Raw genomic sequence first — 176,411 nt, 5'->3', positions numbered from 1 at the left:
AATTCAATTTTTAAAATTGATACTTTTGATTCATTTTTAAAACTGTTTGGATATTTTAGATACTTGTTTCTTATGATTGGAACTTATATTGTTTTAGAAGAAGCAACAAAAAAACAAATTACTTTTTTTATTAACATTAATTTAGTTTTTAATTTTATTAATCGGTATTGATATTATTTATCAATACACATTTTACGAAAATATTTTTGGTTTTTTACCAGGTATGTGTGATGAAAAAGTATTAAATTGTTTAAGATTTTCAGGTATTTTTGGGGATGAATTAATTGCTGGAGCATTCATATGTCAAATTGGTTTATTGATGTTATTTTTAAAAATAGGTCAAAAATTTAATGCTAAAAACTTAATAATTGCACCTTTTTTTATTTTTATTTTTATCATCATACTTTTTACAGGAGAGAGGAATGCTCTTTTAATTTTATTTATATGTATTTTTTTTATCTGCTTTTTTAATAAAAAAAATATTATCTTTTATTCTTTTATTCTCTTTTTTATTGACGATTATATTTCTTTTGGCAAAAAAAAATGACACCATAAATCAAAGATTTATCAATTTATATGAGGGTGTAAATATTGTTAAAAATTCCACACTAATAGAAAGAATAAAAGAAAACCCATGGAGCTATCATTATCAGGCAGCTATAGAATTATTTTTAGAAAAACCATTTACTGGACATGGAATAAAAAGTTTTAGAGTAAAATGTAAAGAAACAAATATTGAAACAAAAATTGTAAGTGAAAAAAATATTCATCGTTATTATGGATATAGAGCATGCTCTACACACCCACACAATTATTTTCTTGAATTTTTAGCTGAACAAGGACTCATAGGAGGATTATTTTATTTAGGTTTATTTTTTCTAATATTTTCTAGTATTTATAAAAAAACATATACACAAAAAGAAGTTTTTTTATCTATAACAATAGGAAGTTTAATCTTGGCTATAATTTTCCCGATTAAACCCTCTGGATCTTTTCTATCTACTTTTAATGCATCAATATTATTCTATATACTCGGTTTTTTTATGCATAGTTTGAAAAGTAGAACAATTTAATTGATGTAGATAATAAAGATTTTATACAAAATAATTTGTGTATTAAATTATAAAATATATTGTATTAATTTATGATAGATGAGATTTAGTATCATTACAGTTGTAAAGAATGAATTACCAAAAATAGGATTAACAGTACAAAGTATAAAAAAGCAAACTTTTAGGGATTTTGAGCATATAGTATTTGATGCAAATTCAAATGATGGGACAAGTGAATTTTTAAAAAAAAATTTGGATAATCAAAATTTATATTTTAGGGAAAGTGATAAAGGTGTGTACGATGCTATTAACAAGTCTTTTCAAAAAGTGAATGGACAATATATTATAATTATGCACGCAGGTGATTTTTTCTATTCTGAAAATTCATTAAATCAATTGTCAGAATTCATTTACTTAAATAGCAGTTTCGATTTTTATTATTCTAATATATTATTTTATAATAAAAAAAAAAAGAATATTTCAAGAGTCTGGAACATAAAATCAAAAAATAATGATAAGTTAAATTTTCTAAAAATAGCTCATACATCGCTGTGTATAAAAAAAGAAATATCAAAAAAGATTTTTTATGATGATAAAATGAAAATTTCAGCTGATATTGATTATCTCTATAATCTTTGTAAAAATTTTAATGGTAAATATTTTGATAGTTTTTTTGTATATATGGAGGATCAAGGTTTAAGTAATTCAAAAAAATATTTTTATATAAAATTTAAAGAAGACATTAGAATTCTTTATAAGAGATTTAATGTCTTTTGTTTGCTTGTTTTGATCTATAAAGTACTTGTTAAAATTCCAGGTTTTTTTTATAAAAAAAATATCTATAATAAAAACTTTAGAATTGAAAAAAAAATTTTAGACTAAGTTTAAATATTTTAATTAAAAATATTTGACTAGAAAAACATAATAAATTATTTATTATCATGCAAAAAACTGCTTTAATTTTTGGAATAACAGGACAAGATGGAGCATATTTGTCTAGGTTTCTTCTTAAAAAAAAATATATCGTGCACGGAGTTATAAGAAGAAGTTCAAGTTTTAATACAGAACGTATTGATGATATATATGTAGATCCACATAATAAATCAAATTTTAAATTACATTATGGAGATTTATCAGATTCTCTCTCTGTACTTAAAATAATAAAAAAAATTAAACCAAATGAAATTTATAATTTAGGTGCACAATCACATGTTCAAGTTTCATTTCAAGTTCCTGAATACACAGCAAATGTTGATGCGCTTGGGGCACTAAGAATTTTAGACTCTATAAAAACCTGCAAACTAGAAAATAAAACAAAATATTATCAGGCAGGAACATCAGAAATGTTTGGTAAAGCAAAACCTCCTCAAAGTGAAAAAACCAATTTTATCCAAGAAGTCCTTATGGAGCTGCAAAATTATATGCTCATTGGATAACAGTAAATTATAGAGAAGCTATGAATTTTTGCATGTAATGGAATTTTATTTAATCATGAAAGCCCATTAAGAGGAGAAACTTTTGTAACAAAAAAAATTGTTAAGCTTATGTAAAATTAAAATAGGAACAAGAAAAATTATATTTAGGTAATCTTATATGCAAAAAGAGATTGGGGGCATGCTAAAGATTATGTTGTAGCAATGTGGAAAATGTTCAAAAAAAAATCCTAAAGATTATGTTATTGCAACAGGAAAACAGTATTCAGTAAAATATTTTTAAATTTGTTGCAAAGAACTTAAAATTAAAATTAAATGGAAAGGTAAAGGTATAAATGAAAAGGTATTGATAAAAAAAATGTATAATTAATTGATAAAAAATATTTTAGACCACTGAAGTAGAATCATTACTTGGTAATCGCAAAAAGCAAGAAAAGAACTTAAATGGAAACCAAATTATATTAAATATTAGTAAAAGATATGGTAATTCAGAATTGAAAAATTTAAGTGCTAAATAAAAATTCAAATATTTTTGTAGCTGGACATAATGGATTAGTTGGATCTGCAATTTTAAGAAGATTAAAATCATAGGATACAAAAATATAGTTACAATCAAAAAGAACTTAGATTTAAGAAATCAAAAAAAGTTTAAATTTTTTAAAAAAAATAAAATTAGATGCTGTAATTAATGCTGCTGGAAAAGTAGGAGGTATATTAGCAATAAAAATATAAAGCTGATTTTATTTATGATAATATTCAATTCAAAATAATATAATTCATTCTAGTTATGAAGATAAATTAAAAATTAATTTTTTTAGGTTCTAGTTGCATTTATCCAAAAGACTGCAAACAACCAATTAAAGAAAAATATTTATTAACTGGAGAACTTGAAAAAACAAATGAACCATATGCAATAGCAAAAATAGCAGGAATTAAAATGTGTGAAAGTTACAATTTCAATATAAAACAAATTATAAATGTTTAATGCCAAGCAATCTTTATGGCCCAAATGACAACTATGATCTTAAAAATTCACATTTTTTTCCAGCATTAATAATAAAAATATATAATGCTAAAATAAAAAATAAAAAAGAATTACAATTTGGGGAACAGGAACACCAAAAAGAGAATTAATGTATGTTGATGATTAGCAGATGCTTGTATTTATTTTTAAAAAAAAAACAAAAGAAACATTAATTAATATTGGACAGTGTAAGAAAAAATATAATTGAATATGCAAAATTTATATTAAAAAAATTAAAATAAATTAAAATTAATAAGATTTAACTAAACCAAATGGACACCAAGAAAAATTGTAGAATTTAAATTAGCTAAAAAATATGGATGGAAATCCAAAAATAGTTTAAATGAGGTTTCAGATAAACTTATTAAGATTATAAAAATAAATTATGAAAAATATAATAGTTGTAACAGGAGGGCTGGTTTTGTAGGTTCAAATTAATAACATTTTTTAAAAAAAACAAATTATAAAATAATAAGTTTAGACAATTATTCATCTGGATTAAAAAAAATCATATTAAAAATGATAGAGTAAAATATTTAAAGTCAGATACAAAAGATATTTCAAAAATTTAAAATAATATAAAAAAAAATTGCTACATTTTTCATTTTGGTGAATTTTCAAGAATATATCAAAGTTTTTAAAAATGAATGAATGTATCAATCAAATTCAATAGGCTCAATGCAGTTTTAATTTTTGTCTTAAAATAAGATAAATTAATTTATTCAGCAACATCTGCATCATTAGGAAATAAGGTAAAGATAAAAATTTATCTCCATATGCATTTACAAAATCAAAAAATCTTGAATTGTTAGAAAATCTTAAAAAATTGGTTTAAATTTAAATATGAAGTAATTTATTTTTATAATGTGTATGGACCTGGTCAAATTAAAGTAGGAGATATGGCAACAGTAGTTGGAATTTTTGAAGATCAATATAAAAAAATAAACCATTAACCATTGTAAGACCTGGAACTCAAACAAGAAGATTTACTCATATTGATGATACTATAAATATTGTATTGAGGCTTGGAAAAAAATAAATGTCTCATTATAGCATAAGTCACAAAAAATCTTATTCCATCAAAGATCTTGCCAAAATGTTTAAAACTAAAATAACTTACTTAAAACCAAGATCTAGGTGAGAGATATGCTTCAGCATTAACAAAAATATCTAATAATCGTAAAATAATTAATAAATATGGAAAAATAGATTTGAAAGATTACGTAACTTCGTTTATTAAAAGTGAAAATTATGAAAATTAAAAGCTCATTAAAATCTATTAAAAAAAGAGATCTTAATTCTAAGTTAGTTAGAAGAAGAGGTCGTGTCTACGTTATCAATAAAACTAATCCAAAGTTTAAAGCAAGACAGAAGTAATTTTTATGGATAATGAAAACCATAAAAATACCTGGAACAATTTTACAAAATTTGTGTTGTGGGGAACAGTCGCAGTTATTGGTGTTTTAGTTTTAATGGCAATATTCTTACTATAAGATCAATGTATGAAAATTGCTTCTATTTTAGAAAATCAAAAAATTGAAAAAAGAATAGCAATTACTCCTGAGATTGCAAAAAAATATATATCCCTTGGTCTTGAAGTTTCATTAGCTGAAAATTATGGAAGTCATCTTGGAATTAAAGATGAAGAGTATAAAGAATTAGGAGTATCAATTTCAAAAGATGAAAAAGAAATCATATCTAGTGCAGATATTATTGTTCAGTTAGGTTTATTAGATGATGACAAAAGTTCTTTATTAAAAGAAAATCAAACATTTATTGGGGTGTTAAACCCATATGATAATAAAGATAAGATAAATGATTTAGTTAAAAAAAATATTAATACTTTTTCACTTGAATTACTTCCAAGAATAACAAGAGCTCAGTCTATGGATATATTATCCTCACAAGCAAACCTTGCGGGTTATAAAGCAGTAGTAGAGTCGTTTGCTCATTTTGAAAAAGCAATTCCAATGATGATGACTGCAGCAGGAACAATACCAGCTGCAAAAGTATTAGTGGTTGGTGCAGGGGTTGCAGGACTACAAGCAATTGCAACTGCAAAACGAATGGGTGCAATTGTATTTGCAACAGATGTTAGAATGGCCTCAAAAGAACAGGTTGAAAGTTTAGGAGGAAAATTTTTAACAGTTGAAGGTGCTGAAAATTTAGAAACCGAAGGAGGTTATGCTAAAGAAGCATCAGATGATTTTAAAAAGAAACAAGAAGAATTATTGTCAGAGACATTAAAGAAAATTGATATTGTAATTTGTACAGCTTTAATTCCAGGAAAAAAAGCACCAGTAATTATTAAAGAAGATATGATTAATAATATGAAGCTCAGGTTCAATAATTTATGATCTAGCTGCTATTCAAGGTGGAAATACAGCACACACTAAAGTTGATGAAATTGTAGATAAAAATGGTGTTAAAATAATGGGGGAAAGTAATATTTTAAATAAACTTCCAACTTCTGCATCAAATTTATATGCTAAAAATGTATTTAATTTTGTGTCGAATTTATATGATAAAGAAAATAATAAAATTAATATAAATTTAGAAGACGAGATAATTGAAAAAACGTTAATAAAATAAAATTATGGAAATAGATCCTTTTATATTCAGATTAAGTATTTTTATCCTTTCAATTTTTATTGGATATTATGTGGTTTGGAGCGTAACCCCATCACTTCACACACCTTTAATGTCTGTTACTAATGCAATTTCATCAGTAATTATTGTTGGTGCAATTATTGCAGGTTTAGCAGGGAACTCTGATACTATATTTAACACTTCAAGTATCTTTGGGTTTTTAGCAATATCACTAGCAGCTATTAATATATTTGGTGGTTTTTTAGTAACGCAAAGAATGCTTGCAATGTATAAAAAAAAGAAAAAGGATAAATAATGTTATCAGCAAATTTATCAGCCATATTTTATTTAATTTCAGGGGTATTATTTATTTTAGCTTTAAGAGGGCTTTCTTCACCTGAAACATCCAGACAAGGAAATTTCTTTGGTATTTTAGGAATGATTATTGCAATTACAGTTACTTTTTTATCCATTGGTAATTTTTCAACTGGATTTGTAGTTGTTTTAATATTTCTTTTAATAGGTGGATTAATTGGTGCTTTTATTGCCTATAAAATTCCAATGACTGCAATGCCAGAATTAGTAGCTGGCTTTCATAGTTTGGTTGGTCTTGCAGCTGTATTTGTTGCAATAGCTGCTTTTTTAAATCCAGAAGCTTTTAATTTAGGATCTCCAGGAAATATTAAGCTTGGAAGTTTAATTGAAATGTCAATTGGTGCAGCAGTTGGTGCAATAACTTTTTCAGGTTCAATTATTGCTTTTTTAAAACTTCAAGGAATAATGTCAGGTTCACCTATAACTTTTAAAGGTCAACATCCACTAAATGCTTTAATTTTAATTTCAATAATTGTTATTAACTTATCTACTTTGCTCTACACAATCTTCTAATTTATTTTGGATATTATTGCAGTATCTTTTTTAATTGGTTTTTTATTAATAATTCCAATTGGTGGTGCAGATATGCCAGTAGTGATTTCAATGCTAAATTCTTATTCAGGTTGGGCTGCTGCTGGAATTGGATTTACTTTAGAAAATACAGCTTTAATTATTACAGGAGCATTGGTTGGATCATCTGGTGCAATTTTATCTTATATAATGTGTAAAGGAATGAATAGATCATTCTTTAATGTTATCTTAGGAGGATTTGGTGCAACAGAACAATCAGGTTCATCACAAAATAAAGAACAAAGACCAGTTAAAAGTGGAAATGCAGATGATGCAGCTTTTTTAATGAAAAATGCTTCATCAGTAATAATTGTTCCAGGTTATGGAATGGCTGTAGCACAAGCACAGCATGCTTTAAGAGAGATGGTTGATACATTAAAAAAAATGACATAAAAGTTTCTTATGCAATTCATCCTGTTGCAGGACGAATGCCAGGACACATGAACGTATTACTTAGCTGAGGCAAATGTTCCTTATGATGAAGTATTTGAACTTAGAAGAAATTAATAATGATTTTGCAAATGCAGATGTAGCTTTTGTAATAGGTGCTAATGATGTAACAAACCCAGTTGCAAAAACAGACCCACAAAGTCCAATTTATGGTATGCCAGTTCTTGATGTTGAAAAATGTAAGTCAGTATTATTTGTTAAAAGAAGTTTATCTCCTGGTTATGCTGGAATTGATAATGATCTATTTTATAAAGAAAATACTCTAATGTTATTTGCAGATGCAAAAAAAATGACAGAAGATATTACTAAAAATCTATAGGTATAAATTTGAATACTAAAATATTTTGTGACATTGCAGAATTAGATCAAATTAAAAAATTTAATAAAAAAAAGATTGTTAAAGGATTTACAACCAATCCAAGCTTAATGAGAAAAGCTGGAGCAAAAGATTATAAATCTTATTCAAAAAAAATTCTTAAAATTTGTAACAATAAACCAGTTTCCTTGAAGTATTTGCTGATGAATATGAAGAAATGAAAATTCAAGCAATGAAAATTAATACTTGGGGAAAAAATGTTTACGTAAAAGTACCAGTTGCTAATTCTAAAGGTAAATTTATGGGTCAAATTATTAAAGAGTTAAATAATCAAAATATAAAACTCAATATCACAGCTGTTTATAACGCCAAACAAACTGAAAAGATTTTAAAATTAATTAATAAAAAAACAAAAGTAATTATTTCTATTTTTGCTGGAAGAGCAGGTGATACTGGTAAAGATCCAGTGCCAGAATTTATTAAAAGCATTAAATTAGCTAAAAGATTTAAAAATGTTGAGATATTATGGGCTAGTGTTCGTGAGCCTTATAATTATTTACAAGCAAAACAATTAGGTTGTCATATAATTACTGTTCCACCAGCAATTATTGAAAAAATAGAAAACTTTGGAAAATCATTTGATCAACTTACAAAAGAAACAGTTAAAGCTTTTTTAATTGATAGTAAAAAATCTAATTTTAAAATTTAGTCTGGAATTGGTTGCGGGGGACGGATTTGAACCGCCGACCTTCAGGTTATGAGCCTGACGAGCTACCAGACTGCTCCACCCCGCGGTATACTTAAATTCTATTTTTAAGTTTGTTTAACTTTTTAACTCTTTTAATGTTTTCTTGTAAAATTCTTTTTTTCTTCTCAGAGGGTTTTTCGTAAGTATTTTTTAGTTTAATAACTTTAAAAAAACCATCACGTTGAAGTTTTCTTTTAAGAACTCTGAGTGCTTGTTCAATATTATTATCTTTAACTTCTATTTTCATAAATTTTTTTAATTGTGAGTAATTATCACTATAAAATTTTGATGTCTATTAAATTTATTCAATGTTTGAAATTTCTTTTGCTTGTTTTGCTTTTTCTTTTTCTTTTTTTTCTCTTTTTATTCTTCTCTCAGCTTTTTCTAGTGCCTCTATCAGATCTTTTTGACTAAATAAGTTTAAAGCAACAGGGTCTTTTGGATTTAAATTATTATAGTTCCAGTAGCTTTTATTTCTTATAGAAGTAACTGAATTTTTTGTTACTCCAACTAATTTTGCAATTTGTGAGTCTTTAAGCATATTATGTTGTCTAATTAACCATAAAGCTGAGTCGGGCTTATCTTGTCTCTTAGATAGAGGTACATATTTTTTAGTTTTCTTTTCAGAGTTAGATATTTCAATATCAGTACTTTTAATAAGAAGAGGTCTATTTTCATCTTTTGATGATAATTCAATTTCTTCTCTAGAAAGTTGACCTGAGATTATTGGATTATAAGCTTTAATTCCTTTTGCAACTTCACCATCAGCAATTCCTTGAATCTCAACTTCATGCAAGTTACAAAAATTTGCAATCTGTTTAAAAGTAAGTGTTGTATTTTCAACCAACCAAACAGCTGTAGCCATTGGCATCAAAGGTGCATTTGACATTTAATTTTTTTTATCTGATTTAAAGTTTTGAAATTTTTTATTAAATTTACTTATTCTACCTTTATCCATTAACTTTTGTTTTCCACCTGTCCATGCAGAATGAGATTTTGGGTCAATTTCTAGTTTAAGTAAATCACCCTCAGCACCCCAAGTTGATTTGTTTCAAATTGAGTTCCATCAGTCATTTCGACTTTAATTGTGTGGTAGTTTGGGTGTATGTCTTTTTTCATATCGAGACTTATAGCAAAAGAATTTTATAACACAATTAAAAGTTAACTAAATTTTCCAACATTTTGTCATTAATCGCAGCACTTGAGGCCCTAATATCAATCTTATTTACATCAAATTTATGAATATCATTTACTAATCCTCCTGCTTCTTTGACCAATATCTCTCCAGCTGCGACATCCCAAAGATTAATATTATTATGAAAAAAACCATCAAGCCTACCAGAGGCAACATAGGCTAAATCTAATGCAGCACATCCACTATATCTCATATTAAGATCACTAAATTTAACACCTTCATGGTTACTTGAAAATAGACAATCATCAATTGAGTTCTTTTTTGAAACTCTTAATCTTTGGTTATTTAAAAATGCCCCTTTATCTTTTTCAGCAAAAAACATCTCATCTTTGATTGGGTCAAAAATTAAACCACTTACAATTTCCTTTTTAGATTGTAGTGCGATGCAAATGGCAAAGTGAGGTATCCCATGTAAAAAGTTTGTTGTTCCATCAATTGGGTCAATAATCCAAATATTTTCTTTATCATTATTTTTAATTATTCCAGTTTCTTCAGTTATAAAAGAATAATTTTTTTTATTTTTGATAATTCTTCAATTAAAATTTTTTCAACATGTTTATCTGTTTTAGTTACAAAATCATAAGGTCCTTTTTTAGATACTTGTAATTTTTCAACCTCCCCAAAGTCACGAATAACAGATTTAGATGCTTTTTCTGCAGCTTTAATCATGATGTTAAGATTTGGAGATATAGAAATCATTATTATATTTTTTTAACGTACTCAAGATGTTCTTGTATCTACTATTACTTCATCACCAGACTCAATAAATGGTGGTACTTGAATGTTTAAACCATTATCAAGTGTTGCAGGTTTATAAGATGAAGAAACAGTTTGTCCTTTTAGAGCAACATCTGTCGTTTCTATCTTACACTTTACTTGATTTGGAAGTTCAACTGAAATTGGATTTTCATTATAAAAACTAACAGAAACCTCAAGATTTTCAGTTAATAATTTTCCTTGTTCACCAACAATTTCTTTTTTAATTTCAATTTGTTCAAATGTTTTTGGTTCCATAAAAAAATAATTATTTTCATCATCATATAGATAATTAAAATTAGTTTCCTCTAATGATGCTTTTTCAACAGTTTCACTAGATCTAAATCTTTCATTTAATTTTGTATTTTTGCCTACACTTTTCATTTCTACTTGAGCAAATGCTCCACCTTTACCAGGTTTTACATGTTGAGTTTTAAGGACTTGCCATAAATCATTTTTGTACTCTAAAAGCATTCCCACTCTTATTTCTCCTGCATTAATTTTCATTTGAGTTTTTTTATACTTTCTAAGGGTTTATATTTTTTATTATTCCAAACGTAGCCTGAGATAGCTAATAAATTAGCATTGTTCAATAACAGTTTTTTATAATTATTAAAATTTATTCCACCAATAGCAACTATTGGTACTTTGGTTAACTTTTTTGCTTTATTTAAAATTTTAGTAGTAGCCTTAAATTTTACTTTTTTTGTTGTAGTAGAAAAAAAAGCCCCAAAGGCAATATAGTTTGCTTTTTCTTTGATGGCAGTTTTAGCCAATCTGATAGAGTTGTGACAGGTAACTCCAATAATTTTATTTCCAATAATTTTTCTTGCATTTTTTATATCCATATCTTTTTGACCCAAATGACAACCATCAGCATTTAGCTTTTTTGAAAGTATTGGGATCATCATTTACTAAAAATTTAGTACTATTTTTTTTACAAATTTGGTGAATTTTTTTTCCAATTAAAATTTTTTCCTTAAAGGAGTATTTTTTAAGCCTCATTTGAAAGAATCAACTTTTCCAGTTTCAAGTATTTCTTTTAAATCTTTATAGAATTGAGGGTATATTTTATTGGGCGAAATAAGATAAATAAATTTTTTTTTACTTATTTTCAAGTTCACTTGACCATTTTCCTTGAGCTGCCATAGTATTCATTCTTGCTCTATGATTAAAAACATTTTGGGTTCCTTCAATATTCTTAATATCTTTTGACCAGAATTTTAAAGCACTTTGCTGAAGAGCTCTTCCATATGAATAAGTCATTATAAAATCAGTATTATTACTTTTATTAATTAGGTTTAAATTTTCTGTTGCTTCAATTTCTGATTGGCCACCTGATAAAAAAGCAATTCCAGGAACTTCTTTTGGAACAGATTTTTTTAAGCATTCAAGTGTTTTAGAAGCAACTTCTTCATTGGTGATTTTGTTTTTTGACTTATTACCAGCTAGGATCATATTTGGTTTTAAAATTATTCCTGTCAGATCAATTTTGTGAATAATAAGTTCCTCAAAACATTTTTGAATTACTTCAGATGTTTTAATTAAACAGTCTTCTGCCGAGTGCTCGCCATCCATTAAGACTTCAGGCTCAACAATTGGAACCATCTCACACTCTTGGACTAGAGCAGAATATCTTGCAAGTGCATGAGCATTTGAATTGATTGCAAGTTTACTTGGATACTTTTCACCAATACTATAAACACCTCTCCACTTTGTAAATCTTGCTCCAAGCTCATAATATTTTTTTAATCTTTCTCTTAGTCCATCTAAGCCCTCAGTAACTTTTTCATCTGATGAATTTGCTAGATCTTTTGCACCTGTATCTACTTTAATTCCTGGAACAGCTCCCGTTTTTGAAATCATAGCAGGGATTGTTTTTCCATCACTTGATTTTTGATTGATTGTTTCATCATACAAAATAACACCACCAATACAATCTCTCATACTGTCTGCTGTAAAAAGTGTTTCTCTAAAAAGAAGTCTATTTTCTGGTGATGATTGAATATTTACTGACTCCAATCTTTTAGTCATAGTTCCATTACTTTCGTCTGCAGCAAGTATACCTTTACCGTTTGAAAGTATTTTTATAGCAATTTTATTAAGTTCTGACATTTAATTTAAAGCTTTTATACCAGGAAGCTCTTTACCTTCAAGATATTCTAAGAAGGCTCCACCTGCAGTTGAAATAAAATTAAAATCATTTATTGCATTTAAATTATTTAACAATGAAACTGTATCTCCACCTCCGGCAACAGAATAAATTTTATTAGATTTATTTTTCTCAATTATTTTCTTAGCAATTTCAACACTGCCATTAGCGAAACTTGGATTTTCAAAATATCCTGCAGGCCCATTCCATAAAATTGTATTACTTTCATCAATAATATTATTAATCATGTTAATAGTTTTTGGACCAATATCTAAAATCATTTCATCTGATGAAATTTCATTCAACTCTTTTATTTGAGGCTTTCCATTTAAATCTTTTCCAACAACAATGTCTTCAGGATATGTCAGTTTACAGTGCTCTGTTTCTGAAAGTAAAAAAATTTCTTTAATAACTAGGTCAGAGTTTTCTTCTTGTATTGATTTTCCAATATTATTACCCAAATATTTTATAATGTTGTTAGCCATTCCACCTACAATTATGATGTTATCAAATTTAGGTATTAAATTTTTAATTATATTAATTTTAGTAGAGATTTTCGAGCCTCCTATTATACAAGTTATAGGTTTTTTAATTTCAGAAGTAATTTTCTTTAAAGCACTAACTTCTAAATCAAATTGTAATCCTGAATAACTAGGTAGAAAATTTGTTATTTGATCAATTGAAGCGTGTGCTCTGTGAGAACATGAAAAGGCATCATTAACGTAAATATCAGCCAAGGTTGCAAGATGTTTTGCAAATTGAGGATTATTTTTTTCTTCCTCAGGATAAAATCTTATATTTTCTAACATGACTATTTTTTCATCGTTATTATTAAATAAATCCTGTGAATTTATCTCTTTAACATCTTTAGAAATGAGTTTTATATTCTGACTTAATTTTAACTCCAAATCCTTACATATTGGCCTAAGTGAAAGTTCATTTACAACTTTTCCTTTTGGTCTTCCAACGTGAGAAATAATTATAATTTTTGCATTTTGAGAAGTTAGAAAATTTAAAGTAGGTAAAATTTTATCAATCCTTGTCGTGTCAGTTATTTCACCCTCAAGCAAAGGAACATTTAAATCTAATCTTAATAATATTTTTTTATTATTAATATTTTCTTCTTCTTTTATACTTTTCATTAAGAGATGTTGTGGACGTATTCTGCTATGTCACACATTCTATTTGAAAATCCCCACTCATTGTCATACCAAGCTGAAATTTTTCCCATATTTTTACCTACCACGCTAGTGAGTGATGAATCAACAATTGCTGATGATGAATTATGATTAAAATCAACAGATACCAATTTTTCAAATGTAATTTCTAATATTTTTTTAGATTGGCTTTTTGAAACTTCTTTAAAGGCATCATTAATTTTTTCTTTATTTATTTCTTTTTTAGTACAAAAAACTAATTCAATGAGTGATACATTGGGAGTTGGAACTCTCATCGCAACACCTTCTAATTTACCTTTTAATGATGGTATTATTTCTCCAATAGCTTTTGAGGCACCTGTTGATGTAGGAACAATTGATTGGCTTGCTGATCTTGCTCTTCTTGGATCTTTATGGGAATTATCTAAAATTCTTTGATCACTTGTAAAAGCATGAATAGTAGTCATAAAACCTTTTTCAATTTCAAAATTTTTGTGAAGCACGTTTGCAACTGGTGCTAAACAATTTGTAGTACATGATGCAGCAGAAATTATTTGATCATTTTTTGTTAGCTCTTTTTCATTAACACCAAAAACAATAGTTTTATCTGCATTTTTACATGGGGCAGAGACTATAACTTTTTTTGCACCATTATTAATATGTGCCAATAATTTTTCTTTAGAATTAAATTTTCCAGTACATTCAAAAACGTAATCAACACCAAATTTTTTCCAATTGATATCCTCAATTTTTGATTCTTGAGAGAAGGTAATTTTATCTTTATTTATAATTAAATGGTTTTCGTCGTAATCAAGATCTGCATTAAATTTTCCATGAACAGAGTCGTATTTAATTAGCGTACAACTTGCTTCAGAATTAGATCTATTATTGATGTGTTTTATTTTAATATCTTTATTTTGGCTTTCTATAATTGCTCTGATAACCATTCGACCAATTCTTCCCATACCGTTGATTCCAACATTTATAGTCATATTTTTTTTCTAACCTTTTTTTTTGATTTGTTAGCAATATTTGCTGCTGTTAAACCAAAGTGTTTATAAATTTCTTTATAAGGTGCACTTTTTCCAAATGTATCAATTCCAAAAGACAGCCCATCTTTCCCTATATATTTTTTCCAACAATCTGTTGATGCTGCTTCTATAGAAATTATTTCTTTTGTTTCATTAATTATTTTTTGTTTGTATGAATTTGATTGGGAGTCAAAAAGATCTTGGCAAGGCATCGATATTACTTTTGAATATATCTTATCTTTGGCTAATTTATGACTAGTCTCGATTGCTAAATTAACCTCAGAACCACTTGCAAGTATTGTTAAATGAATTTTTTTATTCGTTCTTAAAACCTCATATGCTCCAAGAGAACATTTATTTATGTTTGAAATTCGTTTTCTTATTGGATCAAGATTTTGTCTTGTTAAAGACAAAACACTTGGTGTCTTTGAGCTTTTTAATGCATGTTCCCAGCATTCTATAGTTTCCATTCTATCTGCTGGTCTAAAAACATTTAGATTTGGAATAGAACGCAAGCCCGACAATTGTTCTATTGGTTGATGGGTTGGGCCATCTTCTCCAAGTCCGATAGAGTCATGTGTCATGACATAAATAACCCTTTGCTCCATTAAAGCGGATAATCTTATTGATGGCTTGCAATAATCTGAAAATATTAAAAATGTTCCTCCGTATGGAATAAAACTACTATGAAGAGCCAGTCCATTCATTATCCCACTCATTGCATGCTCTCTTACGCCATAGTGAATGTAGTTCCCGTTAAATTCACCAGCTTTAACTATTTTATGATGTTTAGTTTTAGTGTTATTTGATCCTGCCAAATCTGCAGAGCCTCCAATTAAATTATTAGCAACACTTGTCAACGCATTTAAAGTAAGTTCTGAGGATTTTCTGGTTGCTAAACTTTTAAGTTCTTTAATTGCATTTTGTTTTTCAGTTTTTATAATTTTTGTAAAATTATTTTTTAGTAAATCATTTATTATGACTTTTTTCTTTTTGTAAATCTTGCTCCAAGCATTCTCAAGTTTCTGACCTTTTTTACCAATTTTTTTCCATTCATTTAAAATTTTATTTGGAATCTCAAAAGGTTTATATCCCCAATTTAACGCTTTTCTTGCTAGCTCTATTTCATCTAAACCTAAAGGACTTCCATGAGAAGATGATTTGCCAGATTTGTTTGGAGATCCATAACCAATTTTGGTTTTACAAGAAATAACTGTTGGTTTTTTTGCATTTTGAACTTTTTTTAAAGCTCTAAAAATTTCTTGCTCGTTGTGACCATTTATAAGAATATAATCCCATCCATAACTTTCAAATCTTTTTTTAAAGTTATCTGAAACTGCTAAACTTGTTGGCCCATCAATTGATATTGAGTTGTTATCAAAAAGCATCACTAAATTTTTGAGTTTTAAATGTCCAGCTAAACTCATTGCTTCATGACTTATCCCTTCCATTAAGCAACCGTCTCCTGCAAGAACATAGGTTTTGTGATTTATAATTTCTTTACCTAATTTTTTTTTTAAAATTTCTTCTGCAATTGCAAAACCAACAGCGTTTGCAATTCCTTGACCAAGAGGCCCTGTTGTAGTTTCAATTCCAGTTTTAGGGTGATACTCTGGGTGACCTGCACAAATTGAATTGAGTTGTCTAAATTTTTTTATACTATTAAGTGAAATACTCTTATATCCAGTAAGATATAATAGAGAGTAAAGTAACATAGAACCATGGCCTGCAGATAGAACAAATCTATCTCTATTTAGCCAATCCGGATTGTTTGGGTTAAATTTTAAAAAATTCTTAAACAGAACGGTTGCAACATCTGCCATACCCATTGGCATACCAGGGTGACCAGAATTCGCTTTTTGCACAGCATCAATTGAAAGAAATCTGATGCAATTTGCCAAATCATTATGTAGTTTGCTCAAAATTATCCTGACTAGACTAAGAAGATTCTATTTAATAATATAAACATATATATATGAATTCTATGATCGAAAAAGAAAAAAAATTGAATGAAGCTTTATCAAAGTTAAAAAATTTAGATTTAAGCAACCCCGACTTAAAAAATAATATCAATAATTTAAGCTCTCAAAAAACTCAATTAGAAATTGAAAAATCTGAATTAGAGGATAAATATAAATCTCTTTTAGAGGTACACACAAATCTAACAAAAAAACTTGAAGAAATTCAAAATAAAGAAAAATTGGAACAAAAAAAACAAATAGAGTTTTCTGAAAAAATTGATGAATTAAATCAAGAAACAGATACTTTATTAGAAGAAATAGATAAATGGCAAATGTAAGTATCAAATTTAATAATAAAGAGTTTTTGCTGTCATGTGAAGACGGTCAAGAGGAACATCTTGAGGAATTATTAATCCAAATTAATCAAAAATTTAATGATCTTAAAAATAATCTTGGAAATCTAGGGGAAAATAAACTTCTTTTGATTACGGCAGTTAAGATTATGGATGAGTACTATGAGACAAAAAAAAAAGTCGATCAAAAGAAAAATGAATTAAAGGATCTTTCAAATAAATTTAGAGAATTAAAATCACTTATTTATGATTACAGAGATAAAAAAGAGGAAGAAATTCAAGAGTTAAATATTAATCATTTAAACTTTAAAAATGAAATCGAGACTAATCATAAAAAATATGAAAAATTAATTGATGATGCTACAGATGAAATATCTAATTTTATTGCAAAAGCTAAATTAGATAATATTTCTCAATAGATTTCCGTGAATAAATCCCAAATAAGAAATAAAACTTTAAAAATCAGAAAAAAACTATTTGATAAAGATTTAAAAATTGATTCAAATAAATTTATTTCTTTTTTAAAAAAAAAAAGATTAAATCTAAAAAATTTTGGTGGTTATTATCCATCAAATTATGAAATAGATGATTTAGATGTTTTAAATTTGTTAGAAAAAAAAAATTTTAAAGTATCACTACCAATTATAAAAAAAGATAATCAAATGAACTTTTGTAGTTGGTCAAGAGACGATCCATTAAGAGTGAATAAATTTGGCATACCTGAACCTGTCTCATCTAAGATTGTTTATCCAGATATTTTATTAGTCCCATTAGTAGCCTATGATAATAATTTAAATAGATTGGGTTATGGAGGCGGTTATTACGATCGATATATTGAAAAACTTGAAAAATTTAAAAAAGTTATAAAAATTGGTCTAGCATTTTCTTTTCAAAAAATATCATCTATACCAATCAATCAACATGATAAAAGATTAGATTTTATAATTACAGAAAAAGAAATATTAAGATGAGGATACTGTTTTTAGGTGATGTTGTTGGAATTTCAGGTTGTTCAAAATTAATGAGCAATCTTCTGAGTGAAATAAGATTAAAAAAAATAGATTTTGTAATTGTTAATGGTGAAAATGCAGCTGCTCAGGGTGTGGGTTTAACTAAAGAAATATGTAATGATTTTTTTAATTGTGGAGTTGATGTTATTACTACCGGTAACCATGTGTGGGACCAAAAAGAAATAATGGAGTTCATTGATAAAGAGGATAAATTATTACGTCCCAAAAATCTTTTTGAGCCAGCACCAGGTAAAGGCTTTAATATTTATGAAACTAAAGACAAAATTAAAATTGGAGTGTTGAACTTAATGGGCAATGTCTTTATGAAAAAATGTGATGATGTTTTTGAGATTGCAGAAAAATTTATGAAACAATATAAGTTAAAGCAAGATTATGATTTGTTGGTAGTTGATTTTCATGGGGAAATAACAAGTGAAAAAAATGCAATAGGACATTTTTTTGATGGTAAAGCTTCATTAGTAGTCGGGACACATACACATATCCCAACTAATGATGCAAGGATTTTGGCTGGTGGTACAGGCTATCAAACAGACGCTGGTATGTGTGGAGATTATAATTCAATTATTGGCATGAACACAGAAAATTCATTGAATAGATTTTTAAAAAAGAATTCAGTAAAACATTTTCCTGCAATTGGTGATGCTACTTTGTGTGGTGTTATTGTTGATTGTGATATAGAAACTGGATTAGCAAATAGTATTGAAAGTTATATTTGTGGAGGTCAGTTAAAAAATACTTAAAAAATTATGTCAGGTCATTCGAAGTGGGCAAGTATTAAGCATTCAAAGGGAAAAGCAGATAAGCAAAGATCTAAAATTTTTTCAAAATTATCTAAGGAGATAAGTGTAGCTGCAAAACTTGGTGATAAAGACCCTGCAATGAATCCAAGACTAAGGTCTGCTATTCAGGCAGCAAGATCTGCCAATATGCCTAAAGATAATATCGAAAGAGCAATTGATAAATCTTCTGCCGCAACAGGTATTAATTTTGAAAATCTTAGATACGAAGGATTTGGTCCAGATAAAATCGCAGTAATTGTGGAAACCTTAACTGATAATAAAAATAGAACTGCATCGAATATAAGAACTATATTTCAAAAAAGTGGTGGCAGCTTAGGAACACAAGGATCTGCATCACATAATTTTAATCAATTAGGTATCATTAAAATTGATAAACAAGAAATTTCTGATGAAAAAATTTTTGAACTTGCAATTGAGTCTGGTGCTGATGAATGTATTTCTCATGATGAATTTCATGAAGTTCAGTGTCCAATTAGCGATATATACAATGTAAAAAAAAAATTAGAGTCAATTGTTGCAAATTTTATTTCAACCGAGATAGAATGGGTTGCACTTAATAGTGCCAATGTTAATAAAGATAGGCAAGAAACTGTAATTGAATTTTTAGAGTCATTGGAAGATGATGATGATGTACAAAATGTTTTTTCAAACGCAAACTTTGAAAATAATTAATGCTTATAATTGGAATTGACCCAGGTATTTCAGGATCAATATGTTTTTTTCAAAATGGAAAAATTATTGATGTGGTAGAAATGCCAACCATGGCTGAAGGTAAAAAAAATAAAAAACAAGTTAATGGTTCACAAATTTTTAATGAAATATCGCTTAGAATTAAAAAATTAGATAAAAATGATATAAAAGTAGTTATAGAACAGGTATCAGCGATGCCAGGTCAGGGTGTAACTAGTATGTTTAACTTTGGTCAATCATACGGAATTTTAAAAGGGATATGTTCTGCAATGCAACTACCTATGTACTTTGTAAGACCTGCAAAATGGAAAAAATATTTTAATCTTATAAATTCAGAGAAAGATGCAAGTAGAACAAAGGCAATTGAGATTTTCCCTTATTTTTCAGGTCATTTATCAAGAAAAAAAGACTCTAATAAAGCTGATGCTATTTTAATAGCTAGTTTTTATTATGAAACTTACAAAATTGAAGAATAGATAAAATATACAAGACAAATTCATGACACATTTAAGTGTGAAGAGTTAAATATGGAAGCTGATATAGCATCACAAGCAGTAGGATTAGGCACTAATACTGACTTTTCATTAATGAGCTTATTTTTTAGAGCTGATATAATAGTCAAATCAGTAATTATTATTTTGATAGTTTGCTCAGTTTATTCCTGGGCAGTAATTATTGATAAGTTTAGATTATTTAGGAAAATTAACAAATCATCAGATGATTTTGAGGAAAAATTTTGGAACTCCAAATCAGCAGAAACATTTTATAATAGTTTACCAGCAAAAGTTGATGATCCCATGGCAGTTGTGTTTCAAGATGCAATGGAAAGTTTACTCAAAAAAAAATTCAAAAATAATTTAAGTGAAAAAATGAGTACTTTTCTAGAGGTTGGAATTGAAAAACAGATGTCTAAAATTGACAAAGGTTTTACTTTTTTAGCAACAGTTGGTTCCACAGCACCTTTTATTGGTTTATTTGGAACAGTTTGGGGCATAATGAACTCATTCCAATCTATTGCAATTTCAAGAAACACAAGTTTAGCAATCGTTGCTCCAGGGATAGCAGAAGCACTATTCGCTACTGCATTGGGACTGTTAGCTGCAATTCCTGCAGTAGTTGCTTACAATAAATTTAATACAGATTCTCAAAAGTATTCTCAAAAATTAGAAAATTTTTCAAAAAGATTCTTAACTATAATTTAAATGGCATTTAAATTAAACCGTTCATCAAAAGAACCTATGAGTGAGATTAATGTTACCCCCTTCGTCGATGTAATGTTAGTTTTGTTAATTATTTTTATGGTAACTGCGCCATTACTAACAGTAGGTGTACAAGTTGATCTCCCAGAAACGTCTGCTGACTCCCTTCCAGAAGAAGCTGAACCATTAACACTTTCAATTAATGCAAAAGGTGAAATTTTTATTCAAGAAGCAAAAGTAGAGTATGATAACATTATTGCTAAAGTCTTAGCAGTTTCTAAAAATAGGACAGATACTAGAATTTATGTAAGAGGTGATAAAACAATTAACTATGGAAGAGTGTTGGAAATAATGGGGTTACTGTCTGGATCAGGTTTTACTAAAGTTGCATTAATATCCGAGCCCTATAAACAAAGGTAACTTTTATGAATAGAAGTATAATTATATCTTCTGTTTTTCATGCAGGTTTAATTTTTATAACAGCAATGAGTTTACCATTTTTAGCCAAAAAACCTTTGGAAATACCACCTATAGTATCTGTTGAATTAATTCAAATTGCCGAAAAGACAAATATTCCATTTGCTCCTAAAGCAAAAAAAATAATTGAGAAAGTAAAAGAAAAAGAAAAAAAATTGGTATCAGAACAAGCACCACCAAAGAAAGTAAAAAAAACTAAAACAAAAACGGTTGTTTCAGTTGATAAAAATGAAAAAATTGACAGCAAAACACCTGAAGCAATCCCATTACCTGAAAAAACTGTAAAAAAAATTGAGACAAAAAAAGAAAGCAAACAAAATCCTGATAAATTGGATGAAGAAGTAAAACAAGTCTCAGAATTTGAAAAAAAGGAATTTGTTGATTTAGATAATATTGCAAAATTAATTGATAAGGCAAAAGAAGATACAGCAGAATTAATTAAAAAAAATAACGACATCACTCAAGATCAAGATAAGAGTATTGTAACTTCAGGACTGACTTTAAGTGAAGAGGATGCTTTAAAAGCTCAAATTTTTGGATGCTGGAGTATTCCTCTTGGATTGCCGTATAATGAAGATTTATTGGTAAGAATTAAATTAATGCTTGAGCCAGATGGTTCAGTATCAAAAACTGAAATTTTAGATCATGCTAGAATGAATAAGCCTGGCCAAAGCTTTTACAAAGTGTTAGCTGAAAGTGCATTGAGAGCTGTAAAATTATGCCAACCCTTAAGAGTCCCAACAACTGGCTATGAAAGATGGAAAGAATTACAATTAAATTTTGATGCAAGAGAGATGTTAGAAGGTTAAGATAAATAAATGAAAAAAAAATTAATACTTTTATTTTTAATAAGTCTACTTCCACTTAAAGCTTTTGCTCTAATAGAGGTTGATATTACTAGAGGAAATTTAAATCCACTTCCATTAGCAGTTTCACCTTTATCAATTGATGATAAATCAAAAAAAAGTTTTGAAAAAATTCTTAAAAAAGAAAATATTGGATCTGAAATTTCCACTATAGTTGAAAATAACTTAAGAACATCAGGTTTATTTAATCCATTGAGTAAAGAAGCATTTTTACAAGCACCAGATATTGCAAATTTAAAACCTAGATTTGAAGATTGGAATTTAATTAAAGCTCAAGCACTTATAACTGGTAAAGTAACATATATTGATGAAAAGTTAAGAGTTGAGTTTAGGTTATGGGATATTTTGGCAGCTAAAGAAATGATGGCGTTAGCATTTACTACGGTACCAAGTAATTGGAGAAGAGTAGGACATATTATATCAGATAAAGTTTATGAAAGATTGACAGGAGAAAAAGGATACTTTGACACAAGAATAATTTATGTCGCAGAAGAAGGTCCAAAAACACAAAGAAAAAAAAGATTAGCGATCATGGATCAAGATGGTGCAAATAATAAATTTCTTACACTTGGAAATGAACTTGTACTAACCCCAAGATTTAATCCCACCAGTCAGATGGTTACATATTTGTCGTACTTTAAAAATTTACCAAGAGTTTATTTATTAGATATTGAAACTGGAACCCAAGAAGTTGTGGGTGATTTTCCTGGAATGACTTTCGCTCCTAGATTTTCTCCTGATGGTAAAAAAATAATAATGAGTTTTGCTAAAGATGGAAAATCAGACATATATACAATGAATTTAGAAAATCGATTGGTAGAAAAAATTACAAATCATCCTTCTATTGACACCTCACCATCTTATTCTCCAAATGGAAGATTTATTGCGTTTAATTCTGATAGAAGTGGGTACCAGCAAATATATGTAATGAAAAGTGATGGTAGCAACGTCAAAAGAATTTCATTTGGAAATGGAATTTATGGAACACCTGTGTGGTCACCTAGAGGAGATCTGATAGCTTTTACCAAATTACATAAAGGTAAATTTTATATTGGCGTGATGAGAACAGATGGTAAAGGTGAAAGATTATTGACAGAAAACTACTATCAGGAAGCACCATCCTGGTCTCCAAATGGGAGAGTTTTAATCTTTTATAGAGAAACAAAAACTAACGCAAAAGGTGAAGGGTTTTCTGCTAAGCTATGGTCAATAGATTTAACTGGCTATAATGAACGTTTAGTTGAAACTCAGACTGATGCATCTGACCCATCATGGTCATCATTATTGAGTAATTAATCTAAAAAACTTGATTTTTTGACTTGAAACCTCTAATTAGTTGTGAAAAACTAATAAATTGAAATTAGCAGCAAGGAGCAATTTAATGATATTGAGTAAAATTTATAAAAACACACTTTTAATATTAGCAGCATGCCTGGTGTTAACTGCATGTGCAACAAAAAAAGAAGTCGCAACTGATATACAAGGCCAGATGCAAAGTGATGTTTATACAGGAACTGATACGGTTGAATATTTAGCAGACGGTGTTCCAGATAGAGTTTTCTTTGCAACAAACGAAACTATTTTAACAACAGCTTCAAGAGAGACATTAAGAGCTCAAGCAGCTTGGTTAAGAAAAAACTCTAGCATCAATGTTGTTCTTGAAGGACACGCAGATGAAAGAGGTACTAGAGAATATAATTTAGCGCTAGGAGAGAGAAGAGCAAATTCTGCAAAAGATTATTTGATGACTTATGGAATATCTTCTGACAGAATTTCAGTGTTAAGTTATGGAAAAGAAAGACCAGTTGATGCTGGCTCAAACCCATTAGCTTGGTCAAAAAATAGAAGATCTGTAACTGTTAAAGCAAATTAAAGAATTTAATTTAAAGACCCTAAAGCGTAAAGTTTTAGGGTCTTTTTTTTGCCATTTTTATAATCATAAATCTAAATAATAATGAGATTTATATTTAAATTAATATTACTAATTTTTTTTAATTTAAGTTTTTCACAATATTCCTTTTCAGATAATCACAACATTTATGAAACTTTAGAAATTATTAAGAATGATCTTAAAACTCTTGAAAGAGCAGTTTATTCTGGTTCAATTGAAATCAAATCATCAAATGAACAGTCAACTATTGGGCTAGACAATAATTCAGAGGATGTTCTTACAAGACATCTATTAAAATTATCTGAAGTTGAAAGTCAATTTCGAGAATTAACCAATAAATTTGAAGAAATTAATTTTAAATTAGATAAATTATCAAATAGGCTATCAAAAATTCAAGCTGATAATCAGATAAGATTTCAAGATATAGAGTCTGCAATAAGTTCTGGTGAAATTACAACACAACTATCCTCAAAACCAAAAACAGATACAAAAACTGAAATATTACCTGGAAGCTCTCAGCCACAAGATCTTGGCTCAATATCATACAAAGATACAGAGACATCTGAAACAACACAACAAATTCAATCTGTAGATACAACAGCGACTGTTGTGACAGAAACTTTTCAAGCTGAGGAGAAAATATTACCACAAGATTTATCACCAAAAAAACAGTACGAATTTGCAACGAGTTTTTTAAAGGTTGGTGATTATAGTACTGCTGAAAGAGCTTTTAGAGAGTTTGTGCTTTCTAATAGTGAACATGAATTAGCTGGCAGCGCTCAGTATTGGTATGCAGAAACATTTAGAATAAGACAACTTTACACTGATGCCGCATCAGCTTATCTAGAAGGGTATCAAAAATATCCAAAAGGCAATAAGGCTCCTATAAATCTATTAAAACTTGGTGTATCAATGGTTCAAATTGGAGAAAAAGACCAGGGGTGTAAGATGATAAATGGAGTCGAGTTACAATATCCTAAAGCTAACCAATCAGTAATTCAAAAAGCAAAATATGAGTCAAAAAAATTCGAATGCATCAAAGAAGACTCATAAGTTTTTATTAAATAAATTAAAAGATAGGCGAACTCTTAAAATCTATAAAGAATTTGAGGGCAAATTAGCAATTAATAAAAATTTTATTGTAGCTGTTTCAGGAGGCCCAGATAGTCTAGCGCTAACTTTTTTATCAAAGATCTATTCAATCAAAAAATCTTTGAAAGTAAAATATTTTACTGTTGATCATAAATTACGAAAAAATTCAACATTAGAAGCTAAATATGTTCAAAAAAAATTAAAAAATTTTTCTATAAAATTAAATATTTTAACTTGGAGGGGGCCCAAACCTAAGAAAAATATTCAATCTATTGCTAGAGAAAAAAGATACGAGCTGTTGTGTGATAAAGCAAAAAAAAACAGAATAGAAAATATTTTAGTGGGTCATCATTTAGATGATTTATTTGAAAATTTTTTTATAAGAATTTTAAGAGGAAGTGGTTTGCAAGGATTAGTCTCGTTGGGTAGTGAAGTACAAAAAAATAATATCAATTTAATTAGACCCTTAATAAATATTGAAAAAGATGATTTAGTTTATATTAGCAAATTTGTTTTTAAATCATATATTGAAGATCCATCAAATGAAGATGATAAATTTAAGAGAGTTAAAGTTAGAAATTTATTAAAAGAATTAAGCTTAGAGGGACTGGATAAAAATAAATTTTTTTTAACAATAAAAAATTTAAAATTCGCTAATGAAAATATAAAATTTTATACAAAAAAAAACCTAGAAAAAAATGTAACTATTTTTCAAAAAAAAAATGCAATTCTAAAAGAAAATTTTTTTTCTCAATCAGAAGAAGTTATATTTAGATCTTTTGGTGAAATAATAAAAATTATTGGAAAGAAATATTATACTGTTAGAGGAAAAAAAATTGATAAGATTATTGATTTGGTAAAATCTAAATCTTCTTTTAAAGTTACTTTGGGAGGATGTTTAATTAAAAAGGTTAATAGGACTGTTATATTGTCAAAAGAGTAATAAAATATAAATATTTAATGATATTTTGTCACTTGTTAATCTTGTAATAATTATTATCTTACTACCATGAATTTAAAAAATCTCGCTATGTGGGGAATTATAGTCTTCTTGACTATTGGTCTATACAATATGTTTAAGAACCCACAATCAAACGTCAGAGGTGGAAATCAAATTATATTTTCAGAATTTTTAACCTCCGTAGAAAATGGTGAGGTTTTGAAAGTTGACATTCAAGGTAATAATATTAAAGGAGTTTTTTCTAATGGTAACTCCTTTTCTACATACTCTCCTAATGACCCTAACTTAATTGAAAAACTATCAGATAAAGGAGTTAGTATTTCGGCAGCACCTTTAGATGAAAAAATGCCATCATTGTTTGGAGTTCTTTTATCTTGGTTCCCAATGTTGCTATTAATTGCAGTCTGGATTTTCTTTATGAGACAAATGCAAGGTGGCAAGGGTGGTGCGATGGGATTTGGAAAATCTAAAGCCAAAATGATGAACGAGCTTAAAGGTAAAGTTACATTTAATGATGTTGCTGGTGTAGAGGAAGCAAAAGAAGAGGTTGAAGAAATCGTAGAATTTTTAAAAGATCCAAAGAAATTTAGTAGACTTGGAGGAAAAATACCAAGAGGTGCTTTGTTAGTTGGACCTCCAGGAACTGGAAAAACTTTATTAGCAAGAGCAATAGCTGGAGAAGCTGGTGTTCCTTTTTTTACAATTTCAGGCTCAGATTTTGTAGAAATGTTTGTTGGTGTGGGGGCTTCAAGAGTAAGAGACATGTTTGAGCAAGGTAAAAAAAATTCACCATGTATTATTTTTATAGATGAAATAGATGCAGTCGGTAGAAGTAGAGGAGCTGGATTAGGTGGTGGAAATGATGAAAGAGAACAGACTTTAAACCAATTGTTAGTAGAGATGGATGGGTTTGAAACTAACGAAGGTGTTATTATAATTGCTGCAACTAACAGACCTGATGTTCTTGATCCAGCTTTATTAAGACCTGGTAGATTTGATAGACAGGTAGTTGTTTCAAATCCAGACATTATCGGAAGAGAAAAAATCCTAAAAGTGCATGTTAAAAAAATTAAAATGGCACCAGATGTAAATTTAAGAACTATAGCAAGAGGAACGCCTGGGTTTTCAGGAGCTGATTTAGCTAATCTAGTAAATGAGTCTGCATTATTGGCTGCAAGAAAAAATAAGAGAATTGTTACACTAATTGAATTTGAAGAAGCCAAAGATAAAGTGATGATGGGATCCGAGAGACGTTCAATGGTAATGACGGAGGACGAAAAAAAATTAACAGCATATCATGAAGGTGGACATGCTTTAGTTTCATTTAATATGCCAAGCTATGATCCAATACATAAAGCAACAATTATTCCAAGAGGTAGAGCCCTAGGTATGGTTATGAATTTACCTGAAAGAGATAAGCATGGATATTCAATAAAATACCTAAAAGCTAGAATGGCTGTATGCTTTGGTGGTAGAGTTGCCGAAGAATTGATTTTTGGAAAAGATAATATTTCTACTGGTGCAGGAGGTGGTAGTGGGTCAGATATTAATCAAGCTACACAACTTGCTAGGGCTATGGTTACAAAATATGGAATGAGCGAGGAAATGGGACCAATAGAGTATGGAGAAAACCAAGAAGAAGTATTTTTAGGAAGATCTGTAACTCAAACGCAATCTGTTTCAGAGGAAGTAGCTCAAAAAATAGATAAAGAAATTAGAAAGCTAGTGGATGAGGGATATAATCAGGCTACAAAAATATTAACTGAAAAAATTGATGATTTACACAAAATTGCTAAAGCTCTGATTACTTATGAAACTTTAACAGGTGAAGAAATTGAAAATATAATTAATAAAAATTTATACCCAAAAGATAAAATAGTGGAAAAACCAAAAGAAAATGATGATCAAAGCTCAGCTTTGGGTGCAATGGGTTTAAAACCAAAAATAGTTCATTAAGAAAAGAAATGAGAAGATATTACACTAGAGTGTGTAATTTCTATTATGGTAATGAATCTAGATTACTTGTAAATAGTGATAAATCGATTCCTCTAAATGGAAATAAAAATCTTTCATTTGACCATATTGAAATAATATCAAGAACTTCAAAAAAAAAAATTTCTATAAAAAAAATTAATAATTTATCAAAACCATTAAAAAAATTAATTAAAATAGATTTAAACAAAATAAAATCAAAGCAAAAAAATTTTTCAAATTTAAATTTTCAAAAAATTCCAAATATAATGGGGGTATTAAATCTTACCCCAGATAGTTTTTCTGATGGAGGAAAATTTAATACAGTTAAAAAGGGCTTAAAACATGCTTTAGAGATGTTTAGTTCGGGAGCAAATATTATTGATATAGGGGGCGAGTCTACTCGCCCTGGATCAAAAGCAATCGCTAATAAAACAGAATGGAGAAGAATAGAGAAAATAATTAAATTTATAAGTAAAAAAATTCCAATTTCATTAGACACTAGAAAATCAGAAATTATGAAAAAAGGAATTAAGAATGGTGTAAAAATTATTAACGATGTTTCTGGATTAGAGTATGACCCTGAAACTATCAATGTTCTTAAAAAATATAAAATTCCTTTTATTTTACAGCATTCACAAGGAACGCCTGAGAATATGCAAAATAAACCAAAATATAAAAATGAATTATTAGATATTTATGATTTTTTTGAACAGAAGATAAGTTTGTTAAAAGAAATTGGTATCAAACATAATAATATTATCATTGATCCAGGCATAGGTTTTGGAAAAAATTTGAAACATAATATTAATCTTATTAGTAATATTTCTATTTTTCATTCTTTAGGTTTTCCTATACTTATAGGTAATTCAAAAAAAAGATTTATAAAAGAAATATCAGGAAAAAATGATACCAAAAAAAGAATTGGAGGAACAGTAGCATCCTCAATTTATCTAATGATGCAAGGTGTGCAAATTTTGCGAATTCATGATGTTAATGAATTGCTTCAAGGCACAAAAGTCTTTAAAGAAATAATAAAATAAAAATGACAAAAAAATATTTTGGAACGGATGGAATAAGAGGGGCAATTAATAGTAAAAATATTAATGGGGATATGTTTTTTAGGTTTGGATTAGCATCGGGAACATATTTCAAATCACAAAAAAAAAGAAAACAAATAGCTATTATAGCTAAAGATACCAGATTATCTGGTTATACGCTTGAACCAGCGATTGTTTCAGGATTAGCCTCAGCTGGAATGCATGTTTACACATTTGGTCCTATGCCAACAAATGGTTTAGCCATGTTAACAAAAATAATGAAAGCTAATATGGGTATTATGATAACTGCTTCTCATAATCCTCATAATGACAATGGTTTAAAATTATTTGGTCCAGATGGAATGAAATTATCTGACAAAATAGAAAAAAAAATTGAAAAATTGATAGATAGTGAAATTTCAAAAAATCTTTCTAGTCCTGAAAAATTAGGTAGAGTAAAACGATTAGAAAGTGGGACAAAAGAATATTTAAAAATAATAAAAAAAAATTTTCCCAAAGAATTTAATTTAAGAGGACTAAGAATAGTAATTGATTGTGCAAATGGTGCCGGCTATAAAGCTGGACCAGAATTGTTAAAGTCTTTAGGAGCAAAAGTTATTACAATTGGTGTAAATCCAAATGGAATAAATATTAATAAAAATTGTGGCTCAACATATCCTAGTAAGATTAAACTTGCTGTTAAAAAATACAAAGCTCACCTTGGTATTTCTCTAGATGGTGATGCTGATAGAATTATTATGATTGATGAAGTGGGAAATATAATTGATGGAGATCAAATAATTGCAGCAATAGCCATAAGATGGAAAAACAAAAAAATGTTAAAAGGTGGAGTTGTTGGAACATTGATGTCTAATTATAGTTTGGAGAAATTTTTTAAAGCTAATGATATAAAGTTTATTAGAGCAAATGTTGGAGACAGATATGTAAAAGAACAAATGCTAAAAAATAATTTTAACTTAGGTGGTGAACAATCTGGACATATTATTTTAGGTAAATTTGCAACAACAGGAGACGGATTGTTGGTGGCATTAGAAGTTTTATTTGCAATAAGAAAAGGGAAGAAAGCTAGTACTTTTTTCAATAATTTCAAAAAAACTCCTCAAATTCTAGAAAATATCCCAGTTAAAGATAGATCGATAATTAAAACTACAGATGTAAAAAAATCTATTAAAAAAGCAGAAAAATTAATTAATGGTCAAGGGAGAATATTAGTTAGAGCATCAGGTACTGAGTCAAAAATTAGAGTTATGGGTGAAAGTGAAAATAAAAAAATTTTGCAAAAATGTTTAAACATTATCGTAACTAAAATAAAGTGAAGCCTAATTCTAAAGTATTAATTATTGCAGGTTCTGATTCATCAGGTGGGGCTGGGATTCAAGCTGATATAAAAACTATTACTGCTCTTGGATCTTATGCGATGACCGCAATTACTGCTATTACTGCTCAAAATACAACTGGAGTTAAATCAATTACCCCAATTTCACCAAAAGAAATTTTAAATCAAATTTTATTTACAGCTCAAGATATTAAGCCTGACGCAATTAAGATTGGTATGCTGCATTCTAGTAAAGTAATAGATTCAGTTATCAAATCACTTGAAAGTATTAAAGTAACTAAAATAGTTGTTGATCCAGTAATGGTTGCAAAAGGAGGTGCAAAATTAATAGACGATAAAGCTATTAATCTATTAAAAAAAAGATTGTTAAAAAAAGCATCATTAATTACACCAAATATTCCTGAAGCTGAAATATTAACTAATACGAGTATAAGACGTAAAGAAGATATGATCTTTGCAGCTTACAAATTAATTGAAATTGGAGCAAATAATGTATTAATTAAAGGAGGACACCTTGCCTCAAATACTGTCCAAGATATATTTGTTTCAAGATCAGAAATTAAAATTTTTAATAGTAAGAGATACGATACTAAAAACACCCATGGAACAGGTTGTACTTTATCTAGTGCTATAACTACATTTTTATCATGTGGAAAACCTATAAAGAAATCTTGTGAGCTTGGGATTAAATATGTAAATTCTGGCATTAGAACTAATCCTAAATACGGTAAAGGTCATGGCCCAATTAATCATCTCCATACAATTAATATAGAAAGAAAATTCAGGTAATGAAAAATATAGTTGTTGTTGGATCTCAGTGGGGTGATGAAGGAAAAGGTAAAATTGTTGACTGGCTTTCAGAGCAAGCAGATGTAGTAATCAGATTTCAAGGAGGTCATAATGCAGGTCACACTCTAGTTATTGATGGTGTAACCTATAAATTAAGACTATTGCCATCTGGAATTGTAAGAAAAAATAAAATTTCTATTATTGGAAATGGAGTTGTGGTTGATCCATGGGCATTATTAGAAGAGATTGAAGAAATAAAATCAAAAGGGGTTGATGTAAACATCAATAATTTTATTATTTCAGAAGCTGCAAATTTAATTTTACCATTTCATAGAGAAATGGATGAAATTAGAGAAGACGCTGCAGGTGAAGGAAAAATTGGAACAACAAGAAGAGGAATTGGCCCAGCATATGAAGACAAAGTTGGAAGAAGATCTATTAGAGTAATGGATCTTAGGTCTGAAAAGAATTTAGATCAAAGATTAGAATCTGTCTTAGTTCATCACAATGCAATTAGAAAAGGTCTTGGAAAAAAGATTTTTGAAAAAGAACAATTAAAATCAGACTTATTAAAAATTGCCCCTCAAATATTGAAGTTTTCTCAACCTGTTTGGCTTAAGATTGATGAGTTTAAAAAACAAAAAAAGAAAATTTTATTTGAAGGTGCTCAAGGAATTTTATTAGACGTTGACCATGGTACTTATCCTTATGTAACATCCTCTAATACTGTTGCATCAAGTGCTGCAACGGGTACAGGATGTGGTCCAAACTCAATTAATTATGTTTTAGGGATTACAAAAGCTTACACAACTAGAGTTGGAGAAGGCCCTTTTCCGACTGAATTAACAGACGATGTAGGAGAATTGTTAGGTACTCGAGGTAAAGAGTTTGGAACTGTCACAAGTAGAAAAAGAAGATGTGGTTGGTTTGATGGAGTATTGGTTAGGCAAACAATAAAAATTTCAGGCATCGACGGCATTGCACTTACCAAACTTGATGTTCTCGATGAATTAGATGAAATTAAAATGTGTATCGAATATGAGCTAGATGGAAAAAAAATAGATTATTTACCAGCGGCAGTTGAAGATCAATTAAAGATAAAGCCAATCTATAAAACTTTTCCTGGATGGAAAACATCTACCAATGGTATTAAAGATATGGTTGCTCTACCTGAAAATGCAAAAAAATATATTTCTGCAGTAGAAGAGTTTATAGGTGCAAAAGTTTCAAGTGTATCTACCAGCCCCGAAAGAGATGATACTATTTTAGTTGAAAATCCTTTTGATATTTAATTTACTGGTAGTAGATTTTTAGATTTTGCCATTAGTAGCATTTGCTTTTGTAATTTCTCAAACGCTTTATTCTCGATTTGCCTTACTCTTTCTCTACTAATTTTATGTTTTTTACTTAAATCCTCTAAAGTTGTTGGATTATCATTTAGTCTTCTAGAGTATAAAATTTCTTTCTCTCTTTCATTTAAGACTTTGATTGAATTTTTTAATAGATCTTTTCTTTGTTCCATTTCTTCCTGATGAGCAAATTTTAAATCATGGTCTAATTCTTTATCAACTAACCAATCTTGCCATTCATCTCCATCTTCACCAACTTGAGCATTTAAAGAAAATTCTTTACCCGATAGTCTTCTATTCATTGAAACAACTTCATTTTTACTAACATCTAATTTGTTAGCTATTTCATTTACATGCTCATCTCTTAAATCACCCTCCGCTTGAGGTGCAATTTGATTTTTTATTTTTTTAAGGTTGAAAAATAATTTCTTTTGAGCTGAGGTAGTTCCTATTTTAACCAAGCTCCAAGATCTTAATATATATTCTTGAATAGATGCTTTGATCCACCACATGGCATATGTAGCTAATCTAAAACCTTTTTCAGGTTCAAATTTTTTAACTGCTTGCATGAGACCAACATTACCCTCAGAAATCATTTCATTAACAGGAAGACCATATCCTTTGTAGCCCATTGCAATTTTAGCTACTAACCTTAAATGGCTTGTTACTAATTTTTCAGCTGCTTTGATATTACCTGTAGTTTTCCAATTTTTTGCTAACATATATTCTTCTTCTGCAGCTAGCATTGGAAATTTCTTTATTTGATCTAAATATGCAGATAGACCACCTTCATTTGAAAGAGCTGGTACATTGCTGTTAAATGTTGTGTTCATGGCAGTATTTATTTAATTAAGTATATTAAATTTTCAATGATTTATTCGCTAGTATTTCTAAGCATTTTTAATAAATTATTTAGTTCTTGTGGCAAAATTGAGGAAAAAATCATTTCTTCACTAGTTCTTGGATGCATAAATCCTAGAGTTTTTGCATGTAAAAATTGTCTATCTAATTTAGAGATTAAACTTTCTAACCCCATATCAATATTCTTTAATTTCTTATATTTTTTTTTATATTTATCATCCCCAACAATACTATTTCCCATATGAGTCATATGAACACGAATTTGGTGAGTTCTTCCAGTTTCTAGTTTGCACTCAACCAAACTTAATGTAGGGGTTTTATCATTTTCAAAAATTTCAATAGTCTTATAATTTGTAACCGCATGCTTTCCTTTAGATCGACTAACTTCCATTAACTGTCTATTCTTTGAACTTCGAGTTATAAAAGTATCAATTCTACCTGACGAAGGTCTTAGCTTGCCCCAAATCAAAAGTTGATAAACTCTTGTAATAGTATGATCACTAAATTGTTTTGATAAGTTTTCATGTGTTTCATTATTTTTTGCAATTACAACTAAGCCAGAGGTATTTTTATCAATTCTATGTACAATTCCTGGTCTAAGTTCATCCCCAATAGTTGATAGTGAGTTTTTATCATAATACATTAATGCATTGACAATTGTTTTGTCATAATTTCCCGCACCTGGATGCATAATTATTCCAGCTGGTTTATTGATTACTAATAAATCCTCATCTTCGTGAATTATTTCTAGTTTAAATTTATAAGGTTTCAAAGAAGCTTCTGCAGGTTCTGGGATATTGAGGCTTAATTTGTCACCAGTTAAAACTTTTTTTGAGGGACTTTTAATAATTTGATCGTTTAGTTTTAGTTTTTCTTTAAGGATTAAATTTTTGATTCTAGTTCTGCTAATCAATTCTTCTCTTTTATTGACTAAAACATCAACTCTTAGATTATTTTCATTTTCTTTAACTATAAAATTAATGTTTTTTTCCATAAAATGTAATATTAATACTATATGCGCTTGTAGCTCAACTGGATAGAGCGCCTGACTTCGGATCAGGAGGTTCTGGGTTCGACTCCTAGCAGGCGCGCCAACTTATTCGCCAATATTTATTAAAGTTCCTTTCTCTCTAGCTTTATCAAAAGAATAATAAAATACTGATACTGCCGCAATTAGATATGCAGCGTTCAAATAAAGAGCTTGTATAATATTTTCATAATCTACAGATTGATTAACTAAAATATTTCGTGTTTCTTCAAAAATATAAACTAATGGAAGAGCATAAGCTATCGATTGAAAAATTTCTGGTAAAGTTTCAACGGGTAATATATACACCCAAATGGTGCTAGTAAGAACATAGTAGACCATGCAATATTTTCAAAAGATGGACCAAATCTCAACAATCCTGCAGAAACAAATAAACCTAGGGTAATTCCAAAAATATATAAACTTAAAAAAAGAAACGCTAGAGGTAAGCCTAAATCTAATAAAGAAATTCCAAACAAAGGGGAGGTCAATAGTATTGCTGGAACCAAACCGATCAAAGCTCTAATTAAAGCAGTAAAAACTAGTGATACAATAATTTCACTAATTTTCATTGGAGCAATAAATAAGTTGGTAAAATTTCTACTCCATATTTCCTCTAAAAATAGCATATTGAAACCAATGCTAGTTCTAAACAAAAAATCATATAAAATTGCACAAGAGAGAATTACTCCAACAGCACCATTATAGTAGGTGCTATGATCTGCAAAAAAGTTTGAAATAAAACCCCATAGTGTGATTTGAATAGATGGCCAATAAATTAAGTCTAAAATTCTTGGAAATGATCTTGTTATTAAATAAAAGTGTCTTAAAAAAAGACCATAAATTCTAGTTAAATTCATTTTTATTTCTTGCTAGTTCTAAAAAAACTTCTTCTAAATTTTTTCTTCCATGTTTTGCAATTAAATTGTCTGGGGTACCACTATCTACTATTGTCCCACCTTTCATCATTAAAATAGAGTTACATAGTCTCTTAACTTCGTCCATATTATGTGAAGCAAGTAATACTGATATTTTTTTTTCTTTTTTATAATTTTCTAAAAAGGTTCTAACAAAATCGCCTGTTTCAGGATCCAAAGATGCAGTAGGTTCATCAAGTAAAAGTACAGAAGGATTATTAATCAATGCTTTTGCTAAACTTACTCTATTTTTTTGACCTGAAGAAAGCTCTCCTGTAATATTGTCTAATAGTTTATTTAATCTTAATTTATTTGACAAATAGTCAATTTGTTCATTAAGGTTATTTACATTATATAATTTTCCATAGACTACCAAATTTTGTCTAACTGTAAGTTTTTTTGGTAACTCTATATATGGAGAAATAAAATTCATTTTATGAAGAAGAGAAATTTTATTTTTCTCAATGTCCATTCCATTAATTAAGACCTTGCCACTGGTAGGCTTTAATAAGCCTAGCATCATACCAATTGTAGTTGTTTTTCCACAGCCATTAGGCCCTAGTAAGCCAACTATTTCATTTTCATTAATTTTAAAGTTAATATTATTTACAGCCTGTTTTGACTTATAACTTTTTGATAAATTAATAACTTCAATTGAATTTGTCATTTAATATTTTGAGGCTCTGCTTAATCTATCATTTATTGTTTTACCAATACCTTTATTTTGAATTTTTTCCACTGCGATTTTTTTATAGCCATCCTTTTTAATTTTTCTTAATATTGTGTATAGATTTTTAGCAGATTGCTGAAGATTATTATTTTTACTTAAATAGTAGTAGTTTTTAAATGTAGTTTTTCTTTTTTTTATTAATACTAAAGCTTCATTTTTTTTTGGTTTTTTAGCATTTATTCTTAGTGGAATACCCGGAGAGTAATGTAAAGGAAATTGTCCAGGTGCAATTTTCTTTTTTGAATTAGTTTTAATTAAAACTTTTTTTTTTAATATATTTTCTATTTTTGAAATACCCAATCCTCCAAATCTAAGTATTGTTGGTTTACTTAAAAGATTAATAATTGTAGACTCCACACCAATTTGGCATCTGCCTCCATCTAACACATACTTAATTTTTGATCCAAACTCTTCAATAACGTCAGATGCTTTAACAGAGCTTAATCTGGTTGATATATTTGCACTTGGTGCAGCTAATGGATAATCCAAAACTTTAAGTAGTTTTCTAAATAAAGGATGTTTAGGAAAACGAACAGCAAGGCTTGTTTGTTTATTAGTTACAAATTTAGAAATTTTACTATCTTTTTTTAACTTCAGAATAAATGTAATTGGCCCAGGAGAGAAGTGATTATAGAGCTTAATAAAATTATCATCAATATGACAATCATCCTTAAGCTTATTAACATCCAAATAATGAACAATTAAAGGGTTGTTCTTAGGTCTTTTTTTTAAATTAAATATCTTTTTTACAGACATGTTTGAATAAGCGTTTCCAGCTAATCCATAGACAGTTTCAGTTGGCACAGCTACACAATGATTTTTATCTAAATAATCTTTAGCTTTTTTGATATTTGATTGAATAGATTTCATGTATTAATAATTATTATTATATGAAAGATAAAAATTTACTACCTGATAATAATACAAGTACACTTGAGGAGCTAACAGACCAGGCAAATCAAATAATAGAATCTTTAGAAAATGAAAAAGATCTAAATAATTCAGTAGAAAGCTATCAACAATTATTAAAGCTAAACAATATTATTGAAAAAAAATTTCATAAAAATTTTAGATCTATTGGTGAAGAAACAAATAAAAAAGTTAAAGAAATCATTAAAAAAAAATGAAAACTGAACTTGATAAGATTGCAAAAGATACAAACCTTTTTCTGAAGAAATTTCTTAATCAACAGAATAATTCTAAATTAATTCCAGCCATGAATTACGGCTTATTTCCTGGTGGAAAAAAAATTAGATCTAAAGTTTTAATTGATATTGGCTCATTACTATCAATAGATTACAAAACATTAATTGCTATCGGTGCTGCGGTAGAATGTATTCATGCTTATTCTCTTATTCATGATGATTTACCATGCATGGATAATGATAAAATCAGAAGAGGAAAACCATCTACACATATTAAGTTTGGAGAGTCCACAGCAGTACTTGCTGGAAATTCATTACTTACAATGGCATTTGAAATTTTAGCAAGTCCTACTTTAAAAATAAGTGAAAAAATTAAAATTAATCTGATTAAGAAATTATCTGAATGTTCAGGTCACTTAGGTATAGCGGGTGGTCAATATCTAGATCTAAGTTATGAAAAAAAAAAGATATCCAAAAACAAGATCATAGAAATGGAAATTAAAAAAACAGGAAAATTATTTAGTTTTTGCTGTGCTGTACCAGCAATTATTAAGAAAAAAAATATTAGAGAAATTAAATTTTTTGAAAATATGGGATCTGATATTGGTTTATTATTTCAAATAGCTGATGATTTAATTGATTTTAAAGGTAGCTCCAAAATAGCTGGAAAAAAAACAGGAAAAGATCAAAAAAAAGGCAAAGCTACACTAATAAGCTTACTAGGATATATGAATGCAATAAAATATTGTGATATGATTATTTTAAAAATAAATAAGAATTTAAAAAAATATGGTTCGAATTCTAAAAATATAGAAAGAGACATTGAATTATATTTTACATAGACAAAAGTAATGCAAAATTATAAATTTTTAGACAATATCAATTTTCCATCTGATTTAAGAAAACTATCAGAACATGATTTGCAAAAAGTTTCTGATGAAGTTAGAGAAGAGATGATTAGTGCAGTTTCTGAAACTGGAGGACATCTTAGGTGCAGGTTTAGGAGTGGTTGAGCTAACAGTTGCTCTACATTATGTATTTGACACTCCTAATGATAAATTAATTTGGGATGTAGGACATCAATCTTATCCACATAAAATTTTAACTGGAAGAAAAAACAAGATTAGATCTTTAAGACAAGGAAATGGCTTATCGGGATTTACAAAAAGATCAGAAAGTGAGTATGATCCTTTTGGAGCCGCTCACAGCTCAACATCTATATCCTCAGCACTAGGAATTGCTGAAGCAAACAAATTAGCAAATAAATCCTCCAATGTAATTGCTGTAATTGGTGATGGTGCAATAAGTGCGGGCATGGCTTATGAGGCTATGAATAATGCAGGAGCATCAAAAACTAAAATGATTGTTATTTTGAACGATAACGATATGTCAATTGCAAAACCAGTAGGTGCTATGAGAACTTATCTAGCAAAGTTATTTACTGGGAAAATTTATTTTAGTCTAAGAGAAACAATTAAATTGATAATGTCTTCATTCTCAAAGCGGTTTAGTGACAAAGCGGGTAAGGCTGAAGATTTTCTAAGGTCTGCAGTTACAGGGGGCACATTATTTAACTCATTAGGTTTTTATTATGCGGGCCCAATAGATGGTCATGATCTAACAAGTCTTATTCCGATTCTTAAGAATGCAAGAGACCTGAAACATGAAGGTCCAATTATGATCCATATTAAAACACAAAAAGGAAAAGGCTATTCTTATGCTGAAAAAGCATCTGATCATTATCATGGTGTATCAAAATTTAATGTAAAGACAGGTGAACAAGCCAAAAGTGGAAGTAATCTTCCAGCTTATACAAAAGTATTTGCTAATACCTTGGTTAAGCATGCTCAAAAAGATAGCAAAATTGTAGGAATAACAGCTGCGATGCCTGGTGGAACGGGTATGGATATTTTTGGTAAAGAATTTCCAAAAAGAATGTTTGATGTAGGTATAGCTGAACAACACGCCGTAACTTTTGCAGCTGGTCTAGCAACAGAGGGCTATAAACCTTATGCTGCAATTTATTCTACTTTTTTACAAAGAGCTTATGACCAGGTTGTTCATGATGTAGCTATTCAAAGTTTACCTGTAAGATTTGCAATAGATAGAGCTGGCTTAGTTGGTGCAGATGGATCTACACATGCTGGTTCATTTGACATTACTTATTTATCAACACTACCTAATTTTATTGTTATGGCTGCAAGTGATGAAGTTGAGTTAGTAAAAATGATAAACACTTCAGTTGATATTAACGACAAACCAAGTGCAATTAGATACCCACGTGGAACAGGTGTGGGTCTTGATTTGCCTTCAATCGATGAAAAAATTGAAATTGGAAAAGGAAGAATCGTTCAAGAAGGAAACCAAGTTTGTATTTTAAGTTTGGGAACAAGACTTGAAGAATGTAAATTAGCTGCAGAAGAATTAAAAAATAAAGGTGTGTCAGTAACAATTGTTGATGCAAGATTTGCAAAACCCTTAGATCAAGAACTTATTTTAAAATGTGCTAGAGAACATGAGGTAGTGATTACTATAGAAGAGGGGTCGATTGGTGGTTTTGGCTCACATGTCAAAAACTTGCTAGCTGAGAAAGGTATATTTGATAAAGGATTAAAGTTTAGAGCAATGACATTGCCCGATACATTTATTGAACAAGATAATCCAAAAAAAATGTATGATGTAGCTGGACTGAACGCATCTCAAATTTCAAAAAAAATCTTAGATGTTTTATTCACAAGGGACTCTATTAAAGTAGTAAAAAAATAAAAATAGATCTAACTACACTGAGCTTTGTTCATTAAATAATGATCTAATAAAACACAGTTCATCATAGCTTCACCGACAGGGACTGCTCTTATACCTACACATGGATCGTGTCTTCCTTTAACTGATATAGTGGTATTTTTTCCAAATTTATTAATTGTTTTTCTTGTTGTTAAAATTGATGATGTAGGTTTTACAGCAAAGGAAGCAATAATTTCCTGACCACTTGATATGCCACCCAAGATTCCTCCAGCATTATTGGAGTTAAATTTTAATTTTTTACCTTTTTGAGAAATTTCATCAGAGTTTTGTTCTCCACTTAATTGTGCTGAGTTCATGCCAGACCCAATATTAACTCCTTTAACAGCATTGATACTCATTAAACCAGAAGCAATATCAGAGTCTAACTTTGAATATATTGGAGCACCTAATCCTGGAGGTATACCTCTTGCTCTTATTTCAATTACAGCTCCACAGGAAGACCCTGATTTTCTAACATTCAGTAAATATTTTTCCCAAAGTTTAATCATTGATTTATCTGGACAAAAAAATGGATTTTTAGTTATTACTTTATCGTTCCATTGATTTACATCACATCCTAATATTCCTAGTTGGGTTACAGCACCTATAACTTTGAACTTTTTTCCCAGCTTATTTTGTAAAACTATTTTAGCTATAGCTCCAGCAGTAACTCTAGCAGCTGTTTCTCTTGCTGAAGATCTTCCTCCACCCCTATAATCCCTAATTCCATATTTTTTAAAATAAGTTAAATCAGCATGACCTGGTCTAAATTTATCTTTAATGTTTCCATAATCTTTTGACCTCATATCTTTGTTGTAAATTATTAGTGATATTGGAGTTCCAGTTGTCTTTCCCTCAAACACACCAGATAAAATTTGAACTTTATCGTCTTCTTTACGCTGAGTTGTAAATTTTGATTGTCCAGGTTTTCTTTTATCAAGTTCAATTTGTATATCTTGTTCTTTAAGGCTTATGTTTGGCGGGCAACCATCTACCACACAGCCTATAGCAGGACCATGAGATTCACCCCATGTTGAGAAACGAAATAGCTTTCCAAAAGTATTAAATGACATTATTTATATTGTATAGATTATTTTGTTTAAATTATGAATCAAAAAAATTCACTTGGCCTAAATAACTGTTTTTTAGATTTAGATGATCCAATTCAATTGTTTAAAGCATGGATGGATGAGGCAAATAAATCAGAACCTAATGACCCTAATGCTCTTTCTTTAGCAACTTCAGGTAAAAATAATTTTCCATCAGTGAGAATGGTTTTATTAAAGGAATTTAATCAAAATGGATTTGTTTTTTATACTAATTTAAATAGTCAAAAGGGAAATGAACTTAAAGAAAATCCCAATGCTGCAATGTGTTTTCATTGGAAAAGCCTCTTAAGACAAATAAGAATTAATGGCTCAGTAACTCAGGTAGAAGATAAAGTGGCTGATCAATATTATAATTCAAGAGGCTATGAAAGTAGAATTGGAGCTTGGGCATCAAAACAAAGTAAAGAGATAGAAAATAGAGAAGTACTTATAAAATCAATTAAAGAATTTAAACAGAAATATAACGATGAAAAAAATGTTCCAAGGCCTAGTCATTGGTCAGGGTGGAATTTAACTCCCGCAAGTATTGAATTTTGGTTAGATGGAGATAATAGAATTCACGAAAGATTGAAATATACAATTGATGATAATGGAAATTGGATTAAGTCTTTATTAAGTCCTTAAAAATTTCTAGCTAAACTAAATGAAGTAAGGCTTTTTAAAATAGTTTTTTCTTTTGAATCATCAAATACTGTAAGAGAATTTGAAGCAAGATTAATATAATGTTGAGCTTTTTGGTAACACTTATTTACAATCTCATATTTTTTTATCAAAGCAATAATTTGATTAAAATCATTTTTATCTCTTAAATCTTTTTTAAAAAGTTCGATTAATAATTTTTTTTCATTAATGTCGATATTTTGAAATAGTAAAATAATAGGCAAAGTAATCTTGCCTTCATAAAAATCTTGACCTATTTTTTTTCCAAATAATTTTAAATCAGAATTATAATCAAGTGTATCGTCGGCAATTTGAAAGGTTAACCCAAGATTTCTTCCATAGAATTCAAGGGCATCTTTTTCTTTATTACCCACATCTGATAAAATTGCTCCAACTTTTGTTGCAGCCGCAAAAAGCTCAGCTGTTTTTGCTGAAATAATCTTTAGATAAGTTTCCTCAAGCATATCAACTTCTCCTTTATGTTGAAGTTGTAAAACTTCTCCTTGAGCAATTTTTGATGAGGTTGATGATAATAATTTTAAAATCTCTAAGTTACCATCTTCTACCATCATTTCAAAACATCTACTTAATAAATAGTCTCCGATTAGAACTGATGAATGATTATCCCAAACTTTATTCAAAGTTTCTTTGCCTCTTCTTACAACACCCTCATCAATAACATCATCATGCATTAGTGTTGCGCTATGAATTAATTCAACACAAGCTGCTAGATTGATATCTCTCGAACCTTTAGAGTAGCCACATAATTTTGCCGATCCTAGTGTTAAAAGGGCACGTAATCTTTTTCCGCCAGTTTGAATATGATACTCAGTCATTTTTTGAACTAATTCAACTTCACTGGCTAGCTTTGATTTTATCTTTTCTTCAGTAAGAACTAACTTATCTTCAACAGAATCCTTGAGTTGAAAGTATGAGTCGTTTATCTGATTTTTAAGCTGAACTACAGTTCCCATAATTAAATTAAATTAATATATTTGGGTTTTATATATTACTTATCAATTGACGCACCTATTTCTTCATTTATAAGTAATTAGAATATTCAATAAATAATTCTATAAGGATAAAAAATGTTCTCTTTTTTTAAAAAGAAAAAGACTGTAGCCCATATAAAACTGAGTGGTGTTATAGGAAATGCTGGAAAATTTAAACAAGGTATAGACTTTGCTGGCCAAGAAGAAATTATAAAAAAGGCGTTTTCTCTTAAAAAAGCATCTTGTGTTGCAATAACAATTAATTCACCCGGAGGATCACCAGTTCAATCACATTTAATTTATAGCTTTATAAGACAGGAAGCAAAAAACAGTAAAAAAAAAGTAATTGTGTTTGCTGAAGATGTTGCTGCATCAGGTGGATACCTAATCTCATGTGCTGGAGATGAAATTTATGCAAATTCAAGCTCAATCATTGGTTCTATAGGGGTTATTTATTCTTCATTTGGGTTTACAGAATTAATTAAAAAAATTGGTGTTGAAAGAAGAGTTCACACAGCCGGTAAAAATAAAAGCACTTTAGATCCATTTTTAGAAGAAAAAAATGAAGATATAGAAAGATTAAAAAAGATTCAGCTAGATTTACATAAAGATTTTATAGATGTGGTAGAAAAAAGCAGAGGAACTAAATTAAATAAATCCGAAGTAGAACTTTTTTCTGGAGAATTTTGGTCAGGTAGTAAAGCTAAAGAACTAGGATTAATAGATGGGATAGGTGATGCTCATGAAATTTTAAAAGAAAAATTTGGAAATGATGTTGTTATTAAAAAATTTGAAAAAACTAAAGGGTGGTTAAGTCAAAAACTTTCTTCTTCTAATAATCAAGTTGATCAATTAGCCAACATTTTAGACGAAAGGTCAATCTGGCAAAGATATGGTTTCTAAAATAAAAAAACCAAAACAAAAATTTCAATCATTTCAAGATACAATTCTTAATCTTCAAAAATTCTGGAGTAAACATGGTTGTATTATTCTACAGCCTTACGATATAGAAGTTGGGGCGGGCACTTTTCATCCAGCAACTACGCTTAGATCGCTAGGTCCAAAGCATTGGAAAGCAGCTTATGTTCAGCCATCAAGAAGACCTACGGACGGAAGGTATGGAGATAATCCAAATAGGCTGCAGCACTATTATCAATTTCAAGTTTTGATTAAACCTTCACCAGATAATATTAAAAAATTGTATCTAAATAGTTTGTCAGTAATTGGTATTGATCACAATGAACATGATATTCGATTTGTAGAAGATGATTGGGAAAGCCCAACACTTGGTGCTGCGGGTTTAGGCTGGGAAGTTTGGTGTGATGGTATGGAGATTACACAATTTACATACTTTCAACAAATGGCAGGATTTGAATGTAAGCCTGTATCTGTTGAAATTACATACGGATTAGAAAGAATATGCATGTTTACCCAACAACAAAAGAATGTTTATGATCTTATATGGAATAATGAAGGGGTAAAATATCATGATATTTTTCATCAAGCAGAAAAAGAATTTTCTGCATATAATTTTGAACATGCAAATATTGATAGTTTATTTAAAATGTTTGATATGATTGAACTTGAAGCTAAATCTCTTGTAGAAAAAAAATTATCTTTACCAGCGTATGACCAATGTCTGAAGGCAAGTCACATATTTAATATTTTAGATGCTAGAGGAGCGATAAGTGTTGCTCAAAGAGCTGGATATATAAGCAGAATCAGAGATATTACTAAAGCTGCTGCAAGTATTTGGTTAAATAGTCAAAGCTAGATGTCAGAATTTTTTTTAGAGTTATTTAGTGAAGAAATACCTTCAAGTCTTCAAAAGAATTTAAGAGAAGATTTATTAAATATTTTTATCAAATCATTTAATGAAAAGTTTATTTTATTTAAAAAAAGTTCGTCATTTTCAACACCTAATAGACTAATCATCTTATTTGAAGGCTTACAAAAACAAATAATTTTAAAATCTGAAGAAATCAAGGGCCCAAGTGTAAAAGCCCCAGAACTAGCATTAGAAGGTTTTATTAGATCAAACAATATTTCTAAAAAGGATCTTTTTAAAAAAGCAACAGATAAAGGAGAGTTTTATTTTTTTAAAACAAAATCCAAAAAGCTTAATACTCAAGAATTATTAGAGGAATTGGTGCCTTTAATATTACAAAAAATTCAATGGAAAAAATCAATGAGATGGAGTGATTTTAGTTTAAATTGGGGCAGACCACTAAAATCAATACTTGCAATATTTGATAAAAAAAAATTAACTTTTAATTTTCATCATCTAAACTCTTCAAATTCAACATTTATAGATAAAGAATTTGAGGAAAAGAAAAAAATATTTATTGATTTTAAAGATTATAATAATTTTTTTAAAAAATTAAATATTACCATTGATCATAATCAAAGAAAAAAATTAATAGAAAAAAAATTAAATGAAATTTCAAATAAAAAAAATATAATAATCGAAGATAATTCTAAGTTGCTTGATGAGGTTGTTGATTTAACAGATCAACCCAATGTTATATTATGTGAATTTGATAGAAAATTTCTAAATATTCCTAAAGAAATTTTGATAATCACTATGCAACATCATCAAAAATATTTTCCAACATTTGATAAAAAAGGAATTATTAATAACGAATTTTTAGTAGTAACCAACAAGCATGACAAAAATGGTTTAATAAAACTTGGAAACGAAAGAGTTGTGGAGGCTAGATTAAGTGATGCTGAGTTTTTTTGGCAAAAAGATAAATCACAAAATTTAGTGAAAAGAGTTTCAAGTTTAAAATCCATGAATTACTTTAAAGGACTTGGAACTTATTTTGATAAAGTTCAAAGAATGAGAAAGCTTGGAGGTATGCTTTCTGATGAATTGTTAATCAGCAAAGATAAAGTTGAATTATCTGCATCCATTTGTAAAGTTGATCTAGTTTCAGAGCTTGTTGGAGAATTTCCAGAACTTCAGGGTATTATGGGTGGTTATTTTGCAGAAGCCCAGGGCTTTGAGAAAGATATTTGCAAAGCTATTAGTGAGCAATATTTACCAGCTGGACCAAATTCACGGGTGCCTAAAAAACCATATAGTATAGCACTATCGCTAGCTGATAAAATAGACACACTAGTCGGTTTTTTTGGAATAAATCAAAAGCCTACAAGTTCAAAAGATCCATTTGCTTTAAGAAGGTTAGCTTTTGGGATAATTAAAACGATAGTTGAAAATAAAAAAGATTTTAAAATAAGAGATTTAATTAGTTTTTCAGCTGGCCTGTATCTGGATCAAGGTTTTGAATTTGAAAATAAATCCTTACAAAGTGAATTATCAAATTTTTTAATGGATAGATTAAAATTTTATATGAAAGAAGAGAAAATTCGTGGTGATATTATTTTAGCTTCTTCAAGCTTTCTTAATTTAGATCAATCTGTAATTATTTTTGGTAAGGCCAAAAGTTTAAATAAGTTGATTAATCAAACTAACGGAGCAGATGTAGTTTCAAGTTACAAAAGAGCTTCAAGTATATTGGAAAGTGAATTAAAAGATGAAAACCTTGAATTATCAAATTCAACTGACCCTGGTATTTTTAAAACTGATTTCGAAAAAAACTTATATAAAAGGATTAATGAATTAAAAAAATATTTTCAAAATATTAATAAAGACGAGGATTTTGAGCAATCCATCAACAATCTGGCCGAGTCTAAAAAAGTTATTTTTGAGTTTTTTGACAATGTAATTGTTAATGATGAGGACATCACAATAAAAAAAAACAGACTAGAACTAATTCAAATGTTATGTAAAACGTTCGATTATTATGTTAATTTTTCTTTAATCGATTCCCATCAATGAAAAAACTAATTTTAAATTTTAAATCTAAAGATAGTAAAAAAATTAAAAACCCTAAAAATTTTTTAGGTGGTAAGGGTGCCAATTTATCTGAAATGGGAAGAATGGGTCTTCCAGTTCCACCAGGATTTACGATTTCAACAAAAGTATGTGAACTTTTTTATAAGGATAAAAAAAAATTGAATAAGGGGTTGGTAGCTCAAATAAAAAAAGAATTAAAGATTATTGAAAAAGATGTAGGTAAAAAATTTGGTGATTTGAAGAATCCTTTATTACTCTCTGTGAGATCTGGAGCAAGAGTGTCTATGCCAGGAATGATGGATACAATTTTAAACTTAGGTTTAAATGATAAGACTGTTAATGCCCTAGCTTTAAAAACTTCAAATGGAAGATTTGCCAAAGATAGTTATAGAAGATTTATTCAAATGTACGGCAATGTAGTAATGGGAGTTGAGGGTTATCATTTTGAGGAATTAATTGAAAATTATAAGCTTACAAAAGGAGTTCTTTTAGACACCGATCTTGATGAAAATGATTGGGATGGTTTGATAGTTGATTTTAAAAGAACTGTTAAAGAAAAAGCTAAAAAAGATTTTCCTCAGGATGTTTATCAGCAATTACTAGGGGCAATTAGCGCAGTATTTTTATCTTGGGAAAGTAATAGGGCAAAAGTTTATAGAAAATTAAATCAAATCCCTGCTGAATGGGGAACAGCAGTAAATGTTCAGTCAATGGTTTTTGGTAACATGGGTGATGATTGTGCTACAGGAGTAGTGTTTACAAGAAATCCTTCAGATGGATTAAATGAAATCTATGGTGAATATTTAATTAATGCACAAGGTGAAGATGTTGTTGCTGGTACTAGAACACCACAGTACATAACTAAAAAAGCAAGACAACAAGCGAAAGTAAAAGCTCCTTCAATGGAAGAAGTTATGCCAAATGTTTATAAGCAACTTCATAAAATTTTAAAAAAATTAGAAAAACATTATAAGGATATGCAAGATGTGGAATTCACAGTTGAAAACAAAAAACTGTGGATGCTTCAAACTAGATCTGGCAAAAGAACGGCTAAATCAGCAGTAAAGATCGCAGTTGATATGGTCAAAGAAAAATTAATTTCAAAAAAAGAAGCCGTTCTAAGGATTGACCCTAATTCTTTAGACACATTACTTCATCCCACTTTAGATGAAAAAAGCTCAATAAATGTTATAGCTAATGGTTTGCCAGCCTCCCCAGGTGCAGCTAGTGGAAAAGTTGTTTTTACCTCTGAGGAAGCTGAAAGATTAACTGGAATGATGCAAGATACAATTTTAGTAAGAATAGAGACATCACCAGAAGACATTCAGGGAATGCACGCCGCTAAAGGAATTTTGACTGCAAGAGGAGGAATGACAAGCCATGCAGCTGTAGTTGCAAGAGGAATGGGCAGACCTTGTGTTTCTGGTTCAAGTGAAATTGATATTAGTTATGAAAACAAATTATTTAAAACTTCGTCTATAGAAATCAAGGAAGGTGACATTATAACTATTGATGGATCCACAGGTAGAATTATTTCAGGGAGTGTTGCAACAGTTAAACCAGAAATTTCAGGTGATTTTTCTAAATTAATGTCATGGGCAGATAGTTTTAGAAAATTAAATATTAGAACAAACTCAGAAACACCTAAAGATACAAAGACAGCTAAAGATTTTGGAGCAGAGGGTATTGGACTTTGTAGAACAGAGCATATGTTTTTTGATGAAGAAAGAATTTTATCTGTCCGTGAAATGATTTTATCTAAAACTACAGAAGATAGAGCTAAAGCTCTTGAAAAACTTTTACCACATCAAAAAAAAGATTTTGTAGAAATCTTTAAAATTATGAGTGGTCTACCAGTTACTGTAAGATTATTAGATCCTCCTCTTCATGAGTTTTTGCCCCGAACAGAAAAAGAAATAAATGAGGTCGCAAACGTGGTTGATCTTCCAATTAAAGAGGTGCAGTCCAGAATAGAAGAACTTCATGAACAAAATCCAATGTTAGGTCATAGAGGATGCAGACTTGGTATTTCTTTTCCAGAAATTTATGAAATGCAATGCAGAGCTATTTTTGAAGCATTAGCTGAATTAAAAAACAAAAAAATTAAATCAGCTTTTCCAGAGATTATGATTCCTTTAGTATCTACCGAAGCTGAAATAAAGATAATGAAAGATTTAGTAATTAATATTGCACGTGAAGTTCAAAAACAGAATAAAGTTAAAATAGAGTTTATGGTTGGAACAATGATTGAATTACCAAGAGCGGCAATAAAAGCAAAAGAAATAGCCAAACATGCAGAATTTTTTAGCTTTGGGACTAATGACTTAACACAAACAACATTTGGAATTAGTAGAGATGATAGTGGAAAATTTTTAAACGATTATTTAGATAACAAAATATTTTCAATAGATCCATTTGTATCTATAGATGATGGAGTTGCAGACTTAGTTGAAATTGCTGTTGAAAAGGGAAAAAGTCAAAATAAAAATTTAAAACTTGGAATTTGTGGTGAACATGGTGGAGATCCCAAAAGTATTGAGTTTTGTTCTAAAGTGGGTTTAAACTATGTATCCTGTTCACCCTACAGAGTTCCAATTGCAAGATTAGCTGCTGCTCAAGCAGAACTAAAAAAATAAATTATTTTTTTTAGGGGCGTTCTGTTGCCAGGTGCCCCGGACCCCGTCTACTTAATTAACAAAGTTAATTAGGCAGCAAGTGCGTAACTTTCGTTAGCAATTATAAATTAGCCCGTTACGGTGGAACAATTCCGAACAAAAGAATAGCCTTTAGTCACCCGTCGAATCTAGTTCACCCCCATAAGTTGTAATGGTGGAGGTGGTGGGTACTGCCCCCACGTCCGCAATGGTTATTACGAAATTCGTTTATCGTCATAGTTGGAAAACCAACATTATTAATATAAAAGCATTTAAAAGAGATTCAATAAAAATCATGAAATTAACTAACGAACAAACACAAGAGATTAAAGAACAACAATCTCAGCAGAATAAAACAAAAAGAGTTACCGCTCCTGCACTTGAAGATATTCTATACGAAGCAATGCCCGCATTAGATCATGGTTTTGTAAGAGTTGTTGATTATATGGGTGATGACACATCGATAGTTCAATCAGCTAGAGTTTCTTATGGCAAAGGAACTAAAAAAGTTTCAACAGATGCAGGCCTAATTAAATATTTAATGAGACATTGGCATAGCACTCCATTTGAAATGTGTGAAATCAAATACCATGTGAAACTTCCAATTTTTATCGCACGACAATGGATTAGACATAGAACTGCCAATGTAAATGAATACTCAGCAAGATACTCAATTTTAGATAAAGAGTTTTATTTACCAAGTGCAGAAAATTTAGCAGCCCAATCTTCAAGTAATAGGCAAGGTAGAGGAGACGTATTGGAAGGTGAACAAGCTAAAGAAGTTTTAGAACTTCTAAAAGATGACTCAGAAAGAACATATGATAATTACGAGACGATGTTGAATGAAAGATTTGATGGTTCAACTATTGATGAGAATAAAAAAGGATTAGCAAGAGAGCTTGCAAGAATGAATTTAACTTTAAATACTTACACCCAGTGGTATTGGAAGACTGATTTATTAAATTTGATGAATTTTTTAAGATTAAGAGCAGACAGTCATGCTCAATATGAAATTAGAGTTTACGCAGATATTATGTTGGATACTGTTAAAAAATGGGTTCCTATAACTTATGATGCATTTATGGATTATAGGGTTGGTGGCACAGAAGTTTCAGCTAAAGGAATGGCAATTATACAAAAACTTATTAAAGGTGAAAACGTTGATGTAGAGAGCTCAGGACTTTCAAAGAGAGAGTGGAATGAGTTAATGATTGCTTTTGATCTTAAAGATAAGTTGATTTAATTTTATTCGCAAAATTTAAATAAATTTTAGAAATTTCATGTTCAGGATTTGCTTCAACGATAGGCTTACCTTCATCTCCATTCTTTCCAACTTCAGGATTTATAGGTATTTCTCCTAAAAATTCTTTCTCAAACTCCTCTGCAGTTTTTCTAACACCACCCTCGCCAAAAATTTTATATTTCTTTCCATCATCACCTGTGAAATAGCTCATATTGTCCACTAACCCTAAAATTTTAACTCCTAGTTTATCAAACATTTTAATCCCTCTTTTTACATCTAATAAAGCTACTTCTTGAGGAGTAGAGACTATGATTGCTCCGTCCATTTTAATTTCTTGAGAAAAAGTTAATTGAGTGTCCCCAGTTCCTGGAGGCATATCAACAATAATAAAATCTAAATCTTTCCAATTTACTTTTTGAGTAAAAGTTTTAATAGCGCTTGTAACCATAGGCCCACGCCAAATCATCGGAGTTTGTTGGTCAGCTAAAAAACCAATCGACATACATTGAATGTCATATTTAATTATTGGTTCTAGTTTTTGACCATCACTTTTAGGTTTTTCATTAATATCAAACATCTTTGGAATGGATGGACCATAAATATCAGCATCGAGCAGACCAACTTTGCATCCTATTTGTTTTAAAGCTAATGCAAGATTCGTTGCAAATGTCGATTTTCCAACTCCTCCCTTTGCACTTGAGATTGCAATGGTAAACTTTGTTCCTAAAATTGGATTTTTAATGAATTTTCTGGGCTCCAATTTTTTTTTCATTGCGTCACTAAGTTCTGGCTTTTTATTAGTCATTTTTTTATCATTACTTGTTTTTTATAATAAAGACACTATATACTTTGTCATATGTCAGATGATTTTAAAGGTAGAGGCGGAAGTCCATGGGGAACACCTCCTGGAGGAAGTGGAAATGGTTCAGGTAGAGGCCCAACACCACCAGACATAGATGCAATTATTAAAGATATTCAAAACAAAATTAATAAATTTTTACCTGGTGGAAGTAAATCAGGTGGAAAACCAATTGGCTTAATTTTAATTATTTTAGTTTTTGTATGGTTAGCAAGCGGACTATATAGAGTGCTTCCAGATGAACAGGGTGTTGTTTTAAGATTTGGTAAATTTATAAAAACAACTCAACCAGGTCTTAACTATCATATTCCTTTCCCAGTAGAGACAGTTGAAACACCTAAAGTTACTAAAGTTAATAGAATGGATATTGGTTTTAGATCTGAGAGAGATAGTGGATTTTCTCAAGGCGGTGGAGTAGCAGATGTACCTCAAGAAAGTTTAATGTTAACAGGTGATGAAAATATTGTGAACATAGACTTTTCAGTATTTTGGGTAATTAAAGATGCTGGCAAATTCTTATTTGAAATTCAAGACCCAGAAGGAACAGTTAAAGCTGCAGCAGAAACAGCAATGAGAGAGGTAATTGCTAAAAGTGATATTCAACCAATTTTAACTGAGGGAAGAGCTAAAATTGAAATTGAAACTCAAGAAATTATTCAATCCATATTAGATGAGTACAATAGTGGAATCCAAGTTACACAAGTTCAAACTCAAAAAGCTGATCCACCAGACCAAGTAATTGATGCTTTCAGAGATGTACAAGCCGCAAGAGCAGATATGGAAAGATCAAAAAATGAAGCTGAAGCTTATGCAAATGATGTTATCCCAAGAGCAAGAGGGGAAGCAGCAAAAATCATGCAAGCAGCAGAAGCATATAAACAAAAAGTTGTTGCAGCATCAGAAGGTGAAGCAAGTAGATTTGTATCTATATTTAATGAATACGATAAAGCAAAAGAAGTAACACAAGAGAGAATGTATTTAGAGACTATGGAAAAAGTTTTAGCTGATATTGATAAAGTAATTATTGAAAAAAATGCAGGATCAGGTGTTGTTCCTTATTTACCACTACCTGAACTTGGAAAAAAGAAGGTAACTAATTAGATGAAAGCACAAAAAATATTATTACCAATAATAGCTGTATTAGGTGCTTTAGTTTTCTTTTCAGTATTTATTGTTAAAGAGGTTAATCAAGCAATTGTTCTTCAATTTGGTGATCCCAAAAAGATTATAGTTGAACCAGGTTTAAATTTTAAACTACCTTTTATTCAGAACGTTGTTTTTTTAGATAGCAGAATTTTAAATCTTGATACACCACCAGCTGAAGTTATTGCCTCTGACCAAAAAAGATTAATAGTTGATGCTTTTGCAAGATTTAAAATTATCGATCCTTTAAAATTTTATATTTCAGTTGGAAATGAAAGAGTTGCAAGATCAAGACTGGCAACAATTATTAACTCAAGAATTAGAAATGTTTTAGGTCAACAAGAATTACAAACTTTATTATCAAAAGACAGATCTAAGCAAATGGCTTTAATTCAAGAAGGTGTGAATGCAGAAGCTCAGAAATTTGGAATTAAAATTGTAGACGTTAGAATTAAAAGAGCAGACCTTCCTCAAGCAAACAGTGATGCAATTTATAGAAGAATGCAAACTGAGAGAGAAAGAGAAGCTAAGGAATTTAGAGCACGAGGTGCTGAAATGGCGGTCACTATTACATCAACTGCAGACAAAGAGGTTTCAATAATTTTAGCAGATGCTAACAAAAACTCTGAGATCATGAAGGGTGAGGGCGATGGTGAAAGAAATAGAATATTTGCAGAAGCCTTTGGAAGAGATCCTGAGTTTTTTGCATTCTATAGAGCTATGCAAGCATATGAAACAGCTCTTATTGGTGGAGAAACATCTTTAATTTTATCTCCAGATAGTGAATTTTTTAAATTTTTTGGAAATATAAAACCTAAATCTCAATAATAGTTAAATATGAAAGAATTGATCATTGCATTTGGTCTTTTTCTTTTTATTGAGGGAATTTTGTATGCCATATTTCCATCAAAAATGAAAAGTATGTTAAAGAAGTTAGAACTTGTAAATGATAGTCAATTAAGATCAGGCGGGCTAATTTTTGCAGTTATAGGATTTATAATTATTTATTATATTAAAAATTAGTATGAAAAAAATTAAGCTCGCAATTTTAACATTTGTTTTAGCTTTTAGCTTTTCAGTTCAATCAAATTCAAAAACTGTTCCAGCATCTTTTGCTGATCTTGCAGAAAGATTAATGCCATCAGTAGTTAATATTTCAACTACACAAACGGTAACGACCACATCAAACCCATTTCCATTTACATTTCCACCAGGATCACCTTTTGAGGATATGTTTAGAGAGTTTGGAACCCCTCAAGAGAGAAAATCGTCAGCTTTAGGTTCTGGATTTATAATTGATGAAAAAGGGATAGTGGTTACTAATAACCATGTTATTCAAAATGCAGAAGATATTATTGTAAGAGTAAATGGTGATGAAGAATATAAAGCAAAAGTAATTGGTGCTGATCCTTTATCAGATATTGCAGTGTTACAATTAGAAACAAAAGACAAATTTACTCCTGTTGGATTTGGAGACTCAGATAAAGCTCGAATTGGAGACTGGGTGATTGCTATTGGAAATCCTTTTGGCTTAGGTGGAACGGTTACATCAGGGATTATTTCAGCAAGAAATAGATCAATTGGATTATCTAGATATGAAGATTACATACAAACTGATGCATCGATAAATTCTGGAAACTCAGGTGGCCCGCTATTTGACATGAACGGCGATGTTATTGGAATTAATACAGCTATTCTTGGAAGAAACGGATCAATTGGAATTGGTTTTTCAATTCCAGCAAACAGTGCAAAAGTAGTTATTGATCAGTTAATAGAATTTGGTGAAACAAAAAGAGGTTGGTTAGGAGTTAGAATTCAGGATGTTACACAAGAAATTGCTGATGTTGAAAAACTAGATGAACCTAGAGGAGCTTTAGTTGCAAGTGTTGCAGAGAATAGTCCTTCTGACAAAGGAGGAATTAAAGCAGGTGATATTATTTTAGAGTTTAATGGAGTTAGAATAAATCAAATGAAAGAGCTACCAGCAATTGTTGCAAAAACAAAAGTTGGAACAACAGTTAAAGTAAAAATTTGGAGAAATAAAAAAGAATTAGTAAAAAATATTTTATTAGGAAGACTAGAGACTTCAGATGATTTTAAAGTAAGTGATAAAAAATCAAAACCTCCAAAAGATATAATAATAGAAGATTTAAAAATTACAGTTAGAAAATTAACAAAAGAAGAAATAAAGATTAGAAAATTACCTAATCAAACCTCAGGATTGATTGTTACACAAATAGGAAATACAAGCCCATTACTAAAATCAGTCGAAGCTAACAGCATTATCGTTGAAGCGCAAAAAATAAAGATTAAGACCGCAAAAGATTTAGAAAAAATTGTTAAAGATGTATTAAAATCAAATCAAAAAACAATTTTACTTGCAATATATAATAATCAAAATCAAAGAAGATACATTGGTGTTAAGCTAGATTAATCATGGATTTAAAATCCAAGATTATCTTAATTTCTGGACCAACTGCTTCTGGAAAATCAAATTTCTCTATTAAGTTAGCCAAGAAAGTAAATGGTGAGATCATTAATGCAGATAGCATGCAGGTTTATAAAGAACTAAAAATTTTATCTGCAAGACCCAGTCCTAAAGATTATCAAAAAATTAAACATCACCTATATGGTTTTCATAGTGTCAAAAAAAATTTTTCAACTGGTGATTGGCTGAAAATTGCAATTAAAAAAGTTAAGGAGATAAAAAAAAGAAAAAAAATACCAATTTTTGTTGGAGGAACTGGATTATATTTTAAAGCTTTAACAGATGGACTAGTGAGTATTCCTAATATTCCAATTAGATATAGAAATAATATAAGAGATTTACAAAAAAAATTAGGACAAAAAAAATTTTATCAAAAATTGATTAAGCTTGACCCAAACTCAAAAGAAAAAATCAACCCAACAGATACCCAAAGATCAATTAGAGCTTATGAAGTAATACAATTTACAAAAAAACCTCTTCATGATTGGTTTCAAAATACAAAATCATATTTTAATAAAGATGATTTTTTTAAAATTTATATTGATTATCCTCGTGAAGAACTCATCCAAAGAATTGGTAAAAGAGTAGAAAAAATGATTAAGCATGGTGCCGTTAAAGAAGTTAGAAAATTTATTAAATTAAAAGTAAGAAAGGATAAGAGCGTCAATAAAGCCATCGGTATCAATGAAATAAAAGAATATCTAAAGGAAAAAAAAGATTTGACGGATGTTATTGAAAAAATATCAATAAAAACTAGACAATACGCTAAAAAACAAAGCACTTGGGCACGAGGTAACATGATGAGTTGGCTAAAATTGTACCCTCAAGACTTAAATAAATATTTAAAAAAAATTAAATAATTCATTCTAAAACTTGACCAATCAGTACAACTTCAGCTAGATTGCACAATGCCAAAATTATACACAGGAGCAGAGATCGTATTTAAAAGCCTTGAAGAGCAAAAGGTAAGTCATATTTTTGGTTACCCTGGTGGAGCAGTTCTACCTATTTATGATGAACTTAAAAACCATTCTTCAATTAAACATATTTTAGTAAGACACGAACAAGGAGCAGGTCACGCGGCAGAAGGTTATGCAAGATCTTCTGGTAAGCCAGGAGTTGTTTTAGTTACCTCAGGACCTGGTGCAACAAATGTTGTTACTGCATTAACAGATGCATACATGGACTCGGTACCGTTAGTTTGTATTTCAGGACAAGTACCAACTCACTTAATTGGAACAGATGCTTTTCAGGAATGTGATACAACTGGAATTACTAGACCGTGTACAAAACATAATTGGTTAGTAAAAGATATAAAAGATCTTCAAAGAATAATGCATGAAGCATTTGAAGTTGCAACTACTGGAAGACCTGGACCAGTTTTAGTTGATATTCCAAAAGATATTCAATTTGCAAAAACAAAATATATTTCTCTTAAAAAGGAGAAGAAAATAGAAACTAAAAGTAAAAATAGATTTAATCAAAAAGATATTGATCAATTGATTGAGCTAATGAACAAAGCTTCAAAACCAATTTTTTATACTGGTGGTGGTGTTGTAAATTCTGGACCAAAAGCAAGTGAACTTTTAAGAGAACTAGTAGCCTTAACTGGTTTTCCCATTACATCAACTCTTCAAGGACTGGGATCATATCCTGGTGATGATAATCAATTTTTAGGCATGCTTGGAATGCATGGAACTTATGAAGCTAACAACGCAATGCATGATTGTGATTTACTAATTAATATTGGTGCAAGATTTGATGATCGTATCACAGGTAAAATTGACGAGTTCTCCCCTAAATCAAAAAAAGTACATATTGATATTGATCCTTCATCAATTAATAAAATTATCAAAGTAGATTTAGCAATAGTTGGAGATGTAACTGATGTTATTAAATCAACAACTAAAACTTTAAAAAAGAAAAATTTAAATTTAGAAAAATCAAATAAGCAAAAAATATCAAAATGGTGGCAACAAATTCAAAAATGGAGAACCAAACAATCTTTAAACTTTGTTAATAGTGATAAAATAATTAAACCACAACATGCAGTTCAAAGACTTTATGAATTAACAAAAAATCAAGATACTTTTATTACAACAGAGGTTGGTCAACACCAAATGTGGGCCGCACAACACTATAAATTTAACAAACCAAACAGATGGATGACTTCAGGAGGTCTTGGTACTATGGGTTATGGTCTGCCAGCAGCAATTGGTGTTCAGGTTGCAAATCCTACAAAATTGGTAGTTGATGTAGCTGGTGAAGCGTCGATTTTGATGACAATGCAGGAAATTTCAACTGCAATTCAATACAATCTACCAATAAAGATTTTCATTTTAAACAATCAATATATGGGAATGGTTAGACAGTGGCAGGAATTACTGCATGAAAAAAATTATTCAGAAAGTTACTCTGAAGCTTTACCTGATTTTGTAAAATTAGCTGAGGCATACGGATGTGTTGGTATTAGAGCTGAACATCCTGATGAATTAGATGAAAAAATTGAGGAAATGATCAATGTTGATAAGCCTGTTATCTTTGATTGTCATGTGGATCAAGCAGAGAACTGTTTTCCAATGATCCCATCGGGAAAACCACATAATCAAATGTTGTTAGGCCCAAAAGACCAAGAAGAAAATAAAATTACAGGTAAGGGAAAAGCGTTAGTTTAAATGTCAAAATCTAAATCAGCATACAGCACCCCAACTAAAGTTAGTAAATTAGAAACTCACATAATTGTGGTTTGGGTTGATAATGAAGCGAGTGTCTTATCGAGAGTAGTAGGCCTGTTTTCTGGAAGAGGATATAATATCGAGTCCCTTGCTGTTGCAGAAGTGGATCAAAAAAATAACCTTTCAAGAATTACTATCGTCACAACAGGAACTCCTGAAGTAATTAAACAAATTGTTCTTCAACTAAAAAAATTAGTGCCTGTTCATAAAGTTGGTAATTTTAAAAGAGAAGATAAAAATGTAATTTTCAAAGAAATGGCATTATTTAAGGTAGTTGGAAATTCAGCTAAAATAAATAAAGCTTTAAATGCTTGTAAAAAATTCAATCCAGTTATATTAGATCAAACAAAGAAATCTGCTGTAATTCAAATTACAGCCCTTAGAAGAGAAATTGATAAAATGGCAAAAAATTTAAAATCGCACGGTCTTATAAGTGTCTCAAGAACTGGAGCGGTAGCAATGACTAGAGGCGCTGAAATATTTAACTAATTAATTGAGGAGAAAAAAATGAAAATGTTTTATGAAAAAGATGCAGATGTTGAACTTATTAAAGGAAAAAAAATTGCAATTTTTGGTTATGGAAGCCAAGGACATGCTCATGCTTTAAACTTAAAAGATAGTGGAGTTAAAGAAATAGTTGTTGCTTTAAGAGAGGGATCTTCAAGTGTAGCAAAAGCTGAGTCTAAAGGTTTAAAAGTTATGAATTTATCTGATGCAGCTGCTTGGGCAGATGTAGTAATGATTTTAACTCCAGATGAATTACAAGCTGAAATTTATAAAAATCATATTGAGCAAAGAGTAAGAGAAGGAACAAGTATTGCATTTGCTCACGGACTAAATGTTCATTATGACTTAATTAAAGCAAGAAAAGATTTAGATGTATTTATGGTTGCTCCAAAGGGACCTGGCCACTTAGTTAGAAGTGAATATGAAAAAGGGGGCGGAGTTCCATGTTTGTTTGCAGTTCATCAAGATGGCTCAGGTAAAGCAAGAGATCTAGCATTGTCTTATGCATCAGCAGTAGGCGGTGGAAGATCTGGAATAATTGAGACTACATTTAAAGATGAAGTTGAAACAGACTTATTTGGAGAACAAACTGTTTTATGTGGTGGCTTAGTTGAGTTAATTAAAAATGGATACGAAACTTTAACTGAAGCTGGATATGAACCAGAAATGGCATATTTTGAAACTGTTCATGAAGTTAAATTGATTGTTGATTTAATTTATGAGGGTGGAATTGCAAATATGAACTATTCTATTTCTAATACTGCAGAGTATGGTGAATATGTTTCAGGTCCCAGAATTGTAAATAAAGAAGAAACTAAAAAAAGAATGAAAGAAGTTTTGACTGATATTCAATCTGGAAAATTCACTAAAGAGTGGATGGATGAATGTAAAAATGGTCAAAAAAACTTTCTTGCAACTAGAGCAAAACTAGCCGAGCATTCAGTAGAAAAAGTGGGTGCAGAACTTAGAGCTATGATGCCCTGGATTGGTAAGAAAAAATTAGTAGATAGCGATAAAAGTTAAATTTTTAGTATAAAATTTTATCTATAATAATTTTATTATTTCACCTATACTTTTTTAAATAAATTTAAAAAAGAGGAAATAATGAAAATCAAAAATTTTATAAGAGTTCTACTATCTGTAGTTCTAGTATTTGGATTTTCTTCAGCGTGGGCTAAAACTATTAAATGGTCAATGCAAGGAGACAGTCTTACACTAGATCCGCACGCACAAAATGAGGGTCCAACAACTCAAGTTTCAAGACAAATATACGAAGCTTTAGTTGAAAGAGCTGTGGATATGAAAATTCAACCAGCTTTGGCAACAAAATGGCAAGCCACTGATCCTAACACTTGGATTTTTACATTAAGAGAAGATGTTAAATTTTCTGATGGTTCTAAAATGACATCTGATGATGTTGTGTTCAGTATTTTAAGAGCTAAACAAAGAACCTCTGATTTTAAAGAATATATCAGCACAATTTCGGGAGTTGAGGCTGTAGGTGATTACTCCGTTAAGATTACAACAAGTAAACCAAACCCAATTCTTTTAAATCAATTATCTAATATTTTTATAATGTCAAAACCATGGTCTGAAAAGAATTTTGCTATGTCTCCTCAAAACTGGGACGCTGGACAAGAAACTTTTTCAGCAACTAATGCTTTAGGAACAGGACCTTTTAAAATTACTTTAAGAGAGCCTAATACTAAAACAGTGTTTAAAAGAAACAAGCATTGGTGGGGTGAGATGACAGATAAAAAAGTAACTCAAATTGAATTGCTTCCAATTAAAAATGCAGCAACTAGAGTTGCAGCATTATTATCTGGAGAAATTGATTTAGTTACTGATGCACCAGTTCAAGATTTGGCTCGTATCGGATCTTCATCTGCACACAAAGTTGAAAGTACTGCGCAAATGCGTACGATTTTCTTAGGAATGGATCAAGCAGCTGATCAGTTAAGAACTGGTAATACAGGTGATAACCCATTTAAGAAAAAAGAGGTAAGACAAGCTCTTTATCAAGCAATTGATATTGAAGCGATCAAGAAAAAAGTTATGAGAGGTTTAAGCGAACCTGCTGGAATTATCACTTTCCCAGGTGTAAATGGGTATACTACAGATCTTGATAAAAGATTACCTTATGACGTAAATGCTGCTAAAAAACTATTAGCGGATGCAGGTTATCCAAATGGTTTTGATGTTGAACTAAGATGTCCAAATGACAGATATGTTAATGACGAAGCAATTTGTACAGCCGTTGTTGGAATGTTTGGTAAAATTGGTGTCAACGTAAACTTGTTTGCACAAACTAAAAGTAAACACTTTAAAGAACTTAAAGATAACCAAGGTGATTTCTATATGCTTGGCTGGGGTGTTCCTACTCTAGATAGTCACTATGTGTTTCATTATTTGTATGAAAGTGGTGCTAGCTGGAATAAAGTTAACTTTAGTAACTCAGAGGTAGATGCTGCTATAAGAGTTATGGAAGGTGAAGTTGATTTAGATAAAAGGAATGCTGCAATAGCTAATGCTTGGAAAATTGTAAAAGATGATATTTCTTATCTTCCATTACATCACCAAGTAATTTCTTGGGCAGCAAAAAATAATGTTAACGTGCCTATTAGACCAAATAACGAACCGTTATTTAAGGCTGCTAGCTTTAACTAAATAATATTTTTACTAGCCCTTTAAAATTATAAAGGGCTAGTATCAAAATAATAATACCTTCTTAAATTGATAAAATATTTCTTTAAACGACTGTTTCAGTCTGCTTTGGTGATGCTTGTTGTTGCCTTTGTGTCGTTTTCATTATTCAATTTTGTAGGAGATCCAATCAACAATATGGTTGGAGAAGAGACTTCAGATGAAGAAAGGTACGAACTTAGAGAAACATTGGGATTAATGGATCCTATTCATGTTCAATTTTCTAGATTTGTGGTTAATGCATCCAAAGGTGAATTTGGTATTTCTTATCAATTAAGAAGACCTGTTTCTGAGTTAATAGCAGAAAGATTGCCCGCAACAATCGAACTTGTTGTAATATCAGCTTTAATTGCTCTAATAAGCGGAACTCTTCTTGGAGTTTATACAGGAATAAATAGAAAAAGTTTTGTAAGTGATGTTATTTTGGCAGTCTCTCTTCTTGGGGTTTCGCTTCCAACTTTTGTTATTGGTATATTATTTATATATTTATTTGCAGTTATCTTGGGAATATTACCTTCTTTTGGAAGAGGCGAAGTAGTTGACCTCGGATTTTGGACTACTGGATTTCTATCAATTTCAGGATGGAAAGCAATTATTCTTCCTTCAGTTACACTAAGCCTTTTTCAAATGACTTATATAATTAGACTTGTTCGAGCAGAAATGATGGAAATTTTACAGACAGATTATATTAAATTTGCAAGAGCAAGAGGGATCAGTGAAGAGAGTATAAAATATAAACACGCATTAAAAAATGGATTAATCCCAGTAATTACAATTGCTGGAATAAATATTGGAACATTAATCGCTTTTTCAATAATTACCGAAACAGTTTTTCAGTGGCCGGGTATGGGATTTTTATTTATTCAAGCAGTTCAGTTTGTTGATATTCCAATTATGTCTGCCTATTTAGTATTTATAGCGTTTGTTTTTGTAATGATAAATTTTATAGTTGATATTTTGTATTATTTTATAGACCCAAGAATTCGAGTGAAGGGGGATAGTGTCAGTGGATAACAATATTAACACTACCTGGTCAAGAATTAAAGATAGTGATATTTTTTTTAGTTTTAAAAAATCTCCGACAGCTATAATTTCATCGTTTATTTTATTTATAATTTTCTTCTGCTCTTTTTTTGTTGAGCTAATTACTCCTTACAATCCATTTGACCCTTCTTCGTTATCTTTAATGGAAGCATTTACGCCTCCATCTTGGACAGAGGAGGGATTATCAAAATTTATCTTAGGAACAGATGGACAAGGAAGGGATATGCTATCTACAATTTTGTATGGATCAAGAATTTCATTAATAGTGGGTTTTTCTGCAATTATATTTAGTTTGATATTAGGAGTTGGACTTGGATTGACTGCTGGATATTTTGGGGGGAAATATGAAATGATTATAATGAGATTAACCGATGTTCAATTAACTGTTCCAAGTATTTTAATGGCTTTATTAGTTGATGGTATTGCAAGAGGATTAATTTCTAGAGAGATGCATGATGAAATGGCAATTTATGTTTTGATATTTGCAATTGGCATTTCGGAATGGCCACAATTTGCGAGAGTATCTAGAGCGGCAACTTTAGTTGAAAAAAATAAAGATTATGTTTCAGCATCTACAATAATTGGAGTTTCAAACTTAGTTATTATGTTCAAGCATATCTTGCCAAACATTTTAAGACCAGTATTGGTAATAGGAACTATTGGTCTTGCACTTGCAATTATTGCTGAGTCTACACTAAGTTTTTTAGGTGTTGGCGTTCCACCAACAACACCATCACTTGGAACTTTAATTAGACTAGGAAATGATTTTTTATTTTCAGGTGAATGGTGGATTACTTTTTTTCCAGCAATATTTTTAGTAATACTTGCTTTTTCTATTAATTTATTAGGGGATTGGATGCGTGATACGTTAAATCCAAGATTAAATAAATGAGTTTCTTAAAAATTAAAGATCTAAGCGTGAACTATCAAATGAGAAAAGAAACCGTTTATGCAGCAAAAAATGTAAATATTGAAGTTAATAAAGGAGAAATATTAGGTTTAGTAGGTGAATCTGGATCAGGAAAAAGCACAGTAGGAAACGCAATTATTAATTTAATTGATGAACCAGGTAAAGTTTCAAGTGGTTCTATTTTATTAGGTGAGCTTAATATTCATGAAGATCCTAAAAACATTGTTAAATATAGAGGAAAAAAAATTGGACTTATATTCCAAGATCCACAAACCTCACTTAATCCAATACTTACAATTGGCGAGCAATTAATAGAAACTATTCAAACACATCTAGCATTAACTAAAGAAGAGGCAAAAGAAAGATCGATAAGTTTGCTTAAAGAAGTTGGAATAAAAGATGCTGCAAAAAGATTTGATGATTACCCTCATCAGTTCTCAGGTGGAATGAGACAAAGAGTAGTTATATCACTTGCATTATGTTGTGAGCCTGAATTACTAATAGCAGATGAACCAACTACTGCACTAGATGTATCTATTCAGTCTCAAATTTTAGATTTAATTAAAAAATTAACTAAAGAAAGAAATTTAGCAGTAATTTTAATTACTCATGATATGGGTGTTATAGCCGAAACAGCTAACAGAGTAGCAGTAATGAAAAATGGTGATGTAGTTGAAATCGGTATCACTAAAGAAATATTAACAAACCCAAAGGAAACTTACACCAAAAGTTTAGTAAGTTCTGTACCTCCAACAAATAAAAAGATATCTAGATTTGTGATTATCGAAAAAGAAAATAATATTGATAATAAAAATAATCTAAAAATATTAAATAGATGGACTAAAAAGAAAATTATAAAACAAGATTTAGTACAAGTTAAAAATTTAAGTAAAAGTTTTGATGATAATTTTTTTACTGAAAGTTCAAAAAATTCTGTAATGGCCGTTAATGATGTTTCTTTTAATATTAGAGAAGGAGAATCATTTGGATTGGTAGGAGAAAGTGGTAGTGGAAAATCAACAATAGCAAAAATGATTGTAAATTTATTCAAACCATCTGCAGGTGAATTTTTTTTTGATAATGTTTGTGTAACAAAAATTAAACAAAATTCTGAAATGATGAAATTTAGAAAACAAATACAGATGATATTTCAAGACCCTTATTCATCATTAAATGGAAGACTAAAAGTAAGAGATATAGTCTCTGAGCCTATAAAGCTTCACAACCCCTTAATAAGTAAAAATGATTTAGATAGTTATGTTTTTGATTTATTAGAATCAGTTGAGCTTGCTCAAAATTCAGCTGATCGTTATCCACATGAATTTTCTGGTGGTCAAAGACAAAGAATATCAATTGCAAGATCATTAGCAACACAGCCTAGACTTTTAGTTTGTGATGAACCAACTTCTGCTTTAGATGTAAGTATTCAAGCTCAAATATTAAATTTATTAAAAGACCTGCAAGAGCAACTCAATTTGACTATATTATTTATAAGTCACGATTTACCGGTAGTTAGACAAATGTGTGATAGAATTGGAGTATTAAGAGATGGTAAATTATGTGAAGTTTCAGATACTGAGGATTTATTTTTAAAACCTCAACATGATTACACAAAAGAGCTTTTACGCTTAATGCCAAAAATTGAGTCAATTTATAATTAAGATTAAATGACCTGAAACGGTCGTACAATAAGAGAAATTTAATAAATTATTTTGCAATCTCTCTTATAGATTGTATTATGATTTTTCTAGATTATTGAGTTATGAGCAGCAAAGATAGAGTTTTTATATTTGATACTACTATGCGAGATGGTGAGCAATCACCAGGTGCGTCTATGAGTTTGGAGGAAAAAATTCAAATAGCAAGAGTATTTGATGAATTAGGTGTTGATATTATTGAAGCTGGTTTTCCAATTGCATCACCTGGAGATTTTGAAGCAGTTTCAGAAGTAAGTAAAATTTTAAAAAATTCTATTCCAGCGGGTCTCTCTAGACACTCCGTAAAAGATATTGATAGAGCTTATGAAGCATTGAAGCATGCTCCAAGATTTAGAATTCATACATTTATTTCAACAAGTCCTTTACATATGAAACACAAGCTTAACATGTCACCCGAGGACGTATATGAGTCTATTGGAAAACATGTGGCGTATGCAAGAAAATTTACTGATGATGTAGAGTGGTCTTGTGAAGATGGGACAAGAACTGATATGGACTATATGTGTAAGACAGTAGAACTTGCTATTAAAAACGGAGCTACTACAATAAATATTCCAGATACTGTTGGGTATACAATACCTTCTGAATTTACATCAATAATAGAAACATTGTTAAACAAAGTTCCTAATATAGATAAAGCAATTTTATCTACTCATTGTCATAACGATTTAGGTTTAGCCGTTGCAAACTCTTTAGCTGGAGTTCAGGCAGGTGCAAGACAAATTGAATGTACAATAAATGGACTAGGGGAAAGAGCGGGTAATGCAGCATTAGAAGAAGTTGTTATGGCAATTAAAACACGACCAGACTTGTTACCTTATGATACAGGTATTAATACAACATTATTAAGTAAAGCATCAAAAATTGTATCGAATGCAACTGGTTTTCCGGTTCAATACAATAAAGCTATTGTTGGCAAAAATGCTTTTGCTCATGAAGCAGGAATTCATCAAGATGGGATGTTAAAGAATAGACAAACTTATGAAATCATGACACCAGAGAGTGTAGGAGTTAAACAAACTTCTTTAGTAATGGGTAAACATTCTGGAAGACATGCTTTCAAAGATAAAATGAATAGCTTAGGTTACCCTGATCTTACTGATGATGTAGTAAGTAACGCATTTGCAAAATTTAAAGTCTTAGCAGATAAGAAAAAACATGTTTATGATGAAGATATCATTGCATTGGTGGATGATAGTTTAATTATTGATAATAAAGTTAATGCTATTAGCTTAAAATCATTAAAGGTTTTTGCAGGAACAGGTGAACCACAAAGAGCAGAAATGACTTTAGATGTTTACGGAGATGTAAAACAAGCTTCAGAAACAGGTGATGGACCAGTTGATGCTATATTTAAATGTATTAAAGCTCTTTATCCACACGACGTTAATTTACAACTATATCAAGTTCATGCTGTAACAGAGGGAACAGATGCACAGGCAACAGTGAGTGTTAAAATTGAAGAAAAAGGTAAAACAACAGTGGGTCAAGCAGCTGATACAGATACATTAGTTGCATCAGCTAATGCTTATATTAATGCATTAAATAAAATGATTATTAAACGTGATAAAACAGCTCCAATGGAGCAAGAAAATCAAAAAGTGAGAGGTATATAAATGGGTTTATTTAGTAGAATTAAAAAAATTTGGAGTCAAGATATGGCAATCGATCTTGGAACAGCAAACACACTTGTTGTTTTAAAAGGACAAGGTGTAGTTTTAAATGAACCCTCTGTTGTTGCGATAGTTGATCAAAATGGAAAGAAAAATGTTTTAGCTGTTGGGGATGAGGCAAAAACCATGCTTGGAAGAACTCCTGGAAATATAAGTGCAATTAGGCCATTGAGAGATGGTGTGATTGCAGATTTCATAGTTACAGAAGAAATGATTAAACATTTTATTAGAAAAGTTCATAAAGGAAGTACATTTGCAAATCCTAGAATCTTGATTTGTGTTCCAACAGGGTCAACTCCGGTAGAAAGAAAAGCAATTCAAGATAGTGCATTGGCTGCTGGCGCAAGAAGAGTTCAGTTAATTGAAGAACCCATCGCTGCTGCTATTGGAGCAGGACTACCAATTTCTGAAGCAACAGGTTCTATGATTATTGATATCGGAGGTGGTACCAGTGAGATTGCTGTAATGTCATTAGGAGGATTAGTTTACTCTAAATCTTTAAGAGTAGCGGGGGATGCAATGGATGAAGCAATAGTTAATTATATGCGTAAAGAATATAATTTATTAATTGGAGATAGTACTGCTGAAAAAATTAAAAAAGAAATGGGAACAGCTTTACCAACTGGAAAAAATACTTATCCTGTTAAGGGTAGAGATCTTAGATCTGGTACTCCAAAAGAAGTAAACATTACTGAGGAAGATACCGCAGAAGCATTAAATGATATCATGAAAGAAATGATTAATGCTATTAAACAAGCTTTGGAAAACACTCCGCCAGAATTATCAGCCGACTTAGTTGATATGGGATTAACTTTAACTGGTGGTGGAGCATTATTAAAAAATATTGATAAAAGGTTTTCAAAAGAAACAGGACTACCTGTGCATGTTGCAGAAGATCCATTATCTTGTGTTGCTATCGGAACTGGAAAAGCATTAGATCAAGATGAAACATTCTCTGCTATGTTATCTGAATACTAAGATCAATGGCTGTAATCAGAGATGATTTTGTAATTGCAATTAGATCAGCTTTTTTAAAGAAAAGTTATCAACAAAAATTTTCATTATTAACTCTATTATTTTTATCAGTCGTTATAATAATATTAGGAAGTATTAATTTTAAACCTGTTCAATATGTCAAAATAGGTATTAACGAAATTGTTTATCGTTCATCATTTATTATTTCAATTCCAGAGAATTATTTTAAAAATTTAAGCATTAAACTAGATGAACATTTAAGTCTTTATGATCAATTTAAAAAAAATGAGACTGAATTAAAAAATTTAAAAGAAAAAAAATTAAATAATAATTTTTTAATATTAGAGAATAAAAAATTAAGAGAACTGATTAATGAAACACTTCAGTCAGAGGATTTGTATGCAAAGGTTTTAGTTGATAAAAACAGTCCTTATCTAAAATCAATTATCTTAAACAAAGGCTCAAAAGATAATGTAAAAATTGGTATGGCAATAGTAGATAATAGTTACTTAGTGGGCAAAGTAATTGAAGTAAATTATACCAATTCTAGAGCATTATTACTGTCTGATTTAAATAGTAAAATTCCAGTTCTCTTAGAACCACTAGATATTCACGCTGTGGTGTCTGGCACTGGAAGTAATTATGGAGTGATTGAGTATACAAAAGATGATTATGATCAAAAAATAAAAGGTAAAGAAATTATTGTTTATACTTCTGGTTATGGAGGTTTATTTAAACCTGGTTTACCTGTGGGTAAATTGATTAATGATAATAAAACTAACAAAAATATTGTAAGTTTTTATTCTGATTTTAGACAACTAGATTATGTAAAAATTGTTTCTTATGACATTGGGAGTGGAAATTAATGTCATCACTCAATAAAAATGATCTTATAAAATCACTATTGTTTTATCTCCCTATATTTTTTTTATTTGCATCTGTATTAAATGAAATTGATTTAAATTATCTAGAAATTGAATTTTTTTCTTTTAACTTTGTTCATATTTTAATTTTTTATTGGACATTAAAAAACCCAAGATATTTAAGTTATGGTTCAATATTTTTAGCAGGTATAGTCAATGATGTGGTTGTTGGCTTACCAATGGGTGTAAGTAGTTTTTGTTATCTATTAATCTGTGCTGTTACTGCGTATTTAAGAAATATAACAATTACACCAAATTTTATTAATGATTGGATATCATTATTATTTACAATTTTATTAATTAATTCAATTCAAGTTATAGGTTTAGATTTTATATTCTCAATCGAAGTTAATTATATGCAATATTTAGTAAATTCAGGGTTCACTTTTATTTTTTATCCAATATTTTTATTTCTGTTTAATATCATTGAAAAAAAGATCAAAATTCAAAAAAATGATTAAAGGAAATTTCACAATAAGAAAATCAGACATCATAAACAGACGAATGTTCATCATTGGTACTGCAAAATTAATTATTTTTGGTGGATTAATTGCTCGTTTATTTTCACTTCAAATAAATGAAAATAAAAGATACTTAACATTATCAGACAAAAATAGAATAAGGGAGTGGAAACTGCCTCCTACAAGAGGCAACATTACAGATTATTTTGGAAATATAATTGCAGGAAATTTAAAAGTATATCAATTACATATTATTCCTGAGCAAGTAGAAAACTTTAATTATCTACTCTCAAGATTAAAAGTTATTTTAAATCTAAGTATAAAAAGAATTGAAAAGATTAAAAAAGAAAGAAAACAATTAAAACCTTGGGAAAGTTTAATTGTTTCAGAAAATTTAACTTGGGATCAATTTTCTAAAATTAATAATTATTTATATGAATTAGCAGGGGTCAAACCTGTCATGACTATTTCTAGAGATTACCCGTTTAGTGATATTTATACTCATGTACTAGGATATGTCAGTCAACCTAATGAAGACGATATTTTGTCAAATGAAATTATTCAAGAAAAATTTGTTCCAGGAATAAAAGTTGGCAAGTTAGGACTAGAGAAGACCTTAGAAAATGACTTAATTGGAGTAAATGATATTCAAAGATACGAAGTAAACGCTTATGGCAAAAGAATTAACCAACTTGAATATCAAAAAGGTAAACAAGGTTCAAAAATAAGGATAACACTTGATACAGAAGTTCAAAAATTATCTGCTAAACTATTAGAAGGAAAAGCTGGATCAATAAGTGTAATGGATATTTATACAGGTGAGGTGATTGCTATGTACTCTTCTCCATCCTATAACCCAAATTCATTTTTATTTGGTATAAGTAAAGATGAGTGGCAATTAATTAGAAACAATCCATTAAAGCCGTTAATTAATAAAACCCTTTCTGGACTTTATTCTCCAGGATCAACCATTAAACCAATTGTTGCTTTGTCAGCTTTAGAAAATGGAATTATTGACTCTAAATTTAAAGTTCAATGTAAAGGCAAAATGGAACTTCATGGCCAAACATTTCACTGTTGGAAAGAAAAAGGACATGGATACGTTAGTTTAAATAATGCAATGAAACAATCTTGTGATACTTATTTTTATGAAGTCGCAAGAATACTTGGTGTAGATCGATTAAAAGTTACTGCTGATAAATTTGGTTTAGGAAAAAAAGTTCTTGGTGAATATTTTGAAAATGAAAAAGCAGGACAGTTTCCAGATACTAAATGGAAAATAAATAAACTTGGCAAAGGCTGGGTGTTAGGTGAAACCTTAATTACAGGAATTGGACAAGGATATACTCAAACAACGCCTATCCAACTTTGTTTAATGACAGCACAAATTGCAAATGGTGGTTATAAAATTCAACCTAAAATTTTAACAGATGATAATCAATTAACATCTGAACAAGTTAAAAAGGCCATGCAAGATAGTAAATCAAATGATTTTTACGAGCCATTATATGATGATCAAAAAAATATTAGAATAGTTCAAGAAGCAATGTTTAGTTCAACTAATGAATTAATGGGAACTTCTTATAGGTCCAGAATAGATGATCCAAAATATCAGTTTGCTGGCAAAACTGGAACTGCTCAAGTAAAACGAATTAGTAAAAGAGAAAGAGAACTTGATCTTAAAACTTTTCAAATACCTTATGAGGAAAGAGATCATGCTTTATATGTTGCATATGGACCATATAGAAAACCAAGATATGCATTAAGTATCATTGTCGAACATGGTGGCTCAGGTAGTGCGGCAGCAGCACCAATGGCAACTGAATTGTTTAAGTTAATAGTTGATCGACACCAATATAGAAAAAAACTAGCAGATTTTAAAGAATTTAGTATTTAGATGTATCATTATAGACGATTAAATTCAGACCAAAGTTTTTTTCAAAAAATTAAAAATTTGGATTATATTTTATTAATTTGCATCCTTGCATTATCAACATTAAGTTTTTTTATAATGTATTCTACTGATGGAGGTGAATTTCTTTATCACTCTAAAAGTCATTTAATTAAATTAGTCACTTTTTTTATTTTGATGATAGTGATTTCTTTTTTTAATATAAAATTCTGGCATTTGTGTTCTTATTTTTTATATGGAGCAATTATTCTATTACTGGTTTGGGTTTCCATTTATGGATTAAAAGTGTCTGGGTCACAACGATGGATTGATTTGTATTTTTTAGTTTTACAGCCATCCGAATTGATGAAAATAGGAATTATTTTATGTCTTGCTAAATACTATCATCGAGTAAGTATTGAAAAAGTAAATTCATTTTTAAGTATTTCCATTGCATTATCTATGATTTTGATCCCAATATTTTTTGTACTATCTCAGCCTGATCTTGGAACATCCATTTTAATAGTCACAAGTGGATTAATCGTATTGTGGCTGGGAGGTGTAAAAATCAAGTATTTTTTTATCTCATTTATAACTTTTTTAATTTCATTGCCTTTTATAATTACTTCTTTAGAGCCTTATCAAAAGTTAAGAATTTTAACCTTTTTAAACCCCGATCGAGATCCTCTAGGAGCTGGTTATCAAATTATTCAATCTAAAATTGCAATAGGATCGGGTGGATTTTCAGGCAAAGGTTTTTTACAAGGAACACAAAGCTATCTAGATTTTTTACCAGAAAAACATACTGATTTTATTTTTACTTTATTTTCAGAAGAGTTTGGATTTGTTGGTTCAGTTGGACTTTTATTATTGTATACAATTATTATTTTAAGAATTATTCAAATAGGGTCTATCTCTAGAAGTAATTTTGCAAGACTATTTTGTTTTGGTTTTGCATTTGCAATTTTTATCTACATTACTGTTAATTTATCTATGGTATTAGGATTACTACCAATAGTTGGCTCACCACTTCCAATAATGTCTTATGGAGGATCCTCAATGCTTGCGACAATGATTGGTTTTGGGATTGTAATGAGCGCTAAAGTTCACAATCAACAAACTATAGCTTAAAATAATTCTAATATAAATTGTGTATAATATGTCACTTCTAAATGTCGTAATTTAATCTATATAAATGAACATGAATAAAAATATCAAAGTTGGAATTGTTGGTGCTGGAATACAAGGGGTGTCGAATGCTTTATTTTTACAAAAAAAAGGATTTCATGTAACAATATTTGATAGAGATAATCCTGGTGCACAAGCTGCTTCTTATGGAAATGCTGGACACTTTTCACCTTATGCCTCAGTTCCTTTAAACCGTCCTGATGTTTTAGCAGATGTGCCTTCAATGTTATTGAGCTCTTCAGGACCTTTAGCATTAAAATGGAACTACGTTCCAAAAATGATTCCCTGGTTTTTAAAATTTATCATGAATTCAACAACAAAAAAAATGATGCATACTGCCAAAAATATGCATCAAATTTTAGATTTAGCATTACCAGCTTATGACGAATTATTTGATGAAATAGATTTAGAGGTTTAGTCGAAAATAAAGGAATTCTTTATATTTGGAATGATCAAGATTTAAAAAGTAGAGAGCTAGAAATTAAAATTAGAGATGAACTGGGTGTTGAACAGCAGTTAGTTAATAAAGCAGAAATTCATGATCTTGAACCACATATTAAACCTTTTTACCATGCTGGTGTTTATTATCCTTATGCAAGACACGCAAGAAATCCAAAAAAAATTCTTTTAAAACTTTTTGATTTATTTTTAAAAAAAGGTGGAAAATTTAACAAAGTAAATATCAAAGATATTAATTTTGATGAAGAAAGACCAGTTTTTAAAACTGAAAATCAAAGTTTTATTTTTGATAAAGCGGTAATTGCCTGTGGTGCTTTTTCAAAAAAATTAACTGATAATCTTGATGAGAGAATACCTCTTGATACTGAAAGAGGTTATCATGTTCATTTTAAAGGATGTGATCACATGTTAAGCAGACCTGTAATTTTTTCTAACAGAGGCTTTGGAATAACACCCATGGAACAGGGCTTAAGAGTAGTTGGAACTGTTGAATTTGGTGGTTTAGATAATCCATTGTCAAAATCTAGAGTTAAAAACTTAATAAATAATGCAAAATATATGTTGGGAGATTTGCCAGAACATGAAGATGAGTGGTTAGGATTTAGACCGTCATTACCTGACTTTTTGCCGGTTATGGGTCCTTCTAAGAACCACAAAAATATTTTTTATTGTTTTGGTCACCACCACTTAGGTTGGACCTTAGGACCTATTTCAGGAAAAATAATTTCTGGAATGATTGCTAATGAAAATACTAATCTTAATTTAAAACCTTATAGCTCACTAAGATTTTCTTAATTTTTAGAGTCTAAAACTACAATAGTTAAATCATCTTTTTGTATATATTTGTAGCTCATAATATTATCGATGATTAATTTTAATCTCTCATTATTAGGTTTATCTTTATATTTAGTGATATAATTTTGGAATCCCTCTGAACCAAGCTCTTCTCCTTCTGGATTCTTAATTTCAGTAATTCCATCTGTAAAAATATACATCGAAGAATTTTCAAATTTTATTTTATATTCCTCATATTTTGTTTTTTTTACAATCCCTAAAGGAGGCCCAGACTCATTAAAATTTGAAAACTCATTTTTATCATTTAAAATAATTGGAGGTTCGTGACCTGCATTAGCAAGTAATAATTCTTTAGTATTGCTATCATATATCCCAATTAACATTGTAACAAACATTCCTCTTGATATTGTTTCACATATTTCGTTGTTAAGTTGTATTAGAAGTTCTGCTGGAGAGAAATTAGTTTTGCTTAGACAACTGTATAGACTTGAAGCTTTAGACATTAATAAAGAAGATTTTATCCCTTTACCTGATACATCTGCTACACCAAATCCATATTTGCCATCTCCCAAGTCGTTAAAATTATAAAAATCTCCCGAGATTACTTTTGCAGGAATATTTATCCCAGCTAACGGAAAAGGCTCTTTCTTATTAGAGGATAAAAGAGATTTTTGAATTTCACCTACAATCTCTACTTCTTTTTGCATTTTATTTTGCTCAATCATTTCTTGAGCCATTTTTGCATTTCTAATTGCAAGTGCAGCAGGTGTTGATAGCAGCTCTAAAAGCTTTCTATCATCTTCTTTGAATAATTTATCATTAGTTTTTTTATTTAAACAATGAATAACTCCAATACAATTATTGGCCGCAACTAGAGGAGAGCATAAAACTGAAAAAGTTGTAAAATTTGTTTTATTATCAAGATCAAAATAAAACTCAGCGATTTCTCGCACATCTTTTCTAACATCTCCAACTCTAATACATTTCTTTTGCTCTACAGCTTTTCCCATTACTCCATCTTTTAAATCAAGTTGATATTCATCTAAATGTTCTTGATTTTGTGATGCGATACATTCAAACTTTTTAGTTTTATTATTGATTAAAAAAATATTTGCAGCCTGAGCATTCAATCTGTCAATAATTAGCTTTAAAGCTGTGTTTAAAGTTTCATCTAAATCAAGAGACACTGCAAACTCTTGGTTCATTTTATTAATTATTTGTAAATCAATATTATCTTGAGACGCTTCACTGTCATTTGATGGTTCTGGTTTTTTTGTTTTAAAAAAAAGCATTTTATTAGCTAGTATTTTAACCTCTTTTTGATAAATTTATCAAACATGGAAATTATATTATATTCACCAAACTTATATATTCATTTGCATGACGCAGTTGTGATTGTTCAATTTTTAATAGATGGTTTTGTTGAATTATCAAGTCAATTTAAAATATAATTAAAAAAATTTCAGTGGATCTCATATTTATTATTGTAATTGGAGCTCTTTGGGGCAGTTTTGCTAATGTCTGCATTTATAGATTGCCTCTTGAAAAAGGAGTGGTATCTGGCAGATCTTATTGTCCTAAATGTAAAAAACAAATTAATTGGTACGATAATATCCCAGTTTTATCTTATTTATTCATTCAAGGAAAATGTAGAAAATGTAAGAAAAAAATTTCATTTCAATATCCACTTGTAGAGACCATAAGTGCTTTTATTTTTTTGATAATTTATACTTTGTATGGAATATCTTTAACCACACCGTTATTAATTATTTTAGGCTTATCATTTCTTATAATTTTTTTTATAGATTTAAAACATTATATAATTCCTGATAATTTAACTTTTCCAATGATGTTTCTAGGATTTGTTAAATCATTTGATCCAAATTTAAACGACTTATTTCCTAATTATATTCATTCTCTGATTGGAGGAATTTTTGGATATGGAATTATTTGGTCAATTATATTTTTATACAAAGTAATAAGGAATAGAGAAGGAATGGGTTTAGGGGATGCGAAATTATTAGCAGTTATTGGTTTTTGGTTTGGCTGGATTTCAATACCATTTGTAATATTTATTTCTTCTGTAGTTGCACTTATAACAGTTACACCAAGTTTGATGAATAAAAGTAAAAAACTTACCTCAGAAATTCCCTTTGGTCCTTTTATTATTATAGGATGTATTGTGTATATTATTTTTATTGAACAGTTTAAGATTATGTTTTTTTAACTAGCTATAATAACTTTGGTTAAAAATTTTCTCTCCAACTACTTCTATATTTATTAACTCCACTGCTTAACGACTCTATGACTACAAGGTCATCTTTATTTGGATTTTCTGATTTTTCTGTAATATTTGCATAAATTTTTGATCCATGAATAACTAATTTAGATAAAACACCCGTTCCAACAAAATAACATTCCTCTCCTTTATGTTTGTTTGGATTACCTGGAAACCTGCTTGAAATATTTGTTCCACATTCTGCATCAGCTGCACAAATAAATGCATCACCCGAACCACAAGATAAATTATTTTTACTACTTGGTTTATAAATTGGATAGTAGACAGTACCATCTGCAAGTGATGGTTCAGCTACAACCTTTTTTTGATCTGTTAATTTTATATACCAACCAAGATCTGCATTTTCAGGACAGTTTGCACCTGTACTATCAGATGTGGTATCTTTGCAGTTTGTTAATTTATCTGCTGTTGCTACATCATTAACATGACCAAAGAAAGGAAAGTGCACATCTTTAATTCCAAACATTAAGTTGTCAACAGATGCGGGATTAACCATTACATCATTAAGATTTAAATAGTCTCCTGTTCCTCCATACAGCCAAAGTTTTTTATATTTTGTGCCAATTCCAGCCTCTAAAGAATGATACATGAATCTATTATTGAATAATCTACTGGCTTCAAGGTTAATTAAAGTAGTTTGATCATATAAATCAATTGGTAGAGATTTAGATGATAATGAGTCACTTGTTGGATCATAAGCATGCTCATATTCCATATTAGTTAAATTAATTTTAGTAATCTTGCCCTCTAAATCCGATAAATAGACTAAAGCACCTATATATTCAGCTTCACCTGAATTTCTTGCGTTAATTACTACTGGTGTTGATGGTAAGGAGTTTACAATATCATTTGGAGTATCTTCTATATCTATTCTCTTTTTTACTTTTCCTGTCAACCAGTCAATTATATAAACATTAGATCCAATTTTTGGATATGGATAACCATAACCACCAGACATAACTGCAACGTACTCATCATCTAGAATATCATTATCCCCTCTGCCTTTATTCGGTATCCTAATTACTCTAGGGGATGACCATGTTTCACCTAAATATCGGTAATCAAAATCTCCTCCTCCTGCAGCTATATCACCAATTTGGATTATACTGATAGTAGAATTTGGAATTGGACTTATTTTAGATTCTCCAAGTGTATCAAAAAGATAATCTTTAGAAAAAGTAAAAATTGTATTTCCATCTAAGTTTTGTAGATTTGTACTTGCTGTAACATCTATTCCATCTGCTAGGATTGTTAGATTTGTTTTGTTAATTGTATCTCCAACTAAAGTCCATTTTTTTCCTTTGTAACAAGAAGTTGTACCTGTGCTATCACAAATATTCGTAGTACCACTTTCTTTATTGGTAATTGCATTATAAGTTTCTTTAAAATCAGCAATGGAAACTCTTTTTGAACTATATGAAAATTCAGAAATCTCTCCATTTTCTGAAGCATGAAAAATTTTTTGTGCTGCTGGATCGTTTAATACTGAATAAATATGATAAGGTTTAAATGGATTAGTGACATCCAATAAGGTAAATCCTGAACCACCTCTTCCATAAGTTACCATTAATAATGTAAACCAATCAGTTCTTTTTAAAACTGGATGATAAAAATAAGTATCATGGACGGTAATTGAACCATCGAGTAAGAATAACGGGTTTGATCCTCCACCATCATCCTGATTATAATTTGGATTTATCATCTTTGGCATTTTAGGAATTACAAGTGGTGGAACAAATCCCCACAACTCTTCTCCTGTGTCTGTTGTAAAAGCGTGCAAAATCCCATTATTAGCTGCTGCATAAATTACCTCTCTTCTTGGCGTATTATTATCAGCCCAAGCTGAATAATTATTCTTAGCTCTAAAATATGCTTCTTCATTTTTTTTTTCAGAAGATCTTCTTGCTGAAGGAACTCCAACTGTTACAAGTTGTGAATTATAAATATCTGCAATGTAAGCTTTGACAATTCCACCACCAGTTTTTGTTTTTTTCTCTTCTCTAGTTCTGTATTCTTCTAAATTACAATCTCCATCGTAATCAAAATAGTCTTCTCCTCTTATAAAATTTATTAATCCTTTGTCTTCATCATTATTTGTTCCATCTCTTACTATGGATTGACTTTTACATCTTAATAAATTTTCACGTCCGTCTGATACCGCTAGTTTGCTATGGTACTCTTGTATTTGATTTCCAGTTTTCTCAAATAATCCTCTAATTTCAGAAACATTGTTAATATGAAAATTATTCCAATCAGACGTATAATCTGTACCAGGTAAAGCTGTCCAAATTTTTCGACTGTCTGGGTTTTTCATTTGTTTGGCTGCATTCCATTTAAAACCATCTCCGGTAGTTAATGACCCACTATGCGCCTCGCCATCAGATGTTAATTCTGTCTTTATGATAGTTCCCCACCATTCTTTTGTATTTCTGTTCTGAAATTTTGCTTGATACAATTCACCCTCTGATAAGACTTCTGCTGATATAGAAGGGGCCGAGTAAGCAACTGTTTTTGATATAATTTCTCTTACTATTGAATTAGTAACTGCTTTTAGATCTTCTGGAGTTTTAGCAACAAAAAAACCTTGTTTATCTGATCCTTCCGTACCACCTGCAATTGCAATTTCCTTAAATCTTTTTTCTACAACAGATTTACCTACAACATCACTTCCATATCCAACTGAATAAGTTATGATTTTTTTTGATCTAAAAAGACTTGAAATTTTTGACTTAGCATACCTATGAGTATCATCCTTCCACTCTCCATCTCCAATAAGAATAATAGCAGTAGTTTGGCAATCCAGTTCAGAATTATGTGGATTAATTGTTGGATCAAAATAATTAAAATATTTATTTGCTAAATCAGCAAACCCTCTAGCATGTGTACCATAATGAAGAGCAAAATCTGTACTTAAAAAATTTAATATTTGCTCAGATCCCAGTGGATTAATTCCTACGGCCATATAAGCATCCTCGCTTGGATTAACTGGAGCATTAAAAATAGGCTGCCCTCGTTTATAAAAACCATTAAAACTTACTGATCCACCATTCCATAACCCTAGTCCAAAGTTTGCTTGAGTTAAAATAGAAGAATCACTTAAGACAGATTTAATTGCATCTTTTGCACCCGTAATTCTTGAAACTCCTTTATTTCCAAAGCTTCTAACAAAACTTAAGTCATCTTTTTTAAGAACAGTTATTTCTAGTCTTTCAGAGTTAGCAACATAAATTAAATTTTGATCTGCCGCATTTCCATTTCCAATATCAATACCTCTTGGATAGTATAAATAAGGATCTTCATTTCCATTGGTATCGGTTTTATAACCTTCAGCTACACCTACAGATTTAATAAGTTTTACGGTTGAGCCGTTATCTTGATACTTACAAATTTTATGCCTATTAAAACCTGATGTATAAATGAAACCATTACTATAAACGATGCTATCACCTTTTCCTCTTCCACACTCAGTATCTTTTTGAGCTGAAAATAAGCTAGATCCAACTGGGCAACCTGAGCTATTTAATTCATATTTATATAAGTTTCCGTTTACACCATCTTTACTAAAAAGATAATCTTTAGTTCCAATTCTAGCCACATCAATTGCGTCATCCAAACGATCCAGTGTTGATAAGGCCACACTACATTTCATCCAATTATTTGATGAAAGGTGTCCATTGAGTGTGATTACAGTCCATGATTTCTTTGTTATATATAAAAGTTTACCAGTATTTTGATTGATGCTCATTGCTCCAACACCAGTAAACATAGTGGCTGCACCTTTATTTCTCATATCTTTTGGTGCACTGGAGTCTTTAAAAGTTCCGTTTGAAGAATTTGCTTTTGCTGTAAAAAATCTATTTTCGTTTTTTTTATTTTTATTGATAGACATCAAAGCAGATGAAGAACCTGTCTTTGTATGAGATCTATCGACAACTGCATAAATGTAACCCCCATATATATCAATTGATTTAGTGTAATCTAAATTTCCTTTTTTATCATTTAAGACAATCCCATTTCTTTTTCCAAAAATACTATCAGCAGTTACCCATTTGTCCGTATAAGGATTCCAATAGTTAATTCCCATATTTGCAGTCATTGCAGAAAAATAATTACCATTAAAATTTCCAACAACATCAACAGGCGCGCCTTTCATGCTGTCACCATTTTTTGCATCTAGTCCATCCGCTGGTTCAAACATACTGTTAGATTTATCGACTAAAAATAAAATATTTGCTGGAATTGAATTTCCTGATCCTGGAGGAAGTGATTTTGCTAATGCTGAATTAGTAAGTGCTAAAATTAAAAAAATAAATAATAATCGTAAATAAATCATGGTAAATTTATAAAGAATATTTATTGCTTATAATCAAAAAAATTTCTAAAGAACCCAATATGATCAAATTATCTTAATTGTTAAGTTTAAATGTTTAAATTGAATTTATTTGGTTTTGAATTGTATCAACTAATTTTTTAGAATTTTTTTCATTATAATACCCGAAATATCAACCCTTCTAGTATAGTAATATAAAAATTTAATATGTAATTCTGAGTACAATTTTACTCGTATATTATTACTTGAAATTTATTATATTTGATTTTACTAAACATAAACCAAATCTATATTCTAATAGTATTAAACAATGCTCAATAATTTAATTAAACAAGTTTCAAAAATAGTTGTTGGAAATGAAAATAAAATCAAACTTACATTAGCTGCTATATTATCTGAGGGCAGTGTGCTCATTGAAGACAACCCAGGGTCAGGTAAAACTACATTTGCAAAAACAATTACATTAAATTTAGGACTAAACTTTAAGAGAATTCAATTTACTTCGGATTTATTGCCAAGTGATATTTTAGGATTTAATATTTTTAAAAATGAAGAGCTTAATTTTCAACAAGGACCAATATTTACAAATATTGTTTTAGCTGATGAATTAAACAGAGGAAGCCCAAAATCTCAAAGTGCGTTTTTAGAGGCGATGGAAGAAAAGAATATTTCAATAGATGGGCAGACTTATAAATTACCAGATCCTTTTTTTGTAATTGCTACTCAAAATCCAATGGATAGCTCAGGAACAAGCACTCTTCCAGATAGTCAGTTAGATCGATTTATGATCTCATTTTCACTTTCTGAATTAAACGATCAAGATAAGATACTAATGTTAAAAAATAATATTGATTTGGATAATATTAATTGTGAAAAGATAAATTGGAGAGAAATAAAAGATAAAAAAAATCAAGTTAATGTAAGTGATGAAATTTATAATTATGTCTTAGAAATTGAACAGACAATTCGTTCTTTAGATCAACAAATTTATATTTCCCCACGTTGTCTTAAACAAATTATTGATCTTGGAAGAGGGTGGGCAATGATTCATTCAAAAAATTATGTAACACATCAGGATATAAAAGACTTGTTACCTTACGTTCTAAAACATCGAATTAAGTTTCTAAAACAAGAAGAAAAGAAGGATTTTGTCATCAACGAAATACTTAACAAAATCAATATTAAGAAATGATAGCTTCAGCTATTAAAGGAATTTTTAATCACCAAATATTTGAAAATATCTTAAATAAAAATAGATCTAAAATTATTATTTATCCAAATTTAAATGGTCTTAGTGTTGGGGTGCTAGTTTTTTTTTGTTTTTTAATATCTGTGTTTTATGAAAATAACTTTGCTTTACTGTTATCAATTATTATTTTTTTTATATTCTTTATTTCAATTTTTATCTCTAATCAAAATTTAAATCATTTGGATATTCAATGGAAAGATGAATATTTTTTAGAACAAAATAAATATGAAAAAATTTATTTACAAATTTTAAATGATACTAATGAAAAGAAATTAAATATTGATTTAGTTTATCAGGATAAAACTATTGGAAACTTTAATTTTTTAAAAAGATTTAATAAAATTTTTATACCATTTTTTAATGAAAAAAGAGGTGCATTTAAAATTCAAAGATTAAGATTAAAATCGACTTATCCATTTGGCATTATAAGAACAAAAAGATTTTTTGATTGTGAAAGTAAATTAATTGTTTTTCCTAGAATGTTAAAACCCAATCAAGATTTATTGAATGAATTTAATATAAATTTAAATGGACACACATTGGATGAGTTTGATGGAATTGAAGATTATAAAAATGGTGATGATTTTTCAAAAATCGCCTGGAAAAAATCAACTCTCAAAAATAAAAAATATATTAAAAAATTTGAGCAACCAGAGAAAGAAAAGAAATCAGTTTTAAATTTAGATTTATACCAAAGTATAGAATTTGAAACTTTATTGGGTTATGTAACTTTTATTGTTCAGCACTATTATAAAAATAAGATCAATTTAATTGTTAAACACTTAGATCAAACTTTTTATCTTAATCAAAATGAAAATTCTTTAAAACAGATTTTAAAATATTTAGCAAATGTCCAGAACTAAGATTTTAGATTTAAAATATTTATCCTTTTCAATTTTATTATTATGCTTGGTATCAATTTCTGAGAATTTATCTTTAACTAATAAAATATTCTGGGCTGCATTAATAGTCATTAGTATATTTTTGTTTAATTTAAAATTTAAATATAAAAATGTTCTCACAGGTCTCTATGCATTAGGACTATTGTATCTACAATTCACTTTTGATCGGTATATTTTTTCTGAAGAATTCTTTATTCACTGCCTTGGCGTTTTACTTATCGTTAAGTATGCTGAAATAAATACTAAGAATAATGAATTATCATTTTGTCTAATTTGTATGATCATCAGTATTACAAGTCTGATTAATGGACAGGATATTTTAAGTTCGGTAATTGCACTATCTATAATTATTCTATCTGTAGTTAACTTGTATCTCATTCAACAAAAAGAAGTGATGGATTTTAATTTTAAAAATGTATTAAAATATCTAAGTTTTGGATTAACTATTTTTCCAGTTATTATCATTTTCTATTTAATCTTCCCTCGTGCAGAAATAAATTTTAGATTATTTAATCCATCAGGAAGCTCTTTAGGGATACCCGATACTATTCAATTAGGATCATTTGAAGAGTTTTCTAATTCTGATGAAAAAGTTTTCACTTTAGTTAATCAAGATTTTAAAAAGGAAGATTTATATTTTAGAGTTAAAATATTTGATTTTATGGAACCAGATAAATCATGGAGACCAACATCTGGGCTTTATTTTTATAATCAATTTAAAAATTCACTTAAAATAAAAAACTTGAATAAAATTAGTGATACCTATGAGATAATTTTAGAACCTTATAAAAGAAGATGGATCCCATCCCTAAATAATTCTGAACCCATCTCAGATACAATCAATATATCTAACGATTTTTATAATCAAACTTTTATAAGTAAAAAGCCTATTGATCGAAAACAACAAATAAAATTTCAAAAATATAATATAAAATATGAACTCAGCGATGAGATTAAAAATTATTATATTGATCTACCTGATACCATTTCAAAAGATCTAGTTGATTGGGTCAATATTAATAAAAAAAATAAATCGAATATCCAATTTTTAGATCATATTTTAAATACTTTTGCAGATGGCACTTATTTTTATAACTTAAATCCCGAAGTAGATGCTGGTAACAACTACGCTGACTTTTTTTTAAAGTTAAAAGAGGGATATTGTGAATATTATGCAGGGACTTTTGTGCTACTTTCAAGACTTGCAAATATTCCAAGTCGAATTGTATCTGGGTATTATGGGGGAGATCTTAATACAGTTGGTGATTTTTATGAGTTTAAACAGAAAGACACTCATGCTTGGGCAGAAGTTTGGTTAGATGACAGAGGGTGGGTTAGAGTTGATCCTACTTCAGTTATACCAGCTTTAAATGTTAAGAAATTCTTTAAATGAGGTTTTTAATGATGAAAAAATTGTAAATACTTCATTGTTTTCACCTAAAATATTTAAATTAATGAACTATTATATTGGGTATGCTGATTTTGTCTGGACAAGACACTTATTGTCTTATGATAATAATAAACGAATTTCATTTATTGAAGAAATATTTAATTTAAAATTTTCAAAAATATTTATTTGGATTTTTGCTCCTGTTTTCATATTTTTAGGCTTTAAAATTATATTTAAAATTAATACAACAACTATCATTAATTTATTATTTAATTTTATAGTTTGGAAAAGTAAAAAAGAAAAAAAGGTATTAAATTCAGATACTCATCAACAAATTATTAATAAATTAAAATTACATACCCAAAATAAATATGGATCATTTTTCAATTTGTATGAAAGCTTTAGATATTCAGATCAAAATATTGAATTGACAAAAATATTTAGAACTTTTATGTCATCAAAGTAAATATGAAAAAAATAATCTCAGTTTTAGTTATATCTAATTCTTGCTGTTTATGTTTTGGTTGAATTTGTAGGTGATAGTATAATTAAAGGATCTCTTGAAAGTAATATTACAAATACCTTAGATAGAAAAACAACTATAGGAGATTTAAATATCAGCTATCTAAGTGGAAGTGCTGAGATAGAAGACTTAAAAATTCAAAATAAAGATTTTCCTGGTCATTTAATTTTATTAAAGAAGGCATCTGCAAAATTAAACACTTCTTCTATATTTAGCGATAAAATTGAAATTGATGAAATTTTAATCAACGGAGTAAATTTAAGTTATTATTTTATTGTTAATAATAAAATGAAAATAAATGATAATGTTAAATCTTTACAAAAAACATTAAATAAAGAAAGCTCAGCTTCTTCAAGTTCTAAAAAGTTTGTAATTAAAAATTTAAAGCTAAATAATATTATTATTTCAGCAAAATCAGAAAAATTAAATCTTGATAAAAGTATTAATTTTGAAAATTTAGGGTTTAAAAATATTGGAAACACTAAAGATAGCAAAGATTATAAAACTGTTCTTAAAGAAACTATCAATAAAGCCATGAAAGACATGAAAAATAAGGTTTTAAGAGGTAATGTGGGCAATGCATTAAATAAGGTAAAAAATATTGATCAGGATAAAATTAAAGAAAAGATCAAAAAAGAACTATTTCAAAACAAAGATAAAGTAAAAAATAAGCTTAAAAAATTACTTAATAAAAATTAAAAGTTTCCTTCTCTCCAAGAAGATCTCATTGCCTCAACATCTTCTTGAATACTATTTAATTGAACAAGGTCCGTTTTATCTTGAGTAGATTTACCTGCTATATTTGCAAATAATTTATTTCCAAAAGCAACTAATTTAGATAAGACACCACTTCCAACATATAAACATTGCTGATTTCTATTTGCGGCATCATTTGTTCCAAGACGACTTGAGTAATTGGTTCCACATTCATCATCAACAGCACATACAAAAGCTTTACCAGGATCACACTGGTTTAGAGAGGTTGTAGGTTCATAAATTGGAAAATAAGCAACACCTCTTGTAACAGTTGGTTCTGCTATAACCTTTTGACTATTTTCTAATTTGATAAACCAACCTACATCTTTTGTGACTGGACCAAATCCTCTTATTACTACCTCTTCGTTGCTATCTAACGGGCATTTAATTCCAGTACCATCATCAGTAGTATCTTGGCAGGCGAATAATGAAAGTGGAGAGTATATTTCACTTACATCTTCATAATAAGGGAAATCTTTGTCTCTAAAACCAATGAGTAAATTATCAATATTATTATTTTTAGTGGTTACTCTTTCATAATCACCTGTTCCTGCATATAGCCAAAGATTTTTAGAGGTTGTGCCTATAGCTGAGTCCATGCTATGGAACATATAACGTCCATTTGTTGAGGTTGACAAAGTTTCAAATATAACAGTACTATCATATAATTCAGTTCTTAAACCTGCTTTAGTTTGAGTCATATCGGTTAAGTTTATTTTAGTAACTTTGCCTTCAAGATCATTTACATAAACCAAAGCACCTTTATAGTTTATACCTGTTGTTTGATCAGCAGTTATGACAACTGGAGTAGCTAATACAGAATTTATAATTTCATGACTCACATTCGTACCATTAACATTATCTGAAACACTTATCGCTTTATCAATACTTCCTGGTCGATCAATAAAATCATCTAGATCAACAACAAAAACTCCTGAGCCAACTGTTTTTGAGGCAGCTCCATAACCAGCACCCATGACTGCAACATATTTATCTGTATTACTTGTAACTGGCATTCTAAAAATTCTAGGAGAGGACCATGTTTCTCCTAATTTAGTGTAATCATATTCAGCTGGTAAATTTATACTTAATCTTGCAATTGCATCTGGTTCAATTGATATTGATAAATTTTTGTTAGTTGGGTTTTGGGATATTCCACTTGTATCTCCGTTATAAGTTTGGGCTGAGCTAAATGAAATTGTAGTTTTACTTCCATTTTGAGAAACTTGATAAGCAGTTGTGATTATTCCATCAAAAAATATTGTCATATCAGTTTTTGTTAACCCTGAAACTGGCAAGTGTAAAATTTCTTCCAGTATAACAAGAAGTTGTAAGTGTGGTGTTGCAAGTGCTGTCCACACTATTATCTGCTTGATAATTTGCAATAATGGTATCCGCTTCATCTAAATCTAGCCAGCTATAGGTCTCATCTATGTAATCAAAGCGAGAAACAATACCTAAATGGTTCATTCTTAATACTTCGTTTTGAACACTATCATTATAAATTGAATATAAATGTAAAGGTTTCTCTGGATTGGTAACATCTAAAACAGAAAATCCAGCCCCACCTCGTCCAAAAGGAACCATCATAATTGTATACCAGTTGGTACCTCCAAAATATGGGTGTTTAATAAACATATCATGTACAACTGGAGATCCATCTACACCATAAATTGCACTGGAACCTCCTTTGTCTCCTAAGGCATTGTTATCGTTTAGACTTGGATTGACAATTAAAGGTAATTTTCCAATTATAAACGGAGGTATAAAGCCCCATAATTCTTGTCCAGTATTTCCATTAAATGCGTGAAGCATCCCATCATTAGCACCTACATAAATTGTCTTAGCTCTATTCTCATTTGCATTTTTAAAAGCTTGATAATTATTTATAGATCTAAAATAGGCTTCTTCATTTTTTTTAATAAAATTAGTATTAGCACCTGGTGGTCCAACAACAACTAATTCAGAGTGATAAATATCTCCTAAATATCCATGTCTACCATCATCATCTGTTCTTATTTCTTTTAATATACAATCACTATCATAGTCAAAATAATCTTCTCCTCTTACAAAATTAATTAAACCTTTAATATCATCTTCATTACCATTTTGAATAGAGGTTCTGCTATCACCAGAATTACTACATCTTGCTGTTCCAACATTTGTTGGACTTGTTGGTGTATCACCATGATAATCTCCTACCTCTATTCCTAAACTTTCAAATTGTTCGTTAATTAATATCGAGTTTGCCTCGGTAAAATTATTCCAATTACCATTATAGTCAGCAGCTGGAAGAACAGTCCAAATTTTTCTACCACTTGGAAGTGGCATTTGTCTTGCTGCTTCCCATGTAAAATCATTTGCAAGTTCGCCTTCTTCAGATATTGACGTTGCTGATAAAGATCCTAGCCATTCTTTTTTTTGTCTATATTGGAATTGTGCTTGATATAAAAATCCACCTTCTCCCACTTTTGATGTAATCGCTGGTGCAGTAAATGCTAATTTATCAGCTTGGATATTCCTAATAATTTCAGTTAATCTTGCTTTAAGTGTTGCAGGATTTTGTGCAACAATTGCATCACCAGTTCCACCTCTCATTGCTAACTGATTAAATTGTGCTAACCCACTAGCAGATATTCCTGATCCGTATGCAATTGGAATTGTTTTTACAGGAGAGTTTTGTCTGTTTGCAAGTTGTTGAATTTTATTAAAACCTGCATTTACACCAGTAGTAAATTCTCCATCTCCAATGACGATAATATAGTTACCCTGACAGTCTGAATTAGGATCAATTGGACTTAATGTTGGATGGTTATAATAATCTTCAGCCAAAGTTGCAAAAAAGTTTGCATTGGTTCCCAACATTGGTTGGGCTTGTCTTACTCTTGTGTTAATTTTACCTGCACCATTTCTGTCAGCCTTAACTTCAATACATCCTAAATTACTACAAGGATTTCCTCGATCTCTACCATTATCCCAATTATCTAATCCAGGAAATCGATCAGGCCCCACACCCCAAATATTACCATAAAGTACAACCTCTCTAATCATCCGGTATAGATTTAACCAATCTATTCCATATGTATTAACTGCTCTTTGCCTAGGCATAGAATTGATCCCATACTGACTAAATCGCCCCCACCTACTCCACCAAACTTGATAATCAGACCATACTCCATAACCAAAATTAACACTTGATATTAAAGAACTATCGGTAACAATTGATTGTATAGCTTGTTTTGCACCTTCCATCCTTGACATACTCGATGACATCCCGGTGACGTTTTTAAAATTTAGATTAAAATCAAAGCTTTGAACAGCTCGATTACTTTCATCTGCAACGTAAATTCTTGATGTACTTGCTTCTACAGCAATATGATAAGGGGTTCTGAACCTAATATCATTTCTATTGTTTGTTGGATTGTAGTTAATGTTTACTCCTCCATTTCTTCCGACAGAAGAATCAACTGTAATTACTGTTCCAGAAACCGAAATCTTTGTAAGATTATGGTTAACAGAGTCTGTTAAAAAAAATTGATTTTCATCAGTTGGATGCCCAACGACGGACGAAGGTGTATGAATAGGGTTAAGAGTTGTTGTGTAAGTATCATTTGGCTCATCACTAAAGCAAGTTCCATTAGGCGCAAATTTATAAAATTGAACTTGTGTTCTTTTATCGAGTGAGCCTACAGCAATTAAATTTCCTGAGGCATCAACATTAAAAGCAAAATTTGGGTGTGTCGACCATTGACCCAATCTTAAAATTCTATCTAGTATTGAATTACGGCTTGGAGAGCATCTTGTTGCATTAACGTTAACTGCTGTTAAGTCTTTGACATAGTAGTCTGCACCTCTATGGTTCATTAAAACCAATTGATCACCATTTAAAAACATTTGAGAGAAGATTTGCCCAATTCTTTCAAGTCTCGTTAGAGAGTTATTGGTAAAATTATATCGAAATAACCTTTTGTCATTATTATCATAAGTAAAAATTTGATTATCGTAGTAGACAACTTTTTTTGCATTATTCTGCTAACCTAAATCTATACCAATCATGAGATAATACTGCTCTGCTAGGATGTATATTCTCTTGAGAATTTGCGGCCTGGTTAGTCTGCCTTATTGTGTTTTGCGAATAAACTAATACTGATCCTGTATTAGTTATTGGAGCTACTGCTCGAACATTAGAACTGTAATTAACCCCTATCTGAGTTCGATCATTCATACTTCCAGATACATCTAATAGAATCAAAACGTTTGCAGGAACATCAGCTTCTCCACCAGTTCCAGGAGGCAATGTTTTTGAATTAATTGGATTAATAAATAAAAAATTTATAATTAATACATTTAATAAAATTTTAAAATATTTATTCATTAATTATCTTTTTTATGTTCTTTGGGTACTATGTTGTCAGAATTTTTTGCTTGGTTTAGAATTTCTGAAAAATTATAGTTTGAAATTTCTAATTCTTCTCTCCATAAATTTTTATCAACATTCATTCTCAAATAAATTACATAATTTTTTCTTTTTAAATCCCATACATGGTAACCATTATAAAATTTTGGATTTCCCCCAGTTTCAAAATTTCCAAATCTAGATTTTGCAAAATTCATTAAAACTAATTTTTCTGTTGTTCTATTTTGCTTTGGTTGATTTTCAACAAACATTAATATTGAAAGAAGTTTTTTATTAACAAAAGAATATTTTACAGTAATATTTTCAAATCCTATGCCACCACAAATATCACTTGCTTGTAAAAAAAATTCTGCATACTTAGTGTCTTCATCATAAATTAAAGGTCCAAATTTTTCTTCATGTTTTTTTTTAAATTTTTTTCCAACATCAATTTCAAAGTCACAACCTGCTTCTGCATTAGAAAATTGAAACAAAACTAAGCTTAGAAATACGACCGAAATTTTGAATAATTTTATCATTAATGAATAATTTAAATTTTTCTCTTATATTAAATTATTATTATCCTATATAATTATCTAGGATTAGAGATAAATTCAAATTTACTGCATAATTTGGGTTTTATTTGACCAAAATGGGGATTAACGAGGTAAAACCATTATACTTTCAAGAGGCACGATAATTTTATCATCACCAAAAATACCACAACCAAATATTCGATAGGCCATTCCATCTTTTCCAGTATCCGTTGCACCCGCTTTAATACTTTCACCAGTACCTTTAAATGGTGCTGGACCTATTTGGGTAAGAAAATACTGATATTTAAATTTACTTAACCTGTTCTGTTCCTTTGTTCTGTCTGCAGAGTCGAGATCGTGATTTATAATATTATTAGATATAAAGTCTTTGTAGCTACCTTCATGATAGACTACTTGTTTTGCAGTTGATGTAGGATTAGTTGGTGGGGGTCCTTTAACTGCTTTAAACGTTACTCGATCAACATCAGAAAAACTATTAAAACAAGAACTGACATCTGCATGAGGAGGGTTAGTTACACTTGCGTTATTTGATGGTAAACCTCTTTTAGATAAATCTCTATTTCCATCTGTTTTATAAGGTCCTTTAAATTGGTTAAGCAAATATTTTTCTCCCTCAATTAAAGCTGTTTCTGCAACATAAAACGTTTGCTGATATTCATCACTTATATTGTTACTTTGATGATCACTAGCAGAAATTACTATTAAGGCACCTCCCATCAAAGACATCGCCATTAACAAAACTAATGATAAAACTAATGCAAAACCTTTTTCATTTTTTTTTATCATTATCAAATTCCTATATTTCTTGTGTTAGCAGTTACTGTAATTGTATCTCTAAAATATTTATCATCTTTTGAAATATCTCTTCCAGTTGCAATTGAGGTTATAGTTCTCATCGCTTTTGATCGATAAAATGCTTTTGAGGAACGAACCACAATTGAAATATCAACTGTTTTAATATTGTATGCTTCTGAATCTGATGGAGCGGGGGATCCTGTGATAATTCTTCCATCTTCATCAAAAGGAATAAAGACTAAATCTTGCACGTAATCTAAAATTTTTTCATCCTCAAAAGTAGTATCATCACTATCAGTTGCTGGATCGCTCCAACTGCTTGATGTTGTATTCCATCTATGTTTAGATTTAAAAACGGCAAATCCTTCTATAACTGTTGCACCACCTGGAACAGTTTCATCAATAATTTTTGATTTTTTACACTCATAGGTAATTTTATATCTTGTATAACTAAATCGATCACCCTCTGTTGCACCTTTATCATATTCAATTCCACCAAAAACAATTTCAATTTTATCACAGCTTGAACCAATACCAGTTCCCTTTGTAATTTTAATTGGATTATGTGAGGTTGATGCTGGGATATCATCATTAATATATTTGTAACCTGCCATTCTAACTTCTCTTAAAATTTGTCCAACCAAATCTCTTCCAGCCTGACTAATTTTAGCTCTATCAGTAACTTGTCTATAAGTACTGTTTACAATTGAATAAGAAGTAAACATTGCAGCCATCATTAACACTGAGATTACAACTGCTATTAAAATTTCAACTAAAGTTAATCCTGCATCTGAACTAAGTTTTTTTTTCATTATTGAACTTGAAAATATAATTTTTTTGTTTTGTTTCCACCTTCTAACTTCAGCTCCATCTTTCCAATATAAATTTCATCATGAGCTTGTGCTCTTGTATAAGCGCATCCACTATGACACATTTTATACATGTTAAGTTTTTTTCTTTCAGATGATGCGTCTTTACATTTTAAGAAATTTTTTGACATTCTTGATGTCCATTTATCCATTTTGTTTTCTACTGCATTTGTTTTTGTGTAGTTGGTTATAATGGTTGGAGAGTTAGTTCCACATTGACTGTTTGATAAAGACCATGGGTTTGAAGCTAAATAATCAATAAATTTTATAGCTGAACGTTCTTGATCTTTATCTGAATATAAGTCCTCAGCTACCATTCCAGCAATATAATTAGCCTTAGTTCTCTCACCTGAGACATCAATAGATCTAACCGAATATTGAACCATTTGAAATACAGCAACAAACCCAATTCCTATAATTGCTGTTGCAACCAAACCTTCAATAAGAGTGATACCTTTTTCAGTTATTCTTTTTATTTTTTTATCTACTTCGCCAATCATTTTTTGAATAATTCCATTTATACTTTTGTATCATGCCAAATCTAGAGTAATTTACAAGATAAACAGGATGTTTGTCACTTGTATCAAATGATCTATTGACCGCGTCACATGAGTTTTCTTTTTTATAACAAATAGTTACATAGTTTGGAGTTGCTTTTTGGTCTAAATTTATATTGTTTTGAGTAAAAGCTGTTCCAGTTCTTTTAAAATATTTGCCTCCTTTTGAAAAACATATTGCACCATTACCCCCGCCATCAGTTAGATGAAATAATTTTATATCTTCTAAATCATAGCTTATAATTTCATCAGCTGAGCTAAATATTCCTGAGCCACAATCCATATCGTCACCATTATTTAATTTATTTGAAAACTCTTCTTGCTTAATCCCATGTGCGGAAATTTTTACACCGCTTTCAATTAAAACTCTGACATAGGGATAAGCTCCTCTTTCAACTTGAGAAGTTGCTGATGTAAAAACAGCTGCAATTTTTTCAGAGTCAGATCTTACTTGTCTATCCACTTGCCATTTACTAAAATTTGGAAATCCAACAGCAGCAATTGCCCCTATGATTGCTAGGACAACCAACGTTTCAATTAATGTTAAACCTTTAATGTTCTGCTTTTGCTGCACTAGCATCTATCTTACCAGAAGTTACAAGATCTTGAATAGATTTTTCCATGGTAATCATTCCATCTCGAACTGCAGTTTGCATAACGCTTGGGATTTGATGGATCTTGGCTTCTCTAATTAAGTTTTGAACGGGTGCTGTACATTTCATAACTTCAAATGCACCACATCTTCCTTGACCATCTTTTGTTTTAAACAATCTTTGCGTAACTACCATCTTTAATGAGGTTGAAATTTGCGCTCTAATTTGTGCTTGTTGTTCAGGAGGAAATACATCAATAATTCTATTGATTGTACTTGGTGCGCCACTTGTGTGCAGTGTTCCAAAAACTAAGTGACCTGTTTCAGCTGCAGTTAGTGCTAAACTTACTGTCTCAAGATCTCTCATCTCTCCAACTAAAATTACATCGGGATCTTCTCTTAAAGCAGCTTTAAGTGCGGCAGCAAAAGATTGAGTTTGTTTTCCAACTTCTCTGTGAGAAATAATACTTTTATTATCTTTATGAATAAATTCTACCGGATCTTCAACTGTAATAACATTTGCAGTTCTTGTTTTGTTAATTTCATTTACGATTGCTGCAAGAGTAGTTGATTTTCCTGAGCCCGTTGGCCCAGTAACCAAAACTAATCCCTTATGCATATCAATTATATCATAAAGAACTTGCGGAAGACTAAACTGATCCATATCTGGAATTTTACTTTCAACTCTTCTGCAGACGCAAGCTGGTCCGTTAATAGTTTTGTAAAAGTTTGCTCTAAATCTAAGTCCACTTAAATTAATTGCTGTATCAAGCTCGTGAGTTGTTTCAAATTTTAAAAGTTCTTCCTCATTACAGTTCATTGATAATAAATCTTTTAGATCTTGGGCTGCAACAGGCGTATCTTTTTCCATGATAATTTCCCCAGTTAATCTGTAGGCTAGAGGGGATCCGGCTCTAATATGAAAATCAGATATCTTTTTATTGTCTTTAGCTAGTTGCTCTAATTTTTCGAACATTTAAAACTGATACATTATTATTTTGAAATTTGCATATAAATTATCTATTCGACCCATTTTAGTCACCAATAAGCTTATTAAAGAATAATGTATTAAATTTTTTCTTTGATTTTTTCTTCTTTATTAATATTTACATTGTCTTACAACTTATAATATAGTTTTTAAAAGTTAAAATTAATGAACAATCCATTTACAAATTTATTCAAAAAAAAAACTGATAGCGCACAAGATATTGCACCTCAAACATCTTCTTCTAATAAAAAAGAGGGTTTTTTTAGTAAATTTTTTAAAAATAAATTAGGTAAATCTACTGTAAAAGGAGAAGAGGTCATCGGTTTAGATTTTTCTTCTAATGAAATTAGACTCGCTCAAATAAATTCAGATAAATCAAATCAATGGATTTTACAAAAATTTTACGCTCATAAGTTTGAGGGTATTCCTGAAGATGCAAATATTTTAGACCATCAAGATAAAATTGCAGACGAATTAAAAATAGCATTACAAAAAGGAAAATTTGATACATCAAATGCAGCAATAGCCATACCGGTAACAAGTGCGATTATTAGAGTAGTAACAAGTCCTTTAATGACCGATGAAGAATTGAACAATGCTGTGAAAACAGATTCCTTGTGGGAAAATTTAGTTCAACTGACTGATAACTTAGATGATTATTCTATTTTTCATCAGGTGATAAATAGAGATACCACTGGAAACACGATGGACATTCTTTTTGTTGCTTCAAAACTTGCAGACATAAATAGTTACACAGACATTGTTGAAAAAGGTGGGCTGAATGCAGTAATAATCGATGTAAAATGTTTTGCGTTAAAATCTGCAGTTGATCAAATTAATCAAATCTCAGGTACCATTGATGATTCAAATTTAACGGCCGTGTTAGAGTTTGGTTTAGATGAAAACTATGTGATGATTTTATATGAAAACAATCCAATTATAACAGATATATTTATAAGAGGTCAGGATAGAAAAACTTTAGTTGAAAGCGACAATCCTGAAGAGATGGATGCACTTGTAAGACGATATATAACCCAAGTGAAACAAGCAGTACAAGATTTTGAGACCAAATATGAAAAGAGAATAAGAAATTTAAAAGTAACTTCAAATTTAGAAAACGTTGAAACTTATCTAGCAAGTTTTAGAAAAAATTTGGTCAATACTGGTTTTAATTTATTTGATCCTTTAGATGGAGTAAAGATACCAGCTCAATTAGAGGAAAGTATTAATTTATCAAATCGATCTCACTTATCGACAGTCATAGGTTTGGCGTTTAGAAAGTTAGATGTTTTTGGTTATTTCAAATTTGTAACAGCAGTTAAAAATATTAACCTTCTTCCAAACAGAGATACAATGATGAAACAGAAAAGAGCAAAAGCTTTTTCTAATTTTGCTTTCAAGGGAATTGTTGGAATTGTATCTATAGTGTACGTTGTTTTATTTGGACTATCATTTTGGCAAATCAATACATTAAATGGCAAGATCGCTGATTATGATCAAGTAGTTCAAAATCATGAAATGAAATCTTTAGAAGCCTCTAAGGCTGCTAAAGAACTTGGTAAGCTTAAGAAAGCATTACAGTTAAGCAAATCTATTAAATCTAATAAAAAAATTAGTTTTAGAGTATTAGCTCAGATTGCATCCGCAGTGCCAAAAAGGGTTAAATTTTTAAAGTTAGATTACAATGGCTCCAATCAAATAATAATTGAAGGTTTGGCTTCAAATGACCAAGATATTCTTAAAATTAATAAGTAATTTAAATAATAAAAAGCTTATATCTCAAGCCTCTCTTGCAAGTATGTTGTTACCCAATTCGAACAACAACACTAGTAACAATATGAAAGGTTTTATTATAATGTGTAAGTTGGAGAAAGCTTAATGGATCTAAATAATATTACAGTTGATAGTTTAAAAGAAAAGTTTGCTGCATTTGATCGAAAAACTTTAATAAAATTTGGAATTGGAATTGGTGCAATAATTTTATTTTTAGTTATTTACTTTGTAGTTTTAAAACCAATGGTGGATGAGCGTAAAGCAAAGTATGCTGACAAAACTCTAAAAATTCAAGAGATACAGCAATTTGAAAATGATATTGTCTCCATTAAATCTCAAATTAAAAAAATTGAGCCCATTGTTAAAAAAAATTCAACCTTGTTTCACTCAAAAGCCGAAGTTGAGGGCTTGTATGATAGTTTAAGTAGATTTGCATCAAGACACAATCTGGTCATTTCAAAAATTACAAAAAAGAAAGCAGTACCCGTACTGAAGCCAGGTATTGCAAAACAGGCAGAAGGGTTATTAAAGCAAAACCAAATTTCATATTATCGAATACCTGTAGATTATGAAATAAGAGGTAATTTTTTAAATTATATAAAATTTAAAAGATCTGTATCAAAAGCAAAAAAAATGCTTAACTTTGATAAAGAGTTGATTAACGTTGTTCAAAACGATAAGAATGGAGCAATTACTGTAAACGGAGAATTAACCATTGTAGGATTACCAAATGAATTTTTTTAAAATCTTATTAACACTAATTTTTTTACTTTTTTCAACTGCTTCGTTCAGTGATAATCATAAAGCAGCAAGTGATGTAGCGTTAAGTGATGAAGCTAAACAAATGCTTGAAGAACTAGATGAAGATGAAGTTCCATTAAATGATCCATTTGCTGGAAATGAAGGTTCAGCTGGTGGAGCAGCAGGTGCTAACATTTCTGAGGAAGAACAAGAAGACGAAATGAGTTTATATAAATTTAAACTTGCAGGTTTGATTTCTGGAAAAGACAGTAGTTATATTTCATTGGTAAATTCTAGTGGAGAAGTAATTTCAGTTACACTTGGTCAGTATCTTGGAAAAATTAAACTTGTAGATTTAAGATTAAATGAAGCTATTTTTGAAAAAGATGATAAAAAATTTATCATCATAGATTTTAACAATATTATTAGAGAAGCAGATGAATATTAAATCTTTTACAAAATTATTTGGAATTATAATTTTTGGTTTAATTATCAGTGGTTGCTCTACTCAATTTCAAAATAAATATAACAAACCATTTAAACACAATACACCTTTAATTAAGGAAAATATTAAACAGAATGGTAAAGCTGAAATTCAAAAAACTTTAGAACTTGGCCCAAAACCTGCCAAGGGTAAAAAAGTTTATGGAAAGAGAAAAAAAATATCTTCAGAGGCTCAAAGAAATTACTTATTAATTCCAGATACGTTCCCACTTTTAAAACAGAGAGTTACATTTAAATTTAAGAATTTAGATTTTAAAGAAACAATGATGTTAATGGGCAAAGTTGGTGAAATTAATGTATTGGTTGGTGACGAAGTTGCGGGCTCAATAACAGCTGAATTAATTGATGTGCCTTGGGATAAAGCCTTTCAGGCACTTCTTGATATGAAGAATTTTGCTTCAGATATAGACGTAAACTCCAATCTTATAAGAGTACATTCTCCTGATACTTTAACTTCTCAAGAGAACTATAAGTCGGACAGAGCTCAAGCTGTTAGAAGAAAAGTTGAGTTAGAGGACAGTGTTGAGCCGATTATATCTGAAATTTTCAGACTTTATTATATAACTCCTGAGCAAGCTAAAGAAACTTTAGAAGAATTATTTACTCAAAGATCTGGAGACAGCTCTTATATTCCCATTCAAGTCACACAGGAAAAAACTACAAGATCAATCATTGTAAGAGGTAAAGAGAAAGATTTAAATGTAGTTGACAAATTAATTAAAGAGATCGACGTAAGAACTAAACAAGTTTTAATTGAAGCGTTTATCGTTGAAGCTAATTCAGATTTTGAAAAAGCTCTTGGTACAAGACTAGGTGGATATTATTTAAGAGGTGGTAGAAATATTGGAGGAGTTGCTGGAGCAAGTTCAGGAAGTGCTGATGGTACGGATTTAAATTCAGTTGCTAATCTTGGTTCTGCAACAGATAGTATAACTAATTTTGCAGCTACGGGTGCAACAAGTGGAATTGGCATATTAAAAAGAACGGGTAGTGCAGTTTTAAAAGCTGAAATTACAGCATTAGAGTCAATGGGCCTTGGTAAAACAATTTCAAACCCAAAAGTATTTACATTAGACAACCAATCAGCAACAGTTACGCAAGGTGAAGAAATTCCTTATCAAACAACATCTGAGGGAACAACCTCAACCTCATTTAAAGAGGCGGCATTGAAGCTTGAGGTTACACCAAGTATAATTGGTGATGGGAATGTTTTATTAAGTATAAAAGTAAATAACGATACCCCTAATAGATCTGCTGGTGGAGATGAACCACCTATAAACAAAATGGAAATTGTGACAAAATTATTGGTTGCAGATGGAGATATTGTTGTAATTGGTGGTATTAAAAAGAACGTTCAAGCTGAGAGCAAAGAACAAACCCCAGGTGTAGGAAATTTGCCAGTTATTGGAAATCTATTTAAAGGTAAAACAAGTTCTGATAACTTAGATGAATTGTTGGTGTTTATTGCTCCAAGAATTTTATAATGATAGACATTAGTAGAGAGTCAGAAATTAACTTAATAAACATCTTAATTGATCAAGACATAATTTCTGGAAAAGATTTACTTGATATAAAGAAAGCATCAGCAGATGGAGAAAAATCACAACTTGATGCAGTCTTTGAACTAAAGATTACAGACGAGGATAAAATTTTAGACCTTCTTGTAAAAGAACAGTCTTTACAAGTTGTAAGTTTAAAAGATCTAGCAGTTGCTCCAGAAATAAGATCAATTCTTCCATCGAATTACATTAGAATGAATTTTATTGCACCATTTAAAATGGAAGGCAACACTCTTCATATTGCAATCTCAGATAGTTCAAAATTAAGTCTAATGAGAAATTTAAAAACTATTACGAAAAAAAATATAGAACTTCATGCCGGTAAAGTTACCGAAATTTCAGATTTTATTCAAAAACTCTTGAAAGAGGGAGAAACTACAATTGAAGCCATCCAAAAGGCTAATAAAGAAAAAATACAAACTTTTGACTATGAGGTTGATGAAAGTGCTGAGGTTTTAGATGAAACACCTGAAGAAGATATAGAAGCATTAGAAAATGAGTCTGAAGTTATAAAATTTAGTACAGCAGTTGTTGCTGAAGCTATTAAATCAGGAGTATCTGATATTCATATTGAACCTTACAGATTTAGTTCAAGAGTGAGATATAGATTGGATGGAATGCTGTCAGAACAAGAACATTTTTCAAAGTTTCTTCATTCAAATTATGGAGCAGTTGTAACCAGATTTAAAATTATGGGTAAACTTGATATTGCAGAAAGAAGGTTGCCACAAGATGGAGCCATTCCTTTTAAAATTGATGGTAAAGTAATTGATCTTCGTCTTTCAATGTTACCTACAGCGAATAATGAAAGAATCGTAATGAGGGTTTTAAATAAAGACGCTGGTGATATTAGTTTAGAGCAATTAAATTTTGAAGAAAATGATTTAAAAAATTTAAGAAAAGCAATTCATGGTACACAAGGTTTGATATTGGTAACTGGCCCAACTGGATCTGGAAAAACCACTACTCTTTACAGTATATTAAAAGAAGTTTCTAAACCTCATCTAAATATCTTAACAGCGGAAGATCCTGTTGAGTATGAACTTGATGGAGTTGGACAAGTTCAAATTAAAGATGATATTGGTTATGATTTCAATAGAGCACTTCGATCTTTTCTAAGACAAGATCCAGAAATTATTCTTGTTGGGGAAATGAGGGATAAAGAAACGGTTGATATCGGATTGAAAGCTGCATTAACAGGTCACTTAGTATTTAGTACGCTTCACACTAATGATGCCCCAAGTTCAATCACTAGATTACAAAACATGGGAACACCTGATTATCTAATTTCAGCAGCATGTACTTTGGTACTTGCACAACGTTTAGCTAGAAAAACTTGTACAGAATGTAGAGAGCCCGATACGGATGTAACTCCTAAAGTTTTAGAAGAGTTTGGATTTACACCAGAACAATCTTCAAGAGCTAAAGTTCTTATAGGAAAAGGTTGTGCTAGATGTAGTGACTCAGGATACAAAGGAAGAATGGGTATTTATGAAGTATTAAATGTCACTAAACCAATTAAAGAAGGGATATTAAGAAAAGCAACTACACCAGAGCTTAAGGAGATCGCAAAAAAAGAGGGCTTTAGACCAATGTCTGAAATGGGAAGAGAAATGATTTTGTCTGGAGATTTAAGTATAAGAGAATTCGATAGAGTTCTATCAACGGAGTAATAAGGTTATGTCATCAGAAACATTCACGTATAAAGGAATTTCAGCAGGTAAATATGTTGAAGGAACAATTGAAGCATTAAGTCAAGATGAAGCTAATTTTAAGCTTAAAGAGCAAAAAATTATTATTACCAACATTAGTAAATCCAAAAAAAAAGCTGCTGCAAAGAAGAAAAGTGGAGGGGGATCATCTTTTTTTAAAAAGAAAGTTAAGCCTGAAGATGTTGTAATTTTTTCTAAACAGTTCGCAACTATGGTAAAAGCAGGATTACCAATTTTAAATGTTTTGGGCATGTTACGTGACCAATTAGAACACCCAGAGTTAAAGATAATTGTTGAAGAAATTAGAAAAAACCTCGAAGGTGGTCTTACATTATCTAAATGTTTTGAAAAATACCCTAATATTTTCGATAATATTTATATCAATCTTATTAAAGCTGGTGAAGCCAGTGGAAAATTAGATATTTTTTTAATGAAGTTAGTAGAGTCTCTTGAAAAAAGAGAAAAAGTTAAGAAGAAAATTAAAGGTGCTTTAACTTATCCAATTGTAATGTTTACGGTTGCAATCACAGTAATGGTTTTTATGTTAATCAAAGTAGTACCTGTTTTTGCTCAAATGTATGAAGGTATGGGTGTAGCATTACCAACTTCAACAGCAGTTATTATGACAGCTAGTGATTTTATGAGAGGACAAGGTGGCTTGACCTTATTTATTGTAATACTAGTTTTTTATTTTAGCTTTAAATATCTTACAAATAATATTCCAAAAGTAAGATATTGGTGGCATGGTAGAGTTTTAAAGATGCCAGTTTTTGGTGATATGATTTTAAAATCATTGATCGCTAGAGTTTCACTAATTATGGGAAATCTAAGTTCTGCGGGTGTAAATTTATTAGAAAGTTTAGAGATTGCTAAACAAGTAAGTAATAACGATGTCGTAACTCTTGCAATAGAAAACGTAAAAAAAGGAGTCTTTTCAGGAGATACACTTACAAAATTATTTTTAAAAGAACCAACTTTTCCACCAACCTTTAGTCAATTAATTTCAGTTGGAGAACAAACTGGAAATTTAGATGAAATGTTTAATTCAGTTTCAAGTTATTATGAGGAAGAGTTCGATACAGCAGTTGATAACATGGCTAGCTTAATAGAACCGATCATGATTGTATTTATGGGTACTATGATTGGTGGATTAATGATTGCGATGTATTCACCAATATTCAATGTTGGTTCAATTATTGGACAATAAATTTAATAATTTTTTATTAAAATTAAGTGATTTACCCAATCTGTTGCAGCCGTTTTAAATACGACTTCATCCATAATCTGTCCTATAAAAAAAGTTCCTAAACCACCTGGTTTAATATCGTTAACATTTCTAGGTTTGATATTTGATGGTATAGCTGGCTCGCCTTTATCATATAAATCAATTTTTAATTGATTATTGTCAAAACTAATTTCAACTTTCAGACTATCAGATGTTTCTTTTCCACTATAAGCATGCTTAACGATATTTTGAGCTGCTTCTGCTAGTGCCAACACCACATCATCGCTTGATGATTTAAAGATATCATCTTTAGCAAGTACTTCTCTTGCAAAACTTCTTATCTCTTTTAAACTTGATGAATGAACTGAAAACTCTTTACTTTCAGAAAAAGTCATTACTCTATGATTAATATCTGTTCTAGTTTAGCCATCATTATTACTTTTAGGACAGATTTACTAATTTCTTTTAGTACAACTCTATTTCCAAGCTCAGCAGCTTTTTGATGACTTTCAATTAGAACAGAAATTCCAGAAGAGTCCATGTATTGAACTTCTTTAAGATTAAGATGAACCTCTTTACCACTTTCTATTAAAGGCATAATTACTTCTTTTGCCTTTTCGGTTACATCCATATCGATTTCACCATCTAAGTGAACTGTTGCTATGTTTCCATCTTCTGTAATTTTGTAAGACATGCGTTTCTATATCATAAATAATTGATTTTTTTAAAAAAAAAGTAAATTTACAGGTAATTGACCCATAATTAGCACTTGAATAATTGTTGATTTTATAAAATGATGTATTTGTTACAGAAATTAATTAATTAATATAAGGAATATTCAAAATGAAGAATAAACAAAAAGGTTTTACATTGATCGAGCTACTTGTTGTTGTAGCGATCATTGGTATTTTAGCTGCCGTTGGTGTTGTTGCTTATTCAGGTTACACATCAAGTGCAAAAAAATCAGCAGCAAAATCAAATCACTCTGCAGTATTAAAGTATGTTGCTGCTGAATTAAAGAAATGCAATATTCAAGGCGGAGGAACGGCCATGAAAGATAAAGATGGTATGATAAACTTACCTGCTCTGACGTTGGAAAGATGGTAAAGTAGCAGAAGCAGCTATTGCCGCACTAAATGATTTTAAAAACTCATATGGTGAGGTAAATGGTTCTAAGTTAGCAATTGTTCTGGAGCAGCAACAGCGCCTACTTGTGGTAATACTACTAAGGGACAAACAACAGTCTCTGATGATGGAAATTCGTTCTACGTTTACACATGTGCTACCGATGATGGTACAGCTGATAATGGAAATTTACTTTCTAACCAAGCAGTTGTAGAATAGAAAATACATAAGTTTGTCTATGACTACTAGGAGATCAGGTTTTACTTTAATTGAACTTCTAGTAGTCGTAGCAATTATTAGCATAATCGCTGCAATAGGTTTTGTTGCATATAGCGGTTATGTAGAAGCAGCTAAAAAGAAAACAGCAGAGAATGCAATGATGCAGCTGTCCTTAGCACAAACAGAATATTATTCAGAAAACTCATCTTATTACGGAGTTAGTTCAGGGTCTACTTGTTCCCCAACATCTGCAACGTCTGATGCTGTGGAAGCAGCATTAATTGAGGGAGCGGAATTGTTTACAGATGAGTTAGGTTATAATGTCTGTATCATAGAAAATAATACAAGAAATTATTATATTGTATCCGAAAGAAATGGTGGCGGATGTAAGATTAAACTTGATGGCAAACAAGTATTTACCAGAGAAGGTTGCTAGATCAATTCAATGATCATAGAAAACTATAAAAAATTCATAATTAGTTTTTTTAAAGGTGAATTAGACCTTAATACTAAAATTGTAATCACAGTAAGTTTGGTATGGATAATTTTCATAGGATATTTAACCTGGTGGAATGGTCTTAAAAGTTTTGCTGTAGACAAAAGTTTTAATTGGGATGAGTGGTTTTGGTTTGGAATTCTACCTGCAGTTGCTCCTTATATATTTTATTTTCTTTGGAAAAAAAATGATGAATAGGAAATGGAAAATATAGATTTGGAGTCGGTAAAATCATTTGTTGATACCCTTTGGGTAATTGATTGTGCAATATTAGTTTTTATCATGCAAGCTGGTTTCATGTGTATGGAGACTGGTCTTTCAAGACATAAAAATAGTATTAACGTTGCACTTAAGAATGCAGCTGACTTTGGTTTAGCTGTTGTAGTGTTTTGGATTTTTGGTTTCGGCTTAATGTTTGGAACAAGCTATAATGGTTTTTTTGGAACCGATCTTTTCTTTTTTAAAACTGAAAAATCTGAATATATGACTTATTTTGTGTTCCAAGCGATGTTTGTTGCAACCGCTGCAACAATAGTTTCTGGTGCTGTCGCTGAAAGAATGAAGTTTAATGGATATTTAATTATAACTATCATTGCTACAGGTATAATTTATCCAATTGTTGGTCATTGGGCATGGTCTTCTAGTTATTTAAATAATATGAATGATGCAGTAACGCAGTTATTAGCTGTTACTGGACAAGTAAAAACTACAGGATGGTTAACAGAGCTTGGTTTTGTAGATTTTGCTGGTAGCACAATTGTTCACTCTGTCGGTGGATGGATTGCACTTGCTGCAGTATTAATTTTAGGGCCAAGGATTGGAAAATATTCTAAAGCTAATAAAGGTAAATTTACTGGCTCAAGTTTCCCTTTAGCAGTTTTAGGAACTTTAATTTTATGGTTTGGCTGGTTTGGATTTAATGGTGGAAGTAATGGTGCAATGGATGAAACGGTACCCTTAATATTAATTAATACGTTTCTTTCTGCTGCTTTTGGATTATTAACTGGGCTAGCTATTTCATTCGCCTTATTTAAAAAACCAGATCCATTTTATGTGATATTAGGGCCTCTTGCTGGATTAGTTGCAATAACAGCAGGTTGTAATTCAATGACTTCAGTTACAGCGATCTTTGTTGGAATTATCGGAGCAATTATATCCATTTTTGTAAATGAACTTTTAAATAAATTTGAGATAGACGATGTTGTTGGTGCGGTTCCTGTTCATTTAGCAGCAGGGATATGGGGAACAATAGCAGTTGGTTTATTTAGTGATTTAGACAAATTAGGAACAGGACTTACAAGATTAGAACAAATTGAAGTTCAATTTATAGGAATATTAGCAATTGGTGCTTTCGCATTTTTTGGATCATATATTGTATTAAGACTCTTAAATTATTTTTATCCATTACGAGTAAGCCCTTTACATGAAGAACTTGGATTAAATATTGCAGAACATAATGCAACATCTGTAGAGCATGATTTAATTAAAATTTTAGAAAAACAATCTGATACTGGTGATTTAAAAATTAGAGGACCACAAGATCCATTTACGGCAGGGGGAGTAATTGGACTTTATTACAATAAATTGATGAGTAAATTAGAACAAAGTGAGTCAGAAAAAAAAGTTTGGCGCGATAGAATTTCTAATGAAGTAAACCTTGCAGTAAAAGTTCAAGAAAACTTTTTACCAAAAAGAAATTTAGAAAATTATCCTGTTCATGGAATTAACCTAGCGGCTAGAGAAGTTTCAGGAGATTTTTTCAGTTTTTATCCTCATAATGAAAGTGTTTATTTTATAATAGCGGATGTAGCTGGAAAAGGAATTCATGCAGGAATGGTGATGGCAAAAGCGTCAACATTATTTGAAATTATGTCTAGAGATAAAGTTGATCCAGATGAAATGATGCTTCATATGAATAATGATTTATTTATAACAAAGACAGGCGGGATGTTTGTAACATGTATATTAGGCGAATATAATCTTATTACCGATGAAATAAGATGGGTTAATGGAGGACACCAACCAGCATTAATTAGAAATGAAAAAGGTATTTATGAAAAGTTTGAAAGTAATTCTCCACCAATGGGAGTAATTCCTCAAAAAGATAAATCGGTATACCCTATACATAAAACAAAACTAAATGGTCATAGGTTTTATGCATTTACTGATGGTCTATCTGAAAGTGAAAACAATAAAGGAGAAGAAATAGGAATTGAAGGATCAATCGAAATAATTGAAAAAAGTTTCAACAAAGATGTTAAAAAACAATTAGATGATATTACAAAAAAAGTTGTAAAAGTCGCAGCCAAAAATAAATTAAGTGATGATTTAACCTTAATTTCAATAGGTAAGTAATAGGAATGCCTTTTTAAAATTACCCATTATGATCTATTTTATAGTGTAAACCAGATTTTTAAATGTTAAAGTTAATCTTAACAAATAAGGAAATTATGTTTAAAAAAATAATATTAACTCTAGGTTTATTTTTATTTAGTACTAATTTGTTTGCAGCTCAAACACAAATTGCTCAAGTAAATGGTATGATGTGTATTAAGTGCCAAAAAATGGTAACCAAGGCGCTTCAAGCTGCAAGTCCAAATGCTACTGTTAAAGTTTCATGGCCTGAAGGTGTTGCAGTCTCATCTTTTGAGGATAAATCTAATCTTTCAGATGATGATTATAAAAATGCAATTCTTGGAACTGGTTTTGAGGTAATTAAAGTAGTAAGCGTTGAAAAAATTATTACTGATGCTGGAGAAGCTAGAAAATTAGTTGATTAATTAAAATTACATTATGACTGCAGCTGACACACAGGTAGTGCTTGATAAGCTGCAGTCTAATATAGACCAGTTAGAACTTGCTAATAAAGGAGCTTTAACTGCACTAGAATTTCGCTTAGACGCAATTTTACAAGCAAATTTAGATACCTTTTGGCTTTTAATTTGTGCTATCCTTGTTTTTTTAATGCAAGCAGGCTTTATGTGTTTAGAGTCTGGTTTATCTAGAAGTAAAAATAGCATTAACGTAGCTCTTAAAAACTTAACAGACTTTGGAATAGCAGTTGTAGTTTTCTGGGCGTTTGGTTTTGCGTTAATGTATGGAACTAGTGTATCGGGACTTTTTGGGACTAAATTTTTTTTCTTCACCACTAAAGTCGCGGGCTATCAAACTTATTTTGTTTTCCAAGCAATGTTTGTTGCAACAGCTGCAACTATTATCTCAGGTGCAGTTGCTGAAAGATTAAAGTTTTATTCTTATATAATAATAACATTTTTAGCCTCAGGTTTTTTCTATCCAATTGTTGGTCATTGGTCTTGGGCGTTTAATTTTGAAAACCCTGAAGAAAAATTTGGTTGGTTAGGTCAATTAGGGTATTTAGATTTTGCAGGGGCATCTGTTGTTCACTCTGTTGGAGGTTGGATTGCTTTATCCGTCTTGTTAATTGTAGGTAATCGTACAGGAAGATTTAGAGAAGATGATAAAAGTAAGTCTTTTCAAGGAAGCAATACACCAATAGCAGCCTTAGGCGCTTTAATTTTATGGTTTGGTTGGTTTGGATTCAATGGGGGTGCAAATGGAGCAATGGATTTAAAAATTCCGTTAATTTTAATTAATACTTTTTTATCTGCATCATTTGGACTTATCTTTTCAAGTATCATGGGTATTCTAATTTTAAAAAAACCAGAACCATTATTTATGATTACAGGCCCGCTTGCTGGATTAGTTTCTATTACTGCATCATGCGCTTATGTAGATCCTGCTGATGCAATTTTAATTGGTAGTATTGGTGGAATTGTTTCGGGTTCAACAATTGTATTACTTGAAAAAGTTAAAATTGATGATGTGGTTAGTGCTATACCTGTTCATTTAGCTTGTGGGATGTGGGGAACCATTGCAGTTGCTTTGTTTGGAAATTTCGAAATGATGGGGGTTGAAAAAACAAGATTAGCACAATTGTTTATTCAATTAATAGGAATAGTATCAATTGGGAGTTTTTGTTTTTTTGGGTCTTATATAATATTAAAAATTATCAATTCATTTTTCCCTCTAAGAGTAAATAAAATTCAAGAAGAGCTTGGTTTAAATATTTCAGAGCACAACGCATCAACAGACACTCATGAATTATTAGAAGTATTAACTAAACAAGCAAAATCAGATGATTATTCAAGTAGGGCTCCACAAGATCCTTTTACTGATAGTGGAATAATTGGCACACAATACAATGTGTTGATGGACAAACTAGAACAATCGGAGAAACAAAAAAATAAATGGAAAAATAGAGTTTCTCAAGAAATAAAACTAGCAATGAATGTTCAAAAACGTTTGATGCCTAAAAGAGATATCAAAAATTACCCAATTTTTGGATTAAATATTCCTGCAAGAGAAATTTCAGGGGATTTTTATGATTTTTATTTACACGATGACGAAGTTTACTTCACTCTATCTGATGTATCTGGCAAAGGGGTTAACGCTGGAATGGTGATGGCTAAAGCAATTACTTTGTTTAAAATTTTTGCAAAACAAAAATTTAAACCAAATGAAATTTTATTAGAAATGAACAACGACTTAAAAGAAACCAATCCAATAGGAACATTTATTACTTCAATTGTTGGAAGATACAATGTAAAGACTGATTTAGTTGAAATTGCTAATGCAGGACATCAACCAGCTCTATTGAAAAATGGTAAGAAATTTAAAGAGTTTACGTCCAGTTCAATGCCATTAGCAGTAACTAAGCACAAAAATGAAAGTGTTTACCAATTAGAAAGTTTTAAATTAGATGGTGGGCGAATTTATTGTTTTACAGATGGATTTTCTGAATGCATGGATGAAAATAAACAAGAGATTGGAATTGAGGGTGTTAAGGATTTAATATTGAAACATGAAAACTCATCCCTAAAAAAAGAGTTAGAAAATGCTACTGAAGAAATTAGATTAAAAACTTTGAAAACAGGAACTCTAGAAAAAGGGATTAAAGAAAATAATGATATCTTAGATGATGATTTGACAATTATTGGTATCGGAAATTAAAAAAAATCAAAATGAGCACATAAGTTAATCAAAAACTAAAATTTTTATTTTTTTTATTACATATCCCTATATTAGTCAGCATTATGATTAAAAAAATTAGCATCATTATATTTTTTATGCTTCTTACAGGATGTGCTCAAAACGTAGCTGTTCTTGGACCCACATTAACTTTTGTTTCAACAGGAAGTGTTGGTCACGCATTAATGTCAGGTGCTTTTAACACAGGAGTTAAACATAAAACTGGAAAAAATGTTAGTGAACACATGGTTCAATCTCTAGATCAACCTTTAGATTGTTCTTTAGCAAACAGCAATGAACTTGATGGTGTTTTTTTTAACGATTATGGTGACTTTGATTGTCACTTAGTAGAAAATCAATAAAGTAAAAAATCATAATACATACATAGCAAGATATTATATTTATAGTGTTTTAAAATTGATAGTTTGTTAACTTAGTTAGATGAATTCTAATCCTATTCGTTCTCAAAACTTCAAAGCATATTTTTATTTATTTTTTGCAACATTATTTTGGGCTGGAAATTTCACAATTGGAAAATTTGCTTTTATTGAAAATATACCTCCATATACATTATCTTTTCTACGATGGCTTCTAGTTTGGCTAATATTATTTCCTTTTACCTATAAAGAGATCATAAAATTAAAAAGTGAAATATCTAAAAATTTAACTTTATTTTTTATTTTAGGTTTTAGTAGTGTTGGAGTTTTTTCAGCATTTACTTATAATGCTTTAGCTCACACCCAAGTAATTAATGCCTCTCTTTTTAATACTGCAATCCCTGCAATGATAATTTTAGTTTGCTTTATGCTTAAAATAGAAAAAACAAATATCTTTCAACTTTCTGGATTATTTATTTCTGTAATTGGAATTTTAGTAATTATAACAAGATTAGATCTAAATATTTTACTTACTTTAAATTTTAATAAAGGTGATATTTATATGTTAATTGCAATTACTGCTTGGGGAATTTATTCAGCATTTTTAAAGAAAAGAAATTTTGAAATATCTTTATTAGCGCTTGTACAAACTATTTGTTCCTTTGGATTAATTCTTTTATTTCCAGCTTTTATTTTTGAAATGATGCAGGGTCAAATTGTTGAGATTAATAACAATCTTTTTTTAATTCTGATTTATGTAGCTATTTTTCCAAGTATTGGGTCTTATTATTGTTGGGCTGGAGCAGTTTCAATTATAGGCGCTAATAGAGCTGGAATTTTTTTATCATTAATCCCATTATTTAGTACAATTTTTGCAATGATATTTTTTAATGAAAAATTTTTATTTTTTCATTTCATTGGTTCAGTTTTGATTATATTAGGTTTATTTTTATCAAACAAAAAAATTACAAATGCTTAAAGTTGCAATACTAGATGATTATCAAAATGTTTCACAAGAGTTTGTGGACTTAAAAAAATTATCTGGAAAATACGAATTTAAAATTTTCAGTGATCCTTTTGAAGATGAGGCAGATGCTATTGAACAATTAGCTGATTTTGAGGCATTATTAATCATGCGAGAACGAACACCGATTACTAAAAATTTAATCGATAATTTAAATGATCTTAAATACATCATCACTAGTGGCTCAAGAAATAAAGCAATTGATTTAGAGGCTGCAAAAAAAAGAAAAATTATAGTTTGTGGAACTGAAATTAATTTTAATCCAACGTGCGAACTTACGTGGGCTCTAATTTTAGGTTTATCTAAAAATTTAAAAACTGAAATTGATAATATGTATCAAGGATACTGGCAGACTACTGTTGGTTTTGAATTAAAAGGTAAAATTATTGGCTTAATTGGTCTGGGTAGAGTGGGCTCACAAGTTGCAAAAATTGCAAATGCTTTTGGTATGCAAGTAATGGCTTGGAGTGAAAATTTAGATTTAGATAAGTGCAAAGAGTTGAATGTACTCCCATGTAGTAAAGAAGATTTAATTAAAACATCTGATTATATTTCAATCCATGTTCAAGGAGGAGATCGTTACAAAGATTGTATTACTATTAAAGAGTTTGACCAAATGAAAAAGACAGCTTTTTTAATTAACACTTCACGAGGCCCAATAATTAATGAGGATGATTTAATCATAGCTTTATCAACGAATGTTATTATGGGAGCAGGGATAGATGTTTATGAGAAAGAACCTTTGCCAGAAGGAAATAAATTAAGATTTTTACCAAATGCATTACTTACTCCACACATTGGTTATGTGACTGCAGAAAATTATAGTATTTTTTATACTCAAATGATTGAAGATCTAGAGGCTTGTGTAAATGGAAAGCCTATTCGTGTTATTGAAAAATAATGGAGTTAGCTGTAGTTAATCACAAAGATTATGTTGCAAAAATTGGAGATGATCACAAGTTTCCAATTAATAAATTTGGCGAACTTGCTAAATATCTCATTAATCAAAAAGTAGTAAAAAAATTTCATAATCCTAAACCTTGTTCATTTGAAACTTTAAATAAGGCTCATTCTGAAAACTATATTAATGATATCAAAAATAAAACTTTGGATAAAAATGGAATTAAAAAAATTGGTTTTCCTTTGGTTGATAGTGTGGTTCAAAGATCTTTAGTTGCAACTGGTGGAACGGTGTTAGCCTCAAAACTTGCATTAAATTATGGAGTTGCTTGTAATACTGCAGGTGGAAGCCATCATGCTAATTATGAGGGAGGTGCTGGTTATTGTGTTTTTAATGATGTAGCAGTTGCTACCCATTACTTGTTAGATAGAGGGTTAGCTAATAGAATTTTAATTGTAGATTTAGATGTACACCAAGGAAACGGGAACTCAGAAATTTTTAAAGATAATAGACATGTCTTTACATTTAGCATGCATTCAAAAACTAATTATCCTGCCAAAAAGTCAAAAAGTGATCTAGATGTTGAGCTTGAAGACAATCTTGAAGATAAGGCATATATAAAGACACTTAAATATTATTTATCTGAGTTTAATAAAGAAAACTTTGACTTTGTCTTTTATATTGCCGGGGTTGATATTCACTTTAATGACAGACTAGGTAAGTTAAAAATTTCCGATGAAGGAGTAAAGCAAAGGGATGAATTAGTTGTTGAAAATTTTTATTCAAAAAGAATACCTATTTGTGGAGTTTTAGGAGGAGGATATAATAAAGACTTCAGTAAATTGGTTGAATTACACTCTTTATTGCATCAATCATGTGCTAAATTGATTTAACATGACCAAAAAAATTAACCCAAAATTAACCGCTGAACAAAAATTAGTTTTATTTGAAGATGGAACTGAAATGGCTGGTACTAGTGAGCTCAACCATGAAAAAAGAGAGGGAAGTTTTCATTGTGCTAATTGTGGGGAAAAATTATTTGATTCAAATGCTAAATATGAAAGTGGGTCTGGTTGGCCTTCATTTTATGAGTCTTTACCAGATGTGTTTGAAACTAAAACAGATCATTTATTAGGTTACGCAAGAACCGAGTACCATTGTAAAAAATGTGGTGGTCATCATGGACATATATTTGATGATGGGCCAAACCCAACTGGTAAAAGATACTGTAATAATGGTGTTTGTTTGGTTTTTAAACCTAAAAGCTAAATAGTTAAAAAATGGCTCAATAATATTTAGTACTTGAAAAATAATAAATATTATAATAATTAATTAACTAAATTTTAAATCTATCTATGAAAAAGTATTTAGTAATCCTTTTTTCTGTTTTAATATTTTCAACTTCAAGTGCTGATACATCTAAATTAAAAGATAATTTTTTTAGCTCAATAGAAAATTTTTTAGATGGAAATTTTAAAGACACTGATTTTTCAATTAAGTCAAAAGAAGGCAATAAACCTGAAATAGGAATTTTAACTTTCAAACCTTTAAACGATACTGATAACGGATTAACGTTTTTCCAAGGATCATTTTTTACTCATGACGGTGATAGAGAAACTTTAAACTTAGGTTTTGGAAAAAGAATATTGAGTGATGACGAAAGTTTTTTATTTGGTTTAAACGCATTTTATGATCATGAGTTAGATTATGATCATCAAAGAGCAAGTATTGGGATTGAAATTAAATCATCAATTCTTGAATTAAATACTAACCATTACTTTGCAATTTCAAATGAGGTAACCGGAAAAAATGGTGTTAAAGAAACAGTTGCAGACGGTTATGATCTAGAAATTGGAGCTCATATTCCTTACATACCAACTGCTAAATTTTATACTAAATATTTTGAATATGAAATTCCAGGAGGATCAGATTTTGAAGGATTAGAATATTCTTCAAGAATTGGTATTCCAAACACTGGAATGAATATTGAAACAGGCTTTATAGACTATGGAAATAATGGTTATGAAGATCAATGGTTTTTTAAATTAACATACAATTTAAGTAAAATGAATGCTGATAAAAGTTTTATAAGTGACGAAGCTTTTGAAAGAGTTTCAATGAAAGATAAAAAATACGATAAAGTTAGAAGAGAGAACATAATAGTTAAATCAAAAGCTTTCGCTGTAAAAGCAGGAGGATTTTAGTATGAAAAATTTTAAATATTTTATTTTATTTTTGTCATTAATTACTATTTTTGAGATGACAAATTCTAAAGATGCAAAAGCTGCTGCTTGTACTGTAACGAATGGAGTGTATTCAGAAACAGAAATTAAAAATGGATGTGAAGCAACTCCTGATTTTTATGAAATTGTAATTTATAAAATGTATTTATGCACAAGTGCTCCAACCATACCAACAACTTCAGCAACTGTAGATTTAACAAACTGCTCTCAAGTATTTAATAGTGCTGCTGGCTCTACTACAAATGTTTCACAGGGTGCGTCTGTTGATTTAACAGGAACTTATACGAGACCTCCTACCGGCACTTACACACATGGTTATGCAATGATGGATAACACTTTTGGAATAACAGCTTCAATTCAAATAGATGGTGCAATGACTGGTCAAGCTGGTGGAACAGGAGTTTATTGTAGAACTGTTGCGGGATCAGGAAATCACACTTCTAGTGGATCTCATGATGATGAGTCAATATGTTCTGCCACAGAAGTAACTGCTGGAAAATATACTGAAACCCTTACTCACTTTGGGGGAGCAGGTGAGCCATGGGAAAGAATAGCTGAAGCAGATAACATCAATGGAACTACTGCATCTATAAAAGGTATATTGGTAGATACCAATGGTCATTTAGCTGCGAATGAAGGTGAAGTTGATAAATTAGAAGGATTAGTTTCTTTTGCAAATGCAATTAATGTAACTTCTGACACCACTTCTTTAACAATGAGTTTTAATTTAGGTGAAGGAATGTCATTAAACCGGGCGGGTGCTGATGTCATTTATATTGGTAGTGGACCGTTTCAAGCAATAATGACTGCTAATTAGATTTTATTAATTTTTTTACAGCAGCAATTTTAAAAAGAATCTGAATAGTAATTTATTTGAGAAGATCTGTTAATTTATTTTCTTTTTCTAAAGCTCTAACATCATCATAGCCACCCATATGTTGATCATCAAAAAAGATTTGAGGAATAGTTCTTTTACCATTCGCTTTTTTAATCATTTCATCCATGGCACCATCTACTGTTGCAATATTTATTTCTTTATATTCAACATTGTTTCTAGTTAATAATCTTTTTGCTGCATCACAGTAGTTGCAAAGAGGACCTGTATAAATAGTTACTGATTTCATATCTTAAAGATAGTCATTCTTTTTAATTTTACTAGTTATTTCTTTTCTAGAATATTCAAACTTTTTTCTATGTTTGATACTTTTTTGATTAACTCTTTTTCTCCACAATCTAAATGAAGCAGGTTTTACAGATCTTCGCATAATTTTAATTACTTCAGACTCTGTCTTTCCAGTTTTCTTTTCTATTTCTTCAAAGGTGATCCTATCTGCCCAGGCAGCCCAAATAATCCAATCTGGGTCATTAACTGCTGGCTCAGGATTCTTAACTCTTGTGATGGGGGTGTGACCTTTTTTTTTCATAAATCCTTTATATTTGAAAAAAATGATTAATGCATTTTATTTAGCATATGTTATTATGGTTTCTGATAGTCCATCTTAGCCATCTTTAGCTCCCGGTTTTTTTGGACTATCTTCCTTAAAATGTACCCCTTAAATTATTTTCTATTTCTTCAAATAATTCTTTTTTTGTTTATTACTCCTGGAACACCACGGATAGTAATTATTTCTTATTCTATGAATTATGGAATTCAAAAATGTATCTGGACCGCTCTTGGAGATGTTACTGCTAATATTATTCAAGCAACTTTAGTAATTTTTGTAATTGGTTCTTTTTTTTCAGAAAACTCAGCTTTGCTTAATTCATTTAAATGGATTGGAGTAACTTACATTTTATATTTAGCTTATGATCTTTATAATTCTAAGCCAAAAGATATTAATTCTAAAAATATTAATTCAAAAAGTTTATTTTCTTTTTTTAAAGATGGGTTTTTGGTTGCAGGCACAAGTCCAAAGGCTTGGATGTTTTTTCCATTAATTTTCCCCCAATTTATTGATTTTAATTCAAATTATTTTGTTCAATTTATAATTTTGATCACAACTTATGTTGTCTTAGATTTTTTATCTTTAATTGCTTATGCTCTACTTGCGCAAAAATTAATTAAATGGATAAAAGCAAACCCAAAAACTATTAATACAATTTCTGCGAGTGTTTTAGTAATCATTGCAGGAATTATTGTTGTTACACAACAATATTAACTTTATTAACTAGTCTTTATTGCCACTTGCAATAACACAAATTTCTTTATTAAATTGGCTATTAATTAATTATTAACAATAGGAAATAAAAATGAAATTACATAGAATAATTTTAAGTTTTGTTTCTGCATTAGCAATTTTATTGTCTTCATCAGCTACTTCTTTTGCAAAAGTTGTAGGTGACAAGATAGTTTTAGGATCTGCTATTTCATTAACAGGTAAATATTCATCTAATGGTGTTCATACTCAAAATGGTTATAACATGGCCGTTGATAGAATTAACAGCATGGGTGGTGTTAAAGTTGGTGGAAAAACTTATAAGTTTGAAATCATTTATTACGATGATGAGTCAAACCCTAAAAGAGCAGCGCAACTTGCAGAAAGATTAATCAAACAAGATGGTGTTGAGTATATGCTTGGCCCATATAGTTCAGGATTAACCAAAGCGATCGCACCTGTAACAGAGAAATATGGTGTTCCAATGGTTGAAGCAAATGGTGCATCTAGATCATTATTTACTAAAGGTTACAAATATCTGTTTGCAGTACTTGCACCAGCAAACTTGTATCTTGATGTAGCTATAGATTTAGCGGTTGAAAAAAATGGTGGTAAACCAGTTTCAGTTGCCATGGCTTTTGAACAAGATGCTTTTTCTCAAGATGTTAGATTAGGTGTTTTAGAAGCAATCAAAAGAACAGGATCTAAAAAGGTAATAGATGACAAGTTGCCAAAAGAACTAAATGATATGGCAGCAACTTTAGCAAAAGTTAAAGCTGTAAAACCAGATGTTCTTGTGGTTTCAGGTCACACTAAAGGTGCCTTAACAGCAGTTAGACAAATTGCTGAAATGAAAGTTGACGTGCCAATGCTTGCAATGACACACTGTGATGCTGCGAAATTATCAAAACAGCATGGTAAAAATTCACAGTATGCATTATGTGCTTCTCAATGGCATAAAACATTAACTTACAAGGATGATTTCTTTAAAGACGGTATGACATATGATGCTGACTTTAAAAAATTATTTGATTATGCACCACCTTATCAAGCAGCTGAGTCTTCAGCCGCTTTATTGGTTTTCAAAGATGCATTTGAAAGAGCAAATTCTTTTGACAAGGTAAAAGTTAGAGATGCTCTTGCTGCCACTGACATGCAAACTTTTTATGGAAACATAAAATTTGCAGCAGGCGGTCAGAATGTTGACAAGCCAATGGTGTTATTCCAAGTTATGTGTGATGGTGATAAATGTGAAAATAAAGTTGTGGCTCCTACTAAATGGGCTTCAGCTGAATTAATTCACCCAATTCCATCTTGGTCTAAAAGATAATATCTAATATGCAAAATGCTCCCTAGCTTTAGGGGGCATTTTTATATAAAAAATTAAATTTATTTAGAAAGTTTCAAAAAAATTTATGGATCTGCTTATATTTCAAGTACCAATATTAATGGTTCAAGCTTCATTAGATGGAATATTACTTGGAATTTTATTTGCACTTATAGCTTATGGGATGGCTCTCCAATGGGGAGTAATGAATATTATAAATATTGCTCAAGGAGATTTGGTAATTCTAGGTGGTTACATTGCTTATTTTATGTATTTGTCAGGAATTCATCCAGCTTTAGGTGTGATTGTTGCGCCAGTAATAATGTATTTTGTAGGGGTAGGTCTTTATAAGTTAGTAATAAATAAAGTTGTAGATAGAGATTTATTCATCTCAATACTCGCTACATTTGGCATAAGTATCCTTTTCATGCAGTTAATGAACTTTGCATTTGGTGCAGATGTTGTTCTTGCTAATTCTGAATTTGGAACAACTATGTTGTTTAATAATTCAGTTACACTTCCGAATTCTAAATTATTTTCAGCTATTATAAGTATTATTTTTGCAATAGGTCTCGTTGTTTACATGAAAAAATCAAAACTGGGTCGAGCAATTAGAGCTACAGCTCAAAATGCAAGAGCAGCAAAAATTTTAGGAGTTGATACTGAAAAAGTCTATGCAGCTACTTTTGGAATTAATGCAGCACTTTGTGGTGTTGCAGGTGCATTGGTTGCTATTACATTCACAATTCATCCTTATATGGGATTGCCATATACAATTAGATCTTTCATGATTGTTATTATTGCAGGATTAGGAAATTTACCAGGTGTTGCAGTTTCAGGGATGGGTTTAGGAGTGTTTGAAGAATTTGCTGATTATATTTTGGGAACAGAGTTTAGAATTGGATCTGTATTCTTATTGTTAGTTTTAATTTTAGTTTATAGAAGATTTAAACTTTCTAAAAAAAGAGAGTATTTAAAGTGAAAAATAATAATATTATTTTATACGCTGCAATATTGATTTTTGGTGTTCTTGCACCTTTTATGCTTCCAGCATTTAAAGTTCAATTATCAATTCTATGTATATTAATTGTTTTAGCCCTAACTTGGAATATTCAAGGAGGTGAAATGGGATACAATTCATTTGGAAATATTCTTTTTTATGGCCTAGGGATGTATATTTGTGCTTCTGTTCAAGTGGGTATGTTTTTTCCACTATCAGAATGGACAGAAAGTGGTGGAGAAAAAACTTTTGTACATTCACCTACGCAGTTTTTCCAAGGCATGGCCTTTGGACTTTTGGCAGCAGCAATTATACCAACAATGGTTGCAGGTTTAATTGGTTATGCAATTTTAGGACTTAGAGGACACTATTTTGCAATTTGTACTTTAGGTTTAGGAGTAGCTGCAGGTGAAATTTCAGGAGGAATTGAAATTATTGGAGCAGGGCAAGGGTTCACAACACCCCCATTTCCAGAGACAGGAAACTTAGAATCTAGAGGACAATTTTTTTATTTTTTAAGCTTTTTAGTTCTTGTGTTAACTTTTGTTGCAGTAAAATCAGTTTACTCAACTCGGTTTAAATTAGTTCTTAATGCAATAAGAGACAATGAAGACAAGGCTGAAGCAATGGGTATTCAGACAATGAAATATAAAATTATTGGATGGATGATCTCTGCATTTTTCTGTGGTTTAGCCGGTGGTATCATGGGAGGGTTAGTTGGCTATATAGACTCTACTGATGTTGCATTTGATGGAAGAGAAATGGGTGTGTTCATGGTTTTAATGGCAATACTTGGTGGTAAAGGAACATTATGGGGACCTGTTATTGGTGCAACTTTATTTCACTTATTTAAAGAGGGTTTTTGGACTTACTTCTTGGGCTGGCAATATGTTGCATTAGGTGTTTTGATCGTTGTAATTGTAATTTATTTCCCAGAAGGATTAATGGGATGGCTTAGAGAAAAATACCCAGAAAGATTTGGTGAAGTGGTAGATGAAGCTGATCGTAAAGCACAAGTGGAATTAAAATGAGCATCTTAGAGGTTAATAATGTTAGTAAATCTTTTGGAGGTGTAAAAGCCAACGTTGATATTTCAATGTCTGTTGAAAAAGGAAAAATTGTTGGTTTAATTGGACCAAATGGATCAGGTAAAACAACTTTGTTTAACTCAATTGTTGGAACTTATCCAATAGACAGTGGATCTATAAAATTTAATAACAAAGAAGTATCTGAGTTGCCAGTTCCAGTAATAGCAAAACTAGGTTTGCTTAGAACATTTCAACAAACAAGAATTTATGGAAAATTAAATTGTATAGATAATATGTTAATCAGTCATAAAGGAAGTGATGAGAGTTTAATCAAGATATTCTCCAAAATTCCTCAAGATCTAACAGATAAAGCAGAAAATTTATTAAGTTTTGTTGGCCTGTATCAAAAAAGAAAATTAAGAGCAGGAGACTTATCTTTTGGCCAACAAAAATTACTAGAACTTGCAATGGCTTTAATGAATGAACCAGAAATGCTTTTATTAGACGAACCTACTGCTGGAATAAATCCAACTTTAATTAATGGAATTATAGATAGATTAATTAAAGTAAATCAAGACTTTGGTATTACACTCTTAGTTATCGAACACAACATGAAGGTAATCATGCAACTAGCTGAAGACATTTTCTGTCTAGCACATGGAAAAATGTTAGCCAATGGATCGCCAGATGAAATTAAAAATGATAAGCGTGTAGTAGATGCTTATTTGGGAGCACAATAATGTCAAATCAGTATGAAGTGTTAGGGAAAGCACCAACTCCAGATGATTTAAAAAAATTATCTCCAAATGAAATTCATTTAACTATTAAAGGTTTAAATGCAGGGTACGGTAAAATGGAAATTTTGCACAACTTTGATTTATTTGTAAATAAAGCTCAATCATTATGTCTAATTGGCCCAAATGGAGCTGGTAAATCTACAATACTTCATTCAATATATGGATTTACAAATATTTTTTCAGGTCAAATAGAAATTGATGGAAAAGAAATTACCAACTTATCTCCAGCTGAGAAATTAAAGTCAGTAGGGATAGCTTACATTCTTCAAGATAATTCTGTATTTCCAGATATGACAGTTGAAGAAAATTTATTAATGGGTGGGTACATCAAAGATAAAACCGATGAGTCTTACGAAGAGGCGGAAAAGATTTTTGAAAAATATGAAAGATTAAGAAACCGAAGAAATCAACCAGCCAAAGTTTTATCTGGAGGTGAGAGAAGATTGTTAGAAATATCAAGAGCTCTTGTAATGAAGCCATCAGTATTATTAGTTGATGAGCCTTCAATTGGCTTAGAGCCAAGGTACATTGATATGGTTTTTGAAATTTTAAAAGATCTTCAACAAAATGAAAAAAAAACAATCATTCTTGTAGAACAAAATGCTAAAAAAGGTTTAGAGTTTGCTGATATAGGATACGTTTTAGTTTCTGGCCAAACAGCTATTGCTGGAAAAGGTAATGAATTATTAAGTAATCCTGATGTTGGTAGATTATTCCTTGGCGGGTAATGATTAATAAAGAGTTTTTTTTTAAAGGATTTAAATCTATTTTAGCCCCTGATAGTCCAGCCATAGCACTTGGTTGTTGCTTTATAGCCATTGGTGCGCTTCTTAAAAACTTGGGATTTAATATTCAAGAGAGTATTTTCTCTACAATGCTAACGTACGCTTTGCCTGGCTCATTAGTTATGGCAGAGTCGCTACTAGTTGGAGCATCTTTATTGAATATATTTTTAGCAGTTTGGTTTGTTAATGCTCGATTATATCCCATGACTGTTTCTTTATTTCCATTAATGATGCACAAAAGTCAACCAAAATGGAAATACTATTTCTCATGTCATTTTATTGCAGTCTCAGCATGGCTAATAATGAAAAGTAATTATAAAAATATTAAAAAAAAACATAGAATCGATTTTTGGATTGGAATTGGTTCAGCCACATGGACTACTGCTGTAATTGGTACATTTATTGGTTTCTATTCATCTGATTATTTGGATAAAAACATAATGATTGGTTTAGCAATTCTAAATCCGATTTATTTTTTATGCATGATGGTAGGTGCAATGAAAACTATCCAAATAGGAGCATCAGTAATATTAGGTTTGTTGTTAGGACCAATATTTTATTTCTTGTCTCCAGAATGGTCAATTTTACTTGGAGGACTTGTGGGCGGAACTATTGCATATTTCATAGGAGAGCTTAATGTCAGTTAATGTTGTTCTTGCGATCTTAGTAACTTCATTAGCAACTTTTTCCTCGAGATTTTTAGGAGTAATTTCTTCAGAAGGAATTAAAGAAACATCAAAATTATTTAGATGGTTTAATTGTTTAGCGTATTCAACATTAGCTGCCTTAATTGCTAGAACAATTATTTTTCCTGTTGGAGTTTTATCTGATGCCAGCTATTTTAGTAGAGCAACAGTAGTATTATTTTGTTTATTTATATTTTTTATATCTAAAAGAAATTTTGTTTATCCAACTGTTATTTCTGCTATCATGATGGCTCTACTAAGTGAGCATTTATAATGGAAAAAATTTCTGGATTAACAATTTCAAAACACAATAACTCAAAAAGAATAATTAAGATTGAAATAGAAAATGAAATTATTGAAAAACTAATTTTTCCTTTCAATAAATTTGATTTAACTGCTCTAGAACTTAAACCTTTTACACGATTTACTATTGCAAAAAGTTTTGATGATTTGACAGATAACAAATTAAGCAAATTAATGAATGCTATAATTAGAGATAGATCTAAAGGATGTTTTGTAATTGGTCCAAAAAATATCACATCAAAAATTAATGATAATTTTCTAGTAAAACTTTCTACCGCAATTGCTCATTTAATTGGAGTGCCAAACCATGATTCAATGGCTGGAAAATATTATGCAAGATTTACCGTTAAGCATGAAGATAAAAGTGACTCGTATTTAAGAAAAGCTTATACGAATATGGATCTTCATACAGATGGAACTTACGTTAAAGAGGTTACTGATTGGTTATTAATGACCAAGATTCAAGAACAAAATGTAGAAGGTGGAGAAACCGCAATGTTGCACCTTGATGATTGGGAGCATTGTGAGGATTTATATAATGATCCTGTGGGTAAGCAGAATTTTATTTGGGGCTCACCAAAAAGTAAAAATATAGACTATAAGGTAGAACACCCAGTATTTTCTTCTGATGCTAATGGCAAACCTATTATTTCTTACATAGATCAATTTCCTGAGCCAAAAAATATGGAACAAGGTAATTTTTTACAAAGATTGTCAGATGGCTTAGAAGAAAGTAAAAACAAAGCCATTACCAAATTACCAGTGGGATCTGCAATAATTGCAAACAACTACTTCTGGCTTCATGGAAGAAAACCTTTCAAAGAAAATGAAGAATTGAGTAGAGAATTGTTAAGAATTAGAGGCTCTTTTTTTATTAATTAATTCAATATAATCAATATAAAGTAACCAAAATTTATTAATTTATGAATTTAGGATTTATAGGAATAGGTAAAATAGCATCATCAGTAATTACTGGTATTTGCAAGTCTAAAATTTCATTTAATAAAATTATAATTTCACCAAGGAACAAAAGCATTGCTAAAAGTTTAAGCCATAGATTTAAAAAAGTAGTTATTGCTAAAGACAATCAGCAAATAGTTGATAAGTGTGATTGGGTTTTTTTAGCTGTTACACCTTCTGTGGGTGAGTCTATAATTAAAAATCTTAAATTTAAATCAAACCAAACAGTAATTAGTTTTATTTCTACAATTACTTTGTCTCAATTAAAGAAAGCAATAAAAGTTAAAGCAAAAATTGTAAGAGCCATACCCTTACCTCCAATTTCATTAAAAAAAGGACCAGTACCTATTTGCCCTCCTAATAAAAAAGTTAAAGCATTCTTTGATAAAGTGGGAACAACTGTTGAAATAAAAGATGAAAAATCTTCAATTAATTTCTGGTCAACATCTGGAATGATGGCACCTTTTTATCAATTACTAAGTTCAATGACAGACTGGTTGGTTAAAAGAGGAGTTAAAAGAAACAATGCTCAAAAATATATAACTTCTTTATTTTTGGCTTTGTCAGAAGATGCTGTTGTTAACTCAAAAAAAGACTTAAAATATTTAGTAAAAGAATCTCAAACTCCTAAAGGATTAAATGAGCAAGGTGTTAAAGAGCTTACAAAAGCCGGTTTTTATAAATCTTTAGAGAAAACTCTCAATAGTATACATAAAAGATTAAATAAATAAAATTTTATGAATCAACAACAGAATATTTTACAAATTGAAAATCTATCTAAATATTTTGGAGGGTTAGCGGCAGTTTCAGATTGTTCTTTAAAAATTAAGAAGGGTTCCATCACAGGAATTATTGGACCTAATGGATCTGGAAAAACTACCTTATTTAATTTAATTGCTGGAAATTTAAAATCTTCACAAGGAAAAGTTTTGTTTAATAATGAAGATGTAACTGATGTTCCCTCATATGAATTATTTTCCAAAGGTATTTTAAGAACATTTCAAATAGCGCATGAGTTCACAAATTTATCAGTTTTGGAAAATCTAATGATGGTCCCGGCAAATCAATCAGGAGAAAAATTAATGACTGCTTTACTAAAGCCAAGCTTAGTTAGAACTGAAGAATTAGCTGTAAAACAAAAAGCTCAGGACGTAGTTGATTTCTTAAATCTCACTCATTTATCAAATGAATTGGCTGGAAATTTATCAGGTGGTCAAAAAAAATTACTTGAGCTTGGAAGAACTATGATGGTGGATGCAAAACTAGTATTGCTTGATGAGGTGGGAGCAGGAGTTAATAGAACTTTGCTTAAAGACCTGGGCACTGCGATTCTTAAGTTAAATAAAGAGCAAGGTTATACGTTTTGTATGATTGAACATGATATGGATTTTATAAGTAGATTATGTGATCCGGTAATTGTAATGGCAGAGGGCTCTGTTTTATTTGAAGGAACTGCTGATGAAGTTAAGAAAGATGAAAAAGTTATAGAAAGTTATTTGGGAAGAGGATCAAAATTAAAGGATGAAAATTAATGGCTTTTTTTGAAGGTATAAAAATGACAGGGGGTTATGGCAATGGCCCTGATATTATTAACTCTTGTTCTGTTGATGTGAATAGAGGGGAAATAGTTTCAATTCTTGGTCCTAATGGGGCTGGGAAATCAACAGCAATGAAAGCTATGCTTGGTTTATTAAATCTTAAATCTGGTTCTGTTGTAATTGATGGAAAAGATATCTCAAAACTTTCTCCACAAGAAAGAGTTAAAGCTGGAATTTCATTTGTACCACAAACAAAAAATGTTTTTGCTGGAATGACTGTTGAAGAAAATTTAGAAATGGGAGCTTATCTAAGAGATGATAGCTTTCAAAATGTTATTGAGGAAATTTATGATCTATTTCCTATATTAAAAGAAAAAAGAAATCAGTTAGTGGGTGAATTATCTGGTGGTCAAAGACAACAAGTTGCACTTGGAAGAGCATTGATGATCAAACCGTCAGTATTAATGCTAGATGAACCTACTGCTGGAGTCTCACCAATAGTTATGGATGAATTATTTGATCACATTATTAAAGTAAAGAGAACAAATGTTGCAATTTTAATGGTTGAACAAAATGCAAAACAAGCACTAAACATTTCTGATAGAGGCTATGTACTTGTGACTGGAGAAAACAAGTATTCAGGTACAGGTCAAGAATTATTAAATGACCCAAGAGTAAGAAGCTCTTTTTTGGGAGGATAAAATGGATTTTATAAACGCAATTATTTTATTATTAAATTATATTTTTGTTCCAGCTCTAACCTATGGTTCACAATTAGCGCTTGGTGCAATTTTTGTAACTTTAATCTATGGAATTTTAAGATTTGCTAATTTTGCAACTGGAGACATGATGGCTTTTGGAACAATGGTGACTATTTTATTCACATGGTATTTCCAATCTTTGGGTATCTCTTTAGGTGTTTTACCAACAGCTCTTATTGCAATACCATTTGCAATAATCTTTATGATTGGCTACATGCTCTTCATAGATAAATTTGTATTTAGATATTATAGGGTTAACAAAAGCCCACCAGTGCAACTTGCAATGGTTAGTATTGGTGTAATGTTTGTAACTCAAGCAGTAGTAAGGATTATAATAGGACCATCTGACAGAAGATTTTTTGATGGAGAAAAATTTATTATTAAAGCAGGTGAATTTAAAGAAATGACAGGACTTAATGAAGGCTTAGCAATTAAGTCTAGTCAGGTTATAACAATATTTGTAACACTTATATTAGTTTCAATTTTATTTTGGTTTTTAAACAAAACTAAAACAGGAAAGAGCATGAGAGCTTACTCTGATAATGAAGATTTGGCTTTGTTATCTGGAATTGACCCAAAAAAAGTGGTTATGATTACATGGATTATTGCAGGTATTTTGGCAACTATCGGTGGTGCATTATATGGTTTAGACAAAAGCTTTAAACCTTTTACATATTTTAACAACATGCTTCCAATTTTTGCTGCTGCAATTGTTGGAGGTATTGGAAACCCATTTGGAGCATTTTTAGGTGGCTACGTCATAGCTTTTTCAGAAATATTCATAACGTATGCATATAAGAAATTTTTTATGTATATTTTGCCTGAAAGTATGGAGCCAGAAACTCTTGTTCAATTACTATCGACAGATTATAAATTTGCTGTGTCGTTCTCTATATTAGTGATTGTTTTATTGTATAGACCTAATGGTATATTTAAAGGGAAGGTCCTTTGAGAAAAAATCTAAACATAATTGTAGCTTACTCAATAATGATGGGTTTAATATTGTTAGTTGGGATATTTCAATCATGGAATGTTGCTCTTTCAATTTTTAATCTGTGCTTAATTTCTGCGGTAATGACTATGGGAGCAAATGTACAATGGGGTTATGCTGGATTAATTAATTTTGGCCTTATGGGATACGCGGCATTAGGTGGACTAGCTGCAGTTTTAATATCCGTTGACCCAGTTCAAGAAGCATGGCGAGCTGGAGGATTTGATATCTTGATGTGCCTATGGTTAATCATTGTAATGATAATGGCTATTCGCTTTATCTTAAAAAATTTTGAAAAATCAAAATATAGAACTTATGGAATTGCAGCTATTATTATTGCAGGAATTATAATTATCAGAGTAACTGCTGAACCTGGAATTGAAGCAATTGAAGCAATAAATCCTGCAAAAACAGGATTTCTTGGAGGCTTTGGATTACCAATTATGTTTTCATGGATCATTGGAGCTTTCTTTGCTGGAGGACTTGCATTTGTGGTTGGGAAAGTTGCGCTTGGGTTACGAGCTGACTATTTAGCAATTGCAACTTTACTTATTTCAGAAATTGTCATTGCAATAATTAAACATGAGGATTGGTTATCAAGAGGAGTAAAAAATGTAATCGGATTGGATAGACCCGTACCTTATGAAGTTAACCTACAAACTACTGATTGGTTCATAAATTTAGTTGCAAAATTTAATTCAAGTAAATTAGAATTAATCTCTAATATGGCAGATAGACAAACTGCTCTTAATCAATTGGTGATTGAAGGATCCTCAGTTTTTGTAAAACTTTGCTACTCAGGATTATTTTTAACTGTAGTTATAGCTCTATTGATAGTCACTCAAAAAGCGCTTTATTCTCCATGGGGAAGAATGATGAGAGCTATTAGAGATAATGAAGAAGCTGCAAATGCAATGGGAAAAAATGTTGTTAAACAACATTTGTTAATATTTATTTTAGGTTCAGCAATTGTCGGAATAGCTGGTGCAATGTTGGTGACTCAAGATGGTTTGTTTACACCAGGTAGTTACAGACCCATGAGATACACATTTCTTATTTGGGTAATGGTTATTGTTGGAGGGAGCGGTAACAATTTTGGAGCAATTTTAGGTGGATTTGCAGTATGGTTTTTATGGATTGAAGCTGCACCAATTGCATTATTCTTAATTAATCTTTTCACGTCTGGAATGCCCGATACCCATGCTTTAAAAGTTCATTTAATTGAAAGCGTTCCTTACTTTAGATACCTAATGATGGGACTTGGGCTATTGTTGATTATGAGGTATCGACCTAAAGGTATACTTCCAGAAAAAATAGAAATAAAATAATTCTTATGAAATATATTATATTAGGTGCTGCAATCGCTTGGGCCATGTATATGGCCGATAAGTATATGTTTTAGTTGGAAATTTTAATATTAAATTTTTAGTCAATCCTTTAAAAAAATAATATGAGTCTATTGTCACTTCTTAATTTTAATTTATCTGAATTTTTATTGATTGTTTTTATAGTATTCATTGCATCAATAATTAGAGGATTTAATGGCTTTGGTTTTTCAGCAACATGTATGTCATTAATATCTTTCATTTTACCAACTATTGAAATTGTACCAATAATTTTAATTCTTGAAGTGTTAGTTAGTATTTTTATGATCCCTTATATTTGGAGCAGTATTGATTGGAAATTTGTATCACAAATACTTATAGGAATATCAATAGGCTCCCCAATAGGTCTTTACCTTTTAAAGTTTTTATCTCCAAATATAGCTCACCTATCAATTTGTTTAATCATAATATTTTTTGTAATATTACAACTAAGAGGATATTCAAATAAACGGATTAATAACCTACCCACTAAAATCTCAGCTGGAATAGTTTCTGGAACAATAAATGGATTTGGAACTTTGGGTGGAATGCCTATTTCTCTTTTTTTATTAATCACAAAAGTTAAACCAATGATTATAAGAGGATCATTAGCCGCAATTTTTTTTATTGCTGATGCATATGTTTTCAATTTAAGTATTTATGTTGGAATTGTTGATGAGATTGTTTTTTATAGAGCATTGCCCTTAATATGTATTTTGCCACTTGGCGTATTTTTAGGAAACAAACTATTTGTTAAAAGCAAAGAAGAAACTTATAGAAAAGCAGTTTTTTATTTTCTGATTGTTATCTCTGTCATTGGGATAGCCAAAGTCATCATTAATCTTTAATAAAAAAAACCCCTTAACAATAAAATGTTAAGGGGTTTTTGATTAGTTTACTAAAATTATCTTTGTTTTTTAGTTTTGAATTTTCCGCCTTTGATTTCTTGTTCTAAGAAAGAACCTTCAGCTTCACCAACATTAGTAAAAGTTACTCCAGTTGCACCTTCGTAATTTATCTTTTTACCTTTTGCTAATAAATCCAATCCTTTTTTAAGCTCACCTGGATAAATTTTAGTTCCAGGAGCGTTAGCAACATCCATTACATTGTTTGCAATTGATGCTCTGTCAGCAGAGTTACCTGCTTGCATTGCTAAAACTATAAGTGCTGCTGCATCATAAGATTCTCCAGTGTATGGACCAGAAGAGTCTATACCAGCAGATTTTGCTACATCAGCAAATACTCCAGCACCTTTTCCAGTTGAACCTGGCATAGTTCCAAAAGATTTTTTTAAACCTTTAGGGAATGCATCAACAAGTGATTGACCGATCATACCATCTGATAAAACAAATTTATCAAATGCACCTGAGTCTAAAGCAGCTTGAATCATACCTTTACCACCTTGGTCAAGGTAACCAATTACAGCCATAGCATCACCACCAGCAGAAGCTAGCGTTGCAACTTCAGATGAATAGTCAGCTTTACCATCTTCATGGGCAGTTACAGCTGTAACTTTGATACCATGAGCTTCAGCAGCAGCTTTGTAAACATCAGCTAAACCTTTTCCATAGTCATTGTTAGTGTAAGTTATAGCTACACTTTTAACTTTTCTATCTTTAGTAACATCAGCTAAGATTTGTCCACCTCTAGCGTCAGAAGGAGCTGTTCTAAAAAAGAATCCTTTGTCATCTAAAGTTGTTAATCCTGGAGAAGTTGCTGATGGTGAAATCATTACTACACCATTTGGTACAGCAACATTTGATGCAATCGCACCAGTTACACCAGAACAGTCAGCACCCATGATAGCTGCTACACCTTGTGAAATAACACCTTCAGCTGCAGCAGTTGCCGCCGCTGAGTCAACACAAGTTGAGTCTGCTCTTACTACTTCAATTTTTTTTCCACCTAATAGAGAACCTGAGTCTGAAGCTTCTTTAAAAGCAAGTTCAGCAGATCCAGCCATTGCTGGTGTTAGAGATTCAATAGGACCAGTAAATCCTAAAATGATTCCCATCTTAATCGCATGTCCGTCTGCCATTACATTAGTTCCAAAAGTTGAAACAAACATAAATGCAGCAATAAATAGTTTTTTCATTATTTTCCTTAATTGTTAACAATTTATAAAAACGTAATTAAATTACGATTATCTAAATTTTACAATGGTTAAATTAACTCGTTTTATGAAGTAAAAATACTGAAGTTAGAACAATTGCACTACCAATAAGGAATAGAAATGTGGGTATCTCTCCAAAAATTAAAAAAGATAACCCAATACCAAAAATTGGGAATAATGAGTATGAAGGAAAAATTTGACCCACAGTATAAAATTTATATAGATAAAACATTAATAAGTGCGCACCCAAAGAAACAACAACAGCTTGGTAAAATATAAAAACCCAAGTGTTAATATTTATTGATTTAATATTTGAAATTGTATGACCTTCAATAAAATAAGATAAAATCATTAATATAATAAAACCAAATAAACCAGTAAACGCATTGGTTAAGCTGACATTTAAACTTTTTAATTGTCTTGAATAAACTTGGGCTAAACCAAAAAATAGTGCCATTAAGCCGGCATAAAATAAGCCTAAAAAATTGTTAGCTAATTCAGGGTCAAAAAATATTATTACTATTCCAAAAAAAGCACAAAAAATTAAAATCCATTTTTTAAAACTAATATTTTCACCTAACATTACTGCACTTAACAATACTCCAAATGGTATAGCTAATTGTGAGCCAACAATCACAGGTGAAATTATTGATGAATGGTAAAGTGATAAAGTCATAAATACATAAACCATCACACCCATTGAAATTGAAAAAGCAATCAATGATGCAAGATATTTTTTCTCTGGTATTTTAAATCGCCAGTATGGAATTAATATAATAAGTACAATTCCCATTCTAAGTGATGCCATAAGAATAGGGGGCACTGAATTGTTTAATGCTAATTTTGTGACTGGAAATGCACTTCCATAAGCAACTGCAATAAATAGTAAAATGAGTAAATGCTTTAATGGCAAACTGTTATCCCATCGTAAATGGGTCATCCATTGGATCTTCAGATGAATTAAACCAGGTAGTTTTTATTCGTGTATATTCTTTAATAGATTCTATCCCAGCTTCCTTGCCATAACCACTATCTTTAATTCCTCCAAATGGTGCTGATGGTGATATCAATCTGTATGTATTTACAAATACTATCCCAGCTCTTACAGCTTTTGAAACTCTCATAGCTCTTCCAAGATTGGTAGTATAAATTCCTGAAGACAAACCATATTGGTTATCATTCATCTTATTTATTGCCTCTTCTTCATTTTCAAATTTCATTACTGATAAAACAGGACCAAATAATTCATTTTCTGCTGTTGGTAAATTATGGTTTTCACATTCAATTATAGTTGCAGGAAAATAATAGCCTTCATTTGAAATTGTTGATCTTTTTCCTCCACATCTAATCTTTCCACCTTGCTCAACTGTAGCTTTGATATTTTTTTCAATATTTTCTAATTGTTTAAAGCTATTTAAGGGCCCCATTTGTGTATCTGGATCCATCGGAGATCCTAGCTTAATACCTTCAGCCTTTTTAACAAGTTTATCTAAAAATTCGTCGTAAATTTTTGATTGAATATATAATCTTGATCCAGCAATACAGCTTTGTCCACTTGCTGCAAAAATACCTGCAGTAATTCCATTTAAAGCATTTTCTTGATCAGCATCATCAAATAAAACTACAGGACTTTTGCCTCCTAATTCTAAACTTACTTGAGATAAATTTTCTGCAGAATTTTTAACAATATGACGAGCAGTTTCAGGACCTCCTGTAAAAGCAATTTTCTCAACCAAATCATGTGTTGTTAAAGCTCTCCCACAAGGCTCTCCTAGTCCAGTAATTACATTAACCACCCCTTTAGGTAATCCCGCACTTTCAATTAACTTTGCAAATTCTAATAATGTGACAGGAGCTAATTCTGAGGCTTTGATTACAACTGTGTTTCCCATTGCAAGTGCCGGTGCTAATTTCACAGCAGTTAATAGCATTTGTGAATTCCAAGGAATTATTGCAGCTATCACACCAATAGGAATTCGTGTTGTTGTTACCTGCATATTAGGTTTATCAATAGGCACAACTGTTCCTTCAACTTTATCAGCTAGTCCTGCATAATAATCATAGTATTCAGCAATATAACTTGCTTGAGTTTTTATTTCTTTAAATAATTTTCCAGTATCTATTGTTTCTATTTTTCCTAAATGCTCAGCATTCGTTCTTAATTGGTCAGCAATGTTTCTTAAAAATTTTGCTCTTTCTTTTGGGTGAAGATTAGACCAAGAACCATTAAAAGCATCTTGAGCAGCTTTGACAGCTTTATCGACATCGGCTTCATTAGCTTCTGGTACTGTTGCCCATACTTTATTGGTTTCTGGATTTAAAGTTTCTATTTTTTTACCTGATGAAGATTCAACCCACTCACCATTAATATACATTTTAAAATTTTTTAATTCAGACATTTAATTATAAATAAAATTCTTAAGATTTATATTTACCTCATCTGCACACTCTATACTACAAAGATGTTTTCCATTTTTTACTTCAACAAATTTAGAGTTTACAAGGTCTTTCGACAAAGATTTAGACATTGAAACAGTTGATCCTGGGTCATCTGATCCCGTCATAATGAGTGTTTTTGTTTCAATCTTTTTGATTAACCCAATATCATCTCTATGATTTGCAAATAATTTATAAGCTTTTAAAAAATTATCATGATCCTTAGGTTCTTTGTTTAAAATATTCATGAACTCACTATAAATTTCAGGATTATCATCTAAATATTTATCACTAAACCACCTTTTTAATGCTTGTCTTGATATGGGTTTATTTAATTTAGCTTGTTCAAATCTATCTAAAACTTTTGATCTCTCCTCATCAGTTCTTTGATAAGTTGTTCCCATTAAAGTTAATGTATCTAAATATTCTTTAAATTTTAGAGTAAAATCTATAGCGATTAATGATCCTAAAGAAAAACCAATAAGATTGATTTTTTTAATGTTCAAAAAATCCAATAGTGACTTAAGTTGATTAGAAAAATCATTTAAAGTTACCTCATTATTTTTTAATTCAGAATTTCCATGTCCTAATAAATCATAAGTTAATGTTGAAAATTCATTTAGTGAATTTATTTGAGGTTTCCACATTTGATGATCAAGACCAACCCCATGAATAAAAACTGATGGAATTGTGTCTTTATTTATATAGGAATAATAACTACCTTTAAGGTCAAAGCCTTGTGACATTTATTTGGGATCTAGTCCCATTTCCTTCATGTCCTGATAACGGTCACCAGTTCTCGCATGAGCTCTGCCTGATGAGGCCCCACCTATAGCAATCACAATCTCATCATCAAATGGTGCGTCATGAATAGTGAATTCATGTGTTAAATAATAAGGTCTTAAGCCTGAGTCTGTTTTATGCATCATTGGAATTGATATTTTAGATCCTGCTGGCCCTCTTGTGTTTGTAAAACTTAGATAAGAAGTACCACCAACTGCATCTCTAAATTTATTTCCAAACCTTAAAGTGTGAATAAATGCTGAAGCATGTTCAATTTCTCCATTAAGGCCAACTGTTCCAGCTTTACCATAGGCTAAAATTTTATCAGGTGAGCCGATTTCTTTTATTAATTCTGGAACTAGAATATCTCCTAACTTTGGGGCAAGATCTAAAATAATTGGTTTTAAATCTTCAACAAAACCTTGATCAGCCCATGGGTTTTTAAAAACAGCCGCAACTGATACTAGCAAGACAGGTTCTTTTGCTTCCTTGCCACCTTCAATAAAAGTTTTGTCTACAAACTTTGTAAATTTTCTTAATTCAAGTTTCATTAACTAGCTTTCTCTACATCGTCTTCATTAAAATTTATTTTTGGTATCACTTCATCATTAAACAGTTTTATACTTCTCATACAAGCCTCATGATCTATACCAGGAAAATTAGACCATACTTGTAAGTTTTGAAGATTTAACTCTGTTTTAAGTTCATTAATTTTATTAACAACATATTCAGGAGTTCCAAATAATAAATTTCTTTTGTGAAGAAAATCATAATTTAATAAATCCAATTTATGTTTAGTCTCAGGTAATTCTTCACCTGGATCCATATGATTTCCCAAACCTCTCCAATGACATACCCACTTCATATAATTAATAATGTGTTCACCGGCCATTTTTTCTGCTTCTTCCATTGTCTCTGCAACAAACATATCCCGAACTAGTGATACCCCTTCACCTAAAGGAACATCTCTATTTTCTGCTTTTGACTTTGCTTCTTGATATATTTCAAATCTTTTCTTCAATGCCTTAACTGTTGGAATCCACATAATAGTATTTAAACCATTTTGCGCTGCCCATTCGATGGATCTAGCACCATCAACAACTTGCCATATTGGTGGATGAGGATTTTGTTTTGGTTTAGGAACAATACTTATTTTTTTAATTTCATTTGTTTTTGTATCTAAAAATTTATCACTAGGAGGGCTCATGTCATGTTGCCATGTAAAATTTGGTGAAGGATAAGTGTAAAATTCACCATGATGACTAAAAAATTCTTCAGTCCAAGCTTTTTTCATTATAGTTAAACTTTCTTCAAATAATCTAAAGTTTTTTGCTTGGTCTTTAAGATCGGCTTCTTTATTCATGTTAATAGCTTCTCTTCCGTAAATACCTCGACCAATTCCAACATCAACTCTTCCGTTTGATAATTGATCAAGTAAAGCAATATCCTCTGCCAGTCGAATAGGGTTATGAAATGTTATCACATTACAAGCTTGTCCAATTCTAATTTGTTTTGTTCTTGCTGCTGCATCCACCCCCATCATCAATGGGTTTGTGCACGACTCCATTCCCTCATGATTAAAATGGTGTTCGGTATACCAAATTGAGTCCCAATTATTTTGATCACAAAAAGTTGTGATCTCTTTAGTCTCATCTAGTAATTGATTATATGGTTTGTGATTCCAATTAGTTGTATTGCAAAAATATCCAAACTTCATTCAAACCTCCTAAATAATTAAATTTAAGACGATCGATCCCACTTTCGTAAACCTAAACTTTATTCACCGACGAGTTATGTATCTGTCTTTAACAATTAAAATCTTAACACAGTTTTATCACCCAAGGAATAAAGAAAATTAATGGTTTTTTTAGTCTATTAACAAGTAAAAGCCTAGAATTTTTACTTTTACGTGATCTTAAAATTCTAATTATTTCTTAAAAGTATCAAGACTATGGATTACCCGATATGGGCACTAAAAATTCGTGATTTAGATCAGATCATCTAAAAAGTAATAGTGATCAAAAAATACCTAATTATTTTTTTAACCTTAATTGTGAGTTCATCAGCTTATTCAAAGCCATTACCACCAGGTGCTGGAAATAGTATTAAAGCTAATATCATGTTTATGGTGGATAAATCTCTTAGTATGTGGTGGTCCTCAAGTGACGAGGGAAGCCAAATGAGAATCAGCCCTTTTACTGATGTTGTACCAAGAGGGGATGGAAAATATATTACAGCAAGTGTTGAAAACAATGGTTTTGGTTTATGGAACCCTTACCAGAATGATATTCATTTAGATCCAAATTTTTTTGGAAACTATGCTGCTGCAAATGCATGGCAAAGAAATAATACGCTTAATCTAAAATCTCCATTGAATATGGAAGTTAGAAGAGTTCAAAATGATGACTACCTTTATATTCTTCAAGATAAAACTCATGAGAAGGCTAATGGATATACCCTTATGTCGATTTCGACAAAAGTCCCCGTCAATTGGAATGGAAATCTTAATACTGGAAACCGAGCAAAAAATGCTAACAGATTTTTTGCAAGATCAAGTGGGGTTAAAAATGAGGATTTGACAGGATTACGTCAACACAACCAAACGAAAGATAAAAAGGGATTCAGTGCGTTAGTTTTTAATAGCAAACCTTCCATGGATCTTTATGAAGATAAGATTTTGGTAATTTCAAAAGAGGCGTGGAGAGTTATAAACTTAAGTAATACAAATGGACATTTAAATACTGACAGCAGTTACAATAATGGGCTCAATTATGACGTTACCACTCGTGTTTGCTCTAAAGACGAGCCAATGAATTTATTATTCGATGATGCAATTGATATAGTTAAAGAAGGTTCAAAAATTTATGTTTACAGTAAAGATGGATCAAATGGATTAATTTTAAAACAAGAAGTTGATAATAATCTTTGTCCAACAGGCAATCTTTATACACAGTGGAATAAAAGTTCAAACTTTGATCAAACATGTGGAGAAGGAAGGGGACAAAGTATTGCTGTTAGAAATAATACAATCTTTACAACTGGTTATAATATAGGAAAGGTTTGTAAATATTCTCATTCTAATTCAACAATAAGGTTAGAGAAAAGTGTTGGAACAAAAAATGCCTATACTCCAAATGCTGCGGGCAATCCCGAGGTTTACATTGAAAAACCAATGGGTATTAGTATTGGTTCAGGTAATTCAACTGAAACACAAAGAATATATGTTGCAAGTTTTGGAAGAAATGAAGTTATTATTTTTAATCAATCTGACTTAGGTTATGTAGATCATTTTGGTGATCCAGGTGTTTCAAAGTGGCAGGGTGCTATAGATTCTATATCTAACGTGTTGCAAGACTCAACTATTAATCAACAAGCAAATTTTGGAATTGGATATTGGGGGCCATCAGGCAAGGCAAAATTTAATGGTTTTAAAGGATTAAATGGAAATCTATCTAATAATAACCCAAGATTTGATTCTCCAGTTTGGCATGAAGGGAATAACCCTGGAGCATATATATCAGTTGGTATAAACCCAAACGGGGCTCAGCAAATTTTACAAAAATTCTCTGAGGATAATATAAAACTGTTAAATAGCACCAATGGTTATGGTCTTAGAAAATTAATCGAATATTATTGGCTTTACAATGATGGAGGGGGAATTGTTAATCCTATAATTGATGGTTTAGATTGCCAAATTAATGCAACAATTATTATAGGAGACGGGATGTTTCAGCCACCTCAAACTAATATAGACCCACCTAAAATTGCTCAAACCTTATTTGATACTAAAGGACATTTAACTTTTACAGTTGGATATGGCGATACATTCCTTAATTCTCAAAGTGCAATTGATGATTTTATAAATATTGCAAAAAAAGGAGGCACTCATCAAGAAAACAACGGTGTTGTCACCAAAAGAGGATATTATAATGCAAAAACACCTACAGATCTTAAAAATGTAATTAATGAAATTGTTCAAACAATAGTTGCAAAACAATATTCATTTTCATCACCATCAATTTCAAGTAACGTTAGAAACGCAGGAGAATTGTACCAAGGTAAATTTCAAAATAGACAAAATAAAGAATGGATTGGAAGTGTAATTAAAACCAATCTTAATGAGGATGGTACCGCACTTTCATCAGATCAAAGCTGGGATTTTAGTGAAGAAATACAAACTCCTAGTAACAGAAAGCTTTGGACTGCAATACCAGGTAATACTGACATAAATAACTTTATACAATCTAACGTTAATTCAATAAGTAATTTTTATAATGCAACAGGAAATATTCTAGGAGACTATCATAGGAAAACTATTGGATCGAATAATTTAACAAATGCAATAAGGTGTAAAAATTCATCAGGAGTTGTTGATGGAATTTTAGATGAAGAGAAAGGTTTAATTAAATTTGTAAGAGGTGAAGATTATTTTGATTATGATGGAGATTGTGATTTAACCGAGCCAAGAAAAAGAATAGACGATGACGGAAATCTCAAAAAGGCATATGTTGCTGACTTTTATAATTCTGAATTATCAGTTATTGGTTCACCCTCTGCAAGCACCGCTTCAGTAGCGCAAAATACTGAAAGCTATTTTAGACAGAAAAATAATTATGGTACTTTTGCTAAAAATAATGCCAATAGAGCAAAAGTTGTTTATGGGGCAGCAAACAATGGAATATTGCATGCAATTAATCAAGAGACAGGTAAAGAGTTATGGGGATTTGTTCCTCCTTTAGTAATACCAAGTTTACCTAAAGTTATCACTCCTTCATTAAATCAAGCTGATGGTGGAGGAAGTACACCTTTATTTTTATTGGATGGATCACCTGTAGTGCATGATACTTATTTTAAAAATCCGGTTACAAATATAGAGGGGTGGCACACTTTATTAATGGTCCCATATGGTAGAGGGGGTGCAGGTTTTTCTACAATTGATGTAACAGACACAAACAAACCTCTTCATCTATATTCAATTTTAAATGATCCAATTAGTGAGCAAATACTAAGAGTGGATCATAATGCAAATTTATTCAAATATAATTATGCGAGCTCGAGATTTAATATAACAAATTTTAATGAGGTGCAGACAGCAGAAAATAATGTCGGATCAAGTAATGCATGTAATGCATCAGGAAATACTTCTTGTTATCGATCAAATGTCTGGTCTTTATCATTAGATTTTGATGCATCAATTGATTACAAGATTTATGCAAATGGGCGTGATGTAACTACAAGTACAACTATTGCAAATATAAATGGAATTTATAAATTTACATTTAATCAATCATACAAATATGATGCGTCAGGTAATTCAGCTTCAGATAGCATTAACATTACTCAAACAGGATCTCTCGATAGCGCAGGTCAAGATTATGATTATAGATATTTAGGAGAGACATGGGGCTCCCCTCGTGTGTTTAGAATGCCTAATAATGGTGCTGGTGACAATAATATATTAGATGATGAATATGTAGCCGTTTTAACAGGGGGTTATGGAAATGGATCACCTTTAATTGGCTCTAATGTTTATGTGATTGATTGGTTAACTGGAAAAGTAAAAAAAGAAATTAAAATTGAAGATAAAGGTTATGACTCTAATTCTAGAAATGATATTACTAATTCAATTCCATCTTCTCCGATAGTAATTAATGCAGATGCTGCTAATTCAAACTATTCAGGTGCAATAGTTTATGTAAATGATTTAGAGGGAAAAATTACAAAAATAAATTTAACCAATATGGATCAAACGCCTGAGTATGATCCAAATACAAATACTTTTTCAACACAAAGAAAACCAGTTAATTTATATGATAAATATACAATGTTCGATACCATGGCGTCTTCAGAGATTAACAATAGATATATGTTTCATTCAATGGACGCAGGAATAGGAGTTGTAACAAAAAAATTATGGTTATTTGGTGGTACAGGTAACTTTATGAACTTAGATGATCAACAAGTAAATTTGCAAAAGGTTAATAATGTAATGTTTGGAATAAAAGATTATTCTTTTCCAAATTTTGGAACTGCAAGTAATACACAATCTCCAGACAATTTTTTAAAATGTAACAATACAACAAACGATATAACAGGAGCCAGTTGTCCAGATATTGGAGACAGAGGTTGGTATGTTGAACTCGATAAACAAAAAAAAGTTGTAAATGAACCTACATTGAAAGGAAATATTGTTTACTACCCACTTTATCGACCTGCTAATTATTTTGACCCTTTGAGACCGAATTTTATAACTACATTAAACCAAAGTTGTGGAGGTGGAAATGCATATATTTGTGCTGTAGATGGTGAGTGCGGTAGTAATAAATCAAACAAAATTGGAGATATTAATCAAGGGGAACAATGTTTGTATGTTGGAACAGGAATTTTATCAAAGATAGTAGCATTTGGATTAAATCTTTATGCAAATATTTCTGGCGAATCTACCAATGAAGATAAAACCGATATTGTAATTATAGAATCTATTTCAGAAAATGTTCAAGCCTACAGAAGTAGCTGGAGAGATAACTATTAATCTTATCGGTAATATATAATAAATTTCTTCGAATAATTCTTACAAAAATTTAATCTTATTAACGCTCTTAGACCCATTTAAAGAGGAAAGAGACCGAAATTTTTTTTGTCATATCCTATTTTGAGTAATACCTTTACTACTTTAACGAGTAATGTGTCGTTCTTTAACAAAAAATTTTTGCTATAATTAAAAAGCCAGATAAAACTATAAAATTTATTGTGCGCTAGATAAAAAAAGGTAAATTATAACTATAATTAAAAAAAGGTAAAAAATATGAAAAAAATAGTTATTTTATTTTTATTTTTATTTTCTTCTTTGAATATTGCAGGTGCAGTTGAAGGAGAATATAGAATGGGTGCTGAATTCGGATGGAGTCCAGTTGACTTGGAAGCAGAAAAAACAGCACAAGAACTTGCAAATTTATCAGGATCTACAGTTACAGTTGTATACGATCAAGGAGCTTTCGTAGGAAGAGTGTTTAGTGATTATGGACTTACTTCAGATGTTTCTATAGAAGCTGGCTATTTTCAAACTTCATCAGTAGAAGCCAAATATACAATTTCAGGATCATCGGCAACCGAATCTTACGATGTGCATGGATTTGATATATCTGGTGTAGTTAAAGACCCAAGTGGATTCTTTGGTAAAGCAGGAATACATTCTGCAACAATGGATGGTGCAGCAACCTTAACCATTGGTGGCACAACTTACACCGTGACAGCAGAAGCAAAAGGAACAGGTCCATTGATAGGATTTGGTTATGAAGAAGACAATGTAAGATACTCGTTTACACATTATAGTGATTTAGCAGGTGTTACAGACTTTAGTTTTTTTTCTATAGGCTTCTTATTCTAATTTAAAATTATTATGTTTTAAGCGTGAGATATAAAAAAAAAGAATTGATTTATAATTATTCTTAATATTTTTTTCTCATGCTTAAATAATGGATAAAATCAAATTCAGCATATAATTAATAAATAAGACCTTCTCATTTAGTGAATTAAATCCAAACTTAAAAAAGTTGTTAAAGATAAAATTAAAACCTAAATTTAACTAGACAATTTTAGTGATATCTATTTAATCACTTTATCTTATGAAACTTGGTAAAATTGCACCAAAATACACTGAAAAGCCAAACCCCAGAATTGGCTTAATTACTCTTGCAAGTGATTTTAGAATTGAAAAAGATTTTAATAATATAATTTATGGAAAGGAAATTGATTTATTTTCTAATCGTATCCATTGTTATAATCCATTGACCAATGAAACATTAAAAAAAATGGCGGATGATATTACGGATGTTGCTAAAGAAATATTACCTGATCAAAAATTAGATTGTGTTGCCTATGGTTGTACCTCAGGAACAATAGCTGCTGGATATAATTTAATTTTTGATAAGGTTAATCTTGCAAAACCAAATACTAAAGTCACCACTCCAATTACTTCAGCTATTAAAGCTTTAAAAAAATTAAACATAAATAAAATATCAATTTTTACTCCTTACACAGATGAAATTAATCAATCGGTTGCAGAATATTTTAAAAAAGAAAATATTGAAGTTGTTTCATTAACTTACTTTGATATTGCATCGGACCTTGATATTGGAAAAGTAGATCCAGACTATTTATTTGAAGTATTATCCAAAATTGATTTATCTACAAGTGATGCTTTATTTGTTTCTTGCACAGCTCTTCCTGTTTTATCTCTAATAGATAAATTAGAAAAAAAATTAGGCAAAGTGGTTCTGTCAAGTAATCAAACATTGATTTGGGATACTTTGAAAGAGATAAATTATAATAAAAGTATTGACGGGTTTGGTCAATTATTTAAAGATTAGAAATATGGATTTTACAAAAGAAGAGTACAAACAAAGATTAACAAAAGTTAAAAAGAGGATGCAAGAAAAAGGCATCGAACTATTAATTTCTCATGACACTAATAATTTAAATTATTTAACTGGTTATGATGCTTGGTCTTTTTATTATGCTCAATGTGCAATCGTTCACATAGATGCAGAAGAACCATTATGTTTTGTAAGAGCACAAGACTCTGGTGGAGCATATATCAAAACATATTTGAAAGATGAAAATATTATTGTCTATGATGAAAGTTATATTCATACCTGGCCTAAACATCCTTATGATTATTTAGTTCAGATAATTAAAGAGAGAAAGTGGGATAAGCTTTCTGTAGGGGTAGAGATGGATGCACATTACTATACAGCTTTTTGTCATGAAAAAATTAAACAAGGTTTACCCAATGCTAAAATTGTAGATAGTGATAGACTTGTTAACTGGGCAAGATTGATAAAATCTGATGCTGAAATTGGATATATGAAATCAGCAGCATTAATTTCTCAAAAGGGAATGAAGACAGCCATGGAAGTCATTAATCCAGGGGTTAGACAATGTGATGCGGTAGGTGAAATTCAAAAATCATTATTTTATGGAACGGAAGAATTTGGTGGCGAATATTCTAGTATTGCAACTTTACTTCCAACTGGAAAAGGGACATCAGCTTCGCATTTAACTGCAACACAAGATAAATTTGTCGAAGGGGAGGCAACTATTATTGAATTGTCAGGTGTATATAAAAGATATCATGCACCAATGGCTAGAACAGTGTTACTTGGAAAACCTGATCAGTTAAAAATTGATACCATGAAGAAAACTATTGAGGCGTTAGAAACTGGAATTAGTGCTGTAAAACCTGGGAATACTGCAGATGATGTGGCCCAAGCATTCTGGAAAATACTAGATAAATATGGAATTGATAAAAAATCAAGAACTGGTTACTCAATTGGAATTGGATATCCACCAGATTGGGGAGAGCATACTCTTAATATATATAAAGGGGACATGACTATTTTAGAGCCTAATGTTTGTTTTCACATGATTGCAGTGATGCAATTTGGTGATTGGGGAGTTGAAGCTTCTGAAGCAATACGAGTTACAGAAACAGGCAGTGAATTATTTTGCAATATGAGCAAAGAATTACATATCAAATAAATTACTTGATTATCAATCTAACAAATGTTTTAAAGTAATATGGCTAATGATCATTTTGTAAGATTTGAAAATGTAGATAAAAGTTATGACGGTAAGCAACTAGTCGTAAAAGGTTTAAATCTTGATATTGAAGAAGGTGAGTTTGTAACAATGCTTGGGCCCTCTGGTTCAGGTAAAACAACTTGTTTGATGATGTTAGCTGGATTTGAAACTCCAACGAATGGACAAATTTATTTAGATAATAAAGTTATCTCAGATATTCCTCCTCATAAAAGAGGTATTGGAATGGTATTTCAAAACTATGCTTTGTTTCCACACATGACTGTTTATGAAAACTTAGCTTTTCCATTAAGAGTTAGAAAAATTCCAAAAGATGAAGCAGATAAAAAAGTTGATAAGGCATTATCAATGGTGTCTCTTCAAGGCTTTGAGGCTAGAATGCCGATGCAATTATCAGGTGGTCAGCAACAAAGGGTTGCTGTTGCAAGATCATTAGTATTTGATCCACAATTAGTTTTAATGGATGAACCTTTAGGAGCGTTGGACAAAAATTTAAGAGAAAGTATGCAATATGAAATTAAACATATTCATGAAAGTATTGGTGTAACTGTTGTCTATGTTACTCACGATCAAACTGAAGCTTTGACGATGTCTAATAGGATTGCAGTTTTTAATGATGGTAAAGTTCAACAACTTTCAAGTCCTGATGAATTATATGAAAGACCTGTTAATTCTTTTGTTGCAGAGTTTATTGGAGAGAATAATACTTTTGCAGGTGAAGTATCAGATGTATCTGGTGATAAATGTAAAGTGAAATTAAATTCAGGAACTGAAATTTTAGCAAATCCTATTGTTGCAAAAGCAAAAGGAGACAAAACTACAATATCTCTTAGACCTGAAAGAGCATTGATTGATTCTGACACTAAAATGGATAACAATCACAAAGGTAAAATTGAAGAAGTCATATACCATGGTGATCATACAAGATTAAGAGTAGATCTATTAGGGAATGATCAATTTATTCTAAAAGTTCCAAATAGCTCAAACAGAATGGATATTAAAGCAGGTAAAGAAATTAATATTGGTTGGAATAGTGTTGATTGTAGAGCTCTAGATCCTAAATAATTTCTTTTAGTTATTCACATAAAACATAAGACAAATTAACCCTAATCAGCTGTTGACTAAGCTATACTATATTGTTTTAGTAATCACTTTATAAAAACTAAACGTTAACGTTAAATAGGAGAATAAATGAAAAAAATAAGTAAATTATTACTTGCTCTTTCTTTTGTACTTTCTGTAACAACTTCAGCATTTGCAGTAACTGTAGTGTCTTGGGGTGGAGCTTACACAGAGTCACAAAAATTGGGTTACGGTGATCCTACAGCAGCGAAACTTGGAATACCTGTAAACTGGGTAGACTACACTGGTGGATTATCAGAAATTAAAGCTCAAAAAGAAGCTGGAAAAATAACTTGGGACATTATCGATGTGTACGCAAAAGACACAATTATCGGATGTGACGAAGGTATTTTCCATGAATTCGATTTTGACAAAGACTTTGCACCTGCTCCAGATGGAACACCTGCAAGTCAAGACTTCTTTACAGGCATGCCTTCAAAATGTGCAGTTGGAAACATTCTGTACTCTTGGAACTATGCTTACAATGATGCAACAATTGGTGATAAAAAACCAAGCACATTGAAAGATTTTTTTAACACTAAAAAGTTCCCTGGTAAGAGAGCTCTTTACAAAGGTGCAATGTCTAACTTAGAAATTGCTATCACTGCAGACGGTGTAAACCCTGGTAAAGGTTCTGACTTAACTTACAGAAAACTTGATGCTGATGGTGGAATTGATAGAGCTATGAACAAACTTAAAGCTTTATGTGAAGATCCAAATGGCGGATGTGTATTCTGGAATGCTGGAGCTCAACCACCAGAACTACTTGCTAATGGTGAAGTAGTAATGGCTACTGGTTGGAATGGTAGATTCTTTAACGCGCAAATGGAAGGAACTCCACTTGTACAAGTATGGGATGGACAAATTCTTGACTATGAATACTTTGCATTAGTTAAAGACGGTCCAGGTTATGCTGACGGTTCAGCTATGAAAGTACTTAGAGAAATGACTAGCTCAGAAGGTTTAGCTGGAAGTGCTAAGTACATTGCATACGCGCCTTGGAGAAAATCTTCAATCGCAGTTATGGAAGCTGGAGAGCCTTGGTTTAAAGATGGTAAGACTAACATGGTACCACATATGCCAACAGCACCCGCTAACACAAAAAGATACATCCTTATGAACCCTGAGTTTTGGGCAGATAACCAAGACGAAATCGGTGAAAAATGGGAAGCTATGAAAGCTGGTCTATAATTTAGTTTTATAGATTAGTATTTTATACTATATTGAAAGGGCAGTTATTTATAACTGCCCTTTTTTATTATGAGCAAAGAACAAATATTATCATCCGACGGATTACCTTTAGAAGTTAGCTTAAAAAAAGCTGAACGAAAAAATAAACTTAAAGCGGTTGCGCTCGTTGCTCCATTATTTTTATTTATTTTAATTATTTATGTTTTCCCAATTGGAGACATGTTGTTTAGAAGTGTTGATGATCGAATGATCACTAAAATGCTTCCTAAAACATTTGCTGCAATCGAGAAATGGGACGGAAAAGATTTACCAGATGAGCCAGTTTACAAAGGTCTTTATGATGATTTGACTTATTTAAAAAAGAATAAAACTTACGGAAAAATTATAGCAAGATTAAACTATGAAAAAGGTGGCTTTAGTAGCTTAATAAAAAAAACAGTTAGAAAAATTAATAAATTCGAAGAAGGTAATTATAAAGAGCAATTTATCAAAGTTCATAAAAGGTGGGGTCAAAGTGAATATTTGGTAGCTTTGAAAAATACAGCTCCAAATTGGTCTTATGCCAAATATTTAAAAGGTGTAGATAGAAAATTTGATCAAGATAGAAATATAATCCAAGTATCCAGAAGATAGAAGAATACACAAAACTTTATGGCTAAGAACGTTAAATGTTGCCTTTTGGGTTACCATATTCTGCTTTATTCTTGCCTACCCAATCTCACATTTATTAGCAACACTACCTATGAAATACAGTAATTTGCTAATGATTTGTGTTTTACTTCCTTTTTGGACGTCGTTATTGGTTAGAACTTCAAGTTGGATGGTTTTACTTCAACAGCAGGGACCCATAAATGATTTAATTGTTTGGATTGGTTTAGCCGCCGATGATAACAGGCCTGAATTAATGTATAATGTGATTGGAACTTTTGTTGCAATGACCCAAATATTATTACCTTTCATGGTTTTACCTCTTTATAGTGTCATGAAAACTATTTCACCAAGCTTAATGCGAGCTGGAAAATCATTAGGTGGAACACCATTAGTATCATTTGTTAAAATTTATTTTCCATTAACAATTCCAGGAATTGGTGCTGGATGTCTATTGGTATTTATTTTAGCTATAGGATATTACATTACCCCTGCATTAGTAGGTGGTGCTAGTGGATCATTAATTAGTAATACAATTGCTTATCATATGAAGAGTTCATTAGACTGGGCGTTTGCATCTGCTCTTGGAACTATGTTGTTAGTTGGAGTGCTAACTATTTATTGGATTTATAATAAACTTGTAGGGATAGATAATATTAAATTAGGATAATTATGGCACTACCAAATCACACACCTTTAAATTATAGAATTTGGCATTACACATACCTATTCTTTTGTGGTTTAGTTTTTTTCTTTTTGATTGCACCTTTATTTGTAATTCTGCCACTTTCATTTAATGCTGAGCAATACATTCACTTTTCAGCAAAAATGTTAGCATTAGATCCTGAAGGGTTTTCTCTAAGATGGTATAAAGATATGATTTATGGAACTAAAAATCCATGGGGACTAGCTACTAAAAATAGTTTAATCATTGCTTTCTTTGCAACAATAGGATCAACCATTCTTGGAACGGTTGCTGCATTAGGTTTAAGCAGTAGATACATGCCATACAAAGCTGCATTCATGGCTTTATTAATTTCACCGATGATTGTTCCATTAATTATCTCAGGTACTGCAATATTTTTCTTTATGGCAAAAGTTGGTTTAGCTGCAACACATACAGGGATTATATTATCACATATAATCTTAGGAACTCCATTTGTAGTAATCACGGTTACTGCAACATTAACTGGTTTTGATCATAGTGTAACACGTGCTGCTGCAAGCTTAGGAAGTAATCCAGTAAACACATTTATGAAAATTACATTACCATTAATTATGCCAGGAGTTATCTCAGGAGCCTTGTTTGCTTTTGTAACTTCATTTGATGAAGTGGTAGTTGTACTATTCTTAGCTGGATTAGAGAACACTACTATTCCAATTCAAATGTGGGTAGGATTAAGAGAACAATTAAGTCCAACTATTATGGCAGTTGCGACATGTTTGATTGTTATGTCTACTTTAATCTTGGTTAGTGCAGAGCTTTTAAGAAGAAGATCTGAAAGACTAAGAGGAATTAACAGATAATTAATTTACTTAATTATATTTTTTCAATATAAATTTCTTCTCAAATTTAAATTATGGATATTAAAAAAGTTGTAGTAATTGGATCAGGAACCATGGGAAGTGGAATTGCAGCTCACTTATGCAATGCAAATGTGCCCGTCACATTGTTGGATCTTACAACTGAAATATCTGAAAAAGCTAGAGATAGAATATTCAAGTCAAAACCCCCGTTACTGTTAGATAAATCACAAATTGAAAATATTAAAGTAGGTAATATTAATGATAATTTTGATGTAGTTAAAGAAGCTGATTGGGTTGTTGAAGCAGTAGTTGAGAGAATTGATATCAAGCATGATATTTACGAAAAAATATTTAAAGATAGAAAAGAAGGAGCGATTGTTTCATCGAATACATCATCCATTCCTATTAAAGTTTTATCTGAAAAATTAACAACAGAAGAAAAGAAAGATTTTTGTATTACTCACTTTTTTAATCCTGTGAGGTATATGGGATTACTAGAGATTGTTAAAAATGAAAATAATGATTTAGCTAAAATAAACTCTTTAAAGAAGTTTTGTGAAGTAGAGCTTGGAAAAGGAGCAATTGTTTGTAATGATACTCCAGGATTTTCTAGGAAATAGAATAGGTGTTTTTGCAATGCAAGTTGCAATGACGGAAGCTTTTAAAATGAAATTAAGTATTGAGGAAGCGGATGCAATATTTGGAAGACCAATGGGAATTCCAAAAACAGGAGTTTTTGGTCTTTATGATTTAATTGGAATAGATTTAATGGCTGACGTTCTTAAAAGTTTTATTAAAGAACTGTCTGAAAATGATCCTTTTCAAGAAGTTGCTAAAGAAATCCCTCTTGTTAAAAAATTAATTGAAACGGGTTATACGGGTCGAAAAGGTAAGGGTGGTTTTTACCGAATGAACAAAACTGGTGCAACGAAGGTTATGGAAGCAATTAACCTTGAAACTGGCGAGTATTCTGTAAGTCAAAAAATTAATATTGGCTCTGATAAGGTTGATTTAAAATCTTTAATCTCAAGAGAAGATAAATTTGGTAAGTACGCCTGGTCAGTTATCTCAAAAATTATAAAATATTCATCTTCATTAGTTCCTGGAATTACTAAAGATTTTAATGACATAGATGAAGCGATGAGACTAGGTTTTAACTGGACTAAAGGTCCATTTGAAATGTTAGAAGAAATTGGTATTGAGGATTTTTTTAATAAAATTGATGAGTTTGAAGGAAATGAGTTTCTAGAAAATTTATCTAAAAGTAAAAACCAAGATTTTTATGGCTCTAGACAAAAATATACTGAAATTGAAACTTTAGGAAAAGTTAAAAAGAAAGCAAGCAGTATTGATGGAAATAATTCAGCTCAAATTTATCGTTTCAATGATTATAATATTGTTGAATTTACCACCAAAGCTAACGCACTTGATTATGATTCAATGGATGCGCTTAAAAAAGCAACTGATAAACCTTTAATCATTATTAATGAAAGTATGCAATTTTCTGCTGGTGTTAATTTAACTTACACAATGGACTTTGCGAACAAAGGTGATTTTAAATCTATTGAAAAATTCATTAAATATTTTCAAGAAACATGTAAACATTTAAAATATTCAGATCATCCAGTAATCTCAGCGCCATCAGGTTTAACTCTTGGCGGTGGGTTTGAAGTAATGGTTCAAAGTAATTTTGTAGCCTCACATACAAACATTGTTGTTGGTTTAGTTGAAACGATTGTTGGCTTAATTCCAGCAGGTGGTGGATGTAAAGAAATGTTAGCAAGATGGCTTGATACCAATGAGGCTAAAAAAGATCCTAATTACGCACCCCTTAAAGTATTCGATATTATTGGCTACGGTAAAACTGCAACCTCACCAGTTGAAGCAGAACCTATGAAGTATTTAAAACCTGAAGACAAAAAAATTATGAATAGAAATAGTTTGCTTGAGGTTTCAAAAGAAATTTTGAGTAATAATAAAGACTTTAAAGCCCCATTAGAGACAAAATTCAATCTTCCAGGAAAAGCAGTACTTCCAGAAATGAATAAGATTTTAGATAAATTATATAATGACAAAGTAATTCTAGATCATGGTTTAAAAGTAGCACAAGAACTAGCCCATGTATTAAGTGGTGGAGACACAACAATAGATAAATCTTTAACTGAAGATGACTTTTTAAATTGGAATTAGATGCTTTTATGAGACTAATTGAGACTAAGGAAACTCAAGATAGAATTAAACATACACTTGCAACTGGTAAACCTTTAGTAAATTAATTATTTTTTTAATTTACCAGTAATCACTAAATTATTATTTTCAAATTTCTCTTTATTAGTTGCTATAAATTTATCCATAATATCTATTTTTTCTTGCTCAAATTCAGCAACTTTTCGTTTCTTTAGATCGATATATAAAGATAACATTTCAAGTGTAGCAGATAATTTTTTTGAAGATTTTTCAATCATTTCCATTTTAAAATGTAATCTTTTTTTATCATGATCAAAAAAAGTTAGGTTAATTTCAACCTCATCTCCTAATTTAACTTCACTATTGTATGTTGTGTGAGTTTCAACAACCATGGTACTCATGTTAGTGGATTTAGCTGAGCTTTCCCCCATTTGAAATTTTTTTAAAATAATTTCCCAAACATCGTCAAAAACCAAAACATAGTAAGCCATGTTCATGTGGTTATTATAATCTATCCACTCTTTCTTAATTGTTTGGTCTGATATATGAACTGACATTTTAAAACTATAACATAAACCTATTATTAAATTAATAATATGTAGATAATTATTTTATTTAAACATTCTTACAGTATTAATAAAATCTGGTCTTAATACGTATTCTGATCGATGAGAGTATTTAATTTTTTCTAGTACCTGAATTCCATAGATTACTTTTCCTATAGGAGTGTATTCACCCTCAAATAACGGTTCATCATCTAGTATTATAAAAAATTGACTATCTTCTGTGTCATATCTGAGCGATCTTGCTAGACCAACACTACCCTTATCAAAATTAAATTCAGCATCTATTTCTGATTTAATGGTACCAAGCCCAGACTTACCCGTTCCAATCTTTCCATAATCTATTTGATTTTTTTTTCCGAACTGAATATCTCCAGCTTGAACTAGCTTATCTTTGATCACTCTATGAAAAGCAACATTGTCATATGATTTTGAATTAATTAATTCTTTAAATCTTTCAACCCCGTTTGGAGATATTTCTGGGTAAAGTTCAATGATAACATTTCCACACTCAGCATTAAGCACAACAATATTGTTAGGTTTTGAATAATTAATTTTTTGTGGATCAAAATTTTTTACAAACAAACATTTATTTTTGATTAAAATGGTAAAACTTAGAGCAAAAACTCCTAATAGTATTAAAAATATTAAAATTAACTTTTCATGCAGTGAGGCTTTAACTTTTTTAATCATATCTAAAATAAAAAAGTATTATCAATTTCATTTAATCTATCTTTTATAAATTTAATTTTTTGATTCAAAATTTTATCATCTGAATTTTTATAATTACCCATTATTAAATGCGAATATACTTCTGCCATATCTTCCGATGGGATTGTCATTGAATATTCGGTAAAAAAACCATCAGTTTTTTTATATGTCTCAAGACCCAACTTCTTTGAACAAGTAGAACATTCTGCATATTTGAAATTTGGGTTATTAAATGTTTTCCAATCATCCTCATTAAATAATTCTTTAAAACCATCATTAATTATATGAAATAGTTCGTGATGAATTACTCTTTCAAAATATTTTTCATTAAATTTTAGATCTACAATTAGTGTTTTCATCACATGATCTGGAATTCCTGCTGTATTTATTCCTGAAATAGATAAGTTTTCACACATAACAATATATTTAAGATTAATCTTTTTCAAAAACTCTTTTGAATATCGATTTAAATTTTTAGATATTATTTGGTATTTTTTATCATACGTCTTCTTATCTGAGTTACTGCAGGCAATATTCTTTTGAACTCCTAGTCTAAAAGGTTTCGTTGCATAGAAATATTTAAGTTTATTGGGTGTTTTTAATTCATAGATTTCTAAATTGGGTATTTTAATTAGATTATAAATAGAATTAGAGTTTGCTGAGGTTATTAAAAAAAATGATATTAAAACTAGCTTAAAAATCCTCATATACATAATTTAGATGATATTCGATTTAAAAAGAATGTGGTACATTTTGTTTATAAATGAAAAAAGAACGTAATAAAAATCCAGTTCAACCAGTCAGTGGAACAAAAGTTCCAAGATTTGCAGGTCCATCAACATTTGCAAGGTTGCCAGAATTAAGAGATGTTGAAAGTTGTGATGTTGCAATTGTAGGAGTACCATTTGATGCTGGCACAAGTTATAGACCTGGTGCAAGATTTGGCCCACAAAGTATTCGACAAGCCTCAAGACATTTGAGAACCAATTATCATCCAAGTTATGATGTCGAACCTTTTAAAGTTCAACAAGTAGCAGATGCTGGGGACATTACTTGCAATCCTTTTAGTATTGATGAAGCCATAAAACAAATTGAAGTGGGAGCGACAGATTTATTAAATAAAGTAGGGGGCATAATTAGTTTAGGTGGTGATCATACAATAGCAGTACCACTTCTTAGAGCGATTAATAAAAAATGTAATGGACCAGTTGCATTAGTTCATTTCGATGCTCATTTAGATACGTGGGATACTTATTTTGGCGCACCCTATACACATGGAACTCCATTTAGAAGAGCTAGAGAAGAAGGTTTGTTTTTAGATGACGCATCAATGCATGTTGGTATTAGAGGTCCACTTTATAGTAGAGATGACATTAAAAATGATGAAAGTTTTGGATTTAAAATAATTCACTGTGATGAATTTCAAACAGAGGGAACAGATAAAATTGCAGAAAGAATTAAAAAAAGAGTAGGTGATAATCCTTTATATTTATCTATCGATATTGATGTATTGGATCCAGCTTTTGCACCAGGCACAGGCACACCAGAGATTGCAGGTATGACTACAAGAGAAATGGTAAATGTTTTAAGAGGGTTATCTGGATTAAACTTAGTATCAGCAGATGTAGTTGAAGTTTCACCCGCATATGATCATGCTGAAGTAACCTCACTTGCAGCTGCAACAATTGTTTACGAATTAACAAATCTATTTGCAAAATCATAAAGAAAGGATAGTTTCTCAAAATGTTAGATAAGAAAAAATTTTATATAAATGGTGAATGGGTTTCTCCAAAAAAACCTAATGACTTAAAAGTAATAGATCCTTCAACCGAAGAAGAGTGTGCAGTAATATCTTTGGGGGGAGTTGAAGATGTTAATGATGCAGTAAATGCAGCAACAAAAGCCTTTGAGACTTGGGCATTTTCATCAAAAGAAGAAAGATTAGAATATTTAGAAGCTTTGTACGTTGTTTATAAAAAAAGATGGGCTGAAATGGCCAAAGCAATAACTCTTGAAATGGGAGCACCAATTGATTTTTCAACTCAATTACAAGCTGGAACTGGAGCAAGTCATATAAAATCTTATATAAAAGTTTTAAAAGAATATACATTTGAAGCAAAATTAGGTGAGCATGCGCTTAATAATAATATTTTACATGAGCCAAAAGGAGTTTGTGCATTAATAACTCCATGGAACTGGCCAATGAATCAAACTTGTCTAAAAGTGATTCCAGCGATTGCAGCAGGATGTACAATGGTACTTAAACCATCTGAGATAGCTCCTTTATCTTCAATGATTTTAGCTGAAATGATTGATGAAATAAAATTACCAAAAGGTGTTTTTAATTTAGTTAATGGAGACGGAGCAGTGACTGGAAATGCTTTAACAAGTCACCCTGATGTAAATATGATCTCATTTACAGGATCAACTAGAGCTGGAGCTTTAATTTCACAAAATGCAGCTAAAGATTTTAAAAGAGTAAGTTTAGAACTTGGGGGAAAAGGAGCAAACATTATTTTTAAAGATGCTGATGCTGAGGCTGTTGAAAGAGGAGCATTAAGATGTTTTAGAAATACAGGTCAATCATGTAATGCACCTACTAGAATGTTAGTTGAAAAATCAATGTATGATGAAGCAGTTGAAAGAGTTAAAAATTTTGCAAATTCAATGAAAGTTGATGTTGCGGCAAAAGAGGGTGACCATATAGGGCCTGTAGTTTCAAAAACTCAATTTGATAAAATTCAATCATTAATTCAAGTTGGTATTGATGAAGGTGCAAAATTAGTTGCAGGTGGAACTGGAAAACCTGATGGATTAGATAAAGGATATTTTGTTAAACCAACAGCTTTTGCTGATGTAAATAATCAAATGCAGATTGCTAGAACTGAAATTTTTGGACCAGTATTATCGATTATACCGTTTGAGACAGAAGAAGAAGCAATCGCAATTGCAAATGATACTCCTTATGGTCTTTTAAATTTTATTCAAACCCAAGATCAAGAAAAAGCAAATCGTGTTGCTAGAAAACTAAGATCTGGAATGGTTGATATCAATGGTGCAGGTCTAGCACCTGATGCACCATTTGGTGGCTATAAGCATTCTGGGATTGGTCGTGAAGCTGGTAAGTTAGGGCTTGAAGAGTATCTTGAGGTTAAAGCGGTAAGTGGCTGGAACGATTAATTAGGAATAGATTGTTTATTTATTCCATCCAAAAGATTTAAACATTTTTTAAGTTCATTTAAAACTATAAACTCATCAATTTTATGAGCTTGTTCAATTGAACCAGGACCACACACGACTGTACTAATACCTATTTCCTGAAATAGACCTGCTTCAGTTCCAAATGAAACTACTTGTCTAGAATTATCTCCTGTTAAACTTGAGATTAACTCACAAGCATCAGATTTATCTTCTCTATCAAATCCAACAATCTCTCCAATAATATCTTTTTCAATTGAAGCGTTTGGAAAAATTTTTTTCATCTCAGGTAACAACACTTCATTTGCATACTTATCAATTTCCTGATTTAAGAATACCCATCTTCTTTAACCACTGGTCTTGTCTCCCAATTAACATGACACTTATCTGCTATCACATTATGAGCGATACCTCCAAAGACACCTCCAATTGAAAGCGTTGAATGGGGTGGATCAAAAATAGAGTCTTTTGGTGCTCTTTCTCTAAGTTTTTCTCTTAATTCAATTAACTTATTTACGTATCTTGATGCATATTCAACAGCACTGACACCTTTATGTGGTGCTGAACTATGTCCCGCTAAACCTTTAAAGTATGTTGTGTATTCATAACATCCTTTATGAGCATCAATGATTTTCATATTAGTTGGTTCACCAATAATACAAATTCCATCTTTAATATCTCTCTTTTTTAATTCCTCTATTAATATTGGAGCTCCTTGACATGCAGTTTCTTCATCAAAAGTAAAAGAAAAATGAATATCTCTGTCTAAATTTGATTTTGAAAAAGTAGGTGCGTAAGCTAAAGCGCAAGCAATAAATCCTTTCATGTCACAAGAACCTCTGCCATATAATTTATCCTCTCTAATTGTTGCTGTGAAAGGATCTGAACTCCATCCTTTTGAAACAGGAACAACATCTGTGTGACCTGATAGAATTATTGGTTTTTTTGTTTGAGAACTTTTAGCTTTTAATGTTGCAAATAGATTTACTCTTTTTTTTTCATCATCGTATGTTCTAAATGAAGTGGCCCCAAGTTTTTTTAAGATATCATCACAATAATCAATTAAGGAGCTATTATCTTCTCCTGAAATAGTTTTAAACCCTATTAGGTCTGTTAAAATTTTAACTGAATTATCAAATAATTGTTCTGAATTATTTACTGTACTCATATTTAAGTTCTACTATATATTAATTGTATGAAAGAACAAATTACCTTTGATGACTTTGATAAAGTAGATATTCGTGTTGGTACAGTCATTTCAGTTAGAAAAAATGAAAAAGCAAGAAAACCATCATTAGTTGTTGAAGTTGATTTTGGGGAAGAAATAGGAATTAAACAATCATCAGCCCAAATTACACATTACTATAATGAGGAAAATCTTAAGGGAAAACAAGTTATCGGAGTATGTAATTTTGCTGAAAAAAATATTGCAGGTGTGGTATCTCAAGTGCTTATTTTAGGATCAATAGATAAAGAAGGAAAAGTAATTTTAGTTCATCCATCACAAAAATCTGAGAACGGCCTACCAATAGCTTAATAAATGCATCCTGAAATTTTATCTATAACATTGTTTGGAATTGTGGCTGCATTCACTCCAGGACCAAATAATTTTGTTGCATTTTACTCTGGTTTTAATTTTGGTATAAAAAGAACGCTACCCCATATAATGGGAGTTAGCTTTGGTTTCCCCTTTCTTTTACTTTGTATAGCTTTAGGACTGGTTAATGTCTTTAAACTTTACCCATTAATTCAACTAATATTAAAATATTTAGGAACAATTTTTTTAATTTATTTAGCATATAAAATTTCATTTTCTGGATCAGAAAATCAAGAAAGTAAAAATAAAAATCCCGTAAAGTTTATAGAGACATTTATTTTTCAATTCTTAAATCCCAAAGCTGTAATTGCTTCAATAATTGTTGTCTCCACATACATAAATCCAGATGAAAATTTTGTAAATCACACGACTCAAATTATTATTTTAGCTTTACTAGTTTCGGTCACTAGCATCACTCTTTGGACGTTTTTAGGTAAATTCCTAAGGAAATTCGCGACAAATCAGAAATTTATTAATTATTTTAATTATGCTATGTCACTGCTTCTTTTATTAAGCATTATTACTTTTTATTTATAATATGACACCAGGAAAAAAAAATTCTTATAAGTCCCTATCAGAAATTGCCATCGATGGAAAAAATTACAAATTTTATTCACTAAAAAAAGCTGAAGAAAATGGTCTTGAAGGAACTTCGAAATTACCAAAATCTTTAAAAGTTCTTCTTGAGAATTTATTAAGATATGAAGATGATCTATCAGTAAATAAAAATCAAATAGACTCCATTAAAGAATGGTTAAAATCAAAAAAATCAAATACAGAAATTGCTTACAGACCTGCAAGAGTGTTACTTCAAGATTATACAGGTATTCCAGCAGTTGCAGATTTAGCTGCAATGAGAGAAGCCGTAAAAGATAAAAATAAAGATCCAAACACTATTAATCCATTGTCAGCTGTTGATCTTGTAATTGATCATTCTGTTCAAGTGGATCAGTCTGCTAAATCAGACTCATTTGAAAAAAATGTTGATATAGAATTTGAAAGAAATGGAGAAAGATATTCTTTTTTAAAATGGGGACAACAAGCATTTAATAATTTTAGAATAGTCCCACCAGGAACAGGAATTTGCCATCAAGTAAACTTAGAATATTTATCCAAAGTGGTTTGGTCAGAAGAATTTGAAGGAAGTAAATATATATTTCCTGACACTTTAGTTGGAACTGACAGTCATACTACAATGGTAAATGGTTTATCAGTACTAGGCTGGGGTGTTGGTGGAATTGAAGCTGAAGCAGGAATGCTAGGGCAACCAATTTCTATGTTAATACCTGAAGTAATAGGGTTTGAAGTTACAAATAAAATGCCTGAAGGAACCACTGCAACAGATTTGGTTTTAACTGTTGTTAAAATGTTAAGAGATAAAGGGGTGGTTGGAAAATTTGTTGAATTTTATGGCGAAGGTTTAAAAAACTTAACTCTTGCTGATAGGGCAACGATTGCAAACATGGCTCCTGAATATGGTGCAACATGCGGATTTTTTCCAATTGATGATGAAACATTAAAATACTTAAAATTTTCGGGAAGAGATCAGCATACGGTTGATGTGGTTGAGCATTATGCAAAAGAACAAGGTTTGTGGGCAAGTAATGAAATAGTTTTTACAGATACTATCTCACTAGATATGTCGACAGTAGTTCCAACAATTTCTGGACCTAAAAGACCACAAGATAAAGTATTGTTAACCGATGCGCCAACATCATTTAAAAAAGTTTTAGAAGATGCGACCAATAAAAAAGATCACTCTGTTTCAAAAGTATCTGATACGGATTATGAAATTAAAGATGGTTCAATTTTAATTGCAGCAATTACTTCTTGCACTAATACATCAAATCCAAATGTCTTAATTGGAGCTGGACTACTTGCTAAAAAAGCGGTTGAATTAGGATTAGAAGTTAAACCATGGGTTAAAACTTCTTTAGCACCTGGATCAAAAGTAGTTACTGACTACTTAGCAAAAGCAGGATTAAATACTTATTTAGATAAATTAGGCTTTAATTTAGTAGGCTATGGTTGCACTACTTGCATTGGTAACTCTGGTCCATTGCCTGAAAATATTGTTAACGCAATTCAACAAGAAAATATTTATGCTGTTTCTGTTTTATCTGGGAATAGAAACTTTGAAGGAAGAATTTCTCCACATATTAAAGCAAATTATCTAGCATCCCCACCATTAGTGGTTGCTTATGCAATAGCAGGTCATATGGAAGTTGACTTATATAAAGAGGCACTGGGTAAAGATAAAGATGGCAATGACGTTTTCTTAAAAGATATTTGGCCATCTAATAAAGAAATTGAGGACACTTTAAAACAATCTTTAAATGCTGAAATGTTTATTCAAAGGTATTCAAATGTTTCTGAAGGTCCCACTCAGTGGCAAAAAATTCAAACAGAAGAGAGTAGTATTTATAGTTGGGATGAGGGATCAACTTATGTAAAGAAACCTCCTTTCTTTGATAATTTACCAGATGAGCCTGAAGGGTTTAAAGAAATTAAAGATGCAAGACCTTTATTAATTTTAGGAGATATGGTTACTACAGATCATATTTCACCAGCAGGAAATATTCAAAAAGAAAGTCCAACTGGAGAATATTTTATGGAACATCAAATACTTCCAAAAGATTATAACTCTTATGGATCGAGAAGAGGAAATCACGAAGTAATGATGAGAGGAACGTTTGCAAATATTAGAATTAGAAATGAAATGGCACCAGGAACTGAGGGTGGTTTTACTAAAATTTACCCTGAAGAAAAAGTAATGCCTGTTTATGATGCAGTGGTAGAATATAAAAAAAGAGGAACTGATTTAGTTGTCATAGGTGGTAAGGAATATGGAACTGGTTCTTCAAGAGACTGGGCTGCAAAAGGAACAAAATTATTAGGTGTTAAAACAGTAATTGCTGAAAGTTTTGAGCGTATTCATAGATCCAATTTAATAGGGATGGGAATTTTGCCTTTACAATTTACAAACGATGTAAATAGAAAAAACTTAAATCTTATTGGTTCAGAACTAATAAGTGTTCTAGATGTTGAAAAAGGTATTAATCCATCAGATGAAGTAACAATTGAGATTAAATATGCATCAGGCGATATTAAAAAAATTAAAACTTTATGCAGAATTGATACTAAAAATGAATTAGAATACTATAAAAATGGAGGCATACTCCAATATGTTTTAAGGAATATGATTTAGTTATGGACGAAGAGATCTCAATTATTAATAGCAATGCAAGACATGAAAAAGTAAGAAGTTTTTTTGTTAATAATAAAAATAAAATTATTTCAATAATAGTTGTTTTGATTATTGTAATAGTGGGTGCTTATAGTTTTGATAGCTATCAAACCAATAAGAGAAAAGAAATCTCAAATAAATTCAATTCTACTACTTTAGCTCATTCGGAAAACACCAAAGGAACAACAGTAAAAAATTTAGTTGAAATTATTAAAGAACAAGACTCTACGTATTCACCTTTGTCTCTCTATTTCATTATTGATAACAAATTAGTTTCCAATCAAAGTGAAATTAATGATTATTTTGATATTTTGATTGAAAAGACCTCATTAGATAAAGAAATTAAAAACTTAGTTATCTATAAAAAAGCATTATTTAATTCAGATCAAGCTCAAGAAAACGATTTATTAAATATTTTAAATCCATTGATTAATTCTAAAAGTGTATGGAAATCACATGCTTTGTATTTAATGGCTGAGTATTTTTATTTTAAAGATCAAAAACAAAAATCTAAAGAATTTTTCAATCAAATTGCTAATTTAGAAGATGCTAACTCAAGTATAAAGGCTGAGGCACAAAAAAGATTGAAAAGAGATTTGAGTGATTAGACTATTTTTATTAATTTTAACATTATTTTTTCTATCCAACTGTTCTTTAAAAGAGGGCCCAGGGTTATGGAATAAGAAAGAAAAAATAGAAAATCAAAAAAAAATAAAAAAACTTTTCTCTAAAGAAAAAAAAATAATTACAGAATTTAACCCTGAATTAAAGTTAGACACATCAGAAATAATATTTAACAATGATATTGCTGATAATCAAAATGATACTGGCGCTCAAAATTATAAAGGACTTAATGAAAAAATTAATACTTTTAAATTTTCAACAATTAAAGATACCAATCAATTAAATTACAAACCTATTTTTTTAGATGAGGGACTAATTTTTTTTGATAACAAAGGAACAATAATTAGATACGACGGAAATGGTAAGGTTATTTGGAAAAAAAATATTTATTCAAAATCTGAAAAAAAATTAAATCCTAAGTTATTTTTTGCACTAGATGGAGAAAATTTATTAGTCACTGATAATCTTGCCAAATATTATTCAGTAAATATTAATTACGGTGAATTAAATTGGTCAAAGAATAATATGTATCCATTTAATTCTGAGATTAAAATAACTGAAAACATGTTATTTGCAGTTGATTATAAAAATACATTAAGAGCTTTTAACGTAAGTGATGGTTCTGAGTTATGGAATTTTCAAACAGAGAACTCTTTTACAATTTCAGACACCATAAACTCTCTTATAGTTGTTAATAATTTGGTAATTTTTAGTAGCTCTATTGGTGACATTACTGCTGTTGATATTGAAAATGGTTTAATCACATGGCAACTTCCTACCCAAAGCACTAATATCATTAATGAATCTTATAAGTTTAGAAATTCAAAATTAGTTTCTGATAAAAAATCAATTATTTTTTCAAATAATAAAGATGAATTTTATTCAATTGATATAAAAACAGGAGTTGCCAATTGGATTAATGAAGTAAGCTCAAGTGTAACTCCAATTTTAATTGGAAATTTAATTTTTACTGTATCAAACGAAGGTTATTTACATGTAATAGAAAAAAATAATGGAAATATAATTCGAATAACAGATCTCTATAAAAATTATAAAGAAAAAAAACGAGTAGATATTAAACCGATTGGTTTTGTAATTGGGAATAGAAATTTATATTTAACAAACAGTGATGGTCAAATGTTGGTGGTAGATTTAGTGACTGGAAAGTCAATTTATAATATTAAAGTCGCTAAAAGCTTTGTTTCTAAGCCGTTTATTTCAAATGAAAATTTATTTGTAATTAGAAAAGGATCTATCATTCAATATAACTAAAAATGTTCTTAAAATTTTTAGATAGGATTGGAAGAAAAAAGGTAGTTTTAGACAGAGGTCCTTCGCATCCAAGATATAATGAGGCAAAACCTTGGATGAATAGATATTATGTTCTCTTTAGATATAGGCCCAAATGGTTTCCCTTTAATATTTTAATCCATGAAATGCTAGCTGATGATCATGGTGAGGGAGTTCACAATCATTTATGTCCTTATATAACAATAATTTTAAGAGGGGGGTACTGGGAGACAACTAAAAAAGGTAAGTTTTGGAGAAGACCAGGCTACATAGGGTTTCGTTCTGCAAATGCTCATCATAGAGTAGATTTAAAAGAAGACACAAACCCTATGACAATTTTTATACCAGGGCCATTTGGGCTTAGAAAAGGGTCAAGATCAGAATATGGTATAGATTTTAAAACTAAAAAATGAATTTAAATCAATTATTTCAAAATCATTGTAAGAAAAATAATTTAGAAATTAATCCCAATCAATTAAATTTAATTAATGAACTTAATCATTTTTATGATTTAAATTTTAATCAGTCATTTTTAAAAAAAATATTTTCTAAAAAAAACTCTAAGCCTGGTTTTTATTTATATGGAGACGTTGGCGTTGGAAAAACTATGATTTTTAATTTTTTCTTAGATCAAGTAAATGAGAAAAAATTAAGAAAACATTTTAATGAGTTTATGCTAAATTTTCATGATTTTTTTCATGATCGAAAAGATAAAAATGAAGAAAATATAATTAATCAATTTGTTAAAGATTTAAAATCAAAAGCATCTTTAATTTATTTTGATGAATTTCAAGTAACTAACATTGTCGATGCAATGATTTTAGGAAAATTATTTGATCAAATATTTAAAGAGGACATTAAAATTATAGTTACTTCAAATACTAAAATTTCAGAGCTTTACAAAGATGGTCTTCAACGAGATCAGTTTAAACCTTTCATAAAAATAATGGAAGATCAATCAATTGAACATGAGCTAAAAATTGAGGATGATTATAGAAAATCAAACGATAATCAAAAACAAAGATATTTTTATCCACTGAATGAAGAAACAAATTTTAAGATTAATAAATTTTTTAGAACTATCACAAAAGGAAAAAAACAATCCTCAATGACATTGAATGTAAAAGGAAGAGATTTTAAAATTGAGAATTTTTATGAAGGTATTGCAAAATTTGATTTTAATGAACTTTGTGATCAAAATTTAGGAGCTGAAGATTATTTAGAAATAATAAAAAATTGTAAATTTATTGTAATAAATCAAGTACCTCAATTTAGTGATACTAATTCAAATCAACAACAACGTTTTATAACTTTATTAGATGTTATTTATGATAAAAATATTTCAATAGCAGTTACTGCCAATCAAAATTTAGATAAATTTACTTCATCAAGATTATTAGAAAAACCATTTAATCGTACTATTAGCCGTTTATATGAATTAACATCTAAAGAAAATAATTTGTGATACAGGAATTTTTTAATCTTCAAATAAATACTAATGGTCAAAAGCTATATGAATTTACTAATGATACTATTCAATGGATTAATAAAAAAAATTTTAAAAACGGTATGCTTAACTTAAGTATTCAGCACACTAGTGCATCATTAATTGTTCAAGAAAATGCTGATCCCGATGTTCAAACAGATTTAATAAATTATTTTGATAAATTAGTTCCAATGAATAACAAATTATATGTTCATACTACTGAGGGTAAAGATGATATGCCTGCACATATAAAGTCAGCACTAACTAATAATCAAATCTCTTTAAGTATTAAGAATGGTGAGTTGTTGCTTGGAACTTGGCAGGGATTATATTTGTTTGAACACAGACTTTACCCACAACAAAGGAAAATTATTCATCATTTCCTTGGTGAGATTTAGGTTCCTTTTGAGATTTTATAATTAGTTCAAATGATGAAATTGAATTAATTTATCAAAAAAAACTCAATACTTGCCTAGTAAATAAAGATTTTTAAAAAAAAACACCTAATATGACCATATAAATTTTTTTTTAAGTTGTTTAATAACGTATAAATAATTTTACCCATAATGGTCAAAAATTTAATATATCTATCAATAAAATGGTTTAAAAACCTCAAAAATGCTTAACAAATTAATTAAAATATCTTTAATTGTTTCACTTGGTGCGTTGATTTCTTGTGCAAAGAGAAGTCCTGAACCAATAACATCTGATGTAATTTTAAAATCTGCTAAAGGTGACTTAGCTCAAATTAAAAAAATTAAAGAACAGAATGATCTATTTAAACAAGGCTTAAAGGTAGATTTATATACTGCAATTGCGCTTGCTATAGAAAATAACAAAGATTTAAAAGTTAAAATTTTAGAAACATCTCTTTCTTATAAAAGGATTGAAGATGTAGAATTTGACATGCTACCATCAATGACAGCTAATGCAGGTTACACAGGTAGTGACAGATATAAAGCCACAACAAGTGCAACAGTTCCAAGTAGTGATAAAGCGGGAAGCTTGGGTTCATCTTATTCTACATCAAGAGATAGAGAGGTGAATGAACAGGATATTGGTTTTTCTTGGAATATATTAGACTTTGGTCTTTCTTACATTAGAGCAGGACAAAGCTCTGATAGATATTTAATATCAAGAGAATTGGAACGTAAGGCTGCTAGTAACATTAAAAGAGATGTAGTTAGAGCTTATTGGAATGCACTTTCAGCAGAAAAATTAATCAAAAGATATGATCCATTATTAATTAAAGTAAATAAAGCTTTAAACGATAGTCAGAAAATTGAAGAGTTGTTGTTACAAAAACCTATGGACGCTCTTTTATATCAAAAAGAATTATTAGATATTCAAAGAGCATTACAAAGCCAAAAACAAAGTTTTGTTAATGCTAAAATCGAATTAAGGTCGTTAATGGGCTTACTTCCTAATGAAAAAATTACTCTTGTAGAAACTGATCTACCATTGAATGAATTAAATATGAAATTAGATGAAATGGAAAATTATGCGCTAGTGAATAGATCAGAATTAATGGAAAACCGTTATGAAGAAAGAATTTCAATTGCAGAGACAAAAGCGGGTATGAGATCTTTATTACCAGGTTTAAATTTTAATGCTTCATGGACGAGCTCATCTAATGATTATTTAATGAATAAAACTAACTTTGAATATGGATCTTCAATTGGTGCAAACTTATTTAATGTTTTTAGAGCACCAAAAATTAAAAAAATAAATAAAAAGACTACTGAAATTATACAAGAGCAAAGACTAGCTTTATCAATGGCAGTATTATCACAAGTTCACATATCTAATATCGAATATCAAATGGCTTTAGAGGAATATGAAACTTCAAAACGTTATTATGATGTTTCAAGAAAAATTACTCAACAAGTTAGAAATGCGCAAAAAATTGCAAGATTTGGAGAATTAGAGTTGATAAGAGAAGAAGCAAGTTTATTAGTTGCTGAACTAAGAAAAGATATAGCCTATTCAAAAGTTCAATTTAGTATAGCTCAAGTTTACACATCAGTTGGTATTGATGTTACTCATTTAGAAAGTAATAGTGCAGCTGAGATAGGCACAAAAGAATATGCTCAAATTATCAAAAATAACTTCAAATTATCAGGAGAAAAATACAAATTAGATCTAAACACTGATGGAATTAATGCTAATAAAAACAGAAGAGTTGTAGATAGAGATGTAGGCAAGCCAAAGACAAAAGAAGAAAAGAAATTAGCAAGAGAACAAAAAAAACAAGCCAGATTAAAGGCTAAGCAAGATAAAAAGCTAGCAAAAGAAAAAGCTAAGCTAGATAAAAAACTAGCATCAGAAAAAGCTAAGCAAGATAAAAAATTATCGATCGAACAAAAAAAACAAGCCAGATTAAAGGCTAAGCAAGATAAAAAACTAGCAAAAGAAAAAGCTAAGAAGATAAAAAATTAGCATAGAACAAAAAAGACTAGCATCAGAAAAAGCTAAGCAAGATAAAAAACTAGCATCAGAAAAAGCTAAGAAGGATAAAAAACTTAGCATCAGAAAAAGCTAAGCAGATAAAAAACTAGCATCAGAAAAAGCTAAGAAGGATAAAAAATTAGCATTAGAACAAAAAAGATTAGCATCAGAAAAAGCTAAGCTAGATAAAAAACTAGCATCAGAAAAAGCTAAGAAAGTTAAAAAATTAGCTTCAGAACAAAAAAGATTAGCATCAGAAAAAACTAAGCTAGATAAAAAACTAGCATCAGAAAAAGCTAAGAAGGATAAAAAATTAGCATTAGAACAAAAAAGATTAGCATCAGAAAAAGCTAAGCGAGATAAAAAATTAGCTAAAATTAAATCTAACGAAGCTAAAAAATTAACTAAAGAAGAAAGACGATCAAAAATATTAAAAGCTAAAGAAGAGAAAAGATTAAAGAAACAAAAAGCTAAAGAAGCTAAAAAATTAGCTAAAGAAGAAAGAAGATCAAAAATATTAAAAGCTAAAGAAGAAAAAAGATTAAAGAAACAAAAAGCTAAAGAAGCTAAAAAATTGGTTAAAGAAGAAAGACGATCAAAGATATTAAAAGCTAAAGAAGAAAAAAGATTAAAGAAACAAAAAGCTAAAGAAGCTAAAAAATTGGTTAAAGAAGAAAGACGATCAAAGATATTAAAAGCTAAAGAAGAAAAAAAATTAAAGAAACTAAAAGCTAAACAAGCTAAAAAATTAGCTAAAGAAGAAAAAAAATTAAAGAAACTAAAAGCTAAAGAAGAAAAAAGATTAAAGAAACTAAAAGCTAAAGAAGAAAAAAGATTAAAGAAACTAAAAGCTAAAGAAAACAAAAAATCTTAGTGCTAGACTTAAGAATAAAAGATAGATAATTTAAAGATATGAATAAAAAAAATGATCAAAAAAATACTCAATCTAAAAATAACATTGAGATTAAAATAGATGCAAAATCTGGAAAAGCTTCAGGTAATCTATTCAAAAGAAATCCAGTAGTTTCAAACAATCCTTCTTTAAAAGTTGGTCAAAAATTATCTGGCAAAGTTGATTTTAGTTCAAATAAAAAAAAAACTAACTAGAAATAAAATCAGTTAAAAAAATACCTGGTCATTCAGGTTTCAAAATAAAAATAAAAAATATTCTAATAAAACATTGACAATACAATTTGAAATTAGGGCAAATAAAATTTGTTCCTTTAACGGGTCAAGTTGATGTTCAGGAAAATATCTAGGGTGACTAAAGTTTAGATTTTTTTATCTAATCTATTTTTGACTTATTTACTTTGAGTTCTGAATGATCAAAATGGGTTTTTTTTACTTCTTTCACCCATAATGATCAAACTAAAAACTTCTATTTTTCATACTACGCTAAAACTTTCAAATGGGTAAAAAATCCACAAAAAGTAAAAACAAAAAAATATTTATTGAACCTTTAGAGCAAAGAGTAATGCTCGATGGTGCCGGGGCTTCTACTTTTCTTGATTTAATCGATGAAAGATCACAAGGTGAAAATTCAAATAAAACCATTTATGACGTTAAAAAATTTAAAGAAATTAAATCAGAGGATGGATCCAAAGAACTCCCCTTTACTAATGTTCCAAGAGATCAATTAAAAAGAAAACAAATAGTATTTATTGATAAGCAAGTTCCAGATTATGAAAAATTAGCAAAGTCATTTAGGAAAAATGTTGAAATTTATTATATTGAAACCAATGAAGATGGCTTTAAGAAAATAGAGCAAACTTTAGAAAATGGTAAAAAATATTCAGCCATTCACATCATTGGTCATGGTAGTGCAGGCCAAATTTTATTTGGAAATGCATTATTAACAAATGAGACCCTTGATAATTATAAAAATACATTAGTTAACATTGGTGAAAGTTTAACTAAAAAAGGAGATATCCTTTTCTATGGTTGTAACATTGCAGCAAATGATAAAGGAGAAGCTTTATTAAAAAAAATATCTAACTTTACAAAAGCTGACATTGCAGCATCAAATGATTTAACTGGTAAAGGTGGAGACTGGGTTTTAGAAAATAACTACGGAATTATAGAAACAAAAAATGCCGAAGTAATAGATTATGAACACTTCTTAGCCTATGGAGTAAGCAGTGTATCTGGTCACGGTGTTGAAAAACATAGCGCTACTGATTTTCGGCCAAGTGGTCAATCCGATAGTTCAAAGAGAATAATGATCACTCTTGAAAGAGAGAATATAACATCAGCAAGTATTAATAGTATAAAAAGTCAACATAGATCTGGTGCTTTTAGTAGTTTTGGCTCTGTTAGCTCATCTAATATGATTAATTCTTATATGGTTTATTTAAACGATAACACCAGTGGCAATCATAAAACAGCTTCATTTACTTTTGAAGGTGAAATTCTAGGATATTACTTTGAATCAGAACAAACAATAGGTCATGATTATAGATGGCATAAGAATAGTGTTTTTTCAAAACCAGGAGCAGTATATGCTGGTCAAAGAACAAAATCAGTAACAAAGGGTGGAAGAGAATTTGAATCTAATGATGAAGTCTCAATAAGTAGTAATTATAAAACATTAACTGTCAAAGCTGAAAATGGAAACCCTGGAGATTTCATTAGAGTAATCACTAAAGCACCAGAAGCAAACACAGCTCCTGTTGCAAGAGATGTAACTAAAGCTGTTAATGAAAATGCAATATCATCACAAGGTGATGTAGTTGCTTCTTCTGACGATGCAGATGGTGATACACTACATATTTCATCTATTACATATATAGATGTCAATAATCGATACGCAACCCAGAATATGGCTGCAAATAGAAATTACGCTCTTAATACCCTTTATGGAGTTTTAAATATTAATTCATCCACAGGGGCATTTACTTATGATGCAAGTAGCACATCTTCTACTTACGATGCAGGTACGCAGGGATTAAGTGCAAATACTTCCTCATTTACTAGGATTAATGCATTAGATGTTGGAGATACAGCATCTGAGACTTTTACTTATACTTTAAGTGATGGGACAGATACAGATACAGGTACAATTACTGTTAATATTACTGGGATAAATGATACTCCTATTGCAGTAAATGACCAGAACACCATCACAGAAGGTGGAACAATTACACGTTCTTCAACTACATCAGATACTAAAGAATTAGTAGATAACGATACAGATGTTGATGGATCTGATAATAGAACAAATTTCAAAGTTTTATCAGCATTAAAAGGAAATGCAGAAAAAGCAGGTGGTAGTGCACCAACTGTTTGGAATGGGAATTTTTTAAACGAAACAACACGACCTAACGCAACGATTAGAGGAGATTATGGTTCATTAACAATTTATCATGATGGATCTTATACCTATGCAGCAGACTCACAAATTGCAGGATTAGATAGCGGGGAAACTGTTAGTGATTATTTCAACTATTTAGTTTCAGACGATTCAGATGGGAATAATTCATATATTCCAAGTGACTCTAGTACTGTTGCTACACCTTACGATAAAAATAGTTATGGTGTTTTACAAATTTCAATTAGTGGTGTTGATGATGAAGCGGTTAATGCAGCTCCTACAGTTACAAATGATACTGCTTATGTGTATGAAGATTTTACCGTAACAGCTGTTGATGATGCTGAAGCGAACGATGGTTATTCAACATCTCCTTTTACTAACAATATCGCATTTGCTGCTAGTGATTTTGATATTGTAGGTGATAGCGATTACAACAGTGATCATGGTGATCATACAGGAGATTTGCTATCAAATGACTCAGACAGTGATGGTGATACACTTACAATTACAGCTGTAAGACTAAAAATTTTCAACGCTCCATTAAACTCACAAACTGCTTATACAGATGTTGGTGCAAGTACATCTGTGCTTGTTAATAATAGTAACAAAGAACTTGGTAGTGGTGGTCAAACAATTTCAGGTAATTATGGAACACTATCAATTGGTGCTGATGGATCTTTCTCTTATGCAGCAACTGCATCTGCTACTGATGCATTAGATTTAAATGAAACTGTAACTGATTCGTTTGAGTATAAAGTTTCTGATGGAACTGATATTGCAATTGGAACTTTAACTGTTACTGTTAAAGGAATTAATGATTTACCAGTTGGAGTGAATGATACAGATTCTGTTACAGCAGGATCAAGTATCACTAGATCTAACGATACTGAATATGATGTTTTAGTTGATGATACTGATGCTGATGAAGATGATGTTCATAGTAATTTTACTATTAGAGCAATAAGCATTGGCTTAGATAGTTCCATTATTTCTAGTGGTAGTGCAACAATCAATGGTACTTATGGAACGTTAACAATAAATGAAAATGGAAGTTACAGTTATGACACATCAAGTAATTCAAATGCATTAGCACTTGGAAACGGTGAAACTGGATCTGATACATTTACATATTTTTTTTATGATAATGATGGCTCTTCAAAATTAAGCGAACATAACAACGCGAATAATCTTACAAAATCACCTACAGGACAATCGACTTTAAAAATAACGGTCACTGGACAAACCCCAAGAACTACAAATGATACAGGTTATATAGCAGCTGGATCTACTTTAACTGTTGCTGATGGAGCTAGTGCAAATGATGCCGACAGCGATAGTGATTATAATAGTGCAACAGGAGATCATACTGGAGATGTGTTAGGAAATGATACGGGAACTTCAAATACGGTAACAGCAATTTCATCTTCAACAGGTGAAACAGGAACTATTGGTTCAGCTTTGAGTGGACAATACGGAGAATTAACAATAAACGAAGATGGATCATATACTTATGTTGCAAATAACGCAGCAAAACTTGGTGCAACAACAGCAACAGATGTATTTACTTATACTGTTACAGACGCAACTAGTGGAGGCACTGGTACTGCAACAATTACAATAACAGTCTTAGGTTCAAATGATGCACCGACTGCTACTGATGACACTGGATATATAAATGAAAATTCAACATTAACAGTTGATTATGATATTGAAGATGAAAATGCTACAGATGATGAAAGTGGAACAGACAGTGATTATAACAATGAAAGTGGAGACCATACAGGTGAAGTTTTATTAAATGATGAAGACCCTGAGGGAGCTACAATTACAGTTACAGCCATTAGACATAGTGAAGATGCTAGTGCTGATGCAACTTCTATAACAGCAAGCACCACTTATTCAAATGGATCTTCTATTTTAGGAGATTATGGTGTTCTAACAATTGGTGCAGATGGAAGTTATACTTATAATGCTAACACTGCGAATGCATTAGATGATGGTGATACTGCAACTGATGTATTTACTTACACTGTTTCAGATGGAAGCTTAACTGATACTGGAACATTAACAATTACTATTGAAGGTATTAATGATGCACCAGTTGCACAAGATGATTATGGTTTTATAAATGAAAATTCAACCTTAGAAGTTACCGCTACTGCAGATGCAACGACAGATAATGTTTACGCAACTAATACTGGACCTATTACTTCTGGAGTTATAAGCATAAGCAATTCCTCAAATGCATCTACCACTAATGGAGATACATATTCTCAAGATTTAGACTTTAATAGTGATGGAACTTACGCTTATGTTGGAGGAAGTAGACATGGTTTAGTTTTTAAATATGGACTTACGACCGCATATGATTTTTCAACTATTGATACAGTTGCATATGATGCATCAACCAATACTGATGGTTATCAAAAATTAGACCCTGATGTAGGTGGGGTAACGGGAATTTCTGCAAAACCGGATGGTACAAAAATATTTATTACTGGAACATCTGGCTCAGATAAAATTATTAAACAATTTTCTTTATCAACTGCTAATAATTTAGCAACAGCAGATACTGTTGCTTATCATGCATCTACAAATACAGATGGATATAAAGAATATACATTTTCAGATTTTACTTCTGGAAATACTCAACACTCACTAATTTTTAGTTCTGATGGTACAAAATTATTTACATTAGAAGTTGCAAGTGGAAATGACAAACTACATCAATATTCTTTAACGACAGCTTGGGATATAGGTTCCATGAACCATGATGGATCTATAACTTTACAATCTGATGTTTATGATCCATTAGGTTTGACAAGTGATATTCATACACCTCAAGGGTTGGCATTTAATGATGATGGAACTAAATTAACAATTTTAAGTGATACAGGAACAGATAAATTGTACCAGTTCTCACTTAACTCTGCTTATAATATTAATGATCCAGTAACACTTGAAGGTGAAAGATCTTTAAGTGGCACAGCAAATACTAGAGGTTTAGCATTTAATAGTGATGGAACGGAATTAACAATACTTCAACATGATGCTTCCAAAATAGATTATCATCAATTAAATCTTACAGGCACTGCATATGAGATTGGAAATATAAAGAGACAGGTACCACTGGAGAATCTACTGGAAATGTAATTGATACTCAATCATCCACTCATTATGATAATGATGTTGATGATGCATCTAGTTTAACAATTTCTGCAATAAGAACTGGAACAGAAGCGGCTGGAACAGGAACTTCAGGTAGCGTTGGATCATCTTTAACAGGAACTTATGGAACACTTACTATTCAATCAACTGGTGCTTATACTTATGTTGCAAATCTTGCTGCAACGGAAGCATTAGATGCAGGAGATGTTGCAATAGATTATTTTACTTATACTTTATCTGATGGAACGGCTACTGATACAGCACAACTTGTAATAAAAGTAACAGGAGTAAATGATGCTCCAACTACAACAAATGATACAGGATATATTGCTGAAGGTTCAACTTTAGCAGTTTCAAATGGAGGCTCAGCTGTTTCTGGAACAAGCACTGGAAGCAATAGTGGAGATGTTTTAGATAATGATGCGGATTTAGATGTAACTGCGGATTCATCAGGAAATGTAACAGAAAGTTCTGATGATGCCTTAACAGTTACAGGAACTGTAAGTCAAAATGGTGGAACTAATTCAGCTGGGGGCTCTGTTAGCACAAACAGTCAAACAGCAAGTGTTGGTTCAGCAGTTACAGGTTTGTATGGTTCTTTAACATTAAACGCTAATGGCTCTTATTCTTATGTTGCAAATAATGCAGAGTCGTTAGATGTTGGAGAAACAGTTACCGATGTTTTTACATTTACAGTAACTGATACTCAAAGTGCAACAACTACAGCTACTTTAACAATTACAGTCATTGGAACAAATGACCTTCCAACTTCAGCTAATGCAACTGTTTATGTAAATGAAAGAAATACAGATTCATCCTACGGTGAAAGAACTCCTTCTGCAAATTTCATTAAAACATTTGCGTCAAGTGATTTTGCTTTTACAGATGCAGATACTTCAGATAGCAGTTTAAGTGCAATTAAAATTATAACACTACCATCATCTGGAACATTAACTTTAAGTGGATCTGCAGTTTCAGCAGACGATGAAATTGCTACTGCTAGCATTTCAAGTTTGATTTATACACCAACTGCTAACTCTGAAAGCAATGACAGCTTTACCTTTAAAGTTTCAGATGGAACAGGTTTTAGTGCTTCAGCTAATACAATGACAGTAAGTAATAATGCTGCTCCAGTGGTAACTGATAAAAATATTGAAACTGCTGTTATCTCTGGTGGGGGTACAAGCACAGGAGATGTTCATAATTTTGTTGCAGATAGTGATGATGCTGACAGTGTTTTAGTTGTAACTGGAGTTGCTGCAGGAAATGAAAGTACAAACTCCTCAATTATTTCTAACGGTACAGGAGTTGGATCTGCTATTGCTGGAAATTATGGAACATTAAACATAGCTGCAAACGGAACTTATACTTATACATCAACAGTTTCTTTATCAGCTGGCGCAAGTTCAGTTACGGATACATTTACATATACAACAAGAGATAATGAAACAGATACAGATGAAAATTATGCATATGATACTGGAACAATCACATTTACTGTTGTTCCATCGTTAACCTTAGTAAATGATACAGATACCGTAACAGTTGGAGATGATGATGTAACAGTTGCCAATGGTGATGACGAAGATTTACTTGAAGATGACAGTACATCTACAGGAACTTTAACTGTCTCAAATATCTCTTTTACTAACAGTTCAGATACTACAACTACAGAAACGGTAACAAGTGGTGGAGTTACAATTACAGGATTATACGGACAATTAACTATTTACGAAAATGGAAGTTATACTTATACGCCAAATCAGAATGCATCAACTGCTCTTGATGCACTTGAAACTGGCACTGATGTCTTTACTTATACAGCAACCAATGGAACGGATAGTGGAAATGCTACTCTAACGTTTACGGTAACAGGTATTAATGATGCCCCAACCTCTTCTGATGCAACAATAAATATAAATGAAAACAATCAAACATCATCAGCAGGGGATAGAACACCATCAAATATTACATATACTTTTTCATCAAGCGACTTCGCATTCTCAGATAGTGACTCAGGCGATGCAGATTACGCATGTAAAAATAGTAACTTTACCAACTAATGGTGCATTGTATCGTGATCGATGGTACAAACGTGATTAGCCTCTACTCAATTATGAAATGGCCATAGGGGATATTGGTGATCTTGTTTATACCCCAGATGCAAATTCAGAAAGTGATGATACCTTTACCTTTAAAGTTAAAGATGGAACAACAGATAGTACATCAGCAGACACAATAACTATTTCAGTAAATGCGGCACCAGCAGCCACAAACCATACTCATGGATCAGCAGTTGAAACAAGTGCTACAGCAAGTTCTAATCTTGTTTTATCCAGTTGCAAATAGTGGAGTTGATAAAATTGATGACAGTGATGATGAAAGTGACAGTTCCAGCCATGTTTTAACAATTACAGGAGTTGCATCTGGAGCTGAAAGTTCAACTATTCCAAGCGGAAGTGTTGGATCATCTGTTACAGGAACTTATGGATCTTTAGTTTTAAATTCAAATGGAAGCTACACGTACACAGCAAATGCATCTAATAATATTACATATGGCGGAACAGCAACTGATGTATTTAATTATGCAGTTCAAGATGATGAAGGAACAACAGGGAGTGCAGGATCCAATGCTTTAGATGTTGGACAATTAACATTTACGGTTCAAGCTTTAGGAAACGTTGCACCCACTGCATCTGACGGAACAATTTATGTTAATGAAAATAACCAAGTATCCTCAGCAGGGGATAGAACTCCAAGTAATATATCTCATACATTTCAAGCAAGCGATTTCTCACTTTCTGATGACAATGAAGCTGCAGGACAAGCATTAAATATTAAAATTGTAACGTTACCATCCTCTGGAACTTTATCTTATAGCTCAACTAATCTTACCTCATCTCACGTAAATCCAGGAACATCTACAACTTATACAGTTTCAAAAGCAAATATTGGAAATTTAGTTTACACCCCTAATGCAAACTCTGAAGCTGATGATAGTTTTACTTTTAAAGCTTATGATGGAGTAACAGATAGTACATCAACTTACACAATATCAGTTTCTGTAAATGCTGCACCAAATGTAACGGATACAACCGTTGGAACAGTTGCTGCAGGTGCCACAAGTTCAGGAGATGTTCATGACGGCGTTGCGGATAGTGATGACGCTGATAGTGTATTAGTGGTAACTGCTGCAAAAGCTGCTTCAGAAGGTGGAAGCTATTCAACAGTAATTAATTTAGGAAATAATAGCAATTTAGTAACAGCTGCAACAACTTCTTCTAATGGATTGTCTGTTTCTGGTACTTATGGAACATTAGTTATTGGTGCAGATGGATCTTATATTTATACAGCAAGTGCAACAAATAATATTAGTTATGGAGCAACAGCAACAGACACTTTTACATTTACAACTAAAGATAATGAAACAAATTCAGGCTCAACAGCTTATGATGTAGGTGAACTAATCTTTACTGTAGGCTCATCAGTTTCTCTTGCGGCAGATACAGATACTGTTGATGAAGATGCAACAGTAACTGTTGCAAATGGTGATGCAGAAGATGTATTAGAGGATGATACAAGTGCTGCAACTGTTTCTCATATTGGAGCTGCAGCAGACAGTTTAACTTCAATTTCAACTTCACAAGCAATAACAGGTACTTATGGAACTCTAACTATGTATGCAACAGGAGCATACTCTTATGTCGCCGATCAATCAGCAGCGGATGCATTAACTGCAGGAGCAACAGCAAATGATGTATTTTATTATAAAGCAGCAGGTGCAACAACAACCTTAACTATAGCAGTTACAGGACTTGGCCCACTAGCAGCGAATGATACAGGTGCTGTTAATGAGGATGCAACGGTTACAGGAACAGGAACTGTTACAGGAACTGGTGTTCTTGGAAATGATGACAATGGTGGAAGCACTTATGAAAGTGAAGACTCTACTTTAAGAGTTACTCAAGCAAAACCAGATGGTGGATCTTATACATCAGTTGCCTCTGGAGGATCTTCAAGCATTGTCGGAACTTATGGAACATTAACCCTTTATAGTACAGGTCAATATTCTTACACACCGAATAATACAACTGCACAAACAATTACAAAAGATGCAACGGTAACAGAAACTTTTGTTTATGAAATAAAAGATGATGCTGATGTTAACGCTAGTACTGCAAATCTAGTATTCACAATAACTGGACTTAATGATGATATAACTGCAGTAGATGACACGGATAGTGTTGATGAAGGAACAAGTATTATAAGAGATAATACTTCTGCTTCTTCATTAGATTATGATGATTTAGATCCAGATAGCGGTAACACTTATGCAACTCATCAAATAACAGCTATAAAATTAGGAGGTACTGAAGGATCAGGTACAGCAGGGACAATAGGGGAGCCTTTAAAAGGAACATATGGAAGATTAACTGTTTTTGCTGATGGAAGTTACATCTATCAAGCAAATAATAATATTTTAGATGGAAGTGGAAATAGAATTATCTCAGGCGATACCGTCACAGATACATTTAATTACACTGTATCTGATACGGATGGAGATACCGATACTGCAGTATTAATTATTACAATTAATGGAACTAATGAACCACCTGTTGCAGCAACAGACTATGGTCAATTAGATGTAGGGGGATCCTCTTTAACTAAAACACCTTTAACAGGGGTTACTTCAAATGATGCTGATATTGAAGGATCTGATTTAACTGTAAATGGAATAAGAACAGGGGGTGAAGATGATACTGGAACAACAGGTAATATAGGCTCTCCACTTACAGGAACTTACGGAAATATTACCATTAATGGAGATGGTAGCTACACATATGAGTTAGATACTACTAATGAAAATTTAGCTAAAATCCCTGAAGGACACAATTTTTATGAAATATTCACCTATACTGTGACAGATGACACTGGACAAACATCAACTGCAGAAATTGTCATTCAAATAAATGGTGTAAATGATGCTCCAACTGCGGTAGATGATGAAGCAATAATAGATTTAGATACATCACCGAACTTAGATAATTTAACAAATTCATCAAACTTTGTTAAAGCAAATGATAATGATGTTGATTTATTTGATGACATTACCATAGATTCAATTCGAACAGGACAATCTTCAGACACTGGAACATCGATTACAGTTGGACAAAGTTTTACTTCAACTTATGGTAATTTCTATATTAATGCTAACGGAGGTTATTCTTATAATGCAAACGATGGATTGGCTGACACATTAAAACCAAATGAAAAACTTTATGAGTATTTTACTTATACGATTACAGACAGTGCTGGATTAACTGCAACTGCCCAGCTTACAATTGAAATATCTAGTTCAGCAAATCAATCAAATATTGAATTGCAAGAACAAGGTTTCCAAGACCTTGTAACCACAGCCTCTTTAAATGGAAAAGATCAGTATGATTTACCAGATAGAGCACCTTCAGCTTCATCAAACTTTTATGAAGGCCAATTTACGATTGGTAAATTTAATGAAAATTTAAAACTAGTAGATCTTAGAGCTCAGTTTAAAGATAAAGATGGAAACTATACAACTTTTTCAAAAGGAAATCCTGATGATATTTTAGTTCTACAGTTTTCAGTATTTAACGATCCAGGAATTGAACTTGTTCGTTACAAAGGAGAAATGAAAGATGGATCTGCTCTACCCGATTGGATTAAAGTTAATCCTAAATCAGGAGTGGTAGTTGCAGAAATTCCATCAGACATAGATTTATTAGAATTTAAGGTAATCGGTATTGATGACAAAAATAATGAATTTGAAATTGCAGTTATCATTGAGGCAGGTGAGTTAAGACAAAATAGAGAACTTGCAAAAGAGTTTGCTGGTGAAATTGATGAAAACATATCTGTGGATGAAGATGGAAATGTTGAAGTTCAATCAGATGAAGAACAAACTAATAATGAAACTGAAAATAAATCAATTAATGGCAATGAAGTAAAAATTAAATCTAAAAAACAAATTAATGATTTTGTTAAAGGAGATGTGTTTAAACCTAAGCCTTATCTTCGAGATAACAAATATATCATCAACTTACCGGATGAAATTAAAAATAACTTAGAAAAAGGAATTGCCGTTTTAAGAAATGGGGAAAAAGCTCCGAAGTGGGTCAAAGTTAGTTTAGGAAAAGGGGAATTAGTATTAGATCCTCCTAAGAATTTAAAAAATTTAAATTTAACAATTGTAACTTTAGATAAAGATGGAAACAAAATATCTAATGATGTTACATCAAAAATTAATAAACGTTCTGCTGAAAGATTTGCAAAACAAGTAGAGATTAAAGAGCAATCAAAATTTGTCTCCCTTAATGATCAAGTTGGAAAAGAGAATTTTCAATTAGATGATTATGGCGAGGATATTTTGAGAAGATTATAATCCTCCAAGTTGTAAAAATTAAACTTTTAAAAAAGAAGAAATTAATTTGAGATTAGCTAGGTTTAATTAGTTCAAAATGGGTTTTTTTAACTACATATACCCATTTTGGTAACCCTTAAAATGCTATTATTTTAAGTAGGTTTAAAATGGTTTTATGGGTAACGAGTCCATAAAAAAAAAACCAAAAAAATTATTTATTGAACCATTAGAGCAAAGAATAATGCTCGATGGGGCTGGGGCTTCTACGTTTTTAGATTTAATTGATGAGCGAAATCAACAACAAATTACAATAAATTCTTCAAATAAAGACATATATAAAGAGGGAGATAATTCTAACAAAGACATCCCATTTACCAATATCGCAAGAGATAAAATAAGAAATGATAAGAAAAATATAGTCTTTATTGATAGTGCCGTTGAAGATTATGAAACAATAACAAATTCATTTAAGGAAAATACCGAGTTTTATCTAATCAATGCAAATGAAGATGGCTTTAAAAGAATAAGCGAAATTTTAACCGATAGAGAAAATATCGATGCTTTACATCTAATTGGTCATGGCTCATCTGGACAAATTTTATTTGGAAATGCATTTTTAAATAATGACACCATAGATAGTTACCAATCAACTCTAACATCCATTGGTCAATCGTTAACCACAAGTGGGGATATTTTATTTTATGGTTGTAACGTTGCATCCACTGAACAAGGTGAAATTTTAATTAAAAAAATATCAGAAATTACTAAAGCAGACATTGCAGCTTCA

At 30.5% G+C, this 176,411-nt stretch carries 169 protein-coding genes, 2 tRNA genes, 1 other RNA gene and 8 pseudogenes; 131 read left to right on the top strand and 49 right to left on the bottom strand.

The window, feature by feature from the left end; translation table 11 throughout:
* Positions 1 to 455: 455 nt before the first annotated feature.
* The 14 genes and pseudogenes from Q0X98_RS04475 to Q0X98_RS04400 all read left to right on the top strand — a co-directional run.
* Positions 456 to 1,073 (top strand): annotated as a pseudogene (locus Q0X98_RS04475) (O-antigen ligase family protein); the annotation flags it as partial.
* Positions 1,074 to 1,151: 78 nt separating this feature from the next.
* Positions 1,152 to 1,934 carry a glycosyltransferase gene (locus Q0X98_RS04470; RefSeq protein WP_297681803.1) on the top strand — a complete coding sequence of 261 codons (783 nt, stop codon included), beginning with the start codon at positions 1,152 to 1,154 and terminating at the stop codon, positions 1,932 to 1,934.
* A gap of 59 nt (positions 1,935 to 1,993) precedes the next feature.
* Positions 1,994 to 2,526: pseudogene (locus tag Q0X98_RS04465) on the top strand (GDP-mannose 4,6-dehydratase).
* A gap of 767 nt (positions 2,527 to 3,293) precedes the next feature.
* Positions 3,294 to 3,470, top strand: coding sequence for an NAD-dependent epimerase/dehydratase family protein (locus Q0X98_RS04460; RefSeq protein ID WP_320415274.1), 177 nt, complete (start codon positions 3,294 to 3,296; stop codon positions 3,468 to 3,470).
* A complete protein-coding gene (locus tag Q0X98_RS04455; RefSeq protein WP_297681802.1) occupies positions 3,470 to 3,619 on the top strand; it encodes an NAD-dependent epimerase/dehydratase family protein in 150 nt (49 codons plus the stop codon). Before Q0X98_RS04460 ends, Q0X98_RS04455 begins: the two co-directional genes overlap by 1 nt.
* A gap of 1,141 nt (positions 3,620 to 4,760) precedes the next feature.
* Complete coding sequence (gene ykgO, locus Q0X98_RS04445; protein WP_008545413.1) at positions 4,761 to 4,886, top strand: type B 50S ribosomal protein L36; 126 nt, start codon at positions 4,761 to 4,763, stop codon at positions 4,884 to 4,886.
* Positions 4,887 to 4,891: 5 nt separating this feature from the next.
* The gene (locus Q0X98_RS04440) at positions 4,892 to 5,002 is read left to right on the top strand and encodes an aa3-type cytochrome c oxidase subunit IV (protein ID WP_297681801.1); all 111 of its coding nucleotides are present in this window, start codon (positions 4,892 to 4,894) and stop codon (positions 5,000 to 5,002) included.
* A 9-nt stretch (positions 5,003 to 5,011) separates the two neighbouring features.
* Positions 5,012 to 6,101, top strand: a pseudogene (locus tag Q0X98_RS04435) (NAD(P) transhydrogenase subunit alpha).
* A gap of 4 nt (positions 6,102 to 6,105) precedes the next feature.
* Complete coding sequence (locus tag Q0X98_RS04425; RefSeq protein ID WP_028036301.1) at positions 6,106 to 6,414, top strand: proton-translocating transhydrogenase family protein; 309 nt, start codon at positions 6,106 to 6,108, stop codon at positions 6,412 to 6,414.
* A pseudogene (locus tag Q0X98_RS04420) lies at positions 6,414 to 7,436 on the top strand (NAD(P)(+) transhydrogenase (Re/Si-specific) subunit beta). The gene Q0X98_RS04425 and the pseudogene Q0X98_RS04420 overlap by 1 nt, the downstream one beginning before the upstream one ends.
* Positions 7,418 to 7,504: an NAD(P)(+) transhydrogenase (Re/Si-specific) subunit beta gene (locus Q0X98_RS07455; RefSeq protein WP_320415273.1), complete on the top strand. Its 87-nt coding sequence runs from the start codon at positions 7,418 to 7,420 to the stop codon at positions 7,502 to 7,504. The pseudogene Q0X98_RS04420 and the gene Q0X98_RS07455 overlap by 19 nt, the downstream one beginning before the upstream one ends.
* A 14-nt stretch (positions 7,505 to 7,518) precedes the next feature.
* Positions 7,519 to 7,812 (top strand): NAD(P)(+) transhydrogenase (Re/Si-specific) subunit beta, encoded by a 294-nt coding sequence (locus Q0X98_RS04410; protein ID WP_297681799.1) that lies wholly within the window; start codon positions 7,519 to 7,521, stop codon positions 7,810 to 7,812.
* A gap of 8 nt (positions 7,813 to 7,820) precedes the next feature.
* Positions 7,821 to 8,030 carry a transaldolase family protein gene (locus tag Q0X98_RS04405; protein WP_297681798.1) on the top strand — a complete coding sequence of 70 codons (210 nt, stop codon included), beginning with the start codon at positions 7,821 to 7,823 and terminating at the stop codon, positions 8,028 to 8,030.
* Positions 8,027 to 8,518: a transaldolase family protein gene (locus Q0X98_RS04400; protein ID WP_297681797.1), complete on the top strand. Its 492-nt coding sequence runs from the start codon at positions 8,027 to 8,029 to the stop codon at positions 8,516 to 8,518. Before Q0X98_RS04405 ends, Q0X98_RS04400 begins: the two co-directional genes overlap by 4 nt.
* Positions 8,519 to 8,526: 8 nt before the next feature.
* On the opposite strand, the gene Q0X98_RS04395 is transcribed toward Q0X98_RS04400, so the two are convergent.
* The 12 genes and pseudogenes from Q0X98_RS04395 to tkt form a co-directional block, all read right to left on the bottom strand.
* Positions 8,527 to 8,603: transfer RNA gene (locus Q0X98_RS04395), tRNA-Met, on the bottom strand.
* Positions 8,604 to 8,609: 6 nt separating this feature from the next.
* Positions 8,610 to 8,804 carry a 30S ribosomal protein S21 gene (rpsU, locus tag Q0X98_RS04390; RefSeq protein WP_008544401.1) on the bottom strand — a complete coding sequence of 65 codons (195 nt, stop codon included), beginning with the start codon at positions 8,802 to 8,804 and terminating at the stop codon, positions 8,610 to 8,612.
* 54 nt (positions 8,805 to 8,858) lie between these two features.
* Complete coding sequence (locus Q0X98_RS04385) at positions 8,859 to 9,446, bottom strand: cell cycle transcriptional regulator TrcR (RefSeq protein WP_297681796.1); 588 nt, start codon at positions 9,444 to 9,446, stop codon at positions 8,859 to 8,861.
* A pseudogene (rpmE, locus tag Q0X98_RS04380) lies at positions 9,447 to 9,676 on the bottom strand (50S ribosomal protein L31).
* A 35-nt stretch (positions 9,677 to 9,711) separates the two neighbouring features.
* On the bottom strand, positions 9,712 to 10,200 hold the full coding sequence (locus tag Q0X98_RS04375) for an inositol monophosphatase family protein (protein WP_297681807.1): 489 nt from the start codon (positions 10,198 to 10,200) through the stop codon (positions 9,712 to 9,714).
* A gap of 47 nt (positions 10,201 to 10,247) precedes the next feature.
* Positions 10,248 to 10,451, bottom strand: coding sequence for a hypothetical protein (locus Q0X98_RS04370; protein WP_297681795.1), 204 nt, complete (start codon positions 10,449 to 10,451; stop codon positions 10,248 to 10,250).
* Positions 10,452 to 10,453: 2 nt separating this feature from the next.
* Positions 10,454 to 11,015 (bottom strand): annotated as a pseudogene (efp, locus tag Q0X98_RS04365) (elongation factor P).
* A pseudogene (gene thiE / locus Q0X98_RS04360) lies at positions 11,012 to 11,626 on the bottom strand (thiamine phosphate synthase). Before thiE ends, efp begins: the two co-directional pseudogenes overlap by 4 nt.
* Positions 11,613 to 12,623 carry a class I fructose-bisphosphate aldolase gene (locus tag Q0X98_RS04350; RefSeq protein WP_297681792.1) on the bottom strand — a complete coding sequence of 337 codons (1,011 nt, stop codon included), beginning with the start codon at positions 12,621 to 12,623 and terminating at the stop codon, positions 11,613 to 11,615. Before Q0X98_RS04350 ends, thiE begins: the two are co-directional and overlap by 14 nt.
* A complete protein-coding gene (locus Q0X98_RS04345) occupies positions 12,624 to 13,802 on the bottom strand; it encodes a phosphoglycerate kinase (RefSeq protein ID WP_297681791.1) in 1,179 nt (392 codons plus the stop codon).
* Positions 13,802 to 14,809, bottom strand: a complete 1,008-nt coding sequence (gene gap, locus Q0X98_RS04340) for a type I glyceraldehyde-3-phosphate dehydrogenase (protein ID WP_297681790.1) — start codon at positions 14,807 to 14,809, stop codon at positions 13,802 to 13,804. Before gap ends, Q0X98_RS04345 begins: the two co-directional genes overlap by 1 nt.
* Positions 14,806 to 16,770, bottom strand: coding sequence for a transketolase (gene tkt / locus Q0X98_RS04335; protein ID WP_297681789.1), 1,965 nt, complete (start codon positions 16,768 to 16,770; stop codon positions 14,806 to 14,808). The genes gap and tkt overlap by 4 nt, the downstream gene beginning before the upstream one ends.
* A 62-nt stretch (positions 16,771 to 16,832) precedes the next feature.
* Between tkt and Q0X98_RS04330 the strand changes: the two genes are divergently transcribed.
* The 18 genes from Q0X98_RS04330 (at position 16,833) to Q0X98_RS04245 (ending at position 32,618) form a co-directional block, all read left to right on the top strand.
* Positions 16,833 to 17,147 carry a 5-formyltetrahydrofolate cyclo-ligase gene (locus tag Q0X98_RS04330; protein ID WP_297681788.1) on the top strand — a complete coding sequence of 105 codons (315 nt, stop codon included), beginning with the start codon at positions 16,833 to 16,835 and terminating at the stop codon, positions 17,145 to 17,147.
* Positions 17,135 to 17,581 (top strand): cell division protein ZapA, encoded by a 447-nt coding sequence (locus tag Q0X98_RS04325; RefSeq protein WP_028036315.1) that lies wholly within the window; start codon positions 17,135 to 17,137, stop codon positions 17,579 to 17,581. Before Q0X98_RS04330 ends, Q0X98_RS04325 begins: the two co-directional genes overlap by 13 nt.
* A 6-nt stretch (positions 17,582 to 17,587) precedes the next feature.
* The gene (locus tag Q0X98_RS04320) at positions 17,588 to 18,133 is read left to right on the top strand and encodes a 5-formyltetrahydrofolate cyclo-ligase (RefSeq protein ID WP_297681787.1); all 546 of its coding nucleotides are present in this window, start codon (positions 17,588 to 17,590) and stop codon (positions 18,131 to 18,133) included.
* On the top strand, positions 18,130 to 18,933 hold the full coding sequence (locus Q0X98_RS04315) for a TIGR00282 family metallophosphoesterase (RefSeq protein WP_297681786.1): 804 nt from the start codon (positions 18,130 to 18,132) through the stop codon (positions 18,931 to 18,933). Before Q0X98_RS04320 ends, Q0X98_RS04315 begins: the two co-directional genes overlap by 4 nt.
* Positions 18,934 to 18,939: 6 nt before the next feature.
* Positions 18,940 to 19,665 carry a YebC/PmpR family DNA-binding transcriptional regulator gene (locus Q0X98_RS04310; RefSeq protein ID WP_297681785.1) on the top strand — a complete coding sequence of 242 codons (726 nt, stop codon included), beginning with the start codon at positions 18,940 to 18,942 and terminating at the stop codon, positions 19,663 to 19,665.
* The gene (locus Q0X98_RS04305; protein ID WP_297681784.1) at positions 19,665 to 20,159 is read left to right on the top strand and encodes a crossover junction endodeoxyribonuclease; all 495 of its coding nucleotides are present in this window, start codon (positions 19,665 to 19,667) and stop codon (positions 20,157 to 20,159) included. Before Q0X98_RS04310 ends, Q0X98_RS04305 begins: the two co-directional genes overlap by 1 nt.
* Positions 20,160 to 20,210: 51 nt before the next feature.
* On the top strand, positions 20,211 to 20,885 hold the full coding sequence (gene tolQ / locus Q0X98_RS04300; RefSeq protein WP_297681783.1) for a protein TolQ: 675 nt from the start codon (positions 20,211 to 20,213) through the stop codon (positions 20,883 to 20,885).
* A complete protein-coding gene (tolR, locus tag Q0X98_RS04295) occupies positions 20,886 to 21,302 on the top strand; it encodes a protein TolR (protein WP_028036321.1) in 417 nt (138 codons plus the stop codon). It begins immediately after the preceding gene.
* Between the two features lie 5 nt (positions 21,303 to 21,307).
* Positions 21,308 to 22,168, top strand: a complete 861-nt coding sequence (locus Q0X98_RS04290) for a cell envelope biogenesis protein TolA (RefSeq protein ID WP_297681782.1) — start codon at positions 21,308 to 21,310, stop codon at positions 22,166 to 22,168.
* 9 nt (positions 22,169 to 22,177) lie between these two features.
* On the top strand, positions 22,178 to 23,521 hold the full coding sequence (tolB, locus tag Q0X98_RS04285) for a Tol-Pal system beta propeller repeat protein TolB (protein ID WP_297681781.1): 1,344 nt from the start codon (positions 22,178 to 22,180) through the stop codon (positions 23,519 to 23,521).
* 85 nt (positions 23,522 to 23,606) lie between these two features.
* Complete coding sequence (gene pal, locus Q0X98_RS04280) at positions 23,607 to 24,098, top strand: peptidoglycan-associated lipoprotein Pal (RefSeq protein WP_297681780.1); 492 nt, start codon at positions 23,607 to 23,609, stop codon at positions 24,096 to 24,098.
* 81 nt (positions 24,099 to 24,179) lie between these two features.
* The gene (ybgF, locus tag Q0X98_RS04275; RefSeq protein ID WP_297681779.1) at positions 24,180 to 25,169 is read left to right on the top strand and encodes a tol-pal system protein YbgF; all 990 of its coding nucleotides are present in this window, start codon (positions 24,180 to 24,182) and stop codon (positions 25,167 to 25,169) included.
* Complete coding sequence (gene tilS / locus Q0X98_RS04270; RefSeq protein WP_297681778.1) at positions 25,129 to 26,151, top strand: tRNA lysidine(34) synthetase TilS; 1,023 nt, start codon at positions 25,129 to 25,131, stop codon at positions 26,149 to 26,151. Before ybgF ends, tilS begins: the two co-directional genes overlap by 41 nt.
* A gap of 66 nt (positions 26,152 to 26,217) precedes the next feature.
* Positions 26,218 to 28,125, top strand: a complete 1,908-nt coding sequence (gene ftsH, locus Q0X98_RS04265) for an ATP-dependent zinc metalloprotease FtsH (protein WP_297681777.1) — start codon at positions 26,218 to 26,220, stop codon at positions 28,123 to 28,125.
* A gap of 8 nt (positions 28,126 to 28,133) precedes the next feature.
* The gene (gene folP, locus Q0X98_RS04260; RefSeq protein ID WP_297681776.1) at positions 28,134 to 29,183 is read left to right on the top strand and encodes a dihydropteroate synthase; all 1,050 of its coding nucleotides are present in this window, start codon (positions 28,134 to 28,136) and stop codon (positions 29,181 to 29,183) included.
* 2 nt (positions 29,184 to 29,185) lie between these two features.
* The gene (gene glmM, locus Q0X98_RS04255; protein WP_297681775.1) at positions 29,186 to 30,517 is read left to right on the top strand and encodes a phosphoglucosamine mutase; all 1,332 of its coding nucleotides are present in this window, start codon (positions 29,186 to 29,188) and stop codon (positions 30,515 to 30,517) included.
* On the top strand, positions 30,514 to 31,326 hold the full coding sequence (thiD, locus tag Q0X98_RS04250) for a bifunctional hydroxymethylpyrimidine kinase/phosphomethylpyrimidine kinase (RefSeq protein ID WP_297681774.1): 813 nt from the start codon (positions 30,514 to 30,516) through the stop codon (positions 31,324 to 31,326). The genes glmM and thiD overlap by 4 nt, the downstream gene beginning before the upstream one ends.
* Positions 31,326 to 32,618 (top strand): adenylosuccinate synthase, encoded by a 1,293-nt coding sequence (locus Q0X98_RS04245; RefSeq protein ID WP_297681773.1) that lies wholly within the window; start codon positions 31,326 to 31,328, stop codon positions 32,616 to 32,618. Before thiD ends, Q0X98_RS04245 begins: the two co-directional genes overlap by 1 nt.
* Here the strand turns inward: Q0X98_RS04245 and rpoH are convergent.
* Complete coding sequence (gene rpoH / locus Q0X98_RS04240; RefSeq protein ID WP_297681772.1) at positions 32,615 to 33,508, bottom strand: RNA polymerase sigma factor RpoH; 894 nt, start codon at positions 33,506 to 33,508, stop codon at positions 32,615 to 32,617. The two genes, Q0X98_RS04245 and rpoH, sit on opposite strands and share 4 nt — an antisense overlap.
* 41 nt (positions 33,509 to 33,549) lie before the next feature.
* Positions 33,550 to 34,530 carry an RluA family pseudouridine synthase gene (locus Q0X98_RS04235; protein ID WP_297681771.1) on the bottom strand — a complete coding sequence of 327 codons (981 nt, stop codon included), beginning with the start codon at positions 34,528 to 34,530 and terminating at the stop codon, positions 33,550 to 33,552.
* Between the two features lie 23 nt (positions 34,531 to 34,553).
* On the opposite strand from Q0X98_RS04235, the gene Q0X98_RS04230 reads away from it, so the two are divergent.
* Positions 34,554 to 34,630, top strand: a tRNA-Arg gene (locus Q0X98_RS04230).
* A gap of 2 nt (positions 34,631 to 34,632) precedes the next feature.
* Here Q0X98_RS04230 and Q0X98_RS04225 read toward each other — a convergent pair.
* Genes Q0X98_RS04225 through Q0X98_RS04210 form a run of 4 tightly spaced genes read right to left on the bottom strand, consistent with a single transcriptional unit; the run spans position 34,633 to position 37,080 of the window.
* Positions 34,633 to 34,872, bottom strand: coding sequence for a hypothetical protein (locus Q0X98_RS04225; protein ID WP_297681770.1), 240 nt, complete (start codon positions 34,870 to 34,872; stop codon positions 34,633 to 34,635).
* Positions 34,824 to 35,423, bottom strand: coding sequence for an ABC transporter permease (locus tag Q0X98_RS04220; protein WP_297681769.1), 600 nt, complete (start codon positions 35,421 to 35,423; stop codon positions 34,824 to 34,826). Before Q0X98_RS04220 ends, Q0X98_RS04225 begins: the two co-directional genes overlap by 49 nt.
* A complete protein-coding gene (locus tag Q0X98_RS04215) occupies positions 35,410 to 36,147 on the bottom strand; it encodes an ABC transporter ATP-binding protein (protein WP_297681768.1) in 738 nt (245 codons plus the stop codon). Before Q0X98_RS04215 ends, Q0X98_RS04220 begins: the two co-directional genes overlap by 14 nt.
* Positions 36,148 to 37,080, bottom strand: a complete 933-nt coding sequence (locus tag Q0X98_RS04210; RefSeq protein ID WP_297681767.1) for an L-threonylcarbamoyladenylate synthase — start codon at positions 37,078 to 37,080, stop codon at positions 36,148 to 36,150.
* 20 nt (positions 37,081 to 37,100) lie between these two features.
* Between Q0X98_RS04210 and Q0X98_RS04205 the strand changes: the two genes are divergently transcribed.
* The 3 genes and pseudogenes from Q0X98_RS04205 to dxs all read left to right on the top strand — a co-directional run bounded on the left by Q0X98_RS04205 (position 37,101) and on the right by dxs (position 40,121).
* The gene (locus Q0X98_RS04205) at positions 37,101 to 37,337 is read left to right on the top strand and encodes an exonuclease VII small subunit (protein ID WP_297681766.1); all 237 of its coding nucleotides are present in this window, start codon (positions 37,101 to 37,103) and stop codon (positions 37,335 to 37,337) included.
* Positions 37,334 to 38,197, top strand: a complete 864-nt coding sequence (locus tag Q0X98_RS04200; RefSeq protein WP_297681765.1) for a polyprenyl synthetase family protein — start codon at positions 37,334 to 37,336, stop codon at positions 38,195 to 38,197. Before Q0X98_RS04205 ends, Q0X98_RS04200 begins: the two co-directional genes overlap by 4 nt.
* A 9-nt stretch (positions 38,198 to 38,206) precedes the next feature.
* Positions 38,207 to 40,121, top strand: a pseudogene (gene dxs, locus Q0X98_RS04195) (1-deoxy-D-xylulose-5-phosphate synthase).
* Positions 40,122 to 40,129: 8 nt separating this feature from the next.
* On the opposite strand, the gene aroC reads toward dxs, so the two are convergent.
* A complete protein-coding gene (aroC, locus tag Q0X98_RS04190; protein WP_297681764.1) occupies positions 40,130 to 41,212 on the bottom strand; it encodes a chorismate synthase in 1,083 nt (360 codons plus the stop codon).
* 33 nt (positions 41,213 to 41,245) lie between these two features.
* Here aroC and pdxH point away from each other — a divergent pair, with 33 nt between their 5' ends.
* Positions 41,246 to 41,872, top strand: a complete 627-nt coding sequence (gene pdxH, locus Q0X98_RS04185; protein ID WP_297681763.1) for a pyridoxamine 5'-phosphate oxidase — start codon at positions 41,246 to 41,248, stop codon at positions 41,870 to 41,872.
* Here pdxH and Q0X98_RS04180 read toward each other — a convergent pair.
* Complete coding sequence (locus Q0X98_RS04180) at positions 41,869 to 42,882, bottom strand: polyprenyl synthetase family protein (RefSeq protein ID WP_297681762.1); 1,014 nt, start codon at positions 42,880 to 42,882, stop codon at positions 41,869 to 41,871. The two genes, pdxH and Q0X98_RS04180, sit on opposite strands and share 4 nt — an antisense overlap.
* Positions 42,883 to 42,996: 114 nt before the next feature.
* On the opposite strand from Q0X98_RS04180, the gene Q0X98_RS04175 reads away from it, so the two are divergent.
* The 4 genes from Q0X98_RS04175 to ppdK are packed head-to-tail and all read left to right on the top strand — an operon-like array spanning position 42,997 to position 49,398.
* Complete coding sequence (locus Q0X98_RS04175) at positions 42,997 to 43,803, top strand: S49 family peptidase (RefSeq protein WP_297681761.1); 807 nt, start codon at positions 42,997 to 42,999, stop codon at positions 43,801 to 43,803.
* Entirely contained in the window at positions 43,793 to 44,674 is an 882-nt protein-coding gene (locus Q0X98_RS04170; protein ID WP_297681760.1) for a glycine--tRNA ligase subunit alpha, read from the top strand. The genes Q0X98_RS04175 and Q0X98_RS04170 overlap by 11 nt, the downstream gene beginning before the upstream one ends.
* The gene (glyS, locus tag Q0X98_RS04165) at positions 44,675 to 46,744 is read left to right on the top strand and encodes a glycine--tRNA ligase subunit beta (RefSeq protein WP_297681759.1); all 2,070 of its coding nucleotides are present in this window, start codon (positions 44,675 to 44,677) and stop codon (positions 46,742 to 46,744) included.
* Positions 46,741 to 49,398 carry a pyruvate, phosphate dikinase gene (gene ppdK, locus Q0X98_RS04160; RefSeq protein WP_297681758.1) on the top strand — a complete coding sequence of 886 codons (2,658 nt, stop codon included), beginning with the start codon at positions 46,741 to 46,743 and terminating at the stop codon, positions 49,396 to 49,398. The genes glyS and ppdK overlap by 4 nt, the downstream gene beginning before the upstream one ends.
* 9 nt (positions 49,399 to 49,407) lie before the next feature.
* Here the strand turns inward: ppdK and ssrA are convergent.
* Positions 49,408 to 49,707, bottom strand: a transfer-messenger RNA (tmRNA) gene (ssrA, locus tag Q0X98_RS04155).
* A gap of 4 nt (positions 49,708 to 49,711) precedes the next feature.
* Here ssrA and thyX point away from each other — a divergent pair.
* Positions 49,712 to 50,659 carry an FAD-dependent thymidylate synthase gene (gene thyX, locus Q0X98_RS04150; protein ID WP_297681757.1) on the top strand — a complete coding sequence of 316 codons (948 nt, stop codon included), beginning with the start codon at positions 49,712 to 49,714 and terminating at the stop codon, positions 50,657 to 50,659.
* On the opposite strand, the gene Q0X98_RS04145 is transcribed toward thyX, so the two are convergent.
* A complete protein-coding gene (locus tag Q0X98_RS04145; RefSeq protein ID WP_297681756.1) occupies positions 50,640 to 51,464 on the bottom strand; it encodes an Mrp/NBP35 family ATP-binding protein in 825 nt (274 codons plus the stop codon). The two genes, thyX and Q0X98_RS04145, sit on opposite strands and share 20 nt — an antisense overlap.
* Before the next feature lie 51 nt (positions 51,465 to 51,515).
* Here Q0X98_RS04145 and hflK point away from each other — a divergent pair, with 51 nt between their 5' ends.
* The 20 genes from hflK to Q0X98_RS04045 all read left to right on the top strand — a co-directional run bounded on the left by hflK (position 51,516) and on the right by Q0X98_RS04045 (position 73,131).
* A complete protein-coding gene (hflK, locus tag Q0X98_RS04140; protein ID WP_297681755.1) occupies positions 51,516 to 52,619 on the top strand; it encodes an FtsH protease activity modulator HflK in 1,104 nt (367 codons plus the stop codon).
* Complete coding sequence (locus Q0X98_RS04135; protein WP_297681754.1) at positions 52,620 to 53,489, top strand: protease modulator HflC; 870 nt, start codon at positions 52,620 to 52,622, stop codon at positions 53,487 to 53,489. It abuts the gene before it with no gap.
* Between the two features lie 9 nt (positions 53,490 to 53,498).
* The gene (locus Q0X98_RS04130; protein ID WP_297681753.1) at positions 53,499 to 53,684 is read left to right on the top strand and encodes a DUF2065 domain-containing protein; all 186 of its coding nucleotides are present in this window, start codon (positions 53,499 to 53,501) and stop codon (positions 53,682 to 53,684) included.
* 1 nt (position 53,685) lies between these two features.
* Positions 53,686 to 55,095 carry a Do family serine endopeptidase gene (locus Q0X98_RS04125; RefSeq protein ID WP_297681752.1) on the top strand — a complete coding sequence of 470 codons (1,410 nt, stop codon included), beginning with the start codon at positions 53,686 to 53,688 and terminating at the stop codon, positions 55,093 to 55,095.
* Between the two features lie 2 nt (positions 55,096 to 55,097).
* The gene (gene miaA, locus Q0X98_RS04120; RefSeq protein WP_297681751.1) at positions 55,098 to 56,009 is read left to right on the top strand and encodes a tRNA (adenosine(37)-N6)-dimethylallyltransferase MiaA; all 912 of its coding nucleotides are present in this window, start codon (positions 55,098 to 55,100) and stop codon (positions 56,007 to 56,009) included.
* 48 nt (positions 56,010 to 56,057) lie between these two features.
* Positions 56,058 to 57,824, top strand: coding sequence for an acetolactate synthase 3 large subunit (locus tag Q0X98_RS04115; RefSeq protein ID WP_297681750.1), 1,767 nt, complete (start codon positions 56,058 to 56,060; stop codon positions 57,822 to 57,824).
* Entirely contained in the window at positions 57,825 to 58,373 is a 549-nt protein-coding gene (gene ilvN, locus Q0X98_RS04110; RefSeq protein WP_297681749.1) for an acetolactate synthase small subunit, read from the top strand.
* An 18-nt stretch (positions 58,374 to 58,391) separates the two neighbouring features.
* Complete coding sequence (ilvC, locus tag Q0X98_RS04105; protein ID WP_297681748.1) at positions 58,392 to 59,414, top strand: ketol-acid reductoisomerase; 1,023 nt, start codon at positions 58,392 to 58,394, stop codon at positions 59,412 to 59,414.
* A gap of 81 nt (positions 59,415 to 59,495) precedes the next feature.
* Positions 59,496 to 61,058, top strand: a complete 1,563-nt coding sequence (locus Q0X98_RS04100) for an ABC transporter substrate-binding protein (RefSeq protein WP_297681747.1) — start codon at positions 59,496 to 59,498, stop codon at positions 61,056 to 61,058.
* A 66-nt stretch (positions 61,059 to 61,124) separates the two neighbouring features.
* The gene (locus Q0X98_RS04095) at positions 61,125 to 62,108 is read left to right on the top strand and encodes an ABC transporter permease (RefSeq protein WP_297681746.1); all 984 of its coding nucleotides are present in this window, start codon (positions 61,125 to 61,127) and stop codon (positions 62,106 to 62,108) included.
* On the top strand, positions 62,101 to 63,030 hold the full coding sequence (locus Q0X98_RS04090) for an ABC transporter permease (protein ID WP_297681745.1): 930 nt from the start codon (positions 62,101 to 62,103) through the stop codon (positions 63,028 to 63,030). Before Q0X98_RS04095 ends, Q0X98_RS04090 begins: the two co-directional genes overlap by 8 nt.
* The gene (locus Q0X98_RS04085) at positions 63,027 to 64,709 is read left to right on the top strand and encodes an ABC transporter ATP-binding protein (protein ID WP_297681744.1); all 1,683 of its coding nucleotides are present in this window, start codon (positions 63,027 to 63,029) and stop codon (positions 64,707 to 64,709) included. The genes Q0X98_RS04090 and Q0X98_RS04085 overlap by 4 nt, the downstream gene beginning before the upstream one ends.
* A gap of 101 nt (positions 64,710 to 64,810) precedes the next feature.
* Positions 64,811 to 66,382 carry a 2-isopropylmalate synthase gene (locus tag Q0X98_RS04080; protein ID WP_297681743.1) on the top strand — a complete coding sequence of 524 codons (1,572 nt, stop codon included), beginning with the start codon at positions 64,811 to 64,813 and terminating at the stop codon, positions 66,380 to 66,382.
* Positions 66,383 to 67,417: a rod shape-determining protein gene (locus Q0X98_RS04075; RefSeq protein ID WP_297681742.1), complete on the top strand. Its 1,035-nt coding sequence runs from the start codon at positions 66,383 to 66,385 to the stop codon at positions 67,415 to 67,417. It abuts the gene before it with no gap.
* A gap of 5 nt (positions 67,418 to 67,422) precedes the next feature.
* Complete coding sequence (mreC, locus tag Q0X98_RS04070) at positions 67,423 to 68,280, top strand: rod shape-determining protein MreC (RefSeq protein ID WP_297681741.1); 858 nt, start codon at positions 67,423 to 67,425, stop codon at positions 68,278 to 68,280.
* The gene (gene mreD / locus Q0X98_RS04065; RefSeq protein ID WP_297681740.1) at positions 68,280 to 68,798 is read left to right on the top strand and encodes a rod shape-determining protein MreD; all 519 of its coding nucleotides are present in this window, start codon (positions 68,280 to 68,282) and stop codon (positions 68,796 to 68,798) included. Before mreC ends, mreD begins: the two co-directional genes overlap by 1 nt.
* The gene (gene mrdA, locus Q0X98_RS04060; RefSeq protein WP_297681739.1) at positions 68,791 to 70,695 is read left to right on the top strand and encodes a penicillin-binding protein 2; all 1,905 of its coding nucleotides are present in this window, start codon (positions 68,791 to 68,793) and stop codon (positions 70,693 to 70,695) included. Before mreD ends, mrdA begins: the two co-directional genes overlap by 8 nt.
* Complete coding sequence (gene rodA, locus Q0X98_RS04055) at positions 70,696 to 71,820, top strand: rod shape-determining protein RodA (protein ID WP_297681738.1); 1,125 nt, start codon at positions 70,696 to 70,698, stop codon at positions 71,818 to 71,820.
* Positions 71,821 to 71,890: 70 nt separating this feature from the next.
* On the top strand, positions 71,891 to 72,295 hold the full coding sequence (locus Q0X98_RS04050; protein WP_297681737.1) for an FAD-dependent oxidoreductase: 405 nt from the start codon (positions 71,891 to 71,893) through the stop codon (positions 72,293 to 72,295).
* 14 nt (positions 72,296 to 72,309) lie between these two features.
* Positions 72,310 to 73,131 carry an FAD-dependent oxidoreductase gene (locus tag Q0X98_RS04045; RefSeq protein WP_320415271.1) on the top strand — a complete coding sequence of 274 codons (822 nt, stop codon included), beginning with the start codon at positions 72,310 to 72,312 and terminating at the stop codon, positions 73,129 to 73,131.
* Here Q0X98_RS04045 and Q0X98_RS04040 read toward each other — a convergent pair.
* Positions 73,128 to 74,423: a GAF domain-containing SpoIIE family protein phosphatase gene (locus tag Q0X98_RS04040; RefSeq protein ID WP_297681736.1), complete on the bottom strand. Its 1,296-nt coding sequence runs from the start codon at positions 74,421 to 74,423 to the stop codon at positions 73,128 to 73,130. The two genes, Q0X98_RS04045 and Q0X98_RS04040, sit on opposite strands and share 4 nt — an antisense overlap.
* Before the next feature lie 173 nt (positions 74,424 to 74,596).
* On the opposite strand from Q0X98_RS04040, the gene Q0X98_RS04035 reads away from it, so the two are divergent.
* The gene (locus Q0X98_RS04035; RefSeq protein ID WP_297681735.1) at positions 74,597 to 75,358 is read left to right on the top strand and encodes an A24 family peptidase; all 762 of its coding nucleotides are present in this window, start codon (positions 74,597 to 74,599) and stop codon (positions 75,356 to 75,358) included.
* Positions 75,359 to 75,377: 19 nt separating this feature from the next.
* On the opposite strand, the gene Q0X98_RS04030 is transcribed toward Q0X98_RS04035, so the two are convergent.
* Positions 75,378 to 79,763 (bottom strand): PilC/PilY family type IV pilus protein, encoded by a 4,386-nt coding sequence (locus Q0X98_RS04030; RefSeq protein ID WP_297681734.1) that lies wholly within the window; start codon positions 79,761 to 79,763, stop codon positions 75,378 to 75,380.
* A gap of 307 nt (positions 79,764 to 80,070) precedes the next feature.
* On the opposite strand from Q0X98_RS04030, the gene Q0X98_RS04025 reads away from it, so the two are divergent.
* Genes Q0X98_RS04025 through Q0X98_RS04005 form a run of 5 tightly spaced genes read left to right on the top strand, consistent with a single transcriptional unit; the run spans position 80,071 to position 84,523 of the window.
* Positions 80,071 to 80,952 carry an AAA family ATPase gene (locus tag Q0X98_RS04025; RefSeq protein ID WP_297681733.1) on the top strand — a complete coding sequence of 294 codons (882 nt, stop codon included), beginning with the start codon at positions 80,071 to 80,073 and terminating at the stop codon, positions 80,950 to 80,952.
* Positions 80,949 to 81,872, top strand: coding sequence for a DUF58 domain-containing protein (locus tag Q0X98_RS04020; RefSeq protein ID WP_297681731.1), 924 nt, complete (start codon positions 80,949 to 80,951; stop codon positions 81,870 to 81,872). The genes Q0X98_RS04025 and Q0X98_RS04020 overlap by 4 nt, the downstream gene beginning before the upstream one ends.
* The gene (locus Q0X98_RS04015; RefSeq protein WP_297681729.1) at positions 81,859 to 83,304 is read left to right on the top strand and encodes a DUF3488 and transglutaminase-like domain-containing protein; all 1,446 of its coding nucleotides are present in this window, start codon (positions 81,859 to 81,861) and stop codon (positions 83,302 to 83,304) included. The genes Q0X98_RS04020 and Q0X98_RS04015 overlap by 14 nt, the downstream gene beginning before the upstream one ends.
* Positions 83,282 to 83,767, top strand: coding sequence for a hypothetical protein (locus tag Q0X98_RS04010; protein ID WP_297681727.1), 486 nt, complete (start codon positions 83,282 to 83,284; stop codon positions 83,765 to 83,767). The genes Q0X98_RS04015 and Q0X98_RS04010 overlap by 23 nt, the downstream gene beginning before the upstream one ends.
* Positions 83,768 to 83,821: 54 nt before the next feature.
* Entirely contained in the window at positions 83,822 to 84,523 is a 702-nt protein-coding gene (locus Q0X98_RS04005) for a hypothetical protein (RefSeq protein WP_297681725.1), read from the top strand.
* Here Q0X98_RS04005 and Q0X98_RS04000 read toward each other — a convergent pair.
* The 9 genes from Q0X98_RS04000 to Q0X98_RS03960 form a co-directional block, all read right to left on the bottom strand.
* Positions 84,520 to 85,848 carry a hypothetical protein gene (locus tag Q0X98_RS04000; protein WP_297681723.1) on the bottom strand — a complete coding sequence of 443 codons (1,329 nt, stop codon included), beginning with the start codon at positions 85,846 to 85,848 and terminating at the stop codon, positions 84,520 to 84,522. The two genes, Q0X98_RS04005 and Q0X98_RS04000, sit on opposite strands and share 4 nt — an antisense overlap.
* A gap of 1 nt (position 85,849) precedes the next feature.
* Positions 85,850 to 88,474, bottom strand: coding sequence for a PilC/PilY family type IV pilus protein (locus Q0X98_RS03995; protein ID WP_297681721.1), 2,625 nt, complete (start codon positions 88,472 to 88,474; stop codon positions 85,850 to 85,852).
* Between the two features lie 130 nt (positions 88,475 to 88,604).
* A complete protein-coding gene (locus Q0X98_RS03990) occupies positions 88,605 to 88,955 on the bottom strand; it encodes a hypothetical protein (RefSeq protein WP_297681719.1) in 351 nt (116 codons plus the stop codon).
* On the bottom strand, positions 88,955 to 89,515 hold the full coding sequence (locus tag Q0X98_RS03985) for a hypothetical protein (RefSeq protein ID WP_297681717.1): 561 nt from the start codon (positions 89,513 to 89,515) through the stop codon (positions 88,955 to 88,957). Before Q0X98_RS03985 ends, Q0X98_RS03990 begins: the two co-directional genes overlap by 1 nt.
* 120 nt (positions 89,516 to 89,635) lie before the next feature.
* On the bottom strand, positions 89,636 to 90,319 hold the full coding sequence (locus tag Q0X98_RS03980) for a pilus assembly PilX N-terminal domain-containing protein (protein WP_297681715.1): 684 nt from the start codon (positions 90,317 to 90,319) through the stop codon (positions 89,636 to 89,638).
* 2 nt (positions 90,320 to 90,321) lie between these two features.
* Positions 90,322 to 91,140 carry a pilus assembly protein PilV gene (locus Q0X98_RS03975; RefSeq protein WP_297681713.1) on the bottom strand — a complete coding sequence of 273 codons (819 nt, stop codon included), beginning with the start codon at positions 91,138 to 91,140 and terminating at the stop codon, positions 90,322 to 90,324.
* On the bottom strand, positions 91,140 to 91,697 hold the full coding sequence (locus tag Q0X98_RS03970; protein WP_297681711.1) for a hypothetical protein: 558 nt from the start codon (positions 91,695 to 91,697) through the stop codon (positions 91,140 to 91,142). Before Q0X98_RS03970 ends, Q0X98_RS03975 begins: the two co-directional genes overlap by 1 nt.
* Entirely contained in the window at positions 91,678 to 92,334 is a 657-nt protein-coding gene (locus Q0X98_RS03965; protein ID WP_297681709.1) for a type II secretion system protein, read from the bottom strand. Before Q0X98_RS03965 ends, Q0X98_RS03970 begins: the two co-directional genes overlap by 20 nt.
* Positions 92,306 to 93,322 carry a PilT/PilU family type 4a pilus ATPase gene (locus Q0X98_RS03960; protein ID WP_297681707.1) on the bottom strand — a complete coding sequence of 339 codons (1,017 nt, stop codon included), beginning with the start codon at positions 93,320 to 93,322 and terminating at the stop codon, positions 92,306 to 92,308. The genes Q0X98_RS03965 and Q0X98_RS03960 overlap by 29 nt, the downstream gene beginning before the upstream one ends.
* Positions 93,323 to 93,499: 177 nt before the next feature.
* Here Q0X98_RS03960 and pilM point away from each other — a divergent pair, with 177 nt between their 5' ends.
* The 6 genes from pilM to Q0X98_RS03930 all read left to right on the top strand — a co-directional run bounded on the left by pilM (position 93,500) and on the right by Q0X98_RS03930 (position 100,830).
* Positions 93,500 to 95,089, top strand: coding sequence for a pilus assembly protein PilM (gene pilM / locus Q0X98_RS03955; RefSeq protein ID WP_297681705.1), 1,590 nt, complete (start codon positions 93,500 to 93,502; stop codon positions 95,087 to 95,089).
* A 123-nt stretch (positions 95,090 to 95,212) separates the two neighbouring features.
* The gene (locus tag Q0X98_RS03950) at positions 95,213 to 95,851 is read left to right on the top strand and encodes a pilus assembly protein PilO (RefSeq protein WP_297681703.1); all 639 of its coding nucleotides are present in this window, start codon (positions 95,213 to 95,215) and stop codon (positions 95,849 to 95,851) included.
* Entirely contained in the window at positions 95,838 to 96,296 is a 459-nt protein-coding gene (locus tag Q0X98_RS03945) for a hypothetical protein (RefSeq protein WP_297681701.1), read from the top strand. Before Q0X98_RS03950 ends, Q0X98_RS03945 begins: the two co-directional genes overlap by 14 nt.
* Positions 96,286 to 97,836, top strand: coding sequence for a type IV pilus secretin PilQ (gene pilQ, locus Q0X98_RS03940; RefSeq protein WP_155242570.1), 1,551 nt, complete (start codon positions 96,286 to 96,288; stop codon positions 97,834 to 97,836). Before Q0X98_RS03945 ends, pilQ begins: the two co-directional genes overlap by 11 nt.
* On the top strand, positions 97,836 to 99,584 hold the full coding sequence (locus tag Q0X98_RS03935) for a GspE/PulE family protein (protein ID WP_297681696.1): 1,749 nt from the start codon (positions 97,836 to 97,838) through the stop codon (positions 99,582 to 99,584). Before pilQ ends, Q0X98_RS03935 begins: the two co-directional genes overlap by 1 nt.
* Positions 99,585 to 99,591: 7 nt before the next feature.
* Positions 99,592 to 100,830 (top strand): type II secretion system F family protein, encoded by a 1,239-nt coding sequence (locus tag Q0X98_RS03930; RefSeq protein WP_297681694.1) that lies wholly within the window; start codon positions 99,592 to 99,594, stop codon positions 100,828 to 100,830.
* Positions 100,831 to 100,832: 2 nt separating this feature from the next.
* Here Q0X98_RS03930 and Q0X98_RS03925 read toward each other — a convergent pair whose 3' ends face one another.
* A complete protein-coding gene (locus tag Q0X98_RS03925; RefSeq protein ID WP_297681692.1) occupies positions 100,833 to 101,243 on the bottom strand; it encodes an ATP-binding protein in 411 nt (136 codons plus the stop codon).
* The gene (locus Q0X98_RS03920; protein ID WP_028036380.1) at positions 101,243 to 101,542 is read right to left on the bottom strand and encodes an STAS domain-containing protein; all 300 of its coding nucleotides are present in this window, start codon (positions 101,540 to 101,542) and stop codon (positions 101,243 to 101,245) included. Before Q0X98_RS03920 ends, Q0X98_RS03925 begins: the two co-directional genes overlap by 1 nt.
* Before the next feature lie 149 nt (positions 101,543 to 101,691).
* On the opposite strand from Q0X98_RS03920, the gene Q0X98_RS07450 reads away from it, so the two are divergent.
* The 13 genes from Q0X98_RS07450 (at position 101,692) to Q0X98_RS03855 (ending at position 113,099) form a co-directional block, all read left to right on the top strand.
* Complete coding sequence (locus tag Q0X98_RS07450) at positions 101,692 to 101,955, top strand: prepilin-type N-terminal cleavage/methylation domain-containing protein (RefSeq protein ID WP_320415269.1); 264 nt, start codon at positions 101,692 to 101,694, stop codon at positions 101,953 to 101,955.
* Between the two features lie 256 nt (positions 101,956 to 102,211).
* On the top strand, positions 102,212 to 102,628 hold the full coding sequence (locus Q0X98_RS03910) for a prepilin-type N-terminal cleavage/methylation domain-containing protein (protein ID WP_297681689.1): 417 nt from the start codon (positions 102,212 to 102,214) through the stop codon (positions 102,626 to 102,628).
* A gap of 9 nt (positions 102,629 to 102,637) precedes the next feature.
* Positions 102,638 to 102,886 (top strand): hypothetical protein, encoded by a 249-nt coding sequence (locus Q0X98_RS03905; protein WP_297681687.1) that lies wholly within the window; start codon positions 102,638 to 102,640, stop codon positions 102,884 to 102,886.
* Between the two features lie 3 nt (positions 102,887 to 102,889).
* Positions 102,890 to 105,043 carry an ammonium transporter gene (locus tag Q0X98_RS03900; protein ID WP_297681685.1) on the top strand — a complete coding sequence of 718 codons (2,154 nt, stop codon included), beginning with the start codon at positions 102,890 to 102,892 and terminating at the stop codon, positions 105,041 to 105,043.
* Between the two features lie 95 nt (positions 105,044 to 105,138).
* A complete protein-coding gene (locus Q0X98_RS03895) occupies positions 105,139 to 105,468 on the top strand; it encodes a heavy-metal-associated domain-containing protein (RefSeq protein WP_297681683.1) in 330 nt (109 codons plus the stop codon).
* A 13-nt stretch (positions 105,469 to 105,481) separates the two neighbouring features.
* Positions 105,482 to 107,719 (top strand): ammonium transporter, encoded by a 2,238-nt coding sequence (gene amt, locus Q0X98_RS03890; RefSeq protein ID WP_297681681.1) that lies wholly within the window; start codon positions 105,482 to 105,484, stop codon positions 107,717 to 107,719.
* A gap of 83 nt (positions 107,720 to 107,802) precedes the next feature.
* Positions 107,803 to 108,099 (top strand): hypothetical protein, encoded by a 297-nt coding sequence (locus tag Q0X98_RS03885; RefSeq protein WP_297681679.1) that lies wholly within the window; start codon positions 107,803 to 107,805, stop codon positions 108,097 to 108,099.
* A gap of 79 nt (positions 108,100 to 108,178) precedes the next feature.
* On the top strand, positions 108,179 to 109,093 hold the full coding sequence (locus tag Q0X98_RS03880) for a DMT family transporter (protein WP_297681678.1): 915 nt from the start codon (positions 108,179 to 108,181) through the stop codon (positions 109,091 to 109,093).
* The gene (locus Q0X98_RS03875; RefSeq protein WP_297681676.1) at positions 109,086 to 110,039 is read left to right on the top strand and encodes a D-2-hydroxyacid dehydrogenase family protein; all 954 of its coding nucleotides are present in this window, start codon (positions 109,086 to 109,088) and stop codon (positions 110,037 to 110,039) included. Before Q0X98_RS03880 ends, Q0X98_RS03875 begins: the two co-directional genes overlap by 8 nt.
* A complete protein-coding gene (locus Q0X98_RS03870; protein ID WP_297681674.1) occupies positions 110,039 to 110,932 on the top strand; it encodes a histone deacetylase in 894 nt (297 codons plus the stop codon). The genes Q0X98_RS03875 and Q0X98_RS03870 overlap by 1 nt, the downstream gene beginning before the upstream one ends.
* A 1-nt stretch (position 110,933) precedes the next feature.
* The gene (gene msrB / locus Q0X98_RS03865; protein WP_297681672.1) at positions 110,934 to 111,308 is read left to right on the top strand and encodes a peptide-methionine (R)-S-oxide reductase MsrB; all 375 of its coding nucleotides are present in this window, start codon (positions 110,934 to 110,936) and stop codon (positions 111,306 to 111,308) included.
* A gap of 86 nt (positions 111,309 to 111,394) precedes the next feature.
* The gene (locus Q0X98_RS03860) at positions 111,395 to 112,243 is read left to right on the top strand and encodes an inverse autotransporter beta domain-containing protein (RefSeq protein ID WP_297681670.1); all 849 of its coding nucleotides are present in this window, start codon (positions 111,395 to 111,397) and stop codon (positions 112,241 to 112,243) included.
* A 1-nt stretch (position 112,244) separates the two neighbouring features.
* A complete protein-coding gene (locus tag Q0X98_RS03855; protein ID WP_297681668.1) occupies positions 112,245 to 113,099 on the top strand; it encodes a hypothetical protein in 855 nt (284 codons plus the stop codon).
* 52 nt (positions 113,100 to 113,151) lie between these two features.
* On the opposite strand, the gene grxC is transcribed toward Q0X98_RS03855, so the two are convergent.
* Complete coding sequence (grxC, locus tag Q0X98_RS03850; RefSeq protein ID WP_297681666.1) at positions 113,152 to 113,406, bottom strand: glutaredoxin 3; 255 nt, start codon at positions 113,404 to 113,406, stop codon at positions 113,152 to 113,154.
* Positions 113,407 to 113,409: 3 nt separating this feature from the next.
* On the bottom strand, positions 113,410 to 113,706 hold the full coding sequence (locus tag Q0X98_RS03845; protein ID WP_297681664.1) for a TIGR03643 family protein: 297 nt from the start codon (positions 113,704 to 113,706) through the stop codon (positions 113,410 to 113,412).
* A gap of 120 nt (positions 113,707 to 113,826) precedes the next feature.
* Between Q0X98_RS03845 and Q0X98_RS03840 the strand changes: the two genes are divergently transcribed.
* The 15 genes from Q0X98_RS03840 to Q0X98_RS03770 all read left to right on the top strand — a co-directional run bounded on the left by Q0X98_RS03840 (position 113,827) and on the right by Q0X98_RS03770 (position 126,826).
* Positions 113,827 to 114,441: a LysE family translocator gene (locus tag Q0X98_RS03840; protein ID WP_297681662.1), complete on the top strand. Its 615-nt coding sequence runs from the start codon at positions 113,827 to 113,829 to the stop codon at positions 114,439 to 114,441.
* A 91-nt stretch (positions 114,442 to 114,532) separates the two neighbouring features.
* The gene (locus tag Q0X98_RS03835) at positions 114,533 to 115,768 is read left to right on the top strand and encodes an amino acid ABC transporter substrate-binding protein (protein WP_297681660.1); all 1,236 of its coding nucleotides are present in this window, start codon (positions 114,533 to 114,535) and stop codon (positions 115,766 to 115,768) included.
* Positions 115,769 to 115,853: 85 nt separating this feature from the next.
* Positions 115,854 to 116,747, top strand: coding sequence for a branched-chain amino acid ABC transporter permease (locus Q0X98_RS03830; protein WP_023648870.1), 894 nt, complete (start codon positions 115,854 to 115,856; stop codon positions 116,745 to 116,747).
* Between the two features lie 59 nt (positions 116,748 to 116,806).
* Entirely contained in the window at positions 116,807 to 117,796 is a 990-nt protein-coding gene (locus tag Q0X98_RS03825; RefSeq protein ID WP_297681805.1) for a branched-chain amino acid ABC transporter permease, read from the top strand.
* Entirely contained in the window at positions 117,793 to 118,533 is a 741-nt protein-coding gene (locus Q0X98_RS03820) for an ABC transporter ATP-binding protein (protein ID WP_297681656.1), read from the top strand. The genes Q0X98_RS03825 and Q0X98_RS03820 overlap by 4 nt, the downstream gene beginning before the upstream one ends.
* Positions 118,533 to 119,318, top strand: a complete 786-nt coding sequence (locus Q0X98_RS03815; protein WP_297681654.1) for an ABC transporter ATP-binding protein — start codon at positions 118,533 to 118,535, stop codon at positions 119,316 to 119,318. The genes Q0X98_RS03820 and Q0X98_RS03815 overlap by 1 nt, the downstream gene beginning before the upstream one ends.
* A complete protein-coding gene (locus tag Q0X98_RS03810) occupies positions 119,318 to 120,022 on the top strand; it encodes an AzlC family ABC transporter permease (RefSeq protein ID WP_297681652.1) in 705 nt (234 codons plus the stop codon). Before Q0X98_RS03815 ends, Q0X98_RS03810 begins: the two co-directional genes overlap by 1 nt.
* Complete coding sequence (locus tag Q0X98_RS03805; protein ID WP_297681650.1) at positions 120,012 to 120,335, top strand: AzlD domain-containing protein; 324 nt, start codon at positions 120,012 to 120,014, stop codon at positions 120,333 to 120,335. The genes Q0X98_RS03810 and Q0X98_RS03805 overlap by 11 nt, the downstream gene beginning before the upstream one ends.
* The gene (gene glaH / locus Q0X98_RS03800; protein WP_297681648.1) at positions 120,335 to 121,246 is read left to right on the top strand and encodes a glutarate dioxygenase GlaH; all 912 of its coding nucleotides are present in this window, start codon (positions 120,335 to 120,337) and stop codon (positions 121,244 to 121,246) included. Before Q0X98_RS03805 ends, glaH begins: the two co-directional genes overlap by 1 nt.
* A gap of 41 nt (positions 121,247 to 121,287) precedes the next feature.
* Positions 121,288 to 122,055 (top strand): pyrroline-5-carboxylate reductase, encoded by a 768-nt coding sequence (locus Q0X98_RS03795; RefSeq protein ID WP_297681646.1) that lies wholly within the window; start codon positions 121,288 to 121,290, stop codon positions 122,053 to 122,055.
* A 6-nt stretch (positions 122,056 to 122,061) separates the two neighbouring features.
* A complete protein-coding gene (locus tag Q0X98_RS03790) occupies positions 122,062 to 122,856 on the top strand; it encodes an ABC transporter ATP-binding protein (protein ID WP_297681644.1) in 795 nt (264 codons plus the stop codon).
* Complete coding sequence (locus Q0X98_RS03785) at positions 122,856 to 123,563, top strand: ABC transporter ATP-binding protein (RefSeq protein WP_297681642.1); 708 nt, start codon at positions 122,856 to 122,858, stop codon at positions 123,561 to 123,563. The genes Q0X98_RS03790 and Q0X98_RS03785 overlap by 1 nt, the downstream gene beginning before the upstream one ends.
* 1 nt (position 123,564) lies before the next feature.
* The gene (locus Q0X98_RS03780) at positions 123,565 to 124,575 is read left to right on the top strand and encodes a branched-chain amino acid ABC transporter permease (RefSeq protein WP_297681640.1); all 1,011 of its coding nucleotides are present in this window, start codon (positions 123,565 to 123,567) and stop codon (positions 124,573 to 124,575) included.
* The gene (locus Q0X98_RS03775) at positions 124,572 to 125,942 is read left to right on the top strand and encodes a branched-chain amino acid ABC transporter permease (protein WP_297681638.1); all 1,371 of its coding nucleotides are present in this window, start codon (positions 124,572 to 124,574) and stop codon (positions 125,940 to 125,942) included. The genes Q0X98_RS03780 and Q0X98_RS03775 overlap by 4 nt, the downstream gene beginning before the upstream one ends.
* 122 nt (positions 125,943 to 126,064) lie before the next feature.
* Complete coding sequence (locus tag Q0X98_RS03770) at positions 126,065 to 126,826, top strand: sulfite exporter TauE/SafE family protein (RefSeq protein WP_297681636.1); 762 nt, start codon at positions 126,065 to 126,067, stop codon at positions 126,824 to 126,826.
* A 56-nt stretch (positions 126,827 to 126,882) separates the two neighbouring features.
* Here Q0X98_RS03770 and Q0X98_RS03765 read toward each other — a convergent pair whose 3' ends face one another.
* The 6 genes from Q0X98_RS03765 to Q0X98_RS03740 all read right to left on the bottom strand — a co-directional run bounded on the left by Q0X98_RS03765 (position 126,883) and on the right by Q0X98_RS03740 (position 133,027).
* Positions 126,883 to 128,073, bottom strand: coding sequence for an ABC transporter substrate-binding protein (locus Q0X98_RS03765; protein ID WP_297681634.1), 1,191 nt, complete (start codon positions 128,071 to 128,073; stop codon positions 126,883 to 126,885).
* A gap of 73 nt (positions 128,074 to 128,146) precedes the next feature.
* Complete coding sequence (locus tag Q0X98_RS03760; RefSeq protein ID WP_297681632.1) at positions 128,147 to 129,031, bottom strand: DMT family transporter; 885 nt, start codon at positions 129,029 to 129,031, stop codon at positions 128,147 to 128,149.
* Positions 129,009 to 130,490: an aldehyde dehydrogenase gene (locus Q0X98_RS03755; protein ID WP_297681630.1), complete on the bottom strand. Its 1,482-nt coding sequence runs from the start codon at positions 130,488 to 130,490 to the stop codon at positions 129,009 to 129,011. Before Q0X98_RS03755 ends, Q0X98_RS03760 begins: the two co-directional genes overlap by 23 nt.
* Positions 130,491 to 131,273, bottom strand: a complete 783-nt coding sequence (locus Q0X98_RS03750; RefSeq protein ID WP_297681628.1) for an alpha/beta hydrolase — start codon at positions 131,271 to 131,273, stop codon at positions 130,491 to 130,493.
* Positions 131,274 to 131,861 carry an amino acid synthesis family protein gene (locus Q0X98_RS03745; protein WP_297681626.1) on the bottom strand — a complete coding sequence of 196 codons (588 nt, stop codon included), beginning with the start codon at positions 131,859 to 131,861 and terminating at the stop codon, positions 131,274 to 131,276. It lies immediately after the preceding gene.
* Positions 131,861 to 133,027, bottom strand: coding sequence for an LLM class flavin-dependent oxidoreductase (locus tag Q0X98_RS03740; RefSeq protein ID WP_297681624.1), 1,167 nt, complete (start codon positions 133,025 to 133,027; stop codon positions 131,861 to 131,863). Before Q0X98_RS03740 ends, Q0X98_RS03745 begins: the two co-directional genes overlap by 1 nt.
* Positions 133,028 to 133,324: 297 nt before the next feature.
* On the opposite strand from Q0X98_RS03740, the gene Q0X98_RS03735 reads away from it, so the two are divergent.
* The 11 genes from Q0X98_RS03735 to Q0X98_RS03685 all read left to right on the top strand — a co-directional run bounded on the left by Q0X98_RS03735 (position 133,325) and on the right by Q0X98_RS03685 (position 147,588).
* Complete coding sequence (locus tag Q0X98_RS03735; RefSeq protein WP_297681622.1) at positions 133,325 to 137,842, top strand: PilC/PilY family type IV pilus protein; 4,518 nt, start codon at positions 133,325 to 133,327, stop codon at positions 137,840 to 137,842.
* 273 nt (positions 137,843 to 138,115) lie between these two features.
* On the top strand, positions 138,116 to 138,697 hold the full coding sequence (locus Q0X98_RS03730; RefSeq protein WP_297681620.1) for a hypothetical protein: 582 nt from the start codon (positions 138,116 to 138,118) through the stop codon (positions 138,695 to 138,697).
* Positions 138,698 to 138,935: 238 nt separating this feature from the next.
* Entirely contained in the window at positions 138,936 to 139,679 is a 744-nt protein-coding gene (locus Q0X98_RS03725) for a racemase (protein WP_297681618.1), read from the top strand.
* A 4-nt stretch (positions 139,680 to 139,683) separates the two neighbouring features.
* Positions 139,684 to 140,850: a M24 family metallopeptidase gene (locus Q0X98_RS03720; RefSeq protein WP_297681616.1), complete on the top strand. Its 1,167-nt coding sequence runs from the start codon at positions 139,684 to 139,686 to the stop codon at positions 140,848 to 140,850.
* Between the two features lie 39 nt (positions 140,851 to 140,889).
* The gene (locus Q0X98_RS03715) at positions 140,890 to 141,975 is read left to right on the top strand and encodes an ABC transporter ATP-binding protein (protein WP_028036417.1); all 1,086 of its coding nucleotides are present in this window, start codon (positions 140,890 to 140,892) and stop codon (positions 141,973 to 141,975) included.
* 126 nt (positions 141,976 to 142,101) lie between these two features.
* The gene (locus Q0X98_RS03710) at positions 142,102 to 143,223 is read left to right on the top strand and encodes an extracellular solute-binding protein (protein WP_297681613.1); all 1,122 of its coding nucleotides are present in this window, start codon (positions 142,102 to 142,104) and stop codon (positions 143,221 to 143,223) included.
* A 69-nt stretch (positions 143,224 to 143,292) separates the two neighbouring features.
* The gene (locus Q0X98_RS03705) at positions 143,293 to 143,856 is read left to right on the top strand and encodes a hypothetical protein (protein ID WP_297681611.1); all 564 of its coding nucleotides are present in this window, start codon (positions 143,293 to 143,295) and stop codon (positions 143,854 to 143,856) included.
* A gap of 109 nt (positions 143,857 to 143,965) precedes the next feature.
* The gene (locus Q0X98_RS03700) at positions 143,966 to 144,541 is read left to right on the top strand and encodes an ABC transporter permease (RefSeq protein WP_297681609.1); all 576 of its coding nucleotides are present in this window, start codon (positions 143,966 to 143,968) and stop codon (positions 144,539 to 144,541) included.
* A gap of 2 nt (positions 144,542 to 144,543) precedes the next feature.
* Complete coding sequence (locus tag Q0X98_RS03695; protein ID WP_297681607.1) at positions 144,544 to 145,398, top strand: ABC transporter permease; 855 nt, start codon at positions 144,544 to 144,546, stop codon at positions 145,396 to 145,398.
* A 53-nt stretch (positions 145,399 to 145,451) separates the two neighbouring features.
* Positions 145,452 to 146,018, top strand: a complete 567-nt coding sequence (locus tag Q0X98_RS03690) for a 3-hydroxyacyl-CoA dehydrogenase family protein (RefSeq protein ID WP_297681605.1) — start codon at positions 145,452 to 145,454, stop codon at positions 146,016 to 146,018.
* Positions 145,990 to 147,588 carry a 3-hydroxyacyl-CoA dehydrogenase family protein gene (locus Q0X98_RS03685; protein WP_297681603.1) on the top strand — a complete coding sequence of 533 codons (1,599 nt, stop codon included), beginning with the start codon at positions 145,990 to 145,992 and terminating at the stop codon, positions 147,586 to 147,588. Before Q0X98_RS03690 ends, Q0X98_RS03685 begins: the two co-directional genes overlap by 29 nt.
* A gap of 86 nt (positions 147,589 to 147,674) precedes the next feature.
* Here the strand turns inward: Q0X98_RS03685 and Q0X98_RS03680 are convergent, their stop codons facing one another.
* Genes Q0X98_RS03680 through Q0X98_RS03670 form a run of 3 tightly spaced genes read right to left on the bottom strand, consistent with a single transcriptional unit; the run spans position 147,675 to position 149,566 of the window.
* Positions 147,675 to 148,142: a thioesterase family protein gene (locus Q0X98_RS03680; RefSeq protein WP_297681601.1), complete on the bottom strand. Its 468-nt coding sequence runs from the start codon at positions 148,140 to 148,142 to the stop codon at positions 147,675 to 147,677.
* A gap of 54 nt (positions 148,143 to 148,196) precedes the next feature.
* Positions 148,197 to 148,841, bottom strand: coding sequence for a peptidylprolyl isomerase (locus tag Q0X98_RS03675; RefSeq protein WP_297681599.1), 645 nt, complete (start codon positions 148,839 to 148,841; stop codon positions 148,197 to 148,199).
* Between the two features lie 2 nt (positions 148,842 to 148,843).
* A complete protein-coding gene (locus Q0X98_RS03670; protein ID WP_297681597.1) occupies positions 148,844 to 149,566 on the bottom strand; it encodes a putative zinc-binding metallopeptidase in 723 nt (240 codons plus the stop codon).
* Between the two features lie 56 nt (positions 149,567 to 149,622).
* On the opposite strand from Q0X98_RS03670, the gene speB reads away from it, so the two are divergent.
* Positions 149,623 to 150,582, top strand: coding sequence for an agmatinase (speB, locus tag Q0X98_RS03665; protein ID WP_297681595.1), 960 nt, complete (start codon positions 149,623 to 149,625; stop codon positions 150,580 to 150,582).
* Positions 150,583 to 150,602: 20 nt separating this feature from the next.
* The gene (locus Q0X98_RS03660; RefSeq protein ID WP_297681593.1) at positions 150,603 to 152,039 is read left to right on the top strand and encodes an aldehyde dehydrogenase family protein; all 1,437 of its coding nucleotides are present in this window, start codon (positions 150,603 to 150,605) and stop codon (positions 152,037 to 152,039) included.
* Here Q0X98_RS03660 and Q0X98_RS03655 read toward each other — a convergent pair.
* Together Q0X98_RS03655 and Q0X98_RS03650 are read right to left on the bottom strand one after the other, a co-directional pair.
* Positions 152,036 to 152,341, bottom strand: coding sequence for a hypothetical protein (locus Q0X98_RS03655; RefSeq protein ID WP_297681591.1), 306 nt, complete (start codon positions 152,339 to 152,341; stop codon positions 152,036 to 152,038). The genes Q0X98_RS03660 and Q0X98_RS03655 overlap by 4 nt on opposite strands.
* A gap of 44 nt (positions 152,342 to 152,385) precedes the next feature.
* The gene (locus tag Q0X98_RS03650; protein ID WP_297681589.1) at positions 152,386 to 153,225 is read right to left on the bottom strand and encodes a M20/M25/M40 family metallo-hydrolase; all 840 of its coding nucleotides are present in this window, start codon (positions 153,223 to 153,225) and stop codon (positions 152,386 to 152,388) included.
* A gap of 27 nt (positions 153,226 to 153,252) precedes the next feature.
* Between Q0X98_RS03650 and Q0X98_RS03645 the strand changes: the two genes are divergently transcribed.
* From Q0X98_RS03645 to Q0X98_RS03590, 12 genes are all read left to right on the top strand, one after another.
* Entirely contained in the window at positions 153,253 to 153,594 is a 342-nt protein-coding gene (locus Q0X98_RS03645; protein ID WP_297681588.1) for a tRNA-binding protein, read from the top strand.
* Between the two features lie 3 nt (positions 153,595 to 153,597).
* Positions 153,598 to 154,191, top strand: coding sequence for a LysE family translocator (locus tag Q0X98_RS03640; protein ID WP_297681586.1), 594 nt, complete (start codon positions 153,598 to 153,600; stop codon positions 154,189 to 154,191).
* Position 154,192: 1 nt separating this feature from the next.
* Complete coding sequence (acnA, locus tag Q0X98_RS03635) at positions 154,193 to 156,862, top strand: aconitate hydratase AcnA (protein ID WP_297681584.1); 2,670 nt, start codon at positions 154,193 to 154,195, stop codon at positions 156,860 to 156,862.
* A gap of 2 nt (positions 156,863 to 156,864) precedes the next feature.
* On the top strand, positions 156,865 to 157,509 hold the full coding sequence (locus Q0X98_RS03630) for a hypothetical protein (protein ID WP_297681581.1): 645 nt from the start codon (positions 156,865 to 156,867) through the stop codon (positions 157,507 to 157,509).
* Entirely contained in the window at positions 157,502 to 158,797 is a 1,296-nt protein-coding gene (locus tag Q0X98_RS03625) for a PQQ-binding-like beta-propeller repeat protein (protein ID WP_297681580.1), read from the top strand. The genes Q0X98_RS03630 and Q0X98_RS03625 overlap by 8 nt, the downstream gene beginning before the upstream one ends.
* A gap of 2 nt (positions 158,798 to 158,799) precedes the next feature.
* Complete coding sequence (locus Q0X98_RS03620; RefSeq protein ID WP_028036437.1) at positions 158,800 to 159,228, top strand: hypothetical protein; 429 nt, start codon at positions 158,800 to 158,802, stop codon at positions 159,226 to 159,228.
* Entirely contained in the window at positions 159,225 to 160,280 is a 1,056-nt protein-coding gene (gene zapE / locus Q0X98_RS03615) for a cell division protein ZapE (RefSeq protein ID WP_297681577.1), read from the top strand. Before Q0X98_RS03620 ends, zapE begins: the two co-directional genes overlap by 4 nt.
* Complete coding sequence (locus Q0X98_RS03610) at positions 160,277 to 160,699, top strand: secondary thiamine-phosphate synthase enzyme YjbQ (protein WP_297681574.1); 423 nt, start codon at positions 160,277 to 160,279, stop codon at positions 160,697 to 160,699. The genes zapE and Q0X98_RS03610 overlap by 4 nt, the downstream gene beginning before the upstream one ends.
* Before the next feature lie 220 nt (positions 160,700 to 160,919).
* Positions 160,920 to 162,740 (top strand): TolC family protein, encoded by a 1,821-nt coding sequence (locus tag Q0X98_RS03605; RefSeq protein WP_297681572.1) that lies wholly within the window; start codon positions 160,920 to 160,922, stop codon positions 162,738 to 162,740.
* A 583-nt stretch (positions 162,741 to 163,323) separates the two neighbouring features.
* Complete coding sequence (locus Q0X98_RS03600) at positions 163,324 to 163,623, top strand: hypothetical protein (protein ID WP_297681570.1); 300 nt, start codon at positions 163,324 to 163,326, stop codon at positions 163,621 to 163,623.
* 38 nt (positions 163,624 to 163,661) lie between these two features.
* Entirely contained in the window at positions 163,662 to 163,856 is a 195-nt protein-coding gene (locus Q0X98_RS03595) for a hypothetical protein (protein ID WP_297681568.1), read from the top strand.
* 301 nt (positions 163,857 to 164,157) lie between these two features.
* A complete protein-coding gene (locus tag Q0X98_RS03590) occupies positions 164,158 to 169,212 on the top strand; it encodes an Ig-like domain-containing protein (protein ID WP_297681566.1) in 5,055 nt (1,684 codons plus the stop codon).
* 241 nt (positions 169,213 to 169,453) lie between these two features.
* Here Q0X98_RS03590 and Q0X98_RS07475 read toward each other — a convergent pair whose 3' ends face one another.
* A complete protein-coding gene (locus Q0X98_RS07475; RefSeq protein ID WP_338140426.1) occupies positions 169,454 to 169,624 on the bottom strand; it encodes a hypothetical protein in 171 nt (56 codons plus the stop codon).
* Between Q0X98_RS07475 and Q0X98_RS03585 the strand changes: the two genes are divergently transcribed.
* The 4 genes from Q0X98_RS03585 to Q0X98_RS03570 form a co-directional block, all read left to right on the top strand.
* Positions 169,554 to 171,290 carry an Ig-like domain-containing protein gene (locus Q0X98_RS03585; protein ID WP_338140427.1) on the top strand — a complete coding sequence of 579 codons (1,737 nt, stop codon included), beginning with the start codon at positions 169,554 to 169,556 and terminating at the stop codon, positions 171,288 to 171,290. The two genes, Q0X98_RS07475 and Q0X98_RS03585, sit on opposite strands and share 71 nt — an antisense overlap.
* A 58-nt stretch (positions 171,291 to 171,348) precedes the next feature.
* The gene (locus Q0X98_RS03580; RefSeq protein ID WP_297681564.1) at positions 171,349 to 171,576 is read left to right on the top strand and encodes a hypothetical protein; all 228 of its coding nucleotides are present in this window, start codon (positions 171,349 to 171,351) and stop codon (positions 171,574 to 171,576) included.
* Positions 171,533 to 175,645 (top strand): VCBS domain-containing protein, encoded by a 4,113-nt coding sequence (locus tag Q0X98_RS03575; protein ID WP_297681556.1) that lies wholly within the window; start codon positions 171,533 to 171,535, stop codon positions 175,643 to 175,645. Before Q0X98_RS03580 ends, Q0X98_RS03575 begins: the two co-directional genes overlap by 44 nt.
* A 154-nt stretch (positions 175,646 to 175,799) precedes the next feature.
* Positions 175,800 to 176,411, top strand: a 612-nt coding sequence (locus tag Q0X98_RS03570; RefSeq protein WP_297681554.1) for a DUF4347 domain-containing protein, incomplete at its 3' end; no start/stop codon positions are given.

The organism is uncultured Candidatus Pelagibacter sp., from assembly GCF_943788075.1.
Classification (GTDB): Bacteria; Pseudomonadota; Alphaproteobacteria; order Pelagibacterales; family Pelagibacteraceae; genus Pelagibacter.
This window is presented reverse-complemented; position numbering and strand designations above follow the sequence as displayed.

Excerpts from the sequence above, each read along its gene's own strand:
- hflK (WP_297681755.1), top strand. The coding sequence starts at position 51,516 with ATGTCAGATGATTTTAAAGGTAGAGGCGGAAGTCCATGGGGAACACCT.
- Q0X98_RS04040 (WP_297681736.1), bottom strand. The coding sequence starts at position 74,423 with ATGCTTTTTTTTAAAACAAAAAAACCAGAACCATCAAATGACAGTGAA.
- Q0X98_RS04210 (WP_297681767.1), bottom strand. The coding sequence starts at position 37,080 with ATGAAATCTATTCAATCAAATATCAAAAAAGCTAAAGATTATTTAGAT.
- Q0X98_RS03810 (WP_297681652.1), top strand. The coding sequence starts at position 119,318 with ATGATTAATAAAGAGTTTTTTTTTAAAGGATTTAAATCTATTTTAGCC.
- Q0X98_RS03815 (WP_297681654.1), top strand. The coding sequence starts at position 118,533 with ATGTCAAATCAGTATGAAGTGTTAGGGAAAGCACCAACTCCAGATGAT.
- Q0X98_RS03830 (WP_023648870.1), top strand. The coding sequence starts at position 115,854 with ATGGATCTGCTTATATTTCAAGTACCAATATTAATGGTTCAAGCTTCA.
- Q0X98_RS04010 (WP_297681727.1), top strand. The coding sequence starts at position 83,282 with ATGTTAAGAAATTCTTTAAATGAGGTTTTTAATGATGAAAAAATTGTA.
- Q0X98_RS03695 (WP_297681607.1), top strand. The coding sequence starts at position 144,544 with ATGGCACTACCAAATCACACACCTTTAAATTATAGAATTTGGCATTAC.
- pilQ (WP_155242570.1), top strand. The coding sequence starts at position 96,286 with ATGAATATTAAATCTTTTACAAAATTATTTGGAATTATAATTTTTGGT.
- Q0X98_RS04215 (WP_297681768.1), bottom strand. The coding sequence starts at position 36,147 with ATGACAAATTCAATTGAAGTTATTAATTTATCAAAAAGTTATAAGTCA.
- Q0X98_RS03790 (WP_297681644.1), top strand. The coding sequence starts at position 122,062 with ATGAATCAACAACAGAATATTTTACAAATTGAAAATCTATCTAAATAT.
- Q0X98_RS04235 (WP_297681771.1), bottom strand. The coding sequence starts at position 34,530 with ATGGAAAAAAACATTAATTTTATAGTTAAAGAAAATGAAAATAATCTA.
- Q0X98_RS04290 (WP_297681782.1), top strand. The coding sequence starts at position 21,308 with ATGAATAGAAGTATAATTATATCTTCTGTTTTTCATGCAGGTTTAATT.
- Q0X98_RS04015 (WP_297681729.1), top strand. The coding sequence starts at position 81,859 with ATGTCCAGAACTAAGATTTTAGATTTAAAATATTTATCCTTTTCAATT.
- Q0X98_RS04000 (WP_297681723.1), bottom strand. The coding sequence starts at position 85,848 with ATGACAATATTTTTTGATGGAATAATCACAACTGCTTATCAAGTTTCT.
- folP (WP_297681776.1), top strand. The coding sequence starts at position 28,134 with ATGAGAAGATATTACACTAGAGTGTGTAATTTCTATTATGGTAATGAA.
- Q0X98_RS03950 (WP_297681703.1), top strand. The coding sequence starts at position 95,213 with ATGGATCTAAATAATATTACAGTTGATAGTTTAAAAGAAAAGTTTGCT.
- Q0X98_RS03655 (WP_297681591.1), bottom strand. The coding sequence starts at position 152,341 with ATGAAAAAAATTTTTCCAAACGCTTCAATTGAAAAAGATATTATTGGA.
- Q0X98_RS03905 (WP_297681687.1), top strand. The coding sequence starts at position 102,638 with ATGATCATAGAAAACTATAAAAAATTCATAATTAGTTTTTTTAAAGGT.
- amt (WP_297681681.1), top strand. The coding sequence starts at position 105,482 with ATGACTGCAGCTGACACACAGGTAGTGCTTGATAAGCTGCAGTCTAAT.
- Q0X98_RS03780 (WP_297681640.1), top strand. The coding sequence starts at position 123,565 with ATGGATTTTATAAACGCAATTATTTTATTATTAAATTATATTTTTGTT.
- Q0X98_RS03870 (WP_297681674.1), top strand. The coding sequence starts at position 110,039 with ATGGAGTTAGCTGTAGTTAATCACAAAGATTATGTTGCAAAAATTGGA.
- grxC (WP_297681666.1), bottom strand. The coding sequence starts at position 113,406 with ATGAAATCAGTAACTATTTATACAGGTCCTCTTTGCAACTACTGTGAT.
- Q0X98_RS03605 (WP_297681572.1), top strand. The coding sequence starts at position 160,920 with ATGCTTAACAAATTAATTAAAATATCTTTAATTGTTTCACTTGGTGCG.
- Q0X98_RS03765 (WP_297681634.1), bottom strand. The coding sequence starts at position 128,073 with ATGAAAAAACTATTTATTGCTGCATTTATGTTTGTTTCAACTTTTGGA.
- Q0X98_RS03730 (WP_297681620.1), top strand. The coding sequence starts at position 138,116 with ATGAAAAAAATAGTTATTTTATTTTTATTTTTATTTTCTTCTTTGAAT.
- Q0X98_RS04205 (WP_297681766.1), top strand. The coding sequence starts at position 37,101 with ATGAAAGATAAAAATTTACTACCTGATAATAATACAAGTACACTTGAG.
- Q0X98_RS03825 (WP_297681805.1), top strand. The coding sequence starts at position 116,807 with ATGCTTCCAGCATTTAAAGTTCAATTATCAATTCTATGTATATTAATT.
- Q0X98_RS03580 (WP_297681564.1), top strand. The coding sequence starts at position 171,349 with ATGGCCATAGGGGATATTGGTGATCTTGTTTATACCCCAGATGCAAAT.
- Q0X98_RS04345 (WP_297681791.1), bottom strand. The coding sequence starts at position 13,802 with ATGAAAAGTATAAAAGAAGAAGAAAATATTAATAATAAAAAAATATTA.
- tolR (WP_028036321.1), top strand. The coding sequence starts at position 20,886 with ATGGCATTTAAATTAAACCGTTCATCAAAAGAACCTATGAGTGAGATT.
- Q0X98_RS04370 (WP_297681795.1), bottom strand. The coding sequence starts at position 10,451 with ATGATTTCTATATCTCCAAATCTTAACATCATGATTAAAGCTGCAGAA.
- Q0X98_RS04220 (WP_297681769.1), bottom strand. The coding sequence starts at position 35,423 with ATGAATTTAACTAGAATTTATGGTCTTTTTTTAAGACACTTTTATTTA.
- ilvN (WP_297681749.1), top strand. The coding sequence starts at position 57,825 with ATGTCAAAATCTAAATCAGCATACAGCACCCCAACTAAAGTTAGTAAA.
- Q0X98_RS04115 (WP_297681750.1), top strand. The coding sequence starts at position 56,058 with ATGCCAAAATTATACACAGGAGCAGAGATCGTATTTAAAAGCCTTGAA.
- Q0X98_RS03805 (WP_297681650.1), top strand. The coding sequence starts at position 120,012 with ATGTCAGTTAATGTTGTTCTTGCGATCTTAGTAACTTCATTAGCAACT.
- Q0X98_RS03745 (WP_297681626.1), bottom strand. The coding sequence starts at position 131,861 with ATGAAACTTGAATTAAGAAAATTTACAAAGTTTGTAGACAAAACTTTT.
- rpoH (WP_297681772.1), bottom strand. The coding sequence starts at position 33,508 with ATGAACACAACATTTAACAGCAATGTACCAGCTCTTTCAAATGAAGGT.
- tolQ (WP_297681783.1), top strand. The coding sequence starts at position 20,211 with ATGGAAGCTGATATAGCATCACAAGCAGTAGGATTAGGCACTAATACT.
- Q0X98_RS04085 (WP_297681744.1), top strand. The coding sequence starts at position 63,027 with ATGAGTTTCTTAAAAATTAAAGATCTAAGCGTGAACTATCAAATGAGA.
- Q0X98_RS03705 (WP_297681611.1), top strand. The coding sequence starts at position 143,293 with ATGAGCAAAGAACAAATATTATCATCCGACGGATTACCTTTAGAAGTT.
- rodA (WP_297681738.1), top strand. The coding sequence starts at position 70,696 with ATGTATCATTATAGACGATTAAATTCAGACCAAAGTTTTTTTCAAAAA.
- Q0X98_RS03755 (WP_297681630.1), bottom strand. The coding sequence starts at position 130,490 with ATGTCTGAATTAAAAAATTTTAAAATGTATATTAATGGTGAGTGGGTT.
- Q0X98_RS03835 (WP_297681660.1), top strand. The coding sequence starts at position 114,533 with ATGAAATTACATAGAATAATTTTAAGTTTTGTTTCTGCATTAGCAATT.
- Q0X98_RS03650 (WP_297681589.1), bottom strand. The coding sequence starts at position 153,225 with ATGAGTACAGTAAATAATTCAGAACAATTATTTGATAATTCAGTTAAA.
- glmM (WP_297681775.1), top strand. The coding sequence starts at position 29,186 with ATGACAAAAAAATATTTTGGAACGGATGGAATAAGAGGGGCAATTAAT.
- Q0X98_RS03710 (WP_297681613.1), top strand. The coding sequence starts at position 142,102 with ATGAAAAAAATAAGTAAATTATTACTTGCTCTTTCTTTTGTACTTTCT.
- Q0X98_RS03700 (WP_297681609.1), top strand. The coding sequence starts at position 143,966 with ATGAAATACAGTAATTTGCTAATGATTTGTGTTTTACTTCCTTTTTGG.
- pal (WP_297681780.1), top strand. The coding sequence starts at position 23,607 with ATGATATTGAGTAAAATTTATAAAAACACACTTTTAATATTAGCAGCA.
- Q0X98_RS03965 (WP_297681709.1), bottom strand. The coding sequence starts at position 92,334 with ATGCTAGTGCAGCAAAAGCAGAACATTAAAGGTTTAACATTAATTGAA.
- glaH (WP_297681648.1), top strand. The coding sequence starts at position 120,335 with ATGGAAAAAATTTCTGGATTAACAATTTCAAAACACAATAACTCAAAA.
- pdxH (WP_297681763.1), top strand. The coding sequence starts at position 41,246 with ATGAATCAAAAAAATTCACTTGGCCTAAATAACTGTTTTTTAGATTTA.
- Q0X98_RS03885 (WP_297681679.1), top strand. The coding sequence starts at position 107,803 with ATGATTAAAAAAATTAGCATCATTATATTTTTTATGCTTCTTACAGGA.
- Q0X98_RS03725 (WP_297681618.1), top strand. The coding sequence starts at position 138,936 with ATGAAACTTGGTAAAATTGCACCAAAATACACTGAAAAGCCAAACCCC.
- speB (WP_297681595.1), top strand. The coding sequence starts at position 149,623 with ATGAAAAAAGAACGTAATAAAAATCCAGTTCAACCAGTCAGTGGAACA.
- aroC (WP_297681764.1), bottom strand. The coding sequence starts at position 41,212 with ATGTCATTTAATACTTTTGGAAAGCTATTTCGTTTCTCAACATGGGGT.
- Q0X98_RS03620 (WP_028036437.1), top strand. The coding sequence starts at position 158,800 with ATGTTCTTAAAATTTTTAGATAGGATTGGAAGAAAAAAGGTAGTTTTA.
- Q0X98_RS04130 (WP_297681753.1), top strand. The coding sequence starts at position 53,499 with ATGAAAGAATTGATCATTGCATTTGGTCTTTTTCTTTTTATTGAGGGA.
- pilM (WP_297681705.1), top strand. The coding sequence starts at position 93,500 with ATGAACAATCCATTTACAAATTTATTCAAAAAAAAAACTGATAGCGCA.
- Q0X98_RS04020 (WP_297681731.1), top strand. The coding sequence starts at position 80,949 with ATGATAGCTTCAGCTATTAAAGGAATTTTTAATCACCAAATATTTGAA.
- Q0X98_RS03820 (WP_297681656.1), top strand. The coding sequence starts at position 117,793 with ATGAGCATCTTAGAGGTTAATAATGTTAGTAAATCTTTTGGAGGTGTA.
- Q0X98_RS04170 (WP_297681760.1), top strand. The coding sequence starts at position 43,793 with ATGGTTTCTAAAATAAAAAAACCAAAACAAAAATTTCAATCATTTCAA.
- Q0X98_RS03640 (WP_297681586.1), top strand. The coding sequence starts at position 153,598 with ATGCATCCTGAAATTTTATCTATAACATTGTTTGGAATTGTGGCTGCA.
- Q0X98_RS04175 (WP_297681761.1), top strand. The coding sequence starts at position 42,997 with ATGTTCTCTTTTTTTAAAAAGAAAAAGACTGTAGCCCATATAAAACTG.
- Q0X98_RS03840 (WP_297681662.1), top strand. The coding sequence starts at position 113,827 with ATGTACCCCTTAAATTATTTTCTATTTCTTCAAATAATTCTTTTTTTG.
- Q0X98_RS03685 (WP_297681603.1), top strand. The coding sequence starts at position 145,990 with ATGATACTCCAGGATTTTCTAGGAAATAGAATAGGTGTTTTTGCAATG.
- glyS (WP_297681759.1), top strand. The coding sequence starts at position 44,675 with ATGTCAGAATTTTTTTTAGAGTTATTTAGTGAAGAAATACCTTCAAGT.
- Q0X98_RS04400 (WP_297681797.1), top strand. The coding sequence starts at position 8,027 with ATGAAAATTCAAGCAATGAAAATTAATACTTGGGGAAAAAATGTTTAC.
- mreD (WP_297681740.1), top strand. The coding sequence starts at position 68,280 with ATGTCATCACTCAATAAAAATGATCTTATAAAATCACTATTGTTTTAT.
- Q0X98_RS04330 (WP_297681788.1), top strand. The coding sequence starts at position 16,833 with ATGATCGAAAAAGAAAAAAAATTGAATGAAGCTTTATCAAAGTTAAAA.
- Q0X98_RS04125 (WP_297681752.1), top strand. The coding sequence starts at position 53,686 with ATGAAAAAAATTAAGCTCGCAATTTTAACATTTGTTTTAGCTTTTAGC.
- Q0X98_RS03595 (WP_297681568.1), top strand. The coding sequence starts at position 163,662 with ATGAATAAAAAAAATGATCAAAAAAATACTCAATCTAAAAATAACATT.
- Q0X98_RS04100 (WP_297681747.1), top strand. The coding sequence starts at position 59,496 with ATGAAAATCAAAAATTTTATAAGAGTTCTACTATCTGTAGTTCTAGTA.
- Q0X98_RS03995 (WP_297681721.1), bottom strand. The coding sequence starts at position 88,474 with ATGTTTTTAAATGGTGATCAATTGGTTTTAATGAACCATAGAGGTGCA.
- Q0X98_RS04425 (WP_028036301.1), top strand. The coding sequence starts at position 6,106 with ATGGAAATAGATCCTTTTATATTCAGATTAAGTATTTTTATCCTTTCA.
- tolB (WP_297681781.1), top strand. The coding sequence starts at position 22,178 with ATGAAAAAAAAATTAATACTTTTATTTTTAATAAGTCTACTTCCACTT.
- Q0X98_RS07450 (WP_320415269.1), top strand. The coding sequence starts at position 101,692 with ATGAAGAATAAACAAAAAGGTTTTACATTGATCGAGCTACTTGTTGTT.
- Q0X98_RS03770 (WP_297681636.1), top strand. The coding sequence starts at position 126,065 with ATGAGTCTATTGTCACTTCTTAATTTTAATTTATCTGAATTTTTATTG.
- Q0X98_RS04075 (WP_297681742.1), top strand. The coding sequence starts at position 66,383 with ATGGGTTTATTTAGTAGAATTAAAAAAATTTGGAGTCAAGATATGGCA.
- thyX (WP_297681757.1), top strand. The coding sequence starts at position 49,712 with ATGAAATTAACTAACGAACAAACACAAGAGATTAAAGAACAACAATCT.
- Q0X98_RS03845 (WP_297681664.1), bottom strand. The coding sequence starts at position 113,706 with ATGAAAAAAAAAGGTCACACCCCCATCACAAGAGTTAAGAATCCTGAG.
- Q0X98_RS03670 (WP_297681597.1), bottom strand. The coding sequence starts at position 149,566 with ATGAGGATTTTTAAGCTAGTTTTAATATCATTTTTTTTAATAACCTCA.
- msrB (WP_297681672.1), top strand. The coding sequence starts at position 110,934 with ATGACCAAAAAAATTAACCCAAAATTAACCGCTGAACAAAAATTAGTT.
- Q0X98_RS03875 (WP_297681676.1), top strand. The coding sequence starts at position 109,086 with ATGCTTAAAGTTGCAATACTAGATGATTATCAAAATGTTTCACAAGAG.
- Q0X98_RS04440 (WP_297681801.1), top strand. The coding sequence starts at position 4,892 with ATGGATAATGAAAACCATAAAAATACCTGGAACAATTTTACAAAATTT.
- Q0X98_RS03590 (WP_297681566.1), top strand. The coding sequence starts at position 164,158 with ATGGGTAAAAAATCCACAAAAAGTAAAAACAAAAAAATATTTATTGAA.
- Q0X98_RS03750 (WP_297681628.1), bottom strand. The coding sequence starts at position 131,273 with ATGTCACAAGGCTTTGACCTTAAAGGTAGTTATTATTCCTATATAAAT.
- Q0X98_RS03960 (WP_297681707.1), bottom strand. The coding sequence starts at position 93,322 with ATGTTCGAAAAATTAGAGCAACTAGCTAAAGACAATAAAAAGATATCT.
- Q0X98_RS03720 (WP_297681616.1), top strand. The coding sequence starts at position 139,684 with ATGGATTTTACAAAAGAAGAGTACAAACAAAGATTAACAAAAGTTAAA.
- Q0X98_RS03985 (WP_297681717.1), bottom strand. The coding sequence starts at position 89,515 with ATGATAAAATTATTCAAAATTTCGGTCGTATTTCTAAGCTTAGTTTTG.
- Q0X98_RS04030 (WP_297681734.1), bottom strand. The coding sequence starts at position 79,763 with ATGATTTATTTACGATTATTATTTATTTTTTTAATTTTAGCACTTACT.
- Q0X98_RS03945 (WP_297681701.1), top strand. The coding sequence starts at position 95,838 with ATGAATTTTTTTAAAATCTTATTAACACTAATTTTTTTACTTTTTTCA.
- Q0X98_RS03795 (WP_297681646.1), top strand. The coding sequence starts at position 121,288 with ATGAATTTAGGATTTATAGGAATAGGTAAAATAGCATCATCAGTAATT.
- ilvC (WP_297681748.1), top strand. The coding sequence starts at position 58,392 with ATGAAAATGTTTTATGAAAAAGATGCAGATGTTGAACTTATTAAAGGA.
- Q0X98_RS04145 (WP_297681756.1), bottom strand. The coding sequence starts at position 51,464 with ATGACTAATAAAAAGCCAGAACTTAGTGACGCAATGAAAAAAAAATTG.
- Q0X98_RS04180 (WP_297681762.1), bottom strand. The coding sequence starts at position 42,882 with ATGGGAACTGTAGTTCAGCTTAAAAATCAGATAAACGACTCATACTTT.
- Q0X98_RS03990 (WP_297681719.1), bottom strand. The coding sequence starts at position 88,955 with ATGAATAAATATTTTAAAATTTTATTAAATGTATTAATTATAAATTTT.
- Q0X98_RS03910 (WP_297681689.1), top strand. The coding sequence starts at position 102,212 with ATGACTACTAGGAGATCAGGTTTTACTTTAATTGAACTTCTAGTAGTC.
- Q0X98_RS03860 (WP_297681670.1), top strand. The coding sequence starts at position 111,395 with ATGAAAAAGTATTTAGTAATCCTTTTTTCTGTTTTAATATTTTCAACT.
- Q0X98_RS03925 (WP_297681692.1), bottom strand. The coding sequence starts at position 101,243 with ATGACTTTTTCTGAAAGTAAAGAGTTTTCAGTTCATTCATCAAGTTTA.
- ppdK (WP_297681758.1), top strand. The coding sequence starts at position 46,741 with ATGAAAAAACTAATTTTAAATTTTAAATCTAAAGATAGTAAAAAAATT.
- ybgF (WP_297681779.1), top strand. The coding sequence starts at position 24,180 with ATGAGATTTATATTTAAATTAATATTACTAATTTTTTTTAATTTAAGT.
- Q0X98_RS04410 (WP_297681799.1), top strand. The coding sequence starts at position 7,519 with ATGATGAAGTATTTGAACTTAGAAGAAATTAATAATGATTTTGCAAAT.
- Q0X98_RS04200 (WP_297681765.1), top strand. The coding sequence starts at position 37,334 with ATGAAAACTGAACTTGATAAGATTGCAAAAGATACAAACCTTTTTCTG.
- Q0X98_RS04385 (WP_297681796.1), bottom strand. The coding sequence starts at position 9,446 with ATGTCAAATGCACCTTTGATGCCAATGGCTACAGCTGTTTGGTTGGTT.
- Q0X98_RS04455 (WP_297681802.1), top strand. The coding sequence starts at position 3,470 with ATGCCAAGCAATCTTTATGGCCCAAATGACAACTATGATCTTAAAAAT.
- rpsU (WP_008544401.1), bottom strand. The coding sequence starts at position 8,804 with ATGAAAATAGAAGTTAAAGATAATAATATTGAACAAGCACTCAGAGTT.
- Q0X98_RS04135 (WP_297681754.1), top strand. The coding sequence starts at position 52,620 with ATGAAAGCACAAAAAATATTATTACCAATAATAGCTGTATTAGGTGCT.
- mrdA (WP_297681739.1), top strand. The coding sequence starts at position 68,791 with ATGATTAAAGGAAATTTCACAATAAGAAAATCAGACATCATAAACAGA.
- zapE (WP_297681577.1), top strand. The coding sequence starts at position 159,225 with ATGAATTTAAATCAATTATTTCAAAATCATTGTAAGAAAAATAATTTA.
- Q0X98_RS03930 (WP_297681694.1), top strand. The coding sequence starts at position 99,592 with ATGTCATCAGAAACATTCACGTATAAAGGAATTTCAGCAGGTAAATAT.
- Q0X98_RS04245 (WP_297681773.1), top strand. The coding sequence starts at position 31,326 with ATGAAAAATATAGTTGTTGTTGGATCTCAGTGGGGTGATGAAGGAAAA.
- Q0X98_RS03675 (WP_297681599.1), bottom strand. The coding sequence starts at position 148,841 with ATGATTAAAAAAGTTAAAGCCTCACTGCATGAAAAGTTAATTTTAATA.
- ftsH (WP_297681777.1), top strand. The coding sequence starts at position 26,218 with ATGAATTTAAAAAATCTCGCTATGTGGGGAATTATAGTCTTCTTGACT.
- Q0X98_RS04080 (WP_297681743.1), top strand. The coding sequence starts at position 64,811 with ATGAGCAGCAAAGATAGAGTTTTTATATTTGATACTACTATGCGAGAT.
- Q0X98_RS04050 (WP_297681737.1), top strand. The coding sequence starts at position 71,891 with ATGAATAAAAATATCAAAGTTGGAATTGTTGGTGCTGGAATACAAGGG.
- Q0X98_RS03645 (WP_297681588.1), top strand. The coding sequence starts at position 153,253 with ATGAAAGAACAAATTACCTTTGATGACTTTGATAAAGTAGATATTCGT.
- Q0X98_RS03690 (WP_297681605.1), top strand. The coding sequence starts at position 145,452 with ATGGATATTAAAAAAGTTGTAGTAATTGGATCAGGAACCATGGGAAGT.
- Q0X98_RS03855 (WP_297681668.1), top strand. The coding sequence starts at position 112,245 with ATGAAAAATTTTAAATATTTTATTTTATTTTTGTCATTAATTACTATT.
- Q0X98_RS03900 (WP_297681685.1), top strand. The coding sequence starts at position 102,890 with ATGGAAAATATAGATTTGGAGTCGGTAAAATCATTTGTTGATACCCTT.
- Q0X98_RS04470 (WP_297681803.1), top strand. The coding sequence starts at position 1,152 with ATGAGATTTAGTATCATTACAGTTGTAAAGAATGAATTACCAAAAATA.
- Q0X98_RS03980 (WP_297681715.1), bottom strand. The coding sequence starts at position 90,319 with ATGATAAAAAAAAATGAAAAAGGTTTTGCATTAGTTTTATCATTAGTT.
- miaA (WP_297681751.1), top strand. The coding sequence starts at position 55,098 with ATGGATTTAAAATCCAAGATTATCTTAATTTCTGGACCAACTGCTTCT.
- Q0X98_RS03680 (WP_297681601.1), bottom strand. The coding sequence starts at position 148,142 with ATGTCAGTTCATATATCAGACCAAACAATTAAGAAAGAGTGGATAGAT.
- Q0X98_RS04325 (WP_028036315.1), top strand. The coding sequence starts at position 17,135 with ATGGCAAATGTAAGTATCAAATTTAATAATAAAGAGTTTTTGCTGTCA.
- Q0X98_RS03970 (WP_297681711.1), bottom strand. The coding sequence starts at position 91,697 with ATGATTGGCGAAGTAGATAAAAAAATAAAAAGAATAACTGAAAAAGGT.
- Q0X98_RS04305 (WP_297681784.1), top strand. The coding sequence starts at position 19,665 with ATGCTTATAATTGGAATTGACCCAGGTATTTCAGGATCAATATGTTTT.
- Q0X98_RS04350 (WP_297681792.1), bottom strand. The coding sequence starts at position 12,623 with ATGTCAGAACTTAATAAAATTGCTATAAAAATACTTTCAAACGGTAAA.
- ykgO (WP_008545413.1), top strand. The coding sequence starts at position 4,761 with ATGAAAATTAAAAGCTCATTAAAATCTATTAAAAAAAGAGATCTTAAT.
- Q0X98_RS03715 (WP_028036417.1), top strand. The coding sequence starts at position 140,890 with ATGGCTAATGATCATTTTGTAAGATTTGAAAATGTAGATAAAAGTTAT.
- Q0X98_RS03920 (WP_028036380.1), bottom strand. The coding sequence starts at position 101,542 with ATGTCTTACAAAATTACAGAAGATGGAAACATAGCAACAGTTCACTTA.
- acnA (WP_297681584.1), top strand. The coding sequence starts at position 154,193 with ATGACACCAGGAAAAAAAAATTCTTATAAGTCCCTATCAGAAATTGCC.
- Q0X98_RS03740 (WP_297681624.1), bottom strand. The coding sequence starts at position 133,027 with ATGAAGTTTGGATATTTTTGCAATACAACTAATTGGAATCACAAACCA.
- Q0X98_RS03760 (WP_297681632.1), bottom strand. The coding sequence starts at position 129,031 with ATGACCCATTTACGATGGGATAACAGTTTGCCATTAAAGCATTTACTC.
- tilS (WP_297681778.1), top strand. The coding sequence starts at position 25,129 with ATGAGTCAAAAAAATTCGAATGCATCAAAGAAGACTCATAAGTTTTTA.
- mreC (WP_297681741.1), top strand. The coding sequence starts at position 67,423 with ATGGCTGTAATCAGAGATGATTTTGTAATTGCAATTAGATCAGCTTTT.
- Q0X98_RS03630 (WP_297681581.1), top strand. The coding sequence starts at position 156,865 with ATGGACGAAGAGATCTCAATTATTAATAGCAATGCAAGACATGAAAAA.
- Q0X98_RS03935 (WP_297681696.1), top strand. The coding sequence starts at position 97,836 with ATGATAGACATTAGTAGAGAGTCAGAAATTAACTTAATAAACATCTTA.
- Q0X98_RS04310 (WP_297681785.1), top strand. The coding sequence starts at position 18,940 with ATGTCAGGTCATTCGAAGTGGGCAAGTATTAAGCATTCAAAGGGAAAA.
- Q0X98_RS03975 (WP_297681713.1), bottom strand. The coding sequence starts at position 91,140 with ATGAAAAAAAAACTTAGTTCAGATGCAGGATTAACTTTAGTTGAAATT.
- Q0X98_RS04315 (WP_297681786.1), top strand. The coding sequence starts at position 18,130 with ATGAGGATACTGTTTTTAGGTGATGTTGTTGGAATTTCAGGTTGTTCA.
- Q0X98_RS04025 (WP_297681733.1), top strand. The coding sequence starts at position 80,071 with ATGCTCAATAATTTAATTAAACAAGTTTCAAAAATAGTTGTTGGAAAT.
- Q0X98_RS03660 (WP_297681593.1), top strand. The coding sequence starts at position 150,603 with ATGTTAGATAAGAAAAAATTTTATATAAATGGTGAATGGGTTTCTCCA.
- Q0X98_RS03895 (WP_297681683.1), top strand. The coding sequence starts at position 105,139 with ATGTTTAAAAAAATAATATTAACTCTAGGTTTATTTTTATTTAGTACT.
- Q0X98_RS03785 (WP_297681642.1), top strand. The coding sequence starts at position 122,856 with ATGGCTTTTTTTGAAGGTATAAAAATGACAGGGGGTTATGGCAATGGC.
- Q0X98_RS03880 (WP_297681678.1), top strand. The coding sequence starts at position 108,179 with ATGAATTCTAATCCTATTCGTTCTCAAAACTTCAAAGCATATTTTTAT.
- gap (WP_297681790.1), bottom strand. The coding sequence starts at position 14,809 with ATGACTATAAATGTTGGAATCAACGGTATGGGAAGAATTGGTCGAATG.